This is a genomic window from Streptomyces sp. BBFR51, from assembly GCF_044591655.1.
Taxonomy (GTDB): domain Bacteria; phylum Actinomycetota; class Actinomycetes; order Streptomycetales; family Streptomycetaceae; genus Streptomyces.
The window spans coordinates 8,686,145-8,916,830 of record NZ_CP172448.1; the positions used below are offsets into that span (position 1 = coordinate 8,686,145).

Genomic DNA, 230,686 nt, shown 5'->3' on the forward strand with positions numbered 1-230,686 from the left:
GGATGCTGAGGATGACCGGGCTCTCCCTGTTGCCGAGCCGCCCCAGGTCGCCGAGGACCTTCGCGATGACGCCGGACGAGGAGACCCAGGTGACGCCGGCGAGCACCACGGCGGCCACCGGCCCCCAGCCGAGCAGCAGCGCCGCGGCGGCGCCGGGGACCGCGTTGAGCAGGAAGTCGACGCCGCCCGCGGGGGCGTGGGTCTTGAGGTGGCCGACGAGATCGCCCGCCGTGTACTCCAGACCGAGCATCAGCAGCAGCAGGACGACGCCGATCTCGGCGCCGACCTCGATGAACTCCTCGCTGCCGCCCAGCGGGACGATGCCGCCCGCGCCGAAGAGGAGCCCTGCCAGCAGATACAGCGGGACGGGCGAGAACCTGAGCCGTACGGCGAAGCGGCCGAGCAGGCCGAGCGCGAGGACGACGGCGCCGAACTCGATCAGGAAGACCGCGGAGTCCACGTGATCAGCCCCGCTCGAGGATCTTGTGGGCGCCGTCCACGCCTTCCCGGGTGCCGACGACGATCACGATGTCGCCGCCGTGCAGGCGGAAGTCGGGGCCCGGGGAGGGGATCGCGTGGGACCGGCGCATGACGGCGACGACGGAGGCGCCGGTGGCGGTGCGCATCCTCGTCTCGCCCAGGGTGCGCCCGTTCCAGTGGGACGTGCCGGTGAGGGTGACCTGCTCGGCCAGCAGCCCGAAGTCGCTGGTGTGCAGCAGGTTCGGGTTGTTGTGGCCGGGCAGCAGGGCGTCGGCGAGGGACAGGGCCTCCGCGCCGGTCAGTGGCAGCGAGAGGCCGCAGGAGTCCGGGTCGTCGTCGTGGTGCACGTTCAGGGTGCGGGTGCGGTCGCGGTGCGCGATCACCGACAGGGTGTCGTGGCGCCGCGTGGTGAGTTCGTACTGCACCCCGATGCCGGGCAGGGGGGTGGTCCTCAGGCGGGGGACGGGCATGGTGTCTCCTCGGGCTGCGGGCTGCGGGTGCGTCACTGCTTGCGGAACCACACGCCGCCCAGCGGCGGCAGGACCACGCTCGCGCGGGCCGGCAGGCCCTGGAGGGGTTCGGCGACGGCGTGGACGCGCCCGGGGTTGGTGACCCCGGAGCCCCCGTACCGCGTCGCGTCCGTGTTGAGCGCCTCGGTCCAGTGGCCCGCCTCGGGCAGTGCCAGGCGGAAGTCCCGGCGGACCGTGGGCTGGAAGTGGAAGACGCACACCAGGCACTCGCCGTCCTCGCCGTGGCGTACGAAGGAGTAGACGTTGTCCTGGGCCGCGTCCGCGTCGATCCAGCGGAAGCCCTCCGGCCGGGTGTCGAGGCTCCACAGCGCGGGGTCGTCGAGGTAGTGGCGGTTGAGGTCGCGCACCAGGTCGCGCACCGCGCCGTGCGCGCCGTCGCGAAGCAGGGACCAGTCGGGGCCGCGGACGTGCGACCACTCGGTGTCCTGAGCGAACTCCTGCCCCATGAAGAGGAGTTGCTTGCCGGGGAAGGCCCACATGAAGGAGAGGAAGGCGCGCAGGTTGGCCAGCTGCTGCCAGCGGTCGCCGGGCATCTTCGTCAGCAGCGATCCCTTGCCGTGCACCACTTCGTCATGGCTGATCGGCAGGGTGTGGTCCTCCGCGTAGGCGTACACCATGGGGAAGGTCATGCAGTGGTGGTGGTACTGGCGGTGCACGGGGTCCTCGGCCATGTAGGACAGCGAGTCGTGCATCCAGCCCATGTTCCACTTCAGGTCGAAGCCGAGCCCGCCGTCGTCGGTGCTCCGGGTGACGCCGTCCCAGGCGGTGGACTCCTCCGCGACGGTCACCGCTCCCGGGCAGCGCCGGGACACCGTGGCGTTCATCTCCTGGAGGAACTCGACCGCTTCCAGGTTCTCGCGGCCGCCGTACACGTTGGGCAGCCAGGCGCCGTCGGGGCGGGAGTAGTCGAGGTAGAGCATGGAGGCCACGGCGTCGACGCGCAGGCCGTCGATGTGGAACTCCTCGCACCAGTACACCGCGTTGGCGACGAGGAAGTTGCGCACCTCGTCGCGGCCGTGGTCGAAGACGAGTGTCCCCCAGTCGGGGTGCTCGCCGCGGCGCGGATCGGGGTGTTCGTACAGCGCGGTCCCGTCGAAGCGGGCCAGGGCCCACTCGTCCTTCGGGAAGTGGGCGGGGACCCAGTCCACGATGACGCCGATGCCTGCCCGGTGCAGGGCGTCGACCAGGGCCCGGAAGTCGTCGGGGCCGCCGAGGCCGGCCGCGGGGGCGTAGTACGAGGTCACCTGGTAGCCCCAGGAGCCGCCGAACGGGTGCTCCGCCACCGGCATCAGCTCGACGTGGGTGAAGCCCAGTGCCTTGGCGTAGGCGGGGAGTTCGGTGGCCAGTTCGCGGTAGCCGAGGCCCGGCCGCCACGATCCCAGGTGGACCTCGTAGACGCTCATGGCGGAGCGGTCCACGGTGCGGGCGCCGCGCCGGGCCATCCAGGCGTCGTCGCTCCAGGTGTGGCGGGAGCGGTGGACGACGGAGGCCGTGCCCGGTGCCGGCTCGGCCGAGGTGGCGAGGGGGTCGGCCTTCTGGATCCAGCGGCCGTCCGGGGCGAGGATCTCGTACTTGTAGCGGCAGCCGTCGGCGACGCCGGGGACGAACAGCTCCCACACCCCGGCGGCGCCGAGCGAGCGCATGGGGTGGGTCCTGCCGTCCCAGTGGTTGAAGTCCCCGATCACCCGCACGGCGCGGGCACGGGGGGCCCACACGGCGAACGCGGTGCCGGCGGACGTGCCCCGGCCGCACTCGTGCTCGCGCACCTGCGCCCCGAGCACCCGCCACAGCTGCTCGTGCCGGCCCTCGCGGATCAGGTGCAGGTCGAGTTCGCCAAGGGTGGGTCCGAAGCGGTAGGGGTCGTCGTAGGCGTACACCTCGGTGCCGTAGTGGACGCGCACCCGGTAGTCGGGCACGGCCGTGCCCGGCAGCGGGCCCGCGAAGACGCCCTCGCCCTGGTGTGCGAGTTCGGCCAGGGGTTCGCCCGACGGCGAGGTCAGCCACACCTGGTCGGCGAGCGGCCGCAGCACCCGCACGGTCGTGCCGTCGGCGGCCGGGTGCGGGCCGAGCAGCGCGTGCGGATCACTGAGTTCTCCGGTGGCGAGCCGCTTGAGGTGGGTGGCGGCCAGGCCGGCGGGGTGCTGTGCGGTGGTCACGACTGCGAAGTCCCGTCCGTGAGTATGTGGGCCACTCGGTGCCGGGGGTCGAGGCGTACGTAGTTGTCGCGGCCCCAGCGGTAGTCCTCGCCCGACAGGGCGTCGTGCACCGCGAAGGTCTCCGAGCGTTCGATGCCGAGCGCGGGCAGGTCGAGGGTGACCGTCGCCTCGCGCGTCTCGTGCGGGTCGAGATTGAGCACGACGAGGACCCAGTCGTCGCCCTCGTGCCCGGCGGCCCGTTTGGAGAAGCAGACCACCGCGTCGTCGTCGGTTCGGTGGAAGCGGAGGTTGCGCAGCCGGCGCAGGGCCGGGTGGGCCCGCCGGATGTCGTTGAGCGCGCGGATCAGTGGGGCCAGGGAGTCGCCGGCGCTCTCCGCACCGGCCCAGTCGCGCGGGCGCAGCTGGTACTTCTCGGAGTCCAGGTACTCCTCGCTGCCGGGCCCCGCGGGCACGTTCTCGTACAGCTCGTACCCGGCGTACACGCCCCAGGCCGGCCCTGCCGTCGCGGCGAGCACGGCGCGTGCCGCGAAGGCCGCCCTGCCGCCGTACTGGAGGTAGGCGTTGAGGATGTCGGGGGTGTTCACGAAGAGGTTGGGCCGCAGGTAGGCCGCGCTCTCCTCGCCGCCGAGGCCGGCCAGTTCTGAGAGGTAGCTCTCCACCTCGTCCTTGGAGTTGCGCCAGGTGAAGTACGTGTACGACTGGTGGAAGCCCACGCGTGCCAGGGCGTGCAGCAGGGCCGGGCGGGTGAACGCCTCGGCGAGGAAGAGCACGTCGGGGTCGTCGGCGTGGACCGTGCCGATCAGCCGCTCCCAGAAGGCGACCGGTTTGGTGTGCGGGTTGTCGACGCGGAAGATGCGCACGCCGTGGTCCATCCAGTGCCGCAGCACGCGCAGGCACTCCCGGTGCAGTCCGTCCGGGTCGGTGTCGAAGTCGATCGGGTAGATGTCCTGGTACTTCTTCGGCGGGTTCTCGGCGAACGCGATCGAGCCGTCGGCGCGGTGCCGGAACCACTCGGGGTGCTCGGTGACCCAGGGGTGGTCGGGGGAGCACTGGAGCGCGAAGTCGAGGGCGACTTCGAGGCCCAGCTCACCGGCGCGCGCCACGAAGTGGTCGAAGTCGTCGAGGGTGCCCAGGTCGGGGTGGATCGCGTCGTGTCCGCCCTCGGCCGATCCGATGGCCCACGGCGAGCCGGGATCGTGCGGGCCCGCCTCGAGCGTGTTGCCCGCGCCCTTGCGGTGGGTGGTGCCGATGGGGTGGATCGGGGGGAGGTAGACCACGTCGAAGCCCATGTCTGCCACGCCCTCCAGGCGTTTGGCGGCGGTCCGCAGCGTGCCCGGGCGCGGCGGCTGGGCCACGCCGTCCACCGGGGCGGGCACGACGGCTGACTCGGAGCGGGGGAAGAACTCGTACCAGGCGCCGTACAGGGCGCGTTCCCGGTCGACTCGCAGGGGCAGTTCCGGGGAGCGGGTGAGCAGCCTGCGCAGGGGGTGGGCGGTGAGGTGTGCGGTCACGGGGGCGGCGGTGGCGGCGGCGAGCCGTTCGGCGGGGTCCAGGCGCCCGTCCCGCAGCAGTCCGGCCGCTTCGGTGAGCCGCGCCGCCTCGCCGGTGGGGGCCGCGGCGGCGGCCACCTCGTCGAGGAGCAGCGCGCCCTCCGCCAGGACCAGTTCGGTGTCGATCCCGGCCGGCACCTTGATCTCGGCGGTGTGCCGCCAGGTCTCCCAGGGGTCGGTCCACGCCTCCACCCGGTAGGTCCAGTCGCCCTCGCGTCCGGCGGCGACCCACGCGGTGTAGCGGTCGGTGCCGGGGGCGACGAGGCGCATCGGGACGCGGTCCCCCGTACGGCCGAGGGGGTCGGTGAGCACGACGCCGGCGCCGACCGCGTCGTGTCCTTCCCGGAAGACGGTGGCCGAGACCTGGAACTCCTCGCCGGGCACGGCGCGGGCGGGGGTGCGGCCGCCGGCGCCGTCGTCGATCCTCGGGGCCACGTCCACGATGGGGATGCGGCCCACACGTGCGTCGGCGGCCGGGCGCGTCGCGTCGCGCTGCATGGGCTTGCCCTCCATGGTGCTCGTGCCTCCTGGGTGGTGGGGCGGCGGTGCCGGTCGGCGGACGCCGTCAGCGCCGGATGGCGGTGGTGCCGTTGCTGACCTCCGAGATGATCCGGCGGTAGCCCGACACCAGCGGGTGGTGCGGGTACGCCGTGGAGAAGACCCGTTCCCCGGCGAGTTGCGCCATCTCGGGCGCGTACGGCAGGACCGTGGTGACGCGCGTGTCGTACGCGCTCTGCACCTCGCCGAGCAGCCGGTCTCCGACGGCGCCGCCGGGGGCCATGTTCACGGCGATGTTCATGGCGCCGAACCCGAGCCGGCTCGCGAGGGCGGTGGTCTCCTTCGCGCCGGCCAGGTCCAGGCGGTCGGCCCGGGTCACGACGACGAGCGCGTCCGAACTCGCCATGGCGGTCACGGTCTCGTTGTTGAAGCCCGCGTGGGTGTCGAGCAGCAGTACGTCGAGCGCGAGGGTGTCGATGAGCCGGTCGAAGCCCTCGCGCAGCAGGCCCACGTCGTAGCCGTGGCCCATGATCTCGTTGACGCCCGTGGTCCGGCTCCTGGCCGGAACCAGGAAGAACCCGTCGTGTCCGACGGTCCGGTCGACGGCGTAGGCGGCCTCCTCGATCTCGCAGCGGCCGATGAGGTAGTCGGTGAGCGACCGCCGGGAGTGGACCGTCACGTCGCCGAACATCACGTCGAGCGCGGGTGTCTGGATGTCGGTGTCCACCAGGGCGACCCGCAGGCCCGAGGAGGCCAGCAGCAGCCCGAGGTTGGCGGCCGTGCTGGATTTGCCGGTGCCCCCTCGGTAGGAGTGCACCGTGATGATCTGCGACATGTTCTCCACCTGACGGTTTCGGGGGGCCGGCCCTCCGGCCGGTGAGCGGTCAGCCGGCGGCCCCGGCCGGTGCCTGCCAGTGCACGGCCAGCATCGTGATGTCGTCGGACTGCTCGGCCGGGCCGACGAACTCGCTGAGCGCGCCGTCCATGTGGTCGAGCAGTTCCTCGCCGCGCACGGTGGCCTCGGTCAGCTGCTGGACGAGGAGGTCCTCGCCGAAGAAGCGTCCGGTCGCGGAACGGGCCTCGGTGACTCCGTCGGTGTAGATGAACAGGGTGTCCCCGGGGCTGATCCGCGCGTATCCGAGCGAGAAGGTGCAGTCCGGCATGACGCCGACGACCGGCCCCGTCGGCTGGAGCAGTACGGGTTCGGCGCCGCTGCCGCTCACGAGGACGGGGGGATTGTGTCCGCCGTTGATGTAGACGAGGTTGCCGGTGACCGGGTCCAGGACGCCGAAGAACATGGTGGCGAAGTAGCCCTGTCTCATGTGGTTGCGGGTGAGGTAGCTGTTGGTGCCCACCACGGCGTTCAGCAGCGGGGTGGCGCCCACGACCGGGATGGCCCGGGTGTGTTCGGCCCCGCCGGGCTCCTCGCCCATCAGGTCGGCGGCGATGAGGTTCTGCAGGCCGCTCTGTTCCGCGGTGTGCCTGAGCAGTGAGCGGATGAGCGCCATGAACAGGGCGGCGCCGACCCCCTTGTCGCACACGTCGGCCACGACGAGGGCGAGGCGACGCCGGTTGACGAGTTCGAAGACGTCGTAGAAGTCGCCGGCGACGGTCCGCGCGGGCCTGAAGCGCACTCCGATGTCCCAGCCTTCGGGGCTGGGCAGCGAATCCGGCAGGAAGCCCAGCTGGATCTCCCGGCCTATCTCCAGTTCCCTTTCGTAGCTGAGCAGTTCGGCGTGGGCGGCGACCTCCTCGATGTTCTGGCTGAACTCGGCGTGCTGGTGGCAGTCGCGCAGCCGCGCCTCCACCAGGACGGGGTGGAACGGCGGCAGCAGGTAGTCCGAGCCCGCGCGCACATGGCCGTCGAGGAGGTGCAGGTCGTGCTCCGCGTACGCCACGACGGTGGGCTGCTGCCCCTCGTCCGCCAGCCGTCGGGCCACCGCCCTGACGGTGTGGGGCGACAGTGTCGCGTCGGCCAGGAGTGCGGTCACCGCCGGCATCCGGCCGCGCGAGGCAGCCAGTACCTCGCCGGGGGTGCAGGTGTGCGCCTCGGCGCCCACGGTGGCCAGCGCCTTGGCCAGCGCCTGCGGGACGTCCCGTCGCTCGGCCAGTATCAGGACTCTCGTCTGCGCCATCTCCGCCTCGTCTACTCCGCTGTCGGCCGGCGCATCACGAGGGTGCTCACGTTGCGCCCCGCGACGAGCTCGTACGCGAAGACGTCCACCGCGGTGAACGCCAGGAAGACTCCCAGGCCGCCGATCTCCCGCTGGGCGAGCGGCACGTCGAGCGCGGGCGCCCGCATGCCCTGCCTCGGGTCGAACGCCGGGGCGTCGTCCTGGAAGCGGACCCACACCTCGCCGGGGTCGATTCCGCCTTCGACGGTGATCTCGCCGGACTCGCCGTGGTATCCGTGCAGGACGATGTTGGTGGCCAGCTCGTCGGCCGCGAGGCGGAGCCGGTACAGCGAGCTCTCCGGGAGGCGGGCCCGCTCGCCGAGACTCAGGACGAAGTCGGACACCGGTTCGAGCGAGTCGAGCGTCGCGGCGACACGGAGTGCGTTCGTCCCGCCGCCACCGGGCGCCTGCGCGACGCCCGCTGCCCTGGTGGCCCCTGCGGCCTCGAAGTCGAACGTCATCTCGGTGCGTCCCTTCAGGCGTCCACGAGATCGATGCTGTGGTCGAATCCGGCCAGCCGGATGGTCCGGGCCACCGGCTCGGAGGCGCCCACCACGGCGATGCGCACGCCGTCGCCCATCTTCTGGCGGGCGAAGACCAGGGAGCGCAGGCCCGCGCTGGAGAGGTAGCCGAGCCGCTCGGCGCGGATGACCAGTTCGACGGCGCCGGCGCCGGCCGCCTGTCCGACGGTGTCGTGGAACTCGCCGGCCGTGGAGGCGTCCAGCTCCCCCGCGAGGTCGATGGTGGCGATCTTGTCGTTGATCCTCAGCCGTACGTCGAAAGCCATGGGGTTCTCCTTCTGAGTCGGTCGGGTCGGTCGGGTCAGTCGGGTCAGTCGGGTCGGCCTGTCGTCCGACGGGCCGCGCGCCCCACGAGGACGACCGCGCAGTGGGCCTGGAGGTGGAAGCGCCCGGGGTGCTCCAGCTCCGGCTCGGCGCCGACCGGATGGACCGCGGTGCCGGTGTCGGCGAAGAGGTGCCAGCGCTGCCCCTCGGGCAGGGCGGGAAGCTCCAGGTCGTGCGCCTCCCAGTGCGCGTTCACGGCGACGTACACGTGGTCGTCGGCCACGCTGCCCCCCTTGGCGTGCCGGCCGCACCGCATCATCGCGAGCACCCGGCCGTGGCCGGCCCAGTCGGGTGCCCAGGCGTTGACGCCGTGCCAGCTGACGTCGGGGTAGCCGCTGCCGACCCGGTCCGTGCCGGTGGGGTGGTCGCTGGTGCGCAGGACCGGGTGGGCCCGCCGGAAGGCGATCAGCTTCCTGGTGAAGTCCAGGAGCCCTGCGTTGGCCTCGACCAGGCCCCAGTCGAACCAGGACAGTTCGTTGTCCTGGCAGTACGTGTTGTTGTTGCCGAGCTGGGTGCGGCCGACCTCGTCACCGGCCAGGATCATCGGTACGCCCTGGCTCGTGAGGAGGATGGTCAGCAGGTTCTTCATCTGCCGTGACCTCAGCTCGCGGACGTGTGCGGAGGCGCTGGGCCCCTCCTCGCCGCAGTTCCAGCTGTCGTTGTCGTTGGCTCCGTCGTTGTTGTTCTCGCCGTTGGCCTCGTTGTGCTTGTCGTTGTACGAGACCAGGTCGGCCAGGGTGAAGCCGTCGTGGGCGGTGACGAAGTTGACCGACGCGGACGAGGTCCGGCCCTGGTACAGGTCGGGCGAGCCGGCCATCCGGGTCGCCAGCTCGCCGACCAGGCCCGGCTCGCCCTTGACGAAGCGCCGGACCGTGTCGCGGAACTTCCCGTTCCACTCCGACCAGCGGCCGTAGTTGGGGAAGTGGCCCACCTGGTAGAGGCCGGCCGCGTCCCAGGCCTCCGCGATCAGCTTGGTGTGCCGCAGGACGGGGTCGTGCGCGAGCTGTTCGAGCAGCGGCGGGTTGGGCAGCGGGGTGCCGTCCGGGGCCCGGTCGAGGATGGCGGCGAGGTCGAAGCGGAAGCCGTCGATGTGGTATTCGGCGACCCAGTGGCGCAGGCAGGAGAGCACGAAGTCCCGCACCACGGGGTGGTTGCAGTTGACGGTGTTGCCGGTCCCGCTGAAGTTGTAGTACTCACCGCGGGGCGTCAGCATGTAGTAGGTGGCGTTGTCGAGTCCGCGGAACGAGATGGTCGGGCCCTGCTCGTTGCCCTCGGCCGTGTGGTTGAAGACCACGTCGAGCACGACCTCGATCCCGGCCCGGTGCAACTCCTTGACCAGCGATTTGAACTCGTCGGCCTGCATGCCGAAGGGGCCGGTGGCGGCGTAGCCCGCCTTGGGGGCGAAGAACGAGACGGTGTTGTAGCCCCAGTAGTTGTACAGCCGGTCGCCGGTGACCGGGTCCGTGCGGGGATTGTCCAGCTCGTCGAACTCGAAGACGGGCAGCAGTTCCAGGCAGTTGACGCCCAGGTCCCTCAGGTACGGGATCTTCTCCCGCAGTCCGGCGTACGTGCCCGGCGCCGACACCTTCGAGGAGGGGTGCCGGGTGAAGCCGCGGACGTGCGTCTCGTAGATCACCAGGTCCTCGGCGGGGATGCGCAGCGGGCGGTCGCCGCCCCAGTCGAAGTCGTCGGCCGGCACCTGCGCGCGGTAGTGGTAGACGTTGTCCCAGTCCGGTTCCCGGCCCCACACCTCACGGCCCGAGATCAGCCGCGCGTAGGGGTCGCTGAGCACCTTGGTGCCGTCGAAGCGGTCACCGCTGCCGGGGTCGAAGGGGCCGTCGGCGCGGAACCCGTACTCCAGGTTCTCCGTGTCGAGCCCGAAGACCGTCATGGCGTACACGCTGCCGGTGCGGAACTCCGGCGGGAACTCCAGTTCGGCGCCGGGCCGTGCGGCGCCACGCTCGAAGAGCACGAGGCTCATCGTGGTGGCGCCGTCGGAGTAGACCGAGAAGTTCACGCCGCCGGGCACCGGGGTGGCGCCGTACGGGAAGGGCCGTCCCGCCCTGACCCGGTACGGGCCGATCCGGTGCGTGGGGAAGGCGTCGACGCGCTCCCTGACGTCCTGGCCGCTCATCGGCCCGCACGTTCCAGCTCGGCGTCCAGGTCCTCGGCGACCCGGAAGAAGTCCAGGAACCCGGTGGCGGACATGACGAAGGAGACCTCCTCGGAGAGACCGACCAGGGTGATCTCGGCGTCCAGCTGCTGGGCGTGGCGGTGCACGATGAGGAGGGTGCGCAGGCCGGCACTGGAGATGTACGAGATCCCGGTGAGGTCGATCAGGAGCAGCGAGCCCCGCCCGATGAACGGCAGCAGCTGGGCCTGCAGTCCGCCGGAGGTGGTCGAGTTGATCTCGCCCTCCAGGGCCACGACGGTGGCGCCGGCGAGCACCTGCGAGCTGACCTTGACAGTCATCCCCTGACCTCCGGGCGGGAGTCGGCTTCGAGGCGGACCCTGACCTTGACGCGGCCCGAGGTCACGGGCAGCCGGACGGTCAGGGCCTGGGCGTTGAAATCGGTGTGCTCGGCGCCGTCGACCTCCACGGCCGCGATACGCACGGCGCCGGCCGGCAGCAGGTCGGGGGAGACCCGCAGGACGCGGTCCTCGATCAGGGCCGGGTCGGGCTTGAACCAGAGGTCCATCGGCTTGCCGCCGGCGAGCAGGTTGTTGTAGACGGCCGCCAGGTAGCACAGCTCGGCCGAGTGGTACATCGACATGGAGTGGCTGCCCTTGAGGCGCTCCACGCCGAGGAGGTAGGGCAGGCCGCCGGCCGTGGTGTTGAAGTAGACGGCGCCCTCGTCGTGGTCGAGGAAGAACGCGTTGTAGAACGCCTGGGCGTCCCGCGCCTCGGTGCGGAAGTCGAGCCGCCCGGTGACGCCGTGCAGGATCAGGTAGGCGAGGATCGCCTGCTCCTGCTGCCACCACGCCTTGCGGTCGTGCCAGGCGAAGCGGAAGCGCTCCTCGCCGTCCACCCGGACGCGCTCCACCACGTCGTACCAGCCGCCCCGCTGCCGGTCGCCGCCGACCTCGGGCATGGACTCGCCGAGGGAGACGGCCGTCTGCAGGTATGCGTCCTTGGGGCGCAGGGAGTGCATGCGCATCAGGTTCCAGGCGATCTTCAGGTTGTGCCCGACGACCGCGCGGTTCTGCTGCCACCCGTGCGTGGTGTCGGGCGACCAGTCCTTGTGGAACCGTTCCTGCACGAACGGGCTGTTCTTCGGGTCGGGGAAGCGCTCGACGATGGTGTCGAAGGTGTACTCCAGCATGTCGGCGTACTTCTGCTCGCCGGTGGCCAGGTACAGGTTGACCAGGTACGCGGGCGCGTGGTCGCCGACCGAGTTCCAGTTCTTGCGCGCGAGGTTGGGCCCGAGCGAGGAGTGGTGCGGGGAGAGCAGGATCGGGTCGATGTGCGAGTAGTACCCGCCGTCCTCGGGGTCCAGGTAGAAGCGGTCGAAGAGCCGGATGGTGGCGTCCGCGTCGGCCTTGATCCGCGGGTCGCCGGTGATCCGGTAGGTCTGCACGGGTCCGGCGAGCGCGTAGATCTGCTCGTAGGCGGGCAGGGCGTCGTAGTCGTCGGAGAACTCGGACGTGAACAGCTTGGTCTCGACGTCCCCGTCGACCTTGAGGCCGTGGTACCAGTACACGACGTTCTCGTCGGTGTCCACGAACCGCATGTGTTCGCGCAGGTACTCGGTGCCGCGTTCGGCGACCTCCAGGTACTCGTCCTCGCCGGTGAGCAGGAAGGCGGAGGCCATGCCGTAGACGAGCCGCGAGATGGTGTCCGTCTCCTGGACGTGGCTCGCGGTCTTGTCGCCGCCGAGCCGTATCTCGGTGCGGTAGTCGGCGAAGTCGACGGGGCCGTCGCCGAACTGGGCCCTGCGGTAGAAGCCGGCGATCTCCTTGATCTGCCGGATCCACCAGCCGGCCTCCTCGAAGCGGAAGTCGTCGGCGTCGCGCCCCACGAAGATCAGCCGCTTGGCCTCGAAGCGCAGTGTCTCGCCGTGGGGGTAGAAGACTCCGTGGGCGAGGACGAAGGTGTCCGGGGAGAGCAGCTCGTCGATGTGGCCCGTGGCGTCCTGGTAGGGCTCACCGAGATTGTGCAGCAGCTCCGCGCCGGGGCCGCCGTCGAGGCTGATGTCGAAGGACCGGCCGTCGGCGGTGGCCATGGAGAAGACACGGGCCTGGCGGTCGAAGCCCGACACCCGTCCCGCGATGGTGTCCGAGAAGGTGAAGTCGACGTTCCTGGCACTTTCTGACATGGCTGTCACACCCCTCGCAGCACGAGTTCGTCGATGATGGTCCTGGCGAAGAGATGGCAGTGGTCGCCGGTGCGGCCGGTCACCAGGTCCCCGTCGACGACGACGTCCTGGTCGACGTAGTTGGCGCCCATGTTCCGCACGTCGCCGAGCAGGTTGTTGTGGCAGACCACCTTGCGTCCGCGCACCACGTACGGGATCGACGAGGCCAGCCACATGCCGTGGCAGATGATCCCCTTGATCACGCCCGAGCGGGCGAAGGCCCGGCGCAGCAGGTCGGTGGCGGGCGCGAGCCGTTCGAGGTCCTCGGTGTAGCGCAGCCGGTCGGCGACCATGCCGGAGGGCACGATCAGGGCGCCGTACTCGCGCAGCCGTCGGTCGTCCAGGTCCTCCAGGCTGCGGGTCACGGTCAGTGGGGCCCGGTGCTCGTGGCCGGTGAAGGTGATCGACTCGTTGCCCCACATCCGGGTGACGAAGTCGACGTGGGCGCCCTCCTCGGCGAACCGGCGCCGGTAGTAGGCCATCTCGGGCTCGTAGAAGTCGCTCTCCGCCAGGATCGCGATCTTCCGCCCGCTGAGCACGCCGTCACGGGACGGTACGTCAGCCACGGTGCCCTCCTTCGGTGGTCCGCAGGTCGATGAGGAACGGCTTGTCGTCGGCGAGCATCCGCTTGACCGCGTCACCGACCTGGCCGTGGTCGTCGACCCGCAGGGCGTCGACCCCGAACCCCTCGGCGATCCGCGCGAAGCCCAGGTCGGGGTGGGAGAGGTCGAACGGCGTCGGGTAGGCGTGCGGTGCCACGTCCCGCTCGCGCCAGTACTGCTCGATGTTGTGGTCGAGCAGCTTGTAGCCGCGGTTGTTGCAGACGACGAACTTGGCCCCGATGCCGTGCCGTACGGCGGTGTAGAGCGCCTGGAAGGTGTACATGGAGCCGCCGTCGCCGGTGAAGCCGATCACGGTCTTGTCCGGGTGGGCCAGCTTGACGCCCATCGCCCCGGGGATGCCGACACCGAGGGAACCGCCGCGCGTCGAGAACCAGTGGCCCGGCCGGCGGCCCGGGAGGTGGGCGGCGAGCGCGCCCGAGGCGGTCAGCGCCTCGTCGAAGACCATCACGTCGTCGGGCGCCAGGCCCGCCAGTTCCCGCAGGAAGGCGTGGAGCAGCGACCCGTCGTCCGCCGCGGTGGCGGCGGCGGGCCGTTCGGCGCGGCGGGCCCTCAGGCGTTCGGAGGCCGCCGCCCGGTCGAGTTCGGACAGGTCGCCGGCCAGCCGCGCGCGGAGCGCGGACAGCGTCTCCTTGGGGTCGGCGACCAGGCCGAGGGTGACCGGGTGGTTCTTGGCTATCTCGTAGTCGTCGAGGTCGATGTGGACGATCCGGGCGTCCGCGCGGAACGGGTCACCGGTGTCGGGGAAGACCTCGGGGAAGGCGTACGTGCCGACGATGAGGACGACGTCGGCGTCCTTGACGGCGGCCGTGCTGACGGAGCCGAACATGTGGCCGAGGTCTCCGCGGTAGAGCGGGTGCCTGACGTCCAGATTCACCTCGGAGTAGTTGACGCCGTAGACGTCGGCGCCGAGTTGTTCGGCGACCCGGACCAGCTCCTCCTGGGCGCCGGAGGCCGCGACGCCGTCGCCCACGAGGACGACCGGCCGCTCGGCACCGGTCAGCAGCCGCGACGCCTGCGCCACGAGCGCGCCGGCCGGTGCGCTGCGGGTGCTGGGAAGGGACGTCGGCACGATCTGCTCGGTGTTGAGGGCGTCGAGCACGTCGAGAGGAAGCGCCACGAAGACCGGGCCCATCGGGGGCGTCATCGCCATCTTCATCGCCCGCCGCAGCACCCGCAGCACCGAGCGCGGGTCGGTGACGCGCGTCGCGTACTTGGTCACGGGCTTCGCCATGGCGACCAGGTCGGCCGCCATCTGGGCGTCCATGGCCTCGTACCGGACCCCCGACTCGCCCGCGATCGTCAGGATCGGCGAGTGGCCGCGCTTGGCCTGGTAGAGCATGCCGATGGCGTTGCCCAGGCCGACCCCGCTGTGCAGCTGCAGGAGCGCGGGCCGGCCGGTGGCGCGGGCGTAGCCGTCCGCGATCCCGACCGCGACGGTCTCCTGCAGGGTGAGGATGTACTGAAGGTCGTCGTATTCCTCCAGCGCGTCCAGGAATCCCTGCTCGACCGTTCCTGGATTGCCGAACATGAAGGGAATTCCGTCGGCGATGAACTGCTCGATGATCGCCGCATTGCCCTGCCTGGCCATGTCTGCCTTCTCTCGATTTCTCAATCGTTTCCGTGCATTACCAGCCGAAGCGGCGCAGGCCGTCCTCGAGCACCTCGACGACCTTTTCGCCGGTCAGATAGGAATCCGGCGTCGAACGTCCGGTGATGAACGGGTAGTCCACGATCACCGAGGTCTCCTTGCCGAAGTTCCCGATGTAGCGGCCCTCGGGTCCGGTGGCGTCGCGCAGGATGTACTCCAGCGGGTACGGCGGCGGGCCGATCACGAAGTCGGTGCCGAGGAATCCGGTCCCGTCCTTGTAGTCGTACTCCTTGCAGTGGCCCGTGACGTGCTTGCCCCGGATGATGGACCTGCGGTCCTCCCAGTCACGGGCGAAGGCCAGCGGCGCGACGCCGTAGCACTCGGCGGCGATCGGCTTGTCGGCGCGCAGGAAGGCCAGGATGATCTGGTGCACCCGCTCGTTGTTGGCGAGGTCCACGACCGGACCCGAGCCGCCGACCAGCAGCAGGGCGTCGTAGTCCTCGAGTTCCTGCGCCACCACGTCGACCGCCCGGTGGTAGGCCTCCAGCTCGCGCAGGTAGTCGTCGTCCGCCGTGTAGGGGCGCTCCGGGATCCAGCGGGAGATGTCGATCGGGTCGTCGAGGCGGGTGGAGCCGTCGATCTCCCGGGTGAGCTTCGCGACCTCCTCGGAGGTGACCGAGCGGCCGAGCGGCGGGTCGACGTACCCGGGGTCCATCGACGGCGGCAGCGCGTGCGCGCGCTTGCCGGTCGGGGTGGCGAACTCCACCTCGTAGCCCCGCTGGTCGAAGTGGTGCAGGGGCCCGACCAGCTCCTCGCCCCAGTAGCCGTACTCCGACAGGATCACGAGGATCTTCTTGGCGTTCTTCCTGGGCACGCCGGCTCCTTCGGTCTTGGGTTCGGGATGGTCGCGGATCTGCGGGTCAGCGGTCAGCGGGCCTCGGGGCCGAGGATCCAGTTCTCCTCGGCCGCCAGGGAGAAGACGTACTTCTGGTCGACGATCTCGTCGCGCGCCGCCTTCACCTGCTCGGTGAAGTAGGCCGAGCGCAGCGCCTCCTCCAGGGCTGCCACGTCGTCGAACCACAGCTGCTCGACGCTGTCGAAGGCCGCCTCACCGAAGACGTAGGCGCCGTCCACGGTGTGGGCGTGCAGGTAGCGCCGCAGTCCCGGGGTGCCCTTGACGACCGAGGCGTAGGAGTCGAGGGTCTGCTTGCGGTAGTCGTCGAGGGCCAGCCCCGAGCGTCGCTTCTGCAGCACGGTGAGCTTGGCCCACTCGCGCCCCCGGGCCGGCGGCGGGCCGGGGACGATCTCGTGGGCGGTGGTGTCGATGACGATGGTCTGCCAGAAGGCGGCCCAGTTGGGCTCGTCGAGCCGGGCCCCCTGCAGGAACTCCTCGGTCTGCAGCGAGGCCAGCTGCTCCTCGCCGTTGTCGAGGAAGATCTCGGCGATGCCCTGGTGCGGCAGCGCCGGCGCACCGAGGTTCCCCTCGACGTCCACCACCGTGTCGACCATGTACTTGCGGATCTGCGGGATCTTCGATGCGTAACGCACCGCGTGGACATTCACCCAGTAGTCCTGGAATTCCTGCGCGGTCATACCCGGCTTGGGCGCCGCCAGAATGAACTGGTGGATCATCGTATTCTCCTTTGGACGGGCTTGTTCATCATGTCCAGCGGCCATCAGGAAAGCCAAAGAAGCGAAATCGACTTTCTGAACTGCCGCGCCGGTGGCGCGCACCGCTGTCAGTCGGCCTTCAACTCGGGCGGATAAAGGAAGTAGTTGGCCGCGGAGGCGGCCTGTGCGCCTTCCTGTACCGCCGCCGAGACCTGGTGGGAATGGGGCGCGGTGATGTCCCCCGCCGCGTACACGCCGGGGACCGACGTGTGCTGCTCCGTGTCCACCTCCACATAGCCGTGCGCGTTCAGCCGGACGCCGAGGCCGCGGGCCAGGGCGGTCTCCGGGGTGGCGCCCTGGATGGAGAACAGGGCGTCCAGCAAAAGGCGTTCACCGCCGCGCGTGACGATGGCCGACAGCCGGCCGTCCGCGCCCTCGGCCGCCTCGATGCCGTCGTGCACGATCGGTACGCCGGCCGCGGCGAGCCGGCGTCTGAAGCGGGTGCTGATGTCGTCCCTGCGGCTGTTGGTGAGCAGCCGGACCTGTCGGGTGAGGCTGTGCAGTTGCATGGCCTCACCCGCGGCCGCGTTGGTGTGTCCGACGACGAGGATGCGGCGCCCGCGGCTCTCGTACCCGTCGCAGGCGATGCACCAGAACATCGAACGGCCGACGTAGTCCTGCCAGTCGGGGAAGTGCGGGAAGTGGTCGAGCACACCGGTGGCGAGGACCACCGCCCTGGCCCACCACACGTGGCCCTGCGCCTGGACCGTGAAGCCCCGCCGCGCGTCGCCCACCACACCGGTCGCGCGGTGCGCGGCGAAGCGGACGTGCGGGTAGCGGGCGAGTTGGCGCCTGCCCAGGTCGCGCAGTTGCGTGGTGGCGATGCCGTCGGGGAACCCGAGATAGTTGCGGTTCGTCTGGTGGTGGGTCGATCGCCCCTGCCCGGTGTCGAGGACCAGGACCCGGCGTCCGTAGCGGGCCAGCTGGAGCGCGGCGGACAGTCCCGCCGGGCCGCCTCCGACCACCGCGACGTCCGCGCCGCCGGCGACGTTCAGGTCGTCCGCGCCGTCCGGGTGGTCCGCGCCGTCCGGGGCGCCCGTGTGGGTGGCCGCGGTCACGGCCCCTCCCTTCTCGTCGGTGCGCCGACGCGGTCAGTCCGTGAACCGGCCGCCGTGCGCGAGCCGGCGCACCGCGGCGAGCGGTATGGGCAGCCACTCGGGCCGGTTGCGGGCCTCGTAGAGCGCCTCGTACACGGCCTTGTCGGCTTCGAAGGCCCGCAGCAGCACGGGGCTCGTGCGCGGATCCTGGCCGCCCGCCGCGGTGTAGCCGGCGCAGAAGGCGCGCCTGCTGTGGACGGCCCAGGCCGAAGCCCGGCGCGCCAGGCGGGTGCCGTGGATGTCGCGCGAGGTCCGCTCCCCGGGCGGGACGCCGAGGACCTCGCCGAGGGCGTGGTGTGCCGCGTAGTCGAAGGAGCGCAGCATGGAGGCGACGTCGCGGACCGCGGGCCGCGGGCGGCGCCGCTCCTCGAAGGGATGGCCGGGCTCGCCCTCGAAGTCGATCAGGACCCATCCCCGCGCGGCCCGCAGCGCCTGTCCCAGATGGAGGTCGCCGTGGACGCGCTGAACGGGCAGCGGGTCGCCGCGCCGCACGACTTCGCGCAGGTCCTGGTACGCCGCCCGCAGCCCGCGCGCGCAGGGGGCGAGGCCGGGCACCTCGACGAGAGCCTCGTCGAGCCGGGCCACGAGGGTGTCGGTCAGCTCCGCGGCCTCCGGCAGGCTCATGGTGCGGGCCCCCAGCTGCTCGGCGAGCGCCCGGTGCACCCGGGCCGTGGCCCGCCCCAGCAGCATCGCGTCGTCGGCGAAGTCGCCCGGCGGCGCGACGGATTCGCGCGCTCCGCGGATGCATGCCTCCGCCTGCGCCGTGGCGATGCTCCAGCCGTCCCCGCGCGAGGCCACGAACTCCTGGAGGATGCACAGCGTGGCCGGTTCCGCGCCGCGCCGGGCGACGGTCTGCGCCCAGGCCAGCGGTGCCGCGCTGGGCACGCCACCGGCCCGCTCCAGCGCGGCCAGCGTCTCCAGCTCGGTGTTGGCGCCCGGCATGATGCGGCGCAGCACCTTGAGCATCATGCGGTCGCCGAAGGCCACCGACGTGTTGGACTGCTCCCCGGTGAGCGCTCTGGCCCGCTGTCCGGCCGGGATCACCGCTCCGGGGACGCGGTGGAACTCCAGGGCTCCGCACGGCTCGGCCGCGACGAAGCGCTCGAGCAGCGCGGACAGCAGCTCGGGGTCGCAGCTCGCCTCGTACAGGGTCAGCGACCGCCCGTTGGGCGTGCGGCCGGTGCCGATGACGGCGTCGGCGGGCACCCCGGTGCCGGGACCGGCCGGCCCGGGTGCGACGCCGACGAGGAGCTGGTAGCACGCGCCGTCGTCGGTGCGGAACACGGTCTGCAACAGCGCCGGTGTGCCCGGTACGACGACTTCCGCGAGCAGGGGGCGGACCTCGGACAGGCGGTGGCTCTTGCCCGCGTACCAGCGTCTGCCGGGCAGCCAGGCAGGCAGGAGCCGGCACAGCTCGTCGACCGTCGGTGCCAGGTCTTCGGCGGTCGGCCCGTCCGGTCGCCGTGGTGTCGCCACGGGCCGGCCCGGCCCGGTCATACGGCGCTCACCTCGGTGCCGCCCGACGGGACGAGGGTGGTCCGTGCGGCGGGCGCGGGCGCGCTGTGCGCGCGGGACGCCGACAGCACGGTGACGGCGTGTGCCAGGGACACCATCGTCATGTGGTGGTGCCAGCCGCGGTACGACCGGCCCTCGAAGTCGCGGATGCCGAGACCGTCGCTCACCTCCGCCAGGTCGCGCTCCACGCGCCGCGAGAGCTGGGCCGTGCGGTACACGGTGCCCAGCTGCGCCTGCGCGAGGTTGGAGAGCCAGAACTCGCTCGGGGAGCGCCGGCCGGGGTCCGCCCAGGCGGCCAGCAGTACGAGGTCGAGACGGTCCGGCCGGCCGGGGGCGGTGGGGCCGGGGCCCCGGCGCAGGGCGACGCGGGCGGCGCCGACCGAGGTGGCGCGCATGGTCCGCGTCGTGTGATCGAACCACTCCACCGGCATGCGCTGTCTGTGCAGCGCGGAGAGCAGACCGGCCGAGCCCACCCAGCTCTCGCCCTTGTCCTTGCCCGCGAGTCCGCCCGGCGTGGCCTTCGGATCGGGAGGCACGGGTGTGATGGAGGACGGGTCGACCCGGACGACGAACGGGATCTGGCGGGTCACCAGCTCCGCGCAGACCGGCTGCGGCGCGGTCTCCCGCAGGTCCATCACCACCGGCCGGCCGCGCAGTCCCCACTCCCGTGCCATCTTGCTCACCGAGTCGACGGCGCACTGCTCGGGCGGGCACGAGCCGACCTCGGTGGGGATGGAGGCACGGCGGCGCCTGTCCTCCTGGCCCGTCCAGCACTCGGGAAGCGCCAGCTGCCAGTCCACGGGACAGCTCCCCCGGTCCCCGGCGAGCCACACGCTCATCGCCTGCTGGCAGTTGACGACCCGTCCGATCTGCGGGACCCACTGCCGTTCCACTCCGACCGAGTGCCGGCCGACCTTCGTGATCACGAGGGGCTGCACCACCCAGGCGCGGGGCTGGGCGCGCTCGATGAGCAGCCGTGCCAGGTCGCCGCGCACCGGGTCGGCGTCCCACGGCGACTTGCTGATGAATTGGTAAAGACTTTGCTCGGCCCCGCTGCCCGCGCCATTGGCGAGAGCGCGCATGGTCTTCTTTCCGCGGACCGCGAGCAGCCCGCGCACATACACTTCGCCCCAGCGCCGCTGGTCGCTTCGCGGAATGGAGCGCAGCGCAGAGAGAACCTCGGAGAATTCTTTCGGTGAAATGTCTTCGGGAAGCGTCTGCCGGTCTTCTGCGGACACTGTTCTCCCCTCTCCATCGAATACGTGAGCCACATCCCGGTGGGCCTGGGACCCGTGCTGCGGGAACCGGGGCCGCCGAATTCGGGCATGCCGCACCGCCGCGTGCCGGGCAGCGGTGTGCGAGGCGCGGCAATGGGGCGGTCAATGCGGAAGAGCGGGTGGTGGACACGGGGCCGGCGGGCGGTGCGGCAGCACCGGCCCCGGCCCCGTGTCCCCGCCTGCCGGTGACGGGGGAATCCCCGGCAGGCCGTGAGCGGGGGCGGGCCGGTCGACGGCTCCGTCCCGCCGTGCGGGGACGCTCAGGCGTCCGTCAGCGGACCGGGCCCGGATACGCGGGCACCCGGTCGGGGACCAGCCGGTCGAACAGCGGGCCCCAGTCGGTGGGTTCCTCCCCCGGTTCGTTGTACAGCTCGAAGGTCGTCCCGCCCGCGGCCGGCAGGCGCAGGGACTGCACGCACGCCTCCGCGACCGCCTTCCTCGAGACCCAGCCGTCGCCGCGGTCGTGCTGCTCCAGGCGCACCCGGGCGCCCGCGACGTCGCCGTCGGTCAGCCAGCTGGGACGTACGACGGTGTACGGCAGGCCCGAGGCGCGCACCTCGTCCTCGCCGCGCAGCCGCCAGTCGAGCAGCCTGCCGTAGGCGTTCATCGGGTGTTCGCGCCGCGTCACGTAGATCTGGCTGACCAGGACGACGTGCGGGCGCCTGCCGCCGTCGGCGGCCGCGGCGAGCACGTTGCGCACCCCGTCGTAGACCGTGGTCCCGGGACTGTGCGGCCCCGAGTCGGCGGTGCCGGGCTCGACGGCGAACACGATTCCGGAGCAGTCGCGCAGCGCGGGCCCCAGGGCGTCCGCGTACCGTACGTCGGCTCGTCGTCTGTCCACTCCGAGCGGCAGCACCGCGTGCTCGGGGGCACGGCTGATCACTCGTACTCGGTGGCCTTCCTCGACGAGCCGGCGTGTGATGATCACGCCGGTCCGGCCGGCCCCTCCGATGACTGCAATGGGGCTGTGCATGGTGCCCTCCAGGGACGAGCGCCGTCACACCCAGCGCAGGATGTCGTCAGCGCGCCTGAGCTCGGTCTGGGCGGGTACGCCGGCCAGCGCCGGAACCCGCAGTCGGGGGTACACGGTGACTCCGCAGAATCGTGATCCCGGCCAGAGCACGGCTCCGTCGCCGATGGCCGAGAACTGTTCCAGTCGCAGTGGTCTGACACGGTCCGAGAGCGCCTGGGCCATGGGGCCCAGGTAGGTGTCGGTGATGTCGGCCCAGGCGCCGACGACTGCCGACTCGCCCACCGCCGACCGGGCGAGGACGGCGCCCTCGCGTATCTCGGCCCCGTCGCCGACGTCCGTGTGCTCCAGGCGTACTCCGGGCCCGATCTCGACGTCGCGGCCGATCCGGACGCCGGGACCGACGACGACCGAGCCGTCGTCGATCTTCTGGGCCAGCGTGGTGCCGGTGACGTCGTCCTTGGTCTGCAGACTGCTCTCGTGGATCCAGCAGCGCGGATCCGTCCGGTCGGGGGCCGCCATCAGCCGGTTCATCTGCTCGTACGCGCCGTCGAGCACGAGCTGGACCGTGTGCAGGTAGTCGGGCACGTTGCCCATGTCGCCAAGGCGTCCGATGGTGTGGGTCGCCACCGGCACGCCTCGTTCGACGAGGTGGGGCAGGAGGTCGCCGCCCCAGTCCAGGCGCTGATGGGAGCGCCGGAAGAGCTCCGGCTCGCGGGCGAGCATCCGCAGGCGGCGGCAGTCCACCAGGTACATGCCGGCGTTGGTCGCGAGGGTCGCGGTGGGGTCGTCCGCCGTCCGCGGGAAGAGCGAACCCAGCTCCGCGATGCCGGGCTTCTCCACGAAGCCGCCGACCAGGCCGCGTTCGTCGGTCCGCATGACGCCGTACTTGCCGGCGATCTCCGACGCGGTGCGGGCCACGGACGCGACCGTGACCACCGCGCCCTCGGCGCTGTGGGTCGCCTCCATCGCCGCCAGGTCGAAGTCGAAGAGCGAGTCGACGGGCAGGACCAGCGCGCGGCCCTGCAGGTCCCACTGCTCGAGGTTGTGCAGCGTGGCACCGGCCGAGCCCACGTTGTACCGGTCGAACCGGGAACGCGAGTAGGTGATGTCGACACCGAAGCGCTCGCCGTGGCCCAGCAGGAGCTTGATCTGGCCGCGGTTCTCGAGGCCGTGGGTCACGACGTAGAACCGGCGCACGCCCTGGGCCCGGCAGGCGTCCGTCATCCACTCGACCAGGCGTCGTCCGACGAAGGGGATGAGCGCCTTGCTCCGGATGTAGTCGGAGGATTTCAGAGTGATCGGCTTGGCGCGCTCGCCTCTGCCGCCGGCCAGAATGATGCCAACTGTTTCCCCGTCACGGTTCACGCCCACTGCCCCCCGCGAATGTGAGTTGTGCGTCGTATTCCGGTTCCCGGTGCACCCGCCCGCCGCCCTAGCGCGGGGCGGTACTCCAGTTCTCGTCGTCCGATTCCGCAAGGGTCCCGGAGACCCTGTGCGGCAATAAAGCAGAATCCGTATCCCGTTTCATTTTCATCCCTTCCGCCGGACGGAAACGGCACCGCGCCCTTCCGCCTCAAACAGCATGGCGTGCAAAAAGCTGGAATCCATGGACGGGTAGGCTCGGGATCGCGCATTGCAGGAAACAGCAAGGGGGAAAAGTGTGCAGAGACTCGGACATAAGTCCACAAACAAACGTCGTGCCGCTGTGCGAGCGAGGGCTGGATCATTACCGGCGCGCGCTGGCCGAGGGTCTCGCGTCCGACGACATCCCGGACTGCCTGATCGAGTTGGGCCTGATGCGGCGGCAGGACGAGACACGTGAACGGTGGGTCGCCGTGCCCCCGGACATCGCCTCCCACGACCTCACGCGCCCGCTGGAACGCGCCATCCTGGCCCAGCAGCACACCGTTGCGGGCATCTACGACGCGCTGTCCGCGGCCGAGGACGTGTACCGCACTCAGCAGCGCGCCTCCGCCGCGTCCGTGCGCCTGCTGCACGGCGCCGACGTGATCTACGCGGCGCTGGAGCGGGCCTCGGACGCCTGCCACGAAGAACTGCTCACCGCCCACCCGGGCGGCGCCCGCGATCCCGACGCGCTCGGCAAGACCCTTCCCCGCACCCTTCGGCTCAACAACCGCGGCGTGCGCCAGCGCACTCTCTACCAGCACTCCGTACGCGCGCACGGTCCGACGCTCGCCTACATCGAGCAGGTGACGCGCGCCGGCGCCCAGGTACGCACCCTCGACGAGATCGTCGAGCGCGTCATCATCTACGACCGCTCGATCGCCTTCATCCCGGACCCCCGTTACGACCAGCAGACGACGGCGCTGGCGGTCGAGCATCCGGCCCTCATCCATTACCTGGTCAAGGCCTTCGACCACGCCTGGCAGCGCGCCGAGCCGGTCACCATCAGCCAGGACGCGGGCCGGCCCCCGCTGCTCACGGACGAGACCCGCCGGTCCGTGCTGCAACTCATGGTCGAAGGCCACACGGACGCGAGCATCGCCAAGCGGCTCGGCATGAGCACCAGGACCGTCTCCCACCACATCAAGAAGGCTTCGGAGACGGTGGGGGGCCGCAGCCGGGCCCATCTCGCCTACCTTCTGGCCCGATCCGGGTTCCCGGAGCCGGCGCGCGACGACTGACGGGAAAGCGGGCCGCGCCCGGACCCGGCCCGCCCGGTCGTTCCGACACCCCCTCACGACCGCAGACCTTCCAGGAGGGAGAGCACCCGGTCGACGTCCGAGGCGGCCTCTGCGCACACCGGGAAGGCCCGGACGTCGCAGCCGGGCATCAGCCTGCTCAGCCGCGACCGCACTCCGTACGGCCCCTGATGCCCGCCGAGCACCACGAAGCGGTTGCAACGCCGGGCGAGTTCGCCCGAGGCCGCGGTCAGGTGGCTGTCGTCGAGGTACACCAGGCGCGCGTGCGCCGCCCCTGCGAAGCGCTCCTGCACCGCGACGGCGAGCCGCGCCCCGTGCTCACCGACCGAGACCAGGCACACCTGGGTGTCCGCGCCACCCCGCGCACGGTCGGCGCCCCAGACGACCGAGGGGATGTCACCGTCGTCCGCACCGGCCCAGTCCGCCGAAACGTCGACCGGCGCGGCGGAGCCCAGGCGGATGTGATGCGGCCGCCCCGAGCGGACGGCGCCACGCACCACTCCCCTGATCTCCCGCACACCGCTCGGCACCGCGATCTGTACGCGTGGGGTGCGGAGCAGGTCCGCCGGGTCGGCCTGGGTGTCCGGCACCACGACCGACGCACCGGCCGCCAGGCAGGACGTCGACAGCCGGGGCAGCCGCGCGGCCCTGACTCCCGCCTCCAGCCCCACCCCGCACACGAACACCCTGAATCCGGCCGTGACAAGGCCTTCGACCATGGTCAACGTGGCGCTCTCGACACTGCCGAGCTGAAAGAACCGGTCCGGATGGGCCGTCTCGAAGGGATGCCGGACACGAGTGGGCAGGGCTTCGACACACACGACCCTGCCGTCCTGTGCACCGGCCCTTGCCAGTTCCTCACGGTAGACGTCTTCCGCGAGGATCGTTGGAGCGCCCACAGTCACAACTCCCTCCAGGTGGGTTCCACAGAATCATACCTTCGCGAAGGTATCAATTTCTGAGACCGGACATCCTGGCGAAATCGAGTGATCGAGTCGACTTATGTCCCAATTAGTCCCTTATCTCCCTGCGTTTGGTCGGCGGCGTGGGCGACTTGCGCCAGAACGCCTGCCGTAGAAACATTCGGCAAAGAATTATGTGGAGACGGGAGAGGCTGCTGAATGAAGCAAGAGAGAGCCATACGGACGCGTGAGGCGATCCTGAACGCGGCCGCGGCCGAGTTCGCCGCCCACGGCTTCGCCCACGCCAACCTCCAACGGGTGGTGGAACGCACCGGACTGACCAGAGGCGCCCTCTACGGTCACTTCGCGTCGAAGGGGGCCCTGGCGGACGAGCTGACGAGTCTGTTCCGGCACGAGTTGTCCGCACTGGCCGCCAGGAGCGGTGCTCGGGCGGTGCCCGCGGCGCGGGCACTACGGGAACTCGTGGTCGAACTGGCGCGTCGCGTCTGCCACGAGAACCGCTTCAGGGCCGGGCTGCGCCTGATGGCGGAGTCTCCCGACGGGGAGCGGGGGGAGATGACCTGCGAGCTGAACGCTCTCCTGCGCGTCCTGACATCGCTGCTGGAGCACAGCGCGGCGGGCGGCGACCCCGAACGACTCGGTCGCGCCCTGCTGTGGACGGTCCTCGGTCTGCAGCACACCCCGACGGGCGGGCGCCACGAGGACGACCTGCGAGAACTGTGTGACGTACTGGCCCCCGGGAAGGGCGGGGGGCCCGCCGCCGAGTCGCCCGGCAGCCGCCGACCGGAGCCCTGAACCGCCCCTGCCCGGATCACATGGCACGCCGGGCGAGGTAGGCACCGAGGTGCGGGGCGTCGCCGACCGCCCTGGGACGCCCCACGCAGTCGAGCAGCGGAATGTCGGACGCGTGGTCACCGTAGGCGTAGCACTCCTGCGGGTCCACGTCCGGATGCTCTCCGAGTACTCGCAGCGCAGCCGAGCGCTTGCCCTCCCCGATCATCGTCCGGGCGACCTCGCCGGTGTAGAGGCCCTGGGCGATCACCGGTGTGGTGCACAGGACCCGGGCAGCTCCCACGTGCTCGGCGATCGGGTCGACACAGGGCGCGAACGACCCGCTCACCAGCACCACAGTGGCTCCGCACGCCTGGTGCCGGCGCAGTTCGCCCAGCGTGGAGCCGATGAAGAAGCCGGGTTCGGCACGACGGGCGTCGAACCATGCGCGACCCGACCGGTACACCTCCGTGGCGCTCTGGCCGGCGAAGGCGTACCGGTAGTAGGTGCGGTTGAGTTCGGCGCGGTCCGCGCCGGCGGCCGCGGCGTCGTGCAGCATCCGGCGTACCTGCAGATACCTCCGCTCCCCCCGGCTGCCGTGGCGGCGGACCAGGTGGAACCTGAGGAAGTCGAAGAGACTTTTGCAGTCGATGAGCGTCTCGTCGACGTCGCTGAAGACCAGGTAGGCCGGACGCCGGGCCGCGGGCGCCTGGGACGGTGCAGTCACGATCCGTTCCTCCGTCGGGCAGTCGGGATGGTCTGCGTGCTCCGTGTCAGCCCTGCGCGGCCACCGGCCCGGGCAGCGAGACGGAGAGGATCCGCTCGACCCGGTCGACCAGGTCGGCCCGCTCGTTGAGGACCCAGGAGATGTGCTGCGCGCCGAAGAACGCGGAAACCAGTACCTGAGCCAGGTCTGCCGGGTCCTTGTCGGTGGGCAGCTGGCCGGCGGCGACCGCCTGCCGACAGTAGTCCGTGACCATGGTCTCGAACCGTACGTAGGGCATCGGCAGATCGCTCTCGATGAGTGACCGCTCGATCTGCAGGCGCGCGCCGGCCCGTACCGTCACGTTGTCGCGAAAGGCCCGAGCGGTTCGCAGAAGCAACTGCTTGACGGCTTCCAGAGGCGGCAGTGCCTCGGCATGCAGAGACTGCCCGATTGTGCCCAGTTGCTCGTAGAAGTCCTTGGCTACGGCGGTGGCCAAGGACTCCTTGTTCCCGAAGTGGAAGTACACGGCACCCTTGGTCAGGTCCGCCAGCTCGGCGACGTCCTGAATCGTGACGCGCGGGAACCCCCGGGCGGCGAACGCCTCGGCGGCCGCGGCGAGCACCTGCGCACGCGTACGTACCGCCCGCTCTTGACGGAGGTCCTTCATCTCGCGCCCGGCAACTGCCGTGCGGGGCCGCCTCGGTGTGTCTGGGGTGGGCATGTGCCTGCTCCCTGGGGTCGCGACCGGAATCCAGTTGAAATATACCTACGAGAATGTATTGTACCGGGCAACGCTCAACTCATCGTTCCACCGCCACCTTTCGACACAGTGCGCAGAGGAAGAGGTCAGCGTGACGTATGGGTCCATTACCGGTGATTCGGACATCCATCGGCAGGAGGGCGGAGCCGCCGCCCTCGACTTACCGTCAGAACCACCCTGCAACTTCCCCCGACCGCGCCCCGGCGCCCGCCACGCGGGCCGTGTCGCGGGCCAGGACGCCCGGCGTGCCGACCTCGGCGGCACACTGGGCGCGCAGACCGTGGAGGCTCTGACCCTGGCCGGTCTGCCTTCGCACTTCGTCCCGTCCGCCAGGGGAGGCGACGAGGGGGGCTTCGCCGCCCTGCTGGCCGATGCCGCCCACATCGCGGAGCACTGCGCGTCGGCCGCCTGGTGCGGAGCACTGTGGGCGGCGCACGGACGGTTCGCCGCCCACCTCCCCGAGGCCGGTCAGAAAGAGGTCTGGGAGACATCGCCCGCGACCCGCATCGCGGCGGCGATCATGCCGCCGGCGGGTGAGGCCCGTCGCGTGGACGGCGGCCGGTACGTGCGCGGCACCTGGCAGTTCGCCAGCGGTATCCAGAACTCCCAGTGGATCCTGGTGGCGGCGCCGGACATCGAGGCGGACCACCGGACCGCCCGGGTCTTCGCCCTGCCCCGCCAGGTGCTGGCCGTGAAGGAGACCTGGGAGAGCACCGGCCTGCGCGCCACCGGGACCCACAGCGTGAGCGTGGACGACGTGTTCGTCCCCGACCGCCGCTCCTTCCTCCTGGCCGACCTTCTCGTCGGCTGCCCCGCCCCCGGCCGGGCGAGGTGCCACGCCGTGCCCGCGCAGTGGGCCGGCGGGCTGCTCCTGGCCGCCACGGCGCTGGGCAGTGCCCGCCGCGCCCTGCGCGAGTGGACCGGCTGGGCGCTGCAGCCGGCCGCCGCCACCGGGCTGCCGCGCACCGAGACGGCAGCCGTGCGCACCACCCTCGGCACGGTTCCCGCGCACATCGACGCGGCCGACCTGCTGCTGCGGCACGCCGCGCTCCGCGCGGACACCTCCGACGTCACCGACGAGATCACAGCGCTCAACCAGCGCGACGCCGCGGTGGCGGTCACCATGCTCTCCGACGCGGTGGAGCGCCTGGTCCGCACCGGCAGCCATGTCGTGCGCACGGACGGCGAACTGCAGCGAGCCTGGCGGGACATCCACACGGTGGCGGCCCACGGCGCCCTGCAGACGGATCTGGCCGCCGCCGCTCTGGTGAAGGCACTCACCACACCCGCAACGCTGCCGTGACGCGACCGGCGCCTCGCGTCCCGGCTTCCGCCGTCCGACCGTCCTGATCCACTTCGTCATCCACTTCGTCATCCGCGTCGTTGTCCGCGTCGTTGTCCGCTTCTTTCAGCTGCCGCACCTGCTTCGGACACCGACGGAAACGACGATGTTTCCCGGTTGCTTTGAGATCACCTGCATCGAGGGGGAGTTCGTATGCACGGCACCACCATGCTCACCGCCCGCACAACCCCGGTCGCCGACCGGGTGCCCGGTCACCTCGTCCACAAGCGGGACTCGGGCGAGGTTCTGCTCGCCTCGTGGCTGCGACCTGCGGACGAGGAATTCCTGATCGACGCGGCATGGCCCCGCCAGCACACGTTCTACGCGCCGCAGCAGGGTCACTTCGACCCGCTCCTGGCGATCGAGGCGGTCCGCCAGTCCATCCCGCTGATCAGTCACGCCGGGTACGGCGCCGCCAAGGACGACCGGCAGTCGTGGCAGTCTCTGCGCTACTCGCTGAACGCCTCCGCCCTGGCCATACCCGAGCAGGACGAACGGATACCGGTCCTCATGCATGCCGTCTGCACACCAGGAAGGCGGCGCTCCACGCGGCTGGCCGGACTGACGATGTCGGTGGCCCTACGGCGCGGCGACACCTCGATCGGCTCCGTGCACACGGCCTTCCACAACCACTCCCTGCCGCTGTACCACCGCCTCCGCGGCGGAACCTACGCCGACCTGGAGGCGACGACGAAGCGGGCCGCGGCCAACCCGCTCCCCCAGCCCTGCACCCCGGCGACCGTGGGCCGCGCCCACCACGCCGACGTCGTGCTCTCCCCCACCGCGACACCCCGGAAGAACCGACTGCGCATCGACCTCGACCACCCGATCCTGTTCGACCACCCGGTCGACCACGCTCCCGGGATGCTCCTGCTGGAGGCCGCACGTCAGGCCGCCCACACCGTCGCCGGGCCGCGCCCCATGGTGGCGGTGGCGATGGACGTCGCGTTCAACCGCTACACCGAACTCGACGTCCCGTGCTGGATCCGCACGGACCCACTGCACATCGGCCCCCAGGGCCGCCCCCGGTTCCTGGTGACCGCGACACAGAACGAGAACACCACCTTCGTCGCCATCGTCACGATGGAACCCGTACCGGGCACCTGACCTCACCGGGCCGCCGGGTACGGCGCCGTGTGCACCGTGCCCGGCCGACGAGGTGAGAATCGCATGACGTGCCGGGGTTCGAGGGCCTGCGCCAGGCCGGCGGCGCGGGTCCTTGCAATGACGCAGTTCGGCGGCGGCTCGGGACTCAACCGGAGGTCCGTGGTGCGGGCCACGGACCTCCGGTCGTTCTTGAGCGGTTGTCAGCTGCCCAGCTTGTCGACCGCCTGGTAGTAGGTCCACGCCGTCGCGTTGCAGGAGGTCTTCTTCACGCCGCTGTAGGCCGCGCAGACTCTCTTCAGATCGGCGTAGAAGGCGTTGTCCAGTCGCGCCTTGTTGGCGGTGAAGGTGCCTGCCGCCTTGTAGTTGCGGTAGCCGAAGTCGTGGCGGGCACAGGACGTCTGGAACGGGAAGCCGAAGGGGTTGTCGGGGGACGTGGAGCAGTAGTCGGTCGACCAGTTGAAGGCGTAGGCGCTCCACGTGCCCTGGTTCGCGCGAGCCGCGACCCAGGCGTTGTAGCTGCCGGCGCTGGTCTGGGTCCAGCTGGAGAGGACCTGGGCCTTGTCCGCCGGCGCGGCCGTGGCGGGTGATGCGGCGAGGGTGCCCAGGGCGATGGCTGCGGACAGCACGGCGGTGGGGACGAGTCGACGGCGCACGTGTTCCTCCTGCGGATCGGTCGGTGGATGTGCTCAGCCTCGTGGCGTTCCGCCGGTGCCGGGGGCCGCTCGGCGCCGCTCTGGGGTCACTCGCGCGGGAGAGTGGGAGGGGAGGGGGAGAACTGTGGCGGGCGGCGGCGGGGGTCTGTGGCCGCACGGGGTTTGGTGCCGGCGCCAGTGGGGTGCCGAGCGGTGTGTTTCAGGGGTTGCGGGAGCTGCCGGCGGCGTGGTGGCCCGCCGACCGCCATGGGGGCACACACTTTCGACGACCCTGCGGCTGTCCCCACCCCGCCCACGGTGGTCCACCGGCTCCCCAGGTGATCGGGAATTCATACGGTCGTCTGCACGGTGAAGAAGACGGCGGGACCGTCTACGGCGGTGAGCTGCTGCCGCCTACCCCGGCCGAGGAAACTATCCCGCGGCCGCGTACCGGGACGCCCCGGCGCTCGCTCTGGGTGATGCGCTGACCGACTCCCATCCGGGCCGGCTGACCATCGAATCGAACCGGGCCCTGGCGCGGCAGGTCCGTACGTACACCTATACGTTCGACGATCGCGAGACCCCCTGGTACGCGGACGAGGAGACGTACCCGAAGCCGTCTTTCCCGGTGGAGCCGCACACCTTCGAGTTGCCCTACCTCTTCGAGCTGGAGGAGATCCGCCCGCACGTGGTCGCGGTTCGCCCGTACCGGTACGACCGACTGGGCTCCGGGCACGCCGTCGTCGGCGAACGCGCGGTCCTTCGCCTCGGGCCCGGACGGCTTGCGGTCGGTCGGTCTCGCCGAGGAGTACCGGTTCGGCTTCTGGGAGTCCCTGCCCGCAGCCCGGTCCTGAGTGCCCTCGGACCGTTCCTGCAGCGTTCCTCCAGGACGCCTCCCCCGGTCTTCCAGACGCGGCGGACAGGATCGGGAGCATCACCACACCGGAGGTCGACCATGACGACACCAGTAGCGCCGCTCGTTCGTCCCGGGCGTGTGCGCGGCACAGGACACGAGGTGCTGATCCCGGCTCCGGCGGACCTGGTGTACGGCCTGGTCGCGGACGCCACCCGCTGGCCCTCCCTGTTGGGTCCGAGCGTCCATGTCGAACCGCTGGACTTCGACGGCAGGACCGAACGGCTGCGCATGTGGGCGCTGGTGGGCGGGCGCGTCCACGGCTGGTACTCCAGGCGGGTGCTGTCACCGGCGGCCGGGCGGGTGGACTTCCGGCAGGAGTCGCCGACGCCAGCCGCCGGCGTGGTGAGCGGCTCCTGGACTGTGGAGCCCGGCCCGTCGGCCCTTACGCGCCTGACCCTGGCGCTGGATGTCGCGGCGGACGGCGGCGGGGTCGGCACGGAAACGGCGCGCGGGGCCGTGGACGACTTCGCCCGCGCGATGCTGGAGGACGTGCGGCGAGCCGCGGTGGACCGGTCCGCGACGGGCGGGGTGTCGTCGCCGTTGTCGTTGTCGTTCGAGGACTCGGTCCGCGTGAACGGTCCGGCCGAACTCGTCCTCGACTTCCTCTACCGGGTGGGCGACTGGCCCGGCGTCGTCCCGCACGTCGAGGCGGTGCGCGTGGTGGAGGACGCGCCGGGAGTTCAGCGGGTGTCGGTGGACGGCTCGACGCCGGGCGGCCCGAGGCACACCAGCGAGTCGGTGCGGATGTGCTTTCCGCACGCGGGACGCATCGTGTTCAAGCAGACGGTTCCGTCTCCGCTGCTGAGGAGTTGCCGCGGCGAGTGGTCGGTCGTCCCGGACGAGAGGGGCGCGACGGTCGTGGTCCGGCACGGTGCGGTGCTGGACGAGCGCGGTGTCGGCCGTGTCCTGGGCGAGGGTGCCGGGCCGCGAGAGGCCCGCGCCCATGTGCGGGCCGTGCTGGGGGACGCCGGCGTGGCGACGATGAACCTGGCCAAGCGGCATGCGGAGTCGGCGGTACGCATGCTCGGTGTCCGCCCGCTGCCGTCCCAGGGAGCTGACCGCGCCCGATGACCACCACGACCGGGGCTTTTGGACCGCGTCACCGGGGACGCGTCCGGTGACGCCCGGTCTGGCGACGCGCGGCTCGGCTGGAGTCGCTGCTCGCAGACCCGTGTTCCGGCGGCAATCCGCACGGGCTGAGAACCCTGTTCGCCGCCGAATTCGTGCCCGTCGAGGACGGGGGGCGGCTCATGCGTGCCAAGGCCCTCGGCGAGAACGTCGTCGTTCCGCTGCGCCGCGCAACCTGATCCGTCCCAGGGAGCGTGCCTCATTGACGTCAAAGCAATGAGGCACGCTCCCTGGGCCGTCCTGATTGACCTGGCGCACATGTGGGAGACGAGATCGGGGCCCCGCCGAAGAAATTGGGGGGCCCGATCGGACCGGCGTCTCGTCGTCGGCCCGTGGACCGACACCCCCAGCCCACCGCCTGCTTCACCAGCGCGGCGATCTGCTTCTCCACCGCGGGTGTCACCTTCGTCAGGACGAAGCCGGCCCACCCGCATATGGCCGTCGTCCAGGTTCGCCTGATCGCTGAAGCCGAGCGCCGCGTAACGCGCCTTGAACTTCGCCGCGCTCTGGAAGAAGCAGACGATCTTGCCGTCGAATGCCCGCCTACGCTCGGCCATGGCCCGGTCCGAGTCCTGCATTTCGGCGATCTTGGCGAGCACGTCCTGCGCCGCCAGTGCCGCCTTGTCCGCACGCGAGCCCGGTCAGGGCCTCCAGTACAACATCCGCCACACGCACAGCCCTCGGCTGCACGGCACGGCCCGAGCTGTTCCGGGACGGGACGCGTCCTACGACGACGACAGGACCTGGCGCCCGGCCCGCTCGTAGGGGCGGGGCCGGACGCCCTCCTGTGCACCGTGATGTCAGAAGCTGCTACGGGGTGCGCGTGCTCCACTTCTGGTTGGGTGTGCCGGAGCACTGCCACAGCTGCAGTCGTGCTCCGTTGTCGGTGCGTTGGTCGATCACGTCGACGCACTTGTTGCCGGACTGCGGGTTGGTCAGGTCGTGCGCCGCGTTCAGCCGGAACTGCTGGGCGCCCGAACCGTTGCACGCCGTCCAGTTGATGACGGCACCGCTGTTCGTGGCGCCGCCGCTGACGTTCATGCACTTGCCCTCGGACCGCACGGTGCCGTCGACGAACTTCCACCGCTGGTAGGACTCGTTGTAGCAGTCCCAGATCACCAGCTTGGAACCGGTGGCCGCACCGGGGCTGTTGGCGATGCCTATGCAGCGGCCGGAGGCGTGGCTGTAGATCTGCACACCGCCGGACCAGGAATCGCCCGATGCCGACTGGGACGTGTTGTTCGACTTCGCCCCGGAGCCGGAGGATGTGTCACCGGACGTGCCCCCGGAGCCGGGGGAGGCGGCGCCCGAGGTTCCTCCGGAACCCGTGGCCGACTTGCCCGACCCCTCCTTCACGGTCGTCGGTCCGCCCCCGGCCGAGGGTTTCTTCCCGCCACCCGACGTGCCAGCCTTCGGCGTCACCGTCACGGTGACCGGCTTGCCGTCCGGGCCTTCGACGGTGACGGTCTTCGGCTGCGCGCCGGCGCCTTCGGCCTTGGACGTGTGCGGCGAGGACGGCGAGGGCGACTCCGAACCGACCACGCCGGGTGCCGCCCCCGCGGCCAGACCCTCCAGGACTGTGCCCGGAGTGGCGCCCGGACCCGGCGAGGACCGCCCGTCGTCGCCGTCACCACCGCTGATCATGAAGGGTACGGAGATCAGCAGCGCGCCGACGATGGCGGCGCCCGCGAGCAGGCTCTTGTGCGGGCGCCCGGGGAGGGCCTTGACCGCCGTGCCGGCGGAGTCGCCGGTGGCACCGTCGGATCCGGCGGCCGTGTCCGCGTCCTCAGTCGTGTCCGCGGTTCCGGTGGAGGTGTCCGCCGATGCAGTCGCCTTCGGGTCGGTGGACGTTCGGGTTGCCGGTTCGGCCGTCGGCGACCGCTCCGCGACGTCATCAGCCGACGCCTCCGAAGCGACGTCCGCCTCCTCGGTCTCCTGGGTCTCCTGGGTCTCCTGGGTCTCCTGGGTCTCCTCCCGTTGTACGGGTTCTTCGGGCTCGGCTTCCGGCTCGGCCATCGCGGAGGGCACGGCGGACCGCCCGGTCGGCGCCGCCGAGGTCAGGATGCGTTCCGCCGTCGTCGCGGCGGACCCCGCCTTCTCCTCGGCTTCGCTGCCGCCCTCGGCCTCGGCCTCGGTCCGAGCGCAGGCCACGGACGTCTGCTCATCGGGAGAGTCGTGGGGTCTTGAAGTCGTCATGACACCTTTCCGGTGGGGTCGGTGTGACACGTGGATACGACACTCTGGTGTGACACCGCGGTCGAGCCCGGCTGGTGTGCCGCTTGTCGCGCATTGTCGACTGTGTCGACTGCCGGTGACCCGCCCGGTGTTCAGTCGCTGATTCTAGGGTTTGAGACACCTACCCTGACACACCTGTCCCCGGGTCAAACCGCGTGTTCCTCAGCCGGCGCCGCCGCTCAGAACGTTGACGAGGTAGTCCTGGGTGGAGGCAATGGTCGCTCCGCCGCCGGATTCGTGTTTCTCGCCGGTGTTCTCCTCGGGTTCGGCGCCTGATTCTGGCTCGGATTCCACGACCGGACCTGGCTCGGGTTCTGACTCGCCGACGGCTTCCCGCCCGAGGTCGGGCTCCTGCTCCGGCTCCTGAAGGTGACGTGCCTCGTCGGGCGGCTCACCCGCACCGACGTCCGCAGGCTGCTCGGACACCGCGGCGAGCTGCTCCGGTGCGACGGACATGCTGACCGGCCCCGCAGGGTTCACATACAGTTTCAGGTTCTCGCCGAGGTCCCGGACGAGGTCCTGGACGGCCAGCGTACGCCCCGCATAGCGGCCTTGCGCCCGGAGTTGCGCGTCCGAGGTGAAGACCGGGACCACGGCGCCGCCGTCGGGGCTGCAGGCCGCTACAGGGCTTCCGTCGGGCGTGAGCAGGACGCCGACCTCCGCTCCGGCGAGCAGCCGGAAGACATCCTCCTCGGGACCGTATCCGGTGGCCGCGAGCTGTATCGCCTCGTCGACCGGGTCGGTGGGGTCGGGCCAGCCATTGGCACTCGGCGAGGGCCGGTATTCCGGGTTGTCCTGCCATGCCACCACCTTGCCGTCGGCGTCGGAGCGGTACTGCCCGACCACCGCCCAGTTCGGTGGCGCTTCCTCCCCCCGCCAGGCGGGATCGACTATGCCGAACCAGTGGTCGGGGGCGACCCGGGCCGCTTCCTGAATCTGCGGCGGAACCTCGGGCAACTGCTCCACGGGCAACAGCTCCTCGCCCACCGGTGACGTTGGCTCAGTTGCGTCGGTCATCTGGTTCTCAGCCCTTCAGGACGATGCGGTGCGTGTGCGCACGGCTGCCGGCCGCCTCCGGACGCGTTCACGTGTGTCAGTCGATACTCACACATCCGAGGACTCCCCCACGGTCTCCTCGCCGCCCTCCGAGTCCGTCGCCAGGGCCGCGCGCAACGCCTCCGTGTGCACCCTCATGGCGACCGGGCCCGCCGGATTGACGTAGAACTCGTGCCCGTCCGGAAGCCGGTCGACAAGATCGCGCACAGCCCAGGTCCGAGCGGTGAGCCTCCCCACGCCTGCCATCTGCTCGGGCGCGGTGTAGAGCGGGACGACGTCGAAGCCGTCGTGCGAGAGAGCGGTCATCAGGCTTTCGTCCCCTCGCACCAGGACCGATGCTTCCCCTGCCTCGACGAGTGCGCGCAGCACGGCTTCGGCAGGGCGGTGTCCTGCGGCCACCCACTGGAGGGCTTCGTCCACTTCGTCTGTCGGCTCGTCCCAGCCCATGGCGAACGGAGACGGCCGGTAGTCGTCGTTCCCACGCCAGGCGACCAGGAGCCCCCTGGAATCCGTCCGCCACTCGCCCACGACGGCCCAGGACGGCACGTCGTCCCCGTCCGCCCACCAGGGGTCCGTCTCGGTGAGCCACTGGTCACGGGCGAAGCGGGCCGCCTCGATGATCTCCTGCGGGGGGATCGGGATCACGGCGTCGCCGGGAGCCATGACAGGTGCACCGGAGGACTTGGAGTGTTCGGCTTCCTTCTCCGGGAGCGCGTCGTCTTCTCTCGTCGCACGCACCATCTACCTCCTCGGCCGTCCACGGTCCGGTACGGGCCCTCCAAGCATCCGATACATTCGCTCGGCGTCTTTAGGAAATGTGAACCCCTGCCTTTCTCCTCTGAAATACTCTGCGACATATTCACGTGGGTCCGCCGCGGCATACTCCGCGACAGAGACTCCGTCATCGGCGATCCTCGCCACCCTCAAAGCAATCTCTCTGACCTGATCATTCTTCCATGTAGTACCACTGATCTCTCTGTACAGGGACTCCGCCTGACGAAAATGCAGAACATGCGCCAGTTCGTGATCAATGGTGGACTCCATACCCTTGCCTCTCACATGAAATGCGAGCACATTCGGAGGTTTCGTAGCCCCGGAAGAAGGTTTGACTTTCTCACCAGACTCTTCTGTACTGATACGTTCCCTCTCCACCCTTCCATCTTTCTGAATGGTGTAGACAGATTCGTTGTACTTCGAGATATACACCTTGAGCTCTGCAGGCATGGTGAAATCAGCTTGCAGATGTTTGAGCTTGCGAACAAAGGTCTCCCTGAAGTGCTTCGCCCTGGAGTTTGAAGACTGCCAGAAGAATTCGACGTACGTATCTCCCACCCGCTCGATATTGCTCTCGATCAAGCCGACCTGCGAATCCCATTGCGTATGGGGGTTATTCCGCCTGAAATCTAGATATGAGAGCATTTCCGGGCACTTTCTCTCATAGTATTCCCGAGCCCTCAGCACTGCACCGGGAACCGCACCCGCGCGCCCTCTGAATGTAGTTCTTCTAAAATCCTTCTGAGCATCCGACGTGCTGTACTTTCCGCTCGGAAGATCTTCCAGCAAAACAGTCCCTCGAAGCCTGCCGTATGGCCTCTCATCCGGATGACGTCGATACGCCGACCACTTTTTCATGTCTTTTTCACGTTCGAGGTACTCTGCCAAGACAGGCGCCATCGGAGCCTTTACGTACCTATTTTCCACAATAATCTGGGGAGATGATGCGGAGACCGTCTGTGACCTGCTCCTGGGACGCGACCTGACCATTCTCTGCATCATGCCAGTCAACCTCGCCATGGGCGTCTGGCTGCGCTGACGTGATCGCGCCCTTTCGGCGGACACAGGCTGGGCATCGAACGTCCCCTGCTCCGTCACCAGTTGCCTCGACCATGGGAATTGAGCCGTGTAGTGTTTCTCCATAGTCCAGGCGTAATTAGCGACATAGGGATAATCCGAGAAAACCTTCTTCCACAGCTGTTCTATATTCGAGGGAGCTGGAAGGCCTGATTCCATCAGACTGTGGATGGCCTTGACAACATTGATCGCTTCAGACCCCTTCGACGGGTCATCAAGTGTTTCCAAAGCATCTATAAGACGGTTCTGCGACCGAGTGGGAGGAAGACCCCGGAGTTCACGCAAGAAATGCCCATAGGTGATTTCGGGTACAGGGACAGGATGCCGCTGTGGAGTCGGCATCCCTCTTCCACGGGGCCGCTCCAGTCGACGGGAACGGCCTCTCGCCTCAAGGTTCCCCTGGTCGGTGCTCAGGTTCTGAGCCGGGTCCAGTTCGACACTTCTCTGGAGGACGGCAAGTTCACGTTGCAACTCGTCGATGATCGGAAGGCCACGTCCACGTTCGTAAATATAGTCGATGCTTTTGGCGACAGCCGACAAGTTCCTCGTCGACTCGTTCTCGACGGCGCGCTTCAAGTCGACGACGAGGTGCTTGAGTGACGCCGATCCGGTCTCCTGACCCACACGAGAAATCTCTCCGATGAACCTGTCAAAGGGGTGGCCAAACCGATCCGGCCCTCCCCTCTGTGCAGAACTCCCCTCACCCAGGTCGTCCTGCCAACCATGGAGGACCGGCCTCCGCCTCATCCCTCCAGCGGTCTCATGTGCACTAACGCGCTGGGTACCAAAAAGAGAAGCCGTCTGCCTGGAGAGCTTCGACGCGCTGTCCAGAGAGCCACGATCGAGGTGGATCTGGTGCGCAACGGCCAGGCGGACGTTCTCGTAGACAATCCGGCGTCTCGCATCATCCTCGGAGATGTCCTGAGTGACCAGTGGGGGCAGCTCATGGTGCTCGACCATCACATCATGAGCAGTGATCAGAAGCTGATCGGTATCCGACAAAAGGGTCTCCTCAGCCGGGGCCCTCCTCTTTCCCTGTGCCTGAAAGAATCGCTTGGCCCGCGTGAGACGCCGGCCGAAATCAGGTTCGCCGCCCCGAGACTTCTCATGGTCGACGGACCACCTGTGCGCGGCATCGTCGTACGCGTCTTCCTGAGCCGGCGTCCAGCTCGACCAGAACGTGTGGCGGTAGGCGGGAGCCGCGGCAGCCGGCGTCTCCCGTGGTACATGCGTGCCGGGGGAGAACTCGTGCCACTGCCCGATGTGTGACCTGTTGGAGGTGCGGACATTGAACCTGCCCGTGACAGCACCGTCCGCTCCGAACACGGTCACACCGGTCGAATCGGCGACCTGCTGGGCGAACGACGGCTTGTCCCCGGTCGTACCCACCTTGCAGGCGACCAGGACGACTCGGGCAGCCCGCGCGAAGCTTCGCCGGCGCTTGAGATAGGCGGCGTGTTCGGCAGGACCAACCTGTGCCTTTCTGCCGTTGAGCTGAGGCACGGAGACGATTTCCGGGTTTGCGTGACTGTCCCAGAAATAGGTCTGGCCGTCGTTCGCCGTCCCGGCCCAGGGAAGTCTTCTCTCGGACCTGACCGGCAGGGAAACTCCTGCCGCGTCATCCCACTTGGACGTGTAGTGCTCGAACAAGGGGAAGAGACTCTGCAGTTGCTCCTGCCAGGACACGAAGTCAGCTGTGTGCGCCGAGCGGCCGATCGGCCGGTACGTCGTGGCGTGCGCTATGGGCTGCGTCAGCAGGGCATCGTCCGGGATGCTCCGGCCGGTCGTGGTCACGACCGCGTCCGGCGCGAAATCGGCCTCCCCCGGGGCCGCCCGCAGGTCGTCGGGGTGGCTGACCGTCCACACACCGGCAGGTCGACCTCGGCTGCGGGAGAACGTGGTCACACGGGACACCAGTTCGTCGCCACGCCGATGCGGTCGGTAGTCGAGAGATCCGCTGAAGGCCCAGACAGGCCGGTCCGTGTGCGCGGCGAGCAGCCGGGGGAGCACGAGCTCTCCCGTCCCCGCATGGTCGATCAGCAGCACGACCGGAGAGCCGTCCTCGGAATCGGGGACACCCTGGCTCACCAGATCGGCGAAAGCCCGCTCCGGCAGCTTCGTGATCCGCCCGTCGTTGTAGGCGGTGAGGATACTGCCGTCGTCCACGCTCTTCGCGACGATGAAGTAGGGAGTCTGGCCCGGCCTGAGGAAGTGGTTCCACGGCGCCCGCGCGTCCTTGCCCACGGGGCCCACGGCGTTCCTGCCCACCAGATCCTGCACGGAGTGCTGAATGGTGTCGGTGTCCAGAACCGGGGGAAGGCCCAGAGCCCGGTACGGTTCCGGCACGAGGTCGATCCCCTCGGCTCCCTGGATGTTGCTGTAGGCGACTTCCTGGCCCGAGCCCTCTGTGGGCCGAGGGCGCAGAACGGCCCGCAGCGACGGTTCCGGAATCCGGACTCCCGCGCGGTCGGCCAGCGTCATGAGCGCCGCCCTGCGTGCCTCGGCGCGATCGAGGGAGGGATCGTCCCACCAGGTGAGGATGACCTCGTCCACGTCGTTCCAGTCCAGCTCCCCGACGACCACGGCACCGAAGTGCGCGTCGGGCGCGAGCCGCAGACCGAACATCGCCCGGCGAAGATCCACGTCGAACTCGAAGTCGGTGGCCTGCGCGAGAGCCATTCGCACAGCCCCGGAATCTCCGTGGGCCAGGAGCCCGTGAAGTGAGGAGAGGCTGAAACCATGGGGCAGACCGTTGGGGTCGGGCGTCGACTCCGGGGTGTGCACCGCCCGCTGCCGTACGGCGTGCTTCCATCTCACCGCCAGTCCGCTGTGCGGCGACGGGCCCGCGGTCTGGTGAGCGACGGAGACCAGAGCCGCCGGCAGTCCCACCGGAGCCTTTGTCCCGGGCCCGGTGAGGGTCGCCGAACCCGATGCCGACGCGAGCAGGGTGTGCAACGCCCTGTGGGGGTCCGCGTCGAGGGCTCGCAGCAGCGTGTCGGCGTCCATGTTGCTGACCACCGCCATCGAAGGGGAGGCCAGGAACTCGTGCACGCCGTGCTGGATCGACCTCATCCGTTCCCGCCCGGTGGGATAGTCCGTCTCCCACCGCCCGTTCAGATGTCCGAGACGGCTGTTCGCCGCGTGGAAGTGATGAGTGAAGAGTTGCCGTGAACGCTGCTCCGCGGCGACCAGGGCGGCCCGCTGATACGTGTCCAGACCACCCCACGGAATGCTCCGCGTCGCCAGGGACGAAACCGTGTGCACGGCTTCGACCGAACGGTGCCATCTCGCCGAGAGCACCGTCAGGCCGTCGGGCTCGGAGGTCACCGAACCCGCCGCCTCATCGGTCCGCCGGTCACCGTCGCTGATGTGGTCCGCCCACAGCGTCCTCAAGGCGGCTTCCGTGTCTCGCACATGGGCACGTGCGGTCTCCACGGCGTTGCGCGCGGCCGGCCCCGAGACCTCGCGTGCGATCCACGTTCCCAGCGCGTTCTCCCGGGGATTGCCCCTGTGTTCTCGTCTCTTCGCCTGGTGGAGCGCGGTGTCGATCCTTTCGAGCTCTTCGCGAAGGAAGGTCTGCTCCGTCTCCAGCAGTTCCCTCAGCCACGGCTTCCCCTCGCCGACCTCCGCAAGCCGCTCCTCTGTTTCGGTGAGCCACTGCGAGCGGGCCAGAGCGCCGTCTCGCAGCTGGGTCGTGGGACCGTTCAGGAACTCCTCGAACCCGGCTGGTCTCCACACGCTCTGCGTGGCTTGGGCCATACTCCGTTCGTGCTGCTGCGTCCGCAGGTCGAACGCCTCGTCCGGTTCACCGTCGGGCCGTGCGGCGGAGTGGGCCCGTCTCGACGCGATCGTCCCGGCGAGGGACAGAAGCATTCGGTAGTTGCTGCGATGACGCTCGAACGGGTCGGCGGTGAACTCCAGGTGGGCCGTGGGGTCTTCGGGGAAGGCGCCGCCGGCCGGGAGCTCGGGAAGCGGGAGGGGGCCGGGAACGTCGTGCGCCGCCGGTACGACGGCGAACTCGGCCAGCACCTGCGTCGCTGCCACTTCGCGTGGCGGACGCACACCGTCGGGCAGCAGCCCTTCCAGCACGAACAAGCCGCCGGCCGACGCGGCCTCGGCGGCGAGCACGGGGCGCAGGTCGGTCAGGTGCCGCTCGAGCATCTGACGGAACTCGCCCTGGAGCCGGGCCAGGTGTTGCGCCTGCGTCTGCGCTCCGGCACCCGGACCACTGCTCACGGCGGGATAGACCGTCACTCGGACCCTGGGGAGCGACAGCCTGTTGTCCAGCCTCCACAGACCGCTGCGCACCACGCTCCGCGCGAGGTCGTCGAGTTCTTCCGCTCCCTCCTCCGCCATCCGGCGCCGCTCCGTGTCGAAGGTGACGGAGACCAGGCCCTCCGAAGGGGGTTCCTGATCGCCGATGACCACGGCGGTGAAAGGTCGCTCGACGCCCACCCGTCGTGCGGCGATGTGGTGATAGCTGTCACCCGGTCCCCGCCCGACGATCCGCATCTTCCAGCCGGGCTGCGGGACGCGGAGGCCGTGCAGGCGGACGAACTCTTCCAGTGCCCCCACCGCCGCCCGCTCCTTCTCGGCCAGTTCCGTGCGAGCGCGGTGGACGGCCTCACCCTGGCCGGACGCGGGTCCCCGCACCCCCACCAACGCGTCGAACGTGGTGAGCACGCCGTTCGCGGCCTCGGCAGCTTCATGGGACCTGGATCCACCTGAGACGCGCAGGTCGAAGGCGTGGTTCTCCTTGAGCTGGGTCAGTTTGCCGAGGAACCCGGCATCGTGTGCGGCCTGTTCCAGTGCTCGCCTGAGCACACTGTCCTGCCGGGAGTTCTCCAGGGTCACCTGCGCGCCCCCGTCCTCGCTGACGAGCACCACGGCCGCGTAGTGGTATCCACTCGGATTGCGGGTGGGATCGGCCTCGAGGCCGTGTTGGCGGAGCTGGTCCGCCGTCTCCCGGCTCGCGGCGATGGACTGCACGAGGTACCCCTCACCTGGTGCTTTCGGCCATGCCTCCTCGTTCACGCCCAGGTTCCGCGCGATGGCCTTCATCGCCGTGAGGCGCTCGAGGTAGCGGCCGTACTCCGCGCCGGGTCGCACCGATGGCGGGGCGGCCTCATGAGGGCCGGGGACGGACGTACCTCCGCCCGCGATCTCCCCTTCCTCCCCGGAGTCCGGGCCCTGGGCCAACTCGTTGTCCGCGTCCGCGTCGCCCTCGTGGGCCTGGACCACATCGGCCGCCCATCGGGCGTCCGGAAAGTCGGCGGAATGCTCTCCCCGGTCGACGAGGTCGACGACGGCCTGGGCCAGCCAGTGCAGTTCGCCCACCGGCACACCGTCCGCGTGGTCCAGGCCGGCGATGTCGGTCAGACCGTGCCGGTCGCGGAAGACCAGGCGGTCCGGAAGGCCTCCGAGTGCGCTGGTGGCGATCTGGAGCGAGGTGGCGCCGGGGACGTCCCCGGCGCCGAACCGGGGTGCCACCCGGTGGAGGACCCGCTCACCCTCGCCGTGCCGAACGGAGAGGAATGTGTCGTCGTCCATGACGAGCCGGACTCTGCTGTCGGCCGCCCGCAGGGCCGCGTTGGCGCTGTCGACGGCCGCTCTGGTCGCGAACGCCACCTGGGTGTCGTCGAGGGTACTGACGGCGAGGGTGCCGTCCTGCGAGAAGGCCATCCGGGGGTCGGTTTCCTCGTCGGGCCACTGCATCCGCACGTCCAGGCGGATCACCGGACCGTACTCCGTCGGCCCGTGTTCTCGCGGGCCGGCAGCCACCATCGTGACGGTGGGCCCGATGCGGAAGACGCCCCGTTCGTCGGCACCCCTGCCGTGAACGGTGTACTGGATCTCGGCCTGCTTCTCCGCCTCACCACCGTCTTCGGCGTCCGCGCTCCGGTATCCGCCCATCCGGATCCCGGTGAACGTGGCGGTGCCGGTGGGCCCGGTGACGCTCTCGTCGTCGGCGTCCGCCATCTCCACGTCGTCGCTCGCCGCCGTGGCCTCCTGCCACCCGGGGAAATCGTCCTGGGGCTCCGCGGTGGGAACCGGGCCCGAGGAGAAGGTACTGCGCGTCATGCCGTCGAACTCGTCGACGCCCGGACCGTCGGAGGACGACGTCTGCCGCAACGCTCGCCCGGTGGCGTCCACCGGCGCATTCGACCGGGTCGCGTCGAGCGCCTTGAGCAACCCGGCCATGTACGGCGTACCCGTCCTGCCGTCGGCCACCGCGTTCAACAGGGCGCCCTGCAGAGCCGTCCGGGTCTTGTCCTCGAAGGACTTGTCCACGGCGACCGGGAAGGCGAACAGCCCCGCGCTCCCGGGGACCGGTGTCCTCGACGCTCCCACCTCGAGAATCCTGTGAGTCGTCCCATGGTCCGGAGAGACGCGCTCCCCTTCGGCGTCGGCCTGGTCGGGAGCCGAGTGGGCGTGGGTCAGCGAGGGGTCCCGGTCGGGCGCCGGTCGGGCGGGTCCGAAGCGTTGCCAGGTGGCCCGTCGGCCGTCGGGTCGGTCCGCGAGGTCGAGTCGGCCGGAGGTCCTCCCGTCCGCGGCGTAGACGACGTGGCCGGTTGTGTCCGCGACGGTCTGGGCGTACGCCTGGGTCCTGCCCTGCGTGGCCATTCCCGCCGAGCAGGCGACGAGCACCACGGGTGAGTCCGGGGAGAGCCGGGAGATGCTGGGTCTGCGTGTGAGGTGGCGGCTGAACTCGCGCGCCTCGACGTCATGCAGGTGGCCGCTCCGGGACGGGAGCGTGATCGCGGCACCGCCACCGCCGTGGCTCTCCCAGAAGTAGCTGGGTGCGGAGGCGTCCCGTCCGGCCCACGGGAGCGCCGACGGGCTGCCGACGGCGATTCCTTCAACGCCGCGAACGGTGTTGACGGTCCGCAGGGCCCGGTACGTCTCGCGGGACCACAGGTCGCGCTGCTTCTCCTCCTCGGAGGCCTGTTCGGGCCCCGGGAACGCGGCACGGCCCGTCGGTCGGCCCGACCGGTCCGCAATGGGGTACGTGACGATGTCCTCGTCGAGCAGCAGGGCACCGTCCCTCGTCCTGATCACGTCGGGCGGCACCGGCCCGATGGCCGGGTCGGCCGGGCTCAGGACTTCGGGGTGGCTGACGGTCCACATGCCCTCGGGCGTCGTTCCGTCGGTCGCGAACGTCGAGATGTAGTGCGCCTCGTCCCGTGGGAACACCTGGAGGCGTCCGCTGAAGGCCCAGACCCGCCGACCGGTCTGCGCCGCCAGGCGACGGGGCAGGGTCAGGTCGCCGGCACCGCCGTACGACACCGCCAGCACGATCACCGCATCGGCGGAGACGTCGCCCAACGCGGGATCGTCCGCCACCAGGTCGGCGAATTCCGTCCTCTCGACCTCCACGAGGGTGCCGTCACCGAACTGGACCGCGATCCTTGCCCCGTCGACGGTGGCGCTCGCCACGACGACGAAGGGCTCCGGGCGACCGTGCTGCCGCGTATCGGCATCGGTGACGGCCCAGGGCGCCGTGCTGAAGACGGTCGTGCGGCCCGCCCCGCGGGTCGGCCGGTCCCGTCTGCCGACAGAACCGGTTTCCACCCTGGTGATCGCGTGGATCGATCGCGCGGTCACGGGAGTGTAGTCACGCCCTCCGGCGCCGTCCGGGGAGGTGATGACGGTGCGCACGGGATCGTACGGGCCGGCCTGCGCGGTCACCGTCGCCGCTGGTGCGGGGACACGCTCGAAGGAGACGGCGATGTCCAGGTCGTGGAGCTCCGTGAAGTCGATGAGGCGTCCGGAGGCTTCGTCGGCGCGGGCATAGGAATCGGCATCCCAGTAGGTGAACACCACCTGCTCCACGTCGGCCCATCCCGAGGTCGTCGGCAGGAAGGCGCCGAAGTGGGCGTCGGTGACGGCATGGGCGCCCATCTCATCGGTCAGTGCCTCGTCGTGGGTGAATCCGGTCGCCTCGGCCAGGGCGAGCCGGACCGCGTCCTGCTCACCGTGGGCCAGCAGCGCGGGCAGCGAGGAGATGGTGAGACCGCGGTGCACGGGGCCGTCCGGTGCGGGTGTGTGCAGGCAACGGTCCCGAACCTCCGGCTTCCAGTGGATGACCGCCCCGCTGTGCGGGGAGACACCCGTCGGCTGATGGGCGGCGGACACCAGGGCCGTACGCAACAGACCGGAAGGGACGTCGTCGCCGGACTGCCGAGTGTGTTCGTCGTGTTCGCGGAGCAGCCCCCCGAGTGGTGCGTCCGCGCCGGACAGCATGGCGTCGAGCTGATGGGCGTCTCCCCCGATCGAAACGGGGCTCACCAGGACCATGCCCTGGACGAGGTGGCCTTGCGTCTGGATCAGCAGGTCGTGCGCCGCTCGACCGGTCGAGTCGTAGTGCGTCCCCCAGAGCGTGTTGAGGTGTCCGATCCGGGCGAGTGCCGCTCGCGCATGGTGCTCCGCGAAGCGTTGGGTGCGGCGTTCGGCCATGACGAGGTGGAGAATCTCCTCCTGGCTCGCCCCGGGGTGACCGGCGTACCGCTCGGCCAGGACCGAGGTGAGCTCCACCGTCTCCTCGAGTGCCGGAGACGTGCGCATCTCCTCCACCGCGGTTTCCGGGGCCTGGCTGGTCAGTGCCCGCAGAACGCGGCGATCCACGTCGTCGGGGGTTCGCGGTGCGCCATCCAGGACCCGGCTCCTGCGGGTCAGCTCGGTGTCGACGGCTTCGGCCTCGCGCGTCAGTGCCTTGCGTTCCCCGGACAGGGCCGTGTCCCGGGGCCGCTCCAGGGCGCTGTTCCTGGCCGACATCCAGTCGATTTCGGCGATGCGTCGCCGGCGTATCCGCAGTGCGTCCCACAACTGCGTGGTCGGGCTCCTCAGCACCGTGTCGAGGCGGGTGCCGTCGAGCTCCTGGCTGACGACTGCGCTCTCCACCTGAATCAGGGCCGTCTGCGCCCTGAACGCGGCGGCCTCGGGGGCGTCCCCGGTGCCCTCCGGCCGGTTCATACGTGCGACGACGATCTCGTGGAGCCGGTTCAGCCGCAGGCGGGCTCGCCGGTCCGCCTGGAACGGGTCCTCGGCGAACGGCGCCAGGGCGTAGGGGTCGTCCGCCTGCACCCGTTCTTCCTGGCCCTGTTCACCGTCCGCTTCGGATTCCTCCGTCTCGGAGCCCCGGCCGGCCTCCTCCGCCTCCCGGGCGAATTCCTCGTCCCAGTCGGAGAGATCGGAGTCTGCGCCGTCCTGGGGGCCGTCCGACCACGGCTCCTCCTCGTCCCCGTCGGACAGGCCGAGGTCCGAGCCGGGGCCGGCCGCCCCTCGCGCCTCGCCCGCGAAGAGCCGGTCCCCGCTCCTCGCCGAGCCGGTGGCCGCCACGTCCGCGTCGGCGGGAATCGTGGTGGCGGCCGGCGCGCCCGTGTTCCCCGACGGCGACGCGGGCGCCTGCCCGTCCGGCCGTTGCGGGGTGAACCGGTGCCACGCTTCCGTCTGCCGGCCGTCCTTCGCTTCGAGCGCGAAGTCGGAGGAGACCTCCGAGTCCGCGCCGTACACCTCGTGGCCGGTCGTGTCGGCGACCGTCTGGGCGAAGGACGGGGTACGGTCCGCCGCCTTGCCGCCGTGACAGGCGAGCAGCACGATGCGCGTGTCGGAATCGATGCTCGGGCGGCGGCTCAGATACCGGCCGAGTTGTCCCGGCCCCACCCGCTGGGACCCTTCGTCGTGGATCTGGAAGGTGACGTCCTGCCCCGAGCCATGGGTGTCCAGGAAGTAGGTCGCGCCGTCACCGGCTGTGTCCACCCACGGAAGCGGCTTGTCCCGGACTTTCGAATGGCGCTCGTCGGCGCTCTCGCCGGGCAGCAGTCCCACGTAGTGGGTGCGCTCGGGAAACTTCGTCTGGATCGTCTCCCATTTGCGGTGGTCTTGGCGCGTGTGGACCGATCGCCCGATCGGTCGGAACGTCTCGTGGTGCGGGATGGGCCAGGTCAGCACATGGCTGTCGGGGAACATCCGGCCGCTGTCCGTCACGATCACGTCGGGTCCCGGTCGCCCGGTGGCGGCTGCGCCGAGATCCTCCGGGTGGCTCACCGTCCACAGCCCCTCGGGGCTGCCGTCGGCGTTGATGAAGGAGGTGGCCCAGCAGTGGCTCCTGTCGGCGGCCGGCCTCACGTCGAGGTCACCGGTGAAGGCCCAGACGCGGCGTCCGGTACGGGCCGAAAGCTGGCGGGGCAGTTCGAGGTGGCCCTGACCTCCGCGAGGGACGAGCAGGACGATGGGGCCCTTGCCGGCGTCGGCGGGGAGATCGGTGGCCAGGCGTTTGGCGAACTGCCACTCGTCCAGCTTGCGCGTGGCTCCGTTTTGGAACAGGGCGAGCGTGTGCCACGGGTCGTCCGCCGGCAGGGCCCTGATGAAGAACGGCTGTTCACCGGGGTTCAGGAACCTCATCCACGGCGCCAGACTGCCGGATGCGCTTTTCGGGCGGTTCGGCGACTGACCGGGCGTCCTGTAGAACTTCCCGGTCAGCAGGTTCGACAGCTCGCCCGCCGGCCGCCGGGTGAGCGGGAAGTAGTCCAACCCGACGACGCGTCCGTCCACGTGGATGGGCGTGTACACCGCCTCGTACGGGCTTCCTGTCTCGGCGAAGGGCGGCGCCACCTCCTCGAACGGGAGGTCCACTTCGAGGCGAGCGCTCTTGAAGAACTCCGTCAGTCGGGCCTTTCGGGCGCGGGCCGCGTCTCTCGACGGTTTGTCCCAGTGCGTGAGCACCACGCCCCGCACGTCCCGCCAGTCGAGTCCGCCCGCGATGAGCGCCCCGAAGCGGGCAGCGGGGGCGAAACGGTCGGTACGACGCTCGCGCAACAGCTCCGTGTCGTAGGCGAAGCCGGTCGCTTCGGCGAGTGCGAGCCGCACGGCGTCCTGATCGCCGTAGGCCACCAGAGCGTGGAGCGCGGAAAGGCTGAATCCGTCCCTGAAGTCGGCCGGGACGTGATCCGTGCCCTGCTCCGGAGACGTCACGTCCGCCGGGACGGGAAGGTGCAGGACGCGGTGTCGGACCCCGTGGTTCCAGTGGATCGCCATACCGGTGTGCGGTGTGCTGCCCGCAGCCTGGTACTTCGCGGACACGAGAGCGGCGCGCCTCGCTTCGCCCGGCGCCGCTTCGTTGCTCCCCGTGCCGGGTGAGGGTGCGAGCAGAGCCTCCAGCCGTGCGTCCGGGTCGAGGTGATCCAGCAGCTCGTCCGCGACATTGCTCACCACCGACATGTCGTTCGAGGCGAGATGTTCGTGCACCAGGCGCAGCAACGTGGTCGCCCGGGCCGGGTCGTCGACGCCGTAGCCGGTCGCCCAGCGCCGGTCGAGATGCCGCAGACGGTGTACGGCCGCCTCGGTCAGGTGCGGCCGGAACTCCCGCGAGCGAAGCTCGGCTGCGGCCAGGGCGAGTTGCTCCTGTCGGCCGATTTCCTCCCAGGGGACGCGCCTTTCGGACAGCGTCGATGCGGCATGCAGAGCCGACAGCGTCTCGTGCCGCCGGCGTTCGAGCCCGTCCGCGTCCCGGGCGAGGGCGTCCGTCCCGTCACCTGCACGTACTCGGCGCGCGGCTTCGTCCAGTCGCCGGGCGCTGCGCCACAGGTCCTGGAGGACATCAGGGTGCTCGGTACTCGCGGCGCCGCGCAGAATCCGCTCCACCCTCGCCTGCCACGCCGTGTCCGGTTGTCCGTCGTGGCCCGCGCCGCGCCGGTCCAGCGTCCTGCCGATGATGTCGATCTGTTTGCTCAGCGCGTCTCTTTCGAGACGGAGTTGATACTTCTCCCATTCGTCTTCCTCCGTGAGGAGGCCGGTGGTGGAGTCGATCTCCTTGATCCGGGCCTCCCGGATCCCGGTCCCTTCGATCAGGTGCGTGGACGGGCTGTTCAGGAAGCGTGTAAAGCCGATGTATTCACGGGTCTTCTTCTTGGCGATCTCCCTGGCCCGCTCTATCCGCTCCGTCTTGCGGGAGAACTCCGGGTCGAGAGCATCGGTCCCCTGCCGTGACGCGTGGGCCTTGTGGGCGAACCTGACCTCGGTGAGCGCCTGCCACATCCGCCAGTCGCGCCGGTTCTGGAAGAACGGGTCGTCGAGGAATTCCGCCTGCTCCTCGCGCCGCGGCCGGGTGAGTTCGGGCTGCGTGCCGAGGACATGCCCCTCGGCCCGTATCCACTCGGCGAGTTCGGCCGAGTCCACGGTGCCGAGAGGAGGAGAGGAGAACGGGTCCAGCGTCCGGTTGGGCGCGCCGGCCACCACCGCGGTGAACGGGTGGGAGGTCGTCCGCGTGGCGACCATGGCGTCGTGAAAGGTGTGGCCCGGAGTCATCCGGACGAGGCGCAGACGCCGGTCCGGCAGCCCCAGGTACCGGGAGAGCGCGCCGATGCTGTCGGCTGCCTTCGCCCACTCCTTCTCGACGGCCGCCCTCGCGCCGGCGACGACCGCGTCGCGCCGCGGGTCGGCTGGGCGCCGCTCGGCGTGGGAGAGCGCGGCCTCCGCCTGGCTCAGAGCCATGAGCCGTTCGACCGCGCGCAGCGAGGTCCGGGCGAGCTCGGCCCGGTCGGGCGACGCGGCTGTCTCCGCCTCCTGGCGGTACGTCCTGCGCAGATCACCCAGGATGCGGCCCTGGAACCGCTCCAGGTTCCGCCGCACGGCTTCGGCGAACAGGGCCCGCTGCTCGGCTCCGTTGGTGACGTTCTCCAGGGTGATCTGGGAACGGCCGTCCTCACTGGTCAACACCACGGTGGCGTAGTGATACCCGTAGGGGTTGTCGTCGTCGTAGGCGCGGTCGTGGCGCTCGAGCTCCTCGCCCTGCTCGTCGGGCGAGGCGAGGGACTGGACGACGTACGCCTCTCCCACCTCGGGCCAGGCCCAGGTGTTCACACCGGGGCCGGAGGTGACGGTCGTCACAGCCGTGGGGTCCCCGCCCAGGTACTCGGCGTAACGACGTCCGGGCAGCGCAGCGTCCGCCGGGGCGGTGCTCCCCTCGCCGTCCTGTGCGCGAGTGGCCTCGGACGCCCACTGGGCATCGGGGAAGTGCGAGGAGTACTCTCCGCCGTCGGCCGTGTCGAGCAGTGCCGAGGCGAGCCGTCGCACTTCGTCCAGGCGGCCGTGGGACCTGATCGGGGCGGTCGCGGTGTTCCCGTACACATCGCGGAAGACAAGCCGGTCCGCAGGTCCGCCGAGTGCGAGGGCGGCCGGGTTCGGGGGGGCGGCGTCGGTCGGCTCGGTGAGTACCGGTGCGACCCGGTGGAGACGTATCTCCGCCTGCCCGTCGGGGGCCGCGATGTCGACGTGGTCGTCGTACACCGCGAGCCGGGCCCCACTGTTCGCGTTGGCCAGCGCGAGGTTGGCCGAGGCGATGGCGTCGTCGGTCGCGAAGGCGGTCGCGCCGTCCTCGCTCACGGCCAGGGTGTGGTCGTCCGAGAAAATCCACGCGGGTGTCGCTGCCGCGAGCTGCTCGACCGTGATGAGACGCGGCTCGTCGGCCCCCGGTTCGGCGATCACCAGGGTGCCGTCGCGGGGCGGGGCGTCGTCCTGGGTCCGGTCGTCCTCGGGTGCCGGCCCGGACTCCCGCGCGGGGCCGGACTCCGGCGGCGCGGGGTGCGGGCCGGGCATGGCGGTCGGCCCCGCGGCGGACGAGCGGGTGTCCGCCGGCGACCTCGGCCGGTCCGTTCCGGCGCCGACCGGGACCGGACCCTGGACCGGGACCGCGTCGGGTACGGAGTCCGCCTGATCCTCCCCTTCGGCCCCCTCGGGCGGAGCGCCCGACGGGTGGGTGCTCGCGGTGGTGGCCGTCTCCCGTGCACGGCGTTCCGCCGCCACGAGGCCGGCGATGTGGTCGACGCCGAGCCCGGACCACGGCCGGCGTGGGCGCATCGCCTCCAGCAGGTCCCGGTCCTCGGTCAGCTCACTCCGCAGCCGGTCCAACAGTTCGTGCTGCTCGGCCCGCTGAGTGTTGGATCCCTCGACGGCCGACCGGGCCTCTTCCAGCCGGGCCTCCTCGACGTGCCGCGCACGCGCGTCGCTCGCGGGCGTGCCCTCGTGCAGTCGCAGGGCCACCGTCAGGTCACGTGCGCCCGGCGTCCTGCCGGGCAGTACCGCGCCGCCCCGCCCCCACTGTTCCAACCACTGGGGAAGCGGGCCCGCGCCAGGCAGGCGGGCCCCCGTTTCGACCACGTCCTCCACCAGGGGGAACGGCGTGTTCGGCAGCACCGTCTCCCAGACGTCCACGGCGGCGACGAAGACGTCGGAGGCGGCGCGCACCCGTTGACGCGCGCTCTCCAGTTCCTCCCCCTCCCCCACGGAACCCGCCGCCTCCCGTCCCTCGGCGGCGCCGTACGCGGCGATGGCTGCGGCGATCTCGCTCCTCGCCGACACATACAGCTCGCGGGCGGCATCGATCGCGGCTTGCCGTTGCTCCGCGTCATCGGCTTCCGGCGCGGCCTTGCCCTTGCCCTTGCCCATGTCCTTGTCCTGCGCCGGTCCGGCTTCGGATGTCTGTCCGGTGCCGTCGGGAGCCGGGGCGCCCGGGTAGGGAGCGGCGGTGTCCTGCGGCAGGGCCAGCAGGAACTCGGAGCCACGCCGGTAGAGCACGACCCGCCGTGTCGGCTGCCCGCCGGCCGGGAAGTGCGGCGTGTGGGTGCCGTCCTCGCGGACGATCACGACCGTGGCGCCGTAGCGGTCGGCGGCGACCTGGGCGGCGGTCCCCGCGGTCGCGTCGTTCCAGTTGTTCCCCAGGAAGAGCTGGGCCTTCATCAGTGCGCGCCGCTGGGGATCGCGCAGATCGCGGACGACCTCGCTCGGCAACCGTCCACCGCTGCGCTGGAACCGCTCGCGCTGCGAAGGACTCAGAGAGCCCGTCAGGGGTCCGCCGGCCTGCGAGTCGACCCCCGCCCACAGCAGCACGTCGTGGGTGAAGGGCGTCTCGGGATCGAGCACGGCACTGTCGGGCAGCCTCGCCCCGATCACCTGTGCGACGGGGTCTTGGGGCCCTCGCGGGAACGCCTCTGCCAGGGCCGCCCAGAAACCGTTGCCGTCGGCTTGCGGTTCCCGCAGCAGATACGCGGTGCCGTCGGGTCCGACCAGGTGCCCGGGGCCGGTCAGCTCGAAACCCTGCCTGTCGAGGGGCCCGACGTTCCAGGGCGCGAAGTCGTGGGAGCGGCGTCGCACCGGTACCGGCGCCGCCGGTGCGGGGGACGGATCGTCGCCGTCGGCCGGGGAGCCGATGGGTACGGCGAACCGGAAGCGGTCGTCCTGGCGGCGCAGGACGACGTGCGGCTGGTGGGACTCCCCGTCGTTCGCGCCGTATTCCTCGATGTGTCCGCCCGGCCCGACGACGGTCACCCTGGCGCGGAAGGCCGTGGCGGCGAGAGCGGGCAGCAGACCGGCTTCGCTGTGCGCCCAGTCGGGGTCGTCGCGCAGGGCACCGGGCCGGCGCACCGACGTCGCGTAGAACCGGGCGCGCTGCCCGCTCTCTTCCGGGGTGACGGTGCCCAGGACCCCGTCGAGCAGGTGGGCGTTGGCCGGCTCGGTCAGCTCGTCGGCCAGCAGTGTTCTGAGTGCCGCGACGGGGGCGTTCGGGTCGTCGTCCACCGGGACGCGAGCGGTCAGCGCGGTGGGGGCGGCTTGGTGGAGCGCCGCGGCGAAGGCGTGGAAGAAGCTGTCGTCGTCGCCGGGAACGTCGTGGACCGTGTACCGGTCGGCACCGCGCCAGAGCCGGCCACCGGCCCTCGCCGGGGGTATCAGCGCTTCGAGCGTCCCGCCCTCGGCCGTGACCTCGGTGAAACGGTCCGCCTCGGGATCCGGGACGGCGGAGCCGACAGGTTCGGCGGGACCGGCCGACTCGACGGACGCCACAGGCGGGTCCCCCGCGTCGGACGACACGGGCTCGGACGGGTGAACGGTGACCTCGGGCGGCTCGGGCACGCCCTGCCGCGTCGGCACCCCGTCCCTCTCCACGGGGCCGGCCTCCCGCGGCAGGCGGTGCCAGCGCGTGAGACGGTCGGTGGCGCCCCGCACCCGGTGGAACTCGGCGGCCGCCTTCTCGGCGACGCTCGACCACGGCGCCAGTGCCTCCATGTCTTCTGCCAGGGCCTGGCGTCCCGTCGTCACGACGGCGGTGGCCTCCCGCACCGCGGCCCGGGCCTTGCCGGTCTCCGGGGAGCCGGCGCCGAAGTGCTCGATGGTGCGTTCCAGCCTCCGCTTCGCGTCCGACAGGGCACGGCAGCTGCGCTCGTACCCGTCGTGCAGCTCCCCGCGCCTTTCCCGCAGGCCGCGCCGCTGCTCCCAGTAGGCCTTGTCCGCCTCCACCCAGGCATGGGCGGCCTCGGTGACCCGAGCCCAGGCGTCGGCGACCTGGGGCGGGAAGTTCTCGTCGGTGATCAGCCCGAGCTGCCGGGCGATGTCCTCCCGGACCCAGGCGATGACCGGGCCCCGGGTCTCGACCGCCTGGGGGGCCAGGACGGGACCGAAGGGATTCGGCAGGCCCCGGCGCACCTCCGCCACACCGAGCCAGTCGGTGGGGACCGCGAACAGGTAGGCACGGCCGGACGTGGGCTTGAGGGTGATCTGCGCCGAGTCGGCGCCGCCTCGCCGGTTGGCGTCGGTTTCCGTACCGGAGCCCTCGGCGGGGGAGATCCCGGGCAGCGCCCGCCCCGCCTCCGGGGTTGCGGCCTGTACTCCGCCGCTCAGGACGAGCTGCTGGGCACCGGCGCGGCTGACGGAGCTGTCGCCGCCCTCGGTGTCCCGGACCGCGCTCTCCATACCCGCCTGGGGGGCCACCGCCAGCAGTTCGGCGCCCGTGAAGTCGGGCCGTGAATAGAGGCGGTAGTCACCACTGGCGCCCGGGAGGAACGTGTCCTGCGTGAGTCCGGCCACCTGATGACCCCGGTCACCGGTGGTGTCCTCGTAGAACGCGGCCAGGTTGGCGTCGCCCATGCCGTCGTGCAGGGCGTGGGAGGACGTGGTGTCGGGGCGGGTCAGTCCCCGCGAGCGCGCGGTGCGCAGCGCCGCCTCCAGGGCGCCGCCGGACAACCGCTGCCCGTCCCGGACTCCGGGCAGGGCGCCGTCGGCTCGAGCAACGGCCAGCTCCGCGGCCTCCTGGAGCGTGGGCAGACCCACGACCCGACGGACGAAATATCCGTCCTCGGGAGTCACGAACGGCTGGTCGTCCGGCCGGTCCCGGCGCCAGCGGTCGATCCCGGTCGCGGTGACGTCACGGGCCTCCCAGAAGCCGACGGCGCGCTCGGGGGCGGGCAGTGCCGGGACTCCGAGGAGATCGTCGGTGGCCGAGCCCTCCTCGGTCACCGGCGCGGTCAGGCTGAGCGGCACCTGGTCTCGAAGGTGACCGACGTCGCCGGTGACCTCGACCGGAGGGCCGCCGTCGCCGCGGTCCAGGGTGATGCGCAGCGTGTACGGGGTCAGGTACTCGGCATGCGGTTCGTCGGCGGAGAAGACGTTGTTGCGCAGGCGTGAGCGCATCCGGCCGCTCACGCTCTGGTGAACGCTGGTCCCCTGCTCGATCAGGGTGGGTCCGACGGCCCTCACCTCGGGGTCACCGGTGCGCACGCCCTGTGTCACGGTCTCGCCCAGCGTGGTGGACGTGAACCGGCCCGTGGTCACCTCGCTGGTCTCCGTCGCGTGGCGCCCGTCCCGCAGGACCATGCCGTGCCCCAGACCGTCGAACGTGGCCTCTCGCGCGACCAGTTGCATCCGCAGCGTCGCGGCCCGGCCGATGCGCAGGCCGGTCCGACCGAACGAGGTGCCGATGCGTACCCGTATCCGCACTCCCGTCGACGACGCCTGGTCGCGCAGCGCCCGCATCATCCGGGGACTGAGCAGGGTACGCAGCCGGTCCCGGTCGGCGCTGTCGACGCCGGCCGCGCGCAGCTTCCGCTCGGCCTCGGCCAGCACCCCGGCCGTTTCGAGGGAGTTGGTGGGGTATGTCCCCAGCGGATTGTCCCGCAGCCACTGCGGGCGGTTCCATTCCCGCTCCGTGTACAGGGGTACCTCGCCGAGGTGGTCCTTCACGATTCCGAGGCGGTGCGCCGTCTTCTCGTTGACGTGTCCGAACCAGTCGGAGGAGAAGTTCAGTTGTCGTCCGGCCCAGTGGCTGCGGTGGGCGGTGGCGAGGGTGTGCACCGGGGCGAGCAGACCGTCACCGCGCACGGTGGCGGCGAGCTCGTGCACGGTGTCCCCGGCGAGGAGCAGCTTGGGGCTGGTGTCGGCCGGGTTCAGGTCCATGAGGACGCTGCGGGTGACGGTGCGGGACGTCGCCGCCGACCGGATCCAGTTTCCGAGCAGGCCGTAGGCGCCGGAGACCGTGGGCCCGATCTCGTGGGTGCGCCAGAACGATCCGACGGCCGCCACACTGAAGCTCTGGACGGTCGTGACAGCGCCCGACACCTGCGTGTCGACACCCAGCGTGTGTTCGACCTGGACGTCGGTCGGGCCCGACGCCACCCTCAGCCGCTCCACGCGGGTGCGGTACGTCATGTGGCCGAGCCTGTTGAGGTAGGGCCCCTGCCCGAAGAGTCCGTTGACGCGGGTGCCCGCGAGATGCGAGGTCTGGTCGAAGCCGGCCGTCAGGTATTGGGACAGCAGTGGCCGCAGGGCGGCCTCGTAGGCCGGCGCACCGCGTTCGCTGACGTGCCAGGAGCCGTTCGCGGCAGCCTCCAGGACGGCCGCGGCGGCCTCCTCCAGCTCGGGGTGCGCGGCCACGCCGAGCACGCCGTACGGCAGGTCCCCGAACGGGTTGGCCGGGCCGTTCTCGCCACGCCCGGTGCCCAGCGCCTTGGCCCGGGCCGGGCTGAGCCCGCTGACGCGGACCCCGGTGGGCGACTGTCCGGTGTGAGGGTCGGTCGTGGGGGTGTGCTCGTCGGCGACGGCGAGAGTCACCCGCCCCGTCACCGGATCGCCGGCCGTCCTGCCGATCAGGTCGGTGGGCTCCTCGTGGAAGACGAAGAGGTGCGTGCCCAGCAGCCCCCCGGTGGGCAGCCCGCGCAGCAGGCTGCGGAAGCGCCAGTACCCGCCGATCTGGGCGCTCAGCTCCAGGCGGTAGGAGTGGAGCTGCGACCGGGAGGCACCGATGTGCAGCGTCTCGTACGACGCCGTGGAGCCGTGGCCCAGACGCTCGCCCCGATGCCTGCCCCAGCGCGGCCCGGCCCGCACGATGCCCATGTTCGAGGGGTAGTTCAGCAGGTCCCTGCGCGAGTCCCGGACCGCCACCGAGGCGTCGAACCCGAACTCCCCACCACGAACGACACTCTGCAGGCCGTCGAGCCGCTCGGTGGCCGTGGTGCCCGAACGCACCATCTCGTCGTCCTGAGTGCCCTCGAACCGGCGGCCGGTCAGGCGGCCGTCGATCCACAGGTAGCGGTGACCGCGCGTGAAGCGGCCCGGGTCGACCAGTTGGATCCGCAGACCCGTGGTGACCACCGTTTCCAGGTTGCCGACCATGGAGTGGTGGGCCAGCGTGTTGATGACGGTCAGGGTGTTCTGCAGCGCCATCTGGTAGTGGGCGGGGTTGCGCCACCGGGAGTCCGAGGGGTCGCCGAGTTCACTCAGGGGAGCGATCATCCCGGGGTACCTGGCCCCGGCGGCCCGCAGGATCTCGGCGGTGAAGAACTGCAACAGAGTCGCCCTGGGTACCTCGGGGCTCGTGCCCTCCCCGGTCGACGAGCCGCCGTCCTCGACCGGGACCCAGCCGGGGACGGCCACGTCGGAGGTGAAATGGACCGGGCGGCTCAGGCCCAGCACGGGTGGGTTGTCCGGGGTCAGGTACACCGGGGCGAACGGCACGGCTCCCTCCGGCAGGGGTCGCGTGGTGCCGTCGTCCCAGCCCGCGAGACGGCGCGCCTCGGAGCGCGTCATCCGTTCGAGACTCCACACGCCGAACGGGGTGGGCACCCGGTCGCCCGTCTTGCGGACGTGGACGGTCTTGCGGACCACGTAGAGGTCCGTGGGAACGTTCTTCGCCTGCCCGACGATCTTGCGGTTCGCCGTCCCGCCGAAGGCGGCGCCATGACTGCTGGAGCGACCGTACCGGCCGAAGGCACCGAGCATGAGCCGCAGTCCGGCGTCGTCGCCGAAGAAGCCGGGCAGGTCCGCGCTCGGCCCGGCGCTCGCGAAGACCTGCTGACCGTAGGTCTTGGCGAGGATCCGTTCGCTCTTCACGGCCTGCTGCACGGTGCTGCGCAGTTCCGCAGCCGTGGTCTCGGTGAGCAGTACGGCGTCGACCGGCGCGATCCGGTCCACGACGAACGCCCCCAGCGGCTCACCGTCCTCGCCCAGTAGCTGCCGCGTGGGGATGGGCCCGCGAGCCGCCCGCTCGGCGAGCCGGTGGAAGTTCTCCCCCGTGAAGAAGCTCGCGGTCTCCGCGTAGGCGGCGTCTCCCGGGGCGGCGTTGACCTTGCTCAGCGCCCACTCCCGGATCTCGCCGACGGGGCCGAAGTCCTCCGTACGGACGAGTCGGTAGTCGGCGTTCGCGTCGATGCGCATCGCGCTGGGTGCCTGTTCGGCGCGTACGGGCGAGGTCGCGCTGTCGGACAGCCGTACCGACAGGCCGTTGTGCACACCGAAGAGGAAGTGGTCCTCCCCGGGGAACGGCCGCTTCGAGGAGCCTGGCGCGCGGCTGAGGACATGGACCTCGTACTGGATGTCGTCGAGATGGAGGTGCGAGGTGTCGCTCATCCGCGTTTCACCCTGCAGGAGCGTCTGGTCCTGCAGGGCGTAGTCGTACGACCGCGAGACCCCGAAGCTCGCCCCCACGCGCAGATACCCGGCGAGGCCACCGGCGAGCGGACCGAGCGAGAACGAGGGAGCCACCCGGATCGCCGTGCCCTGCGTCGCGCTGGAGCCCACGGTGACCTGACTGCGCTCCACCGAGTCGAACTTGAAGGGCGAGCCGAAGTCGTCGGCGAAACGCTCCCAGTTGCTGTGCGGGCGTGTGGTGACGTGCAGGACACGGTCCGTGCCGTTGCGATCCCGGAACACGGCCGACTCGTATCCCTCGCCGTGGAACACCCAGGGCGTGTCGCGCAGGGCGCGGGCGAGATCGGTCACCACGGTGTGGTGGTTCAGACCGCGCTCCGCGGGGTCCAGTCCCGCGCGGGAGGCGATCTCCTCCATCACCTGGTCGACGCCTCTCAGGACGACGCGGCTGTGCCCGTACGCGCCCGCTTCGGTGTCGGGGGTGCCGTCGCCGGTCAGATGGGTGGGCAGCTCGCTGCCGTCGCTGAAGACGACGCGGCGGCCGTCCCTCGGCGGGCTCGGCATCGAGCGGTCCAGGCGGGGCGGACGGTGGTGGTCGAGCTGGGTGTCGATGGTGAGCCGGGGCCGGGCCGGCGCCGCCGGCACGTCCGGTGCCCCCGGCTCGGTGCCGTCGGCGAAGCGCACCCGCTTCTCGGGCCGTGGGGCGGCCGCTGGTTCGGGTCGGTCGGGTGCCGTTTCGTCGCTCGGGCCGGACGCGAGGGCGGGTCCGGCCGTGGGAGGGGCCGACGAGCCGGAGGGACGGCCGGATTCCCGTGCCGCCGGGGAGGAGGGACCGGCGAGCGTCTCGGGCGTCACCGTGTCGCGACGGGACGCGCCGCCTTCGCCTGGGAAGAACTTCCCGGTCGTGATCCTGTTGACGACGAGTTCCGCCCGGCGCACGAGGGGCTGCGTGTACCAGGCGGCGTCGAGGTCGCGGTACGCCTGCTCCACCTGCCGGGTGAGGTCCGGGCCCGCGTCCCGGCCGGTCTTCCCGGCGACGAGAGCGGTGAGTTCCCGGCGCCGGGGCTCCGGGAGGTCGTCCCACGAGGGGCGGACGTGCCGTGTGGCCTCGCTCCCCATGCGGCCGATCCAGTCGCGGTACGTGTTGTCGGCGAACGCCTCGACGAGCCGCTTGGCGTAGTCCCTGCGCCGCTCGATCCGGTCCCGCTCGGCTCTGCCCTGACCACGAAGCGGTGCCAGTAGCTGCGCCTGGAAGAGGAGTTGACCGAGAATGCCGGCGTGCATCTCGCGATCGGCGCGGAGCGTCACCGCCAGCTCCTGGAGCGTCGCGAAGTCCCGTGCCGCGCCGATCTTCTCGATCTCCCTGCCGACCTGATCGGTGATCATGGTGAAGATCGACCGGTACACCTGCGCCTCGGCAGGCTGGGGCTTGGTCGAGACGATGTTGCGGTAGTTGCGCTGGATGTCGTTGTCCTCGAACCCCTCTCCTCTGGCCATGCCCTGGTAGTAGGTGGTGAACTGGCGGAGCTCCCCACCGTCGGTGAGCCGGATTGGCCGGTGACCGAAGCGGCGAAGGGTGACCTTGTCGCTCTGGTGTCCGGTGCGGTTCAACTGGCTGAGGACCTCCCAGCCGTCCGGACCGCGCCACAGCATGTTGGTCGTCTCGAACATCGGACCGGATTCGCCCGTGGGGCTTGAAGGGGCGACGTCGTTGTACTCGCCGTCGCCGAACCAGTCGGTGGGCCGCTTCGTCCAACGGAACCGTTCGGCGTTGTCCACGTTCGAGAAGGCCGCCGGCGACTGGAAGTGCCAGGCGGTGAAGCGGCCGGGCACGGCGGCGGCCGTGACCGTGAGGGCGCACCCGCTCATCGTGGGTGTGATCACGAAGTCGGGGCTGAACTCCTTGTCGCTCGGGTCCCGGACCACCTCGGTGTGGCCGATCGCCTTGTCCAGGTCGCTGGTGGCACCCGAGAGATAGGGGATGAACCCGGCCTGGAGGTAGGCGTCCTCGTTGCGCATGACCGGAAGCCTGCTGTCGGGGATCCTGCTGAACGCCGCGATGTGCGGATAGTGCTGCGCGTACTTCTCTACCGCGGGGGCCAGCATGAACCGCCGCTTGCCGGTGGTGTCCCGGCCGACCTCCACCAGGACGAACCAGTGCCGCCTGAGCGACACGTTGTCCAGCGCCTTGACGACCTGTGTCGCGTCCTCCTTCGACAGGCGGGAGGCGTAGGACTGCAGACCGTCCGTCATGTCCAGGGAGACGACGTTCTCACCCAGGAACCGGCGCGGATCCTCCCGCATGGCGCGGACGACGGACGTGCGCACATGCCCGGGGCTCATGGGTGTCCGCGGGATGCGCGGGGTGCGCGGGGCCTGCTTGGGCCTCGGTGTCCTCGCGGCCGGGGGAGTTTTCGCCGTCCCGGGCGTTCTCACCGTGCGAGGCGTCCTGGCCGGCCGGGCGACGCCCGCGGTACGCGGAGTCCGGCCCGCCCCGGGCGTGTTGCCCGTCGTCGGCCTGGCGCCGGTACCCGACGACTTGTTCGCGGCGGCGGAGACCCGCGGAGTACGCGGTGTGGCCGAACTCCGGGGGCCGATCGGCGGGCGGGCGGTACGACGACCGGGTGCCGGCAGCTCCAGGGCGGGCGGCACCACCCTCACCCGGCGCTGGGTGCGCCGGGGTGGGGGGTCCGCGTCGTCGGCCGTCGTGTGCCGGGGACGGGAGGGTCCTGCCTGGGGCGCCTGCGCGTCGTCGCCGGATCGCGCGGGGGCGGAGGTGGTCCCGCCGTCCGGCACGGTCGGTGCCCCGCCGACCGTCACCGTACGCGAAGCTCGCAGGTCCAGCCCGTCCCGGCCCGCTGCGGTCAGCGCCTGCGCCTCGTTGGGAGCCCCCTGGTACAGGGCCATGGCGATCGCGTCCCGCAGGATTCTGACCCGCCCCTGAAGCACGGAGTCGTCGGCGGGCAGGATGGACGGAAGGGTGACGTTGTTCGCCGCCAGGCGCCGGTGCGCCTCGGCCGCGGGCTTGAGTGCGATCTCCTCGCGGAGCTTGCCGAACCTCTTGGCCCTCCCTTCGATGTCCCGGAGCAGGGCCGCCCTGCCGACGGGCCCGGCATCGGCGAAGGCGGTCGCGTTCGTCGCATCCGACCGCGCGGGGGCCGTTTCCGGCACCAGCGGATCGGACACCGCACTCACCGGTGAACCCGCGGGTGGAACGGTGGTGGTGCGCGCACCGGCTCCCACCGTCGGAGTGTGGTGCTCGGCGGCAACGCCCTCCGGTGTGCCGGTGCCGGCGTGCGACACGGTCGCCACGGAGGTGGGGGCGGGAACGTCGTCCTGTGCGGCGGGGCCTTCCGAGACTGTGGGCTCGGGCTCGGGCTCGGTGGGCGGACCGGGCCGTGCGCCGGCCGGCCGGGAAGGAGACGTGGCCGAGACCGTGGCCACGGGCGTGATGCCCGCCCGGGCACCGTCGTCCTGTGCGGCGTCGAGGTTCCCGGTCCGGGCCTCCTCGGATACGCCGACGGGGCCGGCCGTGCCCGTCGGGTCGGCCGGGTCGGAGACGGTCGGGACTGCAGTGGGCGTCTCGTCGTGCGCCGTGTTCCGGCCGGCGTCCCCCTTGGGGCGGTCCTGGCCGACGAGGGCGCCCGGGGCATGGGCGGAGCCTGCGTCGGCCTTGACCGAGGTCGCGTTGTTCGTGCCGACCGCCGCGCCCGGAGCCGTGTTCGCCGCAGGACCCTGCCCCGTACCCACCGCAGGACCCTGCCCCGTACCTGCCGTCGGGCCCTGCCCCGCGCCCACCGCCGGGGCGCTGAGGGTGCCGACGTCCTGGGGTGCGGCGGTCGGAGCCTGGCCGCCGGCGTCGGCGGGCACCACCGATGCCGCGTCGTCCGTCTTCCCCGGGCCGGGGCCGGACTCCGGGGCCGTCTGCGCGGACGCCTTCCGGTCGCCGGAGAGATCCCGCGCCGCCGAGTCGTCCGTCACGACGGAGGTGTCGGACGGCGGAGACGAGGTGACGGTGGAGCCCGTGTGCTCCTCGGCCGGAGGCCACGCGTTCGTTTCCTCGTCGGAGGGCGTCCGGGGAGCGGTCTCGTCCGGCGCCGCGGCCGTGACCGCGCCCTTCACCGGTGTGTGCCCGCCGCCGGACACGGAGGCCGGACCGGCGCCGTGGGAAGCGCCCGTGGCGGCCGGAGCCGTGGAACCGTGGAGCCCGTCCGGGGTGCCGGTCGCCGAGGTGGTGACGACCGGGGACGGGCCGGGTTCCGTGGGGCCGCCCGGAGAGTACGACACGGGTGCGGGGACACCCGCACCCGTGGTGGGAACCTGGGTGTCCGGGCCCGGCCGGTGGACCGCACCCTTCTCGTCGGTGGTCTTGGGGCCATCCGGGGTCAGTCCGGCCGAGACGGTGTTGGGAGTGGCGTTGAGGCTCTGGGGGGAGATGAAATCACGCAGCCCGAGGCCGGCCTTCTGCACTCCCGTGAAGATCAGACCGGTGTTCAGACTGCTGACGACGGCGCCGTGGAACGTCGAGAAGCTCAGCCCCTGCTGGTAGACGGCCGCCTCGGCGAACGTCTCCGCCGCACCCTCGCTCAGCGCGTCGAACCCCCGGCCGGCGGTGTTGGTGGTGAATCCGCCACCGCCAAAGAGCGGTCCGTCGGAGGCCGGGCTCTTCCCCCCGTGGGTCGCGCCGCCGCCGGGCGTCTTGTTCAGGTCGGGCATCGACTCCTTGCCGTCGAACTTCTTGCCGAGGCCCGGTCCGATGTCGAGATCGTCCTTGAAGAGCTTCTTGAAGAGCTGCTTTCCGCCGTGGAAGATGTGGTCGAAGATCGCGGTGGCGCCACCGGTGAGGCCGCTGAGTATGACGTCCTTGACGTCGATGCCGTGCGGTTTGCGACCGGGGGCTGCCGACAGGATCAGGACCAGTCGCGCGGCAAGCGTGGTGAACGCCTCTTCCAGCGCTTCGCTCAGGGTCGGCATCAGATGGAAGCGCTGGGCGAGCATCTGCAGGATCACCACGATCCGGGCCGTCGTGCGCAACTTGGCCTGGACCGTCTTGGTCGCCGCGGTGGCGGGGCTGAAGATCGCCTCGACGGTGAGGATCACGAGCTGGACCACCAGGATCGCCAGCTCGATGAGCAGGTTGACCTTCGACTCGGCGATGTCGATGGAGGTCTTCACCCGGCCGTCGGAGATGTCGTCCAGCTGCCGGGCGAATTCGTCGACGTGGTTCGTGCCCCCGTCGTCGGTCAGTACGTGTACGGCGCGCACGTACTTGCGTGCGACCGGCGGAGGCAGAACCCTGGAGGCGTAGCCGACCGACTCGGTGAGCAGCTCTCCCAGCTTGCGGATCCGGTCCGCGTAGTTCTTGTAGGCCTCGTGGCTCAGATAGGCGAGGTCCTCGTTGGCCTGCGGCATGCGCTCGCCCATGAGGGCGTAGAACAGCTCGTTCAGCCAGTCCGGAACCACGATGGCCATGCGGGTCAGTGCCTTCCGGACCGGGAGGCGTGCTCGTCGATGGCCTCCTGTGCGTCGTCCTGAGCACCCTGGATGAAGCCGCCGTTCTCAGCCAACAGGTTGGCCGAGCCCGAGGCGCCGTCCGAAAGCGCCGTGCCCGCCTCCTCGGCGCCCTCGCGCTCCTTCGCATCCCGCGGGCCGAGTTCCTTCGCCAGCGAGTCGTCATGGCCGTACCAGCCTGCGCTTCTGGCCGTATCGGCATTGAACTCGCGCACACAGCTGCGCGCGATCTGCATGATCTCGTGCTGGAACCTGGCCACCATCCGGATGTCTCCGGGGCTCGCCGAGAAGACGTTCTCCACAGTTCCTACTCCTCCCCGTCCTCATGGATCTCGTCGCGCAGCGACGCGCTGCCCTGCCGCGCGGGCGGCCCCGACGGCTCCTCCAGCCCGCCGGGGCCGAAGATGTCGGCCCAGTCGATGTCGAAGCCCTCCAAGTACGGCAGGCCCGGCCGCGGTTCGGTGAAGGGCTGGATCGTCTTCATCACGTGCCGCGCCATCGAGTCACGTGCCTGCGTCGCCGCCTCCAGCACGGACGCGGCGAGTTCGGTCGGGCTCATGGTGCGGTACTTGTTGTCGAGGAACCTCAGGTCGGTCAACTGCCCCTGGGGTCCCACCGTGGCTTCCACCACGCGGTCACGGGAGCGGACCACGTAGGTGGCCTGCCGCAGTTCCTCCTGAACCTTGGTCACTCCGGCGGTCACGGCGTCCAGTTCGGCCAGTGTGTCCGCGAGACGCTTGCCGAGTTCCTCGGTGAAGGGGTTCACCGAGGCGGTCGCGTCGGGCGCGTCCCCCTGGCGACGGGTCCCGCCGTTCCTCTCCTCCGTCCCGCTCATCCGATCACCGCCGGTGTTCCGCCTTCCTCAGTGCCCCACACGTCCTCGTCCTCGTCCACCCAGTTGGTGCGCTGCCTGTCCCCGCTCTCCGTGGACTGACCGCCCTGCATGCCGCCCATCGGAGCGCCGCCGCCCATGGGCGTGCTGGTGGTCTGTGTCCCGCCCTGCCGGAAGGGCATGGCTTCGCCGTCGATGGAGGGTGCCACCGAGCCGGTGCGGCGCAGCGCGGAAAGGCTGTTCGCGTCGTTCAGTACGGTACGCACACGTTCCGCGTTGGCTCCGCCCGCTCCCGCTCCCGCTCCGGCCCCTCCGGCTCCACCTCCGGCGCCGAAGCCGGGGCTGAGAGGTGTTCCTCCCGGGGGCGCCGTCGTGTTGTTGGCGCCGGCCGGGTCGAATCCACCTATGTTTCCCCCCAGCGTACCTCCCGTGAAAGGTGTGCTGTCGTAGTCCATGTAGTCGGCGTCCGGGTCGGCGTCGAAGTGTCCGTTGCCGTCGCCCAGCGCACCGTTGAGCGGGGTGGTCCCGCCATGCGAGAGGCCGGACACGTCGATCGGCTTGTTCAGCTGCGCCGTCGTGGTGGTGCCGTCCGGAGCCGTGGTCCGCAGGGTTCCGTCGGCGGGGTCGAACACCGTCTTGGTGCCGTCCGGGCCGGTGGTGGTGAGGGTGCCGTCCGCATTGAGCCGGAGGTGACCGCCGTCGGGGGTGGTGACGAGATCTCCCGGGTTGAGCCGGGTCGTGGTGGTGTGTCCGTCCGGGTCGGTCGTCACCAACTGCCCGGTGCCGGGGTCGAAGACCGTCTTGGTGCCGTCCGGATACGTGTGCACCAGGTTTCCGTCGGCGTCCAGGTGCGGCCCGCCGGCGGTGAGCGCGCCGGTGTTCAGTGGGGAGTTCGTGAGCGAGTTCGGGTTCAGGCCGGTGAAGTTGGTGAAGGGGTTCAGCGGGCCGGTGGTGGCGTCGGTGCCGCCGAGACCGGTGCCCTGACCGTCGGGGTTGAGCAGGGACGTCCCGCCGCCGTCGAGGTTCAGGCCGCCACCGAGGGCGTCCGGATTGAGGCTCTGCGGGAAGCTGTCGCCCAGGTGACTCAGGCCGGCGTTGAAGCTGTCCCCCAGGCCGCTGAGGCCGGTGTTGAGCTGCTTCTGGTTGTTGTTGGCGTCGGCGAAGTTCTTGTTGATTCCGTCGAACGCGTTCTGCGTGTTCTTGTTCGAGTCGGAGAAATTCTTGTTGAGGCTGTCCCATGCCTCCTTGTTCTGCTCGTTGGCGTGATCGAGGGCCTTCTCGGCGGCTTTCTTGTCGCTCTTCGCCTGCTCCTTCTCGTAGGTCTCGATGAGGCTTTTGTCCTCCTTCGACCGCATCTCCTCCCCCAGGTCCTCGGCTCCTTCACCCCAGCTCTTGCCGAGTCTCGCCAGGGACTGCCTCGCGGCCTGGACGAGGTAGCCGTCGACGTTTCGGTTCCAGCGGCTCACCGCTTGCTCACCGATCGTCTTCCAGGTGTTCAGGTCGCGCAGTCCGCCTATCCCTGGATTTTCACTGAACCCCGGCAGAGTGTCGAAGTCCACCTCGTCGTAGTCCCTGAGGTTTTCGTCGTTGTCGTTGCTGCTGCCGTCCAGTTTGCTGTAGAGCTTGTCGGTATTGACGACGACGAGAGATACGTTGTTCTGCAGGATCCAGTCGCTCAACGCGTCCAGTTCCTCGAGCAGTGACCGGTGCGGATCGTGCTCGCGCGAGTCGGCCCAGTTCTGCCAGACGTCCTTCAGGACCTTGGCCTCGAAATGCAGGTCCCACTGGGCCTGGAACAGCAGGTCGGAGTAGGTCGACTGGGGGTTCCCGCCGTCGAGCAATGTGTGGCCGCTCTTGTAGTCCCGGCCACCCATCTGCCGTGCGTAGCCGTCGTAGTTCTCGTACAGGGTCTGGAACAGGGTCCGCACCACGTCGGCGGACTGCCCCCGCCACGCCGAGTCCTCACCGCCCAGGGACTTGCTCCACTCCTCAAGCGGCTTCAGCTGAGCCCTGAAGAAATTCGCCGCCCGGTCGAAGGACTCGGCGGTCCGGGTGAAGGAGGTGAGATCCACGGCGTTCACGTCGTCCACCGAGACGCCGTTGTAGGAGAAGTTCTTGGTGGTGTACGGAGGGTTCACGAGTGCTTCGAGGACGAACTTCGGCGCGGACACGTAGCGCCAGAGGTCGATGTCATTCCACTCGTCTCCGTACTTGCCCTTGAATTCCGCGCCCTCCCGGGTGGTGCCCCCGTCCATCAGACTGCCCTTGCCGGCTGCGTCGGCAAGCACTCCGATGAACACGATGTCCGCGGTGTAGAGCCTTACCTTCTGCCCCTCCTGGTGCGTGTAGAAGGCGAGCCGGTAGTCCTCGCCGCGGGACGTCTGCCATCCGGACGCGGCGGTGTAGTCGTCCTTCGTGACGGCGCGCATCGAATGCTCGACCAGGTTCACCCGCATGAGCGGGATCCCCTCTTTGCTCTTGAGTTTTTCGAAGAGGGACTTGCGGCTCGGCAGCGGATAGCCCGTGTAGTCGCTGACGGCCTCCGCCCAGTAGTCGTCGTCGTCGTTGGATTCCATGCGCGAACTCCGCGTCGGTGGGGGTGGGGCGGGCGGGGCGCAACTGCCCTAGATGTCCTGGGTCGAGTTCTGCGACCCGCTCATGTCGTGATCGACATCGTCGAAGATGTCGAGGAACTTCTCCGCGTTGATCTCGGATATGTTGTCGCTCTGCGTGGATCCGATGATCTTGATCGTTTCTCTGAAACCCCTGTCGATGTCACGGAACAGCCGCTCCTGGTTCTCCAGGATGGCGTCGACGGACTTGGCCGACTCGGTGATCGCGTCGAGCAGTGTCTTGCCATGGGTGAGGGCCTCGTCGCCGAGCATCGGCCCCAGTGCCAGGAACTGGTTCTGCCGCAATGTCTCGGCCGTGGCCTCGCCGTTGACCAGGCTCTTGACGGCCCGGGCGGGGCGGTGGGTGACCGGGTCGGTGCCGTCCCTGCGAATCTCCTCCGTCTGTGTCACGAAGTCCTTGAGCTGCGTGTCGATGAACGTCTGCAGCGACTTGCCGTCGAGCTGGGTGAGTTGTCCCACGGGCCCTCCAGAGGTGTCGGGGCGGGCGGTGTCGAGTGCGGCGGAGGGGCCGAGCCACCGGTGCGGTCGCCTCGGCCCCGGTTATGAGGTGTCAGCCGACGACCTTGACCTCGGACCACATCTGGTCGAGCGACCGCTCGGTGTACTTGTAGTTCTCCGACACCTGCGTGAGGAGACCGGCGTGGTCGTGCAGCAGCGCGGTCATCGCGTCGACCGCGCGGACCCACTCCTGCTGCTTGTGCTCGTACATGTCCTTGTCGGCGCCGCTCCAGGTGGCCTTCAGCGCCTGCAGTTCGGCGTCGAGGTCGACGATCGTCTGCTTGATGGCCTTGGTCTGATGGACCATGTCGTCGGCCGCGTTCTGCATGTGGTCGTAGGAGACGTAGATCTCGCCGTCGGTGAAACTCATGGTGGTGACCTCGTGATGTCTCGACTGGAGCCGGTGTCCCGACTCGGATGTCCCTCGGAACTCAGGCTTTGCCCGTGAGCTGGTTGAAGGCGTTGTTCGACTGCTGGTAGGCGTGGTTGATGGCTTCGTTGGACGAACCCTGGTTCTCGTTCATCGCCGTCAGGGTGGTGTTGAGGCTGTCGATCACGTCCCGAAGGCCCGTGAGGATGCTCTTGGCGTGCCCCTCCCAGGTGATGATGAGGTCCCGGTAGGTGTAACCGTCGCCCCCCTTGTACCCCGCGGCCAGGTTGTTGCGCATCGCCTCGACGTCCTGACGTGACCTCCAGATGCCGTTGAACGCGCTCTCCAGGGCCTGGATACCGTTACGTGTCGCCTGCTCATCGCCTGAGCGGATGTTGCCCGCCATGTTCAGCCCTTCCGTTGTCTGTTCGATGAATTCCCCACACATACGTTACCGGCAGCATGTATCTCGTGTGGGACAGTCACATGTGTCTGTCGTGATCTCATCCGGACCGCGTTCCGGTCGGGTGCTTTCCGGTCGGGTGCTTTCCGGTCGAACCACAATGTGTCTGTGTGGTGGTGGGCCGCGTCGCGCCGGTCGCCGCGTTCGGGTCGAGATCGGGCCCCGCGGGCAGCATCGACAGCAAGGGCGAGGGCAGCGGGGTCACCTCTGCCTCGCTGTAGCCGAGCGCGCCGAGCGCCTTCGCCGTCGGGACGCGGTACCTGGTGCCGGTGTCGTCCACCAGATAGGTCGTGGTGCCCATGGTGGTACCGCCCGCTCCCAGGGCACGGACCAGCGCCGCGTGCCCCGGACGCACCACCACGCCGTCCACCCGCAGACACGCCTGTACGGCCTCGGCCGACGGCTGGGCGACGGGGGCCAGTTCGGCCGTCGCGGCGAGAAGCGTGGTGACCTTGGTGCCCTCGCCGTCCGGTTCCACACCCACGCACGCGGAGCGGTCCGCCGCGATGGGGGCCGGCTTCGGCGGAGTGGAGGGCAGCCCCTCCAGGACCGGTGAACGGCCCTCCGCGCCCGGCGCCAGGTGCTGCTTCAGGGCGTCGGCGCCCAGGCCCACGGCTCGCGGTGTCCGTCCCCCGTACGCCTTCTCCCGAGTCCGGGGATCGCCGAGGACGAGGGCCGCCCGGGTGGCCGTCATCGGCATCAGGCCCTCCTTGCGCAGGAGGTAGTACGGGTGCTCGTCCGAGCCGGGCACCTGGGCCTGGAACACCTGGCCGATCATGCTCGCGGCGCCGTCGAGCGCGGGTCCGGCGGTTCCGCGGTCGGGCACCTCGGGGGCCACCAGGTCGGGGCCGAGGACCAGGGCGTTGAGGAAGGCCGCGGAGACCGGCCGGGGAGCCACGGAACCGTAGCCGAGGGACACGGCGGCGCCGGAAGCCTTGTCGAGGCGCAGCCGGCTGCCCTGCCAGACCAGGTAGGCCGTCCGGTCGGGTCCCCGGGCCACGAACGCCTGTCCCGAGCCCAGCCCGGTGCCCGCCACGGGGGCGCCGGCGACCAGAGTGGTGTGCGCGTCCGCCGTCCCGGCGCCGGTGGTGGAGCAGACCAGCCACGCGTCCTGGTCCAGGTCGGCCGGCTTCGGCACCGACTCGGGCGCGCCGGGGATGCCGATGGGCAGGCCCACCGGGGTTCCCTGGAGGGAGGCGGTGGCCACGGTGGAGGTGGCGAGGTCGCTGCCGGCGACGAGCCGGGCGGAGGCGAAGTTGCGGACCGGTCTGAGCCGGCCGCCCACGTACAGGTACCGGGCGCCGGTCTCCTTGTTGACGACGAGGGTCCCGGGCGTCTTCCACGAGGTCTTGCCGCCAGGTGAGATCAGGCCGAACACCACGGACCCGGCACAGATCAGCACGGCTATGAGCACACCTATGAAAACGCCGCGGGTGGTCCGGCCCAGCGGTGTCTCGGGGGCGTCGGGCTCCGCGAGGAGCATGCCGGCGCTCAGCCGGGTCATGGTGAAGCTGTGCGCCTGCACCTGGTCGCGCTTTGACTGCATGGTGGCCTACCTCGCGGCTTTCTTCGAAATCGGCATGGTCGCGGTCAGCCCGAGATGGCACGCAGTTCGCCGAACACCCCGACGGCCCAGAGCGTGAGCGGCAGCAGGCCGATGGCCAGCGCGGACTGCAACAGCTCGGCCGCGCGGCCCCAGTAGGGCAGCATGCGGCGTCCGGGGACGGTCCAGGTCACGACGGCCAGCACGGCGGCCAGGCCCAGCAGTCCGGCGACGAACACCGGCCGGTCGCCGGGGGCGAGGTGGGCACCGGCGCCGACGAGGACCAGCGCCGCTCCCATGGCGCCGGGGACGACCAGGACCAGCCGCTGCCACACGTTGACCATGCCGCGGCCGTGCAGGAGCAGGATCAGGGACAGGACGACGGCGATCAGCGCTTCCGGGAGGTTCGGGCGCCGCACCAGCGGAACGAGACAGCCCGCGCCGACGAGACCGATCGCGCCGTACAGCGCGATCATCCAGCCACTGGCCAGTTCCGTCCGCGTGGCCACCTCCGGGCCGTCGTACGGGTCGATGCCCTCCTGGAGCTGCCGGGGGCTGGCCGGCAGTGGCGGCATCCGCATTCCGGCCAGCTTGAACGCGATGGCGGGGACGAAACCACCGACGAGAACCAGACAGGCGGCGATCGCGCAGGCGGCCTTGTCCACCGGTACGTCGAAGACGCTCATCATCGCCCCGGAGACGGCCGCGGCCACGCAGACCACCGCCGCGGCGAGGAAGAGCGGGGTGTAGACGGCCACGGCGGCCAGGGCGAGCACGGCGGCGCCCGCTCCGGCGGCCCCCGCGGCCAACAGCCGTGCTCCCAGCACGTGATAGGCGTTGGGGCCGGCGATCTCACCGGCGGGCAGCAGCCAGCCCGCGAGCGCCAGTGCCGGGACCGCCATCGCGCCGAGGACGGCACCCGTGGCCGCGTCACCGACCGCACGGCCTGCCGTGCCGGCTCCGGCGAGCAGCAGCAGGCCGGCGACGCCCGCGGTGGCGGCCCGGGGCACCACCGGGCCGCCGGGCCAGGCGAGCACGCCCAGCGCGATGACGAGGACGCAGACGAGGAAACCGCGCAGCAGTTGGCGGCTGCGTTCCGTGGTCCAGGCGTGCAGCCGCTCCCGGGTGACGTCCGCGATGCCCTCGACCAGGTCGTCGAGGCGGACCTCGGGCATCGCCTCGGCCCGTGGGCGCAGATGGAGGACCTCGCCGTCGTGCAGGTCGAGGGAGTCCAGGGTGGCCTCGTCGTCGAGGGCGGGTCCGCCGAGGCGTTGAAGCACCCAGCCGCCGTGGTCGAGTCCCTCTTCCTCCATGCCCTCCACGCAGTACCTGAGCAGCGTGGGGAGGAGGTCGGCCACCGGGACGTCCGTCGGGACGGCCAGGTCGATGGTTCTGGAGGGTGCCCGGACGGAGAGGCGGCACAGGCTGGCCACCGAGGTGTCGCTCATGGTCGGCACATTCGCTTTCGCGGAAGGTGATCGGATCGGTCGGATGTGAAAGTGTGACACCGGCCGACACATAGGTGTGCGACGGGGTGCGGTGTCCATCCGTCTATCGTGTGCAGAGTACCTCTGTCCGCCGGGCCGGTTTTCACGGCCCGCCCCTCCCGTCAGCGGACCCGGTGACACCTGCCTGGCTGCCGTCCGAAGGAGCCGATTCGTTGAGTTCCGTGCTTTTTCGTCGTCCCGCGCGTCGTCGTGGACCGGACATGCCCCAGGGGGAGTTGAACCTTCAGGAACCTCCGGTGCTCGCGGAGACGGTGCCGGACAACTCCGCGGTGTGGACATACATGCCCATGGCCATGATGTCCGTCTCCATGATGCTGATCTTCCTTCGCCCGGGTGGGTCGAACGGTGTCTTCATCTACCTGTCACTGGGCCTGATGGTGCTGGCGTCGGCCGCCATGATCATCGGTCAGTTCATGCGCCGCACCAGTGAACGCAAGCAGCGACTGCGCGGGGAACGACGCGACTACCTGAGGTATCTTGGGCAGGTCCGCAAGCAGGCCCGGCGCGCGGTGGCGGAGCAGCAGTCGGCCCTGGCCTGGCGCCACCCGGAACCTGCGGCGCTGCCGTCCATGGTGCGCACCACCCGCCTGTGGGAACGCCGAGTGACGGACGAGGACTTCGGCGAAGTCAGGATGGCCGTCGGCGACCAGCAACTGGCCATGAAACTCACCGCGCTGTCCACCAAGCCCGTCGAGGACCTCGATCCGCTGTCCGCGCACGCACTGCGCCGCTTCATACGTGCCTACAGTACGGTGCCCGATCAGCCGGTCGCCGTGTACCTGCGCTCCTGGTCGCGGGTGCTCATACGTGGCGACGAGGCCACCCGGCGGTCCCTGGTGCGCGCCGTGCTCGCGCAACTCGCCGTGTTCCACGCCCCGGAGGAGCTGTGGATCGTCGTATGTGCCGCCGACGAGCACCGGGCCCACTGGGAGTGGGTGAAGTGGCTGCCGCACGGCCACCATCCGCAGGAAAAGGACGGAGCCGGTCCGGTCAGGATGACGGCGTCCGCCTTCAACGACCTGGAGGACGTGCTGGGGGCCGAGTTCGCCGAGCGCCCCGCCTTCGACCCGGAGCTGCCTCCCGGCCGTGAGGAGCCCTACACGGTCGTCGTCCTGGACGGGGTCAGCGTGCCCTCCGGGCACCGCATGGACGGACAGGGCTTCCGCAACGCGGTCGTCGTCGACCTGGCCGACACCCTCCAGTGGCGGCCCGGGCGCAACACACTCCGCCTCGACGTCCGGCCCGACCGGGTCGGCCTGGTACGCACCGACCGCACCCGCTCGGAGCAGACGACGTACCTGGGCAGGCCGGACGTCATGGGGCCGGTGGCGGCCGAGGCGCTCGCCCGGACGGTCGCGCCGTACCGGATGCGGGCGGCGGCCTCCGCCGCCGAGCCGCTGGCCGCGGACACCGAACTCACCTCACTGCTGGGCATTCCCGACCTGCGCCGGCACGAGCCGCAGACCCTGTGGCAGCGTGCCCACAGCGCCTCCCGGCTGCGGGTGCCCATCGCGGTCGGCAGCGACGGACTCCCGGTCGAACTGGACATCAAGGAGTCGGCGCAGGGCGGCATGGGACCGCACGGCATGCTCATCGGCGCCACCGGGTCGGGCAAGAGCGAGTTGCTGCGGACCCTCGTCCTGGGGCTGGCCCTGACGAACTCCTCGGAGACCCTCAACTTCGTCCTGGTCGACTTCAAGGGTGGTGCCACCTTCCTCGGCCTGGACGAACTGCCCCACACCTCGGCGGTGATCACCAACCTGTCGGACGAGGTGGCGCTGGTCGCCCGTATGCAGGACGCCCTGCACGGAGAGCTGATCCGCCGCCAGGAGCTGCTCCGGGCCGCCGGCAACTACTCCTCGGCCCTGGAGTACGAGAAGGCCCGCGCCTCGGGCACCGCGCTGGCTCCCCTGCCCAGCCTCTTCGTCGTGGTCGACGAGTTCAGTGAACTCCTGTCCGCACACCGGGAGTTCATGGAGCTGTTCGTCATGATCGGCCGACTGGGCCGGTCGCTCGGCGTGCATCTGCTGCTGGCCTCCCAGCGCCTGGACGAGGGCCGGATGCACCAGTTGGAGAGCCATCTGTCGTACCGGATCGGTCTGCGCACGTTCTCGGCCATGGAGAGCCGGGGCGTGCTGGGCGTCCCGGACGCCTACCAACTGCCTTCGCAGCCCGGCAGCGGATACCTCAAGAGCGGTGTGGAGGCCCTGACCCGCTTCCGGGCGGCCTACGTCTCGGGCGAGTACCGCACGCGGGGCGGAGCGGTCGCGCAGGCCCGGGTGGCCAGCCAGGTGGTTCCGTGGACGTCGGCGTACGTCGTACCGCGCACGGTCGCCCCACCCGCCGCGCCGGAGCCGGCCCCCGAGGAGGAGAAGGACTCCGGGGACAGCCTGTTGTCCGTCGCGCTCGACCGGCTGCGGGACGCGGGTCCGGGCGCGCACCGGGTGTGGCTGCCGCCGCTGGACCTGCCCTCCTCGCTCGACGAGCTGCTGCCACCGCTCTCGGTCGGCCCGGAACGCGGATGCACGGCGGCGGCGTGGCCGGGGTCCGGCCGGCTGAAGGTGCCGGTCGGCCTGGTCGACAAGCCCTTCGAGCAGCGCCGCGAGCCGCTTGTGGTGGACCTGTCCGGCGCGGAGGGCCATGTCGGCGTCGCGGGCGGGTCACAGAGTGGCAAGTCCACGTTGCTGCGTACGCTCATCGCCTCCCTGGCGCTCACCCACACGCCCCGCGAGGTGCAGTTCTACTGCCTGGACTTCGGTGGCGGCACGCTGTCCGGCCTGTCCGGGCTGCCGCATGTGGGCGGCGTCGCGTCCCGGCTGGACAGCGAGCGCATCAGCCGCACGGTGGCCGAGGTCACGGCGGTGCTCAACCACCGTGAGCAGTTCTTCCTGGACCACAGCATCGACTCCATGGCGACCTACCGGCGGCGGCGTGCGGCCGGTGAGTTCGCCGAGGAGACCCACGGTGACGTCTTCCTCGTGGTGGACGGGTGGGCGACCCTGCGCCAGGACTTCGACAACCATGTCGCGACGCTCAACCAGGTGGCCGCCCGCGGCCTGAACTACGGCATTCACCTGGTCGTCGCCGCCGCCCGCTGGATGGAGATGACGACACAGGTCCGCGACCAGATCGCCACCCGCCTGGAACTCAAGCTCGGCGACCACATGGACTCGTCCATCGACGTCCGCCGGGCGGCGCTCGTGCCGCGCATCGCCGGACGCGGTCTCACGGTCGAGGGCAAGCTGCACTTCCTGGCCGCGCTGCCGCGGGTGGACGGTACCGGTGACGCCGACGACCTCACCGAGGGCGTCGCCGACCTGGTCGAGCGGGTCTCGGGCGGATGGAGCGGTCCCGCCGCGCCCGCCGTGCGGATGCTGCCGCACTGGCTGCCCGCCGCCGAGCTGCCCGCGGCCGAGGGCGGCGAGGGCGGCGAGGGCGGCGAGGGCCTGCGGGTGCCGCTGGGTCTCGATGAGGAGACCCTCTCCCCCGTCTGGCACGACTTCGGCCGTACCCCGCATCTGATGGCCATCGGCGACACCGAGAGCGGCAAGACCAACCTGCTGAAGCTGGTGACGTCCGCGATCACCTCCCGGTACACGCCCCAGGAGGCGCGGATCCTGGTGGTCGACTACCGGCGCGAGCTGGTCGAGGCCGTCCCCGAGGAGTACCGGCTGGGCCACGCCGTGTCCCTGTCCGCGCTCGGCGAGCTGATGAGCGGTTCCCAGCGGGCGCTGAAGACACGTCTTCCGGGGCAGGACATCAGCCCGGCCCGCATGCGGAAAGCCGACTGGTGGACCGGCCCGCGCCTGTTCGTCCTGGTCGACGACTACGACATGCTGGGCGGCAGCAACGCCTTCGACCACGCGTTCGAACCGCTCTTCGAGTTCCTGGCGCTCGGGTACGAGGTCGGCCTGCACGTCGTGACCGTGCGCTCCGCCACCGGCGCAGGCCGCGGCTTCAACGACCAGCTCCTGCGCCGTCTCGGGGAGGTCAACACCCCCGGCCTGCTGCTGTCCTGCCCGCCGACCGAGGGGTACGTCTTCGGCAACATCAAACCGCGCAGCCTGCCGCCGGGCCGGGCCCGGTACATCGCCCGCAACAAGGCGACGCTGGTGCAGACGGCGGTGGCGGAGCAGACCCCGCAGCCGTCGGAGGGCTAGCGAACGCGCAGGGGCGTGCCGGGTGTTCACCACCCGGCACGCCCCTTTGCTGGCCGCGGTCGGCCCGTTCAGGGCCGCCGCGCCGGGCGCCAACCGCGCGCCCGGCCGCGCGGGACCGCGAGAGCCGCCCAGCCGACGAGGAGCACGACAGCCGCTCCGACGGCACAGACCAGAAGGGCGGTCCGGGTTGCTCGTTCCCCGTGTGTACGGTCCGGCATGCGCACGGCAGCACCGTGCGCACCGGCCGTCGCCCCGGCCGCCTGCGTGTCGTCCATCACGGAGGCGAGCGCCGCGTAGGCGTCCAGCCGGGGTACGTCGTCCGGGTAGGCGGTGGACGTCAGGCGTCGGGCCACCTGGGCCGCGGAGAGGCCGGGAAAGGCCGCGCGTACGAGGGCGGCGGCCCCCGCGGTGTAGCCGGCGGCGAACGAGGCACCGGAGCCGACGAAGTGCCCGCCGCCGTGCGGCCCGATGCCGACGACACCGTCGCCGGGAGCCGCCAGGTCTGCGCCCGCCGGGAGCAGCGCCGCATCCGGGCGGGTGCCCCGTACATCGACGTCCAGGACGCCGAGCACGCCCGGGGAGGCGGCCGGCCAGTAGTCCCGGGGGGCCGGGGTGCTCTTCTCGACGGTGCCTCGCGGTGGGTCCGGTACGGCGGCGGCCACGACGAGGGCATCGTGCTCGGTGGCGTAGGAGACCGCGTCGTCGAGCGCGGAGGACCGGGAGGCGAACGCGGCGGACACCTCGACCACCCGGGCCCCGGCATCCACCACGCCGCGGATACCGGCCGCCACGTCGGCCGCCGACGGTGCCCCGCGCTCGGTGGTGCCACGGGCCGAGACGATGGTCGCGCGGGGGGCGACGCCGTGGAAGGCGACCCCCTTCGCCGGAGCGGCGGCGATCAGGCCGGCCACGAAGGTGCCGTGGCCCACGCAGTCGTCACCCGCGACACCCACGGCCTCGACCCGGCCCGACAGGGCGGGGGCCCCGGTGGCGACACCCGTGTCGACCACGCCGACCTTGACGCCCGCGCCCTGGGAGATCCGCGCGGCACGGGACAGTTCCAGGCTCTGGTGCTCCCAGGGGGTGGCCGTCGCCGTGGTCGTGGACGCCTTGGTGCAGTCGGCGTGGTCAGTCAACTCGGCGGCCATGACCGGAAGTTTCACGGTCGGCCTCTCGTCGGCGACGGCCGTCGGGGACACGGCCAGTACGGCCGCCGCCGTCAGTGCGAGCGGCAACAGGCCGCAGCCCGCGGACCGTACGGCCGCGGAGCATCGCGGGCCGCAACGGACGGTCTCCCGACGCGGACGGCGGGTCATGCGATCAGCCCCTCGTGCTGCGGCGCGTCCTGGGGCAACAGCAGCCGCAGGTCCTCGAAGCCGGGCGCCGCCATGCCGCTCAGCCGTCCGGCCTGACGTGTCATCATGCCCTCCAGGGTCTGGCGTGCCAGGCGCGCGTTGCCGAAGGACCGCTCGCGCGGCAACGAGTCGAAGTACTCCCTGAGTACCTGGCCGGTGCCTGGACCGCACTCGTACCCGGACGCCGTCGCGTGGGCCCGCACGATCGTGACCAACTCGTCGGAGGAGTAGTCGGCGAACTCGACGCGGCGCGAGAACCGCGAGGACAGGCCCGGGTTGGAGGCCAGGAAACCCTCGATCTCCTTGGTGTATCCGGCGACGATCACGACCACCTCGTCGCGGTGGTCCTCCATCAGCTTCAGCAGCGTGTCGACGGCCTCACGGCCGAAGTCGGAGGCGGAGGCTCCGTCCGGGGTGAGGGTGTACGCCTCGTCGACGAACAGCACACCGCCGATGGCCCGCTCGAACACCTCGCGGGTCAGCTGTGCGGTGTGGCCGATGTAGCGGCCCACCAGATCCGCGCGGGAGACCTCGACGAGCTGGCCGCGGGGCAGCACGCCGAGCGAGGCCAGCAGTTCGCCGTACAGGCGGGCCACGGTCGTCTTGCCGGTGCCGGGCGGGCCCGTGAAGACGAGGTGGTGGCCGATGCGCGGCACCGGCAGGCCCGCCGCCTCGCGCTGGCGCGCGGTGGACAGCAGGTTGACGAGGTCGGTGACATCCCGTTTGACGGCCGCGAGCCCCACCAGGTCCCCCAGTCGCGCCAGCGGGTTGGTCTCCTCCGCCGTGTTCTCGCCACAGACCGCGGCGGCCGCGTCGGCGCTCACGTCGTCGGCCAGCAGCAGTTGAAGGTCGCTCTCGGAGATGTCGGAGAGCGTGGCCAGCCGGGTCGCCTGGCGGTCCACCATCTCCTCGAACACCCTTCGTGCCTCACGGCCGTTGCCGAACGTGGCGTCCTTCGGCATCCGGTCGAAACGTACGGCCAGCGCCTGGTGCGCCGACTCGTCCAGCCGGTACTGGTGGGACAGGCACATCTTCTCGACGATGGCGACCAGTTCGGGCACGGAGTAGTTCTCGAACTCGATCGTGCGGGAGAAACGCGAGGCGAGTCCGGGGTTGGACGAAAGGAAGTCGTCCATCCGGGACGAGTAGCCCGCGACGACCACGACCACGTCGTCGCGGTGGTCCTCCATCAGCTTCAGCAGCGTGTCGACGGCCTCGCGGCCGAAGTTGGCGCCGGAGCCCTGGCCGTCGGACAGGAGCGTGTACGCCTCGTCGATGAACAGGACGCCGCCGAGCGCGCGGTTGAAGGCCTCCGTGGTCTTGATGGCCGTTCCGCCGACGATCTGGGCGACCAGGTCGGCCCGCGAGACCTCGACCAGGTGTCCCGACCGGAGTGTGCCGAGCCCGGCGAGGATGTCTCCGTAGAGCCGGGCGACGGTGGTCTTGCCGGTGCCGGGGGGGCCGGCGAAGACGAGGTGCCGGCTCATCGGCGGCGCCGGCATGCCCAGGCTGGCCCGGCGCTGCGCGAGCTGGGTCAGGTTGACCAGCGTGCGGACCTGCTCCTTGACGTTGTCGAGACCGATGAGGGCGTCGAGAGCGGCCAGCGAGGCGTCGTCACCCGGGCCGTCGCCCTGGTCCTGGGTCCCGGGAGACGCGGCCGGGTCGGTGCCCTCGGCCTCTCCGACGCCCCACGCGTCCCGCTTGCCGTTGCCCGTGCTGGTCAGGCTCTCCACGGCCACCCGGTCGCCCGCCTTGGCCTGGACGAGACCACCGCCGGCGTTGTCCCGGACCGTGCAGTTCACCACCGAGACGGGGGAGTCGGATTCGATCCGCACACCGTCCTTGCCGGCGCCGCTGATCTCGCAGGAGTTCAGGGACGCCCGCCCACCGTCGGCGATCAGGATCCCCTGTTCGGTGCTCTCCCGGGACGTCACACGGGTCGCGGTCAGGTCACCGTCCTTCTCGACCAGGACACCGTGCTGCGCCGCCTTGCTGATCGCGCAGTCCCGTACGGTCATGGCGCCGGCGCCGCCGATGGAGAGCCCCGCGCCCTCGGGAGCCTCGACCGTGCCTCCGCCGACGTAGACGTTCCCGTCGTTCTCCACGCGGACGCCGGCACCGCCGGGCCCCTGGATCAGGCAGTCCTCGAGGCGGCCGCGGCCGTCCTTGACCACTTCCACTCCGTGCCCCGCCGGGGAGATGATCCGACCGCGGCGGATCAGCGGATTGGCACCGGTGCGGACAGAGACACCGACGCCCCCCGCGTCAACGACCTCCAGCCGGTCCATCTCAGCCGCGGACTCGTCCTCCAGCAGCAGCCCCGAGCCGGCACAGTCCCGCACCGTCAGCCCGACGAAGACCGGCGAGGAGGATCCGGACACCCGGACCGCGGGCGCCTCGCACGAATCCGCCCAGCAGTCCTCGAACGTGCCTCGCGAACGGTCCGTGACGAACAGGCCGTGCTCCTTCGTCCGGGCCACCCGGCATCGCCGCAGCAACGGATCGCTGCCCATACCCACGGCGATGCCGACACCGGAGGTGTTCGTCACCCGTACGTCCTCCAGGACGGTGCGGGACTGGCTGGTGATGTGCACGCCCGTGGTCGTGTCGCGTACCACCGTGCGCAGCACGCTGGTCGTGCTGCGGCCCTCCAGCGCCACCGCCGGTTTGTCGGTGGAGGAGATGTCGCAGTCCTCGATCGAGCTCTGGGCCTCGCCGTTGGCCAGAAAGCCGTTGCCGCGGGCGTCGCGGATCGTGCAGCCCCGTACGGTGACACGGCCCTCCTCACCGATCACGACCCCGGTCGTCCCGAGGTGTTCGAGCGTGGAGGACTCCACGGAGCTGTCCGCGGACGAGGTGACCACGACACCGGCTCCGACGCCGTTGGTCACCCGGCAGTCGCGCAGGGCCAGCGAACCGCTGTTCCGGGCGAGCAGCGCGGTCCACGAGGAGGCCGCGATCTCGCAGCCGTCCATCGCGACCTGCCCACGGGGAGCGTCGACGACGGGAAGTTCCTCGTCACGGCCGCGCAGCACCAGGTCGGTGAGCATGACCGCGTCCGCCTTGAGGGTCAGAGCGGTGCCACGGCGCGGGGCTATCTCCACAGTGCCGCGCGCCTGGGCGGCGACGATGGTGACCGGTGTGGTGATCGTCAGATTCTCCGGGTAGCTGCCGGGCAGGACGCTGACGACCGCGCCACTGCGTGCTCTGGCCAGAGCTTCGCCGATCGTTGACAAGCCGTCGGCGCTGTCCGGGCCGACGGTGAGTACCTGGCGAGACACGCGTGGTTCCTCCTCAGACGGATGCCCCGGGACCGCGGACCGAGTGTGTGCCTTGCGCGGGCAGCGACCATCGTGCCGGGGACCTGGTCGCCGGGTGACACCTTAGTTGAGGTTGGCCGATACACAGGAACCGGACCACTACCCGGAACACGAATGTCACCGGCCGAGGACAGGTTTCTGTCGCCCGCGCAGCCGTGACATGTCACTCATCGACGTGGGAAACCGAGCTGACCTGGGCGTTCGGCGGGCAGGGTGCGCCGGATGCCCGACACGTGTTGGCCGGACAGGGGACGGGTGGCTACGGTGACCACGTCATGTCTTCACCCCGCTCGGATCCTGCCCGACGCGGGAGATCCCCCGCGCTCACGTACGGCACCGTCGTCGGGGAAGCACACATGCCGGTCACGAGAGAGGTCGACGATGCCCACGCCTGGTTTCCCGCCCGACACGCTCACTTCCGAGGGATTGCCGGCCTGGATCGACGATCTGGCCTGCGGAGATCCGAACCACATCCTGCACGTCGCGCGCGGCATCGAACCCGCGAAGGCGCTGGAAGCCCTCGGCGCCGAGCCGGAGTTGATCCGGTCCGTCGAACTGCCCGACAGCAAGCCGGACGAGTGGTCGTCGCTGCCCGGCGCGGCTCTCGGTGTCGAACCCGGGACCTCCGCAGTGCTGCTGGCGGGACGCGTCGGCGAGTGGACCTTCGTCTACGACGACGCCGGGGAAACCTACGACGACGAGGCGACGTCCGCCCTGTCCCGCGACGGTCGGACGGCGGCCACCAGTGTGTACACCATCAACGGTGACGCCAGTTTCACCTATGCCGTCGACAGTCGGCTGGTCGCGTCCATCGATGTCGAGAACCTTCTCCTCGAGGAGGACCTGCCGGGCATGCCCGCCGAGCTGCGTGCCGCGTTCGAGGCGGCCGGCATCGCCGATTGGGAGGATCTCGAGCCCGGTGAGGTCGACAGCCTGATCGGCATGCGTACCGCCTGCGCCCTGGCGGGCCTCACGCTCACCCTGAGCGACATACGGAGGGTCCCGCTGCTGGCCGTACCCGTACCGCTCGACTGACTGGTCACTACAACCTCACCGCGGCGCCGACACACCGCGCCCCGAGGTGCGGAAGCCCTCGGGAGGCTGATTGACACATATGTATCTATGGCGTCATTCTCTGCTGAGAACCTGTTTGTCACCAGAGCACACCTTGATGTAGAGATGCCCTAACATGTGATGTGTACTGGGACGCCGCTGAACGTCGCAAGGCAATCGAAGCCCTCGCCGCCGGCCGTGGCGCATCTGTGTGAGGGTCGCAGGAGGTACCGTGCTCACCGCGTTCATTCATGTGCTCAAAACACCTGACCTGCGCAAGAAACTGCTCTTCACCCTCGGCATCGTCGTGGTGTACCGGCTCGGTACCCATGTCCCGATCCCGGGCGTCGACTACAAGACCGTCCAGCAGTGCGTCGCGCAGGCCTCGGACAGTCAGGGGCTGTTCGGACTGGTCAACCTCTTCAGCGGTGGCGCGCTCCTGCAGATCACCGTGTTCGCGCTGGGCATCCTGCCGTACATCACGGCCAGCATCATCCTCCAACTGCTGACCGTGGTCATCCCACGCCTGGAGGCGCTGAAGAAGGAGGGGCAGGCGGGTACGGCGAAGATCACCCAGTACACCCGCTACCTGACGGTGGCGCTCGCCGTGCTCCAGGGCACCGGGCTGGTCGCCACGGCGCGCAGCGGCGCCCTGTTCTCGGGGTGCTCGGTGGCGTCGAGCATCATCCCGGACCGGTCGGTCTTCACCACCGTCACCATGGTCATCTGCATGACCGCCGGCACCTGTCTGGTCATGTGGCTCGGTGAACTGATCACCGACCGGGGCATCGGCAACGGCATGTCGATCCTCATGTTCATCTCGATCGCCGCCACGACCCCGTCCGCACTGTGGTCGATCAAGCAGCAGGGGACACTCGCCGGCGGCTGGATCGACTTCGGCGGCGTCGTCCTCGTCGCCCTGGCCATGGTCGGCCTGGTCGTGTTCGTCGAGCAGGCGCAGCGCCGTATTCCGGTGCAGTACGCCAAGCGCATGATCGGCCGCCGCTCCTACGGAGGCACCTCGACCTACATCCCGCTGAAGGTGAACCAGGCGGGCGTGATTCCGGTCATCTTCGCGTCGTCGCTGCTCTACATTCCGGCCCTGGTGGCGCAGTTCTCGGGCGGCGACTCCGGCTGGAAGACCTGGGTCACCCAGAACCTGACCAAGGGCGACCACCCGCTCTACATCTCCCTGTACTTCGTTCTCATCGTGTTCTTCGCGTTCTTCTACGTCGCGATCTCCTTCAACCCGGACGAGGTCGCCGACAACATGAAGAAGTACGGCGGCTTCATCCCGGGCATCCGGGCCGGACGGCCGACCGCCGAGTACCTGTCGTACGTACTCAACCGGATCACCTGGCCGGGTTCGCTGTACCTGGGTCTGATCGCCCTCGTCCCCACGATCGCGTTGGTCGGACTCGGGGCCACCCAGAACTTCCCGTTCGGCGGAACCAGCATCCTCATCATCGTGGGTGTCGGCCTGGAGACCGTGAAGCAGATCGAGAGTCAGCTCCAGCAGCGCAACTACGAGGGCTTCCTCCGCTGAATCGACCGCTCTGCGTCGTGTCGTGGTCTCGACGCCGCGGACTTGGGCCTTTCTGTCGCGGGCCGCCGACCCGACTAGAGGTCGAACTCCAGGTGTTCGATGTCCGTGAAGCGGACCTCCTCCAATTGCCCCGCGCGGCGGCCGTTGTCCTGGAAGTAGACCTCCTTGAGGGCTTCGGCGGTGATCTCGCGCAACCGCTGGTCGCCGGCGCCCTGTTGCTGAGCCTCGAAGAGGCGGGCGGCGTACGGGGGCGGCAGGGCCACCGTCAGGTGTCGGATGCGGTCCTGGTCCGTCGTCCCGATCGGCGCGGTGTAGCCGAGGCGGGCGCGGGTGTCGATGACGATGCCGCCGGTCGTGGCCGCCTTCTCACGGGCCCTGGCACGGATCTGCGGCTGCCACCGCTTCCTCACCTCGCGTTCCAGGCGGGCAGCCAGCTCCGGGCGGGGCTTCTTGATCTGGTTCTTCACGTACCGTTCGACGGTGCGCTGGGAGATCCGGAGCATCCGGGCGACGGCCCTGGTGCCCTTGAGCTGCTTGACCAGGTACCGCATCTGCGCGCCGGCCGACTTCGGCGCGGGGCGCGTGAACGACCTCTGCACCGCCTGGTCCAGGCCCTCGCCGAACATGCTCATCGTCGGTCCACCTACTCCCCGTTGTCCTGGTCGGTGACGGTGCCGTCCTTGATGTACCGGGCGAGGTTCAGTTCCGGAGCGCCGAACTGCTCGCGGACGCCTTCACCCCACAGCACGCTCTGGGTTCCCTCCCATTTCACCAGGCCCGGATTCACTCCGAGTTTGAAACCGCCGGGCAGCGGCTTGCCCTCACGGTAGGGGAGGAAGTCCAGTGGCGAGGTGCCGTCGGTCGCGTAGACGGCGCAGTCGGAGAGGATCGCGACCGGGTACTGGCCGGTGAACGCAGCATGCTTGACGATCTTGCGGTGCATGTTGATCCGTGTGCGGGAGATGACGGCGGCGCGGATGTCCGGCCGCCAGGTGGGGCGGGACAGGGCGCGCCACGGCCGGCCGGGCCGCCAGCCCTCGCCCCGCGGGCGCTCACGCAGCTTGCCCAGGCCGCCCTTGACCGTCGCCTTGATCGCGGACACCGCGATCGCCAGCTGGGGGTCGCGCAGGCGGTAGTCGTTCATCGCCGCCAGGAAGCCTTCCGGCGACAGGTCCGCACCGACGCCCAGGTCGGCCATCGTGGCCAGGTAGGCGTCGCGCAGCCGGTTGTACCAGGCGTCCAGGTAACGGCCGTTGTCGTGCCGGACCCACGCCTCGACCGGGCGCACCTCGTATCCCAGCTCCACCGCGTACGCGACGGTCGGCGTCGCATACCAGGCGGGTCCCGCAGGGCGCTCCCCCTTGGGCGTGAAGGGGCTGGGCAGCAGGTCGCCGTCCAGCTCCACCCACTCCTTGCCCGCCTTGACGCGGGACAGGTCGACATGGCCGAGGTCGACCAGCCACGAGCCGGGCAGCTTCGGGTCGAACACCGGCTTCGCGACGTACGTCGGCGCGCCCAGGCCCACGATCAGGCCGTTCGCCCCGGCGGCGAAGGCCATGTTCACGTCGATGCCGACCAGGTTGCGGCGCATGCATTCGGCGTCGGTGAGCGGCCGCGCCCAGTCGTACGCCTCCTCGAACAGCTTCTCCCCGGGTCCGCGCACGTGGAACCTGGGGAGGTCCTTGAGGAGCGGGTGGCCGTCGGGCGCTTCGCACGGCGCGCAGTCCACCGGGTCCTTGCCCAGGCTTCCGGGGTTGTGCTCGGAGTGCCGCCTGCCGTCGGCGTCGGGATCGGAGGCGCGGGTGGGGGGGTGCAGCGCGGTCATCAGCTCCAGGCCGGTGACGGCGGTGGAGCCGCGCGGCGTCATGACGCGGGACGCGTACACACCCAGGAGGTGGGCGAGTTCCGCCGGGGGGAGCCGGTCGGCGTCGCCCCAGTGGCGGGAGTCCAGCGCGTTCCAGGACGGGACGCACAGTTGCACGCAGGCCCGCTCCGAGCCCCGGGCCGGGCGGTAGATCCGCGCCCATGGCCCGAAGCCGCGCTTCGTGAGCTTCCAGTCGGCTCGCGTCAGCTGTTTGACGACCTTGTGGCTCTCCGGGATCCGCCCGGCGAGCCGCTCCTCCTCGGTGAGGGCGCTGGGCAGGCCGTAGCGCTCCAGGGCGGCCTCGGTGAGCACGAGGAGCGGGTCGGCGTCCTTGCCCGGCCGGGACAGCTTGGGCTGCCCGAGCGCGGCCTCGCGCAGGGTCCAGTCCACCAGGGCCGGGATGCTTTTGGCGGGGACGTCCAGGACCAGGCCGCCGGTGCAGTACGCCAGTACCCGGCCGTCCTCGACGTCGACCACCGCGAGCGGGCCGTTCTCGAAGCGCGGGTCGCTCCCGGGGGCGGCCGCGGTGTCGAGCGGTGCCGCCTTCTTCGTGGCCGGATTCGGGGCCGTTCTCCCGGCTGGACGGCGGGGTGCCGGTGCCGGCTCGGCAGTCGGTGTCGCAGGCGGGGCGGGAGCAGGTACTCCGGCCCGTGCCGGGGCCTCCTCCGTGGCCGACACGTCAGAGGCCTCGGAGACCGGGGGCGCGGAGACCGGGGCCTCGGAGACCGGGGGCGCGAGTCCCGCGGGCGTCTGCTGCGGCGGCGTCTCCTGCCCAGGGGTGGGGTAGAGCGTCGCCAGCTGTTTCAGCAGGCGGGCGTACGCGTCCCGCTCCGGCGGCCTCGGTTCCGTCTTGCCGGACTCCCAGCCGGACAGCGTCGCGCGGCGCACCTTCAGCGCGACGGCCACTTCCTCGGCCGTCAGTCCGTGGGCCTTCCGCAGCCGCTTGCGCTCCTCCGGCGGCGGCAGCGGAGCGCGGGACGCGACCAGCGCGTCGACCGCGTCGAACAGACCGGACATGGGCACCTCCTGGGCCGACATGCTACCCAGACGCGTCGCTTGATGCGTACATCCGCCGTACATTGCGCGTACGGGGCGCGGCGGCGCGGCTCAGCGCAGGGGCCCGAGTGCCAACCGCACGTCTCGCTCCGGCACGCCAGGGACAGGAGAGCCGGATGCGCGCTCGGTGCCCGGTGGGCTCGGCATCCCCGGCACGGGCCCGCCGGTCAGCGCTTGACGTCGTATATCCGGTTGGTGGGGGTCTCGACGGCGAGCCTCCAGGTGTGCAGGCCCACCCCGTCGGCGATGGCCGCGAGGGCTTCCTGGCCCGGGTGGTTGCCGAGCGCGTGCGGGCCGCCCTGCGCCATGGCCGCCGGGAGGCAGAGGACGGCCGAGGTGGAGGCGAAGGACCGGCCGATGGGGTTGATGTTCTCCCCGGGCTCGGCCGACACGTTCGGCTCGACGACGAGGCAGCTTCCGCCGTCCGCGAGGACCTTTTCGGCGTGCTGCAGCGCTGCTCCGGGGTCCCCGAGGTCATGCAGGCAGTCGAAGAAGGTGACGAGATCGTAGTCGCCACCGGGGAAGTCGTTTGCGGCGGCGACCTCGAACGTCACGCGATCGCCGACGCCCGCCTGCTCCGCCAGCTTCCGGGCCGCCTCGACGGAGGGCTCGTGGAAGTCGAAGCCACGGAAGCGGGACTGCGGAAACGCCTTGGCCATGAGCACCGTCGAGTGGCCGAAGCCGCATCCCACGTCGGCGACGGAGGCGCCTCGCCGAAGCTTCGCCTCGACACCCTCCATGGCGGGCAGCCACTCCTGAACCAGCACCGCCTCGTATCCGGGCCTGAAGAAGGCGGCAACGCCTTCCGCCAGTTCCGGCCCGTACTCCTGCCAGCTCACACCGCCGCCGTACCGGTAGGCGTTCGCCAGCTCCTCTTCGGCACCGTAGAGAGACTTCAGCATGGTGAAGCCACCACCGACGTACGTAGGCACGGAGGCGTCGGCCAGCACCGCCGCATGTTCGTCCGGCAGGACATACGTATCCGTCTCGGGGTCGTGCAGTACGTAGGCACCGGCGACCTGCGCCGCCAGCCACTCCCGGGTGTACCGCTCGACGAGTCCCGTCCTGGAGGCGAGTTCGTCCGAGGTGAGGGGCCCGGCTCCCGACATGGCCCGGTACAGCCCGAGACGGACACCCAGAGATGTCGACACACCCGCGAAGGCGGCCGCGTTGTCGGCGACCACCCTCCCGAGAAATTCCATCACGCGGTTCTCATCCGTCATGTGATCATTCTTTCGACTGTGAGTCTCCTGCCGCAGGTGGCGGGAGACGAAGTGCCTGGTTCGCTTCTGTAACGCACCGGGGAGGACGATCGGTTCACGCGGCGAGCTCTGAGGAGGGCAGGCGCAGGACGAAGGTCGAGCCGACGCCGGGGGTGCTGTTGGCCTCCACCGTGCCTCCGTGCGCCTCGATCAGCTTGCGCACGATCGACAGTCCGAGCCCGCTGCCACCGGTCTGGCGGGAGCGGGACTTCTCGGCCCGCCAGAAGCGGTCGAAGACGTGCGGCAGGTCCTCGGGCGCGATCCCGGGGCCCGTGTCCGACACCTCGATCCGGACACCCGCCGTGGCGGTGACCGCGGCCGGGCTCCCGGACCGGGCGGCGCCGGGCTGATCGCCGGTCGCCCGCAGGAGCACGGTGCCGCCGGGAGGTGTGTGGCGGACGGCGTTCGACACGAGGTTGCCGACCGCCTGCCGCAGCCGTACCGGGTCCGCCCACACCGTCAGTTCCGGGTCCGCCTCCACCACGAGCCGCGCGCCCGAGGCCTCGGCGAGCGGGCCGTGGCCCTGGGCCGTCTGGGCGAGGACGTCGGCCACGCTCAGTCGTTCGGTGGTGAGCCGCAGTTCTCCCGCGTCCGCCGCCGAAAGGTCCCGCAGGTCGTCGATGACGTGCTGGAGCAGCAGGGCCTCCTCCAGCACGGAGGCCACCAGCTTCTCGTCCGGCTGGACGAGACCGTCCTCGACCGCCTCCAGCCAGCCACGGATGTTGCTCAGCGGGGTGCGCAGTTCGTGTGCCACATCGCTCACCATGTCCTTGCGGGCCGACTCCAGTTGCTCACGCCGGCGTGACATCGCGTTGAAGGCGGCCGACAGCCGGGCGATCTCGTCGCCGCCCGTCACCTCGACCCTGGCGGAGACGTCCCCGGCCTCCATCCGCTGCGCGGCCAGGGTGAGTCTGCGCAGCGGCCGGACGAGCCGCAGCCCCGCGAAGGCCGTGACCGCGACCGTCACCAGCAGCACGAGCGCCGCACCCCACGCGATACGCAGCTTGTTGGGCGCCGACAGGTCGAAGAAGGTGTTCGCGGTCCGATCGCCGGGGCTGCTGACATAGAGCTGGGCGGCGGGGGCCACGTACGGCTCCAGTTGCTCCGCGCGGCTGCTCGCGACGCAGTCCCGTACGTCCTTGCGGGGTGCGGGGGCCGCGGACGTCCGGCCCTGGGGCTGCACCGTCTGCCAGGATCCGTCGATCGTCATGGTCACCCCTGTCAGCCCTCGCCGCTCCAGGCAGTTGTCGACCAGGTCGTCGAGGGTGTCGAGTGCCGTCTCCTCCGAGGGCACCGGGCGGTTCAGCACGGTCGCCTCGCACCGAAGGTCGACGGGCCGTTCGTCCGGTGTCTCGACGGTGGGCCGGCCGCCCTCGCCGACCACCACCCGCGCCGTGTCGCCCGTGGTCGTTCGCAAGCATGCGACGACACCGTCGGCCGTCTCCCGCAGTCTCGAACTCTCCGCGTCCGTCAGCCGGTACGGGCCGACCGCGCGCGGGTCGATCCCGCCGTCGCGCGCCGCGTCGGGCAGCAGTTGCGGATCCACCGCCAGCGGGTCGATGACGGCGGTCGGCTTGGGGGCCGCCACATAGGGGTGGCCGGGCACCGGAGCGGAGTCCGCCAGCGTCCGGTCGCCGTCCCGCAGCACGATCCGGTGCCCGGTCCTGCGCCCCAGGCCGGCCACGGTGGGCCCCACCTCGTCCCAGTCCCGGTGCCGCGCCGCGTAGCCGACCAGCACGTCGTACGTCTTCGTGTCGTCGGCGAGGTCCTTGCCCTGTTCCTGGCGGATCGCGACGGCCGTCGTCCGTACGACCACCCACGCCGTGGCCGCGATCGAGCACACCGACACCAGGGCCGCCACGGCAAGGAGTCGCAGGAGCAGGCCGCGCCCCAGCGGTACGGCCGGACCTCCACGCGGGCGGGTGTCACGGCTCATTGCGCTCGCCCTCGGCGGCCCGGGACGAGCGGGGATCGTCGGACAGCTTGTAGCCCACGCCGTACACGGTCACCAGGCTCGCCGGTCGGCGAGGGTTCGTCTCGAGCTTCTTTCGCAGGTTCATGACGTGCACGTCGACCGTCCGTGTGGTGATGTACCGGTCGAAGCCGTGCAGCCGCTCCAGGATCTGTGACCGGGTGAACACCTGCCCCGGCCGCCCGGCGAGCACCTCCAGCAGCCGGAACTCGCCCGGGGTGCAGGAGACCCTCCTGCCGTGCGCCCACACCTCGTGCCGGGCCGGGTCGACGCTCACCGCGCCCGCGTTCAGCAGGTCGCCGCCCGGCACGCCCGCCGCGGTGCCACCCACCGCGGCAGGCGTCGCCCGGACGCGCCCGCTGCGCCGGAGGAGCGACCGGATGCGGGCCATCAGCTCGCGCGGGCTGAACGGTTTGGTCAGGTAGTCGTCCGCGCCCAGGTCCAGGCCGAGCAGCAGATCGTCCTCGGTGGACCGCGCGGTCAGCATCAGTACCGGCAGCCCTTCGAGCCCGGCCTCCGACCGGATGGTCCGGCAGACACTCAGCCCGTCGAGGCCGGGCATCATGACGTCGAGCACCAGCAGATCGGGCAGTCGACGACGGATCTCGTCGAGCGCGGCCCGACCGTCCTGGACGAGGGTCACGCCGTGGCTCTCGTGTTCCAGGTAGCGGCGGATCAGCTCGGCCTGCTTGGTGTCGTCCTCAGCGACGACAACGTGCGCACACATGCGGCGAGTGTAGGAACGCCCGCGACGGGCTCGGACACCCCCGGGAGCGGGAGCACGGCAGGACCATCGCTTCCTGACAAGCCTCTGACATCCGCTCGCCAGGCTGCCATGTCATGGACAACGAGACAGACCGGCCGCGCGCCGGCACCTGTGCCGGCGCCGGTGCCGTCACCGGCCTGAGTACCGCCCTCCTGAGTACCGCCCTCCTGAGCGCCGTCCTCCTGGCGGCGGGCCTGGCTCTCACGGCCTGCGGCGGCGGAGGCGGGGGCAGCGGCGCCGACGGCGGACAGAAGTCGTCGGACGGCGGCGTCGCCTCCCTGGTGACCCCCTCGTCCGGCGGCGGGAGGGCCGGGGCGGCACCTTCGGCGCAGTCCTCGGCCGCCGCCGTCGAGGCCAAACGCCCCGTGCTGCGTCTGGACAGCTCCCAGGAGGAGATCGAGCGGCTTTGGGACGGGTACTGGGCGTGCCTGGAGGACCAGGGCGTGCCGATGAACACCGAGCGGGTCGAGCATCCCGGTGAGCAGGCGCCTCCGGTCGGCGACGCGAAGGTGACGGCCCAGTACAAGAAGCAGTACGCCGCGTGCCTCTACAAGATGCCGCTCCAGCCGGTCGAGGAGCGTCCCGAGACCAACCCGCACTACGCGGACGACCACCGTGCCTATGTCGGCTGCCTGAAGTCGAAGGGGCTGAAGGTCCACGAGGTGTTCGGGCCCGACGGAAGCCCCGACGGCTTCACGTACGACGAGGATTTCACGGGAAGCGGCGACAGTCCCGCCTTCCAGAAGATCGACGACGACTGCCGCCTGGAGGCGTTCGGTGGCAAGGGGAAGAACTAGGGGCGCCGCGCACTCGTCCGCCGACAGCGGCGGACGGGGCCGCGGGCGTGCCGGTGGACGGACCGGCAGGCGGATCGCGGTCGCCGTCGCCGTCCTCGCTGTCGTGGCGGGCGGCGTCTACGGCGGTACGGCCCTGAAGCGGCACGGGGACGCCTCCCATGCCGAACCCGCGGGGGTGCCGTCCGCGCAGACCACGCTCGTCCGGCGCACCGACCTGTCCGACAGCAAGGCGCTGCCCGGCACCCTCGGCTACGGCGCGGCGCTCACGATCAGGGGCGCGGGCAAGGGCCTGATCACCAAGCTGCCGGCGCCCGGCTCGACGATCACCCGGGGCAAGCCCCTGTACTGGGAGGACGATCAGCCGGTGACGGTCTTCTACGGCGACACCCCGGTGTTCCGGACACTGGACGAGGCGGCCGTGAAGGCCGGGGCGAGCGGCACCGACGTGACCGTTCTCGCGGACAACCTGAAGGCCCTCGGCTACGACATCGGCCCCGAGCCACGCGGCACGCAGCCGGCCACCGGTGCGGACAAGGCCCCTGGAACCCTGCTGACCTCGCCCCTCCTCGACGCGCTGAAACGCTGGCAGCGCGATACGGGCCGGCAGCAGACCGGGACGCTCTCGGTCGGCCAACTGGTCGTGCTGCCCGGCGCGGTCCGCGTCGGCGCGGTGAAGGCCCAGCTCGGAGACCCGGCGGCAGCGGCGGAGGTCCTGTCGGTGACCTCCCGGCGCAAGTCGGTGTCGGTGACGGTCAACGCCGGTGACGCGGACCGGATCCACCGGGGCGACAAGGTCTCCATCGCCCTTCCCGACGCCAGGGAAGTGCCCGGGAAGGTGACGTCGGTCGGTACGACCGTGCAGGGCGGCGCCGCCGGCGAATCCGACCCGACCGGCGGCGACGCCTCGCCGTCGCTGCAGGTCACCGTGGTGCCGGTGGACAGCGACTCGGTCAAGAACCTGGACGCGGCATCCGTGCGGGTGACCTTCACGACGCAGACCCGCGAGAACGTCCTCACCGTGCCGGTGGGCGCGCTGCTCGCGCTCCAGGAGGGCGGCTACGCGCTCCAGCGGCCGGACGGGCGGCTGATCCCCGTGGAGACGGGGCTGTTCGCCAAGGGCCGGGTCGAGGTCTCGGGCGCGGGGGTCGAAGAGGGGGAGCGGGTGGTGACGGCGTCGTGAAAGCCCATCACCGCTCGCCGCACGACCGTGGCACCGGGTCCCACGCCGCGCCGGGCCCGGCGCCCGCCGACGGCTCGCACTTCACGCCCGCGGGCGACGACACGCTGCCCTTCCTCGCGGTGCCCGCCGCACCGGCCGTACCCGCCGGGGCGTCCGCCGTGCTGCGGCTCACGGGGGCGACGAAGACGTTCCCGGGCGGTGTGACGGCCCTCGACGACGTGTCCCTGACCATCCACGAGGGCGAACTGCTCGCCATCGTCGGCCCGTCCGGCTCCGGCAAGTCCACGCTGCTGAACGTCATGGGGACGCTCGACCTGCCCACCCGCGGCACCGTGGAGATCGCGGGGCACGACGCCGCGGCCCTGAGCGACCGGCGACTGTCCGCACTGCGCGGGCGCTGGCTCGGCTTCGTCTTCCAGCAGTTCCATCTGACGGACGGGCTGACCGCGGCCGAGAACGTCGCCACCAGCCTGCTGTACGCGGGGGTGCCGCGCAGGCGGCGTACTGCGCGCGCGCTCACCGCGCTGGAACGGGTCGGCCTCGGCCACCGGGTCGGGCATCTGCCCCACCAGTTGTCCGGCGGCGAACGACAGCGCGTCGCGATCGCCCGCGCGCTGGTCAACGGTCCCGCCCTGGTGCTCGCGGACGAACCGACGGGCGCGCTGGACTCCGCCAACGGCCAGGCGGTTCTCGACCTGCTCGTCCGACTGAACAGAGAGGGCACCACCATCGCCGTGATCACGCACGACGGGGCCATCGCGGCGCGGCTGCCGCGCCGGGTGGAGATGCGCGACGGGCGGATCGTCGGGGACACGGGGCCGGTCGCGGCACAGGGACCAGGGGCAGGGGCAGGGGTGGAACGGGGCGTGGATTGCGCGCCGTCGGGCGGTCCCGCCTCGGCCGGGCGATCGGCGGGCGGCGCCGGCGGGGCCCGGGGGGAGACGCGGTGAGCGCCGCCCCGGAAAGGCTCACCCGACCGGCCCGGCTGAGCCCCTCGGACGTACTGCGGCTCGGGCTGCTCGGTGTCCGTACCCGCAGGCTGCGTGCCGCGCTGTCCGCGTTGGGCATCTCCATCGGCATCGCGACCCTCGTCCTCGTGACGGGTATCCCCGCGTCCAGCCAGCGGGCGCTGAACGACCAACTGTCCGCGCTCGGCACGAACATGCTCCGCGGGGTCCCGCAGCCGGGCCAGAACCCTCCGGTGGTGCTGCCCGCGTCGGCCGACAGGATGGCCGCCCGCATCGGTCCGGTCACGGCGGCCGCCCAGGTCGCCAACATCCACCAACTGGTGCACCGTTCGGACCGGACCGACCCCAACGACGGACTGGGTCTCACGGTCCTCGCCAGCGGCGACGGGCTGCTGTCGGTGGTGGGCGGCCAGGTACGGGCGGGGAAGTTCCTCGACGCCTCGACCGACCGGCTGCCGACGGCGGTACTCGGCCATGAGGCGGCGTCCCGCCTGGGCGTGACCGACCTGGTGCCGGGCGTCCAGGCACCGCAGATCCTCGTCGGAACCCGGTGGTTCACGGTCATAGGCATCCTCGATCCGCTGCCGCTCGCGCCGGACCTGGACCGCGCGGTGCTGGTCGGCTGGGAGGCCGCGAAGCGGACCCTCGCGTTCGACGGGCATCCGACCGTGGTGTACGTGAAGGCGCACGAGGACGCGATCGAGGCGGTCTCGTCCGTGCTGCCCGCCACCCTGTACCCGCAACTGCCGGGACTGGTGCAGGTCAGCCGCCCGTCGGACGCCCTGACGGCGAAGCGGGCAACGGACCACGCCTTCTCGTCGCTGTTCCTCGGCCTCGCGGGGGTGGCGCTGCTCGTGGGCGGGATCGGGGTGGCGAACACCATGTACATCTCCGTGCTGGAACGCCGCAAGGAGATCGGCCTGCGGCGCGCGCTCGGCGCGAACCGGGGTCAGATCAGGGGTCAGTTCCTCACCGAGTCGGTGGTGCTGTCACTGCTCGGCGGGGTCGCCGGCACGGCGCTCGGGGTACTGGCCACCGCCGGATACGCCGTCTACGAGGGCTGGCGGCCCGTCGTCCCGCTCACCGTGCTCGGCGCGGGTGTGGGCGGTGCCGTGGTCATCGGAATGATGGCGGGCGTGTACCCGTCGATACGGGCGGCGCGGCTCACCCCGACCGAGGCGCTCGCCACGGCGTGACAGGAAGGCGCGGCGCCCCGGACGCGTCCGCCGGGCACGCCGCGTGCCGTACGTGGCGCACCGCGCGTCGAGCCCGGCCTGTGCGCGGTCGCTCAGCTCGGGCTCGGTGCGCCGGCCCGGACCAGCCGCACGTGCTCGTCGTATCGGCGGGCACCGGTCAGCCGCCACAGCAGCCGGGCGGGGGCGGGCATCTCGCCGAGGAACCAGGCGCGTTCGCGCGGGGTCGCGTCCTCGAGGACCATGCCGGCCAGGGTCAGCTTGCCGGTCAGCGTCCTGGGTCCGTGCTTCATGGCGTGCTTCTGCGGCGCCACCCATTCGGGCACGGTGAGGTGATCGTGAATGAGGGGAAGCACCTCGTCCTCCTCCAGGTCCAGATGCTCGGTCAGGGCCGGGCCGAGATCCCGCAGGGCGTCGGTGAGCAGGTCGCGTGCGGCGGCCCCCGCATCGTCGGTCCAGGCGGGCAACTGGGCCGCGACCGCGTCGACGGCGTCGCCGATCGCCTGGTGCTGCGTCTCCATGACGGCGATCAGGTCCTTCTCGAGCGGAACGCGTTGCACGAGGACCGGCCAGAGCAGTTCGTCCTCGGCCTCGTGGTGCTCGTGGAGCATGTCCAGGACCAGGGAGAGGTGATCCCCGAGGAGACGGGCGCGGGCGGTGTCGCCGACGCGCACGGCGGCGATGAGGTCGGGGAGCTGGGCGAACTCCCTCCTCATCACGCGGTGGATGACCTTCATCTGCTGGATCTCGGGCTTGTCGGCCGGGGCATTCGGATTAATCAACATACATTGATAGTACCTCCATTAATATCAATGTGTGCCTGCCACAATGACGGGATGACGAAGCGCACCTACAGTTCGAGAGTCCGGGCCGTCGCGGCAGGTCAGACACACACCGCCATCCTGCGAGCCGCGGAGGAACTGTTCGTGGAGCGGGGATACACCAGGTCCACGGTCTCCGCCATCGCGGAACGGGCGGGGGTCGCCCTGAACACCGTGTACACGAGCGTGGGAGGCAAGCCGGCCCTGGTCGACGCGCTGGCCAGGGAAGGCACGGAGGACGAGGGGATCCAGACCGCGCTCGCCGCACTGCTGGCCAGTACCGACGGCCTGGAGGTCCTGCGTCTGACCGCCGAGAGCACCGGTGAGATCACCCGCCGCCACGCACGTGTCCTGAACTTCCTGCGCGACAACGCGACCGCCGATCCGGCGGTCGCCGCCGCGGCCGAACACTCCGTCGAGCGCTACCGCGAGCGACTGGCCCTCGTCGCCGAACATCTGGCGTCCTTGCCCGAGTTCCACCCGGACGCGTTCCGGACCGGGCAGATTCTCTGGTTCTACTTCGGGCAGGACGCCTGGCGGACCGTCCGCGGGTTCGGCTGGACCTGGGCGGAGGGCGCCGACTGGCTGGCCGCGCGGGCGGCCGACGCCCTGCTGTCTCCGCCCGGGAGAGGCCGGCCGGGAACGGCTGTTTGACGTCGGTGCTGCTGGTGTGCGAGGCACGTTGCCGATGAAGAGACACATGTAAAGTCATATCTTGCCCGCCATACACACATATTGGACGGTCGACCGCCGTGACAGGGGGTCCGGAACCACGGCATCATGAGAAGAGAACGAAATGACCGAAGTCGTCGCAGCCAGCACACGAGGTGTCGCGGGCGTGGGGCTGACCGCCCTGCTGGTCGCCGCCGCTCGGGCCATCGAGACCACCCGGCCCGACGCGCTGGCCCGGGACGAATACGCCGCGTGCTTCATCCGCGCGGTACCCGCCTGCGCCGACTGGCCACTGAGCCTGGCGGAGGTGCCGGACGGCGACGCCGACCCGCTGTGGGGGCACCTCGGCCGCTTCTTCGGTCTGCGTACCCGGGTCTTCGACGACTTCCTGCTGCGGGCGGCCGGGGCGGGCAGCCGCCAGGTGGTGCTGCTCGGTGCGGGCCTGGACACCCGTGCCCACCGGCTGCCGTGGCCGGACGGCTGCACGGTCTTCGAGGTGGACCAGCCGGAGGTCCTCGCCTTCAAGCAGTCCGTCCTCGACTGCCTGGTCGGCGTGGACGGCGTGATCGGCCTGGACGGCAAGCCGCGGGCCGAACGCGTCGTGGTGGAATCCGATCTTCGGGACGACTGGACCGCGAAGCTCATCGCGGCGGGGTTCGATCCGGCGCTTCCGACGGCCTGGCTCGCCGAAGGGCTGATCCCCTACCTGTCGCCGGCCGCGGAACTGGACCTCGTCTCCGTCATCCACGCGCACAGCGGGCCGGGCAGTGTGCTCGCCTACGAGATCAAGCAGGGCGTCGACCCGGCCAGGCAACGGGACTTCGCCGTCTACGCCGCGGCACGCGAGAGGCTCGGCATCGATCTCCTCGCCCTGTTCAGCGACGAGCAGCGCCCCGACTCCGCGGCCGCTCTGGCCGGCTGGGGATGGTCGACGTCCGTCGGTACGCCGTTCGACTTCACCCGGCGCCACGGCCGGGGCCCGCGCCCGACGCACAACGACGCGCCGGCGGCCAACCGCTGGATCTTCGCCGCCCTGGGTCCCGGAGCGGTCAGCGGATCGGCGTAACGCTCGCCCATCGGGCGGAGTCCTCGGCGGGCACGCGGTAGATGTTCCAGGCCTCGTGTTCGTCCATTCCGTACCGGTACGCGTTCGCGGGGTAGTACGCCCGGTACGAGGCGAGAGCCACGAGGCACTGTGCCCGGCTCAGAAAGGGCCCCGCCACATGTATCCCGTCCGGTCCAGACGGTGACGGCGTCGCGGAGTCCGCAACGGCTCGCGGTTCCCGGGTGGTGCGGACGAACAGCATCGGTCTCCTTCCGCGCTGGCACACGTGTGAAGGAGAGTAGCCCACGCCCGGACGCGACCCCGAAACGTGTACCGGGCCGGGCACGTCGGTACACGTGTTCCTCTTCATACATTCCATCGCGTCACCCCCTTGATCGGTGACGCGATGAGGTGCATGCTGGACTCACCAAAGAGATACGGCGCAATCCGCCATCGAGAGAGCGGAGAAGAAGATGAAGATCACGGTGACGACGGACAGTGCTGCGGCGGCGCGGCAGACCCGCTTCGGGAAGCTGCCCGAGCGCGTCAGGTTCGAGGACATGGTCGAGGAAACGTCCGCGAGCCCGGACAACGGACTGAACAACCGCTACAACCCCGAGGGCTCCTGGAACTACTACTCCTGCCTTGCCCTCGACCTGGGCCTGTGAGGTCGGCGCACGGTCCTCCTGACCCGGCAGGATCAGGACCCCCGCCCGCCCGCGGCACCGGTGGTACCATCGGTGCCATGTCGGAGACCAAGGCGATGAACCTGCGCTTCCCCGATCCCGAGCAGCGCGCGGCGATCTCCGCCGCCGCGAAGCAGGAGGGGGTCAGTCTGCAGGAGTACATCCTGTCGGCCGCCTATGCTCGGGCGACCGCCGTCGAACAGCGCTTCCTGGACCACTTCAGGGCATCGATGGCGCACAGCGGCGCCGCCTTCGCGGCGGAGCCGAGTGGTGTGGACCGCGGCGCCGAGCAGCGGGCCGCGGAGTCCGAGGCGCGCCGGGACGTCGAGCTCCCCGGGCGGGGCCACGCCGCGTGAGCAACCCGGACCCGATCCATCCACTCGACGTCACCTTCCTGCTGCACGCGGCCGAGCTGCTGGACGGCGATCCCCAGGTCGACGACTACGGGCCGCTGTACGCCGCCACCGCGCGGGTCAACGCCCGGGCACTGGAACGTCACATCTACGGCTCGCTGCACCTCAAGGGCGCGGCCCTGCTGCAGACCTTGGTGCGGCTGCCGTGCCTCGAGCACTCCAACGAGGCCTTCGCCTGGCACTCCGCCGAGGCGTACCTCCTGCTCAACGAGTGCCGGCTCGACTACCCGCCCAAGGCCGCAGTAGCCCTCGTCCGCGAGACCGCGTCCGGAGAACTCGGCGTCGCCCGCGTCGCCCGCAGGCTGCGCGAGTGGACCGTCGCCTGACCCGGAACCGGCTGCCCTCCAGGCTCCGCCGGGCGATCCCTCACATCTCCTGTGTCCGGAGCCAGACAACTCCCCGCAGGGCGTCCGCGTTGAACGGATCGAAGCGCGCTCGGACCACTGCGGACACCCTGCGTGTCACACCCCTGAGTAACCCTTGACCCACAGCTCTGCCTTCGCTCGACCACCCCTGTAGGCGCCCCCTGCACCGTGGGACGAGGTTTAGGGGTGGTCACTACGACGGGGGTCGTCATGACGTTTGTGGGCAGAATCGCGGTGGTCGGCGCCGTGGACGGAGCGTTGGCCGAGTGCACGGCGGGTCGTCCCCAGATCCTGCTGGCAGAGGGTGCCGCGGGATGCGGCAAGAGTGCTCTGATCGACGCCGTCGCCGAACGCGCCGCCGCGGCGGGCTCCGTGGTACTGAGCGCCGTCGCCAGCGCGGCGGAGCGGGGGGACCAGCTCGGCGTGCTGCGTCAGCTGGTCGACTGCGAGCAGTCGCTCGTCATGCCGGAGAAGCCGGCGGCCGAACCGGACGGCACCGTGGTGTACACCCGTGTCGGGGCCATGCAGGCGTTCTGCGCGCAACTGCGGGAGCTGAGCCGCGACCGGCCGGTCGTCGTGTGCGTCGACGACGTGCAGTACGCCGACGACGCTTCGTTGCGCCATCTCCAGTACCTCGCGCGGCACGCACGGTCGGCGGCGGTCCTCGTGGTGGTCACGGAGACGCTCCCCGTCGAGGGGCACGACGCGGTCTTCACCACCGAGCTGATGCGTCAGCCGCACTTCCGGCGCCTCAGGCTGGAACGGCTGTCACAGACCGAGGTGGCGGATGCCGCGGCCCAGTTCCGGGATGATCCACGCGCGGACGTCCTGGGAGGGGACGAGGAGCGTGCCGCCGAACTGCATCGGGTCACCGGTGGCAATCCTCTGCTGCTGCGGGCGCTCCTCGAAGAGCGGCAGGGGCAGGCCGGGCCGGCACAGGGCGGGCCCTACGCCCGCGCCGTGTCCACCTGCCTGCACCGTTCGGGGCCCGCGGTCACCGCGGTGGCCCGGGCGGTGGCGGTGCTGGGCGAACCGGTGTCCGCGTCCCGGATCGCCCAGCTGCTGGAGTTCGGTCAGTCCACCGTGGACCGCGCGCTGAGCGCGCTCGACGCCTGCGGTGTGCTGGACGGCATGACGTACCGGCACCCGGCGGGACGGGCGGCCGTGCTCGAGGCGACCGGTCCCGGTGAGCGGGCCGAACTGCATCGCAGGGCGGCCCAGGTGCTGCGCAGGGCTTGGAGTCCCGCGACCGCGGTGGCCGGGCATCTGCTGGCCGCGGCTGCCGACGACCGGCAGCTGGGAACCTGCGGTACCGCGAACGAGGACATCGATGTCCTGCGGGACGCCGCCGAGGACCTGCTCGCGGTGAACGACGCGCACCAGGCGCTGCGGTTGCTGGAGCTCGCCGACGACAGCTGTGACGACGAGCGGCTGCGGCAGGCGGTGCGGATCCGGTCCGCGCAGGTTGCCTGGCGGTTCGATCCGGCCGCGGCCGAACGGCAGGCCGGTACCTTGCTGGACGCCGCGCGTTCGGGACGCCTGGACGAGTCCTGGACCCAGGCGGTGTCGGAACTGCTGGTGATGCAGGGCCGGGTGGCGGACGCGGATGCGCTGCGGCCCGGCCCGCAGGCCACGGACGGCGACGCGTCCGCGGTGGACGCGGTCGTCGACCGCGGTGCGGAGGCCGCCGAGCGGCTGCTGGAGTCCACGCGGCTGACCGATGCCGGCCTGGCGCGGACGGCGCAGGCCGTGCGCTCACTGATCTGCTCGGAGCACCCCGAGCGGGCGGTGACGTGGAGCTGGAAGATCCTCCAGGAGGCGCACCTGTGCCAAGCCCCCGGCTGGGCCGCGGTGTTCTCGTCCCTGCAGGCGGAGGCACTGTTGCGTACGGGCGACGTCCGTGGCGCCCACGCCCAGGCCATGGCGGCCCTGGAGGAGCTGCCCGATGGATACGGCGGCACGTTCGCCTATACCCCGGCGGCGGTTCTGATCCGGGCCTGCATCGCCATGGGACGGGAGGGCGACGCGGCGGCGTACGTGGAGCGGCAGGTGCCGCCGAGGCTGATGTCGTCCCTGCACGGGCTGGGCTACCTGCGGGCCCGCGGCATGTACCAGCTGGCCGCCGGCCGACCGCAGGCGGCGCTGGTGGACTTCTCGGAGGTCGGCCGGCTGATGGAGCGCTGGAACGTGGACCGGCCGGCCTACCTGCCCTGGCGCACGGACGCGGCAGAGGCGCTGCTGCGCATGGGCAAGGCACGGCAGGCGGAGAAGCTGGTCCTGCAGCAGCTGGCGCATCCCGACGCACGCATGCCGTGGACACGGGGTGTCTCGCTGCGGCTGAGGGCGCTGGCGGGTGGGACACAGCAGCGGGTGGCAGTGCTCGGCCAGGCCGTCGCCGAGCTGCAGCGCTCCGGGGACCGGCTGGAGACGGCGCGGGCCATGGCGGATCTGGGCCGTGCGCTCCAGGCGGACGGCTCCACGGCCAGGAGGGCGTCGATGCTGCGCGCGGCCTGGAACCAGGCGAAGGAGTGCGGGGCGGCAGGGGTGTGCAAGGAGATACTGCCGGACGCCCTGGCCCAGGACCGCGACCGGGACCGCGACCAGGTGCGGAGCGCGTCCGAGCTCACGGCGGCGCCCACGGAGGCCCGGCTGAGCGCCTCCGAGCAGCGGGTGGCGTCTCTGGCGGCCCAGGGCCTGACGAACCGGGAGATCTCGGCGAAGCTCTACCTGACGGTCAGTACGGTCGAGCAGCACCTGACGAAGGTGTACCGCAAGTTGCAGATCAGGTGCCGTGGTGACCTGCCGATGGACCTGGAGCTGGGGAGCACGGGCAGCGTGCGGCGCTGACGGGCGAACGGCCGGGAGCCCGGTGAAGGGGTACCTCCCCTTCACCGGGCTCCCGGCCGTCGATGCCCGGCCCGCCGCGGACGCGGGCGCGGTGCTCAGTTCCCGAGGGCCGCGCGTACGAGGTCCTCGACGTCCATGTCCCGGATGGCCGTGCTCCGGTCCTGCTCCGGCTCGGTCTGCGCGGCCGGGGCCGGGGATGTGCTCGTGGCCGTGGTCGCCGTGGCGGTGACGTCCTGCGGTCCGGCCAGGGCCAGCAGTGCGTCGAGAAGACCCGCCTCGCGGATCCTGGCCGTGGGCAGGGAGTGCAGCAGAGCCCGCACGGTGTCCTCGTCCGGATCGGCGGCCGCCGGTTCGCCCGCCGGTTCGAGGGCGAGCTCCTCCAGGAGGAACTCGGCCAGCGCCGCGGCGTTCGGGTAGTCGAACATGAGTGTCGCGGGGAGCCTGACGTCGACCGCCTTCTGGAGGCGGTTGCGCAGTTCGATCGCGCCCAGCGAGTCCAGGCCCAGCTCCGTGAACCCGCGGTCCGCGGGCACGGCCGCCACGTCGCTCACTCCGAGGACCGCGGCCGCGTGCCCCCGCACCAGCTGGAGCAGGTACCGCTCTCGCTCCGGTCCGGACAGCGCCGCGAGCCTGTTCTCGACCTCGTTGCCCTCGTGCTGCGCCGTGGGAGCGGCGGTGGAGGCGGAGGTGGAAGCGGCCGGCTGTCGCGTACGACGTCCTGCCAGGCCCCGCAGCAGTGCGGGCACCTCGTCGGTGCGGGCACGGAGCACGGCCCGGTCGAGCCGGACCGGTACGAGTACCGTGTCGGTCATCGGCAAAGTCTCGTCGAAGAGGGCGAGTCCTTCGGTGAAGGACAGCTCGTGGACACCCGAGCGGCTCATGCGCCGCAGGTCGGTCTCGCTGAGGTCGAGGCCGTCGCCGGCAGTACCGGCCCACAGTCCCCAGGCCAGCGAGGTGCCGGGCAGGCCCGCCGCGCGGCGGTGGTGGGCCAGGGCGTCGAGGAACACGTTGGCCGCCGCGTACGTGGCCTGGCCGGCTGCCAGTACGTGCCCGCCCACCGACGAGTACAGGACGAAGGCCCGCAGGTCGAGGTCGCGGGTGAGTTCGTGCAGGTGCCACGCCGCGTCCGCCTTGGGCCGCAGCACCCTGTCGACCTGTTCCTCGGTGACCGATCCGACCAGGGCGTTGTCGAGAAGGCCCGCGGCGTGCACCACGCCGGTGAGGGGGTGTTCGGCGGGGATTGCCGCGAGCAGGTCCGCCAGAGCCTGCCGGCTGGAGACGTCGACCGCGGCGATGCGCACCTCGGCACCCGCCTCGGCCAGTTCGGTCTGCAGTTCCCGGGCGCCCGGGGCGTCGGCACCGCGCCGGCTCGTCAGCAGCAGGTGCCGCACCCCGCACGCGGTGACGAGATGCCGGGCGAGGACGGAGCCCAGCAGGCCGGTCCCGCCGGTGACCAGGACGGTTCCCTCGCTGTCCCAGGGGGCCGGTCCGGTCGGCCCGGCGGCACCCCTCGCCTCGACGTACCGGGGCACAAAGGCCTTGCCCCGGCGCAGCGCCAGTTCAGGTTCGGCGGCGGCGACGGCGGCGGGCAGAGCACGCAGGGACTCCTCGTCCGCGTCGATGTCGACGACGGTGAAACGGCCGGGGTTCTCGGCCTGGGCAGCACGCACGACACCCCACAAGGGGGCCTGAACGCAGTCGATGACGTCGGTTGCCGGGTCCACCACCACTGCGGCGTCGGTGACGAGTACCAGACGGGTGTCGGCGAACCGGTCGTCGGAGCGCCACCGGGCGAGCGTCGAGAGCAGGGCGGTGGTGGTCTGCCGTACCCGTTCGGGGAGTTCGGCCCCCTCACCGGCGAGCAGGCCGTCGGCCCGGAACAGCACGGTCGACGGCAGCATGTCCAGGGCGGCGAGTTCGTCCAGCTGGGCGAGTTCCTCGACGGCCGGGTGGTCGGGCACGGCGCAGCCGACGGTGACGCACGGGTCGTCCGTCTCGGGCACGGGGACCGGCTCCCACTGGATGCGGAAGACGGCGCCTTCGGCGGCGGGGACGCCGGCCGACAGCTCACGCTGTACCAGCCGTTCGACGGTCGCCACGGGTACGCCGGTCGGGTCCGTGATGCTCAGGGACAACGCGTCGGGAGCCGGGCTGGTGAGCCGGACGCGCAGCATGGTGGCGCCGGTGGCGTGGAGTGAGACCCCGCTCCAGGCGAACGGGAGGGTGGTACGCCGATCCTCCGCCCCTCCGCGGAGGATCTGGTCTCCGTGCAGGGCGGCGTCGAGCAGTGCCGGATGGATCCCGAAGAGGGCCGCGTCACCCTGTGCCTCCTCGGGCAGCCCGATCTCGGCGAAGAGTTCACCTCCGCGCCGCCAGGCGGCTTTGAGGCCCTGGAAGACGGGCCCGTAGTGCAGGCCGGCCGCGGCCAGCTCCTGGTAGAGGCCGGTCACGTCGGTCGGTTCCGCGCCCGCGGGGGGCCATGCCTCCATTTCGATGGATCCGGGCGCGGTCGACGGGGCGAGAACGCCACGGGCGTGGCGTGTCCACGGCCGCGCGGTCGTGTCCTCGGTACGGGCGTCCCGGAGGTCGGTGTCCTCGGTACGCGAGTACAGCGAAACGGTGCGACGTCCGTCGGCGTCGGCCTCGCCGACGACCACCTGGACGGCGGTGCCGCCCGACTCCGGCAGGGCCAGTGGGGCTTCCTGGGTGAGTTCCTCCAGGAGGGAACAGCCCAGCTCCCGGCCGGCGCGCAGGACCATCTCGACGTAGGCCGTACCGGGCAGCAGTGCGGTGCCCAGCACCACGTGGTCCGCGAGCCAGGGATGGGTGTCGAGAGCCAGGCGCCCTGTCAGGACGAGTCCGCCGTCCTCCGGAGAGGGGACGACCGCGCTGAGCAGGGGGTGACCCGCGGTGAGCTGGCCCAGGCCGGTCGCGTCCCCGAGGACTGCGGGAGAGTCGAGCCAGTACCGCTTGCGTTGGAAGGAGTAGGTGGGCAGGTCGACGCGGTGGGCGCCGGTGCCCTCGAAGAGGGCCGTCCAGTCGACGGACACACCACTGGCGTACAGCCGGCCCAGAGCGGACAGCAGGGCCTCGGCCTCGTCACGGTCCCGACGCGTCGCCGCGACCGCCACCACACCCCCGTCAGCGTCAGTGCCCGGGGCGGGGTCGGTGGCGGACTGCTGGACCATCGCGGACAGCACACCATCCGGACCCAGCTCGAAGAACCGCGAAACCCCCGCAGCCTCCAGCGTGCCCACCGCGTCGGCGAAACGCACCGCCTCACGGACCTGACCGACCCAGTACGGCGCACTGTCCCAGCCCACCGCCACTTCGCCGGTCACCGAGGACACCACCGGAATCACCGGCTCACCGAACGTCAGGCTTTCCGCGACCGCCCGGAAGTCGTCCAGCATCGGCTCCATCAACGGCGAGTGGAACGCGTGCGACACCTTCAGCCGGCTCGTCTTACGGCCTTCAGTGGTGAAGTGCTCCACCACCGCGGATACCGCGCGTTCCGCGCCCGAGATCACGACCGACGTCGGGCCGTTGACGGCCGCCACGGACACGTCGTCCGTCAGCTGGGGCAGGACTTCCGCTTCCGTGGCCTGCACGGCTGCCATCGCACCGCCCGCCGGCAGGGCCTGCATCAACCGGCCCCGCGCCACCACCAGACGCGCCGCATCCTCCAGCGAGAACACACCCGCGACGTGAGCGGCCGCCAGCTCTCCGATCGAGTGCCCCGCCAGATAGTCGGGCCGCACTCCCCACGACTCCACCAGCCGGAACAACGCCACCTCAACCGCGAACAACGCGGGCTGAGCGAACTCGGTGCGGTTCAGGGCCTCGGGGTCATCGCCCCACATCACCTCGCGCAGCGACGGGCCCTCGAGGTGCTCGTCCACCGCACCCACCACCGCGTCGAACGCCGCCGCGAATGCTCCGAACGCCTCATACAGTCCCCGGCCCATCCCCAACCGCTGCGCACCCTGCCCCGTGAACACAAAGGCCGTACGACCCTTGGTCGTGGCGGTGCCCAGTGCGGTGTTGAGGGGTTCTTCACCGGCTGCGAGGGCGGTGAGGGCGGTGAGAGCCGCCTCTCGGTCGGCCGGGGAGGCGATGAGGACCGCACGGTGTTCGAGGGCCGCACGGGTGGTGGCCAAGGAGAAGGCCACGTCCCGGAGGTCGGGTGCCGGTGCAAGGCCGGTCAGGTGGTCGTGGAGTCGGCCGGCCTGGCGTGCGAGATCCTCGGGGCCGGTGGCGGACAGCAGGAGCGGCACGACCGGCAGGCCCTTGACGGATGCCTGCTCGGGCTCGTCGGCCTGCGGGGCCTCCTCGATGATCACGTGGGCGTTGGTACCGCTGATACCGAAGGAGGAGACGGCTGCCCGGCGCGGGCGGCTCAGCTCCGGCCACTCGCGGGCCTCGGTGAGCAGCCGAACCTGGCCGGCTTCCCAGTCGACCTCCGGTGAGGGCTGGTCGACGTGCAGGGTCTGCGGCATGACGCCGTTGCGGATCGCCAGGACGGACTTGATGACGCCGCTGACACCGGCCGCGGCCTGTGCGTGGCCGATGTTGGACTTGATGGAGCCCAGCCACACCGGCTCTTCGGCGGACCGCCCCTGGCCGTAGGTTGCCAGCAGGGCCTGTGCCTCGATCGGGTCGCCGAGCCGGGTGCCGGTGCCATGGCCCTCGACCAGGTCCACATCGACGGCGGTGAGGCCCGAGGAGGCCAGGGCGCTTTGGATGACCCGCTGCTGGGAGGGTCCGTTGGGAGCGGTCAGTCCGTTGGAGGCGCCGTCCTGGTTGATGGCGGAGCCCCGGATGACAGCGAGGACGGGGTGACCGTTGCGCCGGGCGTCCGAAAGTCGCTCGACGACCAGCATGCCGACGCCCTCGGACCAGCCGGTGCCGTCGGCGGCGCCGGCGAAGGCGCGGCACCGGCCATCGGCGGAGAGACCGAACTGCTGGCTGAACTCGACGAACACCTCGGGCGTGGACAGCACGGTGACGCCGCCCGCCAGCGCCATGCCGACCTCGCCGCGGCGCAGCGCCTGGCAGGCCATGTGCAGCGCTACCAGGGAGGACGAGCAGGCCGTGTCGACGCTGACCGCGGGGCCCTCGAGGCCGAGGGTGTAGGCGACACGGCCGGTCAGGATGGAGGCCGCGGTGCCGTTGCCGAGGTAGCCGGCGAGGTCTTCCGGCACGGACCGCAGACGGGTGCCGTAGTCGTGGTACATGACGCCCGCGTACACGCCGGTCTGGCTGCCGTGCATGGTGGTCGGGTCGATCCCGGCGCGTTCGAACGCCTCCCAGGACGCTTCGAGCAGCAGCCGCTGCTGCGGGTCCATGGCCAGTGCCTCGCGCGGGCTGATCCCGAAGAAGGCGGGGTCGAACTCGGCGGCGTCGTAGACGAATCCGCCGTCGCGGGCGTAGGTCCTGCCGGAGGTGCCGGGCTGCGGGTCGTAGACGTCGGGCCAGCCGCGGTCGGTCGGGAAGGGACCGATGGCGTCGCGGCTGTCGATGAGGAGCCGCCACAGATCCTCGGGGGTGCGGACGCCTCCGGGGTACCGGCAGCTCATGCCGATGACGGCGATGGGCTCGTCGTCGGGGATCGTCGCGGTGTCGGTGGCCTGGGGCCTGGCCGGTTCCTGGGCCGTACCGCCCAGCTGGGAGTCGATGAGCTCGGCCACGGCCCGCGTGGTGGGGTGGTCGAACACGAGGGTGACCGGCAACCGTAGACCGGTGGCCGCGTTGAGGGCGTTTCGGAGTTCGACCGCCGCGAGGGAGTCGAAGCCGAGCTCCTTGAAGGCCCGGTCGACGCCGACCTCGTCGGCGGAGGCGTGTCCGAGGACGGTGGCGGCCTGTCCGGCGACCAGGCCGACCAGTTCGCGAGTGCGTTCGGTGGTGCTGAGCCCTGCGAGTCGCTGGGCGAGGCTCCCCGTGTCCTGGGCGCCGCCCGCGGCGGTACGGCGCCGGTCGGGCCGGGTCGTGCCCCGCAGGAGTGGGGGCACGTCCTGGCCGCGCGCGTGCAGGGCGGCGGGTGCGAGGGGCAGCGGTGCGAGCAGCGGATGCCGGGTGCGCAGCGCGTCGTCGAAGAGCTCCAGTCCCTGTTCCACGGGGAGTGCGGGCAGGCCGGTGCGCTCCGCCTTCTTCAGGTCCGCGTCGGTGAGGTCACCGCCGAGGCCGGTGTTGACGGCCCACAGTCCGAACGCGAGGGAGGTGGCCGGCAGGCCGGTGGCGCGACGATGGTGGGCCAGGGCGTCGAGGAACACGTTGGCCGCCGCGTAGTTGCCCTGTCCCGCGGGCAGGACGAGTCCACCGGCGGAGGAGTAGAGCACGAAGGCGGTCAGACGTGCGGCGTCCTTGGTCAGCTCGTGCAGGTGCCAGGCGGCGTCCGCCTTGGGCCGCAGGACGGTGTCGAAGCTCTCGGGGCCGAGGTCGGTGACGAGACCCGGGGCGACCACGCCCGCGGCGTGGACCACGCCGGTCAGTGGGCGCTCGGCGGGGATGCCGGCGAGCAGGGCCGCGAGGGCGTCCCGGTCGGAGACGTCGACGGCCGCGATGTCCACCGTGGCGCCGGACTCTGCCAGTTCGCTCCTGAGTCGGTGTGCTCCGGGGGCGTCGGCGCCGCGTCGGCTGGTCAGCAGCAGGTGCCTTACGCCGTGGGTGGTGACCAGGTGCCGGGCGACGAGGGCGCCGAGGCCGCCGGTGCCGCCGGTGACAAGGACGGTTCCGTGGGGGTCCCAGGGTCCGTCCCCGTCGGGCACGAGCGCGGGGACCAGGCGGGGGGTCAGGAACCGGCCGCCGCGCACGGCGAGTTCGGGTTCGCCGAGCCCGGCTGCCGACGCGAGGAACGCGTCCTCGACCGCCTGACCGGTGTCGGTGTCGGTGTCGGTGTCGGTGTCGGTGTCGGTGTCGGTGTCGGTGTCGAGCAGGACGATGCGGCCCGGGTTCTCGGCCTGGGCGGCGCGGACCAGGCCCCAGACGGGCGCCTGGGCCAGGTCGGGGGCGGTGTCCTCGTCGGTGGCGACGGCACCGCGGCTGAGCACGACCAGAGTGGACGCATCGGTGCGCGCGTCGACGAGCCAGGCCTGGATCAGGTCCAGGATCTCGCCGGTCGTGGCGCGGACCGCCTCGGGAAGGTCCGCCGCGGTGGCGGTGACCGGGGCGAGGACCACCTGCGGGAGGGAGTCCCCGAGGGCTCGGAGGGCCTCCGGTGCCGCGAGGTCCGTGTCGAGACGGGCGTAGGAGGGGGCGGGTGTGCCGGGCTGGGCGGGGACGCGGTTCCACACCACGCGGCGCAGGCCCTCGTTGGGTGTGCCGGAGGCGGGCACCATCTGCTCGGCGCTGACGGGACGGCAGATGAGTGAGGCCACCGTGAGCACCGGTGCTCCGGTCTCGTCGGCCACGGTCATCGCCGATTCCTCGGCGCCGCGGATACGCCGGATGTGCACGCGCAGCACGTCGGCGCCGGAGGCGTGCAGGGAGACGCCGCTCCAGGTGAACGGCAGCAGCGCCTCGGTACCGCCCTCGTCCTGGTCCACGAGGACGTCGGCGTGCATGGCGGTGTCGAGCAGTACCGGGTGCATGCCGTAGCGGCTCGCCTCGGCACGTATCTGTTCGGGGAGGGCGACTTCGGCGAAGAGCTCGTCGCCGCGCCGCCAGGCGGCCCGCATGCCCTGGAAGACGGGGCCGTAGCCGTATCCGCGCTCGTCGAGACGCTCGTAGGCTCCGGTGATGTCGACGGGGGCGGCCCCCGGTGGGGGCCACTGGGTGAGGTCCGGACCGTCGGTGACGGCGGTGCCGGTGGCGAGGAATCCGGTGGCGTGCCGGATCCAGGGGCGGCCCGGCAGGTCGTCGAGTCGCGAGTGGACGGTCAGCCCGCGGCGACCCGAGTCGTCGGCGGGGCCGGCGACGGCGCGCAGGGCGGCGCTGCCGCGGGCCGGCAGCATCAACGGTGCCTCGAGGGTGAGTTCCTCCAGCAGGTCGCAGCCGACCTGATCGCCGAGGCGTATGGCGAGTTCGACGAATCCGGTGCCGGGGAGCAGGACGTTGCCGTGGACCTCGTGGTCGGTGACCCAGGTGTGTTCCCCGGCGGACAGGCGGCCGGTGAGGACCACGGAGCCGTCCTGCGGTGACTCGACGGCCGCGGAGAGAACGGGGTGATCGACGGCGTCCAGGCCGGCGGAGGACACGTCCCCGGTGTGGGCGGGCACGTCGAGCCAGTACCGGCGGTGCTGGAACGCGTACGTGGGCAGGTCGGCGCGGGCGTCACCCGGGCCGCCGAGCAGGTGCGGCCAGGCGACGGAGGTGCCACGAGTCCAGGCGGCGCCGATGCCGGCCAGCAGTTCGCGCGGCTCGTCGCGGTCGCGGCGTTGCAGCGCGACGAAGCCGGTGCCGGCGTCCGTGGCGGAGCCCTGGCCGAGGGCCGTGAGGACGGCGTCGGGGCCCAGCTCCAGGAAGGTCCGCGCTCCGGCGGTTTCCAGCGTGTGCACCGCGTCGGCGAAACGGACCGCCTCGCGGACCTGGCCGACCCAGTACGGCGCACTGTCCCAGCCCACCGCCACTTCGCCGGTCACCGTGGACACCACCGGGATGGCGGGCTCGCCGAACGTCAGGCTTTCCGCGACCGCACGGAAGTCGTCCAGCATCGGCTCCATCAACGGCGAGTGGAACGCGTGCGACACCTTCAGCCGGTTCGTCTTACGACCCTCAGCGGTGAAGTGCTCCACCAGTGCCGATACCGCGCGCTCGGCTCCTGAGACGACGACCGACGTCGGCCCGTTGACCGCCGCCACCGACACGTCATCCGTCAGCAGGGGCAGGACCTCCGCCTCCGTGGCCTGCACCGCCGCCATCGCACCACCCGCCGGCAGCGCCTGCATCAACCGGCCCCGCGCCACCACCAGCCGCGCCGCATCCTCCAGCGAGAACACACCCGCCACATGAGCAGCCGCCAGCTCTCCGATCGAGTGTCCGGCCAGGTAGTCGGGCCGCACCCCCCACGACTCCACCAGCCGGAACAACGCCACCTCAACCGCGAACAACGCCGGCTGAGCAAACTCCGTGCGGTTCAGGGCCTCGGGGTCATCGCCCCACATCACCTCGCGCAGCGACGGCCCCTCAAGGTGCTCGTCCACCGCAGCCACCACCGCGTCGAACGCCGCAGCGAATGCTCCGAACGCCTCATGCAACCCACGGCCCATCCCCAACCGCTGCGCACCCTGCCCCGTGAACACGAACGCAGTACGCCCGGTCTGAGCGGAGTTCGCGCCGGCGAGCTGTGCCAGAGAACGGGCGAGTTCATCGCGGTCGGCACCGATCGCGACGGCGCGGTGTTCCAGCGCCGCGCGTGTGCTTGCCAGGGCCTGGCCCGCAGCGGTCAGACGATCCTCGGGAAGACCGTCCAGGAAGCCTGCCAGCCGGTCCGCCTGGGCGCGCAGGGCCTCGGGAGTGGCGGCCGAGACGGGCCACACGGCGAGGGGGACGGACGGCCCTGTCCCCTCCGGCGCCGTGGGCTGCTGCGGGGCCGCGGGCTGCTCGGGAGGCGCCTGTTCGACGATGACGTGGGCGTTGGTGCCGCTGATGCCGAACGAGGAGACACCTGCCCGGCGCGGGCGGTTCCCTGCGGTCCACTCCCGGGCCTCGGTCAGCAGTCTGACCTGTCCGGCCTCCCAGTCCACCTGGTCCGACGGGGTGTCGGCGTGCAGCGTGGCGGGCAGCACGCCGTGGCGCATCGCCTGGACCATCTTGATGACGCCGGCGACGCCGGCGGCGGCCTGGGTGTGGCCGATGTTCGACTTGATCGAGCCCAGCCACAGCGGTTCGCCCGAGGGTGAACGGTGCTGTCCGTACGTCTCCAGCAGGGCTTGCACCTCGATGGGGTCGCCGAGGCGGGTGCCCGTGCCGTGTCCCTCCACGACGTCGACGTCAGCGGTGGTCAGCTGTCCGTCCGCGAGGGCCTGTTCGATGACCCGCTGTTGGGACGGCCCGTTGGGAGCGGTCAGCCCGTTGCTGGCGCCGTCCTGGTTGACGCCGGAGCCCCTGAGTACCGCGAGGACCCGGTGGCCGTTGCGGCGGGCGTCGGAGAGCCGTTCCAGGACGAGCAGACCGACTCCTTCGCCCCAGCCGGTGCCGTCGGCGCCGATGCCGAACGACTTGCAGCGGCCGTCGGCGGCGAGGCCGCGCTGGCGGGCCATGTCGGTGAAAGTGTCCGGGGTGGACATGACGGTCACGCCACCGGCCAGGGCCAGGGTGCACTCGCCGCGCCGCAGCGCCTGCTGCGCCCAGTGCAGGGCGACCAGGGAGGAGGAGCAGGCTGTGTCGACGCTGACGGCGGGGCCTTCGAGTCCGAGAGCGTAGGCGACGCGTCCGGAGACGACACTGGCGAGGCTGCCGTTGCCGTGGTAGGCGGCGATGTCGTCGGGCAGCGGGCCCAGCCGCAGGCCCCAGTCGTGGTACATGACGCCGGCGAAGACACCGGTGCGGCTGCCCTTGACCGAGTGCGGGTCGATCCCGGTCCGTTCGAGGGCTTCCCAGGCGACTTCGAGCATCAGGCGCTGCTGCGGGTCCATGGCCTGGGCCTCGCGGGGGCTGATGCCGAAGAAGGCGGGGTCGAACCCGGCCGCGTCGTGGAGGAACGCGCCTTCGGTGGAGTACGTCTTACCGGGCTTGCCGATCTCGGGGTCGTACAGGTCCGTGTCCCAGCCCCGGTCGGTGGGGAAGGGGCCGATGGCGTCGCCGCCGTCGGTGACGAGCCGCCACAGGTCCTCCGGCGAGTGGATGCCCCCGGGGTAGCGGCAGGCCATACCCACGATGACGACGGGGTCCTGGTCCGAGGCCTCGGCGGGGGCGGCGGCCGGGGCGGCGGGGGCGGGGCTCTTGCGCTCGCCCCGGAGCCTGCCGGCGAGGTACATGGCGAGGGCCTGGGCGTTGGGGTGGTCGAAGGTGAGGGTCGGACTCAGTCTGAGGCCGGTGGCGGTGGCCACCCGGTTGCGCAGCTCTACCGCGGCGAGGGAGTCGAAACCGCTCTCGGTGAAGGCCCGGGTGGGGGCGATGTCCCCGGCGCCGTCGTAGCCGAGGACGCCGGCGGCCTCGGTGCGCACGAGTTCCAGGAGTGCCTCGGCGCGGCGGTCGTCGTCGAGTCCGGCGAGCCGGTCGAGGAACGGGGAGCCGCTCGGGGCGACGGCGGTGACGGCGGTGACGGCTCGGCGTACGGGCCGCCTGACGAGGTCGCGCAGGAGTACGGGGATGTCGTCGGCGCGTTCGCGTACCGCGCGGTGGTCGACGCGGACGGGTACGACGGCGGGGGCGCCGGTGGTGAGCGCCTGGTCGAGCTTGAGCAGGTTCTCGTCGAAGTCGAGCGAGTCCAGGCCGAGCCGCCTGATGCGTTGCAGAGCGGCTTCGTCGAGGTTCGCGCCCATGCCGGCGTCGCCCGCCCACAGACCCCAGGCCAGGGAGGTGGCGGGCAGGCCGGCGGCGGCACGGTTGACGGCGAGGGCGTCGAGGAAGAGGTTGGCGGCCGCGTAGTTGGCCTGCCCGGCGCCGTCCAGGACGGTGGAGGCGGAGGAGAACAGCACGAAGGCCCGCAGCGGGAGATCCTGGGTGAGCTCGTGGAGGTTCCAGGCGGCGTCGACCTTGGGCCGCATGACGGTGTCGAGGCGCTCGGGGGTGAGCGAACCGACGAGGCCGTCGTCGATGACGCCGGCCGCGTGGACGACGGCGGTGAGCGGATGCCCGGCGGGTATCCCGGCGAGCAGCGACAGGAGTGCGTCCCGGTCGGCGACGTCGGCGGCGACGATGCGTACCCGGGCACCGGCCTCGCGCAGGTCGGTGAGCAGCCCGGCGGCGCCGGGGGCCTCGGGGCCGCGCCGGCTGGTCAGGACCAGGTGGCGTACGCCGTGTTCGGTGACCAGGCGGCGGGCCAGGGCCGCGCCGGCTCCGCCGGTGCCGCCGGTGACCAGGACGGTGCCGGTGTCGTCCCAGGGCAGCTCGTGCGGGGTGGGCGGCTGGGGCACCTGGGCGAGCCGTGGCAGGTGGAGCCGGCCCCCGCGCAGGGCGAACTCGGGTTCGCCGGTGGCCAGGGCGGCGGCGAGGGCGGCTTCGGAGGCTTCGGTGCCGTCGAGGTCGGCGAGCACGAAGCGACCCGGGTTCTCGGCCTCGGCCGAACGGACCAGGCCCCACACGGAGGCCTGGGCGGCGTCCACGTCGGTGCCGGGCACCCAGGCGGCGTCGCGGGTGACGACGACGCATCGGGTGTCGTTGTCGGTGTCGAACTGCTCTTGTACGGCTTGGAGCGTGTCCGCGCAGACGGCTCGCACCGCGTCGGGCAGGGGGCCCGCGGGGGTGGCGCGGACCCGGTGGACGACGCTCCGGGCCGGGTCGGCGGCGGCCTCGGGCAGGGGCGCCTCGGTCCACCGTACGGCCAGCAGCGGTTCCTGACGGGCGGTGTGGAGCTGTTCGCCGGTGACGGTGCGCAGCAGCAGGGAGTCGATCGTGGCGACGGGGGTGCCGGTGGGGTCTGCGAGGGCGAGGGTGAGTTCGTCGCCGTCGGCGGCGATGCGGACGCGGACGGTGGAGGCGCCGCTCGCGTGCAGGGTGACGCCGCTGAAGGAGAAGGGGATGCGGACGCCGGGTCCGTCGCCGTCGCTCCGGGCGTGGTCGGCGGGGTGCAGGGCGGCGTCGAGCAGCGCGGGGTGGAGCCCGAAGGCGGCGGCGTCGGCGCGGACGCCGTCGGGCAGGGCGACCTCGGCGAACACCTCGGTGCCGCGGAGCCAGGCGGCCCGGACGCCGTGGAAGGCGGGGCCGTAGCCGTAGCCTTGCGCGGCCATGTCCTGGTAGAGGGATGTGGTGTCGAGCGGCTCGGCGCCGGTGGGGGGCCACTGTCCGCTCAGGTCGGCGTGTGTGTCCGGGCCGGGGGCGGCCCCGGTGGGGGCGAGGGTGCCGGTGGCGTGCCGGACCCAGGCGTCCTCGCTCTCGGCGTCGGCCGGACGGGCGTAGCAGTCGACGGGGCGTCGGCCCAAGGCGTCGGCGGCGCCGACGACGACCTGGAGGACGGTGGCGCCGTTGTCGGACAGCGCCAGGGGCGTGCGCAGGACGAGTTCCTCCAGCTGCGGGCAGCCGGTCTCGATGCCCGCGCGTACGGCGAGTTCGACGAAGGCGGTCCCCGGCAGCAGGACCGTGCCGTCGATGACGTGGTCGGCGAGCCAGGGGTGGGTGCGTGGGGAGAGCCGGCCGGTGAGGACGGTGCCGTCGCCGCCCGCGAGGGCGACCACGGAGCCGAGCAGGGGGTGTCCGGCGTCCTGCTGGCCGAGGCCCGCCGCGTCGGCGCCGACGCCGTCGGGCGTGAGCCAGTAGCGGCGGGTCTGGAACGCGTAGGTGGGCAGGTCGGTACGGGCGCGGTCCCGGCCGGCGTGGAAGGAGGCCCAGTCGACGGGCACGCCCCGGGCGTGTGCGAGGGCCAGGGCTCCCAGGGTCTGGCGTACGTCGTCCCGGCCCGAGCGCAGCAGGGCGGTGAACTCGGTGCGGTCGGTGGAGTCCTGCGGCAGGCAGGTTCTGCCCAGGGCGCTGAGCACGGCGTCGGGGCCGAGTTCGAGGCAGGTGCGGGTGCCGCCGTGGTGGACGAGCCAGTCGACGCCGTCGGCGAACCGGACGGCCGCGCGGACGTGGTGGGCCCAGTGGTCCGGGGAGGCGAGCTGTTCGGTGGTGGCTGGGGCGCCCGTGAGGGTGGAGACGACGGGGATGCGAGGGGCGCGGTAGGTCAGGACGGAGGCGACACGGGTGAACTCGTCCAGCATCGGGTCCATCAGCGGCGAGTGGAAGGCGTGGCTGACCTTCAGCCGGTTCGTCTTGCGGCCCAGCCGGGCGAAGTGCTCGCCGATGCCGAGTACGGCGTTGCGCTCGCCGGAGACGACGACGGAGTCCGGGCCGTTGACGGCGGCGATGCCGGCGGTGTCGGGGAGCAGGGGCAGGACCTCCTCCTCGGTGGCCTGGACGGCGACCATGGCGCCGCCGCCGGGAAGCTCCTGCATCAGGCGGCCGCGGGTGGCGACCAGGAGGGCGGCGTCGGCCAGATCGAGGACGTCTGCCACGTGGGCGGCGGTGATCTCGCCGATGGAGTGCCCGGCGACGAAGTCCGGGTGGACGCCCCAGGACTCCAGCAGCCTGAAGAGGGCGGTCTCGACCGCGAACAGGGCGGGCTGGGCGTAGCGGGTCTGCTCCAGCAGGGCGGCCTCGGGGCTGCCCTCCTCGGCGAACAGCACGTCCCACAGGGAGACCTCGAGGTGGGGGTCGAGGTGGCTGATGGCGTCGGCGAGGGCGTCGGCGTAGGCGGGGAAGGCGTCGTACAGGCCGGCGCCCATGGCGAGGCGCTGGCTGCCCTGGCCGGTGAAGAGGAAGGCGAGGCGGCCGGTGTGGGCGTGGCCGATGTGGAGGGCCGGGGTGGGCTCGCCGGCGGCGACGGCGCGCAGGCCGGCGACCGCGTCGTCCTGGTCGTCGGCGAGGAGCACCGCGCGGTGTTCGAGGGCGGCGCGGGTGGTGCCGAGGGCGTGGCCGAGGTCGGCCAGGGGGGTGCCGTGCCGTTCGACGTGGTCGGCCAGGCGGGCGGCTTGGGCGGCGAGGGCTGCCGGGGTGGCAGCGGAGACCGGGAGCGGCACGGGCAGCGGCTCGGGCGGGGCAGCCGCTTCGTCGCTCGACGGCTCGGTGTGCTCCGGGCGGCCGGCCGTGCCGGCTGCGGTGCCGGGTCCGGGCACGGTGAGCTCGCCGGGCTCGTCGCGCGGTGCCTCTTCCAGGATGACGTGAGCGTTGGTGCCGCTGATGCCGAAGCCCGAGACGCCGGCGCGGCGGGGGCGTCCGGTGTCGGCGGGCCACGGCACGGGTTCGGTGAGCAGGCGTACGGTGCCGGCCGACCAGTCGACGTTCGGGGTGGGTTCGTCCACGTGCAGGGTGGGCGGGAGGGTGCCGTGGCGCAGGGCCATGAGGACCTTGGCGATGCCGGCGACGCCCGCGGCGCCCTGGGTGTGGCCGATGTTCGACTTGACGGAGCCCAGCCACAGGGGGCGTTCGGCGTCGCGGTCCGTGCCGTAGGTGGCGATGAGGGAGCGGGCTTCCACGGGGTCGCCCAGCGAGGTGCCGGTGCCGTGCGCCTCGACGGCGTCGACGTCGCCGGGGGCGAGTCCCGCGTCGCCGAGCGCCTGGAGGATCACCCGCTGCTGGGCGATGCCGTTGGGGGCGGTCAGGCCGTTGCTGGCGCCGTCCTGGTTGATCGCGGTGCCGCGGACGAGGGCGAGGACCTGATGGCCGTTGCGGCGGGCGTCGCACAGGCGCTCGACGACGATCAGGCCGACGCCCTCGGCGAAGGTGGTGCCATCCGCTCCGGCCGCGAACGCCTTGGTCAGGCCGTCGGGGGCCAGTCCGCGCTGCCTGCTGAACTCGGTGAGCAGGCCGGGGGTGCTCATGACGGTGATGCCGCCGGCCAGCGCGAGGGAGCACTCGCCGCGGCGCAGCGACTGGACTGCCAGGTGCAGGGCGACGAGCGAGGAGGAGCAGGCGGTGTCGATGGTGAGGGCGGGGCCTTCGAGGCCGAGGGTGTAGGCGATGCGTCCGGAGGCGACGCTGAGTGCTCCGCCGGTGATCAGGTACCCGGTGAGGGCTTCGGGGGCCTGGGCGATCCGGGTGCCGTACTCGGTGGTGCCCGCGCCGACGAACACACCGGTGGGGGTGCCGCGCAGGGAGGTCGGGTCGATGCCGGTGCGTTCCAGCGCCTCCCAGGCGGTCTCCAGCAGCAGCCGCTGCTGGGGGTCCATGGCGAGGGCCTCCCGCGGGCTGACACCGAAGAACTCGGCGTCGAACTCGGGTGCGTCGGGCAGGAATCCGCCCACCCGGGTGTAGGTGGTGCCGGGTGTGCCGGAGTCCTCGTCGAAGAGCTCGTCGAGGTTCCAGCCGCGGTCGTCGGGGAACGCCCCGACCGTGGTGCGGCCGTCGATGACGGCGTCCCAGAGGTCTTCGGGGGTGCGCAGGCCGCCGGGGAAGCGTCCGCCGATGCCGACGATGGCGACGGGCTCGTCGTCGGCACTGCGGACGGGCGCCTCGACGGCGACCGGGGCGGTCGTGGTGCCGAGGAGTTCCGCGCGCAGGTGGGCGGCGAGCAGTTCGGGGCTGGGGTGGTCGAAGGCGGCGGTCACCGGCAGGCGCAGTCCGGTGACGGCGTTGACCCGGGCGTGCAGCTCGACCAGGCCCATGGAGTCCAGCCCCAGCTCCTTGAAGGGCGTGCCGGTGGCGGTGACATCCCCGGTGTCGGGCCGGGTGGTGCGGCGCAGGACGTCGGCGGTCTCCGCGCGGACCAGGTCGAGCAGCATGCGGCTCTGCTCGCTGTCGGGGAGTCCGGCCAGCCGGGCGGCCAGGGCGGCGCCGGGACGGGCCTCCGCGCCGTTCGAGTGATCAGCGTCAGCAACGAAGCCCGCGGCCATCTGCACGCTCCAAGCTCGGTGAGGGTGTGCTCAAGGGCCGAATGGCCACAAGGTGGTCGCACGCTAAGTGGGCGGGAAAGCGGCCGAACACCCCTAACCGGCGCGTACAGCGGCTCGTACCGCCAGATACCGGGGTCCGCGCCCGGGATTCAGGGGTGGGTCAGGGTTCTCAGTCGCGCCGCTACTGCCTTGAATGGGCCCATGACCAATGCGACGACGACCACGACGGGGAACTGGGTACGCCGGTTCCACCCGGCCGAGGACGCTCCGGCCCGGCTGGTGTGCTTCCCGCACGCGGGTGGCTCGGCCAGCTACTACTTTCCGGTCTCCCGTGCCCTGTCGCCTGCTGTGGACGTGGCGGCCGTGCAGTACCCGGGCCGTCAGGACCGCCGCCAGGAGGCGTGCGTGGACGACGTACGGCGCATGGCGGATCTGGTGGCGGAGGAGCTGGCGCCGTGGTGCGATCGTCCGCTCGCGTTCTTCGGGCACAGCCTGGGGGCGACGCTGGCGTTCGAGGTCGCGCTGCGGCTGGAGGAGCGGGGCACGCGCCCGCTGACGCTGTTCGCGTCGGGCCGGCGGGCCCCGTCGCGCCATCGGGAGCGGGAGTTCACCCATCTCGAGGACGACGAGCGGCTGCTGGCCACGATCAAGAGGATGGGCGGTACGGACACGGCGGTACTCGCCGACGACGAGATGCTGCGCATGGCCCTGCCCGCCATCCGCGCCGACTACAAGGCGGCGGAAACCTACCGCTTCCGTCCGGGTCCGCCCCTGTCGTGCCCGGTGCTCGTGCTGAACGGCGGGACCGATCCGGAGGTGACGGCCGAGGAGGCGGACGGCTGGCGTGAGCACACGTCCGCGGAGGCGGAATTCGCGTGGTTCACGGGCGGTCACTTCTACCTGAACGAACACGCACCGAAGGTGATCTCACTGATCCGGGAGCGTGTTCTGTCGCTCGTGTAGCCGGACGCCGCCTGAGCGGGCCCCTCCGTGTGCCGAGGGGCCCGCTCAGGCGGTCGCGGTGGCGCGGATCCCGGTGATCAGGCGGAGGGCTTCGGTCAGGTCGTGGCCGGACGGCGCGTTCTCCGGGTCGATCAGCCACTGGGAGAGCACACCGGTCAGCAGGGAGTGGCAGAGCATGCCGACCAGGCGGGCGGACTGCGGGTCGGCGGTGGCGGTCAGGCCGCCGAAGAGCTCCGCGAAGGCCTCGTAGGCGTCCGGCATGGCCTGGGCCATGAACGTCCGCAGTTCCTCGTCGTGGTCGAGCTGGGCGAAGACCTCGAAGCTGAGCACCCAGAGGGCACGGTTGTCCGGAACCGCATTGATGATCTTGGTCCAGACGGCTTCGAAACGGGCCAGCGGATCGTCCGCGGCGACGTCCGAGGTCTCCTCGGCGACGGCCGCGAAGGTCTCCGTGCCCCATTCGTCCATGGACTTGATGAGCGCCGCCCGCAGGAGCGACTCCTTCGTCCCGTAGTGGTAGCCGATGGACGCCAGGTTGGTCTTCGAAGCCGCGACGATGTCACGCGTGGTCGTTCGGGCGTAGCCCTTCTCCCGAAGGCACTGCATGGCGCCATCGATCAAATCATCACGGTGTCCCATGATAGAACCCTACCTCGCAGTGGGACGGACGTATATATATCCAGGTCGGATCGGTCGCCGGGTCGCTCCGGGTCGTTTCAGCCACCCTGGCCGACCGTCTTGAGGAAATCGTGCAGAACGGCGTCGAACCGCTCGGGCTCCTCCAGGTGAGGCACGTGGCTGGAATCCTCCAGGATCTCCCAGCGCACGTCGGGAACGAGGTCCGCGTACGGCTGCACGGTCCGCGGGGTCGCCTCGTCGTGGCGTCCGGAGATCACCAGGGTGGGCACCGCGATGTCCGCGGCGCAGTCGAGCACGCCCCAGTCCTTGAGGGTGCCGTTGACATGGAACTCGCTCGGCCCGTTCATCGCGTAATACACGGTCGGGTCGTTGAAGAGTTCGTAGAACGTCGCCTGCCAGTCCCGGGGCCACGGCTTGAGCCGGCACACGTGCCGCTCGTAGAAGTGCATGGCCGCGGTGTGGTACTCGTCCGTGTCGGTGGTCCCGGCCGCCTCGTGCCGGCGCAGGGTCTCGTCCACCCCGGGAGGCAGCCGGGACCGCAGGATCTCCATTTCCTCCAGCCACAGCGGGTACGAGGCCGGCGCGTTGGCGATGACGAGTCCTCGCAGCCCCGCCGGGCGCGCGGAGGCGTACTTCGCCGTCAGCAGGCCGCCCCAGGACTGTCCGAACAGGACGTAGTCCTTCAGGCCGAGCCGCTGGACCAGGTTGCGCAGCTCGGCGAGGAACAGGTCGACGGTCCAGAAGTCGGGGCCGCGTTCGGGCAGGTGGGTGGATCCGCCGTTGCCCAGTTGGTCGTAGTGGACGACCGGCCAGCCGTGGGCGGAGAACTCCGCCAGGCGGAGCAGGTAGTCGTGGGTGCTGCCCGGGCCGCCGTGGACGACGACCAGGGCGGGGTGCCCGCTGTCCAGGTCTCCGGTGACCCGGTACCAGGTCTTGTAGGGACCGAAGGGGACGGTTCCCTTGCTGCTGGGCGCGGTTCGCGCGGGGGGCATGCTGCCCTGCCTTCCGGTGGTGCGGGGGCGGGTCCGCGACGGGGCCCGCCCCCTGGCGGGTACGGCTACTGATCGAGCGTGGCGAGCCATTCCTCGACCACGGCGGCGGTGGCCTCGGCGTGCGTCTCGATCATGCTGAAGTGGTTGACGGGCAGGGTGCGGTGCGCCTGCCGGTCGTTCCACGGCTTGGCGGCCCAGCTGTCGTCCTCCGGTACCACGGCGGTGCCGTCCGGGGAGAACGGCTGCTCCGCGCCGACGAAGAGCACCGGGCACTCCACCGACGTGATCCGGAACTGGGGCACAAGGTCGAAGTAGCAGGCCATGGCCGACAGCACCGTGCTGTCGAACATGCCGTACTCGGAGTCCTTGCCCACCAGGGCGATGAACAGCTGCCGCATCAGTTCGTTGGAGTCGTCGCTGTCCGTGTCCACCTGATAGGTGTCCAGCAGGACGACACCGGACGGCTTGACGCCCTTCACGCGTTCCAGATAGGCGGCGGCCTCGTGGGCGATGATGCCGCCCGCCGAGTAGCCGACCAGGACGAACGGCTCGCCCTCCGCCGCCTGGAGGATGCTCTCCGCGAAGGTGGCGGTGACCGCCTCGACACCGGTCGGCAGCGCCTCGCCGGCGGCGAAGCCCTGGGTGTTCAGGGCGCTCACCCCGCGTACTCCCCGGAAGGGAGCGGCCAGCCGGGCGTGCTGCTGCGGTCCGGCCGTCGCCATCGGCGAGGAGACGCAGATCAGCCGGTGCCGGCCGGGGCCGTCGGCCAGCTTCACCGCGGCCGGCACCCGGTCCAGTTCCTCCGCCGCGTCGAACCGCTCGCGCAGCCCGACGACCGCCCGCAACAGGTCGAAGCCCTGGACCACCTGCCCGGACAGCACCGCTTGGCGGAACAGCTCGGTCAGCGTCTCGGAGACACGGACCGCCGGGGGGCTGTCGACAGCGGCCGGCTCGGCGGCCGTGGTCTCCTGCGCGGCGCCGTCGAGGTGGGAGGCGAGTTCCTCGACCACGGCGCGGGCCAGTCCGGCCGGGGTCTTGCTGTCGAAGACCACCATGGGAGGCAGCCGCAGCCCGGTCGCGGAGGTCAGGACGTTGCGCAGTTCCATCGCCGCCAGCGAGTCGAAGCCGATCTCCAGGAAGTCACGTTCCGGGTCGATCGCGGCGGCGTCCGCGTGTCCGACCGCGGCCGCGGCGCGGCCGAGGACCAGATCCCGGACGGCCTGTTCCCGCTCCTGGGGGGCGAGCGCCGCGAGCCGGCGGCGCAGGGCGCCGGGGTCGTCGCCGGCCGCGGCCCTGCGCCTGGTGGCGGGGACGAGACCGCGCAGCAGGGCCGGCAGCCCCTCGCCACGGCCACGCAGCCCCTGGGGTTCGACCTTGACCGGTACGAGGGTGGCGTACTCGCTGCGGAGCGCCGCGTCGAAGGCCGCCAGACCGTCGGCGACCGGCAGGGCGGGCAGGCCCTGGCGCCGCATGCGCTCCCGGTCGGCCTCGGTCAGCCACTGGGACAGGCCCGTGTCGGTGTCCCACAGCCCGTAGGCGAGGGACGTGGCCGGCAGGCCCTGCGCCCTGCGGTGCACGGCGAAGGCGTCCAGGAAGACGTTGGCCGCGGCGTAGCCGCCCTGGCCTGCGGCCATCACCAAGCCGCCCGAGGAGGAGAAGACCACGAAGGCGGCCAGGTCGAGTCCGGCGGTCAGCTCGTGCAGGTGCCACACGGCGTCCACTTTGGGCCGCAGTGAGATCTCCACCTGTTCGGGGGTGAGCGAGGGCACCAGCCCGTTGTGCGCCGTACCGGCGGCGTGCACGATGCCGCGCAGCGGGTGCTCGGGGTCGATGCCCGCCAGCAGGACGGCGAGCGCCTCCCGGTCGGCGACGTCACAGGCCACCAGCTCCACCTCGGCACCCAGACCGGCCAGCTCCGCCCGTAGATCCGACGCACCGGGAGCATCCGCACCCCGCCGACTCGTCAGCAGCAGATGACGCACCCCGTACTCGACCACCAGATGCCGCGCCACCAACGCACCCAGACCACCCGTACCACCCGTCACCAACACCGTGTCCCGCGGACCGAAGAGGTCGTCCCCGGACGTCTGCGCGCCGGCCCCGGTGCGCACCAGTCTCGGCAGTAGCAGCTCACCCTCGCGCAGAGCTGTCTCCGGTTCGCCGCCGGCCGCCGCGGCGGCCAGCAAGGGCCGCGACGCCGCGCTGTCATCGGTGTCGACGAGGACGAACCGGCCGGGGTTCTCCGCCTGCGCGGCACGCACCAGTCCCCACACCGGGGCCTGGTCGAGGGCGCTGGTGGCGTCCGTGGTCACCAGCGCGAGCGTCGAGGAGCCGAAGACCTCCTGACCGAGCCACTGCTGGAGCAGGTCCAGGGTGCGGTACGTGGTGTCCCGGACGGCGGAGGGCACGTCACCGGAGCCGGTCCCGACACGGACGATCACCGTGTCCGGCACCCTGGCCGCGCCGCTGGTGACCGTGGCGGCGAGCTCGGCCAGCCCGGCGTGGACCGGGGCGTCGATCCCGGGCTCGGCCGTGCCGACGACGGCCAGGCTCCGGCCACCGGCCGTCGGCACCGCCGGGGCCGCGACCCAGTCGACGCGCAGCAGCGAGCCCTGCGGGCCTGCCGCGCCGGAGAGCGACTCCGGGGACGCCTCCCGGAGACTCAGCTCCGCCACGTGGGCGACCGGCGCGCCCGAGGGGTCGGCCAGTTCGAGGGTGACGGCCTTCGGTCCGGTGGGCGCGATGCGCACCCGCACCGCCCGGGCACCCACGGCCTGGAGGGTGACGCCGCCCCAGGAGAAGGGCAGCAGCGTCTGGCCTCCCTCGTCGTCCTCGCGCAGCCCGGCCAGCGGCATGACGTGCATCGCCGCGTCGAACAGAGCCGGATCGATACCGAAGGCGGCCGTGGAGGCGTCCTCGGGCAGCGCGGCCTCGGCGAACAGTTCGTCGCCGCGTCGCCAGGCTGCCCTGATGCCCTGGAACAGGGGCCCGTAGTGGTAGCCGTACTCGGCGAGTGTCTCGTACGCGCGCTCGACCTCGATGGTCCTGGCCTGTTCGGGCGGCCACTGGGTGAAGTCGTACGCGGGTGCCGCGCGCCGACCGGTGCCGAGGTGGCCCTCGGCGTGCTGCACCCACGGTTCGTCCGCGCCCTCGGTACGGGAGTGGATCGTGATGTCGCGGGCGCCGGAGTCGTCGGGGCCGCCGACGGCGACCCGCAGCGCGACGCCACGTTCCTCAGCGAGCACCAGCGGTGCCTGCAGGGTGAGTTCGCCGATGCTGTCGCAGCCGACCTGCTCCGCGACGGCGAGCGCCAGATCCACGAAGGCCGCGCCGGGCAGCAGCACGCTTCCGAGCACGTCGTGGTCCGCGATCCACCGGTGGGTACCGGTGGACAGGCGGCCGGTGAACACGTACCCGTCCGTGTCGGGCAGCGCCACCACGGCGCTGAGCAACGGGTGTTCGACCGAGTCGAGGCCCATGGCACCGGGGCTGGAGCCGGTGTCGTCGCCGAGGTGCCAGTAGTGCTGGCGTTGGAAGGGGTAGGTGGGCAGGTCGACGCGGTGGGCGCCGGTGCCCTCGAAGAGGGCTGTCCAGTCGACGGACACACCGGTGGCGTGCAGCCGGCCCAGAGCGGACAGGAGGGTTTCGGCCTCGTCACGGTCCCGACGGGTCGCCGCGACCGCCACCACGCCCGCGTCAGCGTCAGTGCCGGGGGCGGGGTCGGTGGCGGACTGCTGGACCATCGCGGACAGCACACCGTCCGGACCCAGCTCGAAGAACCGGGAAACCCCGGCGGATTCCAGCGTGTGCACCGCGTCGGCGAAGCGGACTGCCTCACGGACCTGGCCGACCCAGTACGGGGCACTGTCCCAGCCCACCGCCACTTCGCCGGTCACCGTGGACACCACCGGGATGGCGGGCTCGCCGAACGACAGGCTTTCCGCAATCGCACGGAAGTCGTCCAGCATCGGCTCCATCAACGGCGAGTGGAACGCGTGCGACACCTTCAACCGGTTCGTCTTACGACCCTCAGTGGTGAAGTGCTCCACCAGAGCGGACACCGCGCGTTCCGCGCCCGAGACGACGACCGACGTCGGACCGTTGACCGCCGCCACCGACACGTCATCCGTCAGCAGGGGCAGCACCTCCGCTTCGGTGGCCTGCACGGCCGCCATCGCACCGCCCGCCGGCAACGCCTGCATCAACCGGCCCCGCGCCACCACCAGACGCGCGGAGTCTTCCAAGGACAGCACGCCGGCCACGTGAGCGGCCGCCAGCTCCCCGATCGAGTGCCCGGCCAGATAGTCGGGCCGCACCCCCCACGACTCCACCAACCGGAACAACGCCACCTCAACCGCAAACAACGCCGGCTGAGCAAACTCCGTACGGTTCAGGGCCTCGGGGTCATCGCCCCACATCACATCACGCAGCGACGGCCCCTCAAGGTGCTCGTCCACCGCGGCCACCACCGCGTCAAACGCCGCCGCGAATGCTCCGAACGCCTCATACAGTCCCCGGCCCATCCCCAACCGCTGCGCACCCTGCCCCGTGAACACAAACGCAGTACGCCCGGAACGGCGCGCGGACAGGGGGCCACGGCCCGCCGCCAGCGCCGACAGGCCCTGCACCAGCTCGTCCCGGTCCCGGCCGACGATCACCGCGCGGTGGTCGTGGACCGCGCGGGTGGCGGCCAGGGAGAAGCCCACATCCACCGGGGACAGGCCGTCCTGCTCCCGGACCTGCGTCAGCAGCCGCTCCGCCTGCACCACCAGCGCGTCCGCCGACTTCGCCGACACCACCCACGGCACCACACCAAACTCCGGCCCGGCAGACTCCGGCTCGGCCGCGGCCACGTGTTCGATGATCACGTGGGCGTTGGTGCCGCTGATGCCGAAGGAGGAGACACCCGCCCGACGGGGGCGTTCCAGCTCCGGCCACGCACGCGCCTCGGTCAACAGCTCGACGTCACCGGCGGACCAGTCCACCTGCGAAGACGGCTCATCCACATGCAACGTCTTCGGCAGCACCCCGTGCCGCATCGCCTCAACGACCTTGATGATCCCCGCAACACCCGCAGCCGCCTGCGTATGACCGATGTTCGACTTCAGCGAACCCAGCCACAACGGACGACCCTCCACCCGGTCCTGCCCATAGGTGGCCAGCAGAGCCTGCGCCTCGATCGGATCACCCAGCGTCGTTCCCGTCCCGTGCGCCTCCACCAGATCCACATCCGCAGCCGACAACCCCGCCGATGCCAACGCCTGACGGATCACCCGCCGCTGCGACGGACCATTAGGGGCCGTCAACCCATTGGAAGCACCGTCCTGGTTGACGGCCGAACCTCTGACGACGGCCAGGACGGGATGCCCCAACCGCTGTGCGTCCGACAACCGCTCCACCAACAGCAACCCGACGCCCTCACCCCAGCCGGTGCCGTCCGCACCCGCCGCGAAGGACTTGCAGCGACCGTCGGATGCCAGACCGCGCTGGCGGCTGAACTCGACGAAAACGTCCGGGGTAGCCATCACCGCGACACCGCCGGCCAGCGCCATCGAGCACTCACCCGAGCGCAGCGCCTGCATCGCCCAGTGCAACGCGACCAGCGACGACGAACACGCCGTGTCCACCGTGACCGACGGACCCTCCAGACCGAAGACATAGGAAAGCCGGCCCGAGGCGATCGACCCGGTGTTGTTGTTGTCGGCGTAGTCGTGGTACATCATCCCCGCGAACACGCCGGTGGAACTGCCCCGCAGAGTCCCCGGGTCGATACCCGCCCGCTCGAAGACCTCCCACGCCGTCTCCAGCAACAACCGCTGCTGCGGATCCATATACAAGGCCTCGTTCGGACTGATCCCGAAGAACCCCGGATCGAACCCGGCCGCCTCATGCAGGAAACCGCCCTCACGGGTGTACGTACGGCCCGGTATGCCCGGCTCCGGGTCGTACACCTCCGGATCCCAGCCACGGTCGGACGGGAACATGCTCACCCCGTCGACTCCGTCCGCGACCATCTGCCACAGGTCCTCCGGCGAGGCGACCCCACCCGGATAACGGCACGCCATCGAGACGATCGCGATCGGATCGTCGTCCACGACAGAACGGTCCCGGACGACCACGGCACCTTCCACCGCACCGGTCAGCTCGGCCACCAGGAACCCGGCCACCGCCTCCGAGGTGGGATGGTCGAAGACCAACGTCGCCGGAAGACTCAGCCCACACACCTCACCCAACCGGTTACGCAACTCCACAGCGGCCAGCGAATCAAAACCCAGCTCGCTGAAAGCCCGGTCCGGCTCGACCGCGTCCGACGACGCATGACCGAGAACCTCCGCCACCTGCCCACGAACCACCTCCAGCACAACCCGCAACCGCTCCTCGACCGAAAGAGCCGACAAACGCGCCCCGAACCCGGCCTCACCACCAGAATTACGAGCCACCCGCCGCATCGGCACACGCACCAGGCCACGCAGTGCGGGCAGGACGAACCCGGAAGCCGCCTGCGTACGGAGCGCCGCCAGGTCGAGGTGGACCAGCAGGGACAGCGGTGCCGGGGAGCCGACGGCCAGGTCGAAGAGTTCCAGACCCTGTTCGACGGTGAGTGGCGGGAAGCCTTGGCGCTTCAGGCGGGCGACGGCAGCGGCGTCGAGTTCCCCGCCCATGCCGAGGCCGGTGTCCCACAGGCCCCAGGCCATGGACACGGCCGGCAGCCCCAACCCACGACGATGAACCGCCAACGCATCCAAGAACACATTCGCAGCCGCGTAATTCGCCTGCCCCGCACCACCCAACGTCCCCGCCACCGACGAGAACAACACAAACGCCGAAAGCCCCAAATCACACGTCAACTCATGCAAATACCACGCCGCATCCGCCTTCGGCCCCAACACCCCCGCAAACCGCTCCACCGACAGCGCACCCACCACACCGTCATCCAACACACCCGCCGAATGCACCACACCCGTCAACGGATGCTCAGGACCGATCCCCGCCACCAGCGCGGCCACCGCCTCCCGATCGGCGACATCACAGGCCACCAGCTCCACCTCGGCACCCAGACCCGCAAGCTCCGCCCGCAACTCCGACGCACCCGGAGCACCCGCACCCCGCCGACTCGTCAACAACAGATGACGCACCCCGTACTCGACCACCAGATGCCGCGCCACCAACGCACCCAGACCACCCGTACCACCCGTCACCAACACCGTCCCACCCTCGGCGAACGCAACAGCCCCCTCCCCCGGGACGGGGACGGGTACGGCGGCCCGGGCAAGACGCGGCACCCACGCCACACCGGAACGCAACACCACCTCCCCCTCACCACCGGCAAGCACCCCACCCAGAGCACCCACCGACCCCGACGAACCATCCACATCCACCAGCACGAAACGATCCGGATTCTCACTCTGCGCCGCCCGCACCAAACCCCACACAGCAGCCGCAACCACGGAGTTCTCGCTCAGTGGGTCGGGCTCCGTCGCCGGGTCGGTGGTGGTGGAGACCGCGTCACGAGTGACCAGCACCAGTCGGGAGCCTTCGAACCGCTCGTCGGTCAGCCATTCCTGCACAGTGCCGAGAACCCGGCGTACCGCGTCGTGCAGGCCGGAGACGACACCGTCCTCGGTGTCCACCGTGACGGGGTACAGCACGTGGCCGGGCAGCGGCAGGCCCGCTTCGACGCGAGCGGCCAGCTCGGCGAGGTCCGGGCAGCGGTGACCGGCGAGGGTGCCGAGCAGGTCGCCATCGGGGCCGACGACGGTCCAGTCGTCGGCCGGGCCCGTGCTCTCGGGCAGGGGTACACGCGTCCACTCGACGCCGTAGAGGCCCTGGTTGCGTTCGCCCTCGGCGGCAGCGAGCTGCTGAGGGGAGACCTCGCGGGCCACGAGCGCGGAGACGGACATGACTGGCCGCCCCGTGCGGTCGGTCATGAAGAGGGCAGTGCCCGACGCGGAACCTTCGACCTCCCGGGGGGACACCCGCACCCGCAGCGCGGTGCCGCCCGTGGAATGCAGTTCCACCCCGTGCCAGGCGAACGGCACCAGGGTGCGTTCGTCCTCGCCGTCGGCTGCGACGAGATTGACGTGCAGGGCCGCGTCCAGCAGAGCGGGGTGCAGACCGTACCGGGCGGCATCGGTGTGAGCGTCCTCGGGGAGGTCGACTTCGGCGAACAGTTCCTCACCCCGCCGCCAGGCGGCCTTCAGCCCCTGGAACACCGGTCCGTAGTGGTAGCCGGACTCGCGCAGCCACTCGTACGCCCCGTCCATCGGCACGGACTCCGCGCCGGTGGGCGGCCAGACGGCCAGTTCCTCGATGGGAGCGCCGGTGGCCGATGCGAGCATGCCGGTCGCGTGCAGAACCCAGGGGAGGTCGGCCTCGCCGGCCTCGTCGGAACGGGAGTGGATGCTCAGCGTCCTGGAGCCGGACGGGTCGGGCGCACCGACCGCCGCCTGGAGGGAGACTCCGCCCCGCTCGGGCAGGACCAGGGGAGCGTGGAGCAACAGCTCCTCGACTCGGCCGCAGCCGACCTGGTCTCCGGCTCGCACGGCCATCTCGACAAATGCGGTACCCGGCAGCAGAACGCTGCCCAGCACCTCGTGGTCGGTCAGCCAACGCTGGGTTCCTGCCGCGAGGCGACCGGTCAGGACGACCGAGTCGGTGTCCGGAGCGGTCAGTGCCGCCGTCAGCAAGGGGTGCTGCACGTTCTCCAGACCGGCCGCCCCCAGGTCGACCTCGCCCCCGGAGAGCGAGTCGACCCAGTACCGCTGGCGTTGGAAGGGGTAGGTGGGCAGGTCGACGCGCTGGGCGCCGGTGCCCTCGAAGAACACCGCCCAGTCGACGGACACACCACTGGCGTGCAGCCGGCCCAGAGCGGACAGGAGGGTTTCGGCCTCGTCACGGTCCCGACGCGTCGCCGCAACCGCCACCACACCCGCGTCAGTGCCGGGGGCGGGGTCGGTGGCGGACTGCTGGACCATCGCCGACAGCACACCGTCCGGACCCAGCTCGAAGAACCGGGAAACCCCGGCGGATTCCAGCGTGTGCACCGCGTCGGCGAAGCGGACTGCCTCGCGGACCTGGCCGACCCAGTACGGGGCGCTGTCCCAGCCCACCGCCACTTCGCCGGTCACCGTGGACACCACCGGGAAGACCGGCTCGCCGAACGACAGGCTTTCCGCAATCGCACGGAAGTCGTCCAGCATCGGCTCCATCAACGGCGAGTGGAACGCGTGCGACACCTTCAACCGGTTCGTCTTACGACCCTCAGTGGTGAAGTGCTCCACCAGAGCGGACACCGCGCGTTCCGCGCCCGAGACGACGACCGACGTCGGACCGTTGACCGCCGCCACCGACACGTCATCCGTCAGCAGGGGCAGCACCTCCGCTTCGGTGGCCTGCACGGCCGCCATCGCACCGCCCGCCGGCAACGCCTGCATCAACCGGCCCCGCGCCACCACCAGACGCGCGGAGTCTTCCAAGGACAGCACGCCGGCCACGTGAGCGGCCGCCAGCTCCCCGATCGAGTGCCCGGCCAGATAGTCGGGCCGCACCCCCCACGACTCCACCAACCGGAACAACGCCACCTCAACCGCAAACAACGCCGGCTGAGCAAACTCCGTACGGTTCAGGGCCTCGGGGTCATCGCCCCACATCACATCACGCAGCGACGGCCCCTCAAGGTGCTCGTCCACCGCGGCCACCACCGCGTCAAACGCCGCCGCGAATGCTCCGAACGCCTCATACAGTCCCCGGCCCATCCCCAACCGCTGCGCACCCTGCCCCGTGAACACAAACGCAGTACGCCCGGAACGGCGCGCGGACAGGGGGCCACGGCCCGCCGCCAGCGCCGACAGGCCCTGCACCAGCTCGTCCCGGTCCCGGCCGACGATCACCGCGCGGTGGTCGTGGACCGCGCGGGTGGCGGCCAGGGAGAAGCCCACATCCACCGGGGACAGGCCGTCCTGCTCCCGGACCTGCGTCAGCAGCCGCTCCGCCTGCACCACCAGCGCGTCCGCCGACTTCGCCGACACCACCCACGGCACCACACCAAACTCCGGCCCGGCAGACTCCGGCTCGGCCGCGGCCACGTGTTCGATGATCACGTGGGCGTTGGTGCCGCTGATGCCGAAGGAGGAGACACCCGCCCGACGGGGGCGTTCCAGCTCCGGCCACGCACGCGCCTCGGTCAACAGCTCGACCTCACCGGCGGACCAGTCCACCTGCGAAGACGGCTCATCCACATGCAACGTCTTCGGCAGCACCCCGTGCCGCATCGCCTCAACGACCTTGATGATCCCCGCAACACCCGCAGCCGCCTGCGTATGACCGATGTTCGACTTCAGCGAACCCAGCCACAACGGACGACCCTCCACCCGATCCTGCCCATAGGTGGCCAGCAGAGCCTGCGCCTCAATCGGATCACCCAGCGTCGTCCCCGTCCCATGCGCCTCCACCAGATCCACATCCGCAGCCGACAACCCCGCCGACACCAACGCCTGACGAATCACCCGCCGCTGCGACGGACCATTGGGAGCGAAGAAGCCGTTGCTGGCCCCGTCCTGGTTGACGGCGGAACCCCTGACGACGGCCAGGACGGGATGTCCCAGCCGCTGTGCGTCCGACAACCGCTCCACCAGCAGCATTCCGACACCCTCACCCCAGCCGGTGCCGTCCGCACCCGCCGCGAAGGACTTGGAACGGCCGTTGGACGCCAAGCCGAGCTGGCGGCTGAACTCCACCAGCATCTCGGGGGTGGCCATCACGGCGACGCCGCCGGCCAGCGCCATCGAGCACTCACCCGAGCGCAGCGCCTGCATCGCCCAGTGCAACGCGACCAGCGACGACGAACACGCCGTGTCCACCGTGACCGCCGGGCCCTCCAGACCGAGGGTGTAGGCGATGCGGCCGGAGACGAGGCTGCCGCCGCTGGTGCTGCCGCCGCCGTGACCCATGCCGTAGTCGTGGTACATGAGGCCGGCGAAGACACCTACGGAACTGCCCCGCAGCGAGTCGGGGTCCATGCCGGCCCGCTCCAGGGTTTCCCAGGAGGTCTCCAGCAGCAGCCGCTGCTGCGGGTCCATCGCGAGGGCCTCGCTGGGCGAGATCCCGAAGAAGGCGGCGTCGAAGTCGGCGGCGTCGTGCAGGAAACCGCCCTGGTTGACGTAGGACTTGCCGGGCTTGCCGGGCTCGGGGTCGTAGACGTCGGGGTCCCAGCCCCGATCGGTGGGGAAGCCGTCGATGGCGTCCACCCCGTCGGCGACCAGCTTCCACAGTTCCTCGGGCGAGGTGACACCGCCCGGGTAACGGCAGGCCATCGAGACGATGGCGATGGGCTCGTCGTCGCGAACCGCGGTGACCGGGACGACCGGTCCAGCCGTGGCATGGTCCACGCCCTCGAAGGACTCATCGATGTGCTGGGCCACGGCCTGTGCGGTCGGGTAGTCGAACAGCAGGGTCGCGGGCAGGCGCAGGCCCGTCTCGGCGTTGAGTACGTTGCGCAGCTCGACAGCCGCGAGGGAGTCGAAGCCCAGTTCGTTGAAGGCACGGTCCGGCTCGATGGCGTCGGCGGAGGAGTGGCCGAGGAGGCTCGCGACGTGGCCGCGTACGAGGTCCAGCAGCAGCCCGATGCGCTTCTCGGCACTGTGTCCGGCGAGCCGACGGGCCAGCTCCGAGGCACCGGCCGGACCTGAGGCGGCCGTACGGCGTGCCGCGGTGCGCACGAGACCGCGCAGGAGGGCGGCGATCTCGCCGCCGCGCGCCCGCAGGGTCGCGGTGTCCACGCGGAGGGGGACGAGAACAGCGGGTACGTCGGCGGTCTCGTGCAACGCGGTGTCGACCGCGGACAGTCCCTCTTCCACGGTCAGCGGCGGGTAGCCCTGGCGCTTCATGCGTACGAGGTCGGCTTCGCCGAGATGGGCGCCCAGACCTGCGTCGACGCCCCACAGCCCATAGGCGAGTGACGTCGCGGGCAGTCCGGCGGCGCGCCGGTGTACGGCGAGCGCGTCGAGGAACACGTTGGCGGTGGCGTAGGCGGCCTGACCTGCGGCGAAGAGGGTTCCTCCGGCGGAGGAGAACAGCACGAACGCGGCCAGGTCGAGCCCGGCTGTCAGCTCGTGCAGGTGCCATGCGGCATCCGCCTTGGGGGCTAGTACGGCCTCGAAGTCGTCCTGGGTGACCCCCGTGACCACGCCGTTGCGGGCCACGCCGGCGGCGTGGATGACGGCGGTGAGGGGGTGCTCGGGGTCGATGCCCGCCAGCAGGACGGCGAGCGCCTCCCGGTCGGCGACGTCACAGGCCACCAGCTCCACCACGGCACCCAGACCCGCAAGCTCCGCCCGCAACTCCGACGCACCCGGAGCATCCGCACCGCGCCGACTCGTCAGCAGCAGATGACGCACCCCGTACTCGACCACCAGATGCCGCGCCACCAACGCACCCAGACCACCCGTACCACCCGTCACCAACACCGTCCCACCCTCGGCGAACGCGACAGACCCCTCCCCCGCGGCGGGTACGGCGGCGCGGGCGAGGCGCGGGACCCGGATGTCACCGGCGCGCAGGGCGATTTCCGGCTCACCGGTCTCGAGGGCGACAGCCAGCGCGTTCTCGGACTCCGTGGTGCCGTCGGTGTCGACGAGGACGAACCGGCCGGGGTTCTCCGCCTGCGCGGCACGCACCAGTCCCCACACCGGGGCGAGCGTGGGTTCGACACTTTCGCCGGGTACGGCCACGACCGCACGCTCGGTGACCAGCGTCAGCCTCCGGTCGGCATACCGCTCGTCGGCGAGCCACGCCTGAACGACGGCCAGGGTTTCACCGGCCGCGGCGCGCACGGCTGCGGGGACCTCCTCCCCCGCCGGGGAGGCGAGCCGCCGCACGACGTCGCCCTGGGGCAGTTCCTCAGCGCCGTCGAATCCGTCGGGGCCGAGTTCTGTGACGGGGACGGGTGACGCGGCGGATTCGGCGGTCGGCAGGAGCGTCCAGTCGATCCGGAACATGTGTTGCTGTCCGGCGGTGTTGCGGGCCAGATCGAGCTGTTGGGTGGAGACGGGGCGGGACACGAGGGAGCCGACGGAGACGACCGGGCGGCCCTCAGTGTCGGCGGCGGCCAGGGTCACGGCGTCGGAACCGACGGAGGCCATGCGCATGCGCAGTGCGGTGGCACCGGTGGCATGCAGGGAGACGCCGTTCCAGGAGAAGGGCAGCAGCGTCTCGTCACCGCTCGCCTCCTCCTCCAGCAGCGCGGCATGCATCGCGGAGTCCAGCAGCGCGGGGTGCAGCCCGAACCGGGCCGCATCGTCGTGGGCCTGCTCGGGCAGCCGCACCTCGGCGAAGAGTTCGTCACCGCGCTGCCAGGCGGCCTTCAGCCCCTGGAACACCGGCCCGTAGCCGTAACCGCGCTCGCGCAGCCGCTCGTACGCGTCCTCGGTGTCTACCGCGGTTGCGCCCGCGGGCGGCCACTGGGTGAAGTCGAAGTCCACCGACGCGGTCTCGTTTCCGATGACGCCGTCGGCGTGCAGCGTCCACGGTCCCTCGTCGCCTTCCGCGCGCGAGTGGATGCTGAGCGGGCGGCGTCCAGTGGCGTCGGGGCCGCCGACGGTGACGCGCAGCAGGGCGCCGGTCTCGGCGGTGAGGATCAGCGGGGATTGGAGCGTCAGCTCCTCCAGGACGTCGCAGCCGGTGTGGTCGCCCGCGTGGAGGGCGAGTTCGACGAAGGCCGTGCCGGGGAGCAGAGCGGATCCCAGTACGTGGTGGTCGCCGATCCAGCCGTGGGTGTCGAGACCCAGCCGCGCTGTGAAGACCAGACCGTCGGAGTCCGGGAGGGTGACGACCGTACCGAGCACCGGATGTTCGACGGCGGAGAGTCCGAGGGCGGCGGGATTGCCTCCGAGTTCGCTGCCGAGCCAGGAGTAGTCGGCGAGGTACTCAAGGGTGTCGAGCCAGTAGTGCTGGCGTTGGAAGGGGTAGGTGGGCAGGTCGACGCGGCGGGCGCCGGTGCCCTCGAAGAACACCGCCCAGTCGACGGACACACCACTGGCATACAGCCGGCCCAGAGCGGACAGGAGGGTCTCGGCCTCGTCACGGTCCCGACGCGTCGCCGCGACCGCCACCACACCCCCGTCAGCGTCAGTGCCGGGGGCGGGGTCGGTGGCGGACTGCTGGACCATCGCGGACAGCACACCGTCCGGACCCAGCTCGAAGAACCGGGAAACCCCCGCAGCCTCCAGCGTGTGCACCGCGTCGGCGAAACGCACCGCCTCACGGACCTGGCCGACCCAGTACGGCGCACTGTCCCAGCCCACCGCCACTTCGCCGGTCACCGTGGACACCACCGGGATCACGGGCTCGCCGAACGACAGGCTTTCCGCAACCGCCCGGAAGTCGTCCAGCATCGGCTCCATCAACGGCGAGTGGAACGCGTGCGACACCTTCAACCGGTTCGTCTTACGGCCCTCAGCGGTGAAGTGCTCCACCACCGCCGCCACCGCGCGCTCCGCGCCCGAGATCACGACCGACGTCGGACCGTTGACGGCCGCCACGGACATGTCGTCCGTCAGCAGGGGCAGGACTTCCGCTTCGGTGGCCTGCACGGCTGCCATCGCACCGCCCGCCGGCAGGGCCTGCATCAACCGGCCCCGCGCCACCACCAGACGCGCCGCATCCTCCAGCGAGAACACACCCGCGACGTGAGCGGCCGCCAGCTCTCCGATCGAGTGCCCGGCCAGGTAGTCGGGCCGCACCCCCCACGACTCCACCAGCCGGAACAACGCCACCTCAACCGCAAACAACGCCGGCTGAGCAAACTCCGTACGGTTCAGGGCCTCGGGGTCATCGCCCCACATCACCTCGCGCAGCGACGGGCCCTCGAGGTGCTCGTCCACCGCGGCCACCACCGCGTCGAACGCCGCCGCGAATGCTCCGAACGCCTCATACAACCCACGGCCCATCCCCAACCGCTGCGCACCCTGCCCCGTGAACACAAACGCCGTCCTGCCAGCGGTACGGCGCCCGGACAACGGGCCAGGGCCGGCGGCGAGAGCCGACAGGCCCTTGACCAGCTCGTCCCGGTCCCGGCCCACGATCACCGCCCGGTGGTCGTGGACCGCACGGGTGGTGGCCAGGGAGAAGCCCACATCCACCGGGGACAGGCCGTCCCGCTCCCGGACCTGCGTCAGCAGCTGCTCCGCCTGCACCGCCAGCGCGTCCGCCGACTTCGCCGACACCACCCACGGCACCACACCAAACTCCGGCCCGGCAGACTCCGGCTCTGCCGCGGCCACGTGTTCGATGATCACGTGGGCGTTGGTGCCGCTGATACCGAAGGAGGAGACACCCGCCCGACGGGGGCGTTCCAGCTCCGGCCACGCACGCGCCTCGGTCAACAGCTCCACGTCACCGGCGGACCAGTCCACCTGCGAAGACGGCTCATCCACATGCAACGTCTTGGGCAGCACCCCGTGCCGCATCGCCTCAACAACCTTGATGATCCCCGCAACACCCGCAGCCGCCTGCGTATGACCGATGTTCGACTTCAGCGAACCCAGCCACAACGGACGACCCTCCACCCGATCCTGCCCATAGGTGGCCAGCAGAGCCTGCGCCTCAATCGGATCACCCAGCGTCGTCCCCGTCCCATGCGCCTCCACCAGATCCACATCCGCAGCCGACAACCCCGCCGACACCAACGCCTGACGAATCACCCGCCGCTGCGACGGACCATTGGGAGCCGTCAACCCATTGGAAGCACCGTCCTGGTTGACGGCCGAACCCCGCACCACCGCCAACACCGGATGCCCCAACCGCCGCGCGTCCGACAACCGCTCCACCAACAGCATCCCGACACCCTCGCCCCACACGGTGCCGTCCGCACCCGCCGCGAAGGACTTGGCACGAGCATCCCGGGACAACCCCCGCTGGCGGCTGAACTCGATGAACGTCTCTGGCGTGGCCATCACGGCGACACCGCCGACGAGGGCGAGGGTGCACTCCTCGTTGCGCAGCGACTGCACCGCGGAGTGGAGGGCGACGAGCGACGACGAGCACGCCGTGTCGACCGTGACCGACGGGCCCTCCAGACCGAAGACGTAGGAGACCCGGCCCGAGGCGATCGACCCGGTGGCGGCGTTGGCCGGGTAGTCGTGGTACATCATCCCGGCGAAGACGCCGGTGGAACTGCCCCGCAGGGTCGCCGGGTCGATACCCGCCCGCTCGAAGACCTCCCACGCCGTCTCCAGCAACAACCGCTGCTGCGGATCCATCAGTAGTGCTTCGTTCGGGCTGATCCCGAAGAACCCGGGATCGAACCCGGCCGCATCGTGCAGGAAGCCACCCTCACGGATATAGGTGGTGCTCTCGCGCTCGCCGGTCGGGTCGAAGAGGGAGTCGGTGTTCCAGCCACGGTCGGACGGGAAGTCGGAGATGCCGTCGACTCCGTCCGCGACCATCCGCCACAGGTCCTCCGGCGAAGCGACCCCACCCGGATAACGGCACGCCATCGAGACGATCGCAATGGGCTCACGGGAGGCGGAGGTGAGCTTCCGGTTCTGGGCCCGAAGCCGCTCGGTCTCCTTCAGTGACGACCGCAGGGCCTCGACAAGCTTCTGGTCGGAGCTGGCCATCTACAGTTCTCCCGTTCCCCGTGTCGTGGCGTCGTCGAACTCCTGGCCTTCAAGCGCCATGCTGATGAGCGCCTCGGCGTCCAGTTCGTCGATGGACGGCTGCCCGTCCGGGTCATCCTCGGACGGCTGGCTGGAGCCACGGTCGAGAACTCCTCCCAGCTCCAGCAGAGCGTCCATGAGTCCGGCGTCGCGCAGACGGCTGAGCGGGATGGTCTGCAGGACGTTGCGGACCTGTTGGTCCTGGTCGGTTTCGTCGCCGGCCGGAGCGAATTCCATGCCGATGTGCTCGGCGAGCACGTCCGCGCTCGGGTAGTCGAAGACCAGCGTCGGCGGCAGCCTCAGTCCCGTGGCCGCGTTCACCGCATTGCGGAACTCGACGGCGCTGAGCGAGTCGAAACCCAGTTCCTTGAAAGCCCGGTCCGGTTCGATCGCGGCCGTGTCGGCGTGTCCGAGGACGTCCGCCGCGTGTGTACGGACCAGGTCGAGCAGGATCGCGTACCGCTCCTCCTCCCGGGCGTCCGCCAGCCGCTTGCGCAGGGCGGCGGTGGCGGCGGAGCCACTGCCCTGTGCGGCACGCCGCGCAGATCGCCGGACGAGGGCCCGGAGCATGGCGGGAGTCTCGCTGTCCGGGGACGGCGACAGGTCCATCCGCACAGGGACGAGTACGGCTGCGTCCACGGTGCCGGAGGCGTCGAACAGGGCCATTCCCTGCTCGCTGGTGAGTGCCTCGACCCCGGTGCGGTTCATCCGCTGCGCGGCCGAGTCGCCGAGCTCACCGGCCATGCCCGCCTCGTCCTCCCAGAGTCCCCAGGCCAGCGACTGGGCAGGCAGACCTGCCGCGTGCCGCTGGGTGGCGAAAGCGTCCAGGAAGGCGTTGGCGGCCGCGTAATTGCCCTGTCCTGGAGTGCCGAAGATGCCGGCGGCCGAGGAGAACAGGACGAACGAGGCGAGGTCGGTTCCCCTTTCAAGGATGAGGTCGCGCAGGTGGAGAACGGCGTCGACCTTGGGCCGGAGCACCGCTTCGACCCGCTCCGGCGTCAGTGCCGTAATGACGCCGTCGTCGAGCATGCCCGCGAGATGCACCACCCCGGTGAGCGGGTGCTCGGCGGGCACACTGCTGAAGACCTTGGCCAGCGAGACCCGGTCGGTGACGTCACAAGCCACCACGTCGATGTGGGCGCCCTGTGCGGTGAGTTCGGCGACCAGCTCGGTCGCGCCGGGTGCCTGGATGCCACGCCGGCTGGTGAGCAGCAGTCTCCGCACGCCGTACTCGGTGACGAGGTGCCGGGCTACCAGACTGCCCAGGGTGCCGGTGGCACCGGTCAGGAGAACGGTGCCGCTCGCGTCGAAGCGGGCCCGCGGGGCGGCCTCCTCGGTGAGGGGCACCCTCAGCAGACGGGCGGCGAGGATCCGCCCGTCCCGGACCGCGAGCTGCGGCTCCTCGGTGGCGGCGAGCGCGGGTATTTCGGTGAGTTCGGACCCGGGCAGGTCGGCGAGGAGGAAGCGCCCGGGGTTCTCCGACTGGGCGGCGCGTACCAACCCCCACACGGCCGCACCGGCGAGGTCGGTCACGGCGGATCCCTCGACCGCGACCGCGCCGTCGGTGGCGACGAGCAGCCTGGCGTCCTCGTACCTCTCGTCGGCGAGCCAGGTTTGCAGCACGCCGAGGGTCCGCCGCACCGCCGCGTGCACGGCCTCGGCGTCGTCGCCCGGCGGGCAGCGCAGCACGACGATCTCGGGTACGGGCCCGTCGTCTAGGAGCGTGTCCCACTCGGCCCAGTGCGGGGGCGCGGAGACCTGGGGAGGCGTCAGCGGAACCCAGCCGGGCTGGAACAGGTTGTCGTGATGGGCCTTGGCGCCGGCCGCGGACAGCTGCGCGGCGGAGACCTCGCGTAGGACCAGGGTGTCCACGGACGCGACCGGGCTGCCTGCTGCGTCGGCGACCGCCAGGGCGACACCGTCCGAACCGGCCGGGGTGATCCGTACGCGGAGTGTGCCCGCACCCGCCGCGTACAGTGCGACCCCGTCCCAGGAGAAGGGCAGCCGGGCAGCCGCCGAATGCTCCCCCTCGTCGGCGTCGCGCAGGCCGACGGCGTGCAGGCAGGCGTCCAGCAGCGCCGGGTGCAGACCGAACCGGTCCGCGTCGACGAGGTGCTCCTCCGGTACCTCGATCTCGGCGTACACGGCGTCACCCGACCTCCAGGCGGCCCGCAGCCCCTGGAAGACCGGGCCGTACTCGAGGCCGGAGGCGGCCAGCGAGTCGTAGAGGTCGTCGACCTGGACGGGCTCGGAACCGGCCGGCGGCCAGCTGCCGAACTCGAAGTCCGCGACGGAGGCCGTCTCGGTGAGCAGGCCGGTGGCGTGCCGGGTCCACGGTGTGTCGGCCTCGGCATGCTGCGGCCGGGACCACACGCCGAAGGAACGGGCGCCCGAGTCGTCGGGGCCTCCTACGGTCACCTGGAGGGATACGGCACCCCGCTCGGGCAGGACCAGTGGCGCCGCGATGGTGAGCTCCTGAACCGTGGAGCAGCCCGCTTCGTCCCCGGCGCGGATCGCCAACTCGATGAACCCCGTGCCGGGGAAGAGGACGGTACCGCCGACAGCGTGGTCGGCCAGCCACGGGTGGGTCGCCACCGACAGGCTCCCTGTGAGGACGAACGAGTCTCCCTCGGGGGCGGTGAGTACGGCGTTGAGCAGCGGGTGCTCGGCACTCTCCAGCCCTGCCGCGCCGAGGTCGCTGTCCCCTCGCCCGGCCTCGACCCAGTACCGCTGGCGTTGGAAGGGGTAGGTGGGCAGGTCGACGCGGCGGGCGCCGGTGCCCTCGAAGAGGGCCGTCCAGTCGACGGACACACCGGTGGCGTGCAGCCGGCCCAGAGCGGAAAGGAGGGTTTCGGCCTCGTCACGGTCCCGACGCGTCGCCGCGACCGCCACCACACCCGGGTCAGTGCCGGTGTCGGTGGCGGTGGCGGACTGCTGGACCATCGCGGACAGCACACCGTCCGGACCCAGCTCGAAGAACCGGGAAACCCCGGCGGATTCCAGCGTGTGCACCGCGTCGGCGAAGCGGACCGCCTCACGGACCTGGCCGACCCAGTACGGCGCACTGTCCCAGCCCACCGCCACTTCGCCGGTCACCGTGGACACCACCGGAATCACCGGCTCACCGAACGACAGGCTTTCCGCGACCGCACGGAAGTCGTCCAGCATCGGCTCCATCAACGGCGAATGGAACGCATGCGACACCTTCAACCGGTTCGTCTTACGGCCCTCAGCGGTGAAGTGCTCCACCAGAGCGGACACCGCGCGCTCCGCGCCCGAGATCACGACCGACGTCGGACCGTTGACGGCCGCCACGGACATGTCGTCCGTCAGCAGGGGCAGGACTTCCGCTTCGGTGGCCTGCACGGCTGCCATCGCACCGCCCGCCGGCAGGGCCTGCATCAACCGGCCCCGCGCCACCACCAGCCGCGCCGCATCCTCCAGCGAGAACACACCCGCGACGTGAGCGGCCGCCAGCTCTCCGATCGAGTGCCCGGCCAGGTAGTCGGGCCGCACCCCCCACGACTCCACCAGCCGGAACAACGCCACCTCAACCGCAAACAACGCCGGCTGAGCAAACTCCGTACGGTTCAAAACCTCCGCATCGTCACCCCACACCACATCACGCAGCGACACTCCTTCAAGGTGCTCGTCCACCGCGGCCACCACCGCGTCGAACGCCGCCGCGAATGCTCCGAACGCCTCATACAACCCACGGCCCATCCCCAACCGCTGCGCACCCTGCCCCGTGAACACAAACGCCGTCCTGCCAGCGGTACGGCGCCCGGACAACGGGCCAGGGTCGGCGGCGAGGGCCGACAGGCCCTTGACCAGCTCGTCCCGGTCCCGGCCCACGATCACCGCCCGGTGGTCGTGGACCGCACGGGTGGTGGCCAGGGAGAAGCCCACATCCACCGGGGACAGACCATCCCGCTCCCGGACCTGCGTCAGCAGCCGCTCCGCCTGCACCACCAGCGCGTCCGCCGACTTCGCCGACACCACCCACGGCACCGGACCACCGAACTGCCCCTCAGAGACAGGAGCGCTGGTGTCCGCCTCCGCAAGGGACGGATCATGCTCGACGATCACATGCACATTCGTGCCGCTGATACCGAAGGAAGAGACACCCGCTCGACGGGGGCGCTCCAGCTCCGGCCACGCACGCGCCTCCGTCAACAGCTCGACCTCACCGGCCGACCAGTCCACCTGCGAAGACGGCTCATCCACATGCAACGTCTTCGGCAGCACCCCGTGCCGCATCGCCTCAACAACCTTGATGATCCCCGCAACACCCGCAGCCGCCTGCGTATGACCGATGTTCGACTTCAGCGAACCCAGCCACAACGGATGACCCTCCACCCGATCCTGCCCATAGGTGGCCAGCAGAGCCTGCGCCTCGATCGGATCACCCAGCGTCGTCCCCGTCCCGTGCGCCTCCACCAGATCCACATCCGCAGCCGACAACCCCGCCGACACCAACGCCTGACGGATCACCCGCCGCTGCGACGGACCATTAGGAGCCGTCAACCCATTGGAAGCACCGTCCTGATTGACGGCCGAACCCCGCACCACCGCCAGCACCGGATGCCCCAACCGCCGCGCATCCGACAACCGCTCCACCAACAGCAACCCGACACCCTCACCCCAGCCGGTGCCGTCCGCACCCGCCGCGAAGGACTTGCAGCGACCGTCGGATGCCAGACCGCGCTGGCGGCTGAACTCCACGAAGACGTCCGGGGTGGCCATCACCGCGACACCGCCGGCCAGCGCCATCGAGCACTCACCCGAGCGCAGCGCCTGGATCGCCCAGTGCAACGCGACCAGCGACGACGAACACGCCGTGTCCACCGTGACCGACGGGCCCTCCAGACCGAAGACATAGGAAAGCCGGCCCGAGGCGATCGACCCGGTGTTGTTGTTGTCGGCGTAGTCGTGGTACATCATCCCCGCGAACACGCCGGTGGAACTGCCCCGCAGAGTCCCCGGGTCGATACCCGCCCGCTCGAAGACCTCCCACGCCGTCTCCAGCAACAACCGCTGCTGCGGATCCATATACAAGGCCTCGTTCGGACTGATCCCGAAGAACCCCGGATCGAACCCAGCCGCCTCATGCAGGAAACCGCCCTCACGGACGTAACTGGTGTCGGCACGCTCGCCGGTCGGGTCGAAGAGGGAATCGGTGTCCCAGCCACGGTCGGACGGGAAATCGGAGATCCCGTCGACACCGTCCGCGACCATCCGCCACAGGTCCTCCGGCGAAGCGACCCCACCCGGATAACGGCACGCCATCGAGACGATCGCGATCGGATCGTCGTCCACGACAGAACGGTCCCGGACGACCACGGCACCTTCCACCGCACCGGTCAGCTCGGCCACCAGGAACCCGGCCACCGCCTCCGAGGTGGGATGGTCGAAGACCAACGTCGCCGGAAGACTCAGCCCACACACCTCACCCAACCGGTTACGCAACTCCACAGCGGCCAGCGAATCAAAACCCAGCTCGCTGAAAGCCCGGTCCGGCTCGACCGCGTCCGACGACGCATGACCGAGAACCTCCGCCACCTGCCCACGAACCACCTCCAGCACAACCCGCAACCGCTCCTCGGCCGAAAGAGCCGACAAACGCGCCCCGAGCCCAGCCTCACCACCAGAATTACGAGCCACCCGCCGCGTCGGCACACGCACCAGGCCACGCAGCATCGGGAGAACCGCGGAACCGGCCGCCGCCTGCGTGCGGAGCGCGGCAAGGTCGAGTCGCAGCAGCACCGCCTGCGCGGTGTCGGAACCGAGCGCCTGGTCGAACAGCGCGAGGCCGGCCTCGGTCGGCAGCGGCGGGAAACCCTGGCGCGCCAGCCGTCGTGCGGTGATCTCGTCGAGGTCTCCACCCATACCGGTGTCCCACAGGCCCCAGGCCATGGACACGGCCGGCAGCCCCAACCCACGACGATGAACCGCCAACGCATCCAAGAACACATTCGCAGCCGCGTAATTCGCCTGCCCCGCACCACCCAACGTCCCCGCCACCGACGAGAACAACACAAACGCCGAAAGTCCCAAATCACACGTCAACTCATGCAAATACCACGCCGCATCCGCCTTCGGCCCCAACACCCCCGCAAACCGCTCCACCGACAACGCACCCACCACACCGTCATCCAACACACCCGCCGAATGCACCACACCCGTCAACGGATGCTCAGGACCGATCCCCGCCACCAGCGCGGCCACCGCCTCCCGATCGGCGACATCACAGGCCACCAGCTCCACCACGGCACCCAGACCCGCAAGCTCCGCCCGCAACTCCGACGCACCCGGAGCACCCGCACCCCGCCGACTCGTCAACAACAGATGACGCACCCCGTACTCGACCACCAGATGCCGCGCCACCAACGCACCCAGACCACCCGTACCACCCGTCACCAACACCGTCCCACCCTCGGCGAACGCAACAGACCCCTCCCCCGGGACGGGGACGGGTACGGCGGCCCGGGCAAGACGCGGCACCCACGCCACACCGGAACGCAACACCACCTCCCCCTCACCACCGGCAAGCACCCCACCCAGAGCACCCACCGAGCCTGCCGAACCATCCACATCCACCAGCACAAAACGATCCGGATTCTCACTCTGCGCCGCCCGCACCAAACCCCACACAGCAGCCGCAACCACGGAGCCCGCGTCGGCGGACGCGTCCGGACCTGCGGCACCACGGGTCACCACAGCGAGCCGGGTACTGGTGAACCGGTCGTCGCTCAGCAGGGTCTGGACGACTTCCAGGACCTCGCTCGTGACCCGGCGGACCTCGGCCGGTACACCATCGCTCGCATCGGCGGCGGCCACGGGCAGGACCAGCGTCGCGGGCACGTCGGCACCCGCCTCGACGGCGGCGAGCAGCGTGGGGAGATCGTCATGGCGTACGACGTCCAGGCCCAGGTCAGGCATCTGCGAGCCGACAACGGCCCATTCCGGCCCGAACGGCAATGCGTCCGCCGCCGGTCCAGGCACCCACCGCACTGCGTACGGCAGGTCCGCGGGCCCGCTCCCGGACGCCGGAGCCAGTTGTTCGGCCGATATTTCGCGGGCCACGAGGGAGCCGACGCTCAGCACGGTGTTTCCGGAGTTGTCGGCGACGGTCACTTCACGGCTGTCGGGGCCGGTCGGGACCACATGGACTCGCAGCGCCGTGGCTCCGGTGGCCTGGAGGGAGACGGAGTTCCACGCGAAGGGCACGAGGGTGCCCCCTTCCGTGTCCTCGTCGCCGGAGTCCTGGCCGATCAGGCTGACGTGCAGAGCGGAGTCGAGCAGAGCCGGGTGGATTCCCACGCGCTCGGTGTCCTCGTGGGCGTCCTCGGGCAACTCGACCTCGGCGAACAGCTCCTCACCGCGCCGCCAAGCCGCCTTGAGCCCCTGGAACAGCGGTCCGTAGTGCAGGCCGCGGCTCAGCAGCCGTTCGTAGACCCCTTCGACGGGGACGGACTCCGCGGCGGCCGGGGGCCACTCCGCGAGGTCCCGTGCGGGCACGGACACCTCAGCGGTCAGGAGCCCTTCCGCATGCAGATTCCACGGTGCGTCGTCGGCTTCCTTGACGCGCGAGTGGATGCGTACGGAACGGCTGCCGTCCGCCCGGATCGCTCCGACGGCCACACGAAGCACCACAGTGCCCTGTTCCGGGAGGACCAGCGGTGCTTGCAGAGCCAGCTCGGCGAGGCTGCCGAGACCGACGTGATCACCGGCCTGTAGCGCGAGTTCCACGAACGCCGTGCCCGGCAGCAGGACACTGCCGAAGGCACGGTGGTCGGCGATCCACGGGTGCGTGGCGAGGGACAGCTGCCCGGTGAGGAGGGGCCCCTCGGCGTCGGGGGACTCGACGACCGCGCCCAGCAGGAGGTGGCCCATGCCGTCCACGCCAGCGGCGCCTCCGCCGCCGACACCCGCACCGGCCCAGGGGCTGGCCCAGTACTGCAGGGTGTCGACCCAGTACCGCTGGCGTTGGAAGGGGTAGGTGGGCAGGTCGACGCGGCGGGCGCCGGTGCCCTCGAAGAGGGCCGTCCAGTCGACGGACACACCACTGGCGTACAGCCGGCCCAGAGCCGACAGCAGTGTCTCGGCCTCGTCACGGTCCCGACGCGTCGCCGCGACCGCCACCACACCCCCGTCAGTGCCGGGGGCGGGGTCGGTGACGGACTGCTGGACCATCGCCGACAGCACACCATCCGGACCCAGCTCGAAGAACCGGGAAACCCCCGCAGCCTCCAGCGTGCCCACCGCGTCCGCGAAACGCACCGCCTCGCGGACCTGGCCGACCCAGTACGGGGCGCTGTCCCAGCCCACCGCCACTTCGCCGGTCACCGTGGACACCACCGGAATCACCGGCTCGCCGAACGTCAGGCTTTCCGCAACCGCACGGAAGTCATCCAGCATCGGCTCCATCAACGGCGAGTGGAACGCGTGCGACACCTTCAGCCGGTTCGTCTTACGGCCCTCAGCGGTGAAGTGCTCCACCAGAGCGGACACCGCGCGCTCGGCTCCTGAGACGACGACCGACATCGGACCGTTGACCGCCGCCACCGACACGTCGTCCGTCAGCAGGGGCAGGACCTCCGCCTCCGTGGCCTGCACCGCCGCCATCGCACCACCCGCCGGCAACGCCTGCATCAACCGGCCCCGCGCCACCACCAGCCGCGCCGCATCCTCCAGCGAGAACACACCCGCCACATGAGCAGCCGCCAGCTCCCCGATCGAGTGCCCCGCCAGGTAGTCGGGCCGCACCCCCCACGACTCCACCAACCGGAACAACGCCACCTCAACCGCAAACAACGCCGGCTGAGCAAACTCCGTGCGATTCAGGGCCTCGGGGTCATCACCCCACATCACATCACGCAGCGACGGCTCCTCAAGGTGCTCGTCCACCGCGGCCACCACCGCGTCGAACGCCCCAGCGAACACCCCGAACGCCTCATACAACCCACGGCCCATCCCCAGCCGCTGCGCACCCTGCCCCGTGAACACAAACGCCGTCCTGCCAGCGGTACGGCGCCCGGACAGGGGGCCAGGACCCGCCACCAGGGCCGACAGACCCTTGACCAGCTCGTCCCGGTCCCGGCCCACGATCACCGCCCGGTGGTCGTGGACCGCACGGGTGGTGGCCAGGGAGAAGCCCACATCCACCGGCGACAGGCCATCCCACTCCCGGACCTGCGCCAGCAGCCGCTCCGCCTGCGCCACCAGCGCGTCCGCCGACTTCGCCGACACCACCCACGGCACCGGACCACCGAACTGCCCCTCAGAGACAGGAGCGGTGGTGTCCGCCTCCGCAAGAGACGGATCATGCTCGACGATCACATGCACATTCGTACCGCTGATACCGAAGGAGGAGACACCCGCCCGACGGGGGCGCTCCAGCTCCGGCCATGCACGCGCCTCGGTCAACAGCTCGACCTCACCGGCCGACCAGTCCACCTGCGGCGACGGCTCATCCACATGCAACGTCTTGGGCAACACCCCGTGCCGCATCGCCTCAACAACCTTGATGATCCCCGCAACACCCGCAGCCGCCTGCGTATGACCGATGTTCGACTTCAGCGAACCCAGCCACAACGGACGGCCCTCCACCCGGTCCTGCCCATAGGTGGCCAGCAGAGCCTGCGCCTCGATCGGATCACCCAGCGTCGTCCCGGTCCCGTGCGCCTCCACCAGATCCACATCCGCAGCCGACAACCCCGCCGATGCCAACGCCTGACGAATCACCCGCCGCTGCGACGGACCATTGGGAGCCGTCAACCCATTGGAAGCACCGTCCTGATTGACGGCCGAACCCCTGACGACGGCCAGCACCGGATGACCCAGCCGCCGCGCGTCCGACAACCGCTCCACCAACAGCATCCCGACACCCTCACCCCACACGGTGCCGTCCGCACCCGCCGCGAAGGACTTGGCACGAGCATCCCGGGACAACCCCCGCTGGCGGCTGAACTCGACGAACGCCTCCGGGGTGGCCATCACGGCGACACCGCCGGCCAGGGCCATCGAGCACTCACCGGAGCGCAGCGCCTGCATCGCCCAGTGCAAGGCGACCAGCGACGACGAGCACGCCGTGTCGACCGTGACCGACGGGCCTTCCAGACCGAAGACATAGGAGACCCGGCCCGAGGCGATGGCGCCCGTACCACTGCTGGCGGCGTAATCGTGGTACATCATCCCCGCGAACACGCCGGTCGAACTGCCCCGCAGAGTCCCCGGGTCGATACCCGCCCGCTCGAAGACCTCCCACGCCGTCTCCAGCAACAACCGCTGCTGCGGATCCATATACAAGGCCTCGTTCGGACTGATCCCGAAGAACCCCGGATCGAAGCCAGCCGCCTCATGCAGGAAACCGCCCTCACGGACGTAACTGGTGTCGGCACGCTCGCCGGTCGGGTCGAAGAGGGAGTCGGTGTCCCAGCCACGGTCGGACGGGAACACGCTCACCCCGTCGACTCCGTCCGCGACCATCCGCCACAGGTCCTCCGGCGAAGCGACCCCACCCGGATAACGGCACGCCATCGAGACGATCGCGATCGGATCGTCGTCCAGAGGGGTGGCCGGCAGGGTTCCGCTCGCGGTGGTCGCGTCGTCGAGACCGCCGGACAGTTCTTCCAGCAGGTGCCGGGCCAGGGCGGTCGGTGTCGGGTGGTCGAAGACCAGGGTGGCGGGGAGTCGCAGCCCGGTGTCGCTGTTCAGGCCGTTGCGCAGTTCGACGGCGGCCAGAGAGTCGAAGCCGAGGTCGCGGAAGGCGCGCTCGGCCTCGATGGCCTGGCCGGAGGCGAAGCCCAGGACCAGAGCGGCCCGGTTGAGTACCAGATCGAGCAGGGTGGCTTCCCAGTCGGACGCGGCCAGGCCGGCCAGCTGGCGCCGGAGCGCCCCTGAGCCGTCCGATGCCTCCCCGGCGCTGCGCCGCCGGGCGGTGGGTGCGAGAGAGCGCAGGAGGGCCGGGAGGCCGTCGCCACCGTTGCGTATCGCCGCGAGATCGAACTTGGCGGGTACGACACAGGCTTCGCCGGTGGCGACGGCCGCGTCGAAGAGCTCCAGGCCGTCGGTGGGGGTGAGCGGGAAGATGCCTCCCTGGGACATCCGCTGCTGGTGCGTCGCGTCGAGGGTCTCGGCCATGCCGCCGGTCCAGGGGCCCCACGCGAGTGAGTGCGCCGGCAGTCCGGCGGTGCGGCGGTGTGCGGCCAGCGCGTCCAGGCAGGCGTTCGCCGCCGCGTAGTTGCCCTGGCCGGGGGTACCGAGCACGCCCGCGCCGGAGGAGAACAGCACGAACGCCGACAACTCGCGCTCCGCGGTCAGTTCGTGCAGGTGCAGGGCAGCGTCCGCCTTTGCGGCGAGGACGGAGTCGAGCCGCTCGGGGGTGAGGGAGCCCAGGGTGCCGTCGTCGAGGACGCCGGCGAGGTGGACCACCGCGGTGGGTTCCGTACGGGTGAGCAGGTCCGCGAGTGCCGACCGGTCGGAGACGTCGCAGGCGACCAGGGTCACCTCGGCACCCGCTCCGGTCAGTTCGGCGATCAGCTCCGCCGCGCCGGGGGCTTGCGGACCACGTCGGCTGGTGAGGTGCAGGCGGCGCACTCCGTACCGTGCCACCAAGTGCCGGGCGAGGAGCGAGCCCAGGCTTCCGGTGGCGCCCGTGACCAGCACGGTGCTGTCCGGGCCGAAGGCGGGCACGACCTCCTCCGTCGCGGCGGGGACACGGCTGAGCCGAGGGGCGTACGGCGTCGACTCGCGCACGGCGATCTGCGGTTCACCGGTGGCCAGGGCGAGGGCGACCTGGGCGTCGGTGTCCGTGCTCCGGTCGCCGTCGCCGGTGGCGAGGTCCACCAGGACGACGCGGCCCGGGTTCTCGGACTGGGCGGAACGGATCAGACCCCAGACGGCGGCACCGGCCAGGTCGGTCACGTCCTGACCACCCGCGGGAACCGCGCCACGGGTGACGACGACGAGCCGGCCGTCGTCCTCCTCGTCCGCCAGGTGGGTCTGCAGGAAGGTGAGCGCTTCCGTGGCGGCACGGTGGACGGACCGGGCGTCGGTCCCGGGTTCCGAGTGCAGGACGGCGGTGACGGTGCGCGGCGCCTCGGCGGCGGGCACCGGCGTCCAGTCCAGGCGGTGGAGGGAGTCCTGGCGCGGCGCGCGGGCGTTGGCCACCTGCTCGGCCGAGATGGGCCGGACGGACAGCGCCCCGATGGTGGCCACGAGCCGGCCGGAGCCGTCGGCGACCGCGACCGAGACGGCGTCGTCGCCGGTACGGGTGAGCCGCACGCGCAGGGTGGTGGCACCGGCGGTGTGCAGGACGACCCGGTTCCACGTGAAGGGGATCGCGGCGCCCTCCGTCGATGCTCCTGTGAACACGATGGCGTGCAGGGCCGCGTCGAGAAGGGCGGGGTGCAGTCCGAGCCGCTGGGCGTCGGCATGCACCTGCGGCGGGAGGGCGACCTCGGCGTAGGCGGAGTCGCCGGAGCGCCATACGGCCTTCAGTCCTTGGAAGACCGGCCCGTACTCCAGGCCGGCCGCGGCCAGCGTCTCGTAGTGGCGGTCGAGGTCGACCGGCGCGGCATCCAGCGGCGGCCAGGACTCGAGGGAGGTGTCGGCGGCGGGGGCCGCGACCGTGCCCGGGAGGAGTACGCCGGTGGCGTGGCGGGTCCAGGCGGCGTCGACGTCGGTGTCCTGGCGACGGGAGTGCACTGTGAACGGGCGGGCGCCGGTGCCCTCGGCGGGTGCGCCGACGGCAACCTGGAACTGCACGGCGCCGCGTTCATGGAGGACCAGCGGCGCCTCCAAGGTGAGTTCCTCCACCTCCCCGCAGGCGACCTGGTCTCCGGCGCGGATGGCGAGCTCCACGAAACCGGTCCCGGGGAAGAACACGGTGCCGCCGACGACGTGGTCGGCGAGCCACGGGTGGGAGGCGGCGGACAGGCGGCCGGTGAGCACGACCCCTTCGGAGTCGGCGAGGACGACCGCGGCCCCGATCAGCGGGTGGTCGGCGGAGTCGAGACCGGCGGAAACGACATCGCCCGCACCGTTCTCCGGGGTGATCCAGTAGTGCTGGCGTTGGAAGGGGTAGGTGGGCAGGTCGACGCGCTGGGCGCCGGTGCCCTCGAAGAACGCCGTCCAGTCGACGGACACACCACTGGTGTGCAGCCGGCTCAGAGCGGACAGGAGGGCCTCGGCCTCGTCACGGTCCCGACGGGTCGCTGCGACCGCCACCACACCCATACCGGTCTGGTCAGCGTCAGCGCCCGCGTCAGTGATGGACTGGACCATCGCGGACAGCACACCGTCCGGACCCAGCTCCAGGAACCGGGAAACCCCGACGGATTCCAGCGTGTGCACCGCGTCGGCGAAGCGGACCGCCTCACGGACCTGGCCGACCCAGTACGGGGCACTGTCCCAGCCCACCGCCACTTCGCCGGTCACCGTGGACACCACCGGAATCACCGGCTCACCGAACGACAGGCTTTCCGCGACCGCACGGAAGTCGTCCAGCATCGGCTCCATCAACGGCGAATGGAACGCATGCGACACCTTCAACCGGTTCGTCTTACGGCCCTCAGCGGTGAAGTGCTCCACCACCGCCGCCACCGCGCGTTCCGCGCCCGACACCACGACCGACATCGGACCGTTGACGGCCGCCACCGACACGTCGTCCGTCAGCAGCGGCAGGACCTCCGCCTCCGTCGCCTGCACGGCTGCCATCGCACCACCCGACGGCAACGCCTGCATCAACCGGCCCCGCGCCACCACCAAACGCGCCGCATCCTCCAGCGAGAACACACCCGCCACGTGAGCGGCCGCCAGCTCCCCGATCGAGTGCCCAGCCAGGTAATCGGGCCGCACCCCCCACGACTCCACCAACCGGAACAACGCCACCTCAACCGCAAACAACGCCGGCTGAGCAAACTCGGTACGGTTCAAAACCTCCGCATCGTCACCCCATACCACATCACGCAGCGACACCCCCTCAAGGTGCTCGTCCACCGCGGCCACCACCGCGTCGAACGCCCCAGCGAACACCCCGAACGCCTCATACAACCCACGGCCCATCCCCAACCGCTGCGCACCCTGCCCCGTGAACACAAACGCGGTCGGCCCTTCGACGGCCAGGCCGCTGTGCAGTGCCGGGTGCGGTGCACCGGCCGCCAACGCGGTGAGAGCCTCGCGCGCCTCGTCGGGCTCGTTGGCCAGGACGATCGCGCGGTAGTCCAGGGCCGCACGCCCCGTGGCCAGCGAGTGTGCGAGGTCGAGGGCGGTGGCCTCATCGACGCGGGCGGTGAGGCGCTCGGCCTGGGCGGCGAGTCCTTCCCGGCTGCGGGCGGAGAGCAGCCAGGGCAGCGGGGTGCCCGTCGGCAGGCGGGTCGGCGCGGGCGCGGAGGCGTCGTCGGCCTCCTCGGTGGGTGCCTGCTCGATGATCAGGTGGGCGTTGGTGCCGCTGACGCCGAACGCGGAGACACCCGCGCGGCGCGGGTGCGTGTTCTGCGGCCAGGTCACCTGCTCGGTGAGCAGTCTGACGTCGCCGGCGTTCCAGTCGACGTGGGTGGACGGCTCGTCGATGTGCAGGGTCTGGGGCAGGATGCCGTGCCGCATGGCCTGCACCATTTTGATGACGCCGCCCACTCCGGCGGCGGCCTGGGCGTGGCCGATGTTCGACTTGAACGACCCCAGCCACAACGGCCGTCCCTGCGGACGGCCCTGTCCGTAGGTCGCCAGCAGCGCCTGCGCCTCGATCGGGTCACCCAGCGTGGTACCCGTGCCGTGGCCCTCGACGGCGTCGACCTCTGCCGCCGGAAGGCCGGCGGCGCTGAGGGCCTGACGGATGACCTTCTGCTGGGCAAGGCCGTTGGGGGCGGTCAGGCCGTTGGAGGCGCCGTCCTGGTTGACGGCGGAACCGCGGACGACGGCCAGGACCGGGTGGCCGTTGCGGCGGGCGTCGGAGAGCCGTTCCAGGACGAGCATGCCCGCCCCCTCGGCCCAGCCCGTGCCGTCGGCGCTGTCGGAGTAGGCCTTGCAGCGGCCGTCGGCGGCGAGTCCGCGCTGCTTGCTGAACGCGACGAACGGTCCCGGGGTGGACATGACCATGACGCCGCCGGCCAGGGCGAGACCGCATTCGCGCTTGCGCAGGGCCTGGGCGGCGAGGTGAACCGCGACCAGGGAGGAGGAGCAGGCGGTGTCGATGGTGAGAGCGGGGCCTTCGAGTCCCAGGGCGTAGGAGATGCGTCCGGAGATGACGGCGGCGACGGCAGCGGTGCCGAGGTACGCCTCGGCTGCCTCGGGGGCGGAGTTCAGCAGGTCGCCGTAGTCCTGGAATCCGGAGCCGACGAACACGCCGACCCGTCCTCCGCGCAGGCTGTCCGGGGCGATTCCGGCGCGCTCCACCGCCTCCCAGGAGACCTCCAGCATCAGCCGCTGCTGGGGATCCATGGCGAGGGCCTCGCGGGGGGAGATGCCGAAGAATCCGGCGTCGAACGCGCCGGCGTCGTCGAGGAATCCGCCCTCGGCGACGTAGCTGGTGCCGGATCCGTCGCCGCCGAGAAGCTGGTCGAGGTCCCACCCGCGGTCGGTGGGGAAGGCCGACACCGCGTCGCCGCCCGACTCGACGAGCCGCCACAGTTCCTCGGGGGAGGCGACCCCGCCCGGGTAGCGGCAGGCCATCGCGACGATCGCGATCGGATCGTGGTCGGCGGACTCGACCTCCTGCAGCCGGCGGCGGGTCTGCGCCAGGTCGGCCGTCACGCGCTTCAGGTACTCGAGGAGCTTGCCGTCGTCAGCCATCCCAGCCTCACAACACCTTTCAGTCCCGGGTGGGACGCTTTCAACTGATCTTCCTCGGCGTCTCTCGAGAAACGGCCGAACCTCAGGAGAGGCCGAGTTCCAGGTCGATGAAGGCGAGGACGTCTTCGGCGGACGCGGCGTCGAGCGTCTCCTCGATGCCCTTGGCCGGCCCTTCGGCGGAGGCCGGTCCGTCGGTCGCGCTTCCTCGCTTGTCCAGGCGGGCGGCGAGGCGGCCGAGCCGGGCCGCGATGCCGTGGTCCTCCGCCTCCTGAGGGGACAGGGAGGTCAACGTCAGTTCGAGCCGGTCGAGTTCGGCGAGCAGACTCAGTGCCTGGCCGCCGCGGTCCCGGCAGAGCTGCTCGTGCAGGTGCTCTGCCACGGCCGCGGGGGACGTGTGGTCGAACACCAGAGTGGCGGGCAGCGGGTGGCCGGTGGCCGCCGTCAGCCGGTTGCGCAGATCGGTGGCGGCGACCGAGTCGAGCCCCAGGTCGGTGAAGGCCCGGCCGGGGTCGAGGTCGGTGGAGCGCGCGTAGCCGAGCAGGGCGGCCACATGGCTGCGGACGAGGTCCGAGAGGGTGCGGGCCTGCTGGGCGGGCGGCATCTGGGCCAGTTGCTCCTCCAGACCCGCTCCGGTCCCGCTCTCGACCGAGGTGGCCGTCCCGGGGCCGTCGACGAGGGCGGCGCGGGCCTCGGGGACGCCGTCGAGCAGGGGCCTGGGCCGGGCCGCCGCGTAGACGGGGGCGAAGCGGGACCAGTCGATGTCGGCCACCACCGGGTGGCTGTCGCCGTGGTCGAGGATCCTGCGCAGGGCGCGCAGCGCGGGCCGCGGGTCCATCGGAGGGGCACCGAGGCGTCGCATCACGCCGGTGATCTCCTCGTCGACCATGCCGCCGGCCCAGGAACCCCAGGCGATGGAGGTGGCCGTACGGCCCTGGGCGAGGCGTCGGGCGGCGAGGGCGTCGAGGGAGGAGTTCGCGGCCGCGTAGGCGGCCTGCCCTGCGCTGCCCCAGACGGCGGCGCCGGAGGAGAACATCAGGAACGCGTCGAGGGGGCGGTCGCCGAGGAGTTCGTCCAGGTGGAGGGCGCCGAGCACCTTGGCGCGGCCGACCTCCGCGCATTCCTCGACCGTCAGTTCACTCGCGGGTGCCAGACGCTGGAGCACGCCCGCGGCGTGCACGACCGTGGTGAGCGGCTGGTCCTCGGGTACGGCGTCCAGCAGGGCGGCCAGTTGTGCACGGTCGGCGACGTCGCAGGCGGCGATCGTGACGCGGGCACCGCGGGCGGTGAGGTCGGCTTCGAGGTCGGCGGCGCCTTCGGCGCGGGTGCCGCGGCGGCTGGTGAGCAGAAGGTGTTCGGCGCCGAGGTCGGCCAGCTCCTTGGCGACGAGTGCGCCGAGCCCGCCGGTTCCTCCGGTGATGAGAACGGTTCCGCGGGGCCGCCAGGCGCGTGGTGCGGGCGTGTCCCCGAGGGCAGCGCGGACCATGCGCCGGGAGAGGAGGCCGTGTTCGCGAATCGCGAGCTGGTCCTCGTCCCCGGCTCCGGTCAGGGCCGTGGTGAGCTGGTGTGCGGCTTCCTCGTCGAGGGTGGCGGGCAGGTCCACCAGGCCGCCGAAGGTGTCGGGGTGGTCCAGGGAGAGTCCGAGGCCAAGCCCCCAGACCTGGGCCTGGTGGGGGTCGACGGTCTCGGTAACCGCGGTGGCGGCGACCGCGCCGCGGGTGGCGACCCACAGGGGGGTGTCGGCGCCGAGGTCGGTGAGGGCCTGGGCGAGGGTGAGGGTGGTGGCGGCGGCGAGGGACAGTGACGGATGGTCGACGTGGGCGCGGTCGTCGAGGGCGAGCAGGCAGAGGACGCCCGCCGCCCGGGTGACGTCGGCGTCGGTGAGCCGTGCGGCGAGGGCGGTGCGGTCCAGGTCGGCCGTCTCGACGACGGTGACGACGTCGGCGCCCCGGTCGGCGAGGGCCTGGGCGATCCTGGGGATCCAGGTGTCGTGGGCTCGTCCGGCGGGCACGACGAGCAGCCAGGTGCCGTCGGCCCGTGCGGTGGTGTCCGCGGCGACGGGCCGCCAGGTGACGCGGTAGCGCCAGGAGTCCGCGGTCAGGTCCTCACGCCGGTCGTTGCGCCAGGCGGTCATGGCGGGGAGTACCTGGCCCAGGGCGTCGGCGTCGACACCGAGCCGATCGGCGAGCACGGGGAGTTCGTCGTCGCGCAGGGTGTCCAGGGCGTTCCAGGACTCGGTGTCCGCGGCATCGGCGGGGGCCGCCGAGGGAGCCGCGGTGCCGGTGGCGGTCGCGGTCTCGTCCATCCAGTACCAGGTGTGCTGGAAGGCGTAGGTCGGCAGCTCGGTGCGCCGGGCTCCGAGGGGGCCGTAGTAGGCGTGCCAGTCGACGGGTACGCCGCGGGTGTGCAGACGGCCGATGGCGGCGGTGAGTTCGCGCTGCTCGGAGCGGTCCCGGCGCAGCAGCGGTACAAAGGCGGTGTCCTCTGTGCCGGTGAGGCACTCGGGTCCGGTGGCGGACAGGGCGGCGTCCGGTCCGAGTTCGACGAACGTGGTGACGCCCTGGCTCTCCAGGCGGGTGATGCCGTCGGCGAACCGGACCGAGGCGCGGACGTGCCGGACCCAGTAGTCCGGGGTGCCGAGTTCGTCCGCGGTGTGAGCACCGGCTGCGGTCGGGACTACCGGGATGGCGGGCTCGCCGAACGACAGGCTTTCCGCGACCGCACGGAAGTCGTCCAGCATCGGCTCCATCAACGGCGAGTGGAAGGCGTGCGACACCTTCAGCCGGTTCGTCTTACGGCCTTCAGCGGTGAAGTGCTCCACCACCGCGGATACCGCGCGTTCCGCGCCCGACACCACGACCGACATCGGGCCGTTGACCGCCGCCACCGACACGTCGTCCGTCAGCAGGGGCAGGACTTCCGCTTCCGTGGCCTGCACGGCTGCCATCGCACCGCCCGACGGCAACGCCTGCATCAACCGGCCCCGCGCCACCACCAGACGCGCAGCGTCCTCCAGCGAGAACACACCCGCGACGTGAGCGGCCGCCAGCTCCCCGATCGAGTGTCCGGCCAGGTAGTCGGGCCGCACCCCCCACGACTCCACCAACCGGAACAACGCCACCTCAACCGCAAACAACGCGGGCTGAGCAAACTCCGTACGGTTCAGGGCCTCGGGGTCATCGCCCCACACCACATCACGCAGCGACACCCCCTCAAGGTGCTCGTCCACCGCGGTCACTACCGCGTCGAACGCCCCAGCGAACACCCCGAACGCCTCATACAAACCACGGCCCATCCCCAACCGCTGCGCACCCTGCCCCGTGAACACAAACGCCGTCCTGCCGTCGGAGAGGGCGTCGGTGGTGAGTGCGGTGTGCGGCAGACCCTGTGCCAGCGCGTCGAGCGCCTGGTCGAGTTCCGCGTGGTCGGCGGCCGTGACGCAGGCGCGTCGGCGCAGTGCGGCGCGGGTGGTGGCGAGGGAGAGGCCGAGGTCGGGCAGGGGGATGTCCTGTGCGGCGGCGCGCAGGCGGGCGGCCTGATCGGCGAGGGCCGCATCGGTGTGGCCGGACAGCAGCAGTGGCACCGGCCCCGGTACGGCGTGCGGCGGTTGCTCCGGCTGCTGCGTTTCCGGGGCTTCGGGGGCCTCTTCCACGATGACGTGTGCGTTGGTGCCGCTCATGCCGAACGAGGACACGCCGGCGCGACGGGGGTGGCCGAGGCGCGGCCACGGGCGGGCCTCGGCGAGCAGTTCGATTCCGCCGGCGGTCCAGTCGACCTCGTGGGTCGGCTCGGCTATGTGCAGTGACTTGGGCAGCACGCCGTGCCGCATGGCCTGCACCATCTTGATGACTCCACCGACACCGGCGGCGGCCTGGGCGTGGCCGATGTTCGACTTGAAGGAACCCAGTCGCAGGGGCTGACTCTCGGGCCGGTCCTGCCCGTAGGTCGCCAGCAGGGCCTGTGCCTCGATCGGATCGCCCAGCACGGTGCCGGTGCCGTGTGCCTCGACGGCGTCGACCTCCTGCGCGGTCAGCTGGGCGTCGGCCAGCGCGGCCTCGATGACGCGCTGCTGGGAGGGTCCGTTGGGGGCGGACAGGCCGTTGGAGGCGCCGTCCTGGTTGACGGCGGAACCGCGCAGCACGGCGAGCACGGGGTGGCCGTTGCGGTGGGCGTCGGAGAGCTTCTCCAGCAGGAGCAGGCCCACACCCTCGCCCCAGCCGGTGCCGTCGGCGTCCGAGGAGAAGGACTTGCAGCGCCCGTCGGGTGCGAGGCCGCGGTCCTGGCTGAAGCCGACGAAGGAGGAGGGGGAGCTCATGACGGTGGCGCCGCCCGCGAGGGCCAGGGAGCACTCGCCGGCGCGCAGGGCGCGGGCCGCCAGGTGCAGGGCGACCAGCGAGGAGGAGCAGGCGGTGTCGACGGTGACGGCCGGGCCCTCCAGGCCGAGGACGTAGGAGATGCGTCCGGAGGCGACGCTGGCCATGCTTCCGGTGCCGCCGTCGCCGTAGTCGTGGTAGACGATGCCGGTGTAGACGCCCGTGTCGGTGTGTGCCAGGGAGTCCGGGGCGATCCCGGCGCGCTCGAGCACCTCCCAGGCGGTTTCCAGCAGCAGGCGTTGCTGCGGGTCGGTCTCGCGGGCCTCGCGCGGGCTCATCTTGAAGAAGTCCGCGTCGAATTCGCCGGCGTCGAGCAGGAATCCCCCTTCGCGGGCGTACGACTTGCCGGGGGTGGCCGGCCGGGGGTCGTACAGGCCCGCCGTGTCCCAGCCGCGGTTCTCCGGCAGGCGGGTGATGCCGTCGCGGCCCTCCTCGACCATGGCCCACAGGTCGTCGGGCGTGCCGATGCCGCCCGGGAAGCGGCAGCCCATCGAGACCACGGCGATCGGCTCGTGGTCCCTGGCCTCGATCTCGCGCAGTCGCCGCCTGCTCTGCTGCAGGTCGGTCGTGGCGCGCTTGAGGTAGTCGCGAAGCTTGTCCTCGTTGCCCATGGCACTCATCAACCAATCTCAAGGTCGTCCAAGGCCTGGAAAAGCTGGTCGTCCGTGGCCGTCGCGAACTCGTCGTCTTCTTCGGGTGCGGAGCCGCCCGTGGTGTCCTGCCACTTGCGCAGGAGCGCCTCCAGGCGGGCGGTGATGCGGCCGGCGTGCGCGCCGGTCGGCTCGGTCGCCGCGAGGGCGGCCTCCAGACGTTCGGCCTCGTCCAGTACGGGCCGGGCCGGGTCGGTGTCGGCGGGGGCGAACGCGCCCGCGAGGTACACCGCGGCGGCGTGGCAGCTCGGGTGGTCGAAGACCAGCGTCGCGGGCAGCCGCAGGCCGGTGACGCCGCTGAGCCGCTTGCGCAGGTCGACGGCGGCCATGGAGTCGAAGCCGAGTTCCTGGAAGGCCCGCCCGGGGTCGACGGCGTCGGCGCCGGTGTGGCCCAGTACCGTCGCCACCTGTTCGCGGACCACGGCGAGCAGGGTGCGTTCGCGTTCCTCGGTGGTGAGCGGTTCCAGCCGCTGCGCAAGGGTGCGGGCGCTCGCCGCGGTGCCGCCGCCCCCAGGGGTGCGCACCACGGAGCGCAGGGGGTACGGGAGTTCTTCGGGCCGGGTGCGCAGCGCGGCCCGGTCCAGTCGCAGCGCGGTCAGGGCGACGGCGTCCCGCGTCAGTGCCGCGTCGAGCAGTGCGAGGCCCTCCGGTGTGGTCAGGGCGGGCAACCCGGGGCGGTCCTGGGCGGTGCTGGAGCCGGGCAGGTCCCATGGGCCGTGCGCGAAGGACAGCGCCGGCAGTCCCTGGGCGTGCCGGTGGCGGGCGAGGGCGTCGAAGGCGGTGTTCGTGTAGCCGGTGCCGGCCTGGCCCACGCCGTCGAGGAGGGCCGCGGCGGAGGAGACGAGGACGAAGGCGGCGAGGTCCGCGGTGCGGGTGGCCCGGTGGAGGTGCCATGCGGCCCGGTCGTCGCGGGTCGCCTCGGTCAGGTCGCCGGCGTTCAGCGCGGCGAAGGTGCGGCCGTCGGCCGGTCCGGCGGTGTGGACGACCGCGGTCAGCGGGTGCTCGGCGTCGATGCCGGCGACGAGGGCGTCGACGGCTTCGGCGTCGGTGAGGTCGACCGTCCGCAGGGTGAGGTGCGCGTCGAGACCGGCGAGCGTGTCGGGCGCGGGTCCGGTGTCCTGCGGGCAGGCCAGCAGCAGGTGGCGTACGCCGTGTTCGGTGATCAGGTGCCGGGCGAGGACACCGGTCGCGACGGTTCCGGTGACCAGGACGGTGCCGTCCGGGTTCCAGGCGGCCGGGGCGGTGGCGGCCGGCGCCGGGGTCAGCCGTGGCACGGACACGGCGCCGTCGCGCAGGTGGGTCTCCGGTTCGCCGGTGTCCGCGATCCGGGCCAGGGCCGCGGGCAGACCTGTCAGGGATGCGGCGGAGTCGTCCAGGTGCAGGACGGACAGCGCGCAGCCGCTCTCGGCGCGTCCCGCGCGGACCAGGGAGAGGATCTGGCCCTCGGCGGCGCTGTGGCCCCGGGTGACGACGGTCAGTGGGAGGGCGCCCAGTCGTTCGTCGGCGGTCCACCGGTGCAGCAGGCCCAGTACGGCCTCGGCCGAGTGCGCGGCGTGGACGACCAGGTCGGGGGCCTCGGCCCCGGCGTCGAGGGCGGTGCGCAGCGCGTCGGGCCCGGCGTGCCGCGGGACGTCGCCGGGCAGATCCGGTGCGTCGGGGCCGAGCAGCACCAGCCGGGGGGTCCGCGTCGGGGTGGGGGCGGTGGCGGACTGCGGTCCGTACGTGAAGAGCGCCTGGTGTGCCAGGTCCTGGCCGGCGGTCAGCTCAGCCGTGGTGACGGTTCGGGCCGTCACGCGTTCCACCAGGAGGACGGGCCGTCCGTCGGGGTCGGTGGCGGCGAGGGTGGTGCCGTCGCCGTCCTGGGCCGGTGCCGCGTGGACGCGCAGGGTGCGGGCGCCGCTGGTGTAGAGGGTCACGCCCTCCCAGACCGTGTCGAGGGTGGCCGGGGTGCCGGCGAGTAGGCGTCCGGTGTGGCGGGCGCCGTCCAGCAGGGCGGGGTGCAGGGTGAACCGTTCGGCGTCGGTGGATTGCGCGGGCAGGTCGATCTCGGCGTACAGGTCGGCGCCCCGTTGCCAGGCGGCGCGCAGGGTCTGGAACGCGGGCCCGTAGCCGTGGCCCAGGTCGAGCAGCCGGCCGTAGGCGCCGGTGACGTCCAGTGCGGTGGTGCCGGCGGGCGGCCAGGTGTCCGGGGCCGCGGGCGCGGTGGCCGTGTCGGGTGCCGTGGTGCCGGTGGCGTGCCGCCGCCACGCGTCGTGGGGTTCCTGGCCGGTGCGGGAGTGCACGGCGATCGGGCGGGCGCCGGAGGCGTCCGCGGCGCCGACGGTGACGCGGAGATCGACGCCGTGCCGGTCGGGCAGGGTGAGCGGGGTCTCGACGGTGAGACGCCTCAGGCCCGCGCCGCCGGCGCGGTGTGCGGCCTGGAGGGCGAGCTCGGCCAGGGCGGCGCCGGGGAGCGCCACGGTGCCGAGCAGGTCGTGGTCGGCGAGCCAGGTGTGGGTCGCGGTGTCGAGCCGTCCGGTGAACACGGCCCCGCCCGTTTCGGGGAGTTCGACGAGGGCGGGCAGCAGGGGGTGGCCCGCGTTCGCCTGGCCGACGGAGGTGACGTCGTCGGCTCCGGGGACGGAGTCGAGCCAGTAGCGGCGCCGCTGGAAGGGGTAGGGGGGCAGCGGGATGCGGCTCGGAACATGGGCCGCGTAGCGGGCGGACCAGTCGACGGGGACGCCGCGCAGGGCCGCCCGGCCCACGGCGTCGGTCAATGCGTGCCGTTCCTCGCGGTCGCGGCGCAGCGTCGGCAGGAAGACGAGGTCGCGGCCGCCGGGGGCACGGTCCTGGGTCCGGGCGGTGCCCATGGAGGAGAGCACGGCGTCGGGGCCGAGCTCGAGGCAGGTGGTGACCTGTTCGTCGGCGAGGGTGTCGAGGACGTCGTGGAACCGCACGGTGCCGCGGACGTGGCGCACCCAGTAGTCGGGATCGGCCAGTTCCTGTCCGGTGGCGAGCCGGCCGGTGAGGCCGGAGACCACCGGGATCCGCGGCTCCTGGTAGGTGATCTTGCCGGCGACCTGGCGGAACTCCTCCAGCATCGGGTCCATGAGCGGGGAGTGGAAGGCGTGGCTGACGCGCAGCCGGCTGGTCCGGCGGCCCTGTGCGGCGAAGTGACCGGCCAGGGCCAGGGCCTCGTCCTCGACGCCGGAGACCACCACGGCGGACGGGCCGTTGACCGCGGCCAGGGACATGCCGCCGGTGAGCAGGGGCAGCACCTCCTCCTCGGTGGCGTCCACGGCGATCATGGCGCCGCCGGCGGGCAGCCGCTGGATCAGCCGGCCGCGGGCGGCGACGAGCGCGGCCACGTCGTCGAGGCCGAGGACGCCGGCGGCGCGGGCGGCGGCCAGCTCGCCCACGGAGTGCCCCGCGACGTAGTCCGGGGTGACGCCCCAGGACTCGAGGAGGCGGAACAGGGCGATCTCGACGGTGAAGAGTGCGGGCTGGGCGTACTCGGTGCGCTCCAGGTCCTTGGGGTCGCTCCCCCACATGACGTCGAGCAGCGGGCGCGGCAGGTGCGGGGCGAACGCCTCGGCGGCCGCGTCGACGGCGCGGGCGAAGACCGGGTGGGCGGTGTGGAGTTCGCGTCCCATGCCGATGCGCTGGGAGCCCTGGCCGGTGAACAGGAACGCGGTGGGCCCGGGTTCGGCGGCGGGGCCGTCGGCCGCCGCCGGGCGGGCCGCCGTATCGCGCAGCGCGGTGGCCAGTTCGGCGAGTTCCTCCCCGGTGACGACGGTCCGGTGGGCGAGTGCCGGTCGGGCGGCGAGGCTGAAGGCCACGTCCACGGGCCGCAGGGCGGGCCGTTCGGTGACGTGGTCGGCGAGCCGGCGGGCCTGCTCGGCGAGGGCGTCGGGGTCCGCGGCGGACAGGAGCCAGCTGACGGGGCCGCAGTCCTGCTCGGCCGGGGTGTCCGGCTGTCGCGGTTCCTCGTCGGGTACGTGCTCGATGATGACGTGGGCGTTGGTGCCGCTGATGCCGAAGGACGAGATACCGGCCCGGCGCGGGCGGTCTTCACCGGGCCACTCTCGCCGCTCGGTCAGCAGCCGGACGGCGCCGGCCTCCCAGTCGACCTGCGCCGAGGGTGCGTCGACGTGGAGGGTGGCCGGCAGGACGCCGTGCCGCATGGCCTCGACCGTCTTGATGACGCCCGCGACACCGGCGGCGGCCTGGGTGTGCCCGATGTTGGACTTCACCGAGCCGAGCCACAGCGGCTGTGCAGCGTCCCGGCCCTGTCCGTATGTCGCCATCAGGGCTTGGGCCTCGATGGGGTCGCCGAGCCGGGTGCCGGTGCCGTGCGCCTCGACGGCGTCGACGTCGGCGGCGTCCAGCCCGGCGGCGGTCAGCGCCTGGCGGATGACCCGCTGCTGGGAGGGGCCGTTGGGGGCGGTCAGTCCGTTGGAGGCGCCGTCCTGGTTGACGGCGGAGCCCTTGATCACGGCAAGGACCTGGTGGCCGTTGCGGCGGGCGTCGGAGAGCTTCTCCAGCAGGAGCAGGCCCGCGCCCTCGGAGAAGCCGGTGCCGTCGGCGGCGTCGGCGAAGGACTTGCAGCGTCCGTCGGCGGCGAGCCCTCGCTGGCGCCCGAACTCGACCAGGACCCCCGGAGTGGCCATCACGGTGACGCCGCCGACCAGGGCGAGTGAGCATTCGCCCGAGCGCAGGGCCTGCCCGGCCAGGTGCACGGCGACGAGTGAGGAGGAGCAGGCAGTGTCGACGGTGACGGCGGGGCCTTCGAGGCCGTAGTGGTAGGCGAGGCGGCCGGAGATGATCGAGCCGGCCGCGCCGCTGTCGGCGTAGTCGTGGTACATCACGCCGGCGAACACTCCGGCGGCGGTGCCGCGGAGTGTGCCGGGGTCGATGCCGGCCCGCTCGAACAGCTGCCAGGAGGTTTCCAGCAGCAGGCGCTGCTGCGGGTCCATGGCGAGGGCTTCGTTGGGGCTGACCCCGAAAAAGCCGGCGTCGAACTCGGCGGCGTCGGGGAGAAACCCGCCGGAGCGGGTGTAGGTCCTGCCGGGCTCACCGGGTTCGGGGTGGTACAGCTCCTCGATGTTCCAGCCGCGGTCCTCGGGGAAGCGGCCGATGGCGTCCGTGCCCTCGGCGACCAGCCGCCACAGGTCTTCGGGCGAGGTGACACCGCCGGGGAACCGGCACGCCATCGACACGATCGCGAGGGGTTCGTCCTCGGCCGCGCCGATGGCCGCCCGGGCCGCCGGGACGGTGGAACCGGTGATCGTCGTGTCCAGGTGCTGGGCGAGGGTCCGTGAGGTGGGGTAGTCGAAGATCAGGGTGGGCGGCAGCCGGAGCCCGGTCGCGGCGCCGGCCCGGTTGCGCAGTTCGACGGCCGTCAGGGAGTCGAAGCCGAGTTCCTTGAAGGCCCGGTCGGGGGCGACGGCTTCGACGCTGCCGTGACCGAGGACCTCGGCAACCAGGCGGCGCACCAGTTCCAGTACGGTCCGCGTGCGTTCGGCGGCGGGCAGGGCGGCCAGTCGTTGCGCGAACGTGGCGTCCTGTGACGTGTTCCTCGCCGCCTGTCGCAGGGGTACGCGGACGAGTCCGCGCAGCAGGGCGGGCAGTTCGCCGGCGGCCGCGGTGGCACGCAGGGCCGTCAGGTCCAGGTTGATCAGGACCTGGTGTGCGCGGGCGGTGCCGGGAGAACGCAGCGCCGCGTCGAGCAGGGCCAGTCCCTCCTCGGCGGCGAGCGGCGGGAAGCCGTGCCGGGTGAGGCGCGCGACCGCGCTGTCGTCGAGGTGACCGGTCATGCCGGTGCCGTCGGCCCACAGACCCCAGGCCAGGGAGGCGGCGGGCAGTCCGGCGGCTTCGCGGTGCGCCGCGAGCGCGTCGAGGAAGGCGTTGGCGGCCGCGTAGTTGGCCTGCCCGGCGGAGCCGAAGGTGCCCGCGACGGAGGAGAACAGCACGAAGGCGTCGAGCGGTGTGTCCCGGGTGAGCCGGTGCAGGTGCCAGGCGGCGTCGGCCTTGGCGCGCAGGACGCTGTCCAGGCGCTGCGGGGTGAGGGAGTCCACCAGTCCGTCGTCGAGGACGCCGGCGGCGTGGACGACGGCGGTGAGGGGGTGCTCGGGGTCGATGCCCGCCAGCAGGACGGCGAGCGCCTCCCGGTCGGCGACGTCACAGGCCACCAGCTCCACCACGGCACCCAGACCGGCCAGCTCCGCCCGCAACTCCGACGCACCGGGAGCATCCGCACCCCGCCGACTCGTCAGCAGCAGATGACGCACCCCGTACTCGACCACCAGATGCCGCGCCACCAACGCACCCAGACCACCCGTACCACCCGTCACCAACACCGTCCCACCCTCGGCGAACGCGACAGACCCCTCCCCTGCGGCGGCGGCGTGCAGGCGGGGGACGAGGATGCCGGTGTCGCGCAGGGCGAGTTCGGGCTCGTCGCTGGCGACGGCGGCGGTGAGGGCGCCGGGGTCCGGGGAGCCGTCGCTGTCCACGAGCAGGAACCTGCCGGGGTGTTCGGCCTGGACGGAGCGCAGCAGCGCCCACACAGGGGCTTGTGCGAGAGCGGCGGGAACGTCGTCGACGGTGACGGCGCCGGTGGTGAGGACGACGAGCCGGGCGTCGGCGAAGCGCTGGTCGGCGAGCCAGGTCTGGACGAGCTCCAGGGTGTGGGCGGTGGTCCGTCGCACCGCGGCAGGCGGGTCCTCGGCGTCCGCGACGGCGGGAGCGGCGGCCAGGGCGAAGACATGTCCGAGGGGGGAGCCGGCGTCGGTGCTGTCGGCGAGTTCGGTGAGGGAGGCGTGCAGGGGGCAGCCGAGCGCGGCGGCGAGCGCGGCGGAGGCGGGGCCGGTGCCGACGACGGCCCGGGGGCCGGGCGGCAGCTCGCCGTCCGCCGCCGCGAGGGCCGTCCAGCGCACGGTGTGCGGCAGTGGTTCGTGCCCGCCGGAGGCGGCGGTCAGCTGCTCCTGGGAGACGGGGCGGCCCGCCAGCGCGTCGACGCTCAGCACCAGCCGGCCCGACTGGTCGGCGGCGGTCAGGCCGAGGGTTCCGGACTCGGTTGGGGTGATCCGGACGCGGAGCGAGACGGCGCCGGCCGCGTGCAGGCAGACCCCGGTCCACGCGAAGGGGAGGACGGTGTCCGTGGACCGGTCGTCCTCGGTGACGAGTCCCGCGTGCAGCGCGGAGTCCAGCAGGGCGGGGTGCAGGCCGAAGAGGGCCGCCTCGGCGTGTGCCTGCTCGTCGAGTTCGGCCTCGGCGTACAGGGTCTCGCCCTGCCGCCACAGTGCCCTCAGGCCCTGGAACACCGGACCGTAGGCGTATCCACGGGCCAGCAGCCGGTCGTAGGCCCCGTCGAGCGGGACGGCCTGGGCGTCCTTCGGGGGCCAGGTCCGCAGGTCGGCGGGGGCGGCCGGGGTACCGGACGGCTCCAGTTCACCGGTGGCGTGCACCGTCCAGAGGTCGCCGCCGGCCTCGGGGCGGGACTGCACGGTGACCGGGCGGCCGCCCGCGTCGCCGGGCGGGCCGACCGTCACCTGGAGCTGGACCCAGCCCTCGCCCGGCAGCACCAGCGGCGTGTGCAGCGTCAGTTCGCGTACCTGAGCGGTGTCGGTCTGCAGGCCGGCGCACAGTGCCAGGTCCAGGAACGCGGTGCCGGGCACCAGGGTGGCTCCCAGTGCCTCGTGGTCGGCGAGCCACGGGTGCGAGGACAGCGAGACCCGTCCGGTCAGCACCGTCTCCCCGGTGGCCGCGGAGGTGACGGCGGCGCCGAGCATCGGGTGCGTGGTGCTGTCGAGCCCGGCGGCGCCGACGTCACCCGAGCCGCCGGTGGAGTCGATCCAGAAGCGGCGGGTCTGGAAGGCGTAGGTCGGCAGGTCGGTGACCCGGGCGCCCGTTCTGTCGAAGAGGTCGGCCCAGCGCACGGGCGCGCCGGCGAGGGAGGCCTCCGCGAGGGACGCGGTGAAGTGCGCGGGGCCGCCCTTGTCCCGGCGCAGGGAGCCGACGGCGGCGGCCTGCGCTCCGGCCGACTCGATGGTCTCGTGCAGGGCCGTGCGCAGTACGGGGTGCGGACTGGACTCGACGAACAGGTCGAAGCCGTCGGCGAGCAGGGCGCGCGTGGCGTCCTCGAAGCGGACGGTGCCGCGCAGGTTGGTGAACCAGTACGTGCCGTCCAGCGCGGCGGTGTCGATGAGGGAGCCCGTCACGGTGGAGTAGAAGGGGATCCGTGAAGGGCGGGGTGCGACGGGCGCCAGGATGGTGTGGAGCCGGTCCTTGAGTGCTTCGACGTAGTGCGAGTGGGAGGCGTAGTCCACGCGGATCTTGCGTGCCTGGACGCCCTGCGCGGTGAGGGCCTCGTGGACCTCGTCGAGGGCGGCGATCTCCCCGGCGACGATCGTGGAGCCGGGGCCGTTGACTGCGGCGAGCTGCACCCGGCCCGTCCACGGGGTCAGTCGCTCCCGGGTGTCGGAGGCGGGCAGGGGGACGGACATCATCCCGCCCTGCCCGGCGAGTTCCTCGGCGATGAGCCGGCTGCGCAGGGCCACGACGCGGGCGCCGTCCTCCAGGGTGAGCGCGCCGGCCACCACGGCGGCGGCGATCTCGCCCTGGGAGTGCCCGACGACCGCCCCCGGCTCAACGCCGTGGGAGCGCCAGAGCTCGGCCAGGGAGATCATGACCGCCCACAGCACGGGCTGCACGACGTCGACGCGGTCGAGGGTGGGGGCGTCCGGCTCGCCGCGCAGCACGGCGTGGAGGTCCCAGTCGGTGAAGGCGCTCAGGGCCTCGGCGCACTCGCCGATCCTGGTGGCGAACACCGGGTAGGCGTCGATGAGTTCGACGGCCATGCCGGGCCACTGAGAGCCCTGGCCGGGGAAGACGAGGACGGTGCCCGCGCTCCGGGCGGCGACCGGTCCGGCGACGACGTCGCCGCCGAGACCGTCCCCGGCGAACGCGTCCAGGCCGGCGATCAGGCTGTCGCGGTCGGTGCCGAGCACCACGGCGCGGTGGCCGAGGGCGGCGCGGGTGGTCACCAGTGACAGGCCGATGTCCGCCGCGGAGGCGGGCTCGTCGTCCGGCGCGGACGAGGAGACGAAGGTGTGGAGCCTGCGGGCCTGGGCGCGCAGGGCGGCCGGACCGGCCGCGTGGATCACCCACGGGATGACGGCCGGACCGCGGGGCGTCCCGCCCGGGACGCCATGGTCCCCCGATTCCCGCTCGGAAAAGGAGAATTTCTGGTCGCCACTCATGCGGGACACCCTCCTGATGAATGTTCGCGGCTTTATGAACGCCGTGACGGCACCCATCGGGTGCCGTCACTTCGACGCTATTTCGCCGTCCTTGGGGAGCCAACCCTTAAAAGGAAAGGCGGGCCCCCTATCGAGTTCGGCCGGTATCACTGGGGGTGGGACACGGGTACCGCGGCCGGGTCCTCGATCAGGCTCCCGAAGCCGGGGAACTGCGCGATCGCCTGCTCCGCGGTCAGGGCCGGCCGGCGCGGTCCGCGCAGGACGCGCCACAGGTAGCCGAGCGAGGCCATCCGGGTCGGCGGGGCGATGAAGGTGCCGACCGAGAAGGTGGTGTTGCTGACCGTCCGGTCCCGGGCGGCCACCTGTGAGATACGCGCACCGAACCAGGTCTGGAACTTCTCGGCGCGCACCGGGAGAGTGGACTCGGCGCCGGGGAACAGCACGTCGTTGCCGGCGGAGCTCTGCCAGGCGAAGGCGACGATCTTCGCGATGCCCTTGTGCACCCGTCGGCCCAGGTCCGGGGTGAGTCCGGTGCGCCGCAGTTCGGCCCGCAGCACCAGGGCGCTCCGGGCCGACACGGTCATGCCGGTCCCGTAGGTCGGGTTGAGCGCCGCGAAGGCGTCGCCCATGACGAGGAACCCCTCGGGCAGGGGTGCCTTCTCGTAGTGCCGCCAGCGGTTGTGCATGCCGCGGTAGGAGCGGATCCCGGTGAGCGGTGTCGCCTTGGCCAGCAGCCTGGCGATGACCGGATGGTCCCAGTCCCCGCTGTAGGTGGCGAAGTCCTTCTCGTCCGTGGGCGGTTCGCCGCCCTTGGAACCGAACTGGGTGACGATCCACTTGCCGCCCTCGTTGGGCAGCAGTGCCACGCCGCGCCCGGGCCGGCCGGTGCCCTGCTGGACCTGGATCATCACGCCGGGGAAGTCCTCCGGCGTGTCGGCGGGGGCCCGGTACCACCGGCTCGCGTACGCGAACCCGGCGTCGACCTTGTCCTCCTTGACCGCCGGGACACCGAGTTCCTCGAGCCACTGCGGGGTGCGGGCGCCCCGGCCGGTGGCGTCCACGACGATGTCGGCGGGCAGTGTCTCCTCGGACGCCTCGGCGTCGGCGGCCCGCCCCTCGCGTTCGACCCGGACGCCGGTGACGCGCTGGGCGTCGCCCACCAGGCCGACGACCTTGGTGCTCTGCCGGACCGTCAGCTTGGGGTTGCGCAGTGCCTGTCCGCGTACGACATGGTCGAGCGCGGCGCGGCTCATCAGCAGCAGCCAGGTGTCGGTGGGGTTGCGCTCGAACCAGTCGCGGGGGCCCCGGGTCAGGATGTCGTGGGGCAGCCCGCGCTGCTGGGCACCGGCGGCGCGCAGCAGGTCGGTGGTCCCGGGCAGCAGTTCGTCGAGAGCGTCCGCGCCGCCCTTCATGAACAGGTGGTTGTGGTGGCCCTGCGGCAGCCCGCGGCGTGCCTCGGGCTCGTCCGGGTACTGATCGCCTTCGACGACGACGACCTCGTCGACGTGGTCGGCCAGCACACCGGCGGCCAGGAGGCCCGCCATGCCGCCGCCCAGGACGACCGCCGCGGTCACTGCTCGATTCCGTACGTGCCGAGGAAGGCTCGGATGCGCCGCTCGGCGAGGTCCGGGTCCGGAAGGAGGCCCAGGCCGTCGGCGAGCCGGTAGGCCTGTACGAGGTGCGGCAGCGAGCGGGCGGAGGACTCTCCCCAGACCATCTGGTAGTGGCTGGACTGGCCCTTGAGCCAGCCGAGGAAGGCCAGGCCGGTCTTGAAGAAGATGATGCTGCGGCCGGCGCCGGAGAAGAGGTGGCGCACGAGGTCCTGGGTGGGGACCAGCAGGTCGCGGGCGGCCTGGAGGTCGCCTGCCTCGGCGGCGCGCAGCGCGGCGGCGGCGACCGGGGCTATCGGGTTGAACACCGGGGTGAGGCCGTCGCTGAACCCGTGCTCGTCGCCGATGATCAGGTCCGCGTAGTTCTCGGTGTCGCTGGTGTAGAAGCGGATGCCCTCGGGGAGCCGGCGGCGGATCTCGACCTGCCGCTCGGGGGTGAGGAACAGTGCGGCGATCTTGATGCCGTCGACCTTGTCGGCGTTGTTCTTGGCGATGTCGATCAGCGCGTCCAGGGCCGCGTCGAGATCCTGGTGGCCCCAGTAGCCGGTGTGGCCGGGGTTCCAGTCGGAGGCGATCCAGTGCAGCACGGCCGGCTTGGAGACCTGGCGCAGCAGGTCGCCGTAGAACTCCGCGTAGGCCTCCGGGCCGAGGCCGAGCGGCACCAGCTGGGGGCTGCACATCAGGATGGCGGACGCGCCGACGCTCTCGACGACCTCCAACTGCTCTGCGTAGGCGCGCTTGAGTTCGTCCAGCGTGGCCGGGGCGAAGGGGTTGAGCTGGTCGGTCGAGACGGCGACGGCGAGCTTGCCGCCGACCGCCTTGGCCTCGTCCGCGGAACGGCGGATCAGTTCGACGCAGCCCGGCCAGTCCAGGCCCATCCCGCGGTGGGCGGTGTCCAGTGCCTCGGCCAGGGTGAAGCCCTGGGCCCAAAGGTCGCGGCGGACCTGGAGGGTGGCGTCCCAGTCGATCACGGGCGGCGGCGGGGGGGCCATGGGCGGGCCGAAGGGCTCGTTGGCCGCCAGCGGGTCGCCGAGGATGTGAGCGGTGGCGAGCGGGGAACGGGTGCGGAAGGGCGCGTTGTCGGCTGCGAACACGCGCGGCGCCCTGTTGGGCCGGTATTCGGTCAGCGTGCCGTCCGCCTCAGGAAGTTTCACCACGGGTTGGCTCTCCAAATCTCGATCGGACCGTCGCGGGACGTCCCGCCACTGCGCTCTCAATTCAACTGACGACGGGTCCGGCCGGACAGGGCGGCAAACCCCTGAAGAGCACGGGAACACCCCTAACAAACGCTCCCCGCGGCTCCGTTCGCCGCATGCGCTGCGAGGCCCCCACCGCGGGTGCGGTGGGGGCCTCGCCCTACGACCGGCCGCCCGAGTACGGGGGATGACTCCGGCTACCGGTGGTTGTGGGGGCCGGCCGGGAGGATTCCCGGCGCGGCGTACGGGTCAGCGGACGCGGACCGGTTCGGCGTGCTGCACCGGCTGGTCCGGGATCAGGTCCGGGTTGACCGCGTCGGGGCGGACGTTGACCTTGCGGAGGTAGATCGAGGCGAACACGGCGCCGAAGGCGAGCAGTGCCATGCAGACGTACGCGGTGGTGTGCACGCCGCTGGCGAAGGCCTCGCGGGCGGCGGCGAGCACCGTGTCGCCCAGCTTCCCGGGAAGCTGCCCGGAGACGGCGACGGCGCCGCCGAGGGTCTGCTCGACCGCCGAGGAGGCGGCGTCGGGCAGGCCGGCCGGCAGGTTCTCGGCGACCTCGTCGCGGTAGACCGCGCCGGCGATCGAGCCCATGACCGCGAGTCCGAGGGCGCCGCCGAGCTGGGCGCCGGTCTCCAGGGTCGCGGCGGCGACGCTGGCCCGCTGGGGAGGGGCGGAACCCACCAGCAGTTCGGTGGCGAGTGTCATGACGATGACCAGACCGCCGGCGAGCAGGCCCGCGGAGAGCAGGACGACCCAGAATCCGGAGTCGGGCGTCGCCAGGGTGAGCACGGCGAAGGCGGCGACGCCGATGAGGTAGCCGACGCTGACCAGCAGGCTGCGGTGCACGCCCTTCTTGAGCAGGATCGTGACGATGGGGGTGGTGACGCTGACCCCGGCGGACGGCAGCAGGCTCCACAGGCCGGCGACGAGCGGACGCATGCCGTACACCGACTGCAGGTACTGGGAGGTGAAGGCCGACATGCCGACCAGGCAGAACATCGCGATCATCTTGGTGAAGACCGGGCCGTTGATCTCGCGACGGCTCATGAGGGCGAGGTCGATCATCGGGTCCGGACGGCGCTGACGCAGGACGAAGAGGACGCCGACGGCCGCTCCGAACGCGATGGCCCCGATGACGACACCGTCCGCGCCGTTGGCCGCCCACTCCTTGATGCCGTAGATGATCGGGAGGATCGCGGCCAGGGAGAGCAGGGAGCTGACCCAGTCGAAGCGGCCGGCCCCCGGATCCTTGGACTCGGGCACCAGCAGCGGGGCGAGGATCAGCAGCAGCGCCATGAACGGCAGGTTGACGAGGAAGACCGATCCCCACCAGAAGTGCTCGAGCAGCAGACCACTCATGACGGGGCCGAGGCCGATGCCTCCGGCCAGGCCGCCGGTCCAGATGGCCACGGCCGTCTGCCGCTGCTTCTCGTCGTGGAACATGTTCCGGATCAGACCGGCCGTCGCGGGCGTCAGTACGGCGCCTCCGATGCCCAGCACTCCTCGGGCGATGATCAGCATCAACGGGCTGGAGGCATAGGCCGCGGCCACGGACGCCGCGCCGAAGGCGACCGTGCCGATGAGCAGCAGCTTGCGGCGGCCGATCCTGTCGCCGAGCCAGCCCATGGTGATCAGCATGCCGGCGAGCACGAAGCCGTAGATGTCGAAGATCCACAGCTGTTCGGTGCTGGTCGGCGAGATCTCCTCACTGATGAACGGCACCGCGAAGTACAGCACCGATACGTCCATCGAGACGAGCAGAAGCGGCAGGAGCAGCACGAAGAGTGCGATCCACTCCTTGCGCCCCGCCTTCGCGGTCACTTGAGTCATAGGGGGGATCATACACGCGTCCTATTCATACGTATAGCCCATCCGGTCGTCCGTACTATACGGGCTTCTTGTACATCCGTATAACTCTGACGGCGCGAGGGAACGGGGTCCGGTCGCAGCCGGACCCCGTTCCCTCGCGGGGCTCAGGAGTCGTTCGTCAGGAGAGCGAGCTCGTTGTCGATGACGAAGTCCGAGACGTCCCTGTCCGGCGTCTCGACCCGTCCGAGGGCCTCCTTGACGGCGACCTCCAGGCGGGCGGCCTTCTGCGCCTCGCGCTCCTCGCGCCCCTCGGTGAACTGCGGCAGCACCTCGCGCGCGAACAGCTCCAGGGACTCGGTGATGTGCTCGTGCCGGTTGCGCCCGATCTGGACCGAGAAGATGACCTGGTCCACACCGGCCGCCTCGTACTCCTTGAGCAGCTCGGTGATCTGCTCCGGCGTGCCGATACCGCGGCGCAGGGCAGTGATCTGCTCCAGCATCTGCTCCGCGCCGGGGGCCGTCGGGGCGCTACCGGGCTGCGGCAGCTCCCGGGTGAAGCCCAGCATGTCCTTGGTGGCCTGGAACTCCGACCAGATGTCGGTCACACCCGGCTGGTGCTTGCCGAAGACGAAGTAGTGCATGAGCGAGTACGAGAAGAAGTGAGCCCCCTCCAGCCCCCGGTCCAGGGCCGTCTCCCCGTCCTCGTGGCACATGAAGGGCAGCACGACCGCGAAGTTGGGGTTGACGACCCGGCCGGCCGGCCGGCACTCGTCGGACTCGATGATCGAGTAGTAGGAGTCCACCCACTCCTTGGACTGCTCGGGCGAGGAGAAGGAGAAGGACAGCGCGCCCAGCCCCAGCCGGGCGGCGTTCTCGATGGTGTCGCGCGCACTGCAGGCCAGCCACAGCGGCGGGTGGGCCTTCTGCTTGGGCTTGGGGACGACGTTGCGCGGCGGGATGTCGAAGAAGTCGCCCTTGTGCCCGGTGAACGGGGTCTCGGTCATCATGCGGACGACGACGTCGAGGGCCTCGCGCCAGTGCTCGCGCTTGGTGGTGCGCTCGACGTTGAAGGCACCGAGTTCGAGCTGGGAGCTGCCCTGGCCGGTGCCGAACTCCACCCGCCCGCCGGAAATCAGGTCCAGGGCCGCGATGCGCTCGGCGATGCGGGCCGGCGGGTTGACCGCACCCGGCATCTGCACGATGCCGTGACCCAGACGGATGTTCTTCGTGCGCTGGGAGGCGGCTGCGAGCATGACCTCGGGGGCGCCGGAGTGCGAGTACTCCTCCAGGAAGTGGTGCTCGGTGGCCCAGGCGTAGTCCAGTCCGACGCGGTCGGCCAGCTCGATCTGGTCCAGGGCCTCGTTGAACAGGCGCTCCTCGTCGCCGTCGGCCCACGGCTTGGGCAGCTGGTGGTGGTAGCTGAGCCCGAATCGCATGTGTGTGTCCTCTCCAGAACGGAACGTCACGGTAGGAAGGGGGCGCCGGCGCCCCGGAGGTCCCGGACGGGGACCGGGGCGGGCGGCCGGGGGTCAGGGGGCCGGGGCGGTGGCGGCCAGGCGGCGGAACTCCGACCCGTAGTAGAGGAGGGGCTCCCGCGTGTCACCGGCCGGTCCGGCGAGCGCCTGCACCCTGCCGATGACGATGCTGTGGTCGCCGCCCGGATGAACGGCCTCGATGCGGCAGTCGATCCAGGCGAGCACCCCGGCCAGCAGCGGGGATCCGGTGCCCGCGGCCGGGCGCCACTCCACACCGGCGAACTTGTCGGTGCCGCTGCGTGCGAAGGACCGGCACAGTGTCTCCTGGCCGGCGGCCAGGACGTTGACGCAGAAGGCGCCCGCGGAGCGGATGCGCGGCCAGGTCACGGAGGTACGCGCGACGGTGAAGGCCACCAGCGGCGGATCGAGCGAGAGGGAGGTGAAGGACTGGCAGGTGAAGCCGACCGGCCGGCCCGTGGCGGCGTCGACGGCGCTGATGACGGTGACGCCGCTGCCGAAGTGCCCGAGCACGGCCCGGAACTGGCCGGTGTCGGTCGGGACGACGGCCGTCGGGGGGTGGTGCATCTCAGACCGCCCTACTGTCGCTGCCGGCCGGTGCCTGTTCGACGATGACGTGCGCGTTGGTCCCGCTGATGCCGAAGGAGGAGACACCGGCACGGCGGGGCCGCCCCGTCTCGGGCCACGGCTGGTTCTCCGTCAGCAGCCGTACGCTGCCCGCCGCCCAGTCGACCTGGGGGGTGGGCGCGTCGACGTGCAGGGTGGCGGGCAGCACACCGTGCCGCATCGCCATGGTCATCTTGATGATCCCGGCGACCCCCGCGGCCGCCTGGGTGTGGCCGATGTTCGACTTCACGGATCCCAGCCACAACGGACGGTCCACGGGACGGTTCTGCCCGTACGTGGCGAGCAGCGCCTGCGCCTCGATCGGGTCGCCGAGCCGGGTGCCGGTGCCGTGCGCCTCGACGGCGTCCACGTCCTCGCTCTTCAGCCCGGCCTGTTGCAGCGTGCGTCGGATCAGGCGCTGCTGGGAGGGGCCGTTGGGCACGGTGATGCCGCTGGACACGCCGTCCTGGTTGGTGGCCGAGCTGCTGATCACCGACAGGATGCGACGCTTGTTGCGCACGGCGTCGGTCAGCCGCTCCAGGACGAGCACCCCCACCCCCTCGCCCCAGCCGGTGCCGTCCGCCGCCGCGGCGAACGCCTTGCAGCGGCCGTCGGCGGACAGCCCCCGCTGGGCACTGAAGTAGGTGAAGGTCTGCGGAGTCGACATCACGGTCACTCCACCCGCCAGGGCGAGCGAGCACTCGCCCGTGCGCAGGGACTGGGCGGCGGTGTGCACCGTGACCAGGGAGGAGGAGCAGGCGGTGTCCACGTTCACGGCCGGGCCCTCCAGGCCCAGCGTGAACGAGACCCGGCCGCTGACCAGGCTGCCACTGCCGTCCGCGCCCTCGTAGTCGTGGTACATCAGCCCGGCGAACACGCCGGTGCGGCTGCCCTTGAGCAGCAGCGGGTCGATCCTGGCGTGTTCCAGGGCCTCCCACGAGGCCGTCATCAGCAGCCGCTGCTGCGGGTCCAGCTCCCTGGCCTCGCGAGGGGAGATGCCGAACACCTCGGCGTCGAACTCGCCCGCGTCGTGGAGGAAGCCGCCCTCCCGGGTGATGCTCTTGCCAGGAGCGCCGGGCTCCGGGTCGTACAGGCCCGAGACGTCCCAGCCACGGTCGTCGGGGAACCGGGAGATCGCGTCGCGGCCCTCGACGACCAGCCGCCAGAACTCCTCCGGCGACGTGGCCCCCCCGGGGTAGCGGCACGCCATGCCGATCACGGCGACGGGCTCGGCCGCCGCGGCGGTCAGTTGCTCGTTCTCCCGGCGCAGACGCTCGTTGTCCAGGAGGGACTGACGCAGTGCTGTGACGACCTGGTCGACTTCCATTTGTTTGGTCCCAACCCCAGGGGATAGCTGCCCATGACCTGCCCCGCGCGGAAATCCGTCGGGCGTATGGCGGCTTCGAACGTACCGACGGGAGAACGGCCGCCCCACCCCTACACCACCCCGGCCGTACCGCTGACATTTCGCTCCGGAAAGCGCGGTCCCTCCTGTGCCCCCTAGGAACACGGTCCGGCCCGGCGCACACAAGCCCGCGTGCCTAGCCTGAAATGATGCTGCTTCATGAATTCATGTGGGCGCGGGGGCGCGCGACGCCCGACCGCCCGGCCGTGGTGGAACTGTCCGAGACCGGGGAACTGGTCTCCACCTCCTACGGCCGGCTGGCCGAACTGTCCGACACGTACGCGTCGGCGCTGGCGGAGGCCGGGCTCGGCATCGGGAACCGGGTCGTCATCGAATCGGACACCACGGCCACCGCGGTCGCCCTGCTGCTCGCCTGCTCCCGGCAAGGCATCACCTTCATCCCGGTCAGCCCGGAGACCCCCGACCAGCGGTTGCGCAACATCACCGACGCGGCCCGCCCCGCCCTGCACCTCCAGGCGCCGCGAGGCGGGCGCACCGGGCTCGCGGAGTCGATCGGCACCGCGAGGTTCGGCACGCACGGCATCACCCTCGAACGCGCCCCCCTCCCCTCGGCCCGGCCGCGCCGTGAGGTGGTGGAGACCGACACCGCGTACATGATCTTCACGTCCGGGACCACGGGCCGGCCCAAGGGCGTCGTGATGAGCCACCGGGTGACGGCGTTCTACCGCGGCATGCTCGCCGAGGGGATGGTCGGCACCGACGACCGGGTCGCCACCACGTCCCCGTTGCAGTTCGACTTCTCCCTGCTGGACATCGGGCTCGCCCTCGGCAGCGGCGCCACGCTGGTGCCCGTACCGCGCCAGGTGTTGTACTTCCCGCGCCGCTTCCTGGGCTTCCTGGAAGCGGCCAGGGTCACGCACGTCGACGGCGTGCCCTCGATCTGGCGGGCCCCCCTGCGCCACGAGCCCGAGCTGCTCGCCTCGCTGTCCACCCTCTCCGGCATCCTCTTCTGCGGGGAGGACTTCCCGCTGCCGGAGCTTCGGCGCATGCAGGAACTGCGGCCGGGCACCCGTGTCATCAACTGCTACGGCGCCACGGAGTCGATGGCCGCCTCCTTCGAGGACGTGCCCAATCCGCTGCCCGAGGACCTCCAGCGGCTGTCGATCGGGAACGCCCATCGCGGCGCGGACATGCTGCTGTTCGACGAGAACGGCTCCCTGGTCACCGAGCCGGGGGCGGTCGGCGAGATCCACCTCTACAGCCCCTCGCTCTTCACCGGATACTTCGACGACCCGGAGGCCACGGCGAGAGCCCTGGTCCCCGACCCGCTGGACCCCGCCTCCGGCAGGACCGTCTTCCGCACCGGCGACCTCGCCCACCACGGCGAGAAGGGGGAGCTGTACTTCGTGGGCCGGCGCGACTCGCAGGTGCAGATCCGCGGCAACCGGATCGAGATCGGCGAGGTGGAGCGGGCCATCGCGGAGTTCCCCGGCGTCACGTCGGTGGCCGTCCTTGCCCTGCCCCGGGCGGACGAGGAGCTCGCCCTGCACGCCTTCGTGGTACCGGCCCCGGACACCGGGACGTTCAGCGAGCCGGCCCTGGCGGCGTTCTGCAAGAAGACCCTGAACCCGTACATGGTGCCGTCCCGGTTCACGGTGCTGACGCGCCTGCCGGTCACGTCCAACGGCAAGACCGACCGCAGGGCGCTGGCCGCACAGACGGCGTAGGGATCCGGCACGGGACGGCCCGCACCCGGCGTGCGGGCCGTCCGCACCCGGCGTGCGGGCCGCACGGGGCCCGCCGCGGGTCACGGCAGGCCGGCGGCCCGGCGGGCGAGTTCGCCCCGGTCGATCTTGCGGTTGGAGTTGAGGGGAAACTCCGCCAGGTGCCGGTAGTCCCTCGGCAGCATGCCCTTGGGCAGCGCGCCGCGCATCTCCCGGGCGAGCACGGCCGCCGGCACGGGATCGCCGGTGTAGAAGACGACCAGTTCGGCCCTGTCCTCGGCGGTCCGCGTCACCACGACCGCGTCGCGCACCGCGGCGCAGCCGCGGACGGCGTGCTCGACCTCCGCGAGCTCGATCCGCCACCCCTGCACCTGCACCTGGGAGTCGAGACGGCCCAGGTAGACGAGTTCGCCGTCGGCCGGGCGGCGGACCCGGTCCCCGGTGCGGTAGTAGCGAGCGCCGTCGTGCCGCAGGAAGCGGCCCTCGTCGTCGCCGGGGTCGAGGTATCCCCTGGTGAGCTGCGGCCCGGCGACGCACAGCTCGCCCTCGGGCTCCTCGGTGGGCCGTCCGTCCTCGCCGAGCAGCAGGTACTCGTGGCCCTCGTGCACGCGGCCGATGGGCACCAGCCCGTTGACGCAGCGGTCCGGCGAGGTCCCGGGCTCCCAGCGGTGCCCGGTCACGGTGATGGTCAGCTCGGTGGGCCCGTAGATGTTCTCCAGCGTGGAACGGGGCGCGGCGGCCTGCCAGTCGGCGGCGTCGTCCTGACGCAGCGCCTCGCCGGCGAACAGGCTCCAGCGCAGCTGGGCCATCGCGCCGGGGACCAGCCCGCCGAGCCGCCGCACCATGGTGATGGCGCTCGGCGTGGAGAACCACACGGTCAGTCCACGGTCGGCCAGGTACCGGGGCAGGTCGCGATAGGCACCGGCGGGCACCGCGTCGACGGCCGCTCCCGCGCCCCAGGCGCAGAACAGGTCGAACATCGCGCAGTCGAAGTTCAGGTCGAAGGTCTGCGAGAAGACGTCGGCGGCGTGGAAGTCGTACCGCTTGTCGGCCAGCTGGAAGTAGTGGTGCGCGCTGTCGTGCGAGATGGGCACCCCCTTCGGACGGCCGGTGGAGCCCGAGGTGAACAGCACGTAGGCGGTGTCGTCCGCCGCGACGGGCAGCGGCCTGTCGAGGGCGGGTCCGGTGGACGGTGTCCGGTGCGCCGCAGGCCCCCCGTCGGCGAGAAGGGCGGGCAGTTCGAGTCCGGTCTCCTTCAGCGCCGCCAGCCCCCGGCCGTCGGCGATCACCGCCCGCACCCCGGCGGCCTCCAGCATCCGGCGGGTGCGGACGGCGGGGAACTCGGCGTGCAGGGGGACCACCGTGGCACCTGTGTAGAGCGCGGCCAGGAGTGAGAGGTAGGCGTCCGCGCTCTTGCCCGCCACCACACCGACGGCAGCGGGCGGGCGGTCGAGACCGGCGAGGAGGGCCCCGGCCCGGGCGAGCGCGGTCTCGTGCGCCTCCTCGTAACTGATCCTGCGGTCGCCGTCCCGGACGGCGGTACCGGTCGGGGAAATGCGCAGGCCGGTGAGAAAACGTTCGTACAACGGCCGCCCGGCGGTGCTTTCCATGGTTCCTCCAGATTCCTGAATAGGGGTCAGAGAAGGGTTGCGCCCATTCCAGTCGCCCCCTTACTCATGGAAGTGCGAGCCACCACCTGCTGGGTCGCCGGAATACAGCGAGAAAACGGAGCCTGTTATGTGGAATGAGCAGTTCGAGGAGATTCTCCGCAGCCACCTTCCCTTCCTGGCGAAAGAGCAGGAGATCCAGGAGGACGACGATCTGCGTGACCTCGGCCTCGATTCGATGGGAATGGTCGGTCTGATAGCGGATCTGGAGAGCGGCCTGTCCATCCGCTTCGCCGACGACATGATGCGGATGGAGAACTTCGCCACCCCGGGCACGCTGTGGCGGGGCCTGGCGGCCCTGATACCCGCCTGATCCCACGTGCCGACGTGCGAGCGCCCTCCGCCGAGCCGGCGGAGGGCGCTCACTCACGCGGCGGACCGGCGCACGGGTCTGCGCGGGGCGGTGCGGCGCGGTCGCATGGCCGCGTCGGGCGTCAGCCGGACCACCTCGAAGCTGCGGGTGGTCAACGCGACCCGGCCGAAGAGCGCGTCCGGGCCGGCCACCCGCACCGTGCCGACGCCCAGTTCCTTGAGCGTGCCCACCACCTCGGGCCAGCGGACCGGTCGCACATAGCCGTCCAGCAGCATCGCGCGGATGTCGTCGGCCGTCTTCAGTACCCGTCCGTCCTGGTCGGCGACGACCGGCAGCGCGGGCTCGTGGAAGGTGAGGCCGGAGAAGATCTCCCGCTCGACGGTGTCGCGCAGGTCCCCGAAGGCGGCGCAGTGCATGGGGGGCCGCATGGTGTAGATCGGCATGCCGCCCAGGGCGCGTATCCGCTCCTTGAACCGGGGCAGGCCCTCCTCGCGCAGCGTGTACATCCAGAAGTCGTCGTCGATGTGGCACGACAGGTCGTGCCACTCCCCCCGTTCGTCCAGCTCGGCGAGGACGACGGCCAGCTTGTCCGCCGGCGTACGGGCGAAGGACTGCGTGACGACGTCCCGGTGGTGCTCGGCGAAGTACGCGCTCTCGTGGCGGTACATCTGCGCGGTCATCGAGACGGCGTCCTCGAAGCTCAGCGCGCCGGAGAACACGGCCGCCGCCTTCCCGCCGAAGCTCGCCCCCGCGATCACGGCGGGCTGCTCGCCCGCACCGTCGAAGGACCACCGGGCGAGCGCCACGCTGTTGACGAGGAACGCTACCTGGGCGTACTCGGAGTAGTCGTCCGGGTCGTCACGGAAACGTTCCAGCAGGTCGTAGCCGAGCACCTCCTCGGCCCGCTTGAGCAGGTCACGCGCGTAGGGGTTGGCGAGCATGAAGCGGGACACGTCCTCGAAGGGGGACGGCGCCATGCCCGGGAATACCACCGCGGTACCGCTGTGTGCTTCTGTGTCCATGGGTGTTCGGCCTCCTCCGGCTACGAGGTCAGCTTCACGAAGCTCTCCTCGAGCCGCGTGAGAACGTCGCGTATGTGGGGCAACCGCAGCGGGTCCGTCGCCTCCAGCGCCTCCTGCTGGCGGGCCCGGGTGTCTCCGTAGAGGAGGCTGGTGGCCATCTTGAAGCGCAGCGCGCCCTCGTCGTCCCCGAGGTGGTGCCCGGCCAGGACCACGACGCCGTACGTGTCGAAGAGGTGCTGGAACAGCGAGGGCGAGTCGGTGACGCCCCACTTGCCCGCCAGGTGCTCCCGCAGCGGCTCGAAGTCGGGGTAGACGTAGAACGCGCCGGTGGGCGGGCGGCACAGGGCGCCGGCCCCGGTCACGATGCGGTGCACCTCTCGAGCGACCGCGCCGTGCAGCCGGGCGCTGGCGGCGAGCCTGTCCCGGATCTCCGGCGGCTCGCTGAAGGCGTACTGGGCCACCTGCTGCATCGGCAGTGCCAGCGTGGACCAGATCTCGCTGGCGGCGGCGGCCACCGCGTCGTGGATCCGCCGTCCCCACGGCCCGTCCGGGAAGCGCATCGCACCGATGCGCCAGCCGCCCACGGCGAGGGTCTTGCTCAGTCCGGTGCTCACCACCGTGCGGTGCGGGACGACTTCGGCGGGGCTGAGGAACGGGGTGGCCGGGTCGTGCGTGATGTCCCGGTAGATCTCGTCCGAGACGATCAGCAGGTCCTCCTGCTCCGCGACGGCGCAGATCTCACGGATCCGCTCGGGCCCCGCGAGGGTCCCGGTGGGGTTGTCCGGGAGGGTGAGCACCACGATCCTCGGGTCGTGACCGTAGCCGCGGGCCGCCCGGATCTCCTGCCGCAGGAGCGCCGGGTCGGGGATGCCGCCGCAGTCCTGCGGGATGGGGACGCCGAACGCCCGCTTGCCCGCCAGGGCCACCTGCGGGGCGTAGGTGTTCCAGGCCGGCCGCGGGATGATCACGTCGCCGTCCACGACCAGCTGGACCGCCATGAGCAGCGGTTTGCTGCCGGGAGCGACGATCACCTGGTCCGGGGAGGTGGGCAGCCGCCGGCGTCCGAAGTACCCGGCGACGGCCTCGCGCACCTCCTCACCGCCGTGGATCGGGCCGTAGGCGTTGTGTGCCGAGCCCTCCGCGAGCCGCTCGGCCAGCGGGGGGAACACAGGCAACCGGGCTTCCCCGAAGCCGAGGTGGATCAGGGACTCCCCGGCCGCCTGGCGCCGGGCCACTGCCTGGTTGAGGGCGAGGTTGGGTGACAGCCTCGACTCCGACATCGATGGACTCCTCTCAGACGTCCGACCGGCCGTCTGCGTCAGTGGTTCCGGCCCCCGGGTCACCGGGCCGGCCGAGGAACGCCTCGCCGATGTCCGGTGGGGTCGAGGGGGCCAGTTCGAGCTCGTCCACCCAGGAGGCGCTGTCCGAGTACACGGCCCTGAACGGGCGCCCGACGAGCCGGGGATCGCGGGCCTGGAGCATCCGCAGCTGGAACAACCGGCCCTGCGGGGTGTCCTCGACACCGTCCACGGCGACCTTGCCGGGAGTCGCGGACATGACCGGGCCGCGCACCGTGCGCGCCAGCCCCGGAAGCTTCCGGTACGCCTCCTGGAAGATCGTCACCGCCTTGGCCAGCGGGATCTTGAAGTATTCGTGCGGACCGGTGTCCCGCTCGACGAACATGTAGTAGGGCACCGCGCCGAGGGAGAGCTGCGTGCGCCACATCGAGCTCCATACGGCGGCGTCGTCGTTGACGTGCGCGATGAGCGGGGCCTGGCAGTACACGAGCGCACCGGTGGACCTGATCCGGGAGATCGCCCGGCGGGCGATCCCGGTCTCCAGCTCCCGGGGATGGCTGAAGTGCGCCATCACGACAATGTTCTTGCCGGCGGCCACGACTTCCTCGAACAGCCGAAGGACGTCGTCCGCGTCGTGGTCGGTCACGAAGCGCTGGGGCCAGTAGGCGACGGACTTCGTACCGATCCGAATCGTGTTCAGCGTCCGCACGCCGAGCAGCGGCTCCAGGTGGTTGCGCAGCCGGTCGGTGGTCATGATCATCGGGTCGCCGCCGGTGACCAGCACGTCCTCCACCTCGGGGTGACCGGCGAGGTAGGTGAGCAGCCCCTTGGGATCGGGGGCGGAGAACTTCAGATCGGCGTCACCGACGAACTGCGCCCAGCGGAAGCAGTACGTGCAGTAGGCGTGGCAGGTCTGTCCCTGGCCGGGGAAGTAGAGCACCGTCTCGCGGTACTTGTGCTGCATCCCGGGCAGTTCAGCCCCCTCCAGCCGGGGCACGTTCAGGCTCATCTGCCCCGAGGGGTGCGGGTTGAGTCCCGCCCGGATCTCGGCGACCGTCCGGCGCAGCTCCCTCTTCCCGGCGGGGTCGGTCTGGCCCGCGAGCACCCCCAGACGCTTGGTGTCCTCCGTGCTCAGCATTCCCCGCTGGGGGAAGACCAGTTGGAAGATCGGGTCGTCCGGGATCCGTTGCCAGTCGACGAGCTCCTCCAGGACGTACTGGTTCACCCTGAAGGGCAGGACCATCGAGCTGAGCCGCACCGTCTCGGTGACGTCGTCGGGCAGCCCGTAGCGGGCGGCGATGTCGTCGATGTGGCGCGGCCCGTAGGCGCGGTAGCGCGCCGCCTCGTCAGAGGCCTGGGCCAGGAGGGTGGACACGGTGCGTCACCGGCCCTGCTTGACCAGTGCACCGCCGTCGATCCGGATGTTGGTTCCGGTGACGTAGCGGGATTCGTCGGATGCGAGGAACACCACGGCGCTGGAGACGTCGTTCACATCGACGAAGGGGACGGGCATCGACTGGATCGAGGCGAAGACCGGGAGCGCATCCTCCTGGGTCGGGTTCTCCAGGTCGGGGCGGAAGGTGCGGTACACGGTGTCGTTGAGCAGCAGCGGGGTGTCCACGTTGGTCGGGTGGACGGCGTTGACGCGGCGGCCGGAGGGGCCGAGCTGCGCGGCGAGGGAGGTCACGTAGTCGACGATGGTGTGCTTGGCGAACTTGTACGCGCCCATTCCGGGGCCGGCGATGGCGTCCTCGGGACCGTAGGGGGTGAAGGCCATCACCGAGCCGACGAGGATGACCGAGCCGCCCTCTCCGACGTGTGGGAGGGCCGCGTGCACGGTGTTGAGGACACCGACGAGGTCGATGTCGAGGGTGGTGGTGTAGCTGTCGACCGGAGCCTGGCCCAGCGGCAGGATGCCGGCGTTGGGGATGACTACGTCGAGCCGGCCGCCCAGTTCGGCGACTCCCTCGTCGATGGCCTTCTTCAGGGCGACCGCGTCACGGACGTCGACGCGCCGGGCGACCGCGCGACGACCGGTCTTCTCCACCAGCCGGACCGTCTCCTCGAGGTCCTCGGGACCGGCCAGCGCGTAGGTGGCGGCGTCGATGTCCTCGCAGAGGTCGATCGCGATGATGTCCGCGCCCTCCTCGGCCAGCCTGACCGCGTGATTGCGGCCCTGACCACGAGCGGCTCCGGTTATCACGGCAACTTTTCCTTGAACCCGGCCCATTGAGGTCCTCCCGAACCGATCGGCATCGTGCCTGATGCATTCCCCAGCAGTTCTACCGCTGGTTCCTCGGCCATTCGGCAGGCGCTCGCCCCTAACCGGGGCGAGACGCCATCCTCAGGGGCCCCTAGGGGACTCCGTCCCTTCGGAAAAGGCCACAGCGCGCGAAAGCGCTTCGCCGTAGGGGGAGTTAGGGGCTTTCGCGGACGCGGCCGGTGCTTGGACGATGGGTCGCACAGCGCCGGCGCGGCCCGTGTTCCGGCCGCAAGAAGCCGCGCGAACACCGGCGTGACGTCACCGCCGGTCGTTCACGTCGCCGTCCTCAGCAGTCCGTCCGCCACCAACCGCCGCGACCATGCGGCCATGGCGGCACGTACGGTGCCCGGGTCCGCGCCCCAGCCGTCCGCGAGCGCCTCGGAGGCGAGGTCCAGGAAGCCGTCGCTGTGCCGCAGCGCCATCCACATGGCGGTGCCCACGGGGGGACACCCGCGGACGCCCTGTCCCGTCGTCCGCAACTCCATGTGGCCGTTCTCCCGCACCGTCGCGGTCACTCCGTCAGCCGGAAGGATGCGCATCGCCCGCTCCTCTGTCGCTTGCCGTTCGGTCTGTCCCCCTAAGTGACGACCAGCCTCCTACGCCCTCGGGACAGCGGCCATGGGGGCAACCCCCCTTCCCAACACCCCCGGTGAGGGTGTTGCCAGCACCCCTCCCGCGCTGCGGACAACCCCAACGGAGGTGGCTTGCCCGGCGTCCTCGCGTCGACCTCGTCCATCCCTCGAGCGTGCTTCCGGCGGTTACCGGGACCCTCTCGAACACCGGGGCGCCGGCCTGTGCCGCGCCCGTTCCGCTCTCAGACGGGAGTCGTCCATGAGATGTCCCCTCCTACCGCCCCGCGGGGTCCCGGCCGACGCCGGACGCCGCGCGGGTCTCGTCACTGGTCCGGGCGGTGACGCCCGTGTCCTCTGACGGACAGGCCCGCGCCTACCCCGACGAAAGGATGCTGCTCGCCGGCATCGCCTCCGCCGTCTCCCTGGCCGGGGTGGGCTCCGCGGTATGGGCCGCGTGGCATGCCTTCGGGCGTGCCCGCAGGCTCAAGTCCGAGGCCGAGTCCCTCCGGGCGGCGGCCCATGGCCGCCCGGTCCCCGACCACGTGACTGTGTGACCTTCCGGCCGCTGGTCCCGTACGTCCCGTCAGGTCCGGGACCAGCGGCCGGCGCGCTCGGTCAGCTCTCCGCCGCCCGTCTGAGGGCTTCGGCCAGGGTGTGCGCGCCCTCGCCCTCCTCGCCGCTGCCGAGAATGACGGGCGGGGGGCTGTGCCCCGACTCCGCCATCCGCCGGGCGATCGCGTAGGCGGGCGCCCCCGCGCCGGAGAACCCGCCGAGAATCAGCCGCCCGGGTGCCTCGGCGAGCGGTCCCAGCGCCGCGGCACCCTGGTGGACCGCGTGCGGGGCGGTGCGCAGCAACATCAGTGCCTGCGTACCCTCGTAGCACCGCAGGAGTCCGTGGTGCCAGTCGTGGGGTGCGCCCGGGGCGCCCACGAGGCATACGGTCGCCGCGTCCGGTGTGCCCGGCGCACGCAGCGACACGAGCGCCCGGGCACGTGAGTCGCGCGCGGGCCTGGTGTGCAGGCGGGGCGTCCCGGCCTCGCCGAGCGTGCCGAGTACGTCGGCGACGGTCGTCGACTCGTCCGCGGCGCACGGCAGGCGGCGCAGCAGCCGGGAACAACGGTCGAGCATGGTCCGCGCTCCCGCGTCCCCCAGCGTCGCGCAGTCGTACACGGTGGACACAACGAGGCCGTCCCGCTCGTCGCGGTACGCCACGACATTGAGCGCCACCGGGGACGGCGCCCCCGTCAGTGCCGCGGGTCCGGCCCGGACGCCGTGTGCCGCGAGCGCCTCGGTGAGCGTGTCGTCCTCGACGGTGCGGTGCTCGAAGGTGAGGGAGACCTCGCCCGGCCCCGGTCGGTCGGCGAGCCCGAGCCAGTCGCGTATCCGGCCGGCGGGGACCCACTCGTACGCGGCCATGCCGAGGACCTGGTCACGAACGGTCCGCAGCAGCCGGGAGAACGTCTGCGCGGGGTCGACGGCGACGCACATCGGCAGCGGGACGGCCAGCGGCCCCGGGACGCGTTCGACGCCTTCCAGAAGGACGCCGCGGCCGGAGAACGTCACCCCGAGCACGACGGGGGCGGGGGTGCCCGCCGTGCCGGCGGCCCGGTACAGCAACAGGGCCCACACGGCCTGGAGGACACTGCTTTCGGTGACGCCCCGGCGTGCCGCCCACCGCGTCAGCCGCGCCGTCTCGGCCGGCGACAGCCGGGCGCTGCCTCGTCCGGTGCCGTCCTGCCCGGTCCGTTCGCCCCGGGCCGCCGGGCGCGGTGCGACGGGCGGCCGTCCGAGCGGCCGCCGCCAGAAGTCCCGTGCCGCGTTCAGGTTCCGGTCGTCCAGCCAGCGTGTGTAGTCGCGCAGGTCGGGCCGGCGTTCACCGCCGGGCAGCCGGCCTCCGCCGAGATAGGCGCGGTAGAACGTGCGCAACAGCAGGCGGACGCTCCAGGCGTCGAGCACGGAGCGGTGATAGGTGAGCGTCACGTCGACGGCGCAGGGCTCGGCCGACGACCCGTCCGGCGCTCCGTCGAGCAGGACCACGCGCAACAACCCCGGGCGCCGCAGGTCGAAGCCGCGCTCGCGTTCCGCCGTCAGCAGGGCTTCGCGGCTCGCCGAGGTGTCGTACGGGTGACGCACGACCTCCGGCACGCAGTGGTCGAACAGCACGGCCCTCGGCTGCGAGTCCCAGACGAAGGCGGAGCGCAGGACGGCCTCCCGGTCGAAGACGCACTGCCAGGCGGCGGTGAACCGGCCGGTGTCCAGGGGGCCGTGCCAGCGCCAGGTGAACTGCTCGACCTGCTGGTCCGGCAGGTGCAGGCCGGCCAGCAGTTCCCGCTGGAACGGGGTCACGGGGAAGGTCCGGGCCGGTCGCCGCGTGGGACGCGGGCCCGGCACGTCCGCACCGGCCCGGCTGTGCCCGGTGCTTCTCGCCACCGCCGCGGGGCCACTGGTGACCAGGTCCGCCAGCATGCCCGCGGGGCAGGTGGCCCAGTCTCCGAGTCCGGCGGGAAGTTCGAGCGTGTGGTGGTCGGCACCGTGCCGCAGCAGCCGGGGCTCACCGTGCGGTCCGGGGCGGCCGGTGGCGATCTGGGCGAGCGCGGTCCGCAGTACCGCTGTGTCGAGTCTGCCTCTCAGCTCCAGTACGGTGCCGGTGTCCGGAGCCCGGCACCCCGGGTCCAGGACCACGGTCACGCCCGGGACAGAGGACCGGTTGAACGGCATCGGCGCTTCTCCTCTCCTTCTCGGCACGAGAGGCACTGGTGGCGGCAGAACCCTGACACGGCCCAGGGATCCGAACCGCCGGCGTCCGTCGTCCGGACACGTGGATGTCCTCGCGACCGGGCGGGCCTTCGTAGTCGGCATGGGCACGGTAGCTGCGCGACCGGTGCCTGCCCGGCCGTCTCCGCCGGTCTCCTACCGCGTCCCGAGCGATCCTGGCCGCGGATTGCGCTCAGCGTGCGGTGATCGCGTCGGGGCCGTCGGCAGGTCCGGGTGGAGGGGGCGCCAGGGCGCTCGGGAGGGACTCCGTACCGCATGCCGCGCACCGCCCGGCCGCCGAGGATGCCTCCGGCGGCCGGGCCCGCTCCTCCCGAGGGCGGGCCGGAACCCGGCGAAGGCCCGAGCGGGCTCGGCTCCTCAGAGCCGGCGTCCGGGCTTCCGGTACCGGGCGGCCCGTGCGCTCACGCTGCCGTGAAGAGGTCGAACGTGGACGTACAGCGCGGTCCGGCCAGCACCTCGAGCTGCGGATCGACAGCGAGCATCGCCTGGTGCAGCCGCTGCAGTTGCGGCGAGGGTTCGACACCCAGCTCTTCGATCAGCCGGATCCGCAGCCTGCGGTAGGTCTCCAGCGCCCCTCCCTGCCGCCCGGAGCGGTAGAGCGCGACCATCGCCTGGGAATGCAGCCCTTCGTGGTGCGGGTGCCGGGAGGTCAGATCGGTGAGCTCGGCAAGGAGTTCGGCGTGCCGGCCGAGCCTGAGATCCGCGTCGATCCGCCGCTCCACGGTGACCAGGCGGCTCTCCTCCAGCCGTCTCACCTCGATCTCCAGGACCGGCCCGACCCGTACGTCCACCAGGGCCGGCCCCTGCCAGAGGGCGAGCGCCGCGCCGAACCGCTGGGCCGACACGGCGTTGTCGCCGGCTTCGAAAGCGGCCTGTCCTTCGCGCACCAGGTTCTCGTACTGGTGCACGTCCACGCTGCCCTCCGGAATCTGGAGCAGATACCCCCCGTGCCGGGTCACCAGGACGTCCTTCGCACTGCCCTGGGCACTCGGCCCCATCGCGGTGCCCAGACGTCTGCGCAGCTGGAGTATGTACGTCTGCAGGGTCGTCAGCGCGCTCAGCGGCGGCTCGGTCCCCCATATCTCTTCCATGAGTGTCGGGACGGGCATGACCCGTCCCGGGTAGAGCGCCATCAGCGACAGTATCTGCCGCGGCTTGGCCGCTGTAGGAACAATCGATCCCCCATTGACCTCGGCACTCAGCGGACCCAAAACCTGAATCTTCACGGTTTCCTCCGTAGTGGTCGAGCCCTTCGTCTGGTCCCTTTCCTGGCCAGAAACCTGCGTCGTGTCGCACGCTAGCCGGGGTCGTTCGCGCTCAGCGCTGTCCTGTAGCGGCCCTCAAGTGGATCTGCACGCGTCCTGCTGCGGCGGCGGTGCGGGCTCGGAACGGACGACAGCGCGCCAGCCGGGGCGGCGAGTGTGCCGCCCCGGCTGGCGCGTTCCGCGTGTCAGCGGTCAGTGGGCTTGCAGGAGAGGTGTGTCCCCCGTCGGAGCCATGGAGGGCATCGTTGTCCCCACCGGGGCGAGCGACTCCGGGCCGACAGTCAGGATCGACTGCTGGAGCCGGCGCAGCCGGCCCGAGGGCTCCAGGCCCAGGTCCCGGACGAGAGTGCCACGCAGCCGGTGATAGACCTCCAGCGCTTCGCCCCGCCGACCCGAGCGGTGGAGCGCCAGCATGAACTGGGCGTGCAGGTTCTCGTGGGTGCGGTAACGGCTGGTCAGGACAGTCAGCTCCGCCAGGAGTTCGCGGTGGCGGCCGAGGCGCAGATCGGCCTCGATGCGCTGGTCGAGGGCACACAGTCGGCTCTCCTCCAGCCGCTTGGCCTCCATCTCCAGTTGCGAGCCGGCGTGTACGTCGGCGAATGCGGAGCCGGTCCACAGGGTGAGTGCCTCGCGCAGCCGGCGTGCGGCGTTCGGGAAGTCCCCGCCGTCCATCGCGCGGTAGCCCATGCCCGCGAGCCGTTCGAACTCCCGCACGTCGCTACTGCCGCCGCTGGAGACGAGCTGGTACCCACCGGGCAGGGTCACCAGGACGTCCTTGGCACTGCGCGCGGGTGTCCCGTCGGCCGCGTCCTTCTGCAGCGCGGCGGCGATCAGTTCGCGCAGCTGCAGTATGTACGTCTGCAGTGTGGTGCGGGCACTGCGTGGCGGTCGGCCCGCCCACAACTCCTCGATGAGGGCACAGACCGGCACCGCTTGATCGACGTACAACGCCAGAAGGGCGAGTACCTGCCGAGGCTTCGGCGCCGTCGGGGCGACGGACGCCCCGTTCTCCCTGACGTTCAATGCGCCTAGTACATCAATGTCCACGTCAGTCCCCCTGAGTGATGTGTCGTGCAGCTCGCACATTACAAAACAGGCCAGACGGTTTGTCAATATAAAACCGTCCGCGCTGTTTTTAAAATGCCCAGCCCTGTCCAGCCGGTTCATCGACAGGCCATCGACCTGCGTCTTTACGAATGCATCGTCGAACGGCGGGGGAATGGGGCGCTTGCGCCGGCGGCCTCACCGGGGGACGGAGGAAGCGAACCAGCCACATCAGCCTGCCGACTGGCTACGCCTGTGAATAAAAGACCGTCCATGCGGTTTGTTTTCTGCCGAAAAATGTTGCGTGCTGCGCGACGACAGACGCGGGAAGACGGTGCGCGCCGCCAACCGCGGCAGCATCAGGTTCCAGAACCGTACGAGAGTAACCTCAGAAGTCCAATGGGTGTCGTCGGCTCCGAGCCGTTGGAAGCCCGCGGTCGCGGCCACGACGGCGACCGCGGCGTCGGCCACCTGGACGTCGTCGGCGAGACTGGCGTCGATCGCCGCGGCATGGAGGATTTGCTCGACCCACGCGCTCCATTCCCTGCGCACGTCCGTTCCGTGACCACGAGGGGGTACGGCGCCGCTCAACTGGAAGCCGGCTCGGACCACCGCGTTCTCCCCCTGGGTTCCGATCAGCGCGTGTGTCGCGTCCACCAGCCGCTGGAGGGCGCACCAGTAACCGTCGGTCGACCGGATGATCAGCCGCAACATCCCGACGGCCTCGTCCTCCACGGCGTGCGCCAGTGCCTGCTTGCTCTCGAAGTGGAAGTGCAGCGCCCCGTTGCTCACTCCGGCAGCCCGGCTGATCGAGGTGAGTGACGCCCTGGCATATCCGTCCGTGGCGAACACTTCGGCTGCGGCCCACACCAAGGACCGCCGCGTGCGCACCGCTCGCTCCTGCTTCACCATGGAGGACTCCTGGTCAAGGGCCGGACGGTTGCGCACCGACCGGCCCCGTGGCGTCTACTGCTTCGACGGATGATGTTGCTTGCTACTGCGGCGGGTTGCCGTGTTTGCGGGAGGGCAGGTCGGCGTGCTTGGTGTGGAGCATCGCCAGGGACTGGACGAGCACCTCGCGGGTCTCCGCGGGGTCGATGACGTCGTCGACCAGGCCGCGTTCGGCCGCGTAGTAGGGGTGCATCAGCTCGGCCTTGTACTCCTTGACCATGCGGGCCCGCACGGCCTCGGGGTCCTCGGCGTCGGCGATCTGACGGCGGAAGATGACGTTCGCGGCACCCTCGGCGCCCATGACGGCGATCTCGTTGGTCGGCCAGGCGTAGGTGAGGTCGGCGCCGATGGACTGGCTGTCCATGACGATGTAAGCACCTCCGTACGCCTTGCGCAGGATGAGCGAGATCCGGGGCACGGTCGCGTTGCAGTACGCGTAGAGGAGCTTGGCGCCGTGGCGGATGATGCCGCCGTGCTCCTGGTCGACGCCGGGCAGGAAGCCGGGTACGTCCAGAAGGGTGACGATCGGGATGTTGAAGGCATCGCACATCTGGACGAAGCGCGCGGCCTTCTCGCTGGCCTCGATGTCCAGGACGCCGGCCAGGGCCTGCGGCTGGTTGGCCACGATGCCGACGACCTGCCCGTCCAGGCGGGCCAGGGCGCAGATGATGTTGCGGGCCCAGCGCTCGTGGACCTCCAGGTACTCGCCCTCGTCGACGATCTCCTCGATGACCTTGGCCATGTCGTAGGGGCGGTTGCCGTCGGCCGGCACCAGGTCGAGGAGCACGTCGGAGCGGCGGTCCGCCGGGTCCGAGGACTGCGCGCGGGGCGGGTTCTCCCGGTTGTTCTGCGGCAGGAGGGAGAGGAGGTAACGGACCTCGGCGAGGCAGGTCTCCTCGTCGTCGTAGGCGAAGTGGCACACGCCGGACGTCTCGGCGTGCACATCGGCGCCGCCCAGCCCGTTCTGGGTGATCTCCTCACCCGTGACGGCCTTGACCACGTCCGGACCCGTGATGAACATCTGCGAGGTGTCACGGACCATGAAGACGAAGTCGGTCAGCGCCGGACTGTAGGCCGCGCCGCCCGCACACGGACCGAGCATCACACTGATCTGCGGGATGACCCCGGACGCCCTGGTGTTGCGCTGGAAGATGCCCCCGTAACCGGCCAGCGCGCCGACGCCCTCCTGGATACGGGCCCCGGCACCGTCGTTCAGCGACACCAGCGGCGCCCCGGCCGCAATGGCCATGTCCATGATCTTGTGGATCTTCGTGGCATGGGCCTCGCCCAGCGCACCCCCGAAAATCCGGAAGTCGTGCGCATAGACGAAGACCGTACGGCCCTCCACCGTGCCCCAACCGGTGATCACACCATCGGTGTACGGCCTCTTGGCCTCCAGCCCGAACCCCGTCGCCCGGTGCCGCCGCAACTGCTCGACCTCACGAAAGGAGCCGGGATCCAAAAGCAGGTCGATCCGCTCCCGTGCCGTCAGCTTGCCCTTGGCGTGCTGCGCCGCCGTCGCCTTCCCGCCCGGCCCGGCCAGCGCCCGCGCACGGATTGCGTACAACTCCCCCACTCGGCCGCCTACATCGGTCGGCGTCGCCCCCGTTGGTGCCGGGGCGGTCGTCATCGCCATGTCTGGTCCCTTCCTGGGACAAGGCCGAGGAGGTCCCGCCCCGGATTCACGAGCATGTTAACAAACCGCCTATGCGGTTTCTATATTCAGAGCATTCACTTCTGAAGATGCGTGGAGGGAGGTCAGCGCCAACTGCCGGGTGACGCGTAGGTCGTTGAACGCTCCCACCAACGACCGGCGCGCACCGTGGGCGGCGCCTTCCGCCCACCCCGGCGGCCCTCCCTCGCCGCGAGTACCACTACGGCGAGCGCGGCCAGTTCCTCTTCACTGGCCCGACCGCGTTCCACGACAAGCAGAGTTTCCGAATTCTTCATCCGCTCAACCCCCTCCCCTGCGGACGTGCGGCAACACAGTCCGTCAGAACGCTCAAGACTCGGTCCGGAATCACTCGAAAATGCCATGAGCGCGCGACGAGCGAGAGGCAGGACTGTGCAGTTCAGGCGCGGAAAATAAATATTCACAAGTGACATGCGACGCTCCGATAAAAGCCGCCCATACGGGATCACAGCAGACAGCTTGCCTCGCGCGTGCCTCAAAAAAGGGGGGCGGCGGTCCGACCGAAGGCATTGACCCGGTAAAGGCAATCCCAAGACATCCTATGGCGCCTTAAAAATAAACCGGGTGGTATATATCTTCTTTGGCCGGAGAGGCGACACGATTGCCTCACGCCAACGGGCTCAGGGGGAACCAGCATGTCTACGCGCACGTTTCACGTCGGCCAACCCGGCATCACGGTCGCGGAGAACGTCACACCAAGGTACTCGTACCTGACCACCACCGTTCCCAAGGAGTTCGTCCACCGCGCCAGTATCGCCGAGGTGATGCTCACCGACTGGGAACGCCTGGACGACAGCCACTTCACGGTGGCGGGTCAGTGGCCCCGCCGACACGGCTTCTTCGCCGCCATCGACGACTGCTACGACCCGCTCCTCGTCATTGAAACGATTCGCCAGGTCGGCATCCTGCTGGCTCACGCCGAGTTCGCGGTTCCGCTCGGTCACCAGTTCCTGATGATGGATCTCTCGGTGGACGTCAAGCCCGAGCACCTGGTCATCGGCACCACTCCGGCATCCGTCGACATCGAGATCACCTGCATCGACATCAAGCGCCGGGGACACCGTCTGTCGAGACTGCACTTCGAGGCGGTGATCCACCGAGACGAACAAGTGGCCGCGACGGCTGTCGCCAGCTTCACCTGCACCTCCCCGGCCGTCTACCAGCGGCTGCGCGCCCCCCGCATCGGTGACGGGGCTCCCACTCCTCTCCCCCTGACCAGCCCGACGGCACCGCAGGAGGTCGGCCGGACCTCCCCCACGGATGTCGTCCTGTCCCCACTGCCGGAGCCGGACCGCTGGCAACTGCGGGTGGACACCCGGCACCCGGTCCTCTTCGACCACCCCGTCGATCACGTGCCGGGCATGCTCCTGCTGGAAGCCGCCCGGCAGGCTGCGGCCGCGTTTCTCGGACGTTCCTGCCTGCCGGTGGGCATCACCGGCGAGTTCAGCCGGTACGCGGAACTCGACGCGCCCTGCGTGATAGAGGTGACGCCGCTTCCGAAGTACGCGCAGGGCAGGGAGCGCCTGCTCGTGACCGGCAGGCAGGAAGGGGCGCACGTCTTCACCTCGACCGTCTCGGTGGCGCCGCCCCGCGTCTGACCCCGGCATCCCGCACAGCCGGCGGGATGCGGTGAACGGTCGGTGACTGGAGCGGCCCGGACTCTTCGGAGTCCGGGCCGCTCGGGTCGAGGCGGTGTCGTATCGGGGCGGGTCAGGTCGACGCCGGGACCGTGTCCGCCTCGCTGAGCAGGCGCGCTCCGCGGTCCGGGGCCACGTCCAGACGCATCAGCACGGAGGGCGATGCCATGGAGGGCAGCAGGTGCTTCAGCAGCACCGAGACCCGGTACTCGACATCCTGCAAGTCGGTCTCCAGATGCGAGTAGAGCTGGACCCCGTTGTATGCGCCGATCACCATCTCCGCGGCTTCGCGTGGCACCACGTGCGACAGGGTCTCCCCCCGTTCACGAGCCTGCGTCAGGATCTCCGTCAGCACGTCGACCCACAGGTGCCAGGCACTTCCGTAGTACTTGCGGCCGACCGGGTCCGCCGACAGCCGGGCTCCGGCCCTCAGCAGGGGATCGTGCACCAGCCGGTGGGCCACCGTCATGGCGACGTCCACCATCTCCTGGAATTTGACCTCCTGTTCGGCCACCCGCTGGTCCGTCTGGACTTCCAGGATGCCCCGGGCCAGTGCTTCCTTGGAGTCGAAGTGGAAGTACAGCGCGCCCTTGGTGACGCCGGCGGTCTTCAGGATGTCGGCGACCGTGGCCGCCGCGTACCCGTGCTCCGCGAAGACCGCCGCCGCCGCCTCCAGTACTGCGCGGCGCGTCCTGACCGCACGTTCTTGCCGGGCCACTGGACCGTCCCTTCACCCACCACCCGTGCCAGTGCCGCACACCGACCCCAAAGAAAAACCGACCAAGTGGTACCTTAGCCGTCAACCAAAGCTGCCGCCGGTTTTCCGGGCCGTCTCACCGTGTTCATCAGCAAGTTCCCGGTCGACGGCGCGCACCAATGACTCGTCGATCGCGTCGAGCGAATCGACCACGTGCCGCACCCCGGCGTCGTGCATGGCCTGCCGCTGGAAACTGTGTTCATAGGCGGTCGGGTGCCCGATGAACGCCGCTCCCAGCTCCTGGGCCGCCTCGGCCACGCGCGCGACGTCGTCGATGAACAGCGCCTGATCGCACCGCAGCCCGAAGACGTCCTCGGCGATCTCACGTACCCCGGGACGGAACGCGTCGGTGCACACGTACCCGGGGCCGTCGAAGTACTCGGCCCACGGACTCAGGTGCCGGTCGAAGTGAGCCCGCCCGAGCCCTCCGTAGCACACCATCGACGCCCCGGTGGCGCGCAGTCGCGCGAGCAGCTCGCCGGCTCCCTCCAGCACCCGCACCGGGTGGTCCCGAAGGTACTCCTCCCGTTCACGGAAGTACGCCTCCACCACCTCCTGGGGGGAGCCCGGACCGCCGAGCACCTCCGCGGCCCGCAACTGCGTCTGCGACAGCACCGCGCGCTCCAGCTCGGCGGTGTAGGCGTGTCCGCGACCGACCACGAACCGGTGGATGACCGGGCTGAAGGTGTCGTTGAGCAGAACGCCGTCGATGTTCACCGCGATCAGACGCAGTTGCCGTAGGGCCACCGGAACCGCCTTGCGCCGGGCCGCACGGGCAGTCGTACGGCGCGAATGGGGAAGGCGGCGTCCAGCCCGCCACTCGGCCGGAGACGTCACCGACCGAAGAATAAACCGGTCATACGGTTTTCTCAATGGTGCCGGTGGGGCATGCCTGCGGCAGATCTGTGCCGTGGTCCGCGCAGGGCTCGTGCGTGGAGACTTCGCTCGGCAAGCCGATGACGTGTCGCTATACAGGATGGGAAACCGATGAATTCGCTGCGGGGCAAGACGGCTCTGGTGACGGGAGCCGGGCGGGGGATCGGCCGGGCCATCGCCCGCCGGCTGGCTGCCGACGGGGCCCTGGTCGCCGTGCACTTCGGCAGTGACGAAGCCTCGGCCCGGGAGACGGTGGAGCTCATAACGGGCACCGGAGGGCGTGCCTTCCCCCTGCGCGCACCGCTGGGCGTGCCCGACGACGTGCAGGCGTTGTACGAACGGTTCGACTCCGGTCTTCAGGAGCTGGCCGAGCCGGTGGCTCTGGACATCCTGGTCAACAACGCGGGGTTCAACATCCGGGGCGATGTGACCGAAGTGACCCCGGAGGACTTCGACCGGCTCATGGCCGTACATGCCAAGGCACCGCTGTTCCTCGTCCAGGAAGGTCTGCCGCGGCTGAGGGAGGGTGGCCGCGTCATCAACATCAGTTCCGCGGCCACCCGCCTTGCTCTTCCCACTTCCCTCGCCTACTCCATGGCCAAGGCCGCGCTCGAGGCGTTCACCCGCACGCTGGCCAAGGAGTTCGGGCCGCGAGGCATCACGGTCAACTCGGTGGCACCGGGCTTCGTGAAGACGGAGATGAACCAGCGGCGTTGGTCCACGCCCGAGGCCGAGGCCGCGCATGCCGCCCATTCCGTGTTCGACCGCATGGGAGAACCTGCCGACATCGCCGACGTCGTGGCCTTCCTCGCGTCGGACGACTCCCGCTGGATCACCGGCCAGTGCGTCGACGCGTCCGGCGGCACGGGGTTGTGACCGCGGCCCGCGGGTGCCGCGGCACCGGCCCGTTCCTCGACCCGTCGCTCTTCTCCGGGGGCCTGACTCCCCACGCGGAGCCCGTCGGCCTGCTGCCCGTGACGAACAGTCATGGCGTGGCTGGCACCGCCACGGGGTTGCGGGAGGCATACGCGCGCCTGAGAAGTCGAGTGCCGCCGCGTCGTGGCGTGCTTTCGGTGGTACAGGTTCGTACGCGCGTGGAGTTGCGCTTGAGGTCGGGTGGAGAGGCGCTAGAACCGTTAAGGCATGCGGTACCGGGGCGGGGAGGACGAGGACGGGAGCGGTGCTACCGCCGCCTGGACCTCGGGCTCCTTTCGACCGTCAGATGAGAGTTTAAGAGCGCGACGTCTCTAGGTGGCCACTGACCTGCGCAAACGTTCCGTGACACGCAGTCCGTGCGAACTGTGAGGCAGTTCCTGGGAACTGAGAGGGCGTCCGTAGGAACCGGGTACCACGATCCTGTGGACGCCCTGGATTGCCTTCAGAGCAATGAGCTGGGCCGGTGGATTGCCGGTAGGCGGTGTCCGGAAGAGCAAGCGAAGAAGCCTGTGAACCGGGTTGATTGACTTCTGACTCATGTCCATTAGGTTCATCAGGTCGGTGCAGCCGGCATTTGAAGATTTCCGTCACCCCCGTACACGGAGGGTCTGTTGGGAGCAGCACGCAGACTGGTCGACGCCCAGACGGGCGAGCCGGTCCCCTACGCGCCGTACGCCTTCTCGGGCCGGCACACCCAGGTGGACAAGGCCCGCGTCGAGGCGATCACCGAATCCAAGGCGTTCACCCCCAGCCAGAAGTTCCTGGTCCTGTGGTGGATCGGTGTCTCTCCCGAGGGCATGGACCCGCTGCGAGCGACGGGGGCGGACATCGCCAAGCGGGTGGGTATGTCCACCGACGCCGTCGGGAAGATCAACCGCAAGTTGACCAAGCACCGCGTCCTGATCGTCCGGGGGCGCATCGGCAACTACAACCTCTATAGAATCAGCCCCTACATCGCATTTCATGGAACCGGGCTGGAGCAGCGCGAAGCGGTGAGGACGTGCAATCCTCCGGAGATTCCGGGTTTCAACGAGATGACCCCTGCACGGTGGGAGGCACAGTGACCAGCGACGACAAGCAGAAGAACCTGGAGCTGCTGCAGGCCACGGCGGGCATGACGGCCAACCAGCGCCTCGTCGTCATGCTCTACGCACTGCACCCGACCGACCGCGGGGGCGCGGTCGTGGAGACCGCGGCCAACCTCGCCGCTCTGGTCGGCATGTCCGCACCCGTCTTCTCCCGCACCCGCAAGCAGGTCATCGAGTCCGGGTGGCTCGAGGAGTCCGACAAGCTGGCCCACATCCGCTACTACCGGCTCAGCCCGAAGGCACTCGGGGTGAACGTCGTCGTTCCGCTGCGCCGCGCAACGTGATCCGTCCCAGGGGGCGCCCCTCATTGACGTCAGGTCAATGAGGGGCGCCCCCTGGGACGCCTTCATTGACGTCACGTACACCTGAGGTACGGGATCGCCGCATCTCGTCGGAGATCACCTCGGCCACGAGCACGGCAGTGGCCGCCGGGCCGCGCAACGGAGCGGTGGGCAGTACGGACGCGTCGGCCACGCGAAGGCCGGCGACGCCGTGCACCCGGCCGTACTGGTCGACGGCCGCCTGCCGAGATCCCGTCGGTCCCATCGGCACCGAGCCGCAGGCGTGGTGCGCCGTTCCCAGGCGACGCTCGATCCAGTCGTCCAGTGCACCGTCGTCGGCCGCCACCTTGGCGGAGGGGCCGAGCGGAGACCGCGCGACCTGGCGGAACGCACGGGTGTTGACCAACTCGACGGTCGTGCGTACAGCCTCCCGCAGGCGACGCCTGTCGTCGGCGGTGCGCAGGTAGTGGTAGTCGATGCACGGGTCGGTCGCGGGGTCCGCGGTCGGCAGGCGCAACGTCCCGGTGCTGCGCGGCGCGAGGTCCGAGACCAGGAAGGCGAGCGGGGGCCGCGGGGCCGACGGCCGTACGCCTGCCAGCGCGGGCAGCGGGGAGAGGGACTGGAGTATCTCCAGGTCTCCCGCGGGGGGCGAGGCCGGCCCGGACGACGGCAGGTGCAGGCAGCCGCCCAGCCAGGAGTCGGCGGGAGCGTTGAACTCCTGTCGTGGCGACCACTCCAGGACCACCTGCGGGTGGTCGCCGAACCCTGCGCCGACGGCCGGAAGGTCCGCGACCACGGGCACGCCCAGGCGCTCCAGTTGCCCGCGGTCGCCGATACCCGACAACAGCAGTAGCTGCGGGCTGGCGAAGGACCCGGCGCAGAGCACCACCTCACCGCACTCCAGGACCCTCCCGTGCCCTTCGTGCTCGACTTCCACGCCGGTGGCCCGGCCACGGGAGACGACGACGCGAAGGACGCGGCAGTCGCCGACAGCGGACAGGTTGGGTCTGGCGAGCGCGGGCAGCAGATAGCTGATGCCCGTGTTCACCCTCATGCCGTCGACGGAGTTCGACGGGACCGGACCGAAACCGCCCCGTCCCTGGTCGTTCTTGTCGGGCTCGTCGGGAAAGCCCATCTCGCGCGCTGCCGCTCGGAACGCCGTGAACGCCGGATGCCCGAGGGCACCGCGGCGAACGCGCACCGGTCCGCTGCCGCCATGGATCCGGTCCGCCCCGTAGTCGAGGTCGGTCTCCAGTCCGCGCAGGAAGGGCAGCACCCGCTCGAAGGCCCAGGCGGGGTTGCCGACGGCCCAGCGGTCGAAGTCCTCCCGCCGCGCCCTGATGAAGTATCCGCCGTTGACGGTCGTGGAACCGCCGAGATACCGGCCGCGGGAGACCCGGTAGGGGTGCCGGGGCGTCAGGCGGGTCTCGTACGGGCGCACTGCCCCGTGGTCGGTCCGCGCGCCCGGGACCAGCCGTGCGTCCAGCAGCTCGGCCGGGAATCCGGACAGCGTCCGCGGAAGAGGTCCGGCCTCCAGGAGCAGCACCGACCGGTCGGTGTCCTCGCTCAGCCGCGCGGCCAGCGAGGCACCGGCGGCGCCCGCCCCGACGACGATCACGTCGTAGTGGCTCAACGGCCTCGCCCCGGTGTACCGGATCTGCGGACGATGCGCGGTCGCAGGGCTGCCGTGGAGCGGCCCCTGAGCGCGGAGAACCAGACGCCGGCTCCGTAGGCCAGGTCGTCCAGGCGCCTCGCCACCCCGTACCGCAGCGGGTCCAGAGGTGCCCGGTCGCGGCGGTGTTCGAGCACGACGTCCGCCACGGCGGCCACGGCGACGGCCCTGCGTATTCGGCGGGACGCCACGCAGCCGACCGCCGTCGCCGGCCACCAGTGCCGGGTCAGCAGCGCCGACGTCTGGGTCATGGCCGCGACGCTGCCCATGGCTGTGAGCCGCAGAGCCAGACGGTGACGTTGGCGCACGCCGTCGAGTTTGCGCGCGATCCTCAGACCGGCCACCGCGAAAACGATGCCGGCGACGGGCACCGACCAGCGCCGCTGGGCGAGCAGGGCGCCGACCATCACGGCGCTCCATGGCGCGAACACGGCCGGGGCGATGTGCTGCGGATGGCGCTCGGCCAGGGGGTGGGCACCGGTTCCGTACACCGCCTTGCGCATGAACCAGTCGGCGACTTGGACACGGTGCTCGTGCGCGGCCTCGACCGTCGGCTCGTACCGCACCCGCCGGCCGTCGGCGAAGAGCCGCCAGCACAGGTCGACGTCCTCCCCCACCCTCATCCGCGCGTCGAAACCGTCCCGCAGGGCGTCGACCCGCACCACCGTGCAGGCCGTCGACGCCCACGAGACGGAGCCGGCCGGACGCACCGCCGCGGGATGCCGCCCCAGATCGAGGGAGGACCGGACGCTCTCGTAACGTCCGATCCAGTTCGCCGAGGCCGCCGTCTCCAGTCCGGTGATCCGGGGCACCGCCATGGCGACACGGGGGTCGGAGAAGTGCCTGAGCAGCACCGGCACCGTCTCCGGGGGCAGCACCACGTCGGAATCGACGAAGACCGCGTAGGGGGTGCGGACGAGGCGGAGGCCCGCGTTGCGCGCTCCCGCGGGGCCGGCGTTGACGGACAGCGCGAGCAGCCGGGCCCCGTGCTCGGCCGCCACGGCCGCGACGGATTCGGGGCGGTGCGAGGCGTCGTCCACCACGATCACCTCGTGGCCCGGCCCAATGCTGGTCAGGAGCCGGTCCAGCTCCCGCGGCCGGTCGCGGACCGGGACGATGAAGGTGTGGCGGGCATCAGGCGGTTCGGGCAGTGACGTGACGACGGGGTGGGCCAGTCCCGCGTCGAGCAGCCGGTCCGCCAGCAGTGCCCCGGCCCGGCCGGTCACGCGCAGTGTGCGTCCCTCGAAGAGCGCCTGCGCCCGCGCGGTCAGGCGCAGCAATCTGGTCGGGAACCCGCCGAGGAGGATCCGGCCGTCGTCGAGGACCTCGGTCTTGCGGTCCAGCATGACCGTGAAACCCGTCGGGAGGGGCATCAGTGCTCCGTCTTCGTTCCGTCGGGCCCCGTCGCCTCCGGTCTCCGCGGGGCGTGTCGTGCGGGGACGACGAGCCTGCCCCGGTGGTCGACGGTGCCCGCCTCGATGCGGCGGACCGTGGCGCGCACCATCTCCTCCAGCACGCCGCGCCCTTCGTCGGCCCACGCCCCCGTCGGGTCGCCGAGGACGCCGGACGGCGACACTGCCCGGACCCCGCGGGCCACCAGTTCGGGAAGCACGGCCGACAGTGGCCGTGTGTCACCGGGCGCCGCCCGCTCCATGCGCACGTCGGCGGGTGCCAGGTGCAGCATCACCGACGTCTCGGTGCGGCCGGCGTGGGCGTCGCCGCCGGGGGCCTCGCAGCAGGTCCAGGCGACATCGTGTCCCTCGGCGCGCATCCGGCCGACGGCGTGGTCGAGGGTCCGCGTGTTGCCTCCGTGGCCGTTGACGAAGACGACCCGCCGAGCCCAGAGCGAAAGCGACCGCACCATCTCCACCAGCACCACGCCCAACGCGTCGTGTCCGATGGAGACCGTCCCCGGGAAGCCCGCGTGTTCGCCGCTGGAGCCGTACGCGAGTGTCGGTGCCACCAGCGGTGGGCCTCCGGGGCAGGAGGCCAGGGCGCGCGCCGCCCGCAGCGCGACCGCGCGCGCGATGACGCTGTCCGTGTCCAGCGGCAGGTGCGGGCCGTGCTGCTCGGTCGATCCGACGGGGACGAGCACCCAGGCGTCGTGGGAGATGTCCGGCCAGGCCGTGCTCGCCAGTTCTTGGGGAGCCGACCGGTCCGTGCTGGGCAGCGGCATGGCTAGTCGATCGTGTTCCGGGAGCCGTCGGTGCCGAGCGACCTGGTGAAGTCCGCGGGAACGACCAGGTCGTCGGGGCCGAGATCGTGGACGGAGGAGTGGCCCAGGCCGAGCAGCGCGGAGTCGATGCCGCCGCGCAGGACGTCCAGTACGTTCTCCACGCCGGCCTGTCCGTTGGCGGCCAGCCCCCAGAGGTAGGCGCGCCCGATCATGACCGCCTTCGCGCCGAGCGCGAGCGCCTTGACGACGTCGCTGCCCCGGCGGACGCCGCCGTCCAGCAGTACCTCGACCTGCTCCCCCACGGCCCGGGCCACGGCCGGGAGCACCCGGATCGTCGCCGGAGTGCCGTCCAGGTTGTTGCCGCCGTGGTTGGACACCGAGATCGCGGTGACGCCCGCGTCCACGGCCCGCTTGGCGTCGTCCACCCGGCAGACGCCCTTAAGCATGAAGGGGCCGTCCCACTGGGCGCGCAGCCAGGCGATGTCCTCCCAGGAGGGGGGTGGCGTCTGCATCCACTGCCCGTAGGCCCCGAAGAAGGCCGGTGGCTGTTCCCCGCGTCCGACCACGTTCGGGACGGTCAGGTCCGGCAGTCGCCGGGTTCTGGCGAAGCCGAGCAGCCAGGCGGGCCGGGTCACCCCTTCGGGCGCGAACCTGACCAGTGCCTTCAGGTCGAGCCGTTCGGGGATCCTCGGGCTCCCCCAGTCCCGGCCGTGGGAGAACGACCAGTCGAGTGTGAGGATCAGGGCCTTCGCTCCGGCCGTACGGGCGCGCTCCAGGTGGCGCACCATGGAGTCCTTGTCGCCCATCCAGTACATCTGGAAGAACGTCCGCGGGTTGGCCGCGACGACCTCCTCGACCGGCTTGCTGGCGAAGGAACTCAGCCCCATCGCCGTGCCCCGGGCCGCCGCGGCCCGGGCGACGGCGACCTCGCCGTCGGGGTGCACGGCCTGGACGCCCGTGGGGGAGATCACGACGGGCAGGGAGATGTCCTCGCCCAGCACCCTCGTGTTCAACTCCCGCTTGGCCGACAGGCCCGCGACGTGCGGGGCGAATCCCAGTTCCGCGAAGGCCGCGATGTTGTCGTGGTAGGTCACGCCCTTCTCGGAACCGGCGAGCAGCGCGCTGTAGACGGACTTCGGCAGCCGCTTCCTGGCCCGTCGCTGGGCCTCGGCCACCGTCTCGAACCATCCCCCGTTACCCATGAAGGGCCTCCTCCTTCGGTTCCAGCCCTGCCAACGGGCTCTCGTCACAGATGCGGTCCGGGCGGCGCGTGAGTGGCATGCCGAGCGGCACGGGTGCCTGCCGCACCGGGCCGGCGTGCGAGTGGTCGCCCGTGGGGCGCGGAGCACTCGCACGGTCGACCGAGGACAGGGCGGCGGCGCCGTGTCCCTTGACGCACTCCGGGTCGGGGCCGTCCAGCGGCAGCCCGGTGAAGAACTTGGCCGCCATGCAACCGCCCTGGCAGGCGTCGTACGCCGAGCACTGGGTGCAGGCGCCGCCGGACTGCGGTCGCCGCAGGTCGAGGAAGAGCGGCGAGCCGCGCCACACGCCGGTGAATCCGCCGTCGGCGCGTACGTTGCCGGCCTTGAACGTGTCGTGGATGGCGAACGGACAGGCGTACACGTCGCCCACGGGGTCGATCAGGCAGACCACCCGGCCCGCCCCGCACAGGTTGAGGCCCGGCAACGGATCGCCGTAGGCGGACAGGTGGAAGAACGAGTCACCCGTCAGAACGTTGTCGCCATGGGCGACGAGCCATCGGTACAGTTCCCGCTGTTGCTCCGCGGTCGGGTGCAACTCGTGCCAGACGTCGGCCCCCCGCCCAGAGGGACGCAGCCGGGTGAGACGCAGCTGGGCTCCGTACCGGTCGGCGAGTGCCTTGAACTCGTCGAGCTGGGGGACGTTGTGCCGGGTCGCCACCACCGAGATCTTGAAGCCCTCGAACCCGGCCGCCTGGAGATTGTCCATGGCGCGCAGGGTGGTGGCGTACGAACCGGCCCCGCGTACGGCGTCGTTGACCTCCGCCGTCGCCCCGTCCAGGGACAGCTGCACGTCGACGTAGTCGCTCGCGGCGAGGCGTTCGGCGACCGCGGGGGTGATCCGCACGCCGTTCGTGGAGAACTTCACCCCCACGTGATGGGTGGTCGCGTAGTCCACGAGTTCGAAGAAGTCGGAACGGACCGTGGGCTCGCCGCCTCCGATGTTGACGTAGAAGACCTGCATGCGTTCCAGCTCGTCGATGACCGCCTTGCACTCGTCCGTGGTCAGCTCACGGGGATCCCGGCGCCCGGAGCTGGACAGGCAGTGCACGCACGCCAGGTTGCACGCGTAGGTCAGTTCCCACGTCAGGCAGATGGGGGCGTCCAGGCCGTACTGGAAGTGGTCCACCAGACGGCCCACGGACGTGCTCGAACCGTTCGCCGCCTGTGCCGGGTTGCTCATCGCCGCGTCTCCTGGGCCGGGGTCCGCTCACCGGGCAGTGGCGAGCACCGTGGGGTGATCATGCGGGAGGCGGCCAGCGCCCGCTGGTACCGGGGCGTCACCGCGTCCGCGACCCCGGCGGTGCGGCAGGCGGCCCGGGCGTCCGGGGCATCGGCCAGACTCCGCACCACGGCAAGCAGCGTGGGGTCCTTGACGAAGGAGAGCTTCCGAGTGCCGAAGTGATACAGCAGCCCGCCGAACCGTTCCGGCCGTACCGCCACCTGCGGGTGCAGAGTCCAGGGCTCGTCGAGGTCGAACGGGCCGTCGGCCGGGGAGGCACTGTGCGCAGACATCTGCCGGCCGGACTAGTAGACGCCGCACATGCCGTCGATGGACACCTCTTCGACCAACAGGTCGTCGGCCACGATGTCCTCGTCGGGGACCTGCGCGTCGGACGGCTCCGTGCGCGAGGGTGTTGTCGCGGTGTCGCTCATGGAGGGCTCCCTGTTCGCCGGGGGCTCACGGACCTGCCGCGGGCCTCGATTTTGGCACTCGGTGCTGAAATGCGATCCGTGTGTCAACATAACGGCACTCGGTGCCGAAAGGAAGAGGAGTGCAGAACCAGACGCGATCACCCGCCGGCCACGCCCATCGCGCGGGACGGCGGCCACTGACCTCCCGCGCGGAACTGGAGCGCGTCGGCCTGCACCTGTTCGTCACGCACGGGTTCGCCAAGACCACGGTCGACGACATCGCGGCCGCGGCCGGGATCGGCAGACGGACGTTCTTCCGCTACTACCAGTCGAAGAACGACCTGGTCTGGGGTGACTTCGAGAACGAGCTGGGCCGGATGCGCGCCGGGCTGGCCGCCTGCTCGCCACAGCTCTCCCTGATGGAGGCGCTGCGCCAGGAGATCGTCGCGTTCAACCACCTGGACCCCGCTCAGGTCCCCTGGCACCGGCAGCGCATGACCCTGATTCTGACGGTGCCCGACCTCCAGGCACATTCCACACTGCGCTACGCCGCCTGGCGTGCGGTCGTCGCCGAGTTCACCGCCGAACGGCTGCGGCAGCCGGTGGACGCCCTGGCACCCCAAGTTGTCGCGCACTCCGTCCTGGGTGCGTGCGTGGCCGCCTACACCAACTGGCTGCGGGAGGAGGGCAGCGACCTGGACCACATGCTCGACCAGGCACTGCGTCAACTCGCCCATGGTCTGACGGAGGGCGGCTGAACATCCGCGGCAGGCCTCTTTCCCGGTTTCCCGGTTTCCCGGCCCGCTGCGCGCCTTGGGCAGCAACGCCGGCCGACGGGCGGCCAGCTCCGGCAGTGGGCGCGAGGCGGGCGCCTGGGCGGCGAGACCGGTGATGGACCGGTTCGCGTTGCCGGTCACGGGGCGGTGGCCGACCGGCGTGACGGACGAGGTGGACGGTTCCGGGAAGCCGGCGGGGATGTGAGGCGCACGACGAGACCGTCCCCACCGCCGGCGGCGTCTGCCCGGTCCGGTCTCCTTGCGGTCGGAGAAGGGCTGTCGTCGATTCCGAGTCCCTGGTCGGTGTCCGCAGGTCAGGTGAGGCCGGCCTGCGGTCAGCGCCGCTTCGGACAGGAACGGGGCGGGCAGCCAGGCGAGGTCGTAGACCGCTCGCTCCGTCAGGTCGGCGACATCGAGTCGCCGCAGCGACATCCTGCGCACGACGTCCGGTTCGGCGGCCGCCCGTTCCTCACGGGCCAGTCCCAGCGCGCGTTGCAAGGTGTCGATGCCCACGACCTCGGCACGAGGGAACTCCTGGGCCAGGACGAGCGCCAGCGCCGCGATGCCGGTACCGACGTCCAGAATCCGGCTGCCCCCGGCGCCGAGGCTCACGGCCAGGCCGGGCAGGGCGGGGACCACCTTGGTGGCCAGCGCCCGGCCGGTCATCGCGGACGCCCGACCCTGGTTCAGCAGCACCGCGTCGTCCTGGTCCGCCCAGCCACCGCCCGGGGCACCGGCCGGGTCCTGCGCGGCGACGGCGACCGCCTGGCGCTGTCGCCATCGCGCACATGTTCCTCGGATACGCTCCGGACACCCGGTCCGGCCCACCGGGGTCAGAGGTCGGCGTCCGCGGTGATCAGGCGGGCGAGTTCTCCGGGGGCGGAGTAGAAGGGGGAGTGGCCGGTCGGCAGGGTGTACGAGCGCTCGGAGCGGGCCGCCATGACCTTCTGGAACCCGGGGTCCACCGCGCGGTCCCGCTCGCAGACGACATAGCTGGACGGGACGGTCTTCCAGGCTGCCGTGGTGAGGGGCTCGCTGAAGGACTTGACCGTCTGGAGGACCAGCCGCTCTGCGGCACGGCTCGCGATCTCTTCCGTGGCGTCCGCGTAGAGGTGGGTGCGCGGGTCCTCGTGGGCGGGGAGGGTTCCCGTGTCGCCGCCGGGGATTTCGCCTCCGGCGATGCCGGCCAGTGAGTCCCCCACGTCCAGTTGGAAGGCCGCGAGGTAGACGAGCCGGTTGACGTCGGCACCGGCGGCGGCCTGGGTGACGGGCAGGCCCGCGTACGAGTGCGCCAGGACGGTGACGGGGCCCTCGGCCGCGTCCAGCCTGCGTCGGACGGCTCGGGCGTCGTCGTACATGCCCGCCGTGTTCCGGGGATCGGCCGAGGCGCTCGGCAGGTCCACGGTCTCCACCTGCCATCCGAGCGCGGTGAGTTCGGGGGCGAGCAGTTCCCAGCACCAGGCACCGTGCCAGGCACCGTGAACGAGCAGGATGACGGGCTTGCGGGGGGACGGTGCAGTCATGGATCGGCCTTCGCGAGGGAGAGCGGGGAGAGCGGGAGGTGGCGTGTGCGCGCCGTGTCCCGGCGAGTGGGGCGGGCCGGCGGGTCCCGGCCGACCGGCGGCAGGCATGAGTGTCCGGCGGCGGCTCGCTCACCGCAACCGTAGGAGACGGCGCCCGTGTGCACCATGCTCCGACGTCCGGGTTTGTTGAGCGGGCGTCCCGGGCTCGGTCGCACACGTGTGACGAGCACACCGTACACACACCCACGGCGACGGCTCTCGCCCGGCCGCCGGGTCCGTGGGCCCACTCCTTCGCTGGGGCCTGTCAGGCGTAGCAGCCGTTGACGGTGGCGGCGAGGCCGTCCATGGCGTCCTTGATGTCGTTCGGGGCGGCCGTCGAGCCGTTCTCGATGAAGGAGAAGACCCGCCACTCGCCGTCGTCGGCCTGCGTCAGACCGCTCAGCGCGACGGCTCCGGTGAGGGTGCCGGTCTTGGCTCGGACCTTGCCGACGGCGCACTCGGAGTTCGGGTCGTCGAAGCGTCCCCACTCCGGGCCCAGCGTGGCGCCGGCCTCGCCGGCGACCGGCAGGCCCTCGAGAATGGAGCCGAGGGTGTGCGTGTTGCGGGGCTCGGTCAGCAGCTCGAGGATCTGCGCGAGGGTGGCGGCCGGGATGCGGTCCGCACGTGAGAGACCGCTTCCGTCGTACATCTCGAAGTTCTCGAGGGACACGCCGTACCGGTGGCTGAGCACGTGGCGCACGACCTCGGTGCCGCCCTCGAAGGTGGCGGGCCGGCCCGCTTCCACGGCCGTCATGCGCAGCAGGCTCTCGGCGATGTTGTTGTCGCTGGTCTTGAGCATCGTCTTGACGATGTCGCTCAGCGGCGCCGACTTGTGCCGGGCGACCGGCACGTCCCGGTGGTGCGCCGCGGCACGGGTGACATCACCGTCGACGGTGATGCCGGCCGCGGCGAGCTGCTTGGCGAAGACCTTCCCGGCGTCGACGGAGGTGTCCTCGACGCTGTGTCCGTCCACGACCAGCGCACGGACCGGGGCGACCTCGGTGGGGTAGTAGCCCTCGTTCCAGCCGTTGGCCAGGGACGGCTCGGCGAACAGGCTGTCGTCCACGGCGACCTTCACCGAGGTCAGGCCCGCCGCCTTGAGTCCGGCCACCGCGGTCTTCGTCAGCTCGGCGAGGTCGTCGCTGCCGAGGGTCCGGTCACCGCCTCCGACCAGGGTCAGCGTGCCGTGGCCGTAGACAACCTTCGTGGTGAACCGGTGGTCCGGACCCATCACCGTCAGGGCGGCGGTCGACGTGGCGAGCTTGGCGTTGGACGCCGGCATCATCGCCGTGGTGGCGTTGTGGCCCCACAGCGCGGTGCCCGAGTCGGCGTCCAGGACGACGCCGCTGACGTCGGCTCCCAGACGCTGGTCGAGAACGCGGGTGTCGAGGTTCTTGACCAGCTGCTCCTCGTCGCCCCCGAGTCCACCGTCCTGGTCCGGCGTGGCGTCCGGGACCGTCGTCGCGGTGTTCTGGTCGGCGGCGAAGGCGGAGGTGCCGGTCAGCGCGACCGAGGCCACGGGTACGGCCATGGCGAGCACGACGGCTCGCCGGACCGCCGAACCGGCCGTTCTCACCTTCCGGTGCCGGTGATGTCCCGCCGGGGTGAACGTGTTCACAGGTGTCTGGTCTGCCGTGTCACTCATATGGGGAATCCAAAGCTCGAGTACAGAGCTTTCCGCTCTGGAGGGTGGCTCGGCGCGCACGCTACCACCGCACATGTGTGTGCTTCGGAGCTCAATGCGTGGCACGGCCGGGCCAGTTGTCCGGTCAGAGCGCGGCTTCACCACATGTTCGCGAAACCGTCACGAGACGAAGCTGAACATGGGGCCGCGCGACTCCCAGGAGTGGAGGTTGCCCGCCGGTTCGGTGACCGAGGCGCCGGTGCAGTCCGCGTTCTTGTAGAACGTGACCGGCTTGTCCGTCATGTTGATGTTCGCGAGGACACCGAAGGGCGCCGTGACACACCCGGTGTCGACGCCCTCGTAGAGGGCCGCCCGGCCGGTGAACCACTCCGTCTCGAAGACACACAGGTTGCCGGCGGTGGCGCACCTCGGATCCCGGTTGTCCACGATGACGGGGCCGGACGTCGTCGACGCCATGGCGGGGGCGGCCCCCAGGAGCAGTGCGGCAGCCGTTGAAACGACTGCGACTGCCGCGCGCTTGCGTCCGAGCTTGTGCATGTCTTCTCCTCTTGCCGGTGGGGCGAACATGTCAACCGGCGTCCCAGCCTGTAGTCGCAGCACATAGTTGTCAATGTTTCAAATACATATGGCTGGTTCTGCTGCCTGTCCCGTGGCGGTCCGCGGGGCACATTGTTGCTTTAGTATTCAATCCACAACTGCTACCTTGACGACGTTCCGAAGCACGGCACCGGCCTCGGCCAACGCACCAGAAACGCGGCCCGGGGGTGGGAATGGACAAGAGGACATTCGGTCGACTGCTGCGTGAGGCGCGCCGACGTTCGCTGCTGACGCTGGAGAACCTCGCCGAGGCTTCCGGGGTGAGTGTGCGGGCCATCAGCGACATGGAGCGGGGGCAGAGCCTCCCGCGTCAGACCACTCTGATCGAGTTGATGGACGCCCTCGAACTGGACGAGGACCAGCGGCGGCGTCTCGTCCAGGCCTCCACGCGGCGCACGGAGCGGGTGCCCGGGCAACTGCCGCCCGATCTCGCGGCGTTCCGCGGCCGCGAGGAGGCGCTGAAGAGGGCACATGTGTTCACGTCGCAGGTCGCCGTGCAAGCAGGGCACGTCGTCGTCGTGGCGGTCGGTGGCATGGCGGGTGTGGGCAAGACCACGCTCGCGGTGCACTGGGCGCATCGGGTGGCGGATCGCTTTCCGGACGGTCAGCTGTACGTGAACCTGCGCGGGTTCGAGGATTCGGGGCGCCCCCTGGATCCCGGGGAAGCGCTCGGGGGGTTTCTCAGCGCGCTCGGGGTGCCCAGCGGCGAGATACCTCGCGGCACCGAGCAGCGCGGTGACCGACGTAACAGCCGAAGGCGACAAGGGAGTCGGCCAACTCCTCGCCTGTGACACCCACGGCCCGGAAGCCGTCGACTATGTCTTCCACGAGGTCGATACTGTCAGGGCTGTAGTCCAGTTCCGCACCACTGATGTCGGCCGCGGCCGCGACGATGTCAGCTGCGTGCCGGGGCGCGCTTTCGGGCTCCAGTGGGTGCTTCAGGTGCAGCTGCATGCTCTTCCTCGGGCTGTTGCCGCCAATGGCGTCGAGGCTAGCCGTACAACAGGAGCGGAGCATGCCCCTGAGGATGTGGATTCACGGCTCGATCGCCCGGTCCGTCTTCGCCGGGGCCCGGCCGTCCCACGTTGGACATAGATGGTGATACATCGCAGAGCGGGGCATCCGATGTGGCCCCGCCCTCGCGCGTGCAGTCGACCGACTCATACCTTCCGGGCTCCGCCCTGTCAGAGTCGGGGCCGTGGCCCTCTCTTCCCGTGACGGCACCATGACGACCGCCCTCAGTCGCTGGTCGGTCTCGACATCGAAAAGGACCTTGCATGGCACGGCCTCGTGAATTCGACACCGATCTCGCGGTGGAGCAGGCCATGAACCTCTTCTGGAGGCAGGGTTACCACGACACCCCGATGCCCCAACTGACGTCCCGGCTGGGAATCGGCAGTGGCAGTCTGTTTGCGGCGTTCGGTTCCAAGGAAGGCCTTTACGCACAGGCTCTGAAGCGCTATTGCGACAGCCTGGTCGCGGCCCTGGCGGAAAAGATCGATTCCGCCTCCGACATTCGCGCGACCCTGCGAGAGTTTCTGCTCGCCATGGCCACGGCCGACGTGGCGGACCTGGAGCGCGGCTGTTTGCTGGTCAACGCGGTGACGGAACGCGCGGCCCACGACGGCACCGTCGAACAGGTGAAGACGACCATGGCGGCCATGGAGTCCGTACTGACGGGCACGTTGGAGTACGCCCGGGTGCGGGGCGAGCTGGGAGCCGGGCAGAATCCGGCGGAGCTGGCCCGGTTCCTCACCACGTTCATCCAGGGTCTGCACGTCATGGGCAAGGCCCGCGCCGACCGGGCCTTCCTGGAGGCGGCCGTGTCCGGGGCGCTGAAGGCGCTGGACTGAGGCGCTGAAGGCGCTGGACTGAGGCGTCGCGGCACGCACGGGGAAACGTATTCCCCCTCACGGCCTCTGCGGCGGAAACACCTCAACTCGACCACCCCGACCCACCTGGGCGTTATGGCACACTTACACACCTTTGCCAACTTTTGGTGCGCAAACACCTGTTTTCGTTTGCCCCGGAACAACAAACATACCTATGGTTGCCCCAAGCAACAAACCAGGAGGTGCCCATGGCCGAGAGGGTGCAGTACGAGGAACTGGTCCGTCAGTTCAGCGCCTTCGGCGCCGTGAAGCGAGAAATGGGCCGCATCCTGCCGCCCGACTGCCCCGGCGGGTCCGCCGCCGTACTGACACTGGTCGGCCGCCACGGCGACATACGTATGAGCAAGCTCGCGGAGCTGCTCGCGGTGGACATGTCGGTGACCAGCCGCCACGTCACACACGCGGCCGACCGCGGCTGGATCGAACGCTCCCCCGACCCCGCGGACAAGCGCTCGCGCATCGTGTGCCTGACGCCCGAGGGGCGCAAGCGGCTCGACGAGCTGTCCGAGCGCACCACTCAGTTGCTCGCCCATCGGCTGAGCGACTGGTCCGACGACGAGGTCGGCCAGCTCACTCGGCTCATGGCCCGCCTCAGGGCCAGCTTCGACGACAGCCGGGTTCCCGCGGCCCGGTCACCGCACCGTCCCGGGACCGACAGTCCCCCATCCACTCGTGACCACACGTAAGTAGAGGAAGTCCATGGCAACGACCACACCAGACGGTGTGCGGGCTCATGCCAAGCACGGGGGAGGCCCCTCCGGAGACACCCCGATGACGCACCGGCAGATCATGAAGGCACTGTCCGGGCTGCTGCTCGGCCTGTTCGCCGCCATCCTGTCCTCGACCATCGTCACCAACGCCCTGCCGGAGATCATCGGCGACCTCGGCGGCGGCCAGAGCGCCTACACCTGGGTCGTCACCTCCTCACTGCTGGCAGTGACGGCATCGACTCCCCTGTGGGGCAAGCTCGCGGACCTGTTCAGCAAGAAGATCCTGGTCCAGATATCCCTGGTCGTCTTCGTCCTCGGCTCCGTCGTGGCCGGTCTGGCGCAGAACCCGGCGACGCTCATCGGCGCGCGGGTCATCCAGGGGCTCGGCGGTGGCGGTCTGTCCGCCCTGGCGCAGATCATCATGGCCGCGATGATCGCCCCGCGTGAGCGCGGGCGCTACTCCGGCTACCTCGGCGCCACCTTCGCCGTCGCCACCGTCGGCGGTCCGCTGCTCGGCGGTGTCATCACCGACACCAGCTGGCTCGGCTGGCGCTGGTGCCTCTACGTCGGCGTGCCCTTCGCGATCGTCGCACTGGTCGTGCTGCAGAAGACACTGAACCTGCCGGTACTCAAGCGGAAGGTCAAGGTCGACTGGGCCGGCGCCTTCTTCGTCACCGCGGCCGTCTGCCTGCTGCTCGTCTGGGTCACCTTCGCCGACGACAAGTACGCGTGGCTGTCCTGGCAGACGTACAGCCTGGTCGGCGCCTCCGTCGTGCTGGCGCTGGTCTTCCTGTTCGTGGAGACCAGGGCCGCCGAGCCGATCATCCCGCTGCGCCTGTTCAAGAACCGCACCATCGCCCTTGCCTCGCTGGCCTCGCTGTTCGTGGGCATCTCGCTCTTCGCGGGCACCGTCTTCTTCAGTCAGTACTTCCAGCTGGCCCGTGGCGACTCCCCGACCATGTCGGGCGTCATGACGATCCCGTTCATCGGAGGTCTGTTCGTCTCGTCCACGGTCTCCGGCCAGATCATCACCAAGACCGGCAAGTGGAAGTCCTGGCTGCTGGCCGGCGGTGTGCTGCTGACGGCGGGTCTGGGCCTGCTGGGCACACTCCGATACGACACCCCGTACTGGCACATCGCGATCTTCATGGTGCTGATGGGTCTCGGCGTCGGCATGACGCTGCAGAACCTGGTGCTCTGCACGCAGAACCAGGTGGACCCCAGCGACCTGGGTGCGACCTCCTCCGTCGTGACCTTCTTCCGGTCCCTCGGCGGCGCGGTGGGTGTCTCGGTGCTCGGCTCCGTGATGTCCACCCGGATCAGCCACTACGCCTCCGACACCATCGGGCAGCTCAGCCCGCAGGAGCAGGCGGCGGCCGCCAAGGCCTCCGGCAGCGGCGCCATCCCCGACCTGGACCTGCTGCCGCCGGGGGTCCGCACCTGGCTGGAGAGCGCCTACGGGCACGGCATCGGCGACATCTTCCTGTACGTCGCACCCGTAGCGCTGCTCGCGTTCCTGGTGACGCTGTTCATCAAGGAGGTCCCGCTGCGCACCACGGGCGCCCTCGCCCAGGCGGCGGAGGCCGCCACGGAGGCCGACTCTCCGGTGACCCCGGTCCCGGCTGGCTTGGCTTCCGCCACTCCGGCCACGTCCGTCACTGCGGTCACTCCGGTCTTGTCGGCCACGTCAGCCTTGGCGAAACCGGCGGTAGCTTCGGCGGCCGGTGCCGGTGAGCCGCAGGCGCCCGTCTCCGGGGGTGTCGCGGTCCGTGGTTTCGTCCGCGGCGCCGAATCCGCGCCGGTCCCGCAGGCCGCGGTCACGCTGATCTCGCTGGCCGGCCGCCAGCTGGGCCGCTCGGTCGCCCAGGGCGACGGCTCCTACGCCCTCGACGCACCGAGCGCGGGATCGTACGTCCTGATCGCCTCCGCCGACGGCTTCCAGCCGCAGGCCTCCACGATCGTCGTGAACGACGAACCGGTCGCCTACGACATCCTGCTCAGCGGCACCAGCGGCCTCACCGGCCTGGTGCGGGCCGTGGACAGCTCACTGCCGGTCAAGGACGCCATGGTGATCGTGACCGACGTCCGCGGTGACCTGCTGGCCAGCGCCGCCACCGGGGAGCAGGGCGAGTTCGCCTTCACCGAGCTGGTGCCGGGCACGGTGACCGTCGCGGTCAACGCCGCCGGCTACCGGCCGCGTGCCCTGCCGCTGGAGGTCGCTGGCACCGGCGTCACCCGCGTCGAGGTCGATCTCCAGGCCGGCGCGCAGGTCCAGGGCGTCGTGCGGGCCGGGCAGGGTCCGCTGGCCGACGCCCGCGTCACGCTGGTCGACGCCGCCGGGAACGTGGTCGGCACGGCCACCACCGGCACGGACGGGGCGTATGCCTTCACCGACCTGGACGCCGGTGAGTACACGGTCATCGCGACCGGCTACCCGCCGGTGGCCACCGCCCTGACGGTCTGCGGCACCGGTGCCGAAGGCCACGACATCCAGCTCGCCCACCCCGGCGAGTAGCACCGCCCCGGCCCGTGGCAGGTGTGCGCGCTGTGAGCGGAGGCGCGCCCGCCCACCACGGGCCGGTTTGTCTACGACCACTTTTTTGTGCCTTTGCAGGGAGAAAACGCCGATGGGACTGACCGCGAGGATCCGAACGCGGGACGGATGGGCCGTGTCGCACGCGGTCGTCACGGTGACCGACATGACCGGCGCACAGGTACTGCGCGCCGAGGCGGACACCGAGGGCGCCGTGCGGGACACCACCGCGCTGACGCCCGGGGCGTACACCGTCATCGTCACCGCCGTCGGCTACGCGCCCGCCGCCTCCAGCGCGATCGTCACCGCGAGCGGCCGGGCCGAGGTCGGCACCGTGACGCTGGCCCGCCAGGGCGGCACCGAACTGCCGCCGCCCGGGCCGTGGACGGTCGACCCGGCGCACTCCAGTGTGGCCGCCGTCGCCCAGCACCTGGGCATCTCCAGCGTGCGCGGACGGTTCACCGACTTCACCTCCACCCTCGAGATCGCGCCGGACGACGTCACCAAGTCCCGAGTCCAGGCGGTGATCCGGGCGGCCTCCATCGACACCGGCAACGGCATGCGCGACACCCACCTGCGCTCGCCGGACTTCCTCGACGTCGAGCGGTACCCGGAGATCACCTACCGCTCCACCGGCGTCTCGGAGGCCGGCCCGGACCGCTGGACCGTCCGCGGCGAACTCGGCCTGCACGGGATCGTCCGCCCGGTCGACCTCGACCTGGCCTACCTCGGCACCGGCGCCGACCCCTGGGGCGGCACCCGGGCCGCCTTCCACGCGACCACGGAACTGCACCGCGAGGACTTCGCCATGAACTACAACCAGGTCGTCCAGGCCGGCATCGCCGCCATCGGCACCACCCTCAGGGTCGAACTGGACATCCAGGCCGTCCAGGGGGAGTCACTGCCCGCCACGTGAAGCACCATCAACCTCATCTGTACATCGGCAGCCTTGGCGGCCGATGGCGTAGTAGCACCGCATCGAGCGCCTCCGGTACACGGCGGCGCTCGATGTGTGCCGTGGTCGGTCGGGGCGCCACGTCAGCAAGTGGACCTGAAGGTTCGGTTACTATGAAACGGACCCTGCATTCCGCTTGCCTCTCTCCGTCATCGGGGTGAGGGCGTCCGGCCACTGGACCGCGGGGCGACGGACACCGCGCGGCACACATGCCAGCTGGAGATCACGATGCCCACAACCCATGCGGCACCACACCCCCGAAACGGGTGGCGAATCCCTCGCACACCTGCCCAGGACCGCCACATGCCAACCGGAACCCCGCGTCCGCTTGACACCCCGTCGGACAGGTTGGTCAAGTGTGACGTCCCGCACCCGACCGCCGTGCGGAGCCGGGGGAACACGCGACGCCCGGCGTCGGCCGAACCCCTCCACCTTGACAGCGAGCCCTCTGTGACGAGAAGCTCTCGTCACCGGTTAGACCGGTGACTATAGATCGGGCGCACGACGCCGTAGTGACACGTAGTGAAGGGCGAGGTCGGCCGCGAGATGGACGCGACAGTGCGCTACTCGATCCTCGGCACCGTGCGGGTGCTGCGAGGTGATACCGAGCTGGAACTGGGCCCGCCGAAGAGACTGGCCCTGCTTTCCCTGCTGTTGCTCCGCGCCCCCGGCCCCCTCACGCTGAGCGAAGCCGTGGACATCCTGTGGGACGACGACCCCCCGGCCAGCGCCGTCAATGTCGTACACCGCCACATCGGCGCACTACGCAGGACGCTGGAGCCGGAGCTGCGCAGCCGGACGAACGCGGCGCACCTGGTACGCGCAGCCGACGGGTACCGCCTCCTGGTCGACACCTCCACCTCCGACCTGCTGCACTTTCGTGACCTTCGTGCGCAGGCACAGCTCGCCGTCAAGGGCGGCGACCCCGCGCAGGGTGCCCAGGATTTCATCGACGCCCTCCGCCTGTGGCGCGGACCCGTCGTCGCGGCCGGCACCTACGTGTCCCGGCATCCTGTCTTCACCTCCGTCGGGCACGAGTTCGTCGCGACGGCGAAGGAGGCCGCCGACGTGGTGCTGACCGCGGCACCCGCGTTGACCGAGGAAATCCTGACCGTGCTGCGACGCGCCGTGGACTGCCACCCCTTCGACGAGGCCATCCACAGCCGGATCATCGCGGCCCTGGCGGCCACCGGTCGCCAGGCCGAGGCCCTTCAGCAGTTCGAGAGCATCCGTCGCACGCTGGCCGACGAACTCGAGGTCGAGCCGGGCCCCGGTCTGCGGGCCGCGCAGCAGCACCTGCTGCGACGCAGGCTGAACCCGCGCAAGGAGCTGCCGGAGCCACCGCGGCGGACAGCCATCAGGCCGGCCCAACTGCCCGCGGACTGTGTGCCGTTCGCCGGTCGTCAGAAAGTACTGCGCCAGTGTCTGGAACTTCTCCCCCTGGAGGGCGAGAGCCGGCCGCCCACGATGACCGCTGCCGTCTGCGGGATGGCGGGAGTCGGCAAGACGACCCTGGCCGTGCACTGGGCGCACATGGTCTCCGACCGTTTCCCCGACGGGCAGATCCACATAGACCTCCAGGGCTACCACGCCTCCCAGCCGCCCCTGGACCCGAGTCAGGCCATGTGTGAAGTGCTCGACGCGCTCGGCGTCAGCAGGAGTGCGGCCCACACCAGCGCCACCTCCCTCAGCTCCGCCTACCGCACCGCCCTGGCCGGCCGACGGCTGCTCATCGTGCTGGACGACGCTCGCGACAGTGAACAGGCGCGTCCCTTGCTGCCCGCCACGCCGGGCTGTCTCGCGATCGTCACCAGCCGCCGACGGCTCGAGGGCCTCGCCGTCACGGACAACGCCCGGATCATCACGCTTGATCCCATGACCCGCCAGGAAGGCCTCGAACTCCTTGACCGGCGACTGGGCGCGGACCGGATCAGGGCCGAACGCCCTGCCGCCGAGGAAATGGTCGAGCTGTGCGGAGGCCTGCCCCTGACGCTGGCCGTCGCCAGTACACGGGCGCTGATGCAGCCGCGGTTCCCCCTTGCCTCCCTCGTGACCCAGCTGCGGGAGAACCGGGACAGCCTCGTCGCCCTGTCCTCTCACGACGCCCGTACCGATGCCCGCAGTGTCTTCGCTCGCTCCTACGGAGCGCTGAGCAGCGGTGCCGCGCTGCTGTTCCGGCTGCTCGGCCTTCACCCCTCGCGCGACATCTCCGTGCCGGCCGCCGCCAGCCTGGCGGGCTCCGACCTGCACACGACGCGTGAGGACATCGCCGAGCTGACCGATCACCACATGCTGGTCGAACTGGTTCCGGGCCGCTACACCTGTCACGAGCTGCTACGCACCTACGCGGCGGCGTTGAGCGAGGTCCTGGACGCGCCCGGCTCGCGGACCGATGCGCGTGCCAGGATGTTCGAGCACTACCTGTACAGCGCCGAGGCGGCGACCGCGCTGCTCGCACCGCATCGCAGCACCGTGGTCCTGCCACCGCCCCGCCCGGGTGTCCGGCCGCAGCGGTTTCGCGGGCGCACGGAGGCCGCGGAGTGGATCATCGCCGAGCGGTACCTGCTGCCGGCACTCGTGCAGGACATGGGTCACTACCCCCGGGCGGAGACGTTCCGCCGGCAACTGACATCCACGCTGGAGATGTGCCTCGACCCGACGGGGCGCTGACGGCATCTCCGGACGCCTCGGGTGGCCTCAGGCGGCCTCGAGCGGCAGCGTGGTGCGGAGCTTGCGAAGCGCGTTGTGCTGACGCGACTTGACCGTCCCCGTCGGCACTCCGAGGATTCCGGCGGTCTCCTGTATGGTCCGGTCGCACAGGTAGATGTGAACCAGCACCGCCCGGTGTTCGGGAGAGAGCCGACGCAGCAGGGGCTTGGCCACCAGGGCGTCGCGTACCGCCTCGGTGCCGTCGCCCCCGGACGACGGATCATTGTAGGTGGCACCCACGACCTCCCTGCGTGCGTGGGGTTTGCGCACCCAGTCGATGACAAGGTGGCGGGTGACGGTGAAGAGCCAGCCTCTGACCGAGCCCTCCATCCGGAGCAGGCGGTCGATGTTCCGCCACGCGCGGATGATCGTTTCCTGGACGACGTCTTCCGCGAGCCCGTGATCGCCCAGCATCTTCTCGGCGTACGAGACAAGCCCGTCCCGGTGTTCTCTCATGATGATGCCGAGCAGTTCTGACCGGGTGACGGTGGTGGGGGGCGTAGCCATGGTCTTCTGAGCCATCCTGGTTCTCTGTCATGCAGCGACCGGAGGCCGGATGTAGCCTCCGCGTGCGCAATGTATGCAGAGGTGGGTGCCAGAAAACTGCCGCTTTTGTGACGAGGTAGTGGTGTCCCGGACGCATGCCGTGCATGCTCGGTCCGGTCCACGGTCGTACCACCGGGGCCCGCTGCCACCAGGCAACTCTTCTTCCGAGTCTGTTCCCGCGCCGGCCCCCTTCGAAACCCGGCCGACGTCATGTGTCACACCTCACCGCGGCCGACGGGTGTCTCCGGTCCGCGTCGACACGTCCGTCCGCGCACACCCCCCAACGCCGCACGGACCGCCCCCGACGGCACCGCACACCGCGTCGCCCAGAGCGACGATGGCGTCACGGAGCTCCGCGGGCAGCGGAGCGTGTCGGAAGGGAGACGGCGGGCCGGGGCGGTCCCTCCCCCACAGCGGCCGCTGCAAACGCGACGGCTCCGCCTCCCGAGAAGTCGTCAGAGCCTCACTCTGTGGGTGGCTTCTGGTGCCCACGACACCTCTCGCGGCCCTGGGTGTTCCGGTTTCGGGCACGGAGGGACCGGCATCGGTGACCGACCGCGCCTGCCGCACCACCCGCCGCCAGCACGTCACCGGTTGGGGTCTGGGTACGCCGCCGGCGACCAGCTCACTCCAGGGCATCGGTGCCAGGCGCGCCGACAGCACGGACTCCACGGACATGACGATGGCGGTGGCACGGGCGGCGGCCTCGGTGCGGGCCGTCGTCAAGGCCTCCAGCACACTGCCGGCAAGTGCCAGTCCCGGCATGTCCTTGAACCGGTGACTGGTGAAGCGAATGGCCGACGCCCTGCCATCGGCACCGACGGTGGCCTCCACCACTCCGTCCCTGGACTGCGCGGTGACCGAAAGCCCTTTCATCTGCTCTCTGGCCTTACTCAGGGCACGGTGCTGCTCGGCGAAATCGGCAAGAACCTCCTGCAGACGGCCTCCCGGTGACGCGTCCATCTCTGCTCCTCCGCCGGTGAAGCCGCCCGAGGCGACATGTCGTCAGAACGGCCGTGCGAGGGTCCGGCGGCCCTACATGGCGCGTGCCGCGTTCTCTCCTCTCCACCGTCCGTCCGGCCGGCCGTCCGGCTTCCTGGGCGTCCGCCGGAGCGGGAGAAGGGACGGTACGAGCGGGAGGGTGCCGTGGCGCCCGACGGCCTCCCGCTACATGAGAGACACGAGATATGCGCACGCCTGGTTCACACCTGACGGCTCACGGCCCGTCCCGGGCTCCTCGACGCCGGCGATCCGGCTTTCCGGACGGCGTCGACAGGTATGCTTCGAGGCGACGGGTCACACGTACCCGGCCCGGACTCCCGCGCCGATCACGTCCTCGTGTGGTCCGAGACCGGCAGGGTGCTGGGCGCACTGGCAGGACCGGGTACACAGGACACTCTGTTCGTCCGACGTTCCCGGTTCCGCGTTCTGGGCGTCGCACGGCGCGGCACCGCCACGGTCGGTATGCTGCGCGAGCTGCCCGCCGACGGGGCTATTTCCGGCAGGGAGAAGCTGACCGCCGGGTGGGACACAGCGCTCCTGTACCGTCTGCGCGCCGTGCTCGACCTACCGCCCACGAAGACCCCCGGCGGTGTCTGCGACGGCTCCGGCTGACGGCCCACCGACCGTTGGCGGACCCCGCGATTCGCGGTCGGCCCGTGTACTGCGTCCCCCGCGCCTACAAGCGGTGCGCGTGCGCTCGTACGACACCTGCTCCGTCCGGACACCCACCACCCCTGGAGGACCCGACCCATGTTCAGCATCACCGTCCGGGACCACATGATGGTCGCCCACAGTTTCCACGGCGAGGTGTTCGGCCCCGCACAGCGGCTGCACGGTGCCACGTTCGTCGTGGACGCCACCTTTCGCCGGGCCGCGTTGGACGAGGACAACATCGTCGTGGACATCGGTCTGGCGAGCGCGGAACTCGGCGCGGTCGTCGGTGATCTCAACTACCGCAACCTCGACGACGAGGAGCGGTTCGAGAACGTCAACACCTCGACGGAGTACCTGGCGAAGGTGATCGCCGACCGTCTCGCCGACCGGATACGCGAGGGTGCCATGGGTGAGGGCGCCCGTGGGATCTGCATGGTCTGCGTGACCCTGCACGAGTCGCACATCGCCTGGGCCACCTACGAGCGGTCCCTGGAACGAGAAGGCGCCGGGGAACGGTCGTGAACGGTCCAGACATCCGCACCACGGCGGAACCGGGCGGCGTCACGTTCGCCTCCCTGCTGCTCTCCAGTCACCTGCGTCTGCTGGGCGAACCGCTGTGTCCACGCGAGTGGTCCACGGAAGGCGAGGCCGCGGACTGGCTGTACGCCCGAGCCCCGTTCGGTCTGCTGGCCCATGACACGTCGGCCGATCCGCGGTTCGTCTACGCCAACACCACCGCGTTGGGACGGTTCGGCTACTCGTGGGACGAGTTCGTCGGTCTGCCGTCCCGGCTGTCGGCGCGTCCGGGCCGCCAGGGGTGGCCGGCTCTTCTGGATCGAGGACGGTGTGCCCGCGCCGGTGGTTCCCTCCGGCGCGGGCCCGTCGGCTCAGGTGATGGGGCCGACGGTCGAACGGCCCTACTGGAAGTCGCAGCCCGGGTTGGGTGCGTCCTGCGAGAGCGGGGCGCCGTGGGGCATGACGTACAGCACGTCGAGAACGACATCGGTCTTGCCGAGGTTGCGGCCGATGTGGACGTGCTGCTCGCCGGACGGCTCGGTCAGGGTCCTCCCGGCCCGGTACACGCCGTCGGAGGCGCAGTCGGAGTCGAAGTGGCTGAGCGTGCCGTGTTCGACGAAACCGTAGAGGGTTCCGTCGTGGAAGTGCCATCCGGTGCTCTGCCCCGGCGGGAGGGTGATCTGGCGGAGGATGTAGTCCTTACCGCCGATCGTGGTCTGGGAGATGATCGTGCCCTTGACACCCGGGCCGCCCGGGGTCGCGAAGGCCGTACCGGTTCCGAGGGATAGCCCGATGACGGCGGCCGTGGCCAGTCCCAGCCGCAACAGGTTCTTGCGCATGTCGTCATACCTTTCCGTGGCAATACGAGAGCTTGCTATCGGCGTGTTCACGTCGCACCTGCGACGACGCATCGATGCGGCAGCCCCATAGGTATGAGCAGGCCTGGGGACGCGCCGGACCGCTGGTGATCCTAAGCCCGGCTCCGGCGCTCAAACGGGACGCGTACCTTCGCCGAGGTGTCACACCTGCGAACGCCCAGCTGCGCGCCACCGCCGACCCAGAGGCGCTCTTCCGGCCGCCGATTGAGGAAACCGCTGGTCATCAGGCCCAATGGGCCTGCTCGGGGGCGTCGAAGAAGGCGATGGAGGCCCGTCGTCGGGCTTACACACACATACATGTATGTGTCACGCATCACTGGCGTCCGGACCGTGCACTCAGGCATGTGATGCGCACACGTGCCTGGCCGTGGACCGGTCTGGGCGGCCTTATGACACTCGGGTATGCGCTGTTGGGTATAGGGTCCCACCATCCCAGAGGGTGCTTCCGGATGTCCCCGCGTGCACGTGTCCGCGCGGCGTCCGCGCACCGCGTCCTCGCAGAACCCCTACTCCAGGAGCTTCTCGCCGTGAGTGACTTCCCCTCGCCGCCGCCCGTTTCCCAGGACCGTCAGTTCGTCCTCGGCCAGCACCTCCGTCTCTCGATCCTCACCTCCGCGGAGGAGACCGAGGGGCGTCACGATCTGTCCGACATCACGCTGCCGGGCGGAGCGGGAACGCCGCTGCACCTTCACACCGGCTACGAGGAGCGCATCTGGGTCGTCTCCGGCGCCCTGACGGTGTGGGCCGGTCCGGAGACCTTCACGCTGCGATCCGGCGACTTCTACGCGATTCCGATGAACACGCCCCACACCATCAAGGCCGGGGCGGACGGCGCGCGCACACTCAACATCACCTCTCCCGGCAAGTTCGCGGACCTCATCCGGCGCAGCGGCACCCCCGCGCACCTGGCCACGTCCGAGACCGAATGGGACATGGGGCTCTTCCAGGCCATCACCGAGGAGCTGGGGGACGTCATCCTCGGCCCGCCCGGAGCCACGCCGGCCGACCTGGAGCGCGCCGCCGAGTGACAGGGCCGCACGTGAGTCGCCGCCGGAGCGGGCGGGTCTTCTTGGCCCAGTCTCCCGCTCTTCGCATCCCGACGACCCCGTAGGACGCAGGAGGCCGGGTGTCTCCCGTGCCGCGCACCGTGACGCGCGGCACGGGAGACACCCGGCCTCCTCGACTTGGTCACTTCGCGACAGAGGGACTCCGCCGGGCCCCAAAAGCCTCGAAAGTCTCGAAAAGGAGCAGAACTCCATGTACAAGGCACTGCGTGACGACATCGTTCGCGTCGATGACGAGATCTACTCGGTCTCCGGCAGCAACACCAACTGGGTGATCCTCAAGGACGGTGACAGCTGCACCCTGATCGACACCGGCTACCCCCGCGACCACGCCGCCCTGCTGACATCGCTGGACGCCCTCGGGCTGACCCCGGCATCCGTGGCCGCGATCCTGGTCACCCACGCCCACAACGACCACATCGGTTCGGCCGAACGCCTGCGTGTGGAGCACGGCACTCCTGTGCTCATGCACGAGGACGAGGTGCCTCACGCCCGTCGGGACTACCTCGACCAGGTGTCCGTCGGGCAGGTGCTCGCCCAGGCATGGCGGCCCGGTGTGCTTCCCTGGGCCGTGCACGCCCTTCGAGCCGGAGGAACCACGCCCGTTCCCGTCCACGGTCCGCGCCCCTTCCCCGGGCAGGGTGCGCTCGACCTGCCCGGTGCACCCGTGCCCGTACATACCCCGGGTCACACCAAGGGGCACTGCGCGTACCTGCTGCCGACAAGCGGAATACTGGTCAGCGGCGACGCCCTCGTGACGGCTCACCCCACGTCACGCCTCGCCGGTCCTCAGTTGCTGCCCGACATGTTCCACACCGATCGTGCCCGTGCTCTCGACGCCCTGACCGTGATCGAGGGCGTCGACGCGGACGTCGTCGTGCCTGGTCACGGGCCGCTGCACCGCGGGTCCGTGCAGGAGGCGGCCACCACGGCACGCGAGCGCGCCGAGCGGTAGACCACCGCGGTCTGCGCCGTTCGAGTGATCGACGAATACCCCCTAATCTGACATGTGACCCATGAAAGGCGGATACGGACGGTTCGGCGACACCCTTCCCGGGCATGTCCCTCCTGAAGGACCGACCATGTGTACGAGGCGATCGTGAACACAGAACGGTCCGAGAAGGTTGTCGCCTTCCCAAAGCCACAGGTACGTGGGCGATCCCGTCCGGCGACATGCCCGATCGGCCGTCTCTCGTCGTTCGCACTCTTCGGCACATCCCCGGCGGCGTGGGTACCATGCGCAGCAACATCCAACACGAGGGAGTGAACGGTTGTGACCAGCCAATCAGCCGCCACGCTCCGATCGCGGTACGTTGAACAAGCCGCGTCGGACCTGGAGGAAAACCGTCGTCTGCAGCAGGAACTGGCCGAGAAGATCAAGATGTTGAAGCAGGAGGAGACTCTCCTGTCCGACATCATGCAACTCGCCGAGCGGTACGAGGGCTCCTCGGACCCGTCCCGCCTGCCCGAGCAGGCACAGGACGAACCCGCGCTCACACAGACGAGGCGAAGTGCCCAGGGCACGTCGGCGCCCGCCAAGGCGGCGCCCCAGCGCCCCGCATCGGCCAAGGGGGCGCCTGCCAAGGCCACCGCAAAGACTGCCGCGAAGGGGAAGTCGCGTCAGCCGCTGCTCGGAGACCTCCTGATGGACCTGCTGCGGACATACGACGAGCCGCGTCTCGCCAAGGAACTGCGGGACGAGCTTCTGGAGAAGCATCCGGACCGGACACCGACTCCGCAGGTGGTACGCAACACCCTTGAGTCACTTGTCGCCAAGGGCCGCATCCGGCGCCACAAGCAGCAGCGGTCGGTGATGTACTCCCTCGTAGCCGCCTCCTGAGGCCGGTCCGCCACCGCGGGAAGCGGCACGTCGACCGACGACAACTCATCCCGCACGCCATCCGCCGGCGGTGAGCGGACCGGCGTGAAACGAAGCTGACATTTAGGTGCCCTCTTGCGGGTACCGCGCCGCACCCGGGTAGCCCGGCGCGACGAAGGACAGCGGGTTCGGCTTCTTTTCTGGAACCCCCCGAAGAGAAGCCGACCGCAGAGTTCGACCGCAGAGTTCGATTGAGAACATGTATCTCCGGGACGTGTCAAACCTAAGTTCCAGCACGGGAGTTACACTCCGTCAGTATCCAACCTATGTCGGCCGGCTGGGATACGTGTGATCTGAACCGGCACCGTGGAAGACACATACAGACAGGTCAGCCGGCCACCGCCTCCCCTCCGAGGAACGAGACTGACGTGAACGACCTCTATCCGGGCCGTCGGCGCCTGCTGAAGATGTTCGGACTGGGCGCCACCGCGACCACGGCGGCCATCCTCCGGGCCGACCCGGTGCTCGCCGCCACCCTCGGCTACGACGAGAAGACCGGAGTCTCCCCCACGGCGTACCGGGCCCCCAACGGTCTGGCGAAGAACACCGCGGCCAAGCAGACGGCGCTGGGCTGGATCGACGCCAACGAGAGTACGGTCACCGGGCTGAGCGACGACGTGTGGAAGCACGCCGAGCTGTCGCTGCGTGAGTGGAAGTCTTCACTCGCCACCGCGAACCTGCTGAAGGCCAACGGCTTCACCATCGAGTGGGGATCCGCCGGCTTCCCGACCGCGTTCGTCGCCACCTACGGCAGCGGCGGCCCCGTGCTGGGCTTCAACGCCGAGTACGACGCCCTGCCGGGTCTTTCCCAGAAGAAGGGCGTGGCCGCCCACGACCCGCTGATCTACAACTACGACGCGTACGGCCCGACCTACGGCGCCGGCCACGGCGACGCCCACAACGCCCTCGGGGCGGGCGGTACGGCCGCCGCCATCGCCGTCGCGCGCGCCATTCACGACAACGGGCTGAAGGCCACCGTCAAGCTGTTCGGCAGCGCCGGCGAGGAACAGCTCGTCGGCAAGGCCTACGCCGTCAAGGCGGGCGTCTACGACGGCCTCGACGCCTTCCTGGACTGGCATCCGTTCAACATCACGGTGCCGTTCTGGAACACCACCAGCGCACTGGTCTCGGCCACCTTCACCTTCCTCGGCGCCTCCGGGCACGGCGGCACCCCGCTGGGCAACAAGAGCGGGCTGGACGGCGCACTGCTGATGGCGACGATGTCGGAGTATCTGCGGGAGAAGAACGTCGCCCCCTCGGGCAGGTTTCACTACGCGATCATCAATGGGGGTGGCGCTCCGAACGTGACGCCGGACATGTGTTCCATCTGGTTCTTCGTCCGCGAGGGCAGCCCGGCCCGGGCCCAGGTCCTCTACGAGAAGATCGTGGACTGCGCGAAGGCCGCGGCCCGGGCCAGCCAGACCCGGCTCGTGCACAAGTTCCACTCCGCGACGTGGAACCTGCTGGCCAACAAGTCCGGCGCCGAGCTGCTGAACGACAACATGCGGCAGATCGGTGCGCCCAAGTTCACCGACGCCGACCACACCCTGGCGAAGGCCGTACAGAAATCGCTCGGCAAGCCGGAGGTGGGCATGCCGACGGACCTGACCCCCCTCGCTCCCCCGGCGGCCGCCTACAGCGGCGGACTGGCCACGGACACGGCCGACATCAGCTGGCAGACTCCCACCGCCGTGCTGTTGTCCGCGGCGTACCCGCCCGGGCTCCCCAACCACAACTGGGGCGTGACCGCGACCGCGGGCACCAACATCGGTCACCAGGCCCTGCTGTCCGCGGCTCGATACCTGGCGGCGGCCGCCGTTGACCTCATCGAGCAGCCGGACCGACTGGACGCGATGAAGCAGGAGTTCAAGGGTCGCACGGAGGGCATCGAGTGGGCTTCGATGATCCCCGACAGCACCCAGCCGCCGCTGTACGAACCGCCGGCGGACTTCCTGAAGGCGACCGGTCAGAGCTGGCCCCCGAAGGGCGTGACGTGGCCGGTGCCGCCGGTGGTCGCCACCGAGCAGCTGGGCACCACCGGGCCCAACCTGTCGCCCGTGACCTGACACGGCCCGCTTCCCCACTCCCCCGTCCGCGGCCTCCCCCTCCCTGTGGCCGCGGGCGGGGCCCTGCGCGCCTCGAAGCGGTTCATCACCATCGTGTCGCCGATCACTGAGTCGTCGTGGAAGGGTGCGACACCCCCTGGCGCCCCAGTTCTCCGAACGTCCTGTGGCCCCTCAGGCTGCCCGTCCTCGCCCACGTGTTGCGTTTCACTCGGAGCGCTGCCTGGCGAAAAGACCCGACTCGGCCCACATCACCCGTAATCCGCAGGGCCGTTGTCTCTCCCAGGACGCCGGGCCGGAAACACGTGACATGGATCACACGCCAGTCTTCGAACTCCGGGACCCCCCGAGCGCCGTGTCGGTGTGAGAGACACACTCACAGATGCGGAGACCCCTCATGGGCATCACGGCACACTCCACTGACGCCGCGCGGTCCGGCACCGGCTCCCTCCCCCGGGGCACCCACTCCTTCACGGTGGGAGGCATCCGCCAGTGCTACCACGTCCACGGCACCGGCCCGGTGTGCGTGGTGCACTCCGGAGGCCCCGGCATCTTCTGGGACTACCTGCGCATGCCCGCCCTCGAGGAACACCTGACCATGGTGTACGTCGAACCCATCGGCACCGGCGGGTCGGGACGGCTTCCCTCCCACCCGCACGGCTACACCCGGGAGCGCTACAGCCGCTTCCTGGAGCAGTTGATCAACCGTCTCGGCGTACCCGAGGTGTACCTGCTGGGGCATTCGCACGGAGCGTTCGTCGCCGCCCACCATGCCCTCGCACGTCCGGAGCGGCTGGCCGGTGTCGTGCTGTACGAGGGCGCGCCCGTCACCGGTGCCGAGCACGGCGCGGAGGCGGGTCGCCGGGTGGAGGAGTTCGCCGTCCGCAACGCCGGTCATCCCGGTCTCGCCGATGTGCTGGCCGCGTTCGGCGCGATGTCCGCCATGTCCGACGACGAGTCGACCGTGGCGGTCGCCAGGGGTGTCCTGCCGTCGTACTTCGCCGACTACTGGGGCCGGGAGGAACAACTGGCCCCGGTCCGGGAGGCGATGCGGGCCACGTACATCTCGGGACTGGACGAGAACCTCTCCCCCGAGGCCATCGACGACCGGGCCGCGCTCAAGGATCTGGTCGTCCCGACGCTGGTGATCGTAGGCCGGCACGACGTGATCTGCGGGCCGCGCTGGGGCCAGGAGCTGCACGAGCTGATTCCCGGCTCGCGCCTGCTGGTGCTGGAGGACAGTGGGCACATGGGACACGTCGAAGAGCCCGGACGCTTCCGCGACGCGGTCCGCGACTTCGTACTCGAGACCGGCGGGCGAGAGGCCGGTGCCGCGTAAGAGCGCCGGGGACGCGGCGCTTTGGGCCCGTCGGCCCCGGTCAGGACGCGGACGTGGCTATGGCCACGGAACCGCTCTGCGAGCGCGGGGTCTTCGCCCCCGGTTTCTTCGGGGCGATGGTGCGGGGATCGACAGCCTCTCCCGGAGCGCCTTCGCGGTAGAGACCGTCGGGGAGGCTGTCACGATCGTGCGGCAGGAGGAAGAACACCCTGCGCTTGTACAGGCCGCTGTCGGGGTCCGGGGAGGCGTTGTCGTCCAGCAGGGCGTATCCCACCATGCGTCCGTCCCGGGCGTAGGGCGGCTTGGTGTTGCGCCGCCTGGTCTTGTCGAGCGCCTGGCGGACATAGTCCAGCCCTGAGGGGTTCTCCAGCCACACCACCTCTTCTTCGTGGCTGAGGTCGCTCTCGGTCAACAGCGAGCTCATGGCTGCAGCCCCTCCTTCGTCGGCGTACTCCCCGGCCAGGGGGACGTGGCCGAGTGAGTATCCGTGTCGCCCCGGCCCGCCCACCGGCCAATGGCGGGCCGCCCTCTGAGGGCCCCCGCTGCCTGCGGGGCTTGGCAACCATCGTAGAGCGCACGGCGACAACGGTGTAGGCCATGTCGTGTGGATGGCCAATGTGCGACGGCCGTCATGAGGACTCCAGCAGGGCAATGCCGGGGTAGTACTTCCGACCGTTCGACTTGATCATGTCAGCCGGGGAGGCCACGCCCACCTCCTGGCGGACCCGGTTGGCGAAAGCCCGGGGGGTCGCCGGTCGGATCCCCTCCCCCGCATGGCACCAGGAGCTGTACTCCATGTACAGCAGTCCCTGCTCCACCCGCAGATCCCTCGCACGGTCGCCGTCCCTGGTGCAGCATTCGGCAAGGAAGCGGCCGATGTGGTCCTCGGTGGTGGCGTAGGCCGTCGTGGCCATACGGACCCTGTCGGGGCCTTCCAGCGGGTCCCGGGTGCGCAGATAGCGTTGCGCCCCTTCGACGAGCCATTGCAGGATGCCCGGCCCCTCGTCACGTACGAGTTCGAAGGCGAGGTTGTCGATCCGGCGCTCGGCCGGGACGGTCCGGGTGAAGGGCAACAGACGGATACGGCGCCAGAAGGCGAAGCCGCCGGTGGACACTTCGGGACGATGGTTGCCCAGCAGCCACAGGTGATGGGTGGGGGTGAACGAGAAGTAGTCCTGCCGCATGCGGCGGGCCTTGATCTTGTCACCACCGGTCAGGAGCCGGACGCGGGCCTCGTCGAACTTGTCGTTGGGCTTCAGCTCACTGCACACGATCAGGCGGCGGCCGTGCAGTTCGGTCAACTCCGTCGAGTGCTCGGAGAAGGCTCCCCGGTCCATGAGAAAGCCGGGCGGGGCGGCGTCGGCGTAGTCGCCGAGGATCTGGATCATGATGTCCAGCAGTACGGATTTGCCGTTCTTGCCCTCGCCGTGGAGGAACGGCAGAACCTGCGCGCCCACGTCGCCGGTGATGGAGTAGCCGAGCATCAGGTGCAGGAAGTCGATCATCTCCCTGCCCTCGTCGTCGTCTCCGAAGGTGTCGGCGAGGAAGCGGTGCCAGCGAGGCGTTTCCATGCCCTGGGGCGCGACGCTGGTGGCCCGGGAGTGGAAGTCGCGGGTGGGGTCGGCCTTGCGCAGGTGGCCGTTGTTCAGATCGACCACGCCCGCGGGGGTGCACAGGGCGTACGGATCGCCGTCCAGCCGGTCCGGGTCCACGGAGAGGTCGGGCGACGCCTTCGCCTGGGTGAGCAGGGCCTTCATACCGGTGGTGGACAGGGTCCGCCGTTTGTGTTGCGCGATCTCACGGTTGCTGAAGACACCGCGCGGGTCGGTGTCCGACATGTCCTCGGCCATCTCCCCCGCGGCCCACAGGGCCGCCTTCTCGCCCCCGGCGCGTTTCCAGCGGTGGCCCTCCCAGGAGAACCAGCCCAAGCCCTCCACGTGGCGGAACTGATCACGGTGGAGTTGCACGAAGAGACGAGCGTTTCCCCGGTCCGACAAAGAAGGGGGCAGCAGCGACACACCCGCGCCCCCGGGCAGGGGGGCGGAAGGAGGGCCTTCGGAGACCGTCTGTGCGGGCACCAGGGCCGGTGCGGTGGGCTGCTGTTCCATCGTCTGGAAGGCGAGCATCTGTTGAGCGGCAGCCTGCGGGTCGAAACGCGGCGAGCCTTCGGCACTGCTGCTCATGGACGTCCTTTGAGGTGGAGAGGGCGGGCAGACCCTACGGCAAGGGCGTCGTCGACGATCTTTTCATTCCGAGGCTGTTGCCAGGGGCGTGCGTAGGCGGCAACACGGACAAGTCGATCACGAATGGCGGCGTGATCGAGGTGACCTGCCCCTGCAAGGCCGCCGGCCGCGTAGGCCGCGCGATTGAGTTTCTCCGAGAAGCCGGTCCCCTCAGGGGCGGACGCACACCCGGCCACCTCCGCAATCAGGGGGTCCAGTATCTGCTCGGCCCGTGCCGGAGCCGCGCGCCGGACCCCGGACAGGCGTTCAGCGGGAGGCTGGGCACGATCTGCGGGGGGCTGAGGGGTCACGACATGGCCGGTGCGCACGAGTTCACACCGTAGCCAGTCGGGCAGGACGGCCGGGGTTCGTGCCGTGCCCTCGGCCCGGTAGACACCTTGGGGAGTGCGGGTGCCAGGGGCCACGATGTATCCCCCGTCGGCTCGTACGTCGACCTGCCAGGCCAGCGCCGCGTTTCGGCCGGAGCCGGTCGAGCAACGCAGGCGAGTGGACGGGTCGGGATTCCGGTACCAGACGTGGAGGCCTCCGGACGGGGTACGGACTCGGAGCGTCGTGTGGTCCTCCGCCGGGCTGCGTCGGCCTCGGTAGGCGGCGAGCAGCGCCAGAGTGTCGAAGCCCGAGACCAGACCGTCCAGCGTGACCTGATCCGGGATCGGGATGCCCGGCAGCAGTCGTGACCTGTCGGCCACCGGCACCACGTGGGCATCGATGTCGACCACGACAAGGCCGGCAGGACCGCAGGAGACACCGACTCCCGCGGCGGGCATGTCGGTCCACCACCGGTCGATGAAGAAGGCGTTGGTCGTGGCGCAGTGGAAGCCATGACAGGGCCGTCCTGCGGGGAGACAGGGGCAGGAGGTCTGCTCATGCCTGCCGGCACGGCAGGACGAGCAGTTCCCGGCAGGGGTCTTCCGTCCCGGGGCAAGCGGATGGACCGGCCAGCCCTGCGCCGCACACCACCGTGCGACGGCATGCGGTGACGGCGACCCGGCTCGGGCTGCACTGTCTCGGTTCTCACCTTCGCGCGGCACGGGGTTCGTCCTCGTCACGTCTGATTGCTCGATCACTTCACCGGTCCCCGACGCGTGATGGCCAACCGTCAGGGACCGAAGGGACTCTAGTGCGGGAAAAGTGTAGGACGCGGCGTCTGAAAGACAGGTGTCCGGCCCGCGTGCCGTTTGTATCAGTTTGCTGGGTCCCTTGAGTCCCTGGCACTCCAGAGTGCCACTCACACCCTAGGGGCCGAAGGGACCGAGGAACATGATGTGCTTCCGCCTCGAGTCTCCCGGCGGGCGGGCGCCGGCAGGGATCGAAATCGTCGAGGGACCGAGGCACAGGGGCTGGTCCAGTTACGGGCCCTGTTTGGTCCCTCTGACATTCTCGCAGGTCAAGTGGGCTATATGCCCCGCCATAGGGACTGAAGGGACTGATCTCGCCCATTATGAGCTGTAGTTGATGTGTGTTGTATGCGCACGCGCGTATGAATACATATAGCTTGTCTACGTCATAATTGCGTTTTTCAGTCCCTACGGTCCCTGCGGTGGAGCCCATA

General features: G+C 70.9%; 127 protein-coding genes and 5 pseudogenes (1 of these 132 only partly in view). 42 read left to right on the forward strand and 90 right to left on the reverse strand.

What is annotated here, in order from left to right:
• The 20 genes from ACGH7X_RS39545 to ACGH7X_RS39640 all read right to left on the reverse strand — a co-directional run.
• Positions 1-460: the 5' end (the start) of a cation:proton antiporter gene (locus ACGH7X_RS39545; protein WP_399895499.1), read on the reverse strand. 788 nt of this gene lie to the left of the window's left edge; the window shows 460 of its 1,248 coding nt (coding positions 1-460); it begins with the start codon at positions 458-460; its stop codon lies beyond the left edge, outside the window.
• Positions 461-464: 4 nt separating this feature from the next.
• On the reverse strand, positions 465-950 hold the full coding sequence (locus ACGH7X_RS39550) for a cation:proton antiporter regulatory subunit (RefSeq protein WP_399895501.1): 486 nt from the start codon (positions 948-950) through the stop codon (positions 465-467).
• A 32-nt stretch (positions 951-982) separates the two neighbouring features.
• Positions 983-3,166 carry a 1,4-alpha-glucan branching protein GlgB gene (glgB, locus tag ACGH7X_RS39555; RefSeq protein ID WP_399895504.1) on the reverse strand — a complete coding sequence of 728 codons (2,184 nt, stop codon included), beginning with the start codon at positions 3,164-3,166 and terminating at the stop codon, positions 983-985.
• Positions 3,163-5,229 carry an alpha-1,4-glucan--maltose-1-phosphate maltosyltransferase gene (locus ACGH7X_RS39560; RefSeq protein WP_399895507.1) on the reverse strand — a complete coding sequence of 689 codons (2,067 nt, stop codon included), beginning with the start codon at positions 5,227-5,229 and terminating at the stop codon, positions 3,163-3,165. Before ACGH7X_RS39560 ends, glgB begins: the two co-directional genes overlap by 4 nt.
• A 52-nt stretch (positions 5,230-5,281) precedes the next feature.
• Positions 5,282-6,049 carry an AAA family ATPase gene (locus ACGH7X_RS39565; RefSeq protein WP_399895510.1) on the reverse strand — a complete coding sequence of 256 codons (768 nt, stop codon included), beginning with the start codon at positions 6,047-6,049 and terminating at the stop codon, positions 5,282-5,284.
• A 49-nt stretch (positions 6,050-6,098) separates the two neighbouring features.
• The gene (locus tag ACGH7X_RS39570) at positions 6,099-7,349 is read right to left on the reverse strand and encodes a PP2C family protein-serine/threonine phosphatase (RefSeq protein WP_399895513.1); all 1,251 of its coding nucleotides are present in this window, start codon (positions 7,347-7,349) and stop codon (positions 6,099-6,101) included.
• Positions 7,350-7,360: 11 nt separating this feature from the next.
• Positions 7,361-7,849 carry an ATP-binding protein gene (locus tag ACGH7X_RS39575; RefSeq protein ID WP_399895515.1) on the reverse strand — a complete coding sequence of 163 codons (489 nt, stop codon included), beginning with the start codon at positions 7,847-7,849 and terminating at the stop codon, positions 7,361-7,363.
• Positions 7,850-7,863: 14 nt separating this feature from the next.
• A complete protein-coding gene (locus ACGH7X_RS39580) occupies positions 7,864-8,175 on the reverse strand; it encodes an anti-sigma factor antagonist (protein ID WP_399895518.1) in 312 nt (103 codons plus the stop codon).
• Positions 8,176-8,219: 44 nt separating this feature from the next.
• On the reverse strand, positions 8,220-10,367 hold the full coding sequence (gene glgX / locus ACGH7X_RS39585) for a glycogen debranching protein GlgX (RefSeq protein ID WP_399895521.1): 2,148 nt from the start codon (positions 10,365-10,367) through the stop codon (positions 8,220-8,222).
• Positions 10,364-10,705 (reverse strand): STAS domain-containing protein, encoded by a 342-nt coding sequence (locus tag ACGH7X_RS39590; protein WP_399895524.1) that lies wholly within the window; start codon positions 10,703-10,705, stop codon positions 10,364-10,366. Before ACGH7X_RS39590 ends, glgX begins: the two co-directional genes overlap by 4 nt.
• The gene (locus tag ACGH7X_RS39595; protein WP_399895527.1) at positions 10,702-12,549 is read right to left on the reverse strand and encodes an AGE family epimerase/isomerase; all 1,848 of its coding nucleotides are present in this window, start codon (positions 12,547-12,549) and stop codon (positions 10,702-10,704) included. The genes ACGH7X_RS39590 and ACGH7X_RS39595 overlap by 4 nt, the downstream gene beginning before the upstream one ends.
• Positions 12,550-12,554: 5 nt before the next feature.
• Positions 12,555-13,154, reverse strand: a complete 600-nt coding sequence (locus ACGH7X_RS39600; RefSeq protein ID WP_399895530.1) for a DJ-1/PfpI family protein — start codon at positions 13,152-13,154, stop codon at positions 12,555-12,557.
• Entirely contained in the window at positions 13,147-14,799 is a 1,653-nt protein-coding gene (locus ACGH7X_RS39605) for a thiamine pyrophosphate-binding protein (RefSeq protein WP_399895533.1), read from the reverse strand. The genes ACGH7X_RS39600 and ACGH7X_RS39605 overlap by 8 nt, the downstream gene beginning before the upstream one ends.
• A 37-nt stretch (positions 14,800-14,836) precedes the next feature.
• Entirely contained in the window at positions 14,837-15,673 is an 837-nt protein-coding gene (locus tag ACGH7X_RS39610; protein ID WP_399895536.1) for a type 1 glutamine amidotransferase domain-containing protein, read from the reverse strand.
• Positions 15,674-15,726: 53 nt separating this feature from the next.
• Positions 15,727-16,431 carry an EthD domain-containing protein gene (locus ACGH7X_RS39615; RefSeq protein ID WP_399895539.1) on the reverse strand — a complete coding sequence of 235 codons (705 nt, stop codon included), beginning with the start codon at positions 16,429-16,431 and terminating at the stop codon, positions 15,727-15,729.
• 107 nt (positions 16,432-16,538) lie between these two features.
• Positions 16,539-17,528 carry an NAD(P)/FAD-dependent oxidoreductase gene (locus ACGH7X_RS39620; protein WP_399895541.1) on the reverse strand — a complete coding sequence of 330 codons (990 nt, stop codon included), beginning with the start codon at positions 17,526-17,528 and terminating at the stop codon, positions 16,539-16,541.
• A gap of 33 nt (positions 17,529-17,561) precedes the next feature.
• Positions 17,562-19,064, reverse strand: coding sequence for a maltokinase (locus tag ACGH7X_RS39625; RefSeq protein ID WP_399895544.1), 1,503 nt, complete (start codon positions 19,062-19,064; stop codon positions 17,562-17,564).
• Complete coding sequence (locus ACGH7X_RS39630) at positions 19,061-20,416, reverse strand: IS701 family transposase (protein ID WP_399895547.1); 1,356 nt, start codon at positions 20,414-20,416, stop codon at positions 19,061-19,063. The genes ACGH7X_RS39625 and ACGH7X_RS39630 overlap by 4 nt, the downstream gene beginning before the upstream one ends.
• Positions 20,417-20,630: 214 nt before the next feature.
• Positions 20,631-21,332 (reverse strand): SDR family oxidoreductase, encoded by a 702-nt coding sequence (locus ACGH7X_RS39635; protein ID WP_399895550.1) that lies wholly within the window; start codon positions 21,330-21,332, stop codon positions 20,631-20,633.
• Between the two features lie 24 nt (positions 21,333-21,356).
• Positions 21,357-22,697, reverse strand: a complete 1,341-nt coding sequence (locus ACGH7X_RS39640; RefSeq protein WP_399895554.1) for a sugar phosphate nucleotidyltransferase — start codon at positions 22,695-22,697, stop codon at positions 21,357-21,359.
• Between the two features lie 332 nt (positions 22,698-23,029).
• On the opposite strand from ACGH7X_RS39640, the gene ACGH7X_RS39645 reads away from it, so the two are divergent.
• Entirely contained in the window at positions 23,030-23,977 is a 948-nt protein-coding gene (locus ACGH7X_RS39645) for a LuxR C-terminal-related transcriptional regulator (protein WP_399895557.1), read from the forward strand.
• 53 nt (positions 23,978-24,030) lie between these two features.
• On the opposite strand, the gene ACGH7X_RS39650 is transcribed toward ACGH7X_RS39645, so the two are convergent.
• A complete protein-coding gene (locus tag ACGH7X_RS39650; protein ID WP_399895560.1) occupies positions 24,031-24,894 on the reverse strand; it encodes a transketolase in 864 nt (287 codons plus the stop codon).
• Positions 24,895-25,116: 222 nt separating this feature from the next.
• On the opposite strand from ACGH7X_RS39650, the gene ACGH7X_RS39655 reads away from it, so the two are divergent.
• Positions 25,117-25,713: a TetR family transcriptional regulator gene (locus tag ACGH7X_RS39655; protein WP_399895562.1), complete on the forward strand. Its 597-nt coding sequence runs from the start codon at positions 25,117-25,119 to the stop codon at positions 25,711-25,713.
• Positions 25,714-25,729: 16 nt separating this feature from the next.
• On the opposite strand, the gene ACGH7X_RS39660 is transcribed toward ACGH7X_RS39655, so the two are convergent.
• Together ACGH7X_RS39660 and ACGH7X_RS39665 are read right to left on the reverse strand one after the other, a co-directional pair.
• The gene (locus ACGH7X_RS39660) at positions 25,730-26,416 is read right to left on the reverse strand and encodes an HAD-IB family hydrolase (protein WP_399895565.1); all 687 of its coding nucleotides are present in this window, start codon (positions 26,414-26,416) and stop codon (positions 25,730-25,732) included.
• Positions 26,417-26,462: 46 nt separating this feature from the next.
• The gene (locus ACGH7X_RS39665) at positions 26,463-27,116 is read right to left on the reverse strand and encodes a ScbR family autoregulator-binding transcription factor (RefSeq protein WP_399895568.1); all 654 of its coding nucleotides are present in this window, start codon (positions 27,114-27,116) and stop codon (positions 26,463-26,465) included.
• Positions 27,117-27,435: 319 nt separating this feature from the next.
• Between ACGH7X_RS39665 and ACGH7X_RS39670 the strand changes: the two genes are divergently transcribed.
• Both ACGH7X_RS39670 and ACGH7X_RS39675 read left to right on the forward strand, forming a co-directional pair.
• Positions 27,436-28,458, forward strand: coding sequence for an acyl-CoA dehydrogenase family protein (locus tag ACGH7X_RS39670; RefSeq protein WP_399895571.1), 1,023 nt, complete (start codon positions 27,436-27,438; stop codon positions 28,456-28,458).
• A 192-nt stretch (positions 28,459-28,650) separates the two neighbouring features.
• Positions 28,651-29,604, forward strand: coding sequence for a ScbA/BarX family gamma-butyrolactone biosynthesis protein (locus tag ACGH7X_RS39675; protein ID WP_399895573.1), 954 nt, complete (start codon positions 28,651-28,653; stop codon positions 29,602-29,604).
• Positions 29,605-29,804: 200 nt separating this feature from the next.
• Here the strand turns inward: ACGH7X_RS39675 and ACGH7X_RS39680 are convergent, their stop codons facing one another.
• Positions 29,805-30,257, reverse strand: a complete 453-nt coding sequence (locus tag ACGH7X_RS39680) for a phospholipase (protein ID WP_399895576.1) — start codon at positions 30,255-30,257, stop codon at positions 29,805-29,807.
• A gap of 934 nt (positions 30,258-31,191) precedes the next feature.
• Between ACGH7X_RS39680 and ACGH7X_RS39685 the strand changes: the two genes are divergently transcribed.
• The gene (locus tag ACGH7X_RS39685) at positions 31,192-32,223 is read left to right on the forward strand and encodes an aromatase/cyclase (RefSeq protein WP_399895579.1); all 1,032 of its coding nucleotides are present in this window, start codon (positions 31,192-31,194) and stop codon (positions 32,221-32,223) included.
• Positions 32,224-32,632: 409 nt separating this feature from the next.
• On the opposite strand, the pseudogene ACGH7X_RS39690 reads toward ACGH7X_RS39685, so the two are convergent.
• Positions 32,633-32,918 (reverse strand): annotated as a pseudogene (locus ACGH7X_RS39690) (hypothetical protein); the annotation flags it as partial.
• Here ACGH7X_RS39690 and ACGH7X_RS39695 point away from each other — a divergent pair.
• Positions 32,902-33,045 (forward strand): hypothetical protein, encoded by a 144-nt coding sequence (locus ACGH7X_RS39695; protein WP_399895582.1) that lies wholly within the window; start codon positions 32,902-32,904, stop codon positions 33,043-33,045. The pseudogene ACGH7X_RS39690 and the gene ACGH7X_RS39695 sit on opposite strands and share 17 nt — an antisense overlap.
• A gap of 45 nt (positions 33,046-33,090) precedes the next feature.
• On the opposite strand, the gene ACGH7X_RS39700 is transcribed toward ACGH7X_RS39695, so the two are convergent.
• The 12 genes from ACGH7X_RS39700 to eccD all read right to left on the reverse strand — a co-directional run bounded on the left by ACGH7X_RS39700 (position 33,091) and on the right by eccD (position 71,411).
• A complete protein-coding gene (locus ACGH7X_RS39700; RefSeq protein WP_399895585.1) occupies positions 33,091-34,476 on the reverse strand; it encodes a ricin-type beta-trefoil lectin domain protein in 1,386 nt (461 codons plus the stop codon).
• 201 nt (positions 34,477-34,677) lie between these two features.
• A complete protein-coding gene (locus ACGH7X_RS39705; RefSeq protein WP_399895587.1) occupies positions 34,678-35,502 on the reverse strand; it encodes a type VII secretion system-associated protein in 825 nt (274 codons plus the stop codon).
• A gap of 117 nt (positions 35,503-35,619) precedes the next feature.
• Positions 35,620-36,312: a type VII secretion system-associated protein gene (locus ACGH7X_RS39710; RefSeq protein ID WP_399895589.1), complete on the reverse strand. Its 693-nt coding sequence runs from the start codon at positions 36,310-36,312 to the stop codon at positions 35,620-35,622.
• A complete protein-coding gene (locus tag ACGH7X_RS39715; protein WP_399895592.1) occupies positions 36,313-63,585 on the reverse strand; it encodes a hypothetical protein in 27,273 nt (9,090 codons plus the stop codon).
• A gap of 5 nt (positions 63,586-63,590) precedes the next feature.
• Entirely contained in the window at positions 63,591-63,926 is a 336-nt protein-coding gene (locus tag ACGH7X_RS39720; protein ID WP_399895595.1) for a hypothetical protein, read from the reverse strand.
• A 5-nt stretch (positions 63,927-63,931) separates the two neighbouring features.
• Positions 63,932-64,459: a YbaB/EbfC family nucleoid-associated protein gene (locus ACGH7X_RS39725; RefSeq protein WP_399895598.1), complete on the reverse strand. Its 528-nt coding sequence runs from the start codon at positions 64,457-64,459 to the stop codon at positions 63,932-63,934.
• Complete coding sequence (locus ACGH7X_RS39730) at positions 64,456-67,032, reverse strand: AAWKG family protein (protein WP_399895601.1); 2,577 nt, start codon at positions 67,030-67,032, stop codon at positions 64,456-64,458. Before ACGH7X_RS39730 ends, ACGH7X_RS39725 begins: the two co-directional genes overlap by 4 nt.
• 48 nt (positions 67,033-67,080) lie before the next feature.
• Positions 67,081-67,548 (reverse strand): type VII secretion system-associated protein, encoded by a 468-nt coding sequence (locus ACGH7X_RS39735; protein WP_399895603.1) that lies wholly within the window; start codon positions 67,546-67,548, stop codon positions 67,081-67,083.
• A 91-nt stretch (positions 67,549-67,639) separates the two neighbouring features.
• Positions 67,640-67,957 (reverse strand): WXG100 family type VII secretion target, encoded by a 318-nt coding sequence (locus ACGH7X_RS39740; RefSeq protein WP_399895606.1) that lies wholly within the window; start codon positions 67,955-67,957, stop codon positions 67,640-67,642.
• Between the two features lie 61 nt (positions 67,958-68,018).
• Positions 68,019-68,363 (reverse strand): hypothetical protein, encoded by a 345-nt coding sequence (locus ACGH7X_RS39745; protein WP_399895609.1) that lies wholly within the window; start codon positions 68,361-68,363, stop codon positions 68,019-68,021.
• Between the two features lie 97 nt (positions 68,364-68,460).
• Complete coding sequence (eccB, locus tag ACGH7X_RS39750) at positions 68,461-69,966, reverse strand: type VII secretion protein EccB (RefSeq protein ID WP_399895612.1); 1,506 nt, start codon at positions 69,964-69,966, stop codon at positions 68,461-68,463.
• 44 nt (positions 69,967-70,010) lie between these two features.
• Positions 70,011-71,411 carry a type VII secretion integral membrane protein EccD gene (gene eccD, locus ACGH7X_RS39755; RefSeq protein WP_399895615.1) on the reverse strand — a complete coding sequence of 467 codons (1,401 nt, stop codon included), beginning with the start codon at positions 71,409-71,411 and terminating at the stop codon, positions 70,011-70,013.
• Between the two features lie 260 nt (positions 71,412-71,671).
• Here eccD and eccCa point away from each other — a divergent pair, with 260 nt between their 5' ends.
• Complete coding sequence (eccCa, locus tag ACGH7X_RS39760) at positions 71,672-75,631, forward strand: type VII secretion protein EccCa (RefSeq protein ID WP_399895617.1); 3,960 nt, start codon at positions 71,672-71,674, stop codon at positions 75,629-75,631.
• 68 nt (positions 75,632-75,699) lie between these two features.
• Here eccCa and ACGH7X_RS39765 read toward each other — a convergent pair whose 3' ends face one another.
• Together ACGH7X_RS39765 and ACGH7X_RS39770 are read right to left on the reverse strand one after the other, a co-directional pair.
• Positions 75,700-76,947: a S8 family serine peptidase gene (locus ACGH7X_RS39765; RefSeq protein WP_399895620.1), complete on the reverse strand. Its 1,248-nt coding sequence runs from the start codon at positions 76,945-76,947 to the stop codon at positions 75,700-75,702.
• A complete protein-coding gene (locus ACGH7X_RS39770; RefSeq protein WP_399895623.1) occupies positions 76,944-80,267 on the reverse strand; it encodes a right-handed parallel beta-helix repeat-containing protein in 3,324 nt (1,107 codons plus the stop codon). Before ACGH7X_RS39770 ends, ACGH7X_RS39765 begins: the two co-directional genes overlap by 4 nt.
• A 420-nt stretch (positions 80,268-80,687) precedes the next feature.
• Here ACGH7X_RS39770 and ACGH7X_RS39775 point away from each other — a divergent pair, with 420 nt between their 5' ends.
• Positions 80,688-81,341 carry a hypothetical protein gene (locus ACGH7X_RS39775; protein ID WP_399895626.1) on the forward strand — a complete coding sequence of 218 codons (654 nt, stop codon included), beginning with the start codon at positions 80,688-80,690 and terminating at the stop codon, positions 81,339-81,341.
• A 250-nt stretch (positions 81,342-81,591) separates the two neighbouring features.
• Positions 81,592-82,905, forward strand: coding sequence for a preprotein translocase subunit SecY (gene secY, locus ACGH7X_RS39780; RefSeq protein WP_399895629.1), 1,314 nt, complete (start codon positions 81,592-81,594; stop codon positions 82,903-82,905).
• 74 nt (positions 82,906-82,979) lie between these two features.
• On the opposite strand, the gene tpg is transcribed toward secY, so the two are convergent.
• The 5 genes from tpg to ACGH7X_RS39805 all read right to left on the reverse strand — a co-directional run bounded on the left by tpg (position 82,980) and on the right by ACGH7X_RS39805 (position 89,786).
• Positions 82,980-83,537 carry a telomere-protecting terminal protein Tpg gene (tpg, locus tag ACGH7X_RS39785; protein WP_399895632.1) on the reverse strand — a complete coding sequence of 186 codons (558 nt, stop codon included), beginning with the start codon at positions 83,535-83,537 and terminating at the stop codon, positions 82,980-82,982.
• 11 nt (positions 83,538-83,548) lie between these two features.
• A complete protein-coding gene (gene tap, locus ACGH7X_RS39790; RefSeq protein WP_399895634.1) occupies positions 83,549-85,786 on the reverse strand; it encodes a telomere-associated protein Tap in 2,238 nt (745 codons plus the stop codon).
• 206 nt (positions 85,787-85,992) lie between these two features.
• Positions 85,993-87,048, reverse strand: a complete 1,056-nt coding sequence (locus ACGH7X_RS39795) for a class I SAM-dependent methyltransferase (RefSeq protein ID WP_399895637.1) — start codon at positions 87,046-87,048, stop codon at positions 85,993-85,995.
• Between the two features lie 94 nt (positions 87,049-87,142).
• Complete coding sequence (locus ACGH7X_RS39800) at positions 87,143-89,023, reverse strand: sensor histidine kinase (protein WP_399895640.1); 1,881 nt, start codon at positions 89,021-89,023, stop codon at positions 87,143-87,145.
• Entirely contained in the window at positions 89,013-89,786 is a 774-nt protein-coding gene (locus ACGH7X_RS39805) for a response regulator transcription factor (protein ID WP_399895643.1), read from the reverse strand. The genes ACGH7X_RS39800 and ACGH7X_RS39805 overlap by 11 nt, the downstream gene beginning before the upstream one ends.
• Positions 89,787-89,899: 113 nt before the next feature.
• Here ACGH7X_RS39805 and ACGH7X_RS39810 point away from each other — a divergent pair, with 113 nt between their 5' ends.
• The 4 genes from ACGH7X_RS39810 (at position 89,900) to ACGH7X_RS39825 (ending at position 93,966) form a co-directional block, all read left to right on the forward strand.
• Complete coding sequence (locus ACGH7X_RS39810) at positions 89,900-90,622, forward strand: hypothetical protein (protein ID WP_399895646.1); 723 nt, start codon at positions 89,900-89,902, stop codon at positions 90,620-90,622.
• Complete coding sequence (locus ACGH7X_RS39815; protein WP_399895649.1) at positions 90,603-91,802, forward strand: hypothetical protein; 1,200 nt, start codon at positions 90,603-90,605, stop codon at positions 91,800-91,802. The genes ACGH7X_RS39810 and ACGH7X_RS39815 overlap by 20 nt, the downstream gene beginning before the upstream one ends.
• A 158-nt stretch (positions 91,803-91,960) precedes the next feature.
• Complete coding sequence (locus ACGH7X_RS39820) at positions 91,961-92,752, forward strand: ABC transporter ATP-binding protein (protein WP_399897680.1); 792 nt, start codon at positions 91,961-91,963, stop codon at positions 92,750-92,752.
• Positions 92,749-93,966, forward strand: a complete 1,218-nt coding sequence (locus tag ACGH7X_RS39825) for an ABC transporter permease (RefSeq protein ID WP_399895652.1) — start codon at positions 92,749-92,751, stop codon at positions 93,964-93,966. The genes ACGH7X_RS39820 and ACGH7X_RS39825 overlap by 4 nt, the downstream gene beginning before the upstream one ends.
• Positions 93,967-94,058: 92 nt before the next feature.
• Here ACGH7X_RS39825 and ACGH7X_RS39830 read toward each other — a convergent pair whose 3' ends face one another.
• On the reverse strand, positions 94,059-94,748 hold the full coding sequence (locus tag ACGH7X_RS39830) for a hemerythrin domain-containing protein (RefSeq protein ID WP_399895655.1): 690 nt from the start codon (positions 94,746-94,748) through the stop codon (positions 94,059-94,061).
• A gap of 51 nt (positions 94,749-94,799) precedes the next feature.
• Here ACGH7X_RS39830 and ACGH7X_RS39835 point away from each other — a divergent pair, with 51 nt between their 5' ends.
• Positions 94,800-95,438 carry a TetR/AcrR family transcriptional regulator gene (locus ACGH7X_RS39835; protein WP_399895658.1) on the forward strand — a complete coding sequence of 213 codons (639 nt, stop codon included), beginning with the start codon at positions 94,800-94,802 and terminating at the stop codon, positions 95,436-95,438.
• Between the two features lie 142 nt (positions 95,439-95,580).
• Entirely contained in the window at positions 95,581-96,522 is a 942-nt protein-coding gene (locus ACGH7X_RS39840) for a class I SAM-dependent methyltransferase (RefSeq protein WP_399895661.1), read from the forward strand.
• Here the strand turns inward: ACGH7X_RS39840 and ACGH7X_RS39845 are convergent.
• Positions 96,506-96,643, reverse strand: coding sequence for a hypothetical protein (locus ACGH7X_RS39845; protein ID WP_399895663.1), 138 nt, complete (start codon positions 96,641-96,643; stop codon positions 96,506-96,508). The genes ACGH7X_RS39840 and ACGH7X_RS39845 overlap by 17 nt on opposite strands.
• A 331-nt stretch (positions 96,644-96,974) precedes the next feature.
• Here ACGH7X_RS39845 and ACGH7X_RS39850 point away from each other — a divergent pair, with 331 nt between their 5' ends.
• The 4 genes from ACGH7X_RS39850 to ACGH7X_RS39865 all read left to right on the forward strand — a co-directional run bounded on the left by ACGH7X_RS39850 (position 96,975) and on the right by ACGH7X_RS39865 (position 100,812).
• Positions 96,975-97,169 carry a hypothetical protein gene (locus ACGH7X_RS39850; RefSeq protein WP_399895667.1) on the forward strand — a complete coding sequence of 65 codons (195 nt, stop codon included), beginning with the start codon at positions 96,975-96,977 and terminating at the stop codon, positions 97,167-97,169.
• A 77-nt stretch (positions 97,170-97,246) separates the two neighbouring features.
• On the forward strand, positions 97,247-97,543 hold the full coding sequence (locus tag ACGH7X_RS39855) for a DUF1778 domain-containing protein (RefSeq protein ID WP_399895670.1): 297 nt from the start codon (positions 97,247-97,249) through the stop codon (positions 97,541-97,543).
• Complete coding sequence (locus ACGH7X_RS39860) at positions 97,540-97,926, forward strand: fic family toxin-antitoxin system, toxin component (RefSeq protein WP_399895672.1); 387 nt, start codon at positions 97,540-97,542, stop codon at positions 97,924-97,926. The genes ACGH7X_RS39855 and ACGH7X_RS39860 overlap by 4 nt, the downstream gene beginning before the upstream one ends.
• A 249-nt stretch (positions 97,927-98,175) precedes the next feature.
• Complete coding sequence (locus ACGH7X_RS39865; RefSeq protein ID WP_399895675.1) at positions 98,176-100,812, forward strand: AAA family ATPase; 2,637 nt, start codon at positions 98,176-98,178, stop codon at positions 100,810-100,812.
• A gap of 95 nt (positions 100,813-100,907) precedes the next feature.
• Here the strand turns inward: ACGH7X_RS39865 and ACGH7X_RS39870 are convergent, their stop codons facing one another.
• On the reverse strand, positions 100,908-117,284 hold the full coding sequence (locus tag ACGH7X_RS39870; RefSeq protein ID WP_399895678.1) for an SDR family NAD(P)-dependent oxidoreductase: 16,377 nt from the start codon (positions 117,282-117,284) through the stop codon (positions 100,908-100,910).
• Positions 117,285-117,479: 195 nt separating this feature from the next.
• On the opposite strand from ACGH7X_RS39870, the gene ACGH7X_RS39875 reads away from it, so the two are divergent.
• The gene (locus tag ACGH7X_RS39875; RefSeq protein WP_399895681.1) at positions 117,480-118,241 is read left to right on the forward strand and encodes a thioesterase II family protein; all 762 of its coding nucleotides are present in this window, start codon (positions 117,480-117,482) and stop codon (positions 118,239-118,241) included.
• Positions 118,242-118,286: 45 nt separating this feature from the next.
• Here the strand turns inward: ACGH7X_RS39875 and ACGH7X_RS39880 are convergent, their stop codons facing one another.
• From ACGH7X_RS39880 to ACGH7X_RS39935, 12 genes and pseudogenes are all read right to left on the reverse strand, one after another.
• Positions 118,287-118,880, reverse strand: coding sequence for a TetR/AcrR family transcriptional regulator (locus ACGH7X_RS39880; RefSeq protein ID WP_399895683.1), 594 nt, complete (start codon positions 118,878-118,880; stop codon positions 118,287-118,289).
• Between the two features lie 77 nt (positions 118,881-118,957).
• Positions 118,958-119,872, reverse strand: a complete 915-nt coding sequence (locus tag ACGH7X_RS39885; RefSeq protein WP_399895686.1) for a proline iminopeptidase-family hydrolase — start codon at positions 119,870-119,872, stop codon at positions 118,958-118,960.
• A 65-nt stretch (positions 119,873-119,937) separates the two neighbouring features.
• Positions 119,938-136,485: pseudogene (locus ACGH7X_RS39890) on the reverse strand (SDR family NAD(P)-dependent oxidoreductase); the annotation flags it as partial.
• 3 nt (positions 136,486-136,488) lie between these two features.
• Positions 136,489-152,283: an SDR family NAD(P)-dependent oxidoreductase gene (locus tag ACGH7X_RS39895; RefSeq protein ID WP_399897683.1), complete on the reverse strand. Its 15,795-nt coding sequence runs from the start codon at positions 152,281-152,283 to the stop codon at positions 136,489-136,491.
• Positions 152,284-152,404: 121 nt separating this feature from the next.
• Positions 152,405-157,312 (reverse strand): type I polyketide synthase, encoded by a 4,908-nt coding sequence (locus tag ACGH7X_RS39900; protein WP_399895689.1) that lies wholly within the window; start codon positions 157,310-157,312, stop codon positions 152,405-152,407.
• On the reverse strand, positions 157,312-166,584 hold the full coding sequence (locus ACGH7X_RS39905) for an SDR family NAD(P)-dependent oxidoreductase (RefSeq protein WP_399895692.1): 9,273 nt from the start codon (positions 166,582-166,584) through the stop codon (positions 157,312-157,314). The genes ACGH7X_RS39900 and ACGH7X_RS39905 overlap by 1 nt, the downstream gene beginning before the upstream one ends.
• 146 nt (positions 166,585-166,730) lie before the next feature.
• Complete coding sequence (locus ACGH7X_RS39910) at positions 166,731-168,158, reverse strand: FAD-dependent monooxygenase (protein WP_399895694.1); 1,428 nt, start codon at positions 168,156-168,158, stop codon at positions 166,731-166,733.
• Complete coding sequence (locus ACGH7X_RS39915) at positions 168,155-169,351, reverse strand: DUF993 family protein (RefSeq protein ID WP_399895697.1); 1,197 nt, start codon at positions 169,349-169,351, stop codon at positions 168,155-168,157. The genes ACGH7X_RS39910 and ACGH7X_RS39915 overlap by 4 nt, the downstream gene beginning before the upstream one ends.
• A gap of 288 nt (positions 169,352-169,639) precedes the next feature.
• Entirely contained in the window at positions 169,640-171,223 is a 1,584-nt protein-coding gene (locus tag ACGH7X_RS39920; protein WP_399895700.1) for an MFS transporter, read from the reverse strand.
• A 143-nt stretch (positions 171,224-171,366) separates the two neighbouring features.
• Entirely contained in the window at positions 171,367-172,638 is a 1,272-nt protein-coding gene (locus tag ACGH7X_RS39925; protein WP_399895702.1) for an LLM class flavin-dependent oxidoreductase, read from the reverse strand.
• A 93-nt stretch (positions 172,639-172,731) separates the two neighbouring features.
• Positions 172,732-173,262, reverse strand: a complete 531-nt coding sequence (locus tag ACGH7X_RS39930; RefSeq protein ID WP_399895704.1) for a flavin reductase family protein — start codon at positions 173,260-173,262, stop codon at positions 172,732-172,734.
• 19 nt (positions 173,263-173,281) lie between these two features.
• Positions 173,282-174,601 (reverse strand): annotated as a pseudogene (locus ACGH7X_RS39935) (type I polyketide synthase); the annotation flags it as partial.
• A 254-nt stretch (positions 174,602-174,855) separates the two neighbouring features.
• Between ACGH7X_RS39935 and ACGH7X_RS39940 the strand changes: the two are divergent.
• The gene (locus ACGH7X_RS39940; RefSeq protein WP_399895707.1) at positions 174,856-176,394 is read left to right on the forward strand and encodes an AMP-binding protein; all 1,539 of its coding nucleotides are present in this window, start codon (positions 174,856-174,858) and stop codon (positions 176,392-176,394) included.
• Between the two features lie 80 nt (positions 176,395-176,474).
• Here ACGH7X_RS39940 and ACGH7X_RS39945 read toward each other — a convergent pair whose 3' ends face one another.
• Complete coding sequence (locus ACGH7X_RS39945; protein WP_399895710.1) at positions 176,475-178,001, reverse strand: AMP-binding protein; 1,527 nt, start codon at positions 177,999-178,001, stop codon at positions 176,475-176,477.
• Positions 178,002-178,128: 127 nt separating this feature from the next.
• On the opposite strand from ACGH7X_RS39945, the gene ACGH7X_RS39950 reads away from it, so the two are divergent.
• Positions 178,129-178,371 (forward strand): phosphopantetheine-binding protein, encoded by a 243-nt coding sequence (locus ACGH7X_RS39950; RefSeq protein WP_333748503.1) that lies wholly within the window; start codon positions 178,129-178,131, stop codon positions 178,369-178,371.
• A 53-nt stretch (positions 178,372-178,424) separates the two neighbouring features.
• Here ACGH7X_RS39950 and ACGH7X_RS39955 read toward each other — a convergent pair whose 3' ends face one another.
• The 5 genes from ACGH7X_RS39955 to ACGH7X_RS39975 form a co-directional block, all read right to left on the reverse strand.
• Positions 178,425-179,393, reverse strand: coding sequence for an ACP S-malonyltransferase (locus tag ACGH7X_RS39955; RefSeq protein WP_399895712.1), 969 nt, complete (start codon positions 179,391-179,393; stop codon positions 178,425-178,427).
• A 20-nt stretch (positions 179,394-179,413) separates the two neighbouring features.
• Positions 179,414-180,673 (reverse strand): pyridoxal phosphate-dependent aminotransferase, encoded by a 1,260-nt coding sequence (locus tag ACGH7X_RS39960; RefSeq protein WP_399895715.1) that lies wholly within the window; start codon positions 180,671-180,673, stop codon positions 179,414-179,416.
• A 13-nt stretch (positions 180,674-180,686) separates the two neighbouring features.
• Positions 180,687-182,066, reverse strand: coding sequence for a KamA family radical SAM protein (locus ACGH7X_RS39965; protein WP_399895717.1), 1,380 nt, complete (start codon positions 182,064-182,066; stop codon positions 180,687-180,689).
• A 6-nt stretch (positions 182,067-182,072) separates the two neighbouring features.
• A complete protein-coding gene (locus ACGH7X_RS39970) occupies positions 182,073-182,921 on the reverse strand; it encodes a mycofactocin-coupled SDR family oxidoreductase (RefSeq protein ID WP_399895720.1) in 849 nt (282 codons plus the stop codon).
• Positions 182,922-183,226: 305 nt separating this feature from the next.
• Positions 183,227-183,493: a PqqD family protein gene (locus ACGH7X_RS39975; RefSeq protein WP_399895722.1), complete on the reverse strand. Its 267-nt coding sequence runs from the start codon at positions 183,491-183,493 to the stop codon at positions 183,227-183,229.
• 380 nt (positions 183,494-183,873) lie between these two features.
• Here ACGH7X_RS39975 and ACGH7X_RS39980 point away from each other — a divergent pair, with 380 nt between their 5' ends.
• On the forward strand, positions 183,874-184,080 hold the full coding sequence (locus ACGH7X_RS39980; protein ID WP_399895725.1) for a hypothetical protein: 207 nt from the start codon (positions 183,874-183,876) through the stop codon (positions 184,078-184,080).
• 61 nt (positions 184,081-184,141) lie between these two features.
• Here ACGH7X_RS39980 and ACGH7X_RS39985 read toward each other — a convergent pair whose 3' ends face one another.
• The 6 genes from ACGH7X_RS39985 to ACGH7X_RS40010 all read right to left on the reverse strand — a co-directional run bounded on the left by ACGH7X_RS39985 (position 184,142) and on the right by ACGH7X_RS40010 (position 191,667).
• The gene (locus tag ACGH7X_RS39985) at positions 184,142-186,244 is read right to left on the reverse strand and encodes a condensation domain-containing protein (protein ID WP_399895728.1); all 2,103 of its coding nucleotides are present in this window, start codon (positions 186,242-186,244) and stop codon (positions 184,142-184,144) included.
• A gap of 458 nt (positions 186,245-186,702) precedes the next feature.
• Positions 186,703-187,527, reverse strand: a complete 825-nt coding sequence (locus ACGH7X_RS39990; protein ID WP_399895731.1) for a BTAD domain-containing putative transcriptional regulator — start codon at positions 187,525-187,527, stop codon at positions 186,703-186,705.
• Between the two features lie 231 nt (positions 187,528-187,758).
• Positions 187,759-188,613 (reverse strand): BTAD domain-containing putative transcriptional regulator, encoded by an 855-nt coding sequence (locus tag ACGH7X_RS39995; protein WP_399895733.1) that lies wholly within the window; start codon positions 188,611-188,613, stop codon positions 187,759-187,761.
• A gap of 228 nt (positions 188,614-188,841) precedes the next feature.
• Positions 188,842-189,522, reverse strand: a complete 681-nt coding sequence (locus tag ACGH7X_RS40000) for a ScbR family autoregulator-binding transcription factor (protein ID WP_399895736.1) — start codon at positions 189,520-189,522, stop codon at positions 188,842-188,844.
• Between the two features lie 82 nt (positions 189,523-189,604).
• Complete coding sequence (locus ACGH7X_RS40005; RefSeq protein ID WP_399897686.1) at positions 189,605-191,191, reverse strand: acyl-CoA carboxylase subunit beta; 1,587 nt, start codon at positions 191,189-191,191, stop codon at positions 189,605-189,607.
• A gap of 128 nt (positions 191,192-191,319) precedes the next feature.
• Positions 191,320-191,667, reverse strand: coding sequence for an acyl-CoA carboxylase epsilon subunit (locus tag ACGH7X_RS40010; RefSeq protein ID WP_399895738.1), 348 nt, complete (start codon positions 191,665-191,667; stop codon positions 191,320-191,322).
• Between the two features lie 222 nt (positions 191,668-191,889).
• Between ACGH7X_RS40010 and ACGH7X_RS40015 the strand changes: the two genes are divergently transcribed.
• The gene (locus ACGH7X_RS40015) at positions 191,890-192,852 is read left to right on the forward strand and encodes a ScbA/BarX family gamma-butyrolactone biosynthesis protein (RefSeq protein WP_399895741.1); all 963 of its coding nucleotides are present in this window, start codon (positions 191,890-191,892) and stop codon (positions 192,850-192,852) included.
• 112 nt (positions 192,853-192,964) lie between these two features.
• On the opposite strand, the gene ACGH7X_RS40020 is transcribed toward ACGH7X_RS40015, so the two are convergent.
• Complete coding sequence (locus ACGH7X_RS40020) at positions 192,965-193,609, reverse strand: ScbR family autoregulator-binding transcription factor (RefSeq protein ID WP_399895744.1); 645 nt, start codon at positions 193,607-193,609, stop codon at positions 192,965-192,967.
• 81 nt (positions 193,610-193,690) lie between these two features.
• Positions 193,691-194,395: an HAD family hydrolase gene (locus ACGH7X_RS40025; protein ID WP_399895747.1), complete on the reverse strand. Its 705-nt coding sequence runs from the start codon at positions 194,393-194,395 to the stop codon at positions 193,691-193,693.
• A 240-nt stretch (positions 194,396-194,635) separates the two neighbouring features.
• On the opposite strand from ACGH7X_RS40025, the gene ACGH7X_RS40030 reads away from it, so the two are divergent.
• The 3 genes from ACGH7X_RS40030 to ACGH7X_RS40040 all read left to right on the forward strand — a co-directional run bounded on the left by ACGH7X_RS40030 (position 194,636) and on the right by ACGH7X_RS40040 (position 196,832).
• Positions 194,636-195,400 carry an SDR family oxidoreductase gene (locus ACGH7X_RS40030; protein WP_399895750.1) on the forward strand — a complete coding sequence of 255 codons (765 nt, stop codon included), beginning with the start codon at positions 194,636-194,638 and terminating at the stop codon, positions 195,398-195,400.
• A 671-nt stretch (positions 195,401-196,071) separates the two neighbouring features.
• Positions 196,072-196,524 carry a MarR family transcriptional regulator gene (locus ACGH7X_RS40035; protein WP_399895752.1) on the forward strand — a complete coding sequence of 151 codons (453 nt, stop codon included), beginning with the start codon at positions 196,072-196,074 and terminating at the stop codon, positions 196,522-196,524.
• On the forward strand, positions 196,521-196,832 hold the full coding sequence (locus ACGH7X_RS40040) for a replication initiation protein, RepL2 (RefSeq protein WP_333748519.1): 312 nt from the start codon (positions 196,521-196,523) through the stop codon (positions 196,830-196,832). The genes ACGH7X_RS40035 and ACGH7X_RS40040 overlap by 4 nt, the downstream gene beginning before the upstream one ends.
• A gap of 34 nt (positions 196,833-196,866) precedes the next feature.
• Here ACGH7X_RS40040 and mftG read toward each other — a convergent pair whose 3' ends face one another.
• From mftG to mftA, 7 genes are read right to left on the reverse strand one after another with little or no spacing between them, the layout of a single operon-like run.
• Positions 196,867-198,462, reverse strand: coding sequence for a mycofactocin system GMC family oxidoreductase MftG (gene mftG, locus ACGH7X_RS40045; protein WP_399895755.1), 1,596 nt, complete (start codon positions 198,460-198,462; stop codon positions 196,867-196,869).
• Positions 198,459-199,874, reverse strand: coding sequence for a mycofactocin biosynthesis glycosyltransferase MftF (gene mftF, locus ACGH7X_RS40050; protein WP_399895758.1), 1,416 nt, complete (start codon positions 199,872-199,874; stop codon positions 198,459-198,461). Before mftF ends, mftG begins: the two co-directional genes overlap by 4 nt.
• Positions 199,874-200,677 carry a mycofactocin biosynthesis peptidyl-dipeptidase MftE gene (gene mftE, locus ACGH7X_RS40055; RefSeq protein WP_399895761.1) on the reverse strand — a complete coding sequence of 268 codons (804 nt, stop codon included), beginning with the start codon at positions 200,675-200,677 and terminating at the stop codon, positions 199,874-199,876. Before mftE ends, mftF begins: the two co-directional genes overlap by 1 nt.
• 2 nt (positions 200,678-200,679) lie before the next feature.
• A complete protein-coding gene (gene mftD / locus ACGH7X_RS40060) occupies positions 200,680-201,879 on the reverse strand; it encodes a pre-mycofactocin synthase MftD (protein ID WP_399895765.1) in 1,200 nt (399 codons plus the stop codon).
• The gene (gene mftC, locus ACGH7X_RS40065; protein WP_399895768.1) at positions 201,872-203,119 is read right to left on the reverse strand and encodes a mycofactocin radical SAM maturase; all 1,248 of its coding nucleotides are present in this window, start codon (positions 203,117-203,119) and stop codon (positions 201,872-201,874) included. Before mftC ends, mftD begins: the two co-directional genes overlap by 8 nt.
• The gene (gene mftB, locus ACGH7X_RS40070) at positions 203,116-203,451 is read right to left on the reverse strand and encodes a mycofactocin biosynthesis chaperone MftB (RefSeq protein WP_399895771.1); all 336 of its coding nucleotides are present in this window, start codon (positions 203,449-203,451) and stop codon (positions 203,116-203,118) included. The genes mftC and mftB overlap by 4 nt, the downstream gene beginning before the upstream one ends.
• A gap of 12 nt (positions 203,452-203,463) precedes the next feature.
• Positions 203,464-203,592: a mycofactocin precursor MftA gene (gene mftA / locus ACGH7X_RS40075; RefSeq protein WP_399895774.1), complete on the reverse strand. Its 129-nt coding sequence runs from the start codon at positions 203,590-203,592 to the stop codon at positions 203,464-203,466.
• Between the two features lie 119 nt (positions 203,593-203,711).
• Here mftA and mftR point away from each other — a divergent pair, with 119 nt between their 5' ends.
• Positions 203,712-204,329 carry a mycofactocin system transcriptional regulator gene (mftR, locus tag ACGH7X_RS40080; protein WP_399895777.1) on the forward strand — a complete coding sequence of 206 codons (618 nt, stop codon included), beginning with the start codon at positions 203,712-203,714 and terminating at the stop codon, positions 204,327-204,329.
• A 381-nt stretch (positions 204,330-204,710) separates the two neighbouring features.
• Here the strand turns inward: mftR and ACGH7X_RS40085 are convergent.
• The 4 genes and pseudogenes from ACGH7X_RS40085 to ACGH7X_RS40100 all read right to left on the reverse strand — a co-directional run.
• Positions 204,711-205,013, reverse strand: a pseudogene (locus tag ACGH7X_RS40085) (methyltransferase domain-containing protein); the annotation flags it as partial.
• 167 nt (positions 205,014-205,180) lie between these two features.
• A complete protein-coding gene (locus tag ACGH7X_RS40090) occupies positions 205,181-205,870 on the reverse strand; it encodes an alpha/beta fold hydrolase (protein ID WP_399895780.1) in 690 nt (229 codons plus the stop codon).
• A 304-nt stretch (positions 205,871-206,174) separates the two neighbouring features.
• Entirely contained in the window at positions 206,175-207,554 is a 1,380-nt protein-coding gene (dacB, locus tag ACGH7X_RS40095; RefSeq protein ID WP_399895783.1) for a D-alanyl-D-alanine carboxypeptidase/D-alanyl-D-alanine-endopeptidase, read from the reverse strand.
• Positions 207,555-207,713: 159 nt separating this feature from the next.
• Positions 207,714-208,091, reverse strand: a complete 378-nt coding sequence (locus ACGH7X_RS40100; protein ID WP_399895786.1) for a hypothetical protein — start codon at positions 208,089-208,091, stop codon at positions 207,714-207,716.
• A 233-nt stretch (positions 208,092-208,324) separates the two neighbouring features.
• On the opposite strand from ACGH7X_RS40100, the gene ACGH7X_RS40105 reads away from it, so the two are divergent.
• From ACGH7X_RS40105 to ACGH7X_RS40130, 6 genes are all read left to right on the forward strand, one after another.
• Positions 208,325-208,942 carry a helix-turn-helix domain-containing protein gene (locus ACGH7X_RS40105; RefSeq protein ID WP_399897689.1) on the forward strand — a complete coding sequence of 206 codons (618 nt, stop codon included), beginning with the start codon at positions 208,325-208,327 and terminating at the stop codon, positions 208,940-208,942.
• A 486-nt stretch (positions 208,943-209,428) separates the two neighbouring features.
• Positions 209,429-210,004, forward strand: a complete 576-nt coding sequence (locus tag ACGH7X_RS40110; protein ID WP_399895789.1) for a TetR/AcrR family transcriptional regulator — start codon at positions 209,429-209,431, stop codon at positions 210,002-210,004.
• A 227-nt stretch (positions 210,005-210,231) separates the two neighbouring features.
• Positions 210,232-210,729, forward strand: coding sequence for a MarR family winged helix-turn-helix transcriptional regulator (locus tag ACGH7X_RS40115; RefSeq protein ID WP_399895792.1), 498 nt, complete (start codon positions 210,232-210,234; stop codon positions 210,727-210,729).
• Positions 210,730-210,742: 13 nt separating this feature from the next.
• Positions 210,743-213,268 carry an MFS transporter gene (locus tag ACGH7X_RS40120; RefSeq protein ID WP_399895795.1) on the forward strand — a complete coding sequence of 842 codons (2,526 nt, stop codon included), beginning with the start codon at positions 210,743-210,745 and terminating at the stop codon, positions 213,266-213,268.
• A gap of 112 nt (positions 213,269-213,380) precedes the next feature.
• Positions 213,381-214,202 (forward strand): YceI family protein, encoded by an 822-nt coding sequence (locus ACGH7X_RS40125; protein ID WP_399895798.1) that lies wholly within the window; start codon positions 213,381-213,383, stop codon positions 214,200-214,202.
• A gap of 585 nt (positions 214,203-214,787) precedes the next feature.
• On the forward strand, positions 214,788-216,911 hold the full coding sequence (locus ACGH7X_RS40130) for a BTAD domain-containing putative transcriptional regulator (protein WP_399895801.1): 2,124 nt from the start codon (positions 214,788-214,790) through the stop codon (positions 216,909-216,911).
• Between the two features lie 27 nt (positions 216,912-216,938).
• Here the strand turns inward: ACGH7X_RS40130 and ACGH7X_RS40135 are convergent, their stop codons facing one another.
• The gene (locus ACGH7X_RS40135) at positions 216,939-217,457 is read right to left on the reverse strand and encodes a sigma-70 family RNA polymerase sigma factor (RefSeq protein ID WP_399895803.1); all 519 of its coding nucleotides are present in this window, start codon (positions 217,455-217,457) and stop codon (positions 216,939-216,941) included.
• A 261-nt stretch (positions 217,458-217,718) separates the two neighbouring features.
• On the reverse strand, positions 217,719-218,459 hold the full coding sequence (locus ACGH7X_RS40140; protein ID WP_399895806.1) for a YbaB/EbfC family nucleoid-associated protein: 741 nt from the start codon (positions 218,457-218,459) through the stop codon (positions 217,719-217,721).
• 375 nt (positions 218,460-218,834) lie between these two features.
• Here ACGH7X_RS40140 and ACGH7X_RS40145 point away from each other — a divergent pair, with 375 nt between their 5' ends.
• The 3 genes and pseudogenes from ACGH7X_RS40145 to ACGH7X_RS40155 all read left to right on the forward strand — a co-directional run.
• Positions 218,835-219,110: a hypothetical protein gene (locus tag ACGH7X_RS40145; protein ID WP_399895809.1), complete on the forward strand. Its 276-nt coding sequence runs from the start codon at positions 218,835-218,837 to the stop codon at positions 219,108-219,110.
• 138 nt (positions 219,111-219,248) lie between these two features.
• Positions 219,249-219,674, forward strand: a complete 426-nt coding sequence (locus tag ACGH7X_RS40150; protein ID WP_399895812.1) for a 6-pyruvoyl trahydropterin synthase family protein — start codon at positions 219,249-219,251, stop codon at positions 219,672-219,674.
• Positions 219,671-219,955, forward strand: a pseudogene (locus tag ACGH7X_RS40155) (MEKHLA domain-containing protein); the annotation flags it as partial. The gene ACGH7X_RS40150 and the pseudogene ACGH7X_RS40155, both read left to right, overlap by 4 nt.
• A gap of 114 nt (positions 219,956-220,069) precedes the next feature.
• On the opposite strand, the gene ACGH7X_RS40160 reads toward ACGH7X_RS40155, so the two are convergent.
• Positions 220,070-220,507 carry a cupin domain-containing protein gene (locus ACGH7X_RS40160; RefSeq protein WP_399895815.1) on the reverse strand — a complete coding sequence of 146 codons (438 nt, stop codon included), beginning with the start codon at positions 220,505-220,507 and terminating at the stop codon, positions 220,070-220,072.
• Between the two features lie 566 nt (positions 220,508-221,073).
• Here ACGH7X_RS40160 and ACGH7X_RS40165 point away from each other — a divergent pair.
• From ACGH7X_RS40165 to ACGH7X_RS40185, 5 genes are all read left to right on the forward strand, one after another.
• Positions 221,074-221,574 (forward strand): cupin domain-containing protein, encoded by a 501-nt coding sequence (locus ACGH7X_RS40165; RefSeq protein WP_399895818.1) that lies wholly within the window; start codon positions 221,074-221,076, stop codon positions 221,572-221,574.
• Between the two features lie 229 nt (positions 221,575-221,803).
• A complete protein-coding gene (locus ACGH7X_RS40170; protein WP_399895821.1) occupies positions 221,804-222,565 on the forward strand; it encodes an MBL fold metallo-hydrolase in 762 nt (253 codons plus the stop codon).
• Positions 222,566-222,883: 318 nt separating this feature from the next.
• Entirely contained in the window at positions 222,884-223,450 is a 567-nt protein-coding gene (locus ACGH7X_RS40175) for a hypothetical protein (protein WP_399895824.1), read from the forward strand.
• A 407-nt stretch (positions 223,451-223,857) separates the two neighbouring features.
• Entirely contained in the window at positions 223,858-225,555 is a 1,698-nt protein-coding gene (locus ACGH7X_RS40180; RefSeq protein ID WP_399895827.1) for an amidohydrolase, read from the forward strand.
• 394 nt (positions 225,556-225,949) lie between these two features.
• Positions 225,950-226,891, forward strand: coding sequence for an alpha/beta fold hydrolase (locus ACGH7X_RS40185; protein WP_399895830.1), 942 nt, complete (start codon positions 225,950-225,952; stop codon positions 226,889-226,891).
• Between the two features lie 40 nt (positions 226,892-226,931).
• Here the strand turns inward: ACGH7X_RS40185 and ACGH7X_RS40190 are convergent, their stop codons facing one another.
• From ACGH7X_RS40190 to ACGH7X_RS40200, 3 genes are all read right to left on the reverse strand, one after another.
• Positions 226,932-227,315 (reverse strand): DUF6009 family protein, encoded by a 384-nt coding sequence (locus ACGH7X_RS40190; protein ID WP_399895833.1) that lies wholly within the window; start codon positions 227,313-227,315, stop codon positions 226,932-226,934.
• Between the two features lie 205 nt (positions 227,316-227,520).
• On the reverse strand, positions 227,521-229,074 hold the full coding sequence (locus ACGH7X_RS40195; RefSeq protein ID WP_399895836.1) for a phage/plasmid primase, P4 family: 1,554 nt from the start codon (positions 229,072-229,074) through the stop codon (positions 227,521-227,523).
• Entirely contained in the window at positions 229,071-230,366 is a 1,296-nt protein-coding gene (locus ACGH7X_RS40200) for a bifunctional DNA primase/polymerase (RefSeq protein WP_399895839.1), read from the reverse strand. Before ACGH7X_RS40200 ends, ACGH7X_RS40195 begins: the two co-directional genes overlap by 4 nt.
• Positions 230,367-230,686: the final 320 nt, after the last annotated feature.

What these genes read in the sequence shown, in the direction of transcription:
- ACGH7X_RS39550 (WP_399895501.1), bottom strand. Translation starts at nt 950, where the DNA reads ATGCCCGTCCCCCGCCTGAGGACCACCCCCCTGCCCGGCATCGGGGTG.
- ACGH7X_RS39560 (WP_399895507.1), bottom strand. Translation starts at nt 5,229, where the DNA reads ATGGAGGGCAAGCCCATGCAGCGCGACGCGACGCGCCCGGCCGCCGAC.
- ACGH7X_RS39565 (WP_399895510.1), bottom strand. Translation starts at nt 6,049, where the DNA reads ATGTCGCAGATCATCACGGTGCACTCCTACCGAGGGGGCACCGGCAAA.
- ACGH7X_RS39570 (WP_399895513.1), bottom strand. Translation starts at nt 7,349, where the DNA reads ATGGCGCAGACGAGAGTCCTGATACTGGCCGAGCGACGGGACGTCCCG.
- ACGH7X_RS39575 (WP_399895515.1), bottom strand. Translation starts at nt 7,849, where the DNA reads ATGACGTTCGACTTCGAGGCCGCAGGGGCCACCAGGGCAGCGGGCGTC.
- ACGH7X_RS39580 (WP_399895518.1), bottom strand. Translation starts at nt 8,175, where the DNA reads ATGGCTTTCGACGTACGGCTGAGGATCAACGACAAGATCGCCACCATC.
- glgX (WP_399895521.1), bottom strand. Translation starts at nt 10,367, where the DNA reads ATGAGCGGCCAGGACGTCAGGGAGCGCGTCGACGCCTTCCCCACGCAC.
- ACGH7X_RS39590 (WP_399895524.1), bottom strand. Translation starts at nt 10,705, where the DNA reads ATGACTGTCAAGGTCAGCTCGCAGGTGCTCGCCGGCGCCACCGTCGTG.
- ACGH7X_RS39595 (WP_399895527.1), bottom strand. Translation starts at nt 12,549, where the DNA reads ATGTCAGAAAGTGCCAGGAACGTCGACTTCACCTTCTCGGACACCATC.
- ACGH7X_RS39605 (WP_399895533.1), bottom strand. Translation starts at nt 14,799, where the DNA reads ATGGCCAGGCAGGGCAATGCGGCGATCATCGAGCAGTTCATCGCCGAC.
- ACGH7X_RS39615 (WP_399895539.1), bottom strand. Translation starts at nt 16,431, where the DNA reads ATGATCCACCAGTTCATTCTGGCGGCGCCCAAGCCGGGTATGACCGCG.
- ACGH7X_RS39625 (WP_399895544.1), bottom strand. Translation starts at nt 19,064, where the DNA reads ATGACCGGGCCGGGCCGGCCCGTGGCGACACCACGGCGACCGGACGGG.
- ACGH7X_RS39635 (WP_399895550.1), bottom strand. Translation starts at nt 21,332, where the DNA reads ATGCACAGCCCCATTGCAGTCATCGGAGGGGCCGGCCGGACCGGCGTG.
- ACGH7X_RS39655 (WP_399895562.1), top strand. Translation starts at nt 25,117, where the DNA reads ATGAAGCAAGAGAGAGCCATACGGACGCGTGAGGCGATCCTGAACGCG.
- ACGH7X_RS39665 (WP_399895568.1), bottom strand. Translation starts at nt 27,116, where the DNA reads ATGCCCACCCCAGACACACCGAGGCGGCCCCGCACGGCAGTTGCCGGG.
- ACGH7X_RS39675 (WP_399895573.1), top strand. Translation starts at nt 28,651, where the DNA reads ATGCACGGCACCACCATGCTCACCGCCCGCACAACCCCGGTCGCCGAC.
- ACGH7X_RS39685 (WP_399895579.1), top strand. Translation starts at nt 31,192, where the DNA reads ATGACGACACCAGTAGCGCCGCTCGTTCGTCCCGGGCGTGTGCGCGGC.
- ACGH7X_RS39700 (WP_399895585.1), bottom strand. Translation starts at nt 34,476, where the DNA reads ATGACGACTTCAAGACCCCACGACTCTCCCGATGAGCAGACGTCCGTG.
- ACGH7X_RS39710 (WP_399895589.1), bottom strand. Translation starts at nt 36,312, where the DNA reads ATGGTGCGTGCGACGAGAGAAGACGACGCGCTCCCGGAGAAGGAAGCC.
- ACGH7X_RS39715 (WP_399895592.1), bottom strand. Translation starts at nt 63,585, where the DNA reads ATGGCCATCGTGGTTCCGGACTGGCTGAACGAGCTGTTCTACGCCCTC.
- ACGH7X_RS39725 (WP_399895598.1), bottom strand. Translation starts at nt 64,459, where the DNA reads ATGAGCGGGACGGAGGAGAGGAACGGCGGGACCCGTCGCCAGGGGGAC.
- ACGH7X_RS39730 (WP_399895601.1), bottom strand. Translation starts at nt 67,032, where the DNA reads ATGGAATCCAACGACGACGACGACTACTGGGCGGAGGCCGTCAGCGAC.
- ACGH7X_RS39740 (WP_399895606.1), bottom strand. Translation starts at nt 67,957, where the DNA reads ATGAGTTTCACCGACGGCGAGATCTACGTCTCCTACGACCACATGCAG.
- ACGH7X_RS39745 (WP_399895609.1), bottom strand. Translation starts at nt 68,363, where the DNA reads ATGGCGGGCAACATCCGCTCAGGCGATGAGCAGGCGACACGTAACGGT.
- eccB (WP_399895612.1), bottom strand. Translation starts at nt 69,966, where the DNA reads ATGCAGTCAAAGCGCGACCAGGTGCAGGCGCACAGCTTCACCATGACC.
- eccD (WP_399895615.1), bottom strand. Translation starts at nt 71,411, where the DNA reads ATGAGCGACACCTCGGTGGCCAGCCTGTGCCGCCTCTCCGTCCGGGCA.
- eccCa (WP_399895617.1), top strand. Translation starts at nt 71,672, where the DNA reads ATGCCCCAGGGGGAGTTGAACCTTCAGGAACCTCCGGTGCTCGCGGAG.
- ACGH7X_RS39765 (WP_399895620.1), bottom strand. Translation starts at nt 76,947, where the DNA reads ATGACCCGCCGTCCGCGTCGGGAGACCGTCCGTTGCGGCCCGCGATGC.
- ACGH7X_RS39775 (WP_399895626.1), top strand. Translation starts at nt 80,688, where the DNA reads ATGCCCACGCCTGGTTTCCCGCCCGACACGCTCACTTCCGAGGGATTG.
- tpg (WP_399895632.1), bottom strand. Translation starts at nt 83,537, where the DNA reads ATGAGCATGTTCGGCGAGGGCCTGGACCAGGCGGTGCAGAGGTCGTTC.
- tap (WP_399895634.1), bottom strand. Translation starts at nt 85,786, where the DNA reads ATGTCCGGTCTGTTCGACGCGGTCGACGCGCTGGTCGCGTCCCGCGCT.
- ACGH7X_RS39795 (WP_399895637.1), bottom strand. Translation starts at nt 87,048, where the DNA reads ATGACGGATGAGAACCGCGTGATGGAATTTCTCGGGAGGGTGGTCGCC.
- ACGH7X_RS39800 (WP_399895640.1), bottom strand. Translation starts at nt 89,023, where the DNA reads ATGAGCCGTGACACCCGCCCGCGTGGAGGTCCGGCCGTACCGCTGGGG.
- ACGH7X_RS39805 (WP_399895643.1), bottom strand. Translation starts at nt 89,786, where the DNA reads ATGTGTGCGCACGTTGTCGTCGCTGAGGACGACACCAAGCAGGCCGAG.
- ACGH7X_RS39810 (WP_399895646.1), top strand. Translation starts at nt 89,900, where the DNA reads ATGGACAACGAGACAGACCGGCCGCGCGCCGGCACCTGTGCCGGCGCC.
- ACGH7X_RS39830 (WP_399895655.1), bottom strand. Translation starts at nt 94,748, where the DNA reads ATGTTGATTAATCCGAATGCCCCGGCCGACAAGCCCGAGATCCAGCAG.
- ACGH7X_RS39835 (WP_399895658.1), top strand. Translation starts at nt 94,800, where the DNA reads ATGACGAAGCGCACCTACAGTTCGAGAGTCCGGGCCGTCGCGGCAGGT.
- ACGH7X_RS39840 (WP_399895661.1), top strand. Translation starts at nt 95,581, where the DNA reads ATGACCGAAGTCGTCGCAGCCAGCACACGAGGTGTCGCGGGCGTGGGG.
- ACGH7X_RS39850 (WP_399895667.1), top strand. Translation starts at nt 96,975, where the DNA reads ATGAAGATCACGGTGACGACGGACAGTGCTGCGGCGGCGCGGCAGACC.
- ACGH7X_RS39855 (WP_399895670.1), top strand. Translation starts at nt 97,247, where the DNA reads ATGTCGGAGACCAAGGCGATGAACCTGCGCTTCCCCGATCCCGAGCAG.
- ACGH7X_RS39865 (WP_399895675.1), top strand. Translation starts at nt 98,176, where the DNA reads ATGACGTTTGTGGGCAGAATCGCGGTGGTCGGCGCCGTGGACGGAGCG.
- ACGH7X_RS39875 (WP_399895681.1), top strand. Translation starts at nt 117,480, where the DNA reads ATGACCAATGCGACGACGACCACGACGGGGAACTGGGTACGCCGGTTC.
- ACGH7X_RS39880 (WP_399895683.1), bottom strand. Translation starts at nt 118,880, where the DNA reads ATGGGACACCGTGATGATTTGATCGATGGCGCCATGCAGTGCCTTCGG.
- ACGH7X_RS39885 (WP_399895686.1), bottom strand. Translation starts at nt 119,872, where the DNA reads ATGCCCCCCGCGCGAACCGCGCCCAGCAGCAAGGGAACCGTCCCCTTC.
- ACGH7X_RS39900 (WP_399895689.1), bottom strand. Translation starts at nt 157,312, where the DNA reads ATGAGTGCCATGGGCAACGAGGACAAGCTTCGCGACTACCTCAAGCGC.
- ACGH7X_RS39905 (WP_399895692.1), bottom strand. Translation starts at nt 166,584, where the DNA reads ATGAGTGGCGACCAGAAATTCTCCTTTTCCGAGCGGGAATCGGGGGAC.
- ACGH7X_RS39920 (WP_399895700.1), bottom strand. Translation starts at nt 171,223, where the DNA reads ATGACTCAAGTGACCGCGAAGGCGGGGCGCAAGGAGTGGATCGCACTC.
- ACGH7X_RS39925 (WP_399895702.1), bottom strand. Translation starts at nt 172,638, where the DNA reads ATGCGATTCGGGCTCAGCTACCACCACCAGCTGCCCAAGCCGTGGGCC.
- ACGH7X_RS39930 (WP_399895704.1), bottom strand. Translation starts at nt 173,262, where the DNA reads ATGCACCACCCCCCGACGGCCGTCGTCCCGACCGACACCGGCCAGTTC.
- ACGH7X_RS39940 (WP_399895707.1), top strand. Translation starts at nt 174,856, where the DNA reads ATGCTGCTTCATGAATTCATGTGGGCGCGGGGGCGCGCGACGCCCGAC.
- ACGH7X_RS39945 (WP_399895710.1), bottom strand. Translation starts at nt 178,001, where the DNA reads ATGGAAAGCACCGCCGGGCGGCCGTTGTACGAACGTTTTCTCACCGGC.
- ACGH7X_RS39950 (WP_333748503.1), top strand. Translation starts at nt 178,129, where the DNA reads ATGTGGAATGAGCAGTTCGAGGAGATTCTCCGCAGCCACCTTCCCTTC.
- ACGH7X_RS39955 (WP_399895712.1), bottom strand. Translation starts at nt 179,393, where the DNA reads ATGGACACAGAAGCACACAGCGGTACCGCGGTGGTATTCCCGGGCATG.
- ACGH7X_RS39960 (WP_399895715.1), bottom strand. Translation starts at nt 180,673, where the DNA reads ATGTCGGAGTCGAGGCTGTCACCCAACCTCGCCCTCAACCAGGCAGTG.
- ACGH7X_RS39970 (WP_399895720.1), bottom strand. Translation starts at nt 182,921, where the DNA reads ATGGGCCGGGTTCAAGGAAAAGTTGCCGTGATAACCGGAGCCGCTCGT.
- ACGH7X_RS39975 (WP_399895722.1), bottom strand. Translation starts at nt 183,493, where the DNA reads ATGCGCATCCTTCCGGCTGACGGAGTGACCGCGACGGTGCGGGAGAAC.
- ACGH7X_RS39985 (WP_399895728.1), bottom strand. Translation starts at nt 186,244, where the DNA reads ATGCCGTTCAACCGGTCCTCTGTCCCGGGCGTGACCGTGGTCCTGGAC.
- ACGH7X_RS40000 (WP_399895736.1), bottom strand. Translation starts at nt 189,522, where the DNA reads ATGGTGAAGCAGGAGCGAGCGGTGCGCACGCGGCGGTCCTTGGTGTGG.
- ACGH7X_RS40005 (WP_399897686.1), bottom strand. Translation starts at nt 191,191, where the DNA reads ATGACGACCGCCCCGGCACCAACGGGGGCGACGCCGACCGATGTAGGC.
- ACGH7X_RS40010 (WP_399895738.1), bottom strand. Translation starts at nt 191,667, where the DNA reads ATGTCACTTGTGAATATTTATTTTCCGCGCCTGAACTGCACAGTCCTG.
- ACGH7X_RS40015 (WP_399895741.1), top strand. Translation starts at nt 191,890, where the DNA reads ATGTCTACGCGCACGTTTCACGTCGGCCAACCCGGCATCACGGTCGCG.
- ACGH7X_RS40030 (WP_399895750.1), top strand. Translation starts at nt 194,636, where the DNA reads ATGAATTCGCTGCGGGGCAAGACGGCTCTGGTGACGGGAGCCGGGCGG.
- mftF (WP_399895758.1), bottom strand. Translation starts at nt 199,874, where the DNA reads ATGCCCCTCCCGACGGGTTTCACGGTCATGCTGGACCGCAAGACCGAG.
- mftE (WP_399895761.1), bottom strand. Translation starts at nt 200,677, where the DNA reads ATGCCGCTGCCCAGCACGGACCGGTCGGCTCCCCAAGAACTGGCGAGC.
- mftD (WP_399895765.1), bottom strand. Translation starts at nt 201,879, where the DNA reads ATGGGTAACGGGGGATGGTTCGAGACGGTGGCCGAGGCCCAGCGACGG.
- mftC (WP_399895768.1), bottom strand. Translation starts at nt 203,119, where the DNA reads ATGAGCAACCCGGCACAGGCGGCGAACGGTTCGAGCACGTCCGTGGGC.
- mftB (WP_399895771.1), bottom strand. Translation starts at nt 203,451, where the DNA reads ATGTCTGCGCACAGTGCCTCCCCGGCCGACGGCCCGTTCGACCTCGAC.
- mftA (WP_399895774.1), bottom strand. Translation starts at nt 203,592, where the DNA reads ATGAGCGACACCGCGACAACACCCTCGCGCACGGAGCCGTCCGACGCG.
- ACGH7X_RS40090 (WP_399895780.1), bottom strand. Translation starts at nt 205,870, where the DNA reads ATGACTGCACCGTCCCCCCGCAAGCCCGTCATCCTGCTCGTTCACGGT.
- dacB (WP_399895783.1), bottom strand. Translation starts at nt 207,554, where the DNA reads ATGAGTGACACGGCAGACCAGACACCTGTGAACACGTTCACCCCGGCG.
- ACGH7X_RS40100 (WP_399895786.1), bottom strand. Translation starts at nt 208,091, where the DNA reads ATGCACAAGCTCGGACGCAAGCGCGCGGCAGTCGCAGTCGTTTCAACG.
- ACGH7X_RS40105 (WP_399897689.1), top strand. Translation starts at nt 208,325, where the DNA reads ATGGACAAGAGGACATTCGGTCGACTGCTGCGTGAGGCGCGCCGACGT.
- ACGH7X_RS40110 (WP_399895789.1), top strand. Translation starts at nt 209,429, where the DNA reads ATGGCACGGCCTCGTGAATTCGACACCGATCTCGCGGTGGAGCAGGCC.
- ACGH7X_RS40115 (WP_399895792.1), top strand. Translation starts at nt 210,232, where the DNA reads ATGGCCGAGAGGGTGCAGTACGAGGAACTGGTCCGTCAGTTCAGCGCC.
- ACGH7X_RS40120 (WP_399895795.1), top strand. Translation starts at nt 210,743, where the DNA reads ATGGCAACGACCACACCAGACGGTGTGCGGGCTCATGCCAAGCACGGG.
- ACGH7X_RS40125 (WP_399895798.1), top strand. Translation starts at nt 213,381, where the DNA reads ATGGGACTGACCGCGAGGATCCGAACGCGGGACGGATGGGCCGTGTCG.
- ACGH7X_RS40130 (WP_399895801.1), top strand. Translation starts at nt 214,788, where the DNA reads ATGGACGCGACAGTGCGCTACTCGATCCTCGGCACCGTGCGGGTGCTG.
- ACGH7X_RS40135 (WP_399895803.1), bottom strand. Translation starts at nt 217,457, where the DNA reads ATGGCTACGCCCCCCACCACCGTCACCCGGTCAGAACTGCTCGGCATC.
- ACGH7X_RS40140 (WP_399895806.1), bottom strand. Translation starts at nt 218,459, where the DNA reads ATGGACGCGTCACCGGGAGGCCGTCTGCAGGAGGTTCTTGCCGATTTC.
- ACGH7X_RS40150 (WP_399895812.1), top strand. Translation starts at nt 219,249, where the DNA reads ATGTTCAGCATCACCGTCCGGGACCACATGATGGTCGCCCACAGTTTC.
- ACGH7X_RS40160 (WP_399895815.1), bottom strand. Translation starts at nt 220,507, where the DNA reads ATGCGCAAGAACCTGTTGCGGCTGGGACTGGCCACGGCCGCCGTCATC.
- ACGH7X_RS40170 (WP_399895821.1), top strand. Translation starts at nt 221,804, where the DNA reads ATGTACAAGGCACTGCGTGACGACATCGTTCGCGTCGATGACGAGATC.
- ACGH7X_RS40185 (WP_399895830.1), top strand. Translation starts at nt 225,950, where the DNA reads ATGGGCATCACGGCACACTCCACTGACGCCGCGCGGTCCGGCACCGGC.
- ACGH7X_RS40190 (WP_399895833.1), bottom strand. Translation starts at nt 227,315, where the DNA reads ATGAGCTCGCTGTTGACCGAGAGCGACCTCAGCCACGAAGAAGAGGTG.
- ACGH7X_RS40195 (WP_399895836.1), bottom strand. Translation starts at nt 229,074, where the DNA reads ATGAGCAGCAGTGCCGAAGGCTCGCCGCGTTTCGACCCGCAGGCTGCC.